Source organism: Methylobacterium sp. C1, from assembly GCF_001854385.1.
Lineage (GTDB): Bacteria > Pseudomonadota > Alphaproteobacteria > Rhizobiales > Beijerinckiaceae > Methylobacterium > Methylobacterium radiotolerans.
In genome coordinates this window covers 2,870,001-3,091,204 of record NZ_CP017640.1, presented here as the reverse complement: position 1 = coordinate 3,091,204, position 221,204 = coordinate 2,870,001, and the positions used below count along the sequence as shown (strand labels likewise).

Sequence of the window (221,204 nt, the reverse complement as noted above, 5' to 3'; positions counted from 1 at the left end):
GGCCGGCGTTTACCCGCTGTTGAGATCTGGTGGTGGCGATGGGGACTTTCATCTTCGGAACGCTGGGCGGCCTTATGATTGCCGGCGTCGCCGCGATCTACGCCAAGCAGGTCGTGCTGGAAGAAGCGGATACCCACACGGACGGGCATTTCTGAGCCCGGCCGCAGCGCCATCGACGCCCCGCCCGCCGGCGGGGCTTTTTTTTGCCCGCCGCCAACCGCCGCCGCGTTTGGATCGCGGCGCGAGCCGCGTTAAGGCAGCCTGCCGCGGTTCGCTCGTCGCGACCGCGGTCCGGGCCCGCTCCGCGGGTCCGGCGTGCTCGGTCAGGATGTGAGTCGGCATGACGGGTTTGATGGCAGGCAAGCGCGGCCTGATCATGGGCGTCGCGAACGATCACTCGATCGCCTGGGGGATCGCCAAGGCGCTGCACGCCCAGGGCGCGCGACTGGCTTTCACCTATCAGGGCGAGGCGCTGGGCCGACGGGTGACGCCGCTCGCCGCCAAGCTCGATTCGGACATCGTGGTGCCCTGCGACGTCGAGGATCTCGCCTCCGTCGACGCGACCTTCGAGGCCCTCGACGCGCGGTTCGACGGCGGTCTCGACTTCGTGGTCCACGCCATCGGTTTCTCCGACAAGGCGCAGCTCAAGGGGCGCTACGTCGACGTGACGACGCGCGAGAACTTCGTGCGCACGATGACGATCTCGTGCTTCTCGTTCACCGAGATCGCGCAGCGCGCGGCCAAGCGGATGAACCAGGGCGGGTCGCTGCTGACCCTGACCTACGGCGGCGCCACCCGGGTCATGCCGAACTACAACGTCATGGGCGTCGCCAAGGCGGCGCTCGAGGCCTCGGTGCGCTACCTGGCGAGCGACCTGGGCCCGGACGGGATCCGGGTCAACGCGCTCTCCGCCGGCCCGATGCGGACCCTGGCGGGCGCCGGGATCGCCGACGCGCGGCTGATGTTCAATCACCAGCGGGCGCACGCGCCGCTGCGGCGCACGGTGAGCCTGGAGGACGTCGGCGGGTCGGCTCTCTACCTGCTGTCGCCGCTCTCGGGCGGCGTCACCGGCGAGGTCCACTTCGTGGATGCCGGCTACAACATCATCTCGATGCCGCGCCCGGACGTGCTGCAGGCGCAGGACGCGGCCGGCGTCGTCGGCGACGCCTGAGGCGCCTCACTCCTCCGGAATGCGCGCCGGGGGCAGGGGACCGGCCGGGACGCCGCGCTCGCCGCGGACTGCCCGCCGCTCCCGCGCGGCGCGCGCCTCCTCGGGCGTCGGCGGCGCGGACGGGTAGTTCGACGCGAAGGGGTTGGGCGGAGCCCCGCGCCCGGAGCCACCGAACAGCTTGTCGAGGAAGCCTTCCTCGGCGCTCGCGGGACGGGCGACGAGGAGAAGGGCGAGGGCGAGGATCGGGCGAAGCTGCATCGTCAACGTCTGCGTGCCGGGACCGCGCCGGGTTAGGTCCACTTTCCGGCAGATCGGAGGCCGAGACCCCGTCGCCTGGAACCGCGGCGCGTCCGGCGGGTTCGCGCACAACGATGACCGGCGCGTACAGGAGGCGTGATGTCCGAGGTTACCTATCGCATCGTCGAGCACGACGGCGGCTTCGCCTACAAGGTCGGCGACGTGTTCTCCGAGACCTTCCCGAGCCGCGAGGAGGCGCTGCAGGCGGCGCAGGCCGCGGCGGCGGAGCAGCAGGTCCCCGGCTCGACCGAGGGGATCCGCTACCAGGATCAGGCCGGCGGCTGGCACGACGAGACCGCGCAGGGCAGCGATCGGCCCACCGCGCGGGTCGTGGAGTAGTCGCGGCGGGCGGGACGGAGATGCGGGATCCGGGGCAACGACGGGGATCGGCGTGGCGCGCGCGCGGCGCGTGACCCCGGCCGAGGCGCAGGCCGGCCGCAGGGCGCCCGCTCTGCCGAAGGGCGCGCGCCGGACGACCCCGTCGCCGGAGACGCTGGCGGCCCTCGGGCCAGACCGGCTGATCGCGCTGATCCTCGGCGAGACCGGGCGTAACCCGGCCTTCAAGAAGCTGGTGAGCGCCGCGCTCGCCTCGCTCCAGGGCCCCGAGGCCGTCGCGGCGATCGTCGATCGGCGCCTGACGGCCCTCGAGGGCGCCCAGGGCTACATCGACTGGCAGAAGCGCCGGACCTTCGCGGCCGATCTCAACACGACCGTGACGGTGATCCTCAACGAGCTGCGTCCCCTCGATCCGGCGGCCGCGCTCGACCGGCTCCGGCGCTTCCTCGACGGCGCCGACGCGGTCCTGAACCGCGTGGACGACAGCACCGGGGCCGTGCAGGGGGTGTTCGACCGCGCCTCCGCGGCCTTCGTGGAGATCGCCGGTTCCCTGCCGCCGGAGGACGCCGCCGGGGTGGCCGCGCGCCTCGTCGAGCCGTTCGCGGCGGATCCGTTCGGGCCCCTCGGGACCGTCCTCGGCGACATGATCCCGCGGCTGCCCGAGCCGGCCCTCGCCGAGATCGACGACCGGCTCGCCGCCGCCGCGGCGGCGCTCCCGCCGGGCGGGGATCCAAGGCGCGAGGCGACGCACCACCGGCAGGCGGCCCGGATCCAGATCCTGCGCCTGCGGCAGACCATCGCCGACCGGCGCGGCGACCCGGACGCCTTCATCGCTCTGGAAGGCCTGATGCTGCCGGGGCGGGAGAACCGCGTCGCGATCGCCCGGCGGCTCCTCGACGCCGGGCGCCCCGCCGAGGCGCTGGACTGGATCCGGCGCATGCAGGACCCGGGCCTGCGCATCGCGACCCGGGCCGACCTGATCGCCGGCTTCGACCTGCGCGGACCGGAACGGGAGCGGCAGGCTCTGGAGATCGAGATCCTCGACGCGCTCGGCCGGGGCGACGAGGCGCAGGCCCTGCGCTGGGGGCGATTCGAGCGCGAGCTCGACGCGCCGATGCTGCGCACCTTCCTCGCCAAGCTTCCGGATTTCGAGGACGAGGAGGCGCTCCAACGCGCCCTCGACCACGCCGAGGCGTTCCCGCAGCCGCACCGGGCTCTCGCCTTCCTGGCGGGTTGGCCGGACCTGCGCCGTGCGGCCGCGCTGGTTGTCGCGCGGCCCGCAATCTGGCAGGGCGACCAGTACGCGGTGCTGGCGCCGGTCGCCGAGGCGCTGGCGCAGCAGCATCCCCGGGCCGCGACGATCCTGTACCGCCGGCTCCTCGATTCCATCCTCGAGACCGGCCGCAGCGCCGCCTACCCGCACGGGGCGCGCTACCTCGCGGAACTCGACGCCCTGGCGCAACGCCTCGCGGCCGGCGACGTCGAGCCGGATCCGCAGGCCTACCGCGCGGCACTGCGGCAGGCGCACGGCCGCAAGCACGGGTTCTGGAGCCTGGTCCGGGACTGATCCGGGACTGATCCGGGCGGGCGGCTCAGTCCTCCAGCACGATGGCGTCGATCCGGTCCGGATAGAACGCCACGTGGTCGCGGATCGCCGCGACGGCCGGGTACGGGTTCCCGTAGCTCCAGACCGCGTCGGAACGACGGGTCCCGTCGACGACGAGATCGTAATAGTGGGCATCGCCCTTGTACGGGCAGTGGCTCGTGCGCGTCGAGGCGACGAAGTGCTCGGCCCGGATGTCGCTCCGCGGGACGTAGAAGACCGGCGGATACCGCGCCTCCTGCAGCCGCAGGGCGTTCCGGGTCTCGGCGACCGCGACGCCCGCCACGACGACGCGGACGCGGCGGGGCTCGGGCTCGACGGTGATCGGGTGGTCCGGTCCGGGACGCTTCACGGCGTGGTCCCTCCTTCGGGCTTCAGCTCGACGGTCCCGAGCGCGTCGGCGAGGCGCGTCTTCGCGGTCCCGGGCCGCAGGGGCTTCTGCTGGGTCTCGTGCGGCACCCAGCCCGAGAGCCACAGCACCTCGAAGGTCGCCCGCACGCGGCCGTCCGGGTCCGCGAACCGTTCGGCGTAGATCTCGGCCGTGCGCAGGAGCGTGGCCCGCCGCAGGGGCGTCCGCCGCCGCTCGGTGAGCACGTTGGTCATGCCCATGGCCCGCAGGTCGCGCATCAGGCCGAACGGGTCGGCGTAGCGGACGGTCAGCGTGTCGGTATCGGCCACCGGGAGCGCGAAGCCCGCGCGCTGCAGCAGTCCGCCGGCCTCGCGCACCGCCGCGAAGGGGGCCACGCGCGGACTGACCCCGCCCTCGACCTCGCTCTCGGCCTGGGCGAAGCTCTGGCGCAGCTCTGTCAGCGTGGCGCCGCCGAGCAGGCATCCGACGAACAGCCCGTCCGGCCGCAGGGCGCGGCGCAGCTGGATCAGCGTGCCCGGCAGGTCGTTCACGGCGTGGAGGGCCAGCAGCGACACGGCGAGGTCCAGGCTCCCGGGCGCCAGCGGCAGCGCCTCGGGATCTCCGACGACCAGGTCGCCGCCCGGCTCGGGCAGGGCCGCGAGGCGGACATGCCGCGCCGCCGGATAGCGCGCGGCGAGCAGCCGGGTCGCCGCGGGACGCGGCGTGGCGAGGTCGAGAACCGAGCCGAAGCTGCGCAGGACTGCGCCGAGCCGGTCGTCGAGATCCTCGGCGAGGCGGTCGAGGAGGAAGCCCGGGTAGCCGAGGCGCCCGGCACGGGCGAGGCGGCGGCGGGCGAGGGGCGTGTCGAACAGGGCGGCGGGAGCATCCATCAGCGGGCAGATGGCATCTGCGGTCGCGTCGCGCCACCGTCCCCGCGCACGGTCTCGTGAGCTGCGCTAGGCTGCTGGAACGACTCGGGAGGGTCGCTGTTCCTGCTGCAACCGGCCCAACGGCCGAGATTCCTCAGGGAGCACACATCATGAAGCGCATGCTCGTCGGGGCCGCCGTGGCCCTCACCACCCTGGCGGCCGCGGGCGGCGCCGAGGCGAAGGGCTGCATCAAGGGCGCCATCGTCGGCGGCATCGCGGGTCACTACGCCGGCCATCACGGCCTCGTTGGCGCCGCGGCCGGCTGCGCCATCGGCCGCCACCGCGCCAACGCGCGCGACCGTCAGGTCGAGCAGCAGCAGATGGCGCCGCAGGCGCGGCCTGTCTCGGCCCAGTAGGCGGGAACTCCGGTCGCGCGTTGCGCGCATGACGGCCCTCCAGGCCGTCGCCACGGCCCTGCGCGGTCTGCCGCGCGGGGTCGTCTCTCTGGTCTACCCGCCCACCTGCGCGGGCTGCGGCAGCGCCACCGCCGATCCGGGCGCCTTCTGCCCGTCGTGCTGGTCGAGCCTGCGCCTGATCGAGGAACCGGTCTGCCAGCGCTACGGCACGCCCTTCGCGCTCGATCTCGGGGTCGGCCCGCTGGTGTCGCCCCGGGCGATCGCGGAACCGCCGGTCTTCGGCCGCGCCCGGGCGGTCGCCCTCTACGATGCCGTGGCGCGACGGATCGTCCATCGCCTGAAATACGAGGACCGGCTCGATCTCGCCGGCGTCATGGCGCGGATGATGGCCGCGAGCGGCCGGACCCTGATCGCCGAGGCCGAGTGCCTCGTTCCGGTGCCGCTCCATCGCGGTCGCCTGTGGCGGCGGCGCTTCAACCAGTCGGCCCTGCTCGCGCGGGCGATCGCCGCTTCGGCGGGACGGCCGTGCGTCGCCACCGCCCTGGTGCGCGTGCGCGCCACGCGATCCCAGGTCGGCCTGAGCCGCGCGGCGCGGGCCGAGAACCTGAGCGGTGCCTTCCGGGTGACGGCCGCCGAACAGCACCGCATCCGCGGACGCCGGGTTCTCCTCGTCGACGACGTCATGACCACCGGCGCCACCGGCAACGCGGCCGCACGGGCGCTCCTGCGCGGCGGGGCGACGTCCGTGGACCTCCTGACCTTCGCCCTCGTCGGCGACCCCGCCGGCTGAGGGGCCGGCCGCCGCGGGCCCGGCACCGGCGACCGGCCTCCTCGCCCGGCCGCGACGCCCGGCCTCAGCGCCCGGCCTGCATCCGCTCCGGAAAGCTCGCCGCCAGGGTGAAGTCGAACGCCTCCGCGATCCCCTCGTACCAGAGCGAGAACGGCGTCGGACGCGCGAGGTGCAGGGCGCCCTCGATCTCGCGACCCTCGTGCTGGAGGGCCGCCCCGTGCTTGGCCGCGAGTCGCAGCATCGGCCCGTTGCCCGACAGGCAGCGGACGTGGAGGTCCTGGACGCCGCGATGCCGCGCCGAGCGGGCGATCCGGGCGAAGAGGGCGGCGCCGATCCCCTGCCGGCGGAAGGTCTGCTCGACCGCGAAGGCCGCCTCCGCGTGCGGCCCCAGGGCGTAGCGGGACGCGCCCGGGCCCATGGGCCGGAGTTCACCGAGACCGCGCAGCACGCCGCCCACGAAGGCGCCGTACATCACGCCCTCCGCGGTCAATGCCTGCGCGGCATAGGCCCGGACTCCGGCCTCGCTGACATTACCCATGAAGCGGCTCGCCCGGGTCTCCGGATCAAGCCGCAGGAAGTAGTCGAGGACCGCCGCGCGATCCGCCGGCCAGAGACGCCGGATGGTGTGGGCCGGCCCATCGAGGGCTTGTACCGCCATGATGAAGCTCCGGTTCGTGCGCGCTGTCGCGCGAAGTGGTCCGGACGCTCCTCCCAGAAGACCGCCGGGGTGTCGCATCCCCGTATCCATTGTGCAATGCAGCAGAGTGCGGGGCCGGCCGTCCGCGTGCCTGCCATGCGCAGGCCGACGGGACACTTCGAAGGGACGTTCGATGGGACGCTTCCCTGCGGCTGTTCGGCCGCGGGCTTGATTCAGGCCGAGCTTGCGCGGCACTGGAACGGGCCCCGGGTCGTTGACCGCCGACGCGGGCGCAAGGGGGTGCCGAACCGGTGCCGCGATCAGCAGCGAGGAACCGGCGGCGTGAACGACAGATCCGGCAAGTCCATCGCACCGTCGCCGGCGGCGCTCGCCGGCGCCGTCTCGCCCGGCCCGGTCCACGAGCGCTACGAGGCGCTGGTCGGCACCGGCGCCATCGAGCGCGATCCGGCCCAGGCGCACTTGGTGCGCGCCCTCGACCGGCTGGTCCTCGACCTTCAGCGCCGCAAGCGGGCCAGCAAGACGAGCGCCCTGGGATGGCTGTTCCGGCGCAAGGACGAGGCCGAGGCGATCAGGGGCCTCTACATCTGGGGCTCGGTCGGGCGCGGGAAGACCATGCTGATGGACCTGTTCCACGAGGCGGCGCCGGAGCCGAAAAGACGGGTCCATTTCCACGGCTTCCTCGCCGACGCGCACGAGCGCATCCACGCCTACCGGCAGGCGCTGAAGGCCGGCACCGTCAAGGGCGACGATCCGATCGGCCCGGTGGCCGACCAGCTCGCCGACGAGGCGACCCTGCTGTGCTTCGACGAGTTCACCGTCACCGACATCGCCGACGCGATGATCCTGGGGCGCCTGTTCAACCACCTGTTCCGGCGCGGCGTCACCGTCGTCGCGACCTCGAACGTCGAGCCGGACCGGCTCTACGAGGGCGGCCTCAACCGGGCGCTGTTCCTGCCCTTCGTGGCGACCCTCAAGGAGCGCGTCGACGTCGTCCGGCTCGATTCCCGGACCGATTTCCGGCTCGAGAAGCTCGGCGGCGCGGCCGTCTACCATGTGCCGGCCGACGCGGCGGCGCGCGCGGCCCTCGATGCCGCCTTCAAGGCCCTGACCGGAAAGGCCCGCGGCCTCCCGACGACGGTCACGGTCCACGGCCGGGCCGTGGCGGTTCCGGAGCAGGCGACCGGGGTAGCCCGGTTCGGCTTCGACGATCTGTGCCGCCAGCCCCTCGGCGCCTCCGACTACATGGCGCTCGCCCGCGCCTACCACACGGTGATCCTGGACGGGATCCCGGTGATGGGGGAGGCGGAGCGGAACGAGGCCAAGCGCTTCATCACGCTGGTCGACACGCTCTACGACCGGCACGTGAAGCTCGTCGCCTCCGCGGCGGCGGAAGCGCAGGACCTCTACACCGCCCAGACCGGCCGCGAGGCCTTCGAGTTCGACCGGACCGTCTCGCGCCTGATCGAGATGCGCTCGCGGGAGTATCTCGGCCAGCCGCACGGCCGGCCGGACTCCGAGGCGTCGGGCGCCAGCACCGGGCTGGTGGAGACGTGAGCGCCCCGTCGCGTGCCGGATCGATCTTCGGGCTGCGTCGGCGCAACTGGCGCGGCGCCGGCCCGCTGGGCTGGCTCCTGGGCTCCCCGGCGGCCTTCCTCCTGCTGATCGTCGCCCTGGGCAGCGGCACGGCCAACTACGTGACCGGCGAGACCGATCGGGCCGCGACCGCCCGGGCGAACGCGACGATCGCCGGGATCGAGCGCCTGATCTCCGAGGTCAAGGACCTGGAGACGGGCGAGCGCGGCTTCGTGCTGGTCGGCAGCGAGGATTACCTCCGCCCGTACACGACTGCCCTCACCAAGATCGACACGGAGCTGACCGGCCTCGGCGCGGCCGCGCAGGACCCGGTGCGGGCCGGCGGTCCGTCGCTGGCCGGGCTGATCGCGCAGAAGCGCGATTTCGCCGCCCGGGTGGTCGAGGCGCGGCGGAACCAGGGCTTCGACGCCGCCATCGACCTCGTCCGGACCGGCGAGGGCAAGCGCCTGATGGACGCGATCCGCGCCGAGGCGGCGGCCCGCCAGGCCGCGACCCTCGAGCAGCTCGCCACCCTGCAGGCGCGCGAGGGCTGGCGCGGGCTCCTGCTCTTCCTGACCTCCGCCGCGGCGGCCCTCGGGGCGATCGTGCTGCTCGCGCGCCTCGCCCTGGTGCGACGGCAGGAATCCCTGCGCATGTCGCGCCTCCTCGACGGCGTGCTCGCCAACGCGCCGGTGGGGCTCGGTTTCCTCGACCGCGACCTGAAGATCCGGCACATGAACCGGGCCCTCGCCACGATGAGCGAGCGCGGCTTCGGGGCCGATCTCGGCGCGCCGATCTGGGCCATGCTCCCGACGCTGCGGGAGGAGCTGGCGCCGAAGCTGGCCGCGGCCCTGACGGAAGGCCTGGTCTCGCCGAACGTGCCGGTCGCGGTGCCGACCCCCTCGGCGCCGGGCGGCGTGCGGCACTTCTCGATGAGCTTCTACCCGCTTCGGGGCGAGGAGAGCGCGGCGGCCGATCAGAGTGTCGAGGGCGTCGGCCTCGTGGTGGTCGACGAGACCATCCGCCACCTCGCGGAGGCCCGGCTCCGGCGGAGCGAGGAGCGCTTCCGCTCGCTGATCGAGGCGAGCGCCGCCATCGTCTGGACCGCCAACCCGGAAGGGAGCCTCCACCGCCGTCAGACCGCCTGGACGCGCTTCACCGGCCAGGACGAGGCCGCCTACGCGGGGCTCGGCTTCCTCGACGCGATTCACCCGGACGACCGTGCGCACACCCGCGCCGCGTGGACCCGCGCGGTCACCAGCCTGGAACCCTACGCCACCGAGCACCGGATGCGCGCCGCCTCCGGCGCCTACCGGCACATGAGCGTGCGGGCCGTCCCGATCCTCGAACCCGACGGCACCCTGCGGGAGTGGGTCGGGACCCACACGGACATCACCGAGCGCAAGGAGGCCGAGGCCGCGATCGAGGCGGCGCGCGCGGCCGCCGAGGCCGCCAACGCGGCCAAGAGCCAGTTCCTGGCCAATATGAGCCACGAGTTGCGCACCCCGCTCTCGGCGGTGATCGGCTATTCCGAGATGGTGCAGGAGGAGCTCGAGGATATCGGCGAGGCCGATCTCGTCACCGACATGAAGAAGATCGAGACCAACGCCCGCCACCTGCTCGGCCTGATCAACGACGTGCTCGACATCTCGAAGATCGAGGCCGACCGGGTCGAGATCTACGCCGAGGACTTCGAGGTCGCCGCCGTGGTGCAGGAGGTGGCGGTGACGGTCGAGGGACTCGTCGCCAAGAAGGGCAACACGCTGGCGCTCGAGCTGGAGCCGGGTCTGGGCAGCGCCCACACCGACGTCACCAAGCTGCGCCAGTGCCTGATCAACCTCCTGAGCAACGCGGCGAAGTTCACCGAGGACGGTCGCATCACCCTGGCGGTCACCCGCGCCGACGGCGCGCTACGCTTCGCCGTGACCGACACCGGCATCGGCATGACGCAGGAGCAGCTCGGCAAGCTGTTCGAGCGGTTCACCCAGGCCGACGCCTCCACGACGCGGCGGTTCGGCGGCACCGGGCTCGGGCTCGCGATCACCCGGGCCTTCGCCGAGATGCTGGGCGGCGCGATCGCGGTCGAGAGCCGGGACGGGGCCGGCACGACCTTCACGCTGACGCTGCCGGCACGCTTCGAGACCGGCGCGGGCGAGGACGCGGGCCCGGCCGCCTCGGATCCCGGAGAGCGGGGGACGATCCTGGTGGTCGACGACGACGCCGCGACCCGCGATCTGCTGGCGCGCTTCCTGGAGCGCGAGGGCTTCGCGGTGACGGTCGCCGAGGACGGGCGGCGCGGGCTCGATCTCGCCCGCAGCCTGCATCCTCGGGCCGTGCTCCTCGACGTCACCATGCCGCAGATGGACGGATGGGCGGTGCTGCGGGCGATCCGGGCCGATCCCGAGATCGGCGCGACGCCGATCGTGATGGTGACGGTTCTGGACGAGCAGAATCTCGCCTTCTCCCTCGGCGCCACCGACTACCTGCAGAAGCCGCTCGACTGGGGCAGCCTGCGCCAGATCGTCGAGCGCTTCCGGCCCGCCTCCGGCGACGGCGCGATCCTCGTGGTCGAGGACGAGGCCGACGTGCGCGACCACGTCTGCGCCTATCTCGCGCGCGAGGGCTTCCCGGTCCGCGAGGCGGAGAACGGTCTGCGCGCCCTCGAATCCCTGGAGGCCGAACGGCCGTCCCTCATCCTCCTCGACCTGATGATGCCGGAGATGGACGGCTTCGCGTTTCTCCGGGCGCTCCGGGCCCGCCCGGACAGCCGCGACGTGCCGGTGGTGGTGCTCACCGCCAAGGACATCACGGCCGAGGATCGCCGCCGTCTGGCCGGTCAGGCCGACCGCGTGCTCGCCAAGGGCTCGACCGGCCTCAACGAGCTCGCCCGCGAGCTGCGCGCCCTGATCCCGGCGACCGAGGACACGGCCGGACCGCGAACCTTGCCCGTCTGAGCGCCCGCGGAGGACGGGCGGTATCGGCCCCGGGTCAGGGACGGGTGCCGCGTCAGAGGCCCCGGAACGCCAGCATCAGCGCGCCGACGGCGATCCCCCACAGGGCCAGCGTCGACCAGATCGCGCGGTAGCGTTCGTTGCGGGCGAAGCGCTCCAGCCGGCGGGCGTCGCCCGTGCCGGCCTCGTCGAGGCGGACCAGCACGCGCTTCAACCGCATGGCGAGGTCCGGAATGTCACCGACGACGTCGGAGATGACCTTGAGCGCTTCCAGGCCGCTCTGCGCCCGGCCGACCGGCCCCATGTTCCGGGCGATCCAGGCGCGCACGACCGGCTCGGCCGTGGTCCACATGTCGAGACGCGGGTCGAGGGAGCGGGCGACGCCCTCCACCACCACCATGGTCTTCTGGAGCATCACCAGCTCGGTGCGGGTGCTCATGTCGAACAGGGCCGTGACGTCGAACAGCAGGGTCAGGACCTTGGCCATCGAGATCTCGTCGGCCCGGCGCTGGTGGATCGGCTCGCCGATCGCGCGGATCGCCTGCGCGAAATCCTCCACGGAGTGGTGGGCCGGCACGTAGCCCGCCTCGAAGTGGACCTTCGCCACCCGGCGATAGTCGCGCAGGATGAAGCCCAGGAGGATCTCGGCGAGGAAGCGGCGCTCGTTCGGGCCGAGGCGGCCCATGATGCCGAAATCGACCGCCACGAGACGGCCCTCGGCGTCGACCAGCAGGTTCCCCTGGTGCATGTCGGCGTGGAAGAAGCCGTCGCGGATCGCGTGCCGCAGGAAGCTCTGGATGACGGTCCGCCCGATGGTCTGCGGATCGTGCCCTTGGGCGGCGAGCTCCGCGGCGCTGTGCAGGCGGGTGCCCTCGATCCACTCGGCCGACAGCACCTCGCGGGCGGTCAGCTCCCATTCCGGCTTCGGCACGCGGAAGTCGGGATCGTCCTTGGTGTTCTCGGCGAGTTCGGAGGCGGCCGCCGCCTCCAGGCGGAAATCCATCTCCATCAGCACCGAGCGCGCGAGGATCTCCACCACCTCGCGCGGCCGCAGCCGCTCCGCCTGCGGGGACAGGGCGTGCACCACCCGGGCCATGAAGCGCATGACCTCGAGGTCGCGCATGAAGCGCTCGCGGACGCCGGGCCGCATCACCTTCACGGCGAGGGCGCGCTGCGTGCCGTCGGGATCCTGCACGATCGCCTTGTGGACCTGCGCGATCGAGGCGGCCGCGATCGGCTCGCTGAACGAGACGAACAGCGCGCTCACGGGCTTGCCGAGGGCGGCCTCGACCGTGCGGAGCGCGACCGCCTGCGGGAAGGGCGGCACCCGGTCCTGCAGCTTCTCCAGGTCGAAGGCGGCGCGCATCCCGACGATGTCGGGCCGCGTCGCCAGGAACTGGCCGAACTTGACGTAGGACGGGCCGAGGCGCGTCATGGCCGCCGACAGCCGGGCGGCCCCGTCGTCGAGGCCAGGCCGCTCGAGGGAGCGGCCGATCCGCAGGGCGAGCCGCAGGTGCGGCGGCAGCTCGGAGGGATCGGCGAAGGCGAGGGCGCCCTCGCGGGCCAGCACGAAGCCGACCCGGGCGCCGCGGAACAGGTTGACGGCGGCGCTGATCACCGGTGCTGGCTCCCGTCGCGCGCGGGGGCGCTCAAGAGACCTTCCAGCCCGAATGGATCGCCACGATCCCGCCCGTGAGCGCCCGGTCGGTGACGTGCCGGAAGCCCGCGCGCTCGATCATGCCCGCGAAGGCGCCGCGGGTCGGGAACTTCCGGATCGACTCCACGAGGTAGCGGTAGGACTCGGCGTCCCCGGCCACCCGGGCGCCGATGCGCGGGATCACGTTGAACGAGTAGGCGTCGTAGATGCGGTCGAGCAGCGGGATGTCGACGGCGGAGAATTCCAGGCAGAGGAAGCGCCCGCCGGGCTTCAGCACGCGCCGCGCCTCGGCGAGGGCCGTCTCGATCCGCGGCACGTTCCGGATGCCGAAGGCGATCGTGTAGGCGTCGAAGGACGCGTCGGGCAGCGGCAGGGCCTCGGCGTTGCCGGTCACGAAGGCGATCCGGTCGCCGGCCTCGTCGACCCTGCGCTCCCGCGCCCGCTCGGCGCCGACCCGCAGCATCGACTCGTTGATGTCGAGGACGGTGACGCGGGTGCGCGGACCGCCGGCGGCCAGCACGCGGAACGCCACGTCGCCGGTCCCGCCGGCGACGTCGAGATGCGCGAAGGCGCGGTTCTGCGGCGGTCGCAGCATCGAGACGAGCTGCGCCTTCCAGGCCCGGTGCAGGCCCGCCGACATCAGGTCGTTCATGATGTCGTAGCGGCGGGCGACCGAGTGGAAGACGCTGTCGACGCGCCCCTGCTTCTCGTCGAGCGCCACGCGCTCGAAGCCGAAATCCGCGCTCGCGCGCTCAGACGCCCCGTCTCCGGCCTTCATGACGCTCCCAATCCTCGATGGGCGCGTCATAGCGAAGGTCGCGCCCGACCGCCATGCGTCGAAACAGGCGGCTGGGGATCGGACCCGGTGCTGCGACGCGCCGAAGGGGTGTCTCAGCCGACCCGGGCGCGGAGCGCGTCCGCCACGGCGCCGGCCATGGCGCGCGTGCCCATCGGGTTGACACCGGCGCCGGCGATGTCGGCGGTGCGCGCGCCGCCCGCGAGGGCGTCGGTGATGGCGCCGTCGAGGGCGTCGGCGGCGTCGCCGAGGCCGAAGGAGTAGCGCAGGCACATGGCGAGCGAGCCGATCATGGCGATCGGGTTGGCCTTGTCCTGGCCGGCGATGTCGGGGGCCGAGCCGTGGACCGGCTCGTAGAGCGCCCGCCGCAGGCCGCTCGCGTCGACCGCCCCGAGGGAGGCCGAGGGCAGCATGCCGAGGGAGCCGGTGAGCATGGCGGCGATGTCGGAGAGCACGTCGCCGAACAGGTTGTCGGTCACCAGCACGTCGAACTGCTTCGGCCGGCGCACCAGCTGCATGGCGCAGTTATCGGCCAGGATGTGCTCCAGCTGCAGGTCGGCGTAGTGCTCGGCGTGCACCCTGGTGACGACCTCCTTCCAGAGGACGCCCGACTTCATCACGTTGTGCTTCTCGGCCGAGGCGACCCGGCCCGAGCGCTTGCCCGCGAGGTCGAAGGCCACGTGGGCGATCCGCTCGATCTCGGCCGTCGTGTAGACCTGGGTGTCGACCGCCCGCTTGGAGCCGTCCTCCAGCGTGGTGATCTCCTTCGGCTCGCCGAAATAGACGCCGCCGGTCAGCTCCCGGACGATCATGATGTCGAGCCCCTCGACCAGCTCGCGCTTCAGCGCCGAGGCCTCGGCCAGGGCCGGGTAGCAGATCGCCGGGCGCAGGTTGGCGAAGAGGTCCAGCTCCTTGCGCAGGCGCAGCAGGCCGGCCTCGGGGCGGTTCTCGTAGGCGACGCCGGCCCATTTCGGTCCGCCGACCGCGCCGAGCAGGATCGCGTCCGCGTCCTTGGCGCGCTGCAGGGTCGCGTCCGCCAGCGGGACGCCGTGCGCGTCGATGGCGCAGCCGCCGACGAGGTCGGTCTCGGTCTCGAAGGTCGCGAGACCGGTCTCCTTGAGGGTGTCGAGCACCACCTGCATGCCGCCGGCGACCTCCGGGCCGATCCCGTCGCCGGGGAGGAGGAGGAGCTTGTAGCTGGCCATGACGGTCTCGCGGGTTCGGTCTCGACGTGCCGGCGGGCTTTATCGAGGCTGCACCGTCATTGGCAAGCATCGGCGTCCAGCATCGGCGTCCCGCATCGGCCGGGCGCCCGCCCGCGCACCGGGGGGATCGCGCCCCCGCGATCAGAGCATCGCGACCCGGCCGGTGCCGATGTCGTAGAAGCCGCCCACGACCTTCACGCGCCCGGCGGCGACGGCCTCCGCGAGGATGGGCCCGGCCTGTTGCAGGCGCCGGACACTGTGCCGAACGTTCTGGGCGATGGCCTCGGCCAGGGGATCCTGCGCCCGCGCCTTCTCGGCCAGGTCCACCGCCGGGCGAATCGCGTCGATCAGTACGGGGAGATGACCGGGAAGGGTCGCGTCGGTCTTCATGACGTCGATCGTCGCCTTCACGGCCCCGCAATCGGAGTGGCCGAGCACGAGGATCAGCGGCGCCCCGAGTACCGACACGCCGTATTCCAGGCTGGCGAGGCCGTCGGTGGTGACGAAGTTGCCGGCGACGCGGACGACGAACAGATCGCCCGGTCCCTGGTCGAAGATGAAGTCCGGGGCGACCCGGGCGTCGGCGCAGCCGACGATGCAGGCGATCGGGTACTGCGCCGCGGCGCGCGCGGCGCGACCGGCCGCGAAGTCCCGATTCGCCGGCGTGTTGGCCACGTAGCGGCCGTTGCCGTCGCGCAGTCGCGTCAGGGCCGCCTCGGGCGTGATGGCGTTCGATCGCGCCCCGTCGAGGGCCGCCTCGGCGCGCCGGATCCCGGCGGAAGCCCCCATCGCGGTACCGGCCGCCGCGGCCGCCAGCAGGCCGCGCCGGGAGAGAGAGGGTCGATGCAGATCGCACACGGTGGACGGTCCCCTTCGCATCTGAGGCCGGCCAGGCCCGGCGGACCGCTCGCTTCGGCAGCGCTGAGACAAGCACTGCGAGTCGTATCCCGGCGCGTTCTTCACCACAGAGTCCAAACTTTGCAGGAAATCCTGGACCTGAGGCCGGGCGCGGGGCATCCCTCCGGTCCGGATCCGGCTGAACCGGGGCACGGATGTTGGACGATCATTTCCGGGATCGGATCGCTCTGCTTCGATCCGAGCGCGGTTTCCGCCCGGCGGTCGCCGGTTACTGCCGGGGCATGATCGAGCCGGCGCAGATAGTTTGGCCCAGCCACAAGCTGCTCAACCAGATCGGGCGCTACGTGGTCTCGTTCATGCTGATCCACAACGACTACGCGTGGCGTCACCACGGCGGCCCCCGCCCCACCCTGACGGCCCTGCAGGCCATGGTGGGATCGAGCCCGCGGCAGACGGCCGGCTTCGTGTCGGCGCTGAAGGCCGGACGCTTCGTCACCGCGGTGGCGGACCGCGGCGACGGGCGGGTGAAATGCCTGCAGGCCGCGCCGGCCCTCGTCACCGAGATCGCGCGCAGCGGGCGCCTGTTCGTCGCCGCCATGGACGCCGTCGAGCGCCGCGACCCCGGCCGCGCCGGGACGCTCGACGGCCCGGACCGGCTCGGGGAACTGGTCCGCCGGTCGGCCGCCCACGTGCTGCGGCACGGCACGCTCATCGCCCCGTTCCCGCGGGTGCTCAAGTTCGCCGGTCGGGACTGCGGCTACCCGCTGCTCACCGCCCTCGTCGGGGCCCACTACGCCGTCACGGTGCCCGGAGCGCCGGCGGCGGTCTCGCTCAGCCTGCGCGGCCTCGCCGAGCGTCTGGACGTGTCGCGGGCCCATATCGGCAATCTGCTCGGCGAGGCTGAGGCGGCGGGATGGATCCGGATCACCGACGGCCGCCTGACAGCCCTCGATCCGACGCTGCTGGCGGAATTCGAGGCCTGGGCCGCCGGGCAGATGCTGTTCTACGACGATCTCGCGGCGGCGATCCTCGCAGCGCCGCCGGCCGCGACCGTCCCGGCCCGCGCGTCCTGACGCCGGTCTCGCTTGTGTTCCGGCCGCTGCGGGGATACCTACGGGCGGCACCGCGCCGTGAGACCGTCCCGCGCGGGCCGCCGACAGGAGAGACGAGCCTTGGCCAGAGCCGGCTCAGCGACCGAGACCGCCCGCGCCGCCTCTACGGCGCTTCGGTCCCGTGCGCGCCGCTCCAGGCTCCTTCTTCCGCTCCTGCTTACCCGCCCCTGAGGGCCGTCCGGGCGCGCGCCTGGGCCTTCAGGGGAGTTCTTTCATTCGCGAATCCGCCCGCGAGGGCACCACGCCGCGCCGCGCCATCCCGTGCCGGGCGGCCCGCGACAGGGTAATGCCATGACCACGACCAGCACCGCCTCCGCCCGCGACCGGATCCTGATCTTCGACACCACGCTGCGCGACGGCGAGCAGTGCCCCGGCGCCACCATGACCTTCGACGAGAAGCTCGCGGTGGCCGAGTTGCTCGACACGATGGGCGTCGACATCATCGAGGCCGGGTTCCCCATCGCGTCGAACGGCGATTTCGAGGCGGTCTCCGAGATCGCCCGCCGGACCAAGCGCGCGACCATCGCGGGCCTCGCCCGCGCCATCCCCGCCGACATCGCCCGGGCCGGCGAGGCCGTGCGCCACGCCAAGCGCGCGCGGATCCACACCTTCGTGTCGACCTCGCCGATCCATCTCGCGCACCAGATGCGCAAGAGCCAGGACGAGGTCGTCGAGATCATCCTGAAGACCGTGGCCCAGGCCCGCGACCTCGTCGAGGACGTGGAGTGGTCGGCGATGGACGCGACCCGCACGCCGCTCGACTACCTGTGCCGCTGCGTCGAGGCGGCGATCAAGGCCGGCGCCACGACGATCAACCTCCCCGATACGGTCGGCTACGCCACGCCGTCGGAGTACCGCGACATGTTCGCGAACGTCCGCGCGCGCGTGCCGAACGCCGACAAGGCCGTGTTCTCGGTCCATTGCCACAACGACCTGGGCCTCGCGATCGCCAATTCCCTGGCGGGCATCGAGGGCGGCGCCCGGCAGGTCGAGTGCACGATCAACGGCATCGGCGAGCGGGCCGGCAACGCCGCGCTCGAGGAGATCGTGATGGCGCTGCGCACCCGCGCGGACGTGCTGCCCTACGAGACCGGCGTCGAATCGACCATGCTGACCCGCGCCTCGAAGCTCGTGAGCCACGCCACGAACTTCCCGGTGCAGTTCAACAAGGCGATCGTCGGCCGCAACGCCTTCGCGCACGAGAGCGGCATCCACCAGGACGGCATGCTCAAGAACGCCGAGACCTACGAGATCATGACGCCCGCTTCGGTCGGGCTGACCAAGACCTCCCTGGTGATGGGCAAGCATTCCGGCCGGGCGGCCTTCCGCTCCAAGCTGGAGGATCTCGGCCTGCACCTGTCCGACAACCAGTTCCAGGACGCCTTCGACCGCTTCAAGGCCTTGGCCGACCGGAAGAAGCACGTCTACGACGAGGACATCGAGGCGCTGGTCGACGAGAACCTCGCCACGGCCCACGACCGGATCCGGCTGGTCTCCCTGTCGGTGATCGCCGGCACCCGCGGCCCGCAGCGCGCGACTTTGCGGATCGCCGACGAGACCGGCACGCGGATCGAGGAGGCGGACGGCAACGGGCCGGTGGACGCGGTGTTCAACGCGATCTCGGCGCTGGTCCCGCACCAGGCGCAGCTGGAGCTCTACCAGGTCCATGCCGTGACCGGCGGCACGGACGCGCAGGCGGAGGTCTCGGTGCGCCTGCGCGACGGCGAGCGCAGCGTCACCGCGCGCGGCGCCGATCCGGACACGCTGGTGGCGTCCGCGAAGGCGTATCTCTCGGCGCTGAACAAGCTGTCGGCCCATTCCGTGCGCGTGCATGCACAGCATGCGGCGGCGGAATGAGAAAAAGCTGCGGCCGGGGCTGGACAGGCCCCGGCCGCGTTGGTATCAGCCCGCCACCCCGGACGGACTTGGTGGCCACCGGGCGGTCGCAGACGCGATCGGGCGCATAGCTCAGTTGGTAGAGCAGCTGACTCTTAATCAGCGGGTCCTAGGTTCGAACCCTAGTGCGCCCACCAAACACTCCCTAGCAAATACAGGCACTTAGCCGCTCAGCGGGTCCTCCCCATTCGGGCGGATTTCGCACTCGGGCGGGACTCGGGCGGGCGCATGCGGAAAGGCCCCGCTCGGAGGGGCTCTCCGGCAGGGTGGTCGGCGGCGCGGGAAACCGGCTCGCGGCCGGCCCTTCAGGCGTCACGGATTCAGGCTGCCACCGCCCGCGTGTCCCGTTCCAGGCCACGCCCCGGGCAGGGGGCATCAAGTAACTTGATGGTGTCTGGCTCGAAAGTGTGCCTGCCCCCACGGGCTAGGGCTTGCCGCGTTCCTGGTAGGTCTCGACGAGGAAGGTCGCGATTGCCCCCGCCGCGTTCACCGCGAGGCTGGCGTGCCGGGGCGACGGCCGAACCCGCGGCCGCTCCTCCGTCGGCGGGTCGTCGGCGTGCGCATCCGAGAACCGGTTCCGCAGCGTGCCGAGCCCGTTCACCAGGGTCATCGCCCCGCCGAGGATCGCATGGATCGGCTCCTCGCGGTGCTGGTCCGGGGCGAGCCGCAGCCCGCGGGCGACGGCGCCGTACAGCTTGGGAAGGTCGTCCCGCGGCGCGTAGGCGATCCCAAGGCCGTCGAGGATATGCTTGCACACCGCCTCCAGCAGGGTGCGCGCGACCGTGATGGCGCCCTCGGGGTCGGCAGTCCGGCGCGCCAGAGCCTTGGTCCAGACCGCATGCACGCCGTCGGCATCGAACGAGGCGAGCGCATCGTTGACCACGGCGTCGCCGGGGGACCGGTTGCGGCCCTCCAGGTGGTCCATCAGGGGCGTGAAGGATTCGCGAATGAATGCCCGGCGCTCCGCGTACCGGCCGTAGCGGTCCTTGATGTACGGCCAGAATGCATCGAGCGTGCGCGAGGTCCGGACGAACGCCGGCAGGAGCGCCTTGGCCTCGTCGTCGTGGAGCAGTTCGCGCCTGAGGATCTCGTAGGCGTGCCCGTCGGGGGAGCCCCCGGTCGCGGCCGCGACGAGGATGCCCTCCATCATCGCGACCCGCTCGATGAGCGTCTCCGGCATGTCGTCCATGGGGCCTCCTGACTACAGGCCCAGGCTACCGTCATGCCGCCGGGTGCGCACGTGCGCACCTCAGGTGCGCACAGATGCCGACGGAGCAAGTGTCAATCGTAGTCAGACGGCGGATTGCCGCCGTAATGCTCCAAACGCTCTAGTTCCCAATACCACCCCGCCGCTTCCGCCTCCCAGCCCTCCTTATCGGCCTGATCTTGGGCGCGCTTGATAGCCTCCTTCGCGACCAGCCTCCGAAGGTACGGGGTGGGCGTGCCAGGGTGGAACCCGGTCGCCCGGGGCACGGTGCCGGGCTTGATGCCCTGGTCGATCAGGAGGAGGGCATCGCGGACGCGTGCATCGATGCGCCGGCTCATCCCACGATAGAGGACGTCGTAGAGATACCGGTGCAGTCGGTTCTCGTTGGGACCACCCGCCTCGCTAATCTTGCGCGTCAGTTCATCAGCCGCCTCGCGGCTCTCCCCGAAGCGCGCATCGAGGACCTGCAGCATCATGCGCTCAGGCATGTCCGGCGTGACCTTCACCTGGCGAAGGATCTCGTCCTGAGCCGCGAGCAGTTGACCCTGAACGAGACGGATCGTCTCGTTGGTCTCCGGAGACAGCTCCGGGTCGGTCTCAAAGACCTCGTATTCGAGCAAATGCATGTGCGCCTCCGACCTCAATCGGGGCGCACCCTGGCCGTGCCGGGTTACCGGGATCCGAATCGGGCAAACCTACATACGGCTACGGTTGCCGCCGGGTGATGCGGTCCTGGCGAATGCGGCGGGTCGGCTTAACGGTTGCGCTCGGCCTCCCGCCGGGCGGCGAACCGCGGGTTGACGGGGACGCCCCCGCGCCGGTCCCAGGCAGCCTTCGCCGCGGCGGCGGCGTCCCGAAGCTCCTGCCGGGCGCGCTCGACTTCTGCGGGGGCGCCCGGCCTGTTGAGATGCGCCTGAAGCCGGTCGATCCCGGCACTGACCTGGCGCCCCAAGCCCAGGATGGCCAGCGCAACGGCCTCGCCGGCTGCGGCTCCTTGATGTGCCGCCCGGGCAGCTTGCAGGTCGCCGCCGAGCGCCTCGCCGCGGCGCCGGATCTCCGCCCCGGTGACGACCTCGACCGCGTTAGCGAAGGCCTCGATGCGGGCTGCGGCCGCCACACGCCGAGCAGTTCGCCGCTGGAGGTGGACCTGCGCGCCGGCGCGCCCGAGTTCCCGGCGAATGGTGCGTTCCAGGTCGGTCATGCCATCACCCTCAACTCGACCTCGACGACCTCGGGCTCCAGGCGCTCCGGGTAGAGCGTCGGATGGTGCGGCCGGAAACGCTCCCAGTGCTCGCGCGCCTGGCGGGCGGTCGCCTCGGCCGCCTCGCGCTTGAGGTAGACCTGCGCCGTCGCGAGGCCGTCCCACGACCTGCTCTGCGGGTGCATGGAGTGGTTGCAGAACAGGAGGCCGGAGACGGCGTCTCGAACGGCGAAGCGGCGGACCGGCGCGGCCGCAGCCTCGGCCGACGGTGGGTATGCCTCGGCGGCCCGGAGTGCGGCGACTGCGCAGGACCGGCAGCGCTTGAACCGCTTCTCGCCTATGGCCCGCTCGCGGCAGTCGGCGCAGCGGCCCATGTAGAGGCCCGGCGACCAGCCGAACCGCGCGAGATCGGCGTCGGTGTAGCCGTCATGCTCAGCCATGGGCGGACCACACCGCCGGCAGGTCGGCGTCCCGGGTGCGCCGCGGCGCCGAGGGATCGCCCTGCATTCGGGCTAGCACGCGAGCGGCGAAGTCCGGATGCATGCACTCCGGCATCGGCGCGGCCGGCCGGGACGGGAAACAGAGGGGCGACGACTGCCCGAGGATCTGCCCGGGCTGCAGCGGGCGACTACGCTGCGCGGCTTCGACGGCCCGGTCGCAGGCGGCGCGGATACGGTCGGCGTCCGTCATGTCAGGCTGCCTCCGCCATCACGCGGGTCATCGCGTAGGACGGCACGTAGCCATCCAGCACGTTTCCGGTCGGGCGGATGGTCCGGAGCATGGCCAGGGTCAGCTTGGCCTTCGCCTCCGGGGTGTCGGCCTTTCGGTGCTGGAACAGGAACGGTCGGACATCCGCCGGCATCGACGACAGCCGCAGACCGAGCTCCTTGTCCGAGAGGTTCCGGACATCCTCGACCGCCGAGAGCAGGCGCTTGAGCAGGCTCAGGTACCGGTTGCCGATGATCGAGCAGATCTCGTCGAAGTCGTCCCAGAACTCCTCTGGGAGATCCTTCCGCATCTCGGCGGGGTCGCCGCCGGTGGCGAGGACATCCCACACCGCCAGGGGCGTGCACCGGCTGATCAGGCCGTGGAGGCGCTTGTACTCGGCGCCCTTGATCTTCAGCCGAGAGCCGTCGGCGAAGCGGATGACGAAGCCCTCCTTGTCCCCGGGGAGCGCCGCGGCCCGGGTGACCATCGCCGCGATTGAGACGAACGCCTGCCGCTGGACAACCTTGAACGCGAACAGGCTGTCCTCGGCGAGGGTCATGAGGTCATCGTACGGGACCTCCCGGCCGTCGGCATCGTAGGCGGCGAGCAGCGACAGCCCGGCGTCCGCGTAGCGGATGACGATGATGGTCTCGGGGTAGATGGCCTCGAAGAGGTAGGTTGTCCCGGGCGTCAGGCGCGAGGTGTCCATCGCGTCGAGGCGCGCCTGGGCCCACAGGGCCTGCGAGCTGTCGAAGGCCCCCTTGGTCGCGGCGCGCCATCGGCCGGGGTGGCGGAAGGCGACGATCAGGCTGCCGTCGAGCTTGTCGAACGCCTCGAAGGGCAGGTCCGTGGAACCCGGCGCGCCGCGCTCGCCGAGGTTGAAGAACTTCGGGAACGGCGTCGCCACGACGCTGCGCGCGGACGGATCGACGATCAGGCCGCGGGCCATCAGCGAGAACGCGTCCCAGCCGTGGTCGTACACGCAGCGCTGGGTGTAGCAGTAAAGGTGCAGGCCGGTTTCGGGACAGACCTTCCGGCTGACGTAGCCAACCGTGCGCGCCTTCTCCAACCCGGCGACCAACGCCTCGAAGCTGAGGGAGCGGGCGGGGTGAACCGCCGCCGCCTGATGGCTCACCTTCGCCTGTTCGGTCATCCGAATCGCCTCCCGTCCCGCACGAGGGGGAGGCTCCCGCGAGGTGACGCTATCCACAAGCGAGAGGGTGGGTCGGCTTGACCGGCGACGCGTGCTCCTTATGTTCGAACCACTCCTCGCTCCGGCGGGGGCAGGCCTAACTTTGAGAAGAGCCAGGTCGAAGATCGGTCCACCTCCCGGCGACGGGAGGGCAACCCTTGGCTCGCTAACAGCCACGTTGGCGATGTGGGTTCCTCCCGGTGGGAGGGCGGACCACCCTTCACCGCATGTACCGCGGTGAGTGAAGTCCCCTCCCGGTGGGAGGGCAAGCCCGGCCAGATCCCGACAGGGCCTGCCGTCTGAACTTTCTCCCGCTTGCGGGAGGGCAAACCCGGCTGACCCCCTCGTGTACGGGGCGACCTGTGATCCTTCCTTTGGGAGGGCAGACCTGCCGGTTCATCCCCTCGGTTTTGGGGAACGTGAACCTCCCCAGGGGAGGGCGAACGAGACGGGCTCGCCGCGAGGCGGGCCTTTTTCGTTTCAGTCCTCATGGTATGCCGGGGCATGCCTCTCCTGCTCCGACCCGTCCCGGATGTCCCCGATGCCGTCGGCGTCGTTGACGGCGCTCCCCTGACTTACGAGGGCCGTACGCCCCACGTGGCTGGTCGCCCCGTGGCTCACGAGGAGATCGCCGAGGATCTCGCGGCCGCGGTTGACGCGGCCGCAACCGCGCTCTGGGGCGGCGACTACGTGAACAGTCTCGCGCGGACCACCTCCCTCAACAGGCGCACGGTCACGCCCGACCGCGTTGTCAAGAACGGTTTGCCGCCGTGGGTGCTCCGGCTGCTCGGGACCGCGGCCGCGGCGGGGACACCGAGGGCGATGGGCTACTTGCTGCTGGCGGCGGTCGAGCTCGTGGACCGAGGGCCCTACACCCAGGGAGAGAGCATGATGCGGACGCCTCCCGGGGACCGCCACGACCTCGGCGTCGTCTCCCGGGCCGGCATGGACGCCGCCCTGGCCCTTGTGCTCGGCGCTCGGGACGCCCGGGAGCGGCCGACCACTACAATTGTCGAGGATCGCGAAGCCGGCCGTTAAGGATTCGTTGACCTGTCCTTAACACCCGGCGAGTAGGGTCCCGGACTGACGCGCCCAAGGCTTTCGCCTGTGGCGTGGGTAACGAGGACACCCCGATGACGAACCCACGCGCCCGCAGCGCGCACCCGACGACGCGCGCCCTTTTGTGCGGCGCCCGCCCCACCGGCGACTGCGCCTACCGCGACCTCTACGAACACCTCGTCACTGGATGGCCGGCCCTCGTGCTGCTCGACCGCCCCGCGCTGGTCGAGGCGGTAGGCGGCTCCGACGCGATGGCCGAACTCCTCCGCAGCACGTACCTCACATGCGCGGAGCTCGTCGTGGCGGAACACTGCCTCGACCGGGTGACGCGCCGGGTGTTCCAGACCCGGCTGCTAACCTCCAAGGTCGAGCTCGGACGCCTGCTGGCGCTCCGCCCCGCAGAGGACGTCGACCTCGACCTCGGGTACGGCCTCCATGACCCGCTCGACGACCTCGACGACCGGCTGCTCTACCACCTGGCCTCCTCAGGCGACCGGTTGGCGGCCGACCGTCTCCGGGGCGTCGTGGCACGCCATGCCCGCAGGGACGGCGCCATCGAGGGCCGCGCCGCACTCATCTCCACGCTCCTCGGGGCGGAGATGCTGGACGGCCACTATGAGCCGCGGTGCATCCCGGGGACGCATCGCTACGACGTCGTGGGCCAGTGGCGCGAGGCCGGCGAGGAGTACGTCGCCCAGGTGGCGCTTGCCACCCGGGAGCGCGTTCGCGACGCCATCGTCGAGGCCAGGGCCAGCGCGCGGGAGGCCGAGGAGCCGACGCCGAAGCGGCCGTCGCCGCTCGCCGGTTTCCGGAAGGCGGCGGCCGAGCCGACCCCGCTGCCCGGCAGCGCGGTCCTGCTCCCGTCGAGTATCCTGGAGGGCGTCGGCCGAAGCGACAACCAGAAGGAGCTCAAGCGCATCCTCGGGGATGTCCTCGACGTGCCGCTGCCCGGCGTGCGCGTGCCCGGGGACTGGGACGCTTGGGAACGGGCGCTGCTCGCCCGGCATCCGAACGGCGGCCGGTTCTTCCGGGCCATCCGCCGGAGCCAGGGCGGGCGCGAGTTCTGGGGGCACGCGGTCGTATGCGCCGACGGCCCCGCAGGCGCCGGTAAGAGCGCTATGTGCCGGAGTGTCGCCGAGGTCTCCGGGCTGCCGATGCGACGCTTCCAGTGCGACAACGCCTCGGACAACTCGTACGGGGGCACGCCCATCCGCTGGACGAGCGCCCAGCAGGACTTCGTCACCGCCGCCTTCGTTGAACTCAAGCGACGGACGTTCGTCGCCATGCTCGACGAGGTCGAGAAGGCCGGCGGGTCCAGGGACACGAACAGCGGCCGGTTCCACGACGTCCTGCTGGGGCAACTCGACCCCGAGACGGCGGCGGCCTGGCCGAGCACGTTCCTGTGCCATCCGGTCGACCTCACGGGCGTCGTCTTCCTCTGCACGGCCAACGACGCCTCCACGCTCCCGGCGCCCCTGCGCGACCGCATGGTCATCGCCCGGGTCGACGAGCCGACGGCAGACCACCTCGCCGTCCTGGCGCCCCAGGTCGCCCGGGAGGTCTGCCGCCGGCAGGGCCTCGACGAGCGCTGGGGGGCGCTCGATCACGTCGAGATGGCGTCCCTGGCCGAGGCGTGGCCGGGCGGCTCCATCCGCCGGCTCGTCCGCCTTGTCGAAGTCGTGCTGCAGGCCCGGGACGAAGGCCCGGCCGCGGCCCCCCGCCATTGATCCAGGAGAGCGACATGCAGCAGCACATCGAGACCGCCGCCGACCGTCGCGAGGCCCTGGCCTCCCTGGCGCTCCACGTCCTGAAGCTCGCGTGCGCCGGCCAGGTAAACCCGGTCGATGCGGCCGCCGTCTCGGACGCCATCAGGCTGATCCGGTCGGCGCTACCTGAGCCGGAGGAGGCCTCCGATGCCGCCTGACGAGGACCTCCACGCGGTCCGCGACCGTCTGCGGCTCGCTTGGGCGACCCGGAGGGTCTGCGGGCTCGTCGCCGTCGCGATGGCGCTCCGCGTCGACCGGCTCATCGCCCTGGACGACGCCGGCCGCATCCCGCGCGCGGATGCCATCCGGATGGCCCTTGAGGCGGAGGCCGTCGCGCTATGCGTCCGCCCGCTGCCGCTACCGTAGACGCCTACCGGAACCTGTCCCGCGGGTGCTTTTCCGTAAGGTGCGCCGGTCGCGTCGTCGGGCACGTGGATACCCTGACCCTGGCGGGCGTCCGGTTCGTGGTCTCGGCCGCCGGCGTCCGTCGCATTCAGGCGCGCCGCGCCCGGGAGGTGGTCGCCTTCGTCAGGGGCGTCCCCATCGAATCCGGCCCACTCCCGCGCGACGCCGTCCGGGTGCGCTTCTGCCCCTACCGAGGGGCCGCTTTCACGCTTGAGGATGGCACGCCGGTGAGCGCGGCCGCCCTCGTGATCCTCGCCGCCGACGGCTCCTGCTGGGCCGTCGACCCCACCTGATGGAGCCCCGAGAATGCGAACCCTCATCCTCGCCGCGGCGCTCGCCGCTCCCTCCGCCGCTGGCGCTGTCGAGTTCTGGCCGGACTACACCTCGGGCTGGCAGTATGCCCTGTCGGAGCCCGCGGGCCCGGGGCAGGAGCGCTACGGCGTCGTGGACGCGGAGCCGACCGGCCGGGCCGAGTGGCGCGTCCGCGTGGAATGCGGCGTACGGTCCACGCGAACTGGGAAGACGCTCAGCCGGGCAGTCGGTACGGGATCGAGCGGCCGGGGAGCCTCGCCAGGATTCGGGGGGCAGTGGACCTGGGAGGGCGGGCGGCCGGGCGGGAGCTTCGTCGTCACGCAGTACCGCCGGAGCCCAGAGCGCCTCGACTTGCCGGGCGAGATGACGGCCCCGGAGTGCCCTCGCCGCGGGACGGGGGCGCTTTCGTCGGGCGACTAGCGCGCCTTGGCCTTGGCCTTGGCGAGGTTGGCCGCGTGGACGGCCCGGGCCCGCTCAGTATTCCGAAGCCGCATCGCCTGCTCCCGGGCGCGCACCTCGCCGGCGAGGTCTGCCTCGCCAGCCGCGGCGAGGAGCTCGGCTGCGGTCTCGATGGCCCATAGCCGCGCCCTGGCCATCGCCTCGGGCGTGGTGGCGAGCTCCCCGGCGCGGAAGCGCCTGATGGAGCGCTCCTCGATGCCGGCCTGAGCGCCGAGCTTGCCCTCCCAGTGCGTGCCGAAAACTGACATGCCGATGCGCTCCAGCGCGTCGAACGACGGCGGCGCATCGAGGCTGGGGCCGCCGTTCCCGCCCTCGGTCGGCAGCGCCGGATTTTCGGACATCCGCTTCAGGGCGGCCCGCTCCTCGACCTCGGCCCGCCTCGCGCGCAGGGCGGCGGCAGCGGCCTCTCGGCGCTCCTTCGACGCCACCTTCTCGCCGGCGCGGCGCTCCCGCGCGACGGACATCTCGATCATCTCTTCGATGTCGTAGTGCTCTGCCTCGGCCACCTCGGCCTCCCTTCGTGCGTAGCCGCCGGGGCCGGCCGCGGGGGTGCGGCCGGCCCGTGTTGTAGCGAAGGGTCCTTCGCTACGGATTACTTGGATGGCTCAGATGCCGGGGAGCTCGGCCTGCCGGGCGGCGACGGCGGCCTGCAGGGCCAGCACCTTCCCGGGGCCGGCGAGCCACCGGTGCCGCAGCCAGACCAAGCCCGAGCGGGTGACGACCGCCTGGTTCCGGAGCTTGCCGTTGGCGTCCGGCTTGGCCCGCAGCTTCATGTAGCCGTCCCGGCGCATGGCCGCCGCCGGATGGAGCTCGCCGCCGTTCTCGCGGATGACGTACTTCCGCTCCTCCATCCACTTGAGGAACAGCATGCACGGGGCGTCGACGGCCCGGGCCGCGGGCCGCAGGTTGCAGAGGCCGTCGTCGTCCAGGAATGCGAGGTTGGCGTCCACCATGGGGCGCTGCTCCTCGACGACGGCCTGGACGACGGTGAGCTCCTGCTTGACCTCAGCGGTCTCGGCGCGGGCGAGCAGCAGTTGCTCCGAGTAGCCGATCAGCAAGGTCCGGAGGGCGGCCGGGTCGTTCGGGTCGAAGGGCTGCGCCTGGGGCTGGCGGAGCGTCGCCTCCATCCGGTTGAAGGCCTCGATGTAGTCGAGCTTCCACTGGAAGGCCCGCTCGCCGGTGAAGCCCATGACGATGAGGCTGAAGGCGTCGCGGTCGAGGCGGTAGGCCATGGCCTCACCGGTGGCACCGTTGCCGATCCCGACGGTGTCGAACATCGGCACAATTTTGCGCCCGAGCAGGTCGGGCCGGCGCGCGAGCGCGGTGCGCACGGCGACGAGGACCGACTTGTGGCTCTTGTTGAAGAAGGCCGCGATATCGCGGGTTTCGGCCATCGCGGCGCCGTCGATGACGTCGACGACGGGACTGAGGGCCAGGGACGTGGTACGGTGCAGGACAGCTTCGGACACGGCTTCCATCCGGGTCTGGAGTGAGGCCTCGGTTCGGTGTTAGCGCACCGGCCGGGGCCGACCCTGGGTCAGGGCTGCAACGATTAAAGCGATTCGGTCTGCATCCCACCAGGGGCGTGTCCGGAAATCCGGCGGTCCTGCCCGAGCGCCGCCGCGGCCAGGGTGACGTAGACCGCGAGATACGCCTCGCCCTCCGGCCCCGCCGGATTTCCGGACATCACCGCGCGGGCGGCCCGGAGCGCATCCCGGGCGAACAGGGCGGCCTCCTCGACATCGGTCAGCGCCCGGCGGGAGGGGTCAGCCTCGGCCACGGTCGGCCTCCGCGGCATCGAGGGCGCGCACCGCTCGGTCCAGGGCGGCCTGCAGGGTGTCGGGGAGCTCCCTGTCCTTGGGCAGTTCGAAATACCAGCGCCTGTTTCGGACGAGCTCGCGGGCGGCCTCGATGACGGCGCGGGCGGCCGGGGTCATGCCGCCCTCGCAGCGCGCAGCGTGGCAGCGTCCTGTTCGGAAGAGACGCCCCGTAGCATCACGCCGTCCTCGGGCACGCCCGGCCTGTCGAAGCGGGCGACGACGTAGGCACCGCGGTCATCGAGGGCGAACAGGTAGGCTGGTGCACCGACGCCCGGATGGTCCATCGAGGCGAACCACGCGGACACGCGGTTGATGGCCTCGGTCGGGACGGTGCGGGCGAGGGCCCCCGGCATGTACTCCGCTAGGTCAGGGCGAGATCTTCGATGCGGGCGAACGCCGTCGCCGCGGCGGCAGCCCCGGACGACAGTTTGCAGATTACCCAGGGGACGGGGATATTCATGCGGACCTCCACGGCGGCCGGCGAGGCGGCTCGGCGAGGCAGAGCCCGATCAGCATCCCGACGACGAATGCGGTCGTGACGGTCATGGGTGCCTCCGGCGGTGGCGGGCGCCTCGGACGGCATCGGCGACGGCCTGGGGAGCGGGGGCCGCGGCGACGGCCTCGCCCCGGAGCGCGCGGTAGACGTCGGAGCCGACGGTCGGCGCCGGGGCGGCCGCGAGGCAGTACAGCGTGACGAGCGCGGCCGGGGTCACTGGCCCGGCCTCGCGATGGCCCGGACCGCGCCGAGCTTGCCGTAGCAGTCTTCGTGAGCGCCGCGCAGGTCGGTGACGTGCACGGCGACGTTGCGCTGGGAGCCGCCGCGGCGCCAGGCGGGCGCGCCCTGGCAGGTAAGGAGCTCGTCCGGGATCTCGGCGAGGGGTCCGGAGGAGTGCTGGCAGCCACCCAGGGCGAGTGCTAATAGCGCGACGGCGAGGAGGGGCTTCACTGTCCGGCCTCCAGGGCGTCACGGAGAACGGGGGCGACCGGCCCGTCGTCCGATGCCGGGGCACGACGGATGCGGTCCTGGACGGCCGCCGTGGCCCGGGTCCGCTTCGCGCTGGCCTGGTGTTCGCGCTGAAGGGCGGAAACCGCCCGGCCGCGGACCTCGGCGAGCTCGCGGGCCTCGTCGCGCTTCCGTCGTGTCGAGGCGACCTCGTCCCGGAGTCGGGTGACGTAGGCTACGCCGACCAGGATCACCGCGACCAGCGCGACCGGGACGGCCAGCCGCGGGGCGTAGACCACGGCGAGCCCGGCGGCGGCCATGGCGACGAGCGCCGCAATTCCGGCGGGCGTGACGAAGAGGGCGAGCGCCAGGTCGAGCATCAGACGTGCACCCCGGCGCGCAGCAGGCGGATGCGGAGGCGGTAGGAGTGCAGGGCCAGGGCGGTGTCCACGGCCTGTGCGACGTCGGCCCGGAGGCGGTCCGCATAGCTCGGGTCGCCGAGCAAGCGGAGGTACTCCTCGGCCTCCCTGGCGACCGCGAACAGGTCTTCGTCGCCGTCGCGGCGGAGGCTGGCGGTGCGCAGGGCCGTCGCGAGATCCTAGTTCCGGTCAAGGGTGGCCTTGGTCCGGGCGGCGGCTTCGAGGGCTTGGGCGTCCATGTCAGTGCACCTTCCCGGCAGCGACGACGATGCGGCGGTGTTCGGTCGCGACCTCGGAGCCGCCGTCGGCCGAGAACTCGGTCACGGTGGGCGCGCCGACGGAGATGGAATGCAGGTCCCGGCACGGGCATGCCGGCGGCTGTGTCCGGGCGACGAGGATCTCCTTCACGGCCTGGACGAGGGCGCACCACCCGATGAGGGCGCAGGCCGCGACGGCGACGATGGCTGCGGTCGACATCAGGCGACCTTCCGCTGGCGCCCGAGGGCCCAGGCCACGAGGCGGGTAGCCACGACGCGCCGGAACGCCCGCCAGGCAGCGATGAGGAACACGACCACGCACGGCAGCTTGAACACGGCGAGCAGGAGGAGCGGACCGGAGATCGCCAGGACCGCCAGGAGCCAGACGGAGGCCGCCAGGTTGACCGCCGTGAACCAGTCGTCCCCGACCCCGGCGGCAAGTGCGGCGCGGTGGGCGAGGACCTCCCAGACGCACGAGAGACCGAGGACCAGCACGAAAAGGTCGAAAAACATCATCGTCAGATTCCCTTTAGGCAGAGGGCGCGCTCCTGCGTCCGGCGCCGGGTCAGCACCGGCATCGTGACGCCGGCGGCGCGGTTGAAGCGGAGCATCGCGTCATAGGAGGCGCGGCTCTCCCCGGCATTCCAGAGGCGGGCGACCGAGCTCTTGCAGAAGCCGCCCGAGTCGACGTTGTAGGAGAGGCTCAGGAAGGCGGCGTAGGTCTCGTCCGCCATCGGGCGGGTGACGCAGGCCTCCATCCGCAAGGCGTACTTCTCCAGGCTCCGGGCCAGCATCGCCTTGCACTCGGCGACCGTGAGCGTGTCGCCGCGGCGGATGCCCTCGGTCTCGCCGAAGCACGCGGTCCAGGGTTCCCGGCCCGTCGCCGGGTCCGGGTAGGCCGTGGTGCGCAGGCCCTCGAACCCGCCGACGAGGCCGGTGCAGAGCGCGGCCGCCGCGGCGGAGCGCTTCAGCCGGGACCCGACGCCGGACTTCGAGGAGATCCTGGCGGCGGCGATGGCGGGCGCCGGATTTCCGGCAACGGCGCGGGGTGCGGCGCTGGCTGTGCCGACGGCAACCGCGACGCCGAGCTTGCGGAAGAAGGCCAGCATCACGAGGCGTCCCCGGAGACCTCGGGCTGCGCGATCAAGCGCGCGCCGGTCGCGACGAGGTTCACCAGGCCGTAGCCGACGGCGAACCAGACCAGGTTGATGGGCGGCGCGCCGGCGAGGACCGACATGCCGAGGACGACGGACGAGGCGACGGTCGCGACGGCGTTCAACTGGAACGACCAGCTATGCCGGACGACCTGCCAGAGGTTCGGGACGGGCTTCGGCTTCCTCACGGGAGCATCCTCCGAGTGCGGCGGGTGGGCGTCGGCGGGACCGGCGGTGGCACCGGGGTGGTCGCGGCCGGGAAGGCGCGAGCCAGGATGTCGGCGTGGTCGCTCAGGGCCCGGGAAAAGTCCGTCCCGGTGCGGACGATGGTGAAGCCGAGCTCCCGGTCGGTCTCGGTCAGGGCGACGCGAGGCACCACGGCGTCGGCGGCGGGCCTCTGGGTGCGAAGGCGGCCCTACAGGTAGAAGCCCACGGTCGCGGCGGCCCCGAGCACGGCATCGGCCGCCTTCAGGACGCCGTCGGGCACGGCGACGATGGCCGCGTATGCATCGGAGAGCATCAGGCGGCTTCCTTCCGTGCCAGCGCGTACCGCCGGTCGTTCTTGCCCTGGTCGGCCAGGCTGCGGCCGGCGGCGTAGAGGTCGAACAGGCCGACCGCGAGGTAGACGAGGGCACCCGTGTTGAGGCCCGGGTAGCCGTCGTCGGAGAACAGGCGGGCGACCCACAGCCAGACGAGCGCGCCGACGGCCGAGATGAGGAACCGCAGGGTCGGGCTGCGGCGCCAGTTGCCGTTCACCCACAGCCCGATCATGCGCACCGTGGCGATGCCCAGGAGGCCCATGCCCCAGGTGCCCTCGGGAGCCACCGCTGCAAGGTTGACGAAGACCGGCCGGCTGAACGTCGCGCCCGGCGCCAGCAGGGCTAGGGCGAAGGCCATGAGGATGGCCGCGGACAGCCACTCGGCCTCCCGTGAGACGTGCGGCGCAGGGGGGACGCGGAACGTCACGACCGGCCTCCCTTGCGCTCGGGGGCGGCGGCAGGGGCGTCCTCGCCCGGTTCAATGTGCGAATCGGGAATTGCCTTATCCACAGGCTCCACGGCCGCGGGAGCGGGCTCCGGGACGGGCTCGGCGGCCGGCATGAGGTCGGCGTGGCGGACGATGCCCTGTCGGCCGCAGCGGCCGCAGTGGACCTCGCTCCAGTCCATCCCGGGTCCGAGCAGCGGGCGGATGCCGGCCCGGCAGGCCGCGGCGTCCGCGCGGGCGTCGAAGGTGAAGGGGACGGGGTCGGTCGTGCCGGCGCTCCCAGTTCGAGGATGGTCCGAGGGCGGGACGGGACCGGGGAGGAGGGACCGGCGGGGGCGGCGTCAGCCCTCCACTTCTTCGCCAGCACGGTCACGACGGCCCGGTCGGCGAGGGCCAGCTTCAGGCCGTCGACGATGACCGCGCAGGCCCCGTTGGCGACGCCTAGGCCACCGGCGACGGAGAGGTGCCGGCGGATAGCCCCGACCGGCACGCGGCGCCGGCGGAGTTCCAAGATGGCCTCGTCGTCCTCGACCGTCGGCTCGACGGCCTCGCCCAGCTTCTTCTCGGCGTAGCGACGGACGGCGTGGTCCGTGACACGGGCTCGGACGCCCTCGGGGTTGCCGCGCTGCATGGCGTCACGCCGCCCAGGGACGGGGCAGGAGGCGGTGCGAGACGTAGGGGCTAGGGTGCATGGCGGGTCCCGACTGATGACGTCAGGAGCGTCCGCCGGGAGGTGCTTCAGGGATAGGTGCGGGCGCCGAGACGCTTTGGCCTGCTGGTCCCGGGGGACGGGAACCGAACGGCATCACCGGTTCTGCCGAGCCCGCCTGTGCCAACTGGACCCGTTGCCGGGTCCTACGTCGACCGGTGTCGGCCCGTCGGTCCCCGAGGCCCGCACCCTCTACAGGTAGCCCTTACGGGCTACATCCTTATTGACCCGGTCAAACCGTGACACGTGGCGCTTGAAGTTTGCCACGCCGGGGGGCAGTCTGAGTGCCGGAAACGATTTGCCGGGTCGCGGGTAGAGGTGCCTCGCGGGCCGGCAGTAGCCGGAGAACAGCGAACCGTGTCCTTCGAGTTGTCGCCCCTTGACGGGGCAACCGTGGCCGCGACAGGCCCAACCGGCGATGCGTCAGTCATCTACCGTCCCACAACATACGCCCTGCGCTACTCGCACTACGCCACGCTGCTGCATCCCGTGGACACGCGCGGCATCGCGGTCCTGACGCACTCCGTCCGGCTGCCGGAGCTCGACGAGGAAGGCCAGACGCAGTGGCGTACGAAGGCCACCGGCGCCGACGGGTCCGAGCTCGCGGAAGCCGTCGACCGGCTCCGGGCCCGCGGGATCACGATGAACCTGTTCCGGAAGCGCAAGGGCGAGGACCACCGCGAGAAGCCCCGGAAGCCCACCTGGAACCTCGCGGCGCTGACCTGCACGTGGGTCGACCTGGACTTCTACAAGATGCCGGAGTTCGCCCACGCGACCGCTCGGACGATGGTCCCGCTGATCATCGACCGCTGCTACGACCGCAACATCCCGTTCCCGTCGTATATCATGTCGTCCGGCCGGGGAGCCTTGGTGGTGTGGCTCCACGAGCGGCAGAAGCCGGCCGTGCTCCAGGTCTGGCGGGCGATGCAGCGCAGCCTGCACCGGACCTTCGAGGACATGGGCAGCGACCACCGTGCCTTGCCCGCGACAATGACGTTCTCCGTCGCCGGCCACACGAAGACGGAACGGAAGACCGGCATCAAGCGCCTCGTCGAGGTCGTCTACCCGGAGTACGTCGACGAGATCGTCCGCCACGGTTTCACGCACCTGCGCGAGGCGCTGCTCGACTACACGCCCAAGCAGGTCGCAGCGCACCTCAAGGCCCAGGCCGCCAAGCGCGCCGTCAAGGCCAAGGCGAAGGTCGAGCGCCGGGCGACGGCCGCGGCGGCGGGTGAGCCGATCAAGCGACCGCCCTACACCCTGGTGACGCTGCACCGGGCCGTGCACCGCGACCTGACGCGCCTGTTCGAGGCACGGTTCCCGTTCGGGCTGCCGCCGAAGGGGTACCGCGACGCGTGGTGCTTCGACATCTGCACCGCCGCGGCGTGGTTCATGACCCCCGAGGAGCTCGCGGCCGAGGTCGACCGGATGGCGGACCTCTGCGGCCTGAAGCAGCGTGAGGCCCGGGGCATGATGGGCTCGCTCCTGCAGAGGGCGCGCCGGGCCGCACAGGGGCGTACCGACGCCTATGGCAGCGCCCGGTCGGACCCCCGCTACAAGTCGAATCCCGCGAAGCTCGTCTCGGCCCACGGCATCGAACGATCCGAGATGGTGCGGCTCGACCTGCGCATCCTCGTGAACGCCGGCGTCCGTCGCGACCGCGAGGCCCAGCGCTCCCAGAACCGCCGCGCGGTCGCCGGCGCCAAGCCCCGGGGCGACGCGCAGGCTGCGCGGCTGGCGCTCGGGCAGCGCGGTATCGCCAAGCGCGGGCAGGGCATGACGCTGGCCGCCATCGCGGCCGAGGAGGCGGTGAGCGTCTCGCAGCTCAGGAAGGCCATCCGCGAAGCATCGGTCGTCGGCGCCATCGGCAAGACCGTGCCGAAGCCGAAGCAGGGACGTCCGCGCAAGGCCGACCCAGCCCCGGCTGGAATGTGTCACGATTCGACCGGGTCTATTGACGCGTGCGCGCAGCCCGTCGAGCCGCCGGCCGCTGTTGTCCCTGTCGAGCAGGGGGCCTATACTGCGCCCGTTCGCTGTTCTGCACCTCAGACTGCAACCGACGCCCGCTGCGCGCCTACCGGCCCGGCGGGCGTTGTCGTGTCGGATGATGAGCCCGCCCCGGCGCCCGCGTAGCCTGGAACGGGTCACGCCCGGCGGCGCACCCTGCCGGGCATGAGCACGACCAATCGCGTAGGCATCGCCGCCGACGTCGCCGGCCAGATAATGGACTGGCGGCTCAAATTCGTCTCGACCGTCGGCGAGGCCAAGTACCGGCGAGCTGCCGGCTGGGCGGTCGACGAGGTCGCCAAGCACGCCGTGCTCGGCATCAGGAAGCAGTTCCACAAGCACCTGAAGAGCAACACGCCCTGGACTGAGTCCGCGATCAAGTACAAGCGGAGCTCGGCCGCGGGCCTGAACGCCATCGAGGCGGGCACGAACGACGCCGGGCTGTTCTCGGCCGTCTACGTGATGCCGAAGCAGTCGACCTACCTCAAGTATCTGTTTGGCGTGCAGGACAGCACCCGCCTGCCGGGCGACGTCGGCCTGGCGCAGGACAAGATCCTGATCCCGTTCTGGCAGAACATCAGCCTCGCGCAGGGCGTCCAGCCGACCCAGTACGGGGGCGTGCCGAGGGGCTTCCTGGCGCGCCTGTCGCGCGAGGTGGCGGGCATCAAGGCCAGGGCGTCCACGGCCAGCCGCTGGGGCGTCTACAAAGGGACGATCACCCTGCACGGCCAGCCAAGGCTCGCGTATATCGCCCGGCCGCCGCGCGTGCCTACCGGCGAGACCCAGCAGATCTTCTCGCTGCGCCGGGGCGGCCGCGTCGTCACCGTCGGCAGGCGGATGCGGGATATCGACCACCCGCGCATCCTGTTCCTGGCCGTCGACCTGGCGACCTACAAGCCGATCCTGGAGAAGCCCTGGGAGGAGGCCTGCCAGGCCGCCGCGGCGCGCATTCCCGAGATCATGGCCGCGCAGTTGGCGGACAACTTCGCCCACGCCGCGGCGAAGCGGGGCGGCACCCGCATGGCCGCCTGAGCGCCGGAAATCCGGACATGGCCTGAGGGGATGCCACCGCGTGCCACCGTGCGCACGCCGCAGCACGTGGTGGTGCGCACAGGTGCCGACGGGGCAACCCACAACCCCCATTCGCGCCCGCCCGTGACGATTGTCGCGCGCCCCGGGGCGGGCCGGCACGCCCTGCGGCGTGGGCGTGGCCAGGATCGGGACACGCGCCCGCGGGCAGCGTGATGCGCCTCGGTCCGCCGAGCGGGAGTGCCGTCGCGGGGGCGGGGCGGCACTCCCACCCTGGGGGGCATCGCGAGCCCCCGGGGGGCACCCCCCCCGATGGGGACCCCTCACGGGGGGAATGCCGTGCGGGGAGCATTTGCGCCGCGATAGCTCGGTACTTGCGAAGGAATTTCCGTGGCCACCCAGCAGCAGCACCCTCGGCAAGGCCCTGAAACCGCACGGAAATCCCCGAAGGACGTTGCGGGGTCCCCCGTCGCGGCACGGGCACCGGGAGAACGTGGCGTGAACAACCGCCTCGGGACGACCGAGACCCGCGGTTCGCGGGGGGGAGACCCGGTGAGCGCTTCCGACCGGCTCATGTCGGTGAACGCCCTGTCGCGGCTGACGGGCTGGACCGGGGCACCAACGACGCCTGGATGGGTAGAGGCTGCCCGGTCGCGCACCGGTCGACCGGCCCCGGCGACGAGCACCTGCTCGACATCGGCGAGGTCTGGCGCTGGCACGTCCAGCACATCAAGGCAGAGGCCATCCGCGAGCCATGACCGCCGGCGCCGACGGCGAGGGCGGCTTCTCCGGGTGGATGGGCATCCGGGAGCCCGGGAAGGCGTTCGACGCCCAGCTCAAGCTGATGAAAGTCGCCGAGAAGGCCGGCGAGCTCGCGCTGTTCAAGCGGCTGGAGAACGCCCTGGCGCTGGCCATGAACGCCATCCGGGTGAACGTGATGACCGTGCCCGAGGTGATCTTCCGCGAGATGTCCGGATTTCCGGACGAGAAGACCCTGACCTGGCGGCGCACCTCGCTCGACCAGTGCCGGGCCGCCCTGACCGCGGCCGAGCGCGACATCGCCAAGGCCATGGAGGCGGATGCCGGCGCACCTCGTGACCGGGAACCACGAGGGCATCTCGGACCAGACCGAGCGGTTCGCCGGGCTCGACTTCAAGCGGACCATCGAGTGCGAGCGCCAGGACCTGGAGGACCAAGGCGTCAACGCCTGCTGGCGCCAGTTCGTCGACCACGCCCTCATCACGGGCCGGTTCGAGCTCCCGCCCAACACCCCAGCCTGGGAGGTCTACCAGGTCGACTGGGACTGGCCGATCATCCAGCTCAACAACCTGTCGACCGACATCAACGCGTTCGCCCAGGGCATCGCGGCCGGCATCATCGACCCGTCGTATGCGACCCAGAACCTGTTCGGCGTGCGCCACGAGGTCATCACTCGCCGCCTCGCCGCGTCGGAGGCCCGGCGCCAGGCCAACGGGTTCCAGCCGCTCGCCGGCGCCCCCTCGGGCGCGCCCGACCCGTCGGCCCGGGGCGCGCGTGCCGTCGAGCCGCAGGCCGCGGTCGGCGCCGGGACCACGGCCCCCGTGCCGGGTGGGCCCGCGGGCTCGCAGCAGGCCCCGCGCTGGGACCCGAACTCGACGCCCATCGCGCAGAGCATCTGGAAGCAGGTCCTCGCCGAGGAGCAGTCCGAGCGCGACCTGGTGGACAACGCCTTCGTCGCCGACGCGGCCCTCGACGCGTTCGAGCCGGCCGTCGAGGCCTGACCGGGACGGCCCGACGGCGTGCTCTCGCGTGCCGTCGGCGTGCGCACAAGTGTGCACGGAGCAACCCACAACGGGTTTCCGCCGGAAATCCGGCGCTCGCCGACGCTTTTCTCGGGCTGGCCTAGCCCTCGTCGCCGGGCGCGGCCTTGGTAGTGAGCTCCTCCACGGCCGCGGCCGCGCGGTCTCGGACGCTCTCGACGTGCCGCACGACCGGATCGTTCGGGTCCATGCCCGCGTCGAGCATGCCCTGCAGGGTCGCGTCGGTCTCGTCGCGCGCCCGCTCCATCCGCTGCCGCCAGACCTCGCGGATCCTCGCCATCTGCTCGCCCGGCTTGCCCATGTCGTAACCTCCGTGTCCGCACGCGCGCCGGGCGGACCCTGGCCCGACGCGAGGGCGCGTCGTTTAGAGCACCCCGGCCGCCGTGTCTCGCCCCGCCGGGCGGCGCCCCGGGGCGTGGACTAGACCTGACCAAGGCCGGGTTCGACCTCACCGAGAATCCGGCATGGGCCGGTCTCGGCCTGTGGCAGGTCGATGGTGAGGCGTATGCGGGCTACCCCCTGCCCGAGGGCGCCACGCTTGTTGAGCGTCCCGGGGACACGCCGAGCACCTCGGATCTCCTCGCCTACGCCCATGACACCCACCTCTCGGCCGAGGCCGGCGGGACCACGTGGAAGGGCTGGCCGGTCAAGGTCGACGAGCGGGCCATGACGCGCGCCCTCGGGGAGGTGACGGCCGTGCTGATAGGTGCCCGCGCCGACGGGGACCCGTGGACCTTCGGCGACGGCGTCGCCCGGCCGTTGTCGAACGAGGACCTGAAGGCCTTGTCCCTGCGCATGCGCCGGCATGTCGGGGTATGCCTGGCGGTCTACAACCAACTGGCCGCGGGCATCGCAGCCGGGCAGGTCACCGCGACCGCGCAGGTCGACACCGCCTTGGACGGGGTGCCCGCCCTGGTGCTCGCCGGGGCCGCGGCGTGACGTCCCCGGCCATGCGGCTCCTGGCGCGGAGCCTCGCCCGCGCCCCCGCCCTCGGGCAGGCCGCGGTGCTGGAGACGGAAGCCCACGGGACGCTGCGCCTGATGGTGACGTTCGACCGGCAGGAGGTCACTTAGGACCGCGACGGTGGAAGGGTCAGCATGCTCGATGCGCACCCGGCGCTGATCATCGAGGAAGCCGCGGGCCCGGACACAGACGGGGGCGACCTCGTCCTCGTGGACGGGCGCCTCTACGCCATCCGCCGGGCGCTCTCGACCGGCCGCGGGCGCATCCGCTGCGACCTGAAAGACGGCCAGTCCTGGCGCGCGACGTGGGGCGATTCGGGTGGAGCTACCCTGTCGGGGCGGTTCTACCTCGCCGGCGGCACGGGCTCTGACGACCATCTCACGACCCCCGCCGGCAAGGTGCTCGCGGCGGTCACCCAGGACTTCACGCTGTCCGGAATTCCGGCGGGGACAGCCATCGAGGCCGACGGCGCGGACTTCACGGTGATGGGCTCCGGGTTGGACCCGGCTCGCGCTGCGCGTGGACTAGTGGGGTAACTCAATCCGGGACCCGTAGCCCTCGGGCATCTCGTAAGCCGCGAGGGCGTCCTCGTCAGCGCGGGTGCGCGCCTGATCCCGCGACCGGGCCTCGTCCGCAGCGATGCTCGTCGACAGCCTGAGGATGCTCAGGATTCCGGTGACGAATGCCATCGCGCGCAGGGTGAGGAACACGAACAGGGCCGTCAGCACCGCTGGGAACAGGAAGCTGAGGTCGAGCGGCGGCAGGCCTGCCCAGCCGAGCGGGATGGACGGGACCGCCCACTTCATAAGCTTGCCGGCGATGGCGAGGATGCAGGCCGCCAGGCTGTAGAGGAACAGGCCGGCGAACACGCGGATCTGCCGGTCGAGGGCGAAACCGAGCGTCTGGATGCGCAGGACCGAGAAACCGCCTGCCCGGAGGACCGTAGCGCCGAGGGCCATGGCCGGCACCAGGGCCGCGATGAGGAAGCCCAGCACCGTCACGATCTCGGCTGCGCCGTCGCCATAGAAGCTGTTTGGCATGGCGTAGCCAGCGCCCACACCCGCGAGGGCGGCGACGACGGTCTCCCAGCCTGTGAACTTCAGCCTCATTCGATCAACCCGGCATCCCTGTAGGACGCCGCCGCTTTCGCCAGAGCATTCCAGGCCTCCTTGCGGACCAGAATGTTCCCTATCCGTTCTATATCGACCTGTTCGCTCAGGCGTTCAAGCACCCCGCGGTTCTTCCGGATGCCGTCGCCTATGACGATGAGGTCGTCCTCAGGAACATTTCGCAGCAGGGCCACCGCCTCCTCACCCTGCATCTTCAGCGTGCTGCGGCCGGCCTTGAGCGTGATGCTCAAGTTGAGCTCCACCGCTGCTCCGTGCGAGCGCATCATATCCTCGATGACAGCAGTGTCGAAGTTGGCCGCGCGCAGGATCGAGAGGACGCTCGTCGTCGGTTCGACGTCCTGGCTGTGAACCTCGGTCCGGGCTCCGTCGAACAGGGTGTCGACCTGAAGCGGCGCCGGGCGAAGCCTGATCAGCTTCACGTCCCGGAGGCCCTCGACCTCCTCATCCAGGAACAGCTTCGGGATGAGGGGCACCCTGGCGTTGCGCTGCGCGACTGGGGTCCGCTCGCACAGCAGCCAGCGGAGGTACCGCTCGAAGATCGGATTGGTGAGACCTTGGTCGACGACGAGGACATGGTCCTTGCGGATCATGAAGAACGTCATGCCCTGCAGGACCTCGGCATCATTAGGCTTCACCGCCTCGCGAATTTCGAGCTCCGCGGTCGATGCCGAGTTCTGCACCAGAAGGGGTATGTTGGTATTCGGATCAAACCGGACGAGCTCCCCATACACGTCGCCGTTCGCGGGCAGGAAACGCCCGTTCAGGACGACGCTGCCATGGTCGACGTCCTCGTAGGTCCGGAGGCGGACGTCGCCATACAGGTCCTGACCATCGACCTTGTGGGCCAACGCCTTCGCGACCGCTTCGGAAAGGGGCTCGGACACAACTGGCTCACCGCCCCGGAAGAACCGCCGGTAGTGAATACGGACACGCTTGGACGGCATCGGGTCAGTGGCTTTCCCTTGATCACGCTAGAGTTGCATCCCTTCCCGGGAAAATCGAGTGCCAGCTAAGCCGGTAGCGCCCAGTGGACTGCCCCAAGTTCGGTGTGGCGGCGCCTCATGTGCCGGCTGGGCCGAACAGCTGGCTGAGGTAACGATAGTACTCAGGTTGCTTCTGCCGGAGCTCGTTCCGGGTTCACGAGCACCTAATCCCCCTCGTTGTGGCTGCGTGTGTTGCGGGTCAGCGTTAAGCCCTATGAGGACCAGTTCTCCTTGGGGTGCGCTAACGTCATCTCCCAGTTTAGCGCGCCAATACAGCGACAGGCTCAACTCGCTGATCTAGAATAATATAACACCGTGCGTAGACCGCACGCGTCGAGGCAAGCACATTCTTTTGTAGGAAACAGTCGCTTAGTCGAGGTCGAGTACGCCGAGTGTGTTGAGGCGGAGGCGTGGTTCTGAGACCGATGCTCACTAGCGGGAGGCGCGATGCTGCCATGGGCTTCTACTCTAACCAACTGACAAGACCCATGCGGTGAACGGCGGACTTCGGGGCACACCAACGATCACTGGTATGACCATTCGGGGTGGTTTTCTGCCGTTCCGTTTCCGAGCAGCAGAGGCATCGGAACGGACGTACTCGTCCTGCACGCGTTCCACCCATCTGCGGCATCGGAGATGGACGCCGTCGATATCTGCTTGTCTTGGTCGAGCCGACGTTCAGGCCGCACCGAGCCGTGCTGCCGCTCGCAACTCAATCCGAGCTGCGCTCCGGAAAACCAGAACCGGTTGAGTTATCAAGGCTTGCGGATGCTCGTCTGTCGATTGGCTGAACTTCTGCCCGATGTTTACCAAGCCATTCGATGTCCCGTGCAGCCTCGGAGTTAGGTTGCGTAGACGAGTTGATATGCAACCACAGGATGCATAACATCTGGGCATGCGCATTCTATCCGCCGTTGCCTTAGGCTCTGTGATGGCCTCAGCTGGGTCAGCCGTAGCCCTTGCCTCTGTCCTGTTTCCAGTGGAGCCAGCTCCCTTGGCCCCGCCGTGTACCGAACGTGCAGGGACCGTATATTGCGCGAACGGTTATGCGGGCTTTCGAGGCCCCTCAGGGAACCTCTGGATGGGCAGAGGTCGCCGAGGGACCGTGATCGTCAACATGGATGACAATCGGCAGGATCAAGAAGCACCCTGGCGCAAGCAAGATCGCGATAGTTCCACTAATCATCAGGAGTGGTGAGGCTCCCCAACTCCACGCCGAAGTTGCCGAACGGCGGACGAACGGCTGCTTTGGGGAAGCGCGGAGCGCGATCCGGGTAGCCGGGTTGGGTCGGTAGGAGGCCGTCCGCTTTTGCGGCTGGGCTGCTCCGAAGCAGCCATTCCGCTTACGGCCATTTCCAGGCCGCTAGAATGTGCCTCTGGATGACCGGGGTGGGTGGGTTTCTGCCGGTCTGCTTCCGGATGGCGGATGCATCCAAGCGGACGTAGCCGCGGGAGCCGATCACGACCTTTAGCGGGCTTTGAAGACGTTCGGAGCCAGGTCGGACGCTGCCGAAGCCTTACTCCTTGTCGCTAGCGTCCAGCAGGTTGCGCAGACGCTCTGCCTCCGCGATCACGACAGCGACGGAGCGTTGACGCTCCTGCGGATTACGGACCGCAGCGTATGCGCTCAAGAGCGCTGCAACCGCCTTTGGCATTGCCTCGCTGTCGCGGGATGAAGGCTCCCCCTGATCATAAAGGGAGGCGACTGGCACCTCGAGTTCGGCGGCGATCCGCTGAGGGATGCGAGCGGTGAACGTCTTGTGTTCCATCGAGCACTTCTGCCATCGCGACGCCGCGATGGCCTTAATCCATGATGGCGCCCGCAGCCTTTGCGCTAGTTCTGTTTGGCTATTTTAGATATCAGCAGCGGTTCAGTTTAGGCAGCAAAAGACCGACGGCCCGGTCAATAGCCTGCGCGCCGGGAGCATATGAAATCAGGGCGGCATCGGAAACATGGGTGAGTGTAGCCAGGCTCTCGGATGGCTACGGTGTGCCGATGACCAATTGGGCCACCCTCAAACCCGCCGAGCAGCGCCGCTTGCTCGAAGAGCAGATGCGGACCTGGCGGGCTCTAGACAAGTTGACAGCGCAGCAGACTGCCGAGGCAATTGCTAGATCCCGTGAGCTTCTGCGTGTTAAGGTCTATTGGTCGCCGAAGCTGAACAAGGACTGCTGAGGCTTACCTTAATCGAACCGCACGAACGGTCTCCTATAGGGGGCTTTCTACCTGTCTGCTAGTGGGGGCAGATGCATCGAAGCGGACATCGCTGTTTCGCCCGCTCCCGACCTGTTACGGATGCTGAGAGCGTCCGCTTGCAGGCCGCCCAAGGAAGCTGAGACCCATTACCGGAATGGACGGAATGGAAGCCCGACAGTGGCGTCTCAGACTACGACGCTCCTTCCTTGCCGCGATGGCTCGACAATGCTGGAGCTTCCAGGGTGATGAAATCGAAGCGGAACAGCACGAGCTTCCGCTCGTCTGTCACCTCAATGTGCCAATCCTCACCTTGCGCGATGCGCTTGGCTTCGTCCTTGATGATCGCGCCTGCGAATTCAATAGCTTGAATGCGGGCCTCCTGCCAGTCAGCAAATTCGGTGCCCGCATCGTCAAGCATGCTGACGCCGTCGTAGATGTTGAAAAAGAAACGCGGCACGCAGTTCTCCACCATACAGTGGGGCGGGAGTTGCGAACTCTCAGGTGCAGGCATGCCGGGATAGAGGCCTGCAATACGATTGGCATTCGCATACCGTGGCGAGCGATGCGCACACGTAGATCAACTTTTCCACGCCATGGCTGGTATGCCGCGCCTCGCTCGTCTTGGTGCGGTGTCTTAGGTAGCCACGCTGGTAGGGCAGAAGTTGTCCAGCGGTGCGATAGCAGGACGATTGCAGCGGCGAGCGACAGCTTGAGAGTTGGAGGCGGGATGTCCGCCTCCGGATCGGCGACCAAGGTCCGCTCGCCACTTCGAGCCGACCTTGCCAGACACCCGATCACTGTCGGCTTTCGGGAAATGCCGACGTCATTCCGCACGGCCGACCTGGGTCGCCTGCGGAACGTCCGCATATGCTCGCCCTCATCTCAGGACCATCGGTTCGGATGTCTCCTCACCTCGTCGGCATGTGCCGGCAAGGAGACAGACGATGGGACATTCTGCACACGATCCGGCCAGCAAAGGGCGACCGGCCTGGAATGCTGGACGTAAGCTTGGCGCCAAGCGCGCCCTCAAACCTCAGCAGGTCTGGGCTATCCGGTTCTGGCTCGACCGCGAACGGCGCGTGCGCGACCGCGCAATGTTCGATCTCGCCATCGACAGCAAGCTGCGCGGCTGCGACATCGTCAAACTCAAGATTGGCGACCTCGTCAGTGGCGGTCGCGTTCGTAACCGGGCCATCGTCATCCAGCGCAAGACCGGCCGACCAGTGCAGTTCGAATTGCTCGAACCCGCACGAACCAGCATCCTGGCATGGCTGGAGGCCAGGGGCGGTACGCTCGACGACTACGCCTTCCCCAGCCGGCTCGACAGCGTCACGCACATCAGCACCAGGCAGTATGCGCGCTTGGTCGATGAGTGGGTCACGGGCATCGGGCTGCGCCGCGAGGATTATGGCACCCATTCCCTCCGCCGCACGAAGGCATCGTTGATCTACAAGCGAACCGGCAATCTGCGTGCCGTCCAGATCCTACTCGGCCATACCAAGATCGAGAGCACGGTCAGATACCTTGGCGTCGACGTTGAGGATGCCCTGACCTTGGCAGAGGGAACTGAAATTTGAGTGTTCGGCCCCTCGGCTTTCGTGTCGAGGGGCTTCGGAACCAGTCCGGCTGCAAAGCGCCCATTGCTGCCACTCAGCCGAACCGGGCAGCAACCTGAAAGCAGACGTTCTATCGGCAGCTGAGCGATGGCCTGGTTGTCGATGTATCCGACGGTGCATCGCCGTAGGGAGGCTTCGCAGGTGCCTTCACGAATTAAGCTCCGAGGCGCACAATCCCCCGGTGGACCTTTGACGACACCATCGTTGAGGTCAGCCTCGCCCTCGTGCCGTCACCAACGGCCTACGCCCTTTCGTGTCCCAAGCTAAGCTGATTTTGCTCAACTGCCGCGAAAGACCGCTATCGGGATGCGCCAACTCCGCCCGAGATGGCAGACATGGGTCACTGAGACTATGTTAGCTTTTTAAGCTAGAAAGATGCGTTTTATATTAATTATAGTGCTGAATCAGATAATCTGATGGCGCCGATCAAATCAGAATATTTGTCCGCTTCCTCTTCAAAATCTAATTTTCCCCGCAATGGCCGTTGCTTCTCGTTCCTGCGAGGAAAGCTGCGGCCCCGAATGATTTCGGAGGAAACATGCTGGGGTCCCTTGGCGCTCAGGCGCTACGGCATCGCCGTTAGGCCGCACCCATGCAGCCAAACTGGATCGTTCTTTCCCTGACCCTGGCCTACATGGCGGCGATGGGGCTGATCAGTTTCTCTGTGCGACGCCATGCGAGGAGCGCGGGAAGCTTTACCTCCGGCGGCACGCGCTATCCGGCGTTCCTGATCGGCTTTCTGCTGATGTCGGAATTCATCGGGACTGCGACGAGCGTCGGTACCACACAGACGGCCTACAGAGTCGGCGTGTCGGCAGCCTGGAACGTCCTCGCCCTCGCCGTCGGATTCGTTCTTTACGCCATCCTGCTCGCGCCCCGCTTCAAGGAACTCGGCGAGAATACGATCTCCGGGGCGTTGAATAAGGCCTACGGTCGTCCGACCAAGCTCGCGACCTCAATCATCATGATCTTCGCTCTTCAGATCGTCGCAGTCTCGACCTATGCGGGCGGCGGTACGATCCTGGCAGGCCTCCTTAACGTCGATCGGACCAGTGCCATCGTCATCACGGGTATCGTCGCGACGCTCTATGTCAGTGTCGGGGGGATGCGCTCGGTCATCTACACGAATGTCCTCCATGCCGTCGTGAAGTATCTTGGCATCCTCGCGGCCGTCGCCTTCGGATTGTCTCAGGTCGGCGGCCTCGCGAACCTGCGGGTCCGCGTGCCCGAAGCGATGTTCGCGGTCGATACGGTCGGCTGGTCGCAGATCTTCGCGTGGATGGTCGCCGGCATCGGCGCGGTCTTCTCGACGCAATACGTAATCCAGGCCATCAATACCGTGCAGGACGGGCGCACGGCGAGGCAGGCCAGCTTTTATTGTGCCTTCCTGCTCGTGCCGTTCGGCATCGGCGCCGCCCTGGTCGGTGTCTGCGCGGCGGCGCTGCTGCCGGGAATCCCCGCGATCCAGGCTTTGCCGGGCCTGATCGCCCGGATGGACGATCTACTGGCCGCCATCGTGGTGGCGGGATTGGCGGGGTCCCTGTTCGGCACGATCTCGGCGCTCAGCATCGGCGCCGCCACCCTGCTGTTCAAGGATTTCTATCATCCCCGCCGTCTGAGCGAGGATGGGACATCGTCCCTGCGGTTCGTCCGCAGCATGACGGTGCTCGTGGGTCTGATCCCGATTCCCCTGGCGATCTTCGCGCCGGATATCCTGAAGGTGACCTTCCTCGCGAAATCCCTGCGGGCGACGCTGGCGGTCCTGGTCGTCTTTGCCTTCTACGCTCCGCGCTTCGGCACCCCGCGGGCCGCCGTCGTCAGCATCCTGGTTTCCCTCGTCCTGACGATCGGCTGGTTCCTCGCCGGCGATCCCGGGGGAATCGACAACGCCTATGTGGCCCTCGTCATTCCCCTGGCGGTGATGGGTACCGCCGAACTCCGCAAGAGGACCACGCTCCGGAACGAATCGGTTGCGGCGCCCTGACGGGACGGTGGGCCCGGCGGCGATCTAGCTGCCACCCGCGGACCATGCTAAATAGTGCAGATGTCCGAGGCTCTTGAGATCGCCCATGGCGCCTTCGGCCGCGTCGCGCTCCTCGACATGGACCGCAGCCTCGTCCGTCACGCGCACCCGCATTGCCATGTGCTCCTGAAGGTCGAGGGAGACGACACGCAGTTCCTCGTCGGCGATCAGGTTGTCGCGCTCACCGACGATCAGGCTGTCCTGATCAACGCCTGGGAGACCCACGCCTACCTGCACGATCCCCAGCGGGCCAAGGCGATGATCCTGGCTCTGTACATCGAGCCCGACTGGCTCGGCGCGTTCCGGCGGAATTGGGCTGCGAGCGGGGCGCCCGGTTTCTTCGGACAACCGTCGGGCGCCGTCACACCAACGATTCGCCGGCTCGCCCACGACCTCGCCGCCGAGATGGTCTACGCGCCGCTTTCCTCCCACATCCAGGACGAGTTGCTGTCGAACCTGATGGTCGCCGTGATCGAGCGGTTCACGGCCTGGCGCGAGGAGCCCCTCTCCCTCCGCGCCGCCGCCCGGCGCAACGCTGGCGACTGGCGCATCCGACGCACCATCGCGCGGGTGCGGGCGGAGCCCGGCGCCATGCTGGGCACCGAGGCGCTGGCACGCGAGGCGGGCCTCTCCCGCGCCCAGTTCTACCGCCTGTTCGAGCAATCCACCGGGGCCCCGCCGCATGTCTTCCTGAACGCGATCCGGATCGAGCAGGCCGTCGAGGCCATCGTGAGTAGCGAGGAGCCCATCACCGCGATCGGCATGCGCCTCGGCTTCGCCGCGCCCGCACATTTCTCGCGCTTCTTCCGGGACCACGTCAGCGTACCCCCGAGCATCTTCCGCGGTATCGTCCGGCGGGGCGGGCAGCCCGCTGCCTGACGGCGCCGTCATCAAAGAATGAGACGTTTCGGTAAGTCGCGAGACGCCTCGGCATCGCCGCACCCACACGGAGCCGCCATTCTCCCCGAGATACGGACCCCATCGAGAGGTCCGGCGGAGGAAACGGCTTGGGCATCGTGTCATCGAGCTATGTCGGACGGTCCGTGGAGCGCGTCGAGGACGCCGCCCTGCTCTCCGGGCTCGGCCACTACATCGACGACCTCGGCACGCGGCCCGGCACGCTGCACGCGGCAATCCTGCGCTCGCCCCACGCCCATGCGGACATCCTTGGCATCGACGTCCAGGTGGCCAAGGCGCTGCCCGGCGTCACCGCCGTGGTCACGGGCCGGGACCTCGACGCCGTCACGACCGGCCTCGTCCCGGCCTTGCGGGCGGCCGTCGATGCCCGCGCCATCGCGGTGGACCGGGTGCGTTATGTCGGCGAGCCCGTCGCCATCGTCGTCGCCCGCGACCGCTACCTCGCGGAGGATGGCTGCGACCTGATCGAGGTGCAGTACCGGGTCCGCCCGGCGGTGGTCGACCCGCTGTCGGCCCTCGCCCCCGACAGCGAGATCCTGCACGAGGGCGTCGGCGCCAATTGCGTCAGCGACCGCCGCTTCCGCTACGGCGACCCCGAGGCGGCCTTCGCGGACAGCCCGCACAGCCTGTCCGTGACCGTGCGCTACCCGCGCAACACCGGCTCGCCGATGGAGACCTACGGCGTCGTCGCCTCCTACGATCCCACCGACGATTCCTACGACGTGCTGGCGAACTTCCAGGGGCCGTTCAGCATCCACGCGGTGGTGGCCCGGGCGCTGAAGGTGCCGGGCAACCGCCTGCGCCTGCGCACGCCCCCCGATTCCGGCGGCAGCTTCGGAGTGAAGCAGGGCGTCGCGCCCTACGCCGTGCTGATCGCCGCCACGGCGCGCCTCGTGGGCCAGCCGGTGAAGTGGATCGAGGACCGGCTGGAGCACCTCTCGGCCTCCGTCTCCGCCACGAACCGGGTCACGACCCTCCGGGCCGCCTTCGACGCGGATGGGCGCGTCACCGCGCTCGACTGGGATCAGGTCGAGGATTGCGGCGCCTACCTGCGGGCGCCCGAACCCGCCACGCTCTACCGGATGCACGGCAACCTCACCGGCGCCTACGCCATCCGCAACGTCGCCGTGCGCAACCGGGTGGTGCTGACCAACAAGACGCCGACCGGCCTCGTGCGCGGCTTCGGCGGGCCGCAGGTGTACTATCCGCTCGAACGGCTGATGCAGCGCATCGCGCTGACGCTGGGCCTCGATCCCTTCGCGGTGATCCGCCGGAATCTGATTCCGGCCGACGCCTTTCCCTATCGCACCGCGACCGGCGCCCTCTACGATTCCGGCGATTACCAGCGCGCCCTCGATGAAGCCGCCCGTGACGGCGAGCTCGATGAGCTGAAGCGGCGGCGGGACGCCGCCCGCGCCGAGGGCCGCCTCTATGGGATCGGCCTCACGGCGGCGGTCGAGCCCAGCGTCTCCAACATGGGCTACATCACCACCGTGCTGACGGCGGAGGAACGCGCCAAGGCCGGGCCCAAGAACGGCGCGCAATCGACCGCCACCATCACCCTCGATCCCGTCGGCTCGGTGACGGTGCAGGTCGCCTCGGTGCCGCAGGGCCAGGGGCACCGGACGGTGCTCGCCCAGGTGGTGGCCGACGTGCTCGGCCTCCCGATGGAGCAGGTCCGGGTCACGGCCGACCTCGACACCGCCAAGGATGCGTGGTCCATCGCCTCGGGGAACTACGCGAGCCGCTTCGCCGCCGCCGTGGCGGGGGTCGCGCACCTCGCCGCCACCCGCCTGCGCGACAGGCTCGCGCGGATCGCGGCGGCGCAGCTGAACCTGCGTCCCGAGGATTTGCTCTTCGCGGGCGGTCGCATCGCCTCGCGATTGAACCCGGATGCGGGCCTGCCCTTCGCGCGGGTGGCCGCCACGAGCCACTGGTCGCCGGGCCTCGTGCCCGAGGATCTCGGCGCGGTGATCCGCGAGACGGTGTTCTGGACACCCCCGGAACTGACGGCGCCGGACGCCGAGGACCACATCAACTCCTCCCTCTGCCACGGCTTCATCTTCGACATCTGCGGCCTGGAGATCGACCGGGTCACCGGCAAGATCATCATCGATCGCTACGTCTCGATGCACGATTGCGGGCGCATCCTGCACCCGGGCATGGTCGAGGGGCAGGTGCGCGGCGGCTTCGCGCAGGCGCTCGGCGCGGCGGTCTTCGAGGAACTCTCCTACGGCGACGATGGCGCCTTCCTGTCCGGAACCTTCGCCGATTACCTGCTGCCCACCGCGACCGAGGTGCCGGATCTACGCATCCTGCACGTCGAGAGTCCGTCGCCCTTCACGCCGCTCGGCGCCAAGGGAGTCGGCGAGGGCAACTGCATGTCGACTCCGGTCTGCCTCGCCAACGCGGTGGCCGACGCCCTCGGGCTTGAGGCCATCGACCTGCCCCTGACCCCCGCCAAGCTCGCTGCCCTCGCGGCGGGCGGGGAGGAACGAGCGCCCCCCGCCGGCCACTCTGCCCCGAAGCCCGCCACGAAGGCGGGCGACCGCACCTTGCGTGGGGAGGGCTCGGCCACCGTCACGGCTCCGCCGGAGACGGTCTGGGCGATGCTCCTCGACCCGGACGTGCTCGCCTCCGTCATCCCCGGTTCGCACGGGGTGCGGAAGCTCTCCGGCACACGGTTCCAGGCCGACGTCACCCTCGGCGTCGGCCCGGTGAAGGGCCGCTACAAGGCCGAGGTCACCCTCAGCGATCTCGATGAGCCCCGGGCGGTGACGCTCACCGGCACGGTGACGGGTGGCCTCGGCAGCGGCGGTGGAACCGGCCGCCTGACCCTGGAGCCCGACGGCGCCGGGGGGACGCGGATCGCCTACGTCTACGAGGCGGCGGTGGGCGGCAAGGTCGCGGCGGTGGGCGGGCGCCTCCTCGACGGGGCCGCGCGGGTGATCATCGGCGGATTCTTCACCGCCCTGGCTCGGCGAGCCGGCGGGTCCGGCGAGCGCAGGCTCCGCCTCCCGGCCGCCCTGCGACGGCTCCTCGCACGCCTGGGAGTGTCCGCATGAAGCCCGCGCCCTTCGCCTATCTGCGCGCGACGTCCCTGGACGACGCCTTGGAAGCCCTGCGCCAGCACGGCCCCGAGGCTCGGATCATCGCGGGCGGCCAGTCCCTGATGCCGATGCTCAACATGCGGCTGACGAAGCCCGCCGTGCTCGTCGACGTGATGCGCATTCCCGCTCTCAAAGAGCCCCGTCTCGACAAGGGGGCTCTCGTCATCCCGGCGGGCGTGCGGCAGGCGATCCTGCTCGACCGGCCGGGGCTCGCCCGGGACCTGCCGCTGCTGGCCGCCGCCCTGCCGTGGGTCGGGCACATCCAGACCCGGGCACGGGGGACGCTGTGCGGCTCCGTCGCCCATGCCGACCCGAGCGCGGAAATCCCCCTCTGCCTCGTGGCGCTGCAGGGCGAGATTCACCTGCGCAGCCGCCGGAAAGTCCGGCGCGTGGCGGCCGAGGACTTCTTCACCGGCATGATGGTCACCGACCGGGCCGACGATGAGATGATCGAGGCCATCGCCTATCCCCTCCGCCGGGAGGGCGCCGGCACCGCCTTCGCCGAGGTGGGGCGTCGGCACGGCGACTACGCCATCGTCGCCTGCGCGGCGGTCGTGGACGGCACCCGGATGCGGCTCGCCGTCGGCGGCGTCGCCGACCGGCCCACCGCCCGTGACTTCCCCCATCTCGCCGGCTCGGCGCTGGACGATGCCCTCAACGCCTTCGCCTGGGACCTCGGCGCGGGGGACGATCTCCACGGCACCGCCCGCTACCGCCGCGACCTCGTGCGGAGTCTCGGCCGCCGGGTGCTGGAGGAAGCTGCCAGGGCCGCAAGAGGCGACACCCATCAGGAGGCCGTGCCATGCCACAGCTAGACGCGAAGGGCCGTCACACGGTGGCCTTCACCCTCAACGGGCGCGAGACCACGGTCGAGGTCGAGACCCGCACCCTGCTGACCGACGCCCTGCGCCACGGGCTCGGGGCCACGGGCACGCATGTCGGATGCGAGCACGGCGTCTGCGGCGCCTGCACGGTGTCCATCGACGGGGTGCCCGCCCGGGCCTGCCTGACGCTGGCCGTGGGGGTCGAGGGTTGCGCCGTGCGGACCGTCGAGGGTCTGGCTCCCGAGCCCGGCCGGCTCGGAGTGCTGCAGGCGGCCTTCCGGCGGCGGCACGCCCTGCAATGCGGCTTCTGCACCGCCGGCATCCTGATGTCGCTCGATGCCTATCTCGTGCTGCGGCCGAACCCGTCGCGCCGGGAGATCACGGAAGTGATCGGCGGCCATCTCTGCCGCTGCACCGGCTACGCGCCGATCATCGAGGCCGCCCTGGAGGCGGCTGCGGAACTCAGGGGCGACATCCCGGCCCCGTCATCCCCGGAGGCCGCCCATGCTTGATCTCGGCACCAGCTTCCTTGCGAGCGTCTCCCGCGATCCCCGCGCCCTGGCCCTCGTCGACGGGGAGACCCGGCTGACCTACACGGAGTGGTTCGCGGTGATCTCCGCGACCGTCGCGGGGCTCGACCGGCTCGGGCTGAAGCCCGGCGACCACCTCGTCACGGTCCTTCAGAACCGGCACGAGGCGGCGACCCTGCACTGGGCCTGCCAGTTCGCGGGTATCGTGATCACGCCGATCAACTGGCGGGCCAAGGCCGAGGAGATCGATTTCGCGATCGAGAACGCGCAAGCCCGCGCCATCGCCTACGAACCGGTCTCGACCGGGAGCCTGCGGGATAGCGCGGCGTCGCAGCGGATCCCGCGCATCGCCGTCGGCACGCCACCCGGCCCCGGCGAGACCGCCTTCGCCGACCTCACCGCCACCGAAGGCCCCCCGGCGACGCCCCGGGTCGACGCGGAAGCGATCTCGCTGATGCTCTACACCTCCGGCACCACCGCCAAGCCCAAGGGGGTGCCACGGCGACACCGGGCGGAGCGGGCGGCGGCGCTCGCCCACGTGGCGCAGAACCTCTACGGGCGTGGCGAGCGGACGCTCGGCGTCATGCCGCTCTACCACACGATGGGCGTGCGCTCGCTCCTTGCCATGTCGCTGATCGGCGGGACCTTCGTCTGCCTGCCGCGCTTCGACGTGGCCGGGGCGCTGCGGCTGATCGCGGCCGAGCGGATCACCAACCTCTACCTCGTGCCGACCCTCTATCACGACCTCGTGCACCACCGGGATTTCCCGGCGACCGACACGACCTCCGTGCGCAAGCTCGGCTTCGCCGGGGCGCCGATGACGGACGGCCTGCTCGCCCGCCTGACCGAGGCGTTCCGGCCGGACCTGTTCGTCAACCATTACGGCTCGTCGGAGGTCTACACCTTCACGATCAACCACGAGGCGGCGGTGAAACCCGGCTCGGCCGGGCGGGCGGGCCTCAACACCATGGTGCGCGTCGTGCCCATGGGGGGCGACCCGGACCGGACCGCCGCGCCGGGCGAGGAGGGCGAGATCGCCGTCATCGCCAAGGGCGACGAAGCCTTCGAGGGCTACTGGCATCGCCCCGAGGCCGACGCCAAGGCCTTTCGCGACGGCTGGTACTTCACCGGCGACACCGGCTTCGCCGACGCCGATGGCGACCTCTACGTCACCGGCCGGGTCGACGACATGATCATCACCGGGGGCGAGAACGTCTCGCCCGTCGAGATCGAGAGTCGCCTGTCCCTGCATCCGGCCGTGTCCGAGGTCGCCGTCGTGGGCCTGCCCGACGAGCGCTGGGGCCGGATCGTGGCGGCCTTCATCAAGCGGAGCGGCAGCACCGACGAAGCGGCGCTCGACGCCCATTGCCGTGCGGGCGGCCTGCCGAGTCACAAGCTGCCGCGCCGCTACGTCTTCGTGGACGAGATCCCGAAATCGCCGGTCGGCAAGCTGCTGCGCCGTCAGCTCGTGGCCGGCGAGTACGTGCCCGAGGGCGAGGCCGAGCCCCGCGCCGAAGGCCACGAGGCCGCCTGACACCCCCCAACGAATTTCAGCGAGAGCCCTGCCCCATGACGAGTGACACCCCCACCATCGACCCGCGCCTGACGAACCTCGACGGCTTCCGCGTCGAGATCGACGCCGAGCGCGAGCGTGCCGACGTGATCCTGGCGCGGCCGCCGATGAATGTCATCGCGATGCCCCAGCGCGACGAGATCCGGAAGGTGTTCGAGGCGCTGGACGAGGATCCCCGCGTGCGGGTCATCGTCCTGCGGGCGGAGGGCGAGCACTTCTCGTCGGGGGGCTACATCAAGGGCTTCCTCGACGCCTCGCCCGAACACGTCTCGAAGCTCGCCTGGAACATGGCGGCGCCGGCCCGCTGCTCGAAGCCCGTCATCGCCGCCAACCGTGGCTACACGTTCGGGGTCGGCTTCGAGATCTCGCTGGCCTGCGACTTCCGCATCGTCTCCGAGACCTGCCGCTACGCGCTTCCCGAACAGAAGCTCGGCCAGATCCCCGGTTCCGGCGGCTCGGCCCGGCTCCAGAAGATCGTCGGTATCACGCGGACGAAGGACATCGTGATGCGCTCGAAGCGCATCCCCGGCCGGCAGGCCCTCGACTGGGGCATCGCCACCGAATGCGTGCCCGACGCGGACCTGGAAAAGGCCACCGACGCCCTCGTGGAGGAGCTGCGCGCCTTCTCGCCCATCGCCCAGCGCACCGCCAAGAAGCTCCTCAACGACACCGAGGACGCGAGCCTGTCCATCGCCATCGAGCTCGAGGGACACTGCTACAGCCGCCTGCGGCAGGCCGACGACTTCCGTGAGGGCGTCGAGGCGTTTCACGCCAAGCGCGCCCCGCGTTTCACCGGCTCCTAAACCCACCACGCCGGGGGGGCTGCAGGGCAGCTCCCCCCACCCCCGTGACCCCCACGGCACCGCTTCGATCCCGCCCCGGCGGGACACGATGGCGCGCGCCCTGATGGCCCCCGTCCCGACCCAGAGCCCGAACCGGCCCACCGCGGCAACGACCGCATCCCCCGGAGGAACCCCATGCAGACCGCCGCAACCTTCGCATCCGATCCCCCCGCTCACGCCAAGCCCACGGGCCGGCAAACGGCGACGGCCGCCATGGCCTCGCTGTTCGGCTGGGGGCTCGATCTCTTCGACCTGTTCATCCTGCTCTACGTGGCGCCCGTCGTCGGCGCCCTGTTCTTTCCGGCCGACAAGCCGATGCTGTCGCTGGCGGGAGCCTATGCCTCCTTCGCGGTCACGCTGCTGATCCGGCCCCTCGGCTCGGCCCTGTTCGGCTCCTATGCGGACCGGTTCGGCCGGCGCCGCGCGCTCATGGTGGCGGTGACCGGGGTCGGCCTGTCGACGGCGGTCTTCGGCCTCCTGCCGACGGTCGGCCAGATCGGATGGCTCGCCACCGCGATCTTCCTGATCTTCCGCCTCGTCCAGGGCATCTTCGTCGGCGGCGTGGTCGCGGCGTCTCACACGATCGGGACGGAATCCGTCCCGGAGCGGTGGCGGGGGCTGATGTCCGGGGCGGTCGGCGGTGGCGGCTCGGCCATCGGCGGCCTGCTTGCCTCCCTGGTCTTCTACGTCGTCTCGCTCATGGCGCCGGGAGAAGCCTTCACCGACTGGGGCTGGCGACTGATGTTCTTCTCGGGTCTCCTGACCTCGGTGATCGGCCTGATCCTCTTCCGCAATCTCGAGGAATCCCCGATCTTCAAGAATCTCCAGGCCCGGAAGGCGGCGCTCCGGGCAGGCGCTCCGGCGGAGGCCTCGCCGATCCGCTCCCTGTTCTCACCGTCCAACCGGGGAAGCTTCGCGGTCGCGACTCTCATCTCTTTCGGCGGCGGCGCGGCCTACTACCTCACGTCCGGCTACCTGCCGACCCTCCTCAAGCTCGTGAACGGCGTGCCGAACGCCACCGCCTCGATGATCCTGATCGGCGCCAACGTCGCGGCGGCGATCGGCGCCTGCGGCATGGGCGAACTAAGCCAGCATATCGGGCGCAGACGGTCGTTCCTCGTCATGGGCGTCGTCCGCCTGCTCGCCTTTCCCGCCCTGTTCCTGACCATGGCGAACACGACGAGCCTCGTTGGGGTCGCGGCCTGCGCCTTCCTGCTGGCGCTCATCGCCAACGCCAGCTACGGGCCGCTGTTGATCTTCCTCAACGAAAAGTTCCCGACGGCGGTGCGGGCCACGGGGACGGGCCTGACCTGGAACATCGGCTTCGCGCTGGGTGGAATGCTGCCGACGCTCGTCTCCCTCGTCGCCGACGGGCCGACGCAGATCCCGACGGTGCTGGCCGTCGTCATGACCGGCGTCACCCTGGTCTATCTCGTCGGTGCCTTCCTGACCGACGAGACGCAGGGCAATCTCGACCGGGCCTGACGATACGGTTCTGCGCGGGCGGAGGCCTCCCATGACGAGTGATCCCCTCTGGACCTTCGCCTGCGCGTTCTACGGCCGGCCCGGCGTCGCCGCGGCCTGCCTCGCGCTCCAGGACGAGGGCGGCGCCGATGTGCCCCTGCTCCTGTACCTGATCTGGTGCGGGAGGACCGGACGAAGGCTGGACGCCTCGGCGCTCGCCGGAGCGGAAGCCCGGATCGGCCCCTGGCGTGGGCAGGTGATCAGTCCCTTACGGGCGATCCGCCGGGCGATGCGGTCGGACATCCTTTCGGGCCAGACGACGGAGGCGCTCCGGGAGCGGATCAAGCTCGCGGAGATTGAGGCGGAGCGCCTCGCCCTCGCGGCTCTCTTCGAGGCCGCGCCAGTCCCGGATATGCCGGCGAGTTCGGGCGGCGAGGCCCTGGCCCTCTATGCCGCGCATCTCGGCCGGACCTGGCCGGAGGCACCGCTGCGGGTTCTCGCGACGGCGCTGGAGGGCTGAGCGCCGGTCAGCCTTCTCCGCTCCGCCAACGCCGGACGCCGGGTGCGTCGATGTCGAACAGGTCGAGAACCCGCCCGATCGTATGGTCCACCATGTCGGCGAGGCTCTCCGGACGCGCGTAGAAGGCCGGAACCGGCGGGGCGATGATCGCCCCCATTTCCGAGAGCGCCGTCATGGTGCGGAGGTGGCCGGTGTGGAGGGGAGTCTCCCGCACCATCAGGACGAGGCGGCGGCGCTCCTTCAGGGTCACGTCGGCGGCCCGCGTCAGCAGGCCGGATGTGACGCCGGTCGCGATCTCGGCCTGACTCCGCATGGAGCAGGGCGCCACGACCATGCCGCGGGTCCGGAAGGATCCGGAGGCGATCGAGGCGCCGATATCCCCCTGGGCGTAGGTCTTGGCGGCCAGGGCGCGGACGTCGGCGACCTTGAGGTCGGTCTCATGGGCCAGCGTCACCTCGGCCGAGCGCGACATCACGAGATGGGCCGGGATCGCGAGGTCGCGCAGGATTTCCAGGAGACGGATCCCATAGATCACCCCCGAAGCACCCGAGATGCCGACCACGAGGGGCAGCGGTGTCATCGTTCCTCCCGGCCGCAACGGGCGCGGCGACGTTGCCGGTGACAGTATCGGGGTGTGCTCGCCCGTGTCGAATAACGTCGGCTGATCGCTGCCATCAGTCCGGGGGGCTCAACCGGTGATGATATGGGCCTGGAGTGCGGCCGCCGCCGCGTTCAACTCCTCCTCAAGGATGCCGATGAGGAGCTGCGCCGCGTGGCTGAGCGGTTTCTGCGGATGGTGGATGATCACCAATTCGCGGGCGATGCGCGGCGCGACGATGCGGTAGGCCTTGAGGTACCCGTCGGCGAGCTGTCGGCTGACGGCGATGCTCGGCAGCACAGTGAAACGCGTCGAGCGCGCCACGAAGTCCGCGATCGCGGGGGGCAGGTCGAGTTCGAGCTTCGGGCACAGGGTCACGTCCGCGGCGGCGACACGGCGGTCGAGTTCGACGCGCAGGCCGTGGCGGGTCGACGGCAGGATCAGGTCGAGGGCGGCGAGGTCCGCCATCCGGAGGGGCAGGGGCACCGGCAACGGTGTGTCGCGCCCGCCGACCACGACCATTTCCTCGTCGAGGAGGGGTGCCATGACGAGGCCGAGGCGGCGGGCCGGCCGGTTGATCACCGCGAGGTCGAGGGCGCCGCTGCCGACGCCCTCGATGAAGGTGCTGCTGTAGCCATCGGCCAGCGACAGCTCGACCTCTGGGTAGGCCGCCGCGAAGCGAGCGAGGACGCTGGGGATCACGCTCATCGACAGGGACGACAGGATGCCCGCCGTGACGCGGCCCGACACGGTTTGGGACAGGCGCGCCATGGCCGCCCGGGCCTCGGCGACATCCCGCTGGATCGGGTGGACCAGTTGGTGCAGCGTCCGGCCGGCGGCTGTCGGCACCATGGCCTTCGGCTGGCGGTCGAACAGGCGCTGGCCGAGTTCCCGTTCCAGCTTGGCGATCTGCATGCTGAGCGCGGGCTGGACGACGTTCATCCGCTGCGCGGCGCGGGTGACGCTGCCCTCCTCGAACAGGGCGACGAAGTAGGAGATCTGACGGAGATCCATACACGGGACCCGGGCGACACGAGCAACGCGCCAGAGGACCATGTGCGGGCCGGTCGGCGCAATTCAAACCGGCTGATGGGCGGCATCACCAATCGTTATTTTTCCCGCCTGCGGGAAGAGCTTAACGCTTCCTCCCCTGGCAAGCTTGGTTCAGACGACCCCGCCGTGAGGACAGCATGAACGCGCCCACTCCCGTTCGTTCCCTCCGCGACTGGCTCGATCGGCTGTCCGGGGATGGGCGCCTCGCCATCGCGCGGCCGGGAATCGGCTTGCGCCACGAGGCGGCGGCGGTGGCGAACCGCCTCGACGGCCGGCAGGCCAGCCTGTTTCCGCAGCCCGGGGGGCATCCGGGCACCATCGTCTCGGGCCTCGTGTCGAGCCGGGCCTGGATGGCGGAAGCCCTCGGCACCACGCAGGATCGCCTCGTCGCCCATTTCCAGCAGGCCGCCGCCCAGCCGCTCCCCTGGCACGAACGCCACTCCGCCCCCGCGCAGGAGGTCGTCCACCGGGAGGGACTCGACATCCTGAAGCTCCTGCCGGTGCCGACTCTGAACGAGCACGACAGCGGCCCCTACATCTCGGCGGGCCTGATGATCTCCCGGGACCCGGAGACCGGCCTGCAGAACGTCGCCATCCTGCGCTGCCAGATCAGCGGTCCGGACAGGATCGGCGTGCTGGTCCTGCCCCGGCATACCGACAATTTCTACCGCAAGGCCGAGGCCCAGGGCCGGGGCCTCGAAGTCGCCCTCGTGGTCGGCGTCGATCCCGCCTGCCTCCTCGCATCCCAGGCCATCGTGCCCCTCGGCCACGACGAGTTGGAGATCGCCGGGGCGCTCACCGGCCAACCCCTCGACGTGGTCAAGTGCCTGACGAACGGCGTGCGCGTTCCGGCGAACGCAGAGATCGTGATCGAGGGCCACCTCCTGCCTGAAATCCGCGAGCCCGAAGGGCCGTTCGGGGAGTTTCCGCAATATTACGGGGAGCGGGCCAAGCGGCACGTCATGCGGGTCGATGCGGTAACGCACCGGCGCGACCCGATCTTCCACATGATCGTCGGGGGCGGTCTGGAGCATCTGTTGCTGGGGGCGATCCCCCGCGAGGCCACGATCCTCGCGACGCTCCAGCGCAGCTTCCCCGGTGTCGAGGACGTGCATCTGTCCCTGGGGGGAGTCGGCCGTTACCACCTCTACGTCCGCCTGCGGAAGACGCAGGAGGGCGAGGCCAAGAACGTGCTGCTCGGGGCCTTCGCCGCCCACTACGACATCAAGCACGCCGTCGTGGTCGATACGGATGTCGACATCCACGCCCCGCAGGAAGTCGAATGGGCGATCTCGACGCGGTTCCAGGCGGACCGAGACCTCGTCGTCATCCCTCACGCCCAGGGCTCGAAGCTCGATCCCTCGGGCCGCGAGGGGGTCGGCGCGAAGATGGGTCTCGACGCGACCGTTCCCCTCGACGCGTCCCCCATGAAATTCAAGCGCATCCGTGTTCCCGGCGAGGCCGAGGTCGATCTCGACGCGGTGCTCGCGTCCGGCGCCGACTGGCGCGCGGCGATCGGCTGATCCCGTGAACGCCTTGCCCGAAACGGTCGACGTGTTGATCGTCGGCGGGGGCTCTGCCGGCTGCGTGATGGCCCACCGGCTCTCCGCCGACCCGCGGCGCCGGGTGCTCCTCGTCGAAGCCGGCATCGATACACCGCCGGGCCGGGTGCCGGCGGAGATCCTCGACAGCTATCCGATGCCGCTGTTCCATGGCGACACCTACATCTGGCCGGGGCTCGACGCGGCGGTCACCCGCGACTCCCGCGGTCGCATGCGGCGGCGGGCCTACGAGCAGGGCCGGGTGATGGGCGGCTCGTCCAGCATCAACGTCCAGGCGGCCAACCGCGGGCTGCCCCGCGATTACGAGGCCTGGGCCGCGCTCGGCGCCGAGGGCTGGGCCTGGGACGACGTGCTGCCGTATTTCCGCAGGCTCGAGACCGACCTCGATTGCGGCGGTCCGCTGCACGGCCATGATGGGCCGCTCCCGATCCGGCGCATCCTGGAGCCCGCATGGCCCCCCTTCGCCCATGCGGTCGCCCGCGCCTTCGATGCGACGGGGCTGCCCCGGCGCGTCGATCAGAACGGCGAGTTCGAGGACGGGATCTTCCCGCCGGCCTTCTCCAACCGGGACGACGCGCGGGTCTCGGCCGCCGCCGCGTATCTGGACGTGGGGACGCGGGCCCGGCCGAACCTCACCATCGCCGCCGGCCTCGAGGTCCGTTCGCTGGTGATGGACGGGCGCCGCGCGACCGGGGCCGTGCTGCGGCGGGGCGACGGATCCGAGCAGCAAGTGAGCGCCGCCTCCGTGGTCCTGTGCGCCGGCGCTCTTCAATCGCCGGTGCTGCTCCTGCGTGCCGGGATCGGCCCGGGCGATGCGCTCTCCGCCTGCGGGATACCCGTCCGGCTGGCCCGTTCGGGCGTCGGCGAGAACCTGCGGGACCATCCCGCTTTGACGATGGCCCAGGTCCTTCCCCGCTCGCTCCGGCTACCCGAGACCTTCCGGCGCGCGAGCTTGCTGGCCCTGCGCTATACGTCCGGCCATCCCGGAGGCGGCGCCTCCGATATGTATCTCACCGCCTCCGCCCGTGCCGGCTGGCACGCCCTCGGCGGACGCCTCGCGCTCTACTTCCTCTGGGTGAACCAGCCGCACTCGGTCGGGCGCCTGCGTCTCGATCCGGCGAACCCATCCGGCCCGCCCGACATCGACCTCGGCCTGCTCTCGGATCGCCGCGATCTCGAACGCCTCGCCTCGGGGATTCGGCTGCTCAGCGACCTCGTGGTCTCGCCCACCCTGAACCCCCGCTCAGACGACCTCTTCCCCGCGAACTATTCGCCGCTGATCCGCCGGTTGAGCGCCGTCTCCCCTCGCAACCGGCGGCTCACCGGCCTCCTCGCCCCCGTGTTCGATGCACCGGCCATGCTGCGCGCCCCGCTGCTGCGCGCCGTCCTAGGCGGCCACGCTTGGGCGACAGTGCTCCAGGACGATGGCGCTCTCGACGACTTTGTCCGGGACAACGTCTTCGGGGTCTGGCATGCGAGCGGTACGTGCCGCATGGGCCGGGCCGACGATCCCGGCGCGGTGGTCGATCCGGGGGGGCGCGTCATCGGAACCGAGAACCTGTCCGTCGCCGACGCATCGGTGATGCCCCGCCTTCCTAGCGCAAACACGAACGTCCCGACCTTGATGATTGCGGAAAAGATCGCGGAGAGGATGATGGTGGAGATGGGATGATCCCTCTCGACACATTCGGCACCTTTGCGGTGGCCGACCTACGGCTGGAATACCGTTTCGTCGGTCCGCAGCCGGACTTGGCGCCGACGCTGGTGTTGCTTCATGAGGGTCTCGGTTCTGCCACGCAGTGGGGCCCGCTGCCGGAAATTCTGGTCGAGACGACCGGATGCGGTGTCCTGGCCTTCTCGCGGCAGGGTTACGGGGCCTCAAGCCCGGTGCCTCTGCCCCGCCGGGCCGACTTTCTCGAACAGGAAGCTTGCACCATACTTCCCCAGGTCTTCGACCTCGCGGGACTGCGAAGCGGCCTGCTGATCGGCCATTCCGATGGCGCCTCGATCGCGGCCCTCGCGTTGGCGGAGGGCGACACCCGCGTGCGGGGCGGCGTCCTCATCGCGCCCCATTTCTTCGTCGAGGAGGCGACGCTGGCCGGGGCCCGACGGGCTCGGGACGCCTACGACAAGGGCGATCTGAAGGTCCGTCTCGGTCGTCGGCATACCGATGTCGAGGGCGCCTTTCGCGGCTGGAACGACGCTTGGTTGGATCCGGCTCGGCGCGGATGGACAATCGAGACAGCCCTCATGCGATGGACCGTCCCGGCACTCATCATCCAAGGAACGAAGGATGCTTACGGAACCAAGGCCCAGATTGCTGCCGCTCGCAGACTTTGCCCCGCCGGTCTGCTGACTGTTTATGAGATGCCGAATGTTGGGCATCACCCACATCGCGAAGCGTTGGCAGAAACTGCCGACGTCATCGCCCGCTTCGTCACCCATGTCTTGAGCAGAGATTAAGTATTCCCAAGACAAGGTCTGATTGGCCTTGACACACACACTGTCGCGAGGCCGGGTGCCGGCCCCTGTCCCGTGGGGAGGGGCAGGAGGCGGTGTTAGGTTCGTTGACAGGGTTATTTGGACTCACCTGCCTCCCAGGCCTCACCCAGATCGAGCTTTCCGGATCCGGGCGAGGACCAAGCCCAGCCGTGGTACTGGGCCCGTTCGCCCACGTTGCCGCCCGACAGCTTTCGGCGAATTCACGTCCTCGACGGAATGACCGGATTGGATCGGGTAAGACGCTGTCCGTTTTTCCAGCAAGCCCCCTCCAGAGCGGACCGGCCGCTTTCGGCCACTTCCCGCCTCGCCATGTAGCGTCACTGAATAGCTGGGTTGGGTGGATATGCGACGGTCTGCTCCCGCGCAAAACTTAACAAGAGCAGACGTTCAATGCCTGTCTATTCGCCCCTTCCAGGAAATAGAAACGATCCGCTCCAATGCGTATATCAGTTATCGCTCAATAAGCGAGAAGCAATAGACAAAGCCTCATTACGACTTGTAGCCGCAATGATTGGAAAACCCCAAAAAGCTTGAAAACCCGGGGCAAACGACTTAATTGCAACACGCTTTAGCGTATTTTCTTCGACCACAATCATTGCTAAGACTAAACTGCGTAAGCGAATTTTATGCTTCTTCATCCAAAGTGCCGTACGCTTCTTTTCCTCTTTGCTGTGTTCATGGTCATTGGAAGGTGGATCTTGCGTCAAAATAACGAAATGTCTTCCGCGAGAGAGCAGTTCTTCGAAGTCAGCTAATTCGTCATCGTGGTCATGTCCCGGCTCGTCCGCGAAGCTCATCCATACGATCGGGAAATTTTCACAGTTCATTGTCATTTCAGAAGTCCTTTCTTCGTGTATCAGATAGACAGAGATCGAACATTGCGCCACGACAACAGCATCGCTATCAATCCAGGCAAAGTAATCGCAATGATCGCAACGATAAGCAGGTTGTACCCGTCGCGGATACCGTCGACGACTCCGCCTAACGTGTTCAGAAACACAAGAAGGCCGCCAAATATGAGTGTGCCCCAACGCGCCCGTTTACCCGTAGACAACGCAAGCAGCGGCGGTATTACCCAGCATCCGTAATAAGCTGAAATCATTATTATTTGATCGGAACTGAACGTGATGGCAGGCGTAACGTTGCCCGAAGCTTGTTGAGAATTCAAGTATGTAAAAATCTGGATCGCCATGAATATCGAAACACCTGCTGCTGTGACGAGCCACGCAACTGCCGTTCTTAGATCTGAATCTTTCATCCTTACTTTCTCCTCAAATGAATTCGACTGGCGGCCAATCACTGTTGGTATTTCTGCTGCCTAATCGGTCGCCTCCAAGACAATCACCAACGATATCCGACGCTTGCGGTGAAGCGGCGCACTTCTCCATAGTTGCAAGAAGTAATGGCGCTGCAAGCACCGACATAGCGTCGGTCGGCGATATTCGAGACGTTCAAGGCGAAGCGCCATCCATCTCTGACATAGTGCACGGCGGCGTCGAATAAGATATATTCCGGAACTTTGAATGTATTGAGCGCGTCGGCATATGAGTGCCCTACGTATCGCAGCCCCGCCCCGAAGCCGAGCCCTGCCAAATCGCCGGTTGCTATCGTATAGTCTGCAAAAATCGAAGCGAGCGTGCTCGGTGTCGCGACGGGTGTCTTTCCGATTTGCCCGATTGAGCCCCGAGTGATGGCGATATCAAAGGTGGTAAATGATCCTACTAAGCTCAGCTCTCTGTTGATGTTGGCGACGATCTGGGTCTCGAAACCCTTCGATCGCGTCTCGCCGATTTGAAGCTGATTGAAGGGATTTGTCGGGTCTGCCGTCAACGTGTTGGATTGCGTCAGATCGAACAGTGCGAAAGTGGCCGACAGGTTGGACGCCGGAGGCTGATACTTGAGTCCGGCTTCGTATTGATCGCCCGTCACCGGTTTATAAGGCGTGCCTGCGATGTTTGTCCCAACTTGCGGGTTGAAAAACGTTGAGTAGCTGAGGTACGGTGCGAAGCCGCTGTCGAAATTGTAAATCAGAGCATAGCGCTGCGTACCAATATTAGCTTCTTGGTGAGTCTTGGTGTTTCTTAATTTGTCGTCGACGTCATTCGTCGTGAAATCACCCCGTCCGCTGACGACAAGTTTCAGCCCATCGGTCAATTTGATTTGATCTTGCGCGTAGATGCCGATTTGCTGAAAGGCGTCCCTGTTTAACAGGTAGGGGAAGACCGGCGCGGCCGGGACGCCGTAATTCGGTGCCAGGATGTCGAAACTAGCCACAGGGCCGCTGCCCGCTTGAGTGTCGTGCAGTTGGTACCGTTTGTAATCCAATCCGACCAAGAAGGTGTGTCCGAATAGGCCGTCGTCAAACCGAGCGGTCAACTGATTGTCCACATTGAATACGCGCGCTTGTGACGTCAAACGGTATCGCGCGCGAGGTATTATTGTTTGAAGTGCGTCGAAATAACCTTGGCCCGAAAATAACAGAGTATCCAGGCTCTCTACCTGCGAGTATCGAAGGTTTTGGCGGAATGTGAACGTGTCGTTGAACGCGTGTTCAAACTCATACCCAACGTGGAATTGTGTTCGCCTGAAAGTATCGAGTTTCGGGTCCGCTATGTTGAATGATCGGGGGATCCGGAGCCCCAATGCCTGCGGCCGTACCGTTCCGTAGTAGGGAAGAAACGGGCTCAGCCGACCCGTATCGTCATACTGAAAACTAGCAAGCAGGGTGAAAGACGTTGCCCCGTCGGGCTTGTAAGTGATTGCAGGCGCGATGTATCCGCGATTATCTTCCACTCCATCCACCTGGGTTCCGCCTTGCCGACCTATTCCTGTGATGCGGTAGAGCCAATGACTATCGGTCGTGGACGGGCCTCCGAAGTCGAACGCAAGGTACTTCTGTCCGAACGATCCTCCGCCCGTCTCCACATGACCGAACGGCACTTCGGTTGGTCGCTTCGTGATCAGATTGATGATTCCCCCAGGACCTCCCTGGCCAAAGAGAACCGCGGCAGGACCGCGTAATACATCGATGCGTTCCAAGCCAAAATTTTCAGCCTGGAATCCGGAAAAACTATACCCGACGAGTTGAAGCCCGTCTTTGTACACACCAGTTCCAGTCGCATCGAACCCGCGAATGCTGAAAAAATCCCCGATCGTTGCTGGGCCGGGCGTACTGTAGACGCCTGCGGCGTAAGCGATCGCATCCGACACAGTGTGCGGCTGCAAGTCGTCGAGCTGTTTGCGACCGATTACGGTGATTGACTGCGGAGTTTCATTCAGGGGCGTATCTGTCTTCGTCGCCGTAGCTGATCGTCGCGCGACGTAGCCATCAATCGGTCCGCGCGGATCGTCGGTTGAGCTATGGCCGGTGACCGACAGTGGCTCCAACGATACAGCGGTGTCTGCCGACCCAGGAGCGGTCGCCGTTCGCCGTTGTGGATCCATATTCTGGGCATATACCTCAGTGGCCATGAGTGTAAGACACAGGCCCGCTAGCAGATACATCGTGCCGCAGCGGCTGTGCGCCTCCAGTGATTGAAGACGTTTGTGTGATTCGCGCAGCGAGATACGTACAGCCAGAGGATGGAACGTTTCTCGCCTCACTACCGTGTGCATCTCAGACCTCGGTCACCTTAGCTCAGTGGAGCAGATGCAAATTGCATCTTTCGCGGGGAGCCTCGACGAGGTATCACAGTTCCTTTTTCATGGGTCGCCAATATCTTCATATGAAACGCCAATCGACATCCCTTGAATTTAGAACAATTCAAGGTAAGTTTGCCGCCGGTTACGTGTACGATCGTCACGTTCACGAGCAGGCGCAACTCATCTTCACTGTGTCGGGCACCATCCAGGTGACGACAGATATGGGACGTTGGCTCGTTCCACCGCAGTTGGCTGTCTGGGCCCCGACGAACGCTGCGCATAGTGTGGAAGTCGTTTCGAATGCCGAAAGCTGGTCAGTCTTCTATGATGCTCAAGCATATCGCTCTTGGGCGCCGCGATCTTTGCCGGATAGACCTTTCGCGGTTCGTATGACTCCTATCCTGCGGGAGCTTCTACGGGGCCTCTTCGGGACTTCTCCAGAGTCCGAAAAGGCAAATCTTATGGTTCGGCTCATTCTCCACGAGCTTACCGAATATACGGACTCGCCAATTTTTCTTCCTTTGCCCGCCAGTGATCTTGGCAGGCGCCTAGTAAATTTGGCAATGGCTGATCCAATGTGCAGCCTCAACCTTTCTCAGTTGGCCGAAGCCGCCGCAACTTCACCACGCACCGTCAGCCGAATTTTTCCAGATGAGACCGGACTGACCTTCAAACTTTGGCGTCAACGCGCTCGTATATTCACGGCGATCGAACGTCTGGCGGCGGGAGCCGACATTACTGAGGCCGCGGCGTACGCGGGGTTTGCCTCAATCAACACGTTCGCGTACTCGTTCCGAGAAGTGACTGGCACTTCGGTATATAAATTCGGGAAATGAGCATTGCCACATAGGTGTCAGCTCCACCGAGGCCGGTGTTCAGATGAGAATGGTTGGTGAGCTGGATTCCCGAAACGGTTTGATGTGCGGTCGGCGTCACCGACGCCAGTTTGAAGCGGGTCAGGCGATAGCCTGAGTGGTGTCTCGGAGAGAGCCAATGACGTTGATGGTCGCTTGGAGCACGACTTCGACGTCCGCGGTCTGGAACGCGAGCCATCAGGGGGGCGCGTACCACCGTCCCTCGGTGTCGAACGGGAAGAGCGCGATCTCCGGGCGGCGGGTGGGGACCATCCGACCGTCTAACTTGACCGGCATTCTGGACCGAGCAGTGGGAGGCTATTGCACGGCCGCTTTTGAGACACGCCGGTGGCTGTCCGCGCGGCTGGGTTGGGTCGGAAGCCGTAGGACCGCTTGGGGTGGTTTTCCACCAGTCGGCTTTCGAGCGTCAAAATCATAAACCAGACATCCGAGCTACATCCGCTCTTTGACGCCGGAGCTCACGAGCCACCAGTTGACCGGGTAGCTGGTGAGGAAGCCCGCCACCATGGCGACCTGCATCGCGAACCAGAACTCGACCGAGTTCACCGACGCCCGGTCCCCCGCGAGGTGCGGGAACAGGTAGAACTGGGCGAAGGCCATGAACCCGTACATGCCGACCTGCCACGAGATCAGCGACAGGGTGTCGGCCTTCACGGCTGCGACCAGTCCCTCGCCGGGCGACAGCCCCCGCATCGGCACGATGGCATAATACTGGAACACGATGCCGAGCGCGTAGGCGAACACGAAGTCCAGGATCCAGACCGCGTACATCTTCTCCTCGAACAGCGAGTGCCAGCCGAACCAGACCGCCACCGCCGGCACTAGGAAGGCCAGCCACTCGGCGGCGACGTCGCCCAGCATGCAGCCGCTGCCGCAGTGGAGCGCGCCCTTGCCGACCATCACCGGGAACGGCGTCCGCGTCATGTTCGGGGGCTTCTCGTCCCGCTCCATCGCGTGGTGGTGCGCCTCCATCGTGGCGAGCCGCCCGTAGCGGTAGTAGGCCCACACCACGGCGAGCGTGCCGAACAGGGCGCAGACCGGCCAGACGACGTTCATCACCGCCATGTGCTGCGGGTGACGGATCACTTGCACCGACAGGAGGAGCGAGCAGGCGGCACCGAGCAGCAGGGACGCGACGGCCAGCGCGTGGAGCCAGCCTGGGGCGGCGAAGGCGGCGCTCAATGGTGCACCGCCAGCATCCAGACGGCCATGGCGACCATCATCACGTTCTCGGTCAGCGAGACGAAGCCGAGAGGCACCTTGCTCGACCCGCCGACGCAGGCGCACTTGATGTCGCGCTTGTCGACGTAGACGGCCTTGAACACCGAGACCGCCCCGACCGTGCCGATGAACAGCGCCACCGGGATCGAGATCCAGTTCAGGGCGCCCGCGACCATCAGCACGCCGGCGATGCCCTCCAGGAACGGGTAGGCATAGGCATAGCGCACCCAGCGCCGTCCGAGCAGGTCGTAGCCCAGGAACATCGACGAGAAGCTCTCGACGTCCTGCAGCTTGAGGAGCGCCAGCACGCACATGCTGAAGGCGATGAACCACTCGGCCGCGCGCATCGTCAGCGGCGTGCCGTACACGGCGTAGCTCGCCGCCAGCGCCATCAGCGCAGTCATCGAGAACACGGCGATGACGGGCGTGTAGGTCGTGGCGTTCGGGTCGTTGGCCGCCTTGCCGAATTGCCGCTGCAGGTCGTCGAAGCCGCCGACGCGCTCGCCGTTGATGAAGGTCTGAGGCGTGGACTTGACCTGGTGCTCGGCCTTGAAGCGGTCCGTCTGCGCCCGGTCGGTCAGGAGGTGGTCCTCGACCTCGAAGCCCTGGCGTTCGAGAAGATCCTTGGCCTTCAGGCCGTACGGGCAGGTGTGTTCGGGGGTGACCATCCGATAGAGGACGGCTTTGCGGCTGGCGGTGGCTTGCATCGGAAGCTCCGAATGGGACGATGGACCGGTCCCGTCCTGCGCGCTCCCGGTGCGGGGCGGCGGGCGGGGTCGCTCGTCATGGGTTGCGGAAGGTTGTGAACCTTCCCATCATAGTAAGGTCAACACGGGGTTGGTTCCGTCATGAACATCGGCCAGGCTGCCCGGGCCTCCGGGGTTTCGGCCAAGATGATCCGGCACTACGAGAGCATCGGCCTCGTGCCCCCGGCCGACCGGCGGGACAGCGGCTACCGGGACTACGGCGCCGCCGACCTGCACCGGCTCGGCTTCATTCGGCACGCCCGGGACCTCGGCTTCTCCCTGGAGCGCATCAGGGTACTGCTCGGCCTCTGGAGCGACCCCGGCCGGAGCAACGCCGACGTGAAGGCCATCGCCAGGGCGCACGTCCGGGAGCTTGAGGATCGCGCCCGCCAACTCAACGAGATGGCCGATGCCCTGCGCACCCTGGCGGACGCCTGCGACGGCGACGGGCGACCGGACTGCCCGATCATCGCCAGTCTGGAGACCGGGGCGGACGTCCCGGCCTGCCACGCGTCCCCCGCCCCGACGGCGTCGGCACCCCCGGCGCCTCGCGGGAAGGCCCGGGCAAAGCGTTGAGGACGGGACGGCCCCGCTCGCAATGCCCGGACGGCCGCCTCACATCCTCATCGACTTGCCCATTCCCTCGCAGCAGCAGCCCTTCTTGCCGCCCTTCATGGACATCGACGCCGGCGGCTTGGCACACATCCCCTTTCCGGACTTGCCGCAGCACCCGGCCGCCATGGCCGGGGTCAGCGAGAGGGCGATGAGGGCGGCGGCGGTCATGAGACGCTTCATGTTCGTTCTCCTTCGATGGTCCGTTTGCACCCCGGCGTTCCGGGAAGTTGGCTCGGAGCCTACTTGCCGTGCGCCTTCAGCCACGCCTCCATGTCGGAGATCTCCGTGGTCTGGTCGTCGATGATCTTTTGGGCCATCGCCTTGGTGGCCGGGTCCTTGGCGTGCTTCAGCGCCACCTTGGCCATGGCGACCGCGCCCTTGTGGTGCGGGATCATGTGCGTGCGGAAGTCCACGTCCGGGTCGCCGGTGTAGGCGACGTCCATGTCCTTCATCATCGCCATGTCAGCGGCCTTGAAGTCCTTGGTCGAGGCGTTGTCCTTCGGGTCCGGCTTCATCGAACCCATCGAGCCCATGTCCTTGCCGGACATGGAGCCGTGATCATGCATGCCCTGCGCGAGGGCGGCGCCGGCCAGCCCGGTCGACAGCAGCGCGGCGGCGACGACGGTGTGGATGCGGGTCATGTGCATGGTCCTCACGATGCTGGGGGTCAGTTGAATTTGCCGCTGGCGGTTTCGCCGTCGGGGCCGGTGAGCTGCACGGCGCCCTTCGGGCTGTCGCCGAGCGCCGTCGCGGCCTTTCCGGTCATGCGGTTGCCGTCGGCGGGCTCCAGGGGCACGCGGGCCGGCTTGCCGCCGACGACGAGGATGGCGGTGCCCTTGAAGCCGGCCGCGGGGACGGGCTTCTGACCCTCGTCGGACAGGAAGACATCGACGGTCTCGCCCTTGGCGACGAGCTCGACGTGGAACTTGCCGGCGTCCGTCACCCGGCCGCCGTGCTGGCCGGCGGTCTCGTGGGCGCAGACGGCCGACGCCGTGAGAAGGGCGGTGATCAAGGCCAGCCTGGGTAGGATCATCGTGGGTCTCCTGGGATGAGAGGGTCAGTAGGCCTCGGCCGGGCGCGGGCGCGCGCCGTCCGGGGATAGGTGGGCCGACGCCTCGGCGTGAAGGGCGCGCAGCCGCTCCAGGGGCCTGCGTCCGAAGCGTAGGAACAGGACCGGGGTCAGGAAGGTGTCGAGCAGCGTCGCGCTGACGAGGCCGCCGAAGATCGTCACCGCCACCGGGTGCAGGATCTCCTTGCCCGGGCTCGTCGCGTCGTAGAGCAGCGGCACCAGGGCGACGCCGGCCGAGAGCGCCGTCATCAGCACCGGTGTCAGACGCTCCAGGCTGCCGCGCACCACGAGGTCGGGCCCGAACGGCACGCCCTCGTGCAGCGACAGGTTCAGGTAGTGGCTGATCTTCAGGATGCCGTTGCGCGCGGCGATGCCGGTCAGCGTGATGAAGCCGATCATCGACGCCACCGAAAGCGGCTGCCCGACGAGCCACAGGGCGGCGACCGAGCCGATCAGGGCCAGGGGCACGTTGCCCATGATGATGAGGGCGAGCGCCGCCGAGCGGTAGCGGCTGAACAGGATGGCGAAGACCAGGGCCAGGGACAGCGCCGAGAGCGCCGCGATGGTCCGGCTCGCCTCCTCCTGCGCCTGGAATGTCCCCTCCAGGCTGGTGAAGAAGCCCGGCGGCAACGGCTCCTTCGCCACCGCCTCGCGGATGGCGGCGACGATGGTCGCCATGTCGCTGCCGCCGTCGGTGTTGGCCTGGACGACGATGCGGCGGCGGGCGTTCTCGCGCAGGATCTGGTTCGGTCCGTCCGTCTCGCGGATGTCGGCGACCTGGCGGGCCGGCACCCAGCCCGAGGGCGTCTCCAGGAGAAGGTCGCCCAGTCCCGCCGTGGTCCGGCGGTCCTCGGACAGGCGCAGCACCACGTCGAAGCGGCGCACGCCGTCGACCACCGTCGAGACCACGCGACCGTTCGACAGGCGGCTGATCTGCTCGACGACCGCGGCGGGCTGCACCCCGTAGAGGGCCGCCCGGGTGTAGTCGACCCGCACCTCAAGCTGCGGGATGCGCACCTGCCGCTCGACCTGCAAGTCGGCGAGGCTCGGAATCGCGGCCAAGCGGTCCCGGAGGGAATTGGCCACCCGCCGCAGGGCGTCGAGGTCCTCGCCGTAGACCTTCAGGGCGATCTCGGCGCGCACACCCGAGAGCATGTGGTCGAGCCGGTGCGAGATCGGCTGGCCGACGTTCACCGCCACCGGCAGGGCGGCGAGGCGCCCGCGGATGTCGGCGACCAGCGCCTCCTTCGGCCGCTTCCGTCCCTCGTCGAGGGCCACCTCGATCTCGGAGGCGTGGACGCCCTCGGCATGCTCGTCGAGCTCGGCCCGGCCGGTCCGGCGGCCGACCGCCTTCACCCCCGAGATGTCCAGCAGCAGTTTTTCCGCGATCAGCCCGACCCGGTTGCTCTCGGCGAGCGAGATGCCCGGGTTGAAGGTCATGTTGACCGTGAAGGAGCCCTCGTTGAACGGCGGCAGGAAGGCCCGGGGCAGGTTCCAGGCCGCGACCCCCGCGGCGACGACCGCCACGGCGACGGTGCCGACCAGCAGGCCCTGGTGCCGGAAGGCGACCCGCAGCAGGGCTGCGTTGCCCCGCTTGAGCAGCTTGAGGAAGCGGCTGTCGTGCTCCTCCAGGTTCTTCAGACCAGGCAGCAGAAGCGAGGCCAGCACCGGGGTCAAGGTTATGGAGGTGAGCAGGCTCGCCAGGATCGAGATGATGTACGCCTGCCCCAGGGGCGCGAAGAGCCGGCCCTCAATGCCCGAGAGCGCGAACAGCGGCACGAACACCAGGATGATGATGAGCGTCGCGTAGACGATGCCAGAGCGGACCTCGTTCGAGGCCTCGACCACCACCTGGAACACGCTCCTCGGGTTGCCCTCCCGCCGGTTCTCGCCGAGCCGCCGGTAGATGTTCTCGACGTCGACCACCGCGTCGTCGACGAGCTCGCCGATGGCGATGGCCAGCCCACCCAGCGTCATCGTGTTGATGGACAGCCCGAACAGGTGGAACACCACCGCGGTCGTCAGCACGGAGACCGGGATGGCGAGCAGCGAGATGGCCGTGGTGCGCACATTCAACAGGAAGGCGAACAGCACCACCGCCACCACTAGCACGGCCTCGACGAGGACGCGCTCGACGTTGCGGATCGAGGTCTCGATGAAGTCGGCCTGCCGGAACAGGACCTGGTCGGCCTTGATCCCGCCGGGCAGTGTCGGGTTGAGCTCCTTCAGGGCGGTCTCGATGTTGCGGGTCAGCCGTACCGTGTCGACGTCCGGCTGCTTCTCGACCGAGACAATGACCGCGGGCTTGGCCATGTAGCCGGCGTCGCCGCGCTTCACCTTCGCGGCGAAGGACACTTCCCCGAGCTGGCGCAGGTACACGGGCGCGTCGTTGACCGTCGTGACCACGAGGTTGCGCAGGTCGTCGAGGCGCATGGTCCGGCCGATGTTCCGGATCAGGTACTCGCGCGCGTTCTGGTCGGTGAAGCCGCCGCCGGCGTTGTTACCGAACTGGGCGAGCGCCGTCTCAAGCTGGGCGTTCGTCACCCCGAGCGCGCGCATCGCCGCCGGGTTCGGGCTGACCCGGAACTGGCGCACCTCGCCGCCGATGGGGATGACCTGGGCGACGCCCGGGATGGTCAGCAGCCGGGGCCGGATGGTGAAGTCGGCGACCTCGCGCACCTGCATGGGGCTCGCGGTCTCGCCGGTCACCGCCACCAGCAGGATCTGGCCCATGATGGAGGAGATCGGCCCCATCACCGGCGTGACGCCCCGCGGGAGTTGGTCCTGCACCAGTGAGAGCCGCTCGGCGACCTGCTGCCGATTCCGGTAGATGTCGGTGCCCCAGTCGAACTCGACGTAGGTGATCGATAGCCCCACGCCCGAGACCGAGCGCACCCGGCTCACCCCCGGCAGCCCGTTCATCCGGGTCTCGATGGGATAGGTGACGAGTTGCTCGACCTCCTGGGGCGCGTATCCTTCCGCCTCCGTCATGATGGTGACGGTCGGACGGTTGAGGTCGGGGAAGACGTCGACCGGCAGCTTGGTCGCGGAGAAGGCTCCGTAGAGCACCAGCACCGCGGCTAGCGCGAGGACGAGAAGGCGGTTGCGGACCGACTGGCCGACGAGGAAGGTGAACATCGGGCGGCCCTCCTCAGCGGACCTGGTCGAGGAGTTCGGCACCCTGGGTCACGACCCGCTTACCGGGCCCGACCCCCTCCGCCACCAGCACGCGGCCGCCGTCGAGCGGCTCGACCCGGACCGGCCGCGCCTCGAAGCGCTCGGCGGTTGTGTGCTCGTAGACGACGTCCTGCCCGTTGCCGGTGCGCACGACCGCCGCGCGCGGCAGCGCCAGGCCGGTCTGCTCGCGGTCGGTGCCGGCGAGGACGGTGACGAACTGCCCGACCCGCAGGCCCGAGGCGTCACCCTGGACGGCGAACTGGACCGGGATGGCTTGGTTGCGGTCGGCGAGGCCCGAGCCCTGGTAGGCGAGCTTCAGGGTCCGTCCGTCCGCGAGCCGGGCGGTGGCGTTCTGCGCCGGTGTCAGGGCGTCGAAGCTCAGCGCCTCGACCCAGAGGCGGTTCGGATCGACGATCTGGAAGACCATTTGCCCGGGGCTGGCCATCTGGCCGGCCACGGCCGCGGCCTGCGCGACCACGCCGTCGACGGGCGACACGAGCGGCTCGGGCTGCTGCCGGATCTTGTCGAGGGCCGCGCGCCGGTCCTGGAGGCCCTGGAGCTCGGCCAGGGCGTCGTCGAGCTGGGTCTGGGCCACCGCACCGGTGAGCGCGAGTCGCTTGTAGCGGTCGACCCGGCGCTCGACGATGGAGATCTGCTGATCGAGGTTTCCCTGGGTCTGGCGCATGTCCGAGACGTCGACCGCCTGGATCGGCGGGGTGACGGTGGCGAGCACGTCGCCCTTGCGCACCTTCGTGCCGAGGCGCGGAAAGATGCCGGAAGGGGGCGGCGACAGGCGGCCCCCGACCGAGGACTGCACGACGCCGCTGGCGTTGGGGTCCGGGATGATGCGGCCCGGGAGCTCGACCGAGCGGTGGAACCTACCCTGCTCGGTCATGGCCGTGCGCAGGACCAGGAGCCGCTGAGTGGGCTTCGGCACGAAGACCGAGCCATCGGGCAGGCGCTGGGCGAGATCGGATGAGCCGGGAGCGACCTGCCGCGGCTCGGTCAGCGCGGCCCCTTGCACGGGGGCGCCGTGGTCCTCGTCGCCGTGCGCGAAGGCGGCGGTGCCCAGCACCAGGGTTATGCCGACGGCGAGCAGCGCCAGCGCCGGGGCGCTGCGGCGCCCCCGCGCGAGCCCGGTCACGAGCATGCCGAGGAGGAACGCGACGGCGACCGCCGCGAGGAGGGTCGGGTCCTTCTCCGCGATGCGCGTGCGGACGGCTCGGGCGGCCTCCGAGACGCGCGCCGTCGCGGACCGCAGCGGGGCCGCCGAGGGTGCGGCCGCGGCCGGCCCCGCCATGGCCTTCCCGTCCGGGACGGTGACCGTGACGGGCAGGACGTCGACGTCCGTGCCCGCCGTGACGGTGACGGCGAACTCGTGCCGCCCGGACTTCGACAGCCAAGCGGCGGGCAGAGCGTAGCCGCCCTCGGCCGTGGCGGTCGCGACCTTGGGACCGTCCGGGGTCTCGACCTCGACGGTCGCGCTGTTCACCGGCTCGTTGGTCCGAAAGCGGTCGAGGAAGAGCGTCAGGGTGCCGTCGCGCGGGATGGCGACGAGTTCGAAGGTGTCCGAGAGCGCCTCGCCGCGCGGGGCGATGGTCTTCGAGACGGGCGGCTGGGCGGCGCCGTGGTCGTGGCCCTCGTGGGCGAGCGCGGGCCCCGCCAGAACGGCGGCGAGCAGCGCCACCACGCGCAGGGCGGCGGCAAGACGGGTCGACATGGAAACGGTGTCCTCGGCGGATGGGATGCCGGGTGCGGCCACGGAGGGCGCACCTCGGGTGTCGCGCGCCTCAGGCGCGCCTCATCTCACGCGAGGGTTCGTGGGGGCTTGGGCAGGGCCTCGGGGCCGATGCCGGCGGGGCCGGCGACGTCGCGCGGGACCAGCGTCACGGCGCGGAACAGGGACGGCGCCAGCCCGAGGGGGCCACCGAGGACGCCGGTGGCGCAGCACGCCATCGTCCCACAGCAGCGGGTCTTGCAGTTCGGCCGGCAGCAACCGTCCTCGGTCGGCTCGATGCGCGCCATCTCGACGGCGACGAGCGGAACCTCGGACCACGCCGGGGCCTCGGCACGCATCGCGGGCTTCGCCGGTACGGCCACGGTCTTCGCGACCGGGGCGGCCGGCTTGGGCTGGGCCGCGGCCATGTGGTGGCCGTGGTGGGCGTGGCCCTCGTGGGCCTGGACGGCGGACGGCGCGACGTAGGCGATGATCGCGAGGATCATCGCCGCCATCAGCCGCACGATCTGCCGGTCAAGGCTCATGGTTCGACGTTAAACCGGTTCGCGCGGCAGGACCATGGCCGCGGCTCGGACATGAATGCGGGGCTGCAGGTTTGGTTTCCGGCCGGGGACTTCAAGCCGCCGCCGACATCGGCTCGGCCGGGAAGCCGACGGCCGCGATGGCCTGGGCGATCCGGTCTGCCGGGACGGAGGCGCCCGACACCGTGACGAGCTTGGCCCCGAGGTCGACCTCGACCCGGGCGTTCGGCTCTATGCCCTGGACCGCGCGGGTCACCGACTTGGCGCAGCCGCCGCAGCCCATCTTCTCGACCTTGAAGCGATGCATGACGCACTCCCTTGGATGACGTCACACCCAGATGGGGCTTCCCATAGTGGGAAGGTCAAGAGCCGGCACGGGACTGTCAGGCCGGGATGGATGTGACCCACGTGGCGGCGTGGTCCTGATGGCTGTGTCGAATGCCCTCCCAGCCGAGCCAGCCCGTGTAGAGGCCAACCAGCACGATCAAGGCGGCCGACGCGTAGGGGGCCCGCCGGGCGAACGCACTGAAGCCGGACCAGCGGGTCGCCACGTGCCGAACGCTGAGCGCCGCGATGACGCCGGCTGAGACCATCGTGAGCGCCAAGCCGACGCTGAAACAGACGACCAGTGCGAAGCCAAGGCCGAACTGCTTGAGCTGGATGCACAGAAGCAGGACGGTGATGGCGGCCGGGCATGGGATCAGCCCGCCCGTCAGGCCGAACATGACGATCTGGCCGGTCGTCACCTGCCTGCCCGAGAAGCGGCGACGGATGTCCTCCGCGTGGGCGCGAGCATGGGCGTCGTCCTCGTCGCCCAGGTTCATGTGATCGTGGTTGTGCTCCTCGAACGCGACCTCGTGCACTTCGACCCCGGACGGTCCATCCATGTGCAGCCGCGCCGTGAAGGCGTGCGGCTTTGGAATCTCCTCAAGGCTCTCCAGGAACTCGCCCCCGTTGGCGAAGGCGAAGGTCTGACGTCCGCCATCGGGCCGGACCGTCTCGACGGTCAGGTCCCCGGTGGCTGGCAGCGCTCCACGCTCGGCCCTGACGCGCCAGCGCGGCGGCACACCGTCCTCGAATACCTCCAGCGTCAGCAAGCCATTCCGGGTCGGGACGTGCTTCGCCTCGTCGTGATGGTGGTGATGGTCGTGGTGCTGCTCGCGCCATGTGCGCCACGCCATCCAGGCCGCGATGCCGACGATGAGTACCGCGGAGGCGAGCTGAAAGTACGGCTCGCTCGCTTCGCCGCCCCATTCCTGACCGAGGTACTGGCCGGCGAGCGCGATGGCCCACACCACGGCCGTGTGCGAGAGCGTCGCCGCAAGCCCGAGCAGGACCGCCTGGGTGACCGTGCCCCGGACCGCGACGATGAAGGCGGCCATCATCGTCTTCGAGTGGCCCGGCTCCAGGCCGTGCAGGGCGCCGAGCAGGATCGCGCTCGGCACGAACAGCCAGGCATGCGCGGTCCCCTGCTGAAGCAGGTCAGGCAAGGAGGTCATGGGGTCTCGTCACTTGAGATAGGTCCGCACCACCTCGATCAGCTCGGCCGCGCCCCGGGCGCGCTCGGCGTCCGGCTCGGCGTCCGGGTTCACGACGTGGTGGCGGATGTGGTCTTCCATCAGCTCGGCGGTCAGGCCGTTGATGGCCCCGCGCATCGAGGCGACCAGCATCAGGACGTCCGTGCAGCCGAGCTCGGCCTCCAGGGCCCGTTCGACGGCCTCCGCCTGTCCCTTGATCCGACGCACTCGCGCCAGGAGCTTGGTCTTGTCCTTGATCGTGTGGGCCATGGGGTCGGCTTTCGCGTCCTCGATGATATATAGGGGGGTACCCTATCTGATGTCGAGCGGAATTCGCCGCTCGGCGGGAGAACGCCCTACCATGAAGAAGGACGACCCCTGCATCTCGGTCTGCCGGTTCGATGGCAAGACGGGGTGGTGCCTGGGCTGCGGCCGCACGGTTCCGGAGATCCGGGCTTGGCGGAAGATGCCCCCCTTCCGGCGGACCGCACTCGCGCGCGAGTTGCCGCGCCGGATCGGTCAGGTCGCCGGGACGAACGCCGAGGCTGACCGACCGCGTGCGGACCGGCGTCGCGGTTGATCGGCTTGGAACGAAGGGGACGCGTCTTCGCGGGTGCCGGCCAGGGGCAACCTCAGCGCGTGAAGCCGAAGGACCCTGCCTCTTCGGCCGGCTCCGCCTCATCGTCCTGCGCGGGAAGTGCGGGAGGATGCCCGAAGGGCCTGTTCACGATGGTGAGCACCTCCGCCGCGGCGAAGATGCGGTTGCGGGCGTAGCCCGTGCGCTCGGAGAGGATGCCCGCTTCGACGAGTTGCTCGACCGCTTGGTTCGCCTGCGCGACGGTGACGTCGAGCAGGCCGGCCAGGCGCTTCACCGTGAGGACCGGGTGGTCGGTGATCAGGTCGAGCGCGCGCGTCGAGGCCGCGCCCTTCCGGAACCTGCGGCGGCCGGTCCAATCCTCGCGCAACGTGGCGAGGGCCGCGCGCGTGACCAGCAACTCGTCCACCGTGGCGACCACCGCATCGGAGACGAAGCCGACGATGGCCTCCCATTCGAGCCGCTGCTGCGCGCCCTTCAGGGCCGCGTAATAGTCGTCCTTGTGCGCGTCGATGTAGGGCGAGAGGTAGAGGGGCACTTGCCCCTCCGCGGCCATCATCAGCGGCAGCAGCAGGCGCCCGACGCGACCGTTGCCGTCCCTGAACGGGTGCACCGCCTCGAAGTGCGCGTGCGCCACCGCCATGCGGACCACGAGGTTCTGCGTCATGGACTGCATGCCCTCGTTCCGCAGGTAGTCGATGGTTTCGAGAAGGCAGGGAAGGACCTGGGCGGGGGGCGGGGGATTCCAGGTGGAGTAGGCGATGTGGCCCTTGCCGCCGATCCAGACCACGCTGTCGCGAAGCTCGCCGGGCACGTCCTTGTAGTCCGTGTCCGACCTCATCACCTCCGCGTGCAGGCGCCGGACCAGGTCGAGGTCGAAGACCCCGTAGCCACGCTCCATCGCATCCGGCAGCACCCGGTCCAAGAGTTGCGCGTAGTCGCGGACCTGCCGCACCTCGGACCGCCCGTCCTCGTCGGCGTCCTCGACGGCGAGGAGCTCGTCGAGCGTGCTGTTGGTCCCCTCGATGGAGGACGAGCTCACCGCCTCCTGACGCTTGAGGATGCGGCTGATCAGGTAGGGGTCGGCCATCTCCCGGGCGATGGCCTGCACCTTCCCGAGGGCGGCGCTGGCCGCGACCAGGCGGTCCAGCGTCCCGTCGAGCGACACGTGGTTCTCGGGCGGGGGAAGCGGCACCACGCCGTAGTGGCTGTCGTGCGGGGCCGGGAGGCGAACCAGGCGCTGCCGTACGGCGTGGGTCAGGCGATCCCGGTTCACAAAAGCCATCCTATGGTGACGTCATGGCATCCATATTATGGGTTTTTGACAATAACCACAACAACGCCCGCTTATCAGCGCCATGATGTGGGCTTTGCCGGTCGGAGCCGCTGGAGGAGCGTCCGCGCTTCCGGACGACCCGGCGACCGGCTCGGACGGCAAGGTCACGCTTGGCGGGACGCCGGCTCCAAGGACGGCTTCCGACGTGCCCCTCGCGCGTACTCCCCCTGGCTGCGGTTCACGACCCACACCACCGAGAGCATCACCGGCACCTCGATCAGCACGCCGACCACAGTGGCGGGCGCCGCGCCCGAGTTGAAGCCGAACAGGCTGATTGCGGCCGCCACCGCGAGTTCGAAGAAGTTCGGCGCGCCGATTGGCGCCGAAAACCGGCGTGATGAAGGCCCAGGTCGACTGGCTGCCGCTCAACGAAGGGTCGGTCCGCCCAACGCAGGGCCGGACGCTCGCGGTGAACCGTGTACCAACTCGCCTGTTACCGACGGGGGCGTGCCTGATGTCGGTTTCCCTGTGCGCTGCTAAGCTTCCTACTGAGCGCTCGCACGATTCGATCAGCAAGAAGCCCTGCCGGCACATGCCCATTCCCGCGGACAAGCAAGGCGATTGGCACGACGCCCTCGAACTGAAGCTCTACCGGACCCACGGCGAGGAATTCGAGAACTTCTTCGCGACGATGATGGAGATGCGGCACGGCGACGGGTTCGAGCGCGTCGCTGCCTCCGGACGGGCCGGCGACCGCAAGTGCGACGGCTTCCTGCATGCCACGGCCGAGGTCTTCCAGTGCTACGGGGCGGCCAAGGGCGGCGAGAACCGCAAGGCGGTCAACGAGACCCTCACGAAGAAGATGGAGACCGACTACGAGGGTGCGGCGCGCCATTGGGCCCGCATGACCCGCTGGCACATGGTCCACAACTTCGTGGACGGGCCCACGGCGGAGCCCCGGCGAAGATCGAGGAGTTGCGGCTGGCGAACCCGCACCACCAACTGCACTTCTTCGGGAAGATGAGCTTCAAGAAGGTGATCTTCTCCCTTGAGGAGCCGGACGTCGTCCGGTTGATCGGGCGGGCCGCGTCGCTGGCGGATTTCGAGAACCTGCAGCCGCCCGAGGTCGTGGCGGTCCTGCAAGCCGTCGTGAAGGCCACCTCCGACGACCTCCCGGATGACGACGAGCCGGCGCCGGTGCCCCGGGACAAGCTCCGCTACAACGCCATCACCGGGGCCGTGGCCCGAAAGGTCGCGATGGGCCAGACCAACTCGGACATCGTCCGGGCGCATATCGACAACGACCCGAACCCGCTCCTCGGCATCACCATCGCGAACGAGTTCCGCCGGCGGTACAAGGAACTCGACCTGCAGGACCTCACCCCGAACGAGGTAATGCTCGGGCTGTACGACGGCATCGTGGGGACCGGGAACCCGACGCAGGAGCGTGACGTCGCCGCCTGGAGCCTGTTGGCCTACCTCTTCACCGCCTGCACCGTCTTCAAGGACCGCCCCATCGAGGTGGCCACGTGATCCTGCCGGCCAAGCATCTGCGCCACGACAGGGCGCTGATCGGCGTCGGCGCCGACGTCCTCGCCGTGCTCGACGGCCCGAGCAGCGTCTCGGCCATCTGGGACGCGGTCCGCGCCGCCCGGGCCCGGCGCCGGGACGCCTCGCCGCTGTCGTTCGACTGGTTCGTCCTCGCCCTCTGCTTCCTGAACGCGGTCTCCGCCGTCGAGCTCGTCGAGGGCGGGCTCGTCGCCCCGTGCGGAGGGCGACGATGATCCTCGGCATCTCGAGCGACCTGCCGGGCTTCAAGACGCTCACCTTCCAGACCGGCCTCAACATCCTCGTGGCTGATACCACTGAGGCCTCGACTGAGGGGCAGACCCGAAACAGCGCGGGTAAGACCGGCGCCATCGAGGTCGTCCACTTCCTATTGGGAGCCGACGCCGGGAAAGGAACGATGTTCCAGGTGCCGGAACTGGCGCCCCACGCTTTCCATGCGACCCTCCGGCTCGGCGACCGGGAGGTCACCGTCTCCCGCCGGGGCGACAACGCGAACCAAGTCCTGCTCGACCCGGACGCCGCCGCCGCCCTCGGCGTGGAGCTGTCCCACGACAAGAAAGCCGACCGCCCGTACCTGTCCGTGAAGCGGTGGCGCGACCTTCTCGGCCACCACTGGTTCGGCCTTCCCCGGGACCCGAAGGGCACCCAGTTTGCGGATGCGCACAGCCCGAGCTTCCGCTCGATGGTCAGCTACTTCGCCCGGCGCAACAAGTACGGCGGCTTCCACTCACCGGAGCGCCAAAACGACAAGCAGCAACCCAGCGACTGGCAGGTCAACCTCTCGTACCTCATCGGCCTGGACTGGCGCGTCCCCCGGGGACATCGAGGAGCTCCGGCTCCGCGAGGCGAGCCTGCGCGAGTTGAAGAAGGCCATCCGCGAGGGCACGTTCGGCAGGATGTTCGGGTCCGTCGCCGAGATCCGCCCGGAGCTCAACCGGGTCGAGGACAGGATGACCCGCCTGCGCGAGCAGACGGCGAACTTCGAGGTCCTGGAGGAGTACCGCGCCTTCGCCCGCGAGGCCGCCGACGCGCGCCGCCGCATCAAGGCCATCGGGCACGAGCTCGTGCAGGCGCGCCAGACCATCGAGCACCTGCGGCGCGTCTCCGAGGTCGAACGCCCCCCGGAATACGCGGCGCTGGACAGGATCTACAAGGCGGCGGGCGTCGAGTTGCCCGGGGTCGTCCTACGGCGCTTCGACGACGTGAAGACGTTCCAACTCTCCGTGGTCGAGAACCGCAAGGCGCACCTCACCGAGCAGGTCGCCGAGACCCAGGCCAGGATCGCAGCGCTCGAAGCGGAGATGGAATCCCTCGACCTGATGCAATCGAAGATCATGCAGGTTCTTGCCGGGAAAGGCGCGCTCGACGACTTCACCCGGATGGGCGAGGAACTCGCCGCCCTGGAGATGCAGGCGACGCTGCTCAAGGAGAAGCTGCGCAACGCCGAGATCCTGGAAGGCAAGAAGAACCAGGCGCAGATCGAGCGGCTGACCCTCCACGAACGCCTCCAGGCCGACCACCGGCAGCGCGAGGACGTGCTCCGCGCCGCCATGCGGCGCATTGATGCCGCCATCGCGGACCTCTACGACGACCGCCGGGGCAACCTGATCGTCGACGCGACGAACAAGGGGCCGGAGTTCCGCATCAACATCCAGGGCGACGGCAACCGCGGCGGCATCGACCACATGGAGATCTTCTGCTTCGACCTGATGCTGTACCAGGCGGCGCAGGAACGCTTCGACGGCGGTCCCGGCTTCCTCATCCACGACAGCCACCTCTTCGACGGAGTCGACCCGCGGCAGGTCCGCTCGGCGCTCCTCCTAGGCAAGTCCGTCATCGACGGCCTGGGAGGGCAGTACATCGTCACCCTGAATTCCGAGACCCTTCCGCTGCTCAGCCTCGACGCCGAGACCGCGGACGACATCCTGACGCCGCGCCTGTCGGACAACGAGGCCGGGGGCCTGTTCGGCATTCGCTTCGAGCTCAAATAGCCTTTTAGCGCCCAGGACTTCACTCTGTTCGACATCAGCCTGCGGCACGCCGAGCGATGCCGCGGCGGTACGTGGTCCTGAACGCCTTGGAAAAGTCCGCAACCCAGCGTCGGATATGTGAATTGATTTAGTTTGCCGTTTGCTCGCCTCTACCCGAGCGAATACCTCTAACTGAAAGATCATTCGTGATGAGACGCATGGCTTAACATCTCACTGGCCGTGATGTGCCGCCGCGTGTCGAGCCTCCGCATCCCGCATGGCACTAGAGCCCCTAGGGTCTACTGGTCGAACGCCCACCAGCAAGATGCCGTGTAGGGCGATCTCGGCGGCCAAGCCGTGTTAATTAGCCCGGCCCGAGGGCATGAAAGAGCTCTGACCCGCGGCGAGCTCCGGGCCGGCCACCTGGCACGCTGGGGCTGGGACCGCCTGTTCGCCGTGGCCAACTCGCTCGGCTACGAGGTCGTCATCACCCTCCGCCCCCGTACACCGTCCGCCGCCGCCTGAAATCCGGACACCGTCCATCGTTCGGACACCGTCCGCGTTGTCGATTGCGACGCCCAGGCGGACCATGCCTCCACACCCAGGAGGCCTGCATGTACGACGACGAACCCGGCGAGTTCCCTACCCCCGTCGACGACTTCTTCCCCAAGCCCGGTGCGCTGCCCGTCCCCCCGCCCCAGGAGACCGAGGCCGAGCGCAAGAGGCGCGAGCGGCAGGAGCGCAAGGACGCCGGCCTGCCCGATCCCCGCATCGTCGACGCCGCCATCGCGCAGGCCTTCGCGGACGTCTGCGTCCTCGGGGAGGCACCCCGGCGCATCATCCGCGACCGCTCGACGGACAAAGTGCTCGTGTACCTACGGGCCGTCGTCGAGGGCGCGCTCCGCATCCTGGTCGACAAGGGCTACCGCAAGGAAGTGGCGGTGACCGTCATCCTCCGCCGGCTCAAGCTGGGTTGAGCGGACGGCGTCCGCCTCGGGCGTTCCCAGATTTTTCGTTACAGACTGCCCAAGTAACGGGGCGCTAACTAACAACCGAGATCCCCGCCTGCGCCGGTGTCCAACTCCCCCGCGCAGGCCAGGGACAACCCTCGAAACCGGGTCGACGGTGAGTCCCCGAGCTGGGATCGTGCCTCCACACCAGAGGAGGCCCCCATGACTGCTCACGCGATTGCCTCGACGTTCGACCGCGGTGGCCTCGCTCTCGCCGGCGTGGCGGCCTCCATCATCCAGGACCGCCGCGACCTGCAAGCCGACCTCGATGCCGAGCAGGCCGTTCGGAACCTTAGCGCCGCCCAGCGCGCCGTGTTCGCCGTGGAGCGCCAGCGCCAGGCCCTCGTAGCCGCGCAGAAGGAGGTCATCCGCGTCCGCGCCGAGGCCGCCTCCATCCGTGCCGAGAACGCCAGGCTCCGTGACGAGCTCGCCCGGATGCGCAGCCGCGCCCTGGAGGCCGAGGGCCGGCTGGTTCGCCTTGGGAAGGCCGCCGCCGCCCGCCGCGCGGCCTAGCGTCAGCACACGTGCGCACACTGTCAGCACGTGTGCGCACGACAAAGTGTGCACGGGGCAAGCCACAATACTGAAATCGCATCCCATGCGCGGCAGGCTGACGCAGGCGTGCGCAGGCAAAGAAAAGGCCCGCCTCCTCCCGGGGGGCGGGCCTTGTCCGTTCCAGGAGGTGGGCTCAGGCGGCGACGCGGTAGCCGGGGACGCTCGCGGGATCGCGGGCGAGGTCGGCCCGGACGGCGTCGTAGCGCTCGTCGCCCGGGGGCGTCGGCGAGGAGAACCGCAGGCGCCCAGGCGGGGTACTGCTGGCACCGGGACAGGCCCGGGATGGGATGGGCACCGAGCAGGTGGTCCGAGACGCGCTGAACGCCGAAATCGAGCAGGCGGCGGCACTCCTCGTCGGAGAGCGACCGCAGCCAGGATTCGGCGGCCTCATCGAGGGCGCGGAGATCCGGCTCCGGCTCGGCCGAAAGGCGGGACGTCGCGTACGCTCTGGCGAGGCGACCCCACTCCCGGACGGCGTCCGCCGCCTCAGCGAGAGACGCCTTCCGGACGGCGTCCGCAGCCTGGACGGCGTCCCGAGCGGGCTCCGAGGGGGCAGGTGTCGGGGCCGCGGCGGCCCGGACGGCGTCCATAGCCTCTTCCACTTCGAGGCCCGCCGGGGCCGGCGGGGCGAACATGGCCCGGAGAACCCAGCGGCCTCCCTCGTAGACCATCTTGGGGACGGCGAGCATCGCGGCGATGGTGGCGGCGAGCATGGCGGCGAACTTGCGCATTGGGGGTGGGTGTCCTTGAGAGGGTTACGAGGGATATTGTCGGCGGGGCGGCGCAAGGGACCAGCGCCGGGCTAGGCCTCCGCCGTCCCGAAGATCTGCTCGCGGAGTTCGGTGCGGACCTGCTTCCGATGGCGCCAGACCGCGGCCAGGGCCTGGCTGGCCTCGATCACGGAGAGCTCCGGCAGCGACCCTAGGACGTGCCCCGCGTGCGAGTGCGACCGCCCCCAGCCGATGTTGTTGTCGAGGCTCGCCCGGTCCTCGTCGTAGCTGCATAGAACCTGCACCGCGGTCAGGACGGCCCGGCGGACATCGGGGTCCTGGGCCCGGGCCAGCCAGTCGTTGGACGGGTCCCGGGCAAGGCGCTCACGGACCCGGGCGATGGCCTCGTCGACCTGAACGGTCAGCTTCTGCGCGAGGTCGGCGACGGCAATCTTCGGTACGTCGTCGACTTCCATGGGCTCGCGCAGAAGCTCCTCCGCGATGGTCCTCTTCTTCACGGGCCACGCCCAATGAAGCTTGTCGAGGCTCTCCCGGAGCGCGGCCAGGGCGGCCCGGCTGTCGTCGGCGACGATGCGGGCTGAGTTCTCCCGAGCCTCCCTCTTCATTTCCTCCGCGCGCGCGAGGCGGAGGTCGTCCCGGGCGAGTGCCTCGTCGGCGGCAGCCAGCGCGGCGTCGAGCGCATCGGGGGCCGCGGCCGGGTCCTCCCAGCACAGGGGGATGACCCTGCCGCCGTCGCGCTCGGCCGTCCCCCAGGAGAACCCGACGGCTCGGAGCGCGTCCCGGGCGACGTTGTAGGCGCGCGAGTACCGCTCCTCGTCGCCCTCTCCGGCCCAGAGGACCTTCGTTCCGTTCCTGGTCTGCACCTGGCGGAGCCGGCGCCACGAGAGCCCGAGGGCGGCCGCCGGAAGAGAGGCCTCGACGGGGAGGGGCTCGTCGAAAGGGCGCGAGACCGTCGCGGCGGCCGATGCGGCGATGGCCGCGACGGTGATGGCTAGGAGGATGAGGGTGAACACGGCGGCGGGCTCCTGGATGGCTGAACGCTGACAGCATTCCAGCACTCTCGACCTGTCGTTTCAAGAACAATCTGCGGCGCTCAAAACTTCAAACTTCAAGAACTTTGAAGTTTCGGAGTGTTCGGCGCTCCATGCAAAAGTGACGCAGGTTATTCCAATACCGCTGGACGCGAGTAGGCTTACAGCATGCCGGTCGGATTCGCCGCCCTGCGCGCTGACTACTTCCTTCGAAAGTCGAAAGATCGCCCATGTTCATGGAAGCCATGATGCGGGAGCTCGCCTCCCGATCCGACGAGGACGCCCCCAAGCCCCCGACGTTCATCGCACAGGCCCTGCGCGACGAGGCCGCCTACTACGACCGTTACGTCCCGTTCCAAGTCGGAGACCTCGTCACCGCGCGGAAGGGTACGCCGTTCAAGGGTGAGGGTGAGGCGCACATCGTCATCGCCATCATCGATGAGGCGGAGCACGACCTGAGCCTCGGCGACATCGGGTCAACCGGCCACGGCAGGCGTCATGACATGCGCGTGCTGCGCTGGGTGAACGGCTGCTTCTTCCCCTTCTGGGTGGAGAGTGCCTGCTTCAAGCGCTGGGTCGATCCCCACGCCGACGTCGCTGCGTCGGCCGCCGGCACCGACACGGCAGCGGCGTGACCGCCCCGGCTGACACGACGGCCGTCCTCGCGCTCCTCCGGGAGCGCGTCGACGCGGCCGGGTCGCAACGGGCCTGGGCCTCGGCCCACGGCCTCAGCCACTCTTACGTCGGGGAGGTCCTGCGCGGCAGCCGGGCCCCCGGCGCCCGCGTCCTGCAGGCGCTCGGCCTGCGGAAGAGCGTCACCTTCCAGCCCGTCGAGGGAGGCCGTTGATGCGGCGTCCCCAGACTGTCGATGCCCACGTCTATGCCGACCCGAATCCGGTGACGGTCGCGATCATCATGGCGACGAAGGGTGCCGAGATGGCAGCCGAGCGCTGGCACTGGTGCGAGCCGAGGACCCTGGCCACGCTGGCCCGCATCGGGCGGGCTCGTACCGGGATGGCGCCGCAGGGTACCCGCATCCGGACGTCGGCCCTCGCCGGTCGGCAGGCCATCGCGGTTGAGGCGGCATTCGTCCTCGATAGCCTGCAGGCCGTCGACACCGCGCTGGGCGTCCCCATCAACTCGACCCGATCAGCCCTTCAGGCCCGTGGGCTGCCCGTGCCCCGGAACGCCGCCTCGCGCAGCATCGAGGGCCAACTCGGCCGCCGCATCAAGCTCGGCGACGAGACCGCCCTGGCCGAGCGGGAGGCGCGCCGGGCCCACGCCCGTGCGGTCTGCGACGTCCTTGCCGCGGCCCTCGCCCTAGTGCCGGAGCAGCCCCGCGCCGGTCGGTTCCGCCTCCCTCCCGTCAACGACGACCTGCTGGCCGCGCTCGCCGGCATGTCCGCGGCCGCCGTGGCCGCCGTGTTTCCAGCCCTTTCAGAGTGACCCGCCCATGACCGACCTGCACCCCATCGACCACGAGCTCCTGACCGCCCTGGGGGACCTGCCCGCCCGGGAGCCCTCCGAGGACGACCTCAACAGGGAGATCGTCGACTTTATCTTCGCCATGGCGGCCGAGCCCAAGGCCGGCAGCCTGGAGGCGCAGGTCCTCGCGGCGTACCTCGCCGGCGGCGAGACGGCCGCCATCGAGGAGATCGCCAACCTCCCCGACGTCAACGACGACCGGCTGCGCGACCTCCTCCTCGGGCAGGCCGCCGCGACCGTCCACGCACGCCGCTTCATCGAGAAGGTGAGTGCCTGATGCGCGTCCCGCTGCCCGCCAACAGCAACCTCTCGCCCACGTCACAGGCCGCCGTACGGGAGGCATGGATCTCGGCGCGCCAACCCCGGCTCGTTGCGGACGTCGACGCCTCCCCGGAGCAAGCGGCGTTCCTCGCCGCCCGCGCCGAGGTGGCCGCACGGCGCCGGGATGCCCTGGCCCGGCTCACCCGGGAGCCCGCCCCGTGACGCGGGTGGACTGGATTGAGGAGGCGGCCCGCGTCGACGCCCTGGCAGACGCCCTCCTCGCCGGGGACGAGACCGCCGCGGCCCGTGCCGTGGCGGGCCTCGAAGACAGGCAGCGAGACCGCGTCCGGAGCCGGGCCAACTTGATCGTGCTCTGGCATCGATTCGCGGGGGAGGACTGACATGGCGCGTCGCCACAAATGGCTGCCCGACTATTCGCACCTCTGGGACGTCATGCCCGAGGACGCGCTAACCCGCGCCATTCGAGCCCGCACTTATGGGCACGGCCGCCGCGATTTCCCGGCAGTCGCGAACGCGGCGCTCCTGCGGATCTTCGCCGGCCGGGAATGCTTGACTGTAGCGGACCTCCTCGCCGCCGCGGCCGCGATGCAGGGTCCGCGGGGGTGGAGCCCGAGTTTCGCCGCGGACTACGTCGGCAACCTGATCGGCTGGGGGAGGGAACTCGGCATAGTGGAGGAGTCCTCCGACGGCGAGCGGTCCTGGCGCCTCATCGAGCGGTCGCCGGTCTACGAGGTCATCGGCGGCCGGTGCGTGCGCGTCCGGGGCCTGCCCGACGCGGAGCAGGTGGTGATGAACAGGAAGCTGGCGAGCCTCCACCGCCGGCGCGCGACCATCGCCCGGGCCGCGGCCGACAAAGTCCGGCGAAGGGTCGGCGGCCTCCTTGACCGGCTGTCCGTCGTCCATTGGGACGCCGGAATTCCGGCGGAGTGGCTCGTGTTCCTCGGGGACCAGCCAGCGGGCATGCAGGTGAAAGAAGCGCGCGGTTTCATCCTGGCGGCTCACGACGACTGGGAGCCGGCGGTGACGAAGCGCTGGCTCGCCGAAGTCGAGGCGACGGTCACCGCGGCCGAGCGGGACGCCGTCGTGCGCCGGGAAGCCGCCGAGGCTGCCGCGGCCGCCGCTCGCCTGGCTGAGGACGCCGACGCGTTCGAGGGGCTCTAAAAAAGGTCGGCATTGGTCGTTGTGGGATGCGACGCAGGGGTCCACGCTCCCGTCATGGGCAGGCGATGCCGCCCGAAAGCCGGAGTACCGACATGCGCTACGACCCCCGCGTCTCGCACCTGACCCGCCCGCTCTCCCGCCGCGACGAAGAGAACATCGCCGACGCCGTCTACCGGCGCCACGGCCTCTTCACCTTCTTCTGCCGGACCGCCGCAAACGACCGGTTCTGGACCCCCGTCGACATGGGGCTAGACCTCGTCGTGACCGCTAGCGACCCCGCCGAGGCTCGGCACGTTTGGGAGCGCTGGGCCCTCGACGTGAAGGGCGCCGAGGGCAAAGTCAGGCTCCATATCACGTTCACGCCGCCGACGAAGGGGCCGAAGCGCCCGCGCGAACAGGAGATCGGCTACGACATCGACCTCGACCGGCTGGCGTTCGAGGACGAGTACGACGCCGCGGCGGACCTCGAAACTAGCCCGTTCCGTATCTGAGGAACCCCATGACACCAGACCTGCTCGCCCGCGCCGGGGAGGCGCTCCGCTCCGGCGAGGACTGGCGCCGGCCCCTAGCGAGGCTGCTCGGGCCGTATCACCCGGCGGGCCCGAGGGACGAGGTGGACCCCCGGATGGTGTCGAGATGGGCCTCGGGCGCGATGGACATCCCGGATTGGGTCCCGGAGGCCCTGGCCCGGCTGACCAGGGAGACCGGTGAGCGTCTCCTCGATGTGGCCGACGAACTGGACGCCGAGGCCACTCCGCAGCCCCGAATCTAGAAGGGTCCCGGTCACCCCGGGGCCCTTCTTCATTCCATGACGACGGCGTTGATGGTGGCGCCCGTCGGGCAGTCCCCTTGCCGGGCGGGCCGGTACGGTCCCCAGCCGCCGCATCCGCGGCATGCGTACTCGCGGATCGACATCGGACGAGGCCAGTGCCGCGCCGCCTCGGGGTCGATGGCGCGCCGGGCATTGTGCCGGGCGACATGCTCCTCGGCGTGCTCCCGGGTCACTGAGTACGACACCCACCCGCAGGTCTCGCAGGTGACGGTATCGTCGGGGATCTCGGTCTCACGCGCCATCGCCATCCTCCTCGCCCTGCTCGCGCGCCCGGCGCATCTCCTCTGGCTCCTCCTCGACGGTGGCGAGGCGCTCCTGGATCTCCGCCAGCGTCACCGGCCGGAAGGCCCAGGCATCCACGCCGACGTCGCAGGACTGCCGGGTCGGGGGCAGGGTGGCATGGGTGTGCCCGAACAGATGGAGGCTGCCCCGCCAGACCTGGTTCCACGACCGCAGCGCGTAGTGGCAGAGCACCAGGCGGACGCCGTCGACGGTGATCTGCGTCAGGTCGTGCTGGGAGGCCCAGGGCAGGTCGAGGACCCGCTGCCGGTCGTGGTTGCCCCGCACCAGGTGCTTGGTGCCGTTCAGGCGGGCGAAGAGCTCTCGGCACCGCTCGGGCGAGCTCCCCATGGCGAAGTCGCCGAGGAACCAGACCGTGTCGACGGGGCGGACGCGGCTGTTCCAGGCGTGCACCAGGTGCTCGTCCATCTCGGCGGCGTCGGCGAAGGGCCGGCGACACATCCTGATGACCCCGGCGTGTCCGAGGTGGAGGTCGGCAGTGAAGTATGTGTTCGTCTTGGTCATGAAGGGCAGCCTCCTGGCGAGGGGGGCTGCGCGCGCGGCGTCACGCCCCCGGGGGTGTCTCGGTCTGTCGGGGGGCTATGCGCGGTTTCATGGGGGCCTCTCAGGCGGTGACGAGGCGAGGATCGCAGCTCGCGATTCGTGCGGTCAAGCCGCCGTCCAGGGTCGCCGGGCGACGTAGTGAAGGTTGGGTTAAGCGGACCGTTAGGCCGCGGCCGCGGCGGAGGCCTTCGGCTTGCGGTTCTTCCTGTGGAGCTTCGCCGCGGTGATGTGGATGCGGATCTCCTCGACCGGCGGCAGGGTAGGCGCGGAGGCTTCGGCGTGCCTCTCGACCATCTCCCACCACCGTTCCAAGATCGGTCGCTTAACGTCGAGAAGCTCGTCGTCGCTGTAGTGCTTCTCGGTCACCGACCCCGCCTTGCCCTCGGCGTGATCCAGGATCAGCGAGATCTCCTTAGGGGTGACCTTCAGCAATTTGCGGCCCTGGGACCGGAGCGCTCGGCGCAGGTCGTGCGGGCGTGCGATTATGTCGGGCATGGCCGCGAAATGATGCGAGAGGGTGTTCTCGTGCATGTGCCCGACGAGCATCTTGCCCCTCCAGGTGCGGAAGGCCGGAAACAGGAAGTGGCCGTCCAGGCTGTCGATGCGGTCCTTGACCACTGCCCACACCGCCGGCGGGATCGGGACAGCGTGCGTGCGCTCCTCAACCTCGTCCTCCTCGGAGGCGCCCTTGCGGTGGAGCGGCGGTACGCGCCACACACCCCAGCCGGGCTCCTCGTCGCAGTCCGCGAAGTCCTCGCGCGCGGCCGAGCAGACTGCGTGGTTGCGTTGGGCCGCCGCGACCAGGAGCAGGATAGCAACGTCGAAGGCCGGTTCGAGCGCGCCGCTGCGGGCCAGGGCGACGAGGCGTCCGAGCTCCGGCATCAAAGGGAAATGCTTTTTCCGCTTCTTCGGCACCGGCGGCGCGCCCGGGACGACAGGCACTTTCACGCGCTCGGGCTTGTGCAGCCGCGCCATGACGGCGGTGGTAATCATCGACCCCTCGCACACGCCCGGCCGGCCTAGCCATTTCCAGAACGTGCGCTGCTTCACGGTCATGCCGACAGCGCTGGCATGATGGCCGGCTTTTGCGACAGCATTGATGGCCTTCTGCATCTCGTCGACCGTGATGCGGGTGACGGGTAGCTTCATGAAGTGCGTGAACGCCGGGTTGGTGAGGGTCTTCCGGTAGTCCGCCGCGGTCGCCCGCTTCTTCGTGGCGGTCACGTGGGCGATGTAGCGGTCGACTGCGTCCCGGTATGTCCACGCCATGAAGTCGGGGGTGCCCTTCCAGGGCTTGGGCTCGGGCGACGGCACGAACGGCTGACCCAACCCGACGGTCCAGTCCGGCGGCGGGGCCTTCCCGAACCGGGCGCGCTGCGCGGCGAGCCACGCGGCGTCCGGCAGGCCCTTCCGCTCGCGGATCAGCTTCGTCGCCTCGCCGGCGATGGTGCGGGCGTCCTCGATGCTCCATTCGTCGACGTCGCCGAGGTCCATGCGGCGCGTGCGATGGTTGAACTCGTGCTTCCAGGCCCAGCGGCATCCCCGGGGCCCGACGCGGAGCAGCAGCCCGCGAGCCCGCGTGTCGATGATGTCGTACGCCTTGGCGCCCGGCACGGCGGCCTTCTTGGCGTCGCGGACGTGGCCGATGTTGAGGTCGAGACGGGGCATGGGGGGGCTGAAAACTCGGGCGGGTTCGGGCGGGAGCATCAGAACCGCTAACCCGTTGCCCGATCAAGGCTACGCGGAGAGAACCGCACAGGCATCGGAAGTGAAAGGACTTTTACTACGCGTTCGGTAAACGTTCCCCCGCTGGGGAAACCGGGAGCCTGGATGACTCTTAATCAGCGGGTCCTAGGTTCGAACCCTAGTGCGCCCACCAAGACTTAGCCTACTTCCTGCTTACCGGATCACGATCCCGGTGAGCGCATGGTAAGCAGGGCGAACCGGTAAGCCCCCCTCTCTGCCTCCCGAACCGCTCTGCGGTCAGCCAGCCTCGACGCGCTTCCTCGGCTCGCGGTAGCGTCGCTTCATGAGCGATGGCCACGATCCGATCAGCGAAGCTGTTGCGGCGCTTCGAGCCCGCGGCACACCGTGGGGCCATGGACAGGCGGGCTGCCCTGTTGGCCGGTCGACGGCGAGACGCTGACGGACGGCGACCTGCTCGCCCTCGCTGTGCGGGTCGGCCTCATGGACTCGACGACGACCACGCTGCAATTGGCCGGCCCATGGCCAGAGAACCCCCGCCCGTCACCGAACTGCGCAAGGCCGCCGAGGTGACCGATCAGGATATCGACGCCGCGGTCGACGCCGTGCTCGCGGATCTGGCAACCGAGGCCTAGCCGCTCGCGAAGGGCTGGACGCTCGACCTCGTCGAGACGCTCCGCACCGACGCGCGCGCCGCCGAGGCGCTGACCACCGAAAAGCCGGCCTGGAAGCGCAACATGGTCCGGACCACGATCCTGTTGGCCCATCCGGTGAAAGAATGAGCGAGACCGATCCGAGCGCCGACCGCGCGGCGACCATCGAACGTCTCTCCGAGCGGCTGAGTGGCTTCGTGCAGGGAATCGGGATGAGCGGCGCGGACGCGCGCGAGATTATTGACCGCGTGATCGCGTCCGACCCTCAAGCCGGGGACGGCGACCTGATGGCGAAGGCGCGCACCTGGATGTTGATCGCGCTGGGATAGCGGCATGGACGCCGCCGCCGACCCGATCATGAAGGCGGTGACCGCGCTTCGGGCCGCCGGCGTCGCAGTGGCGCCGATCGGCGACGAAATCGACCGCTAGCACTGCCGTCCGCTGGTGCCCCAGTCCGGAAGTTCCGCGACGTCCGCTACGGGTGGTTTGCTGCTGGTCCGCTGTTGGACGGCAACCGCATCGAAGCAGACGTCGCTCTTCGGTCTCTGTCTCAGACATCCCGATTGTTGAAGGCCGTTCGTGACCCTCCCGCGGCCGTCTCGCGTCCAGGCAACGAACAAGATGGATGCTCGATTGGATTTTGAATGAGTCGGCCCTGGACTCTCCGACGATAGATCGGCGGATGTCGGCTCGGATAGCGGCAAGGCAATTCGCCGAGTGCGCATGAACGTGGTGTGGCAGATGCGCGTGGCTGACAGGTGCTGCTGAAGACACGCCGGATTGTATCGGTCGCGTCCCAGCCGCCTCAAGTTGCAGCAAATCAACTTCCGGGCGATCGAATGTCCCGCGCCATCAACTTTAAGCAAAGTCCTAGACGCTGACGTCAATTATTGGGCCGTTTACTGTGATATCTTAATTTCTAGATTGTTTCCGAATCCAAGTTGATCTGACATCCGTATTATTGCTCATGAGATTGCCGCAGAAGCGGCATGTTGAGCCAGAAAGATAGAGCCCCATGTCCTCGATCACCCTGTCGGCCGCCACGCGCCAGAACCTGCTGTCGCTGCAGGACACCGCCCAGCTGATGGCGACCACGCAGAACCGCCTCGCCACCGGCAAGACGGTCAACTCCGCCCTCGACAACCCGACCAACTTCTTCACCTCTCAGGCCCTCGACGGCCGCTCCTCGAGCCTGAACTCGCTCCTCGACGGCGTCTCCAACGGCATCCAGTCGATCCAGGCCGCCAACCAGGGCATCACCTCGATCCAGAAGCTCGTGGACCAGGCCAAGTCGATCGCCAACCAGGCGCTCTCGACCCAGCTCTCCACCACCGGCACCGCCGCCAACGCCTACAGCGCCAGCACCGCCTCCCAGACGGTCCTGCTGACGATCAACGGCACCTCGGTCTCCGCCACGGTCGCCGCCTCCTCGAGCATCAGCGCCACCGTCGCGGCCCTGAACTCTGCGGTCAGCTCGGCCTCGACCGCGTCGAGCGGCTCGTTCGGCGCCGGCGCGATCTTCTCGGTCGACAGCACCGGCACCAAGATCGTCCTGAACGCCCAGGCGGACGTCGAATTCCAGAACTCCGGCAGCCAGACGGCGCTCGGCTTCACCGCCTCGGCCACCACCGCCTCGACCTACGGCACCGCCGCCAGCACCGTCGTCTCCAGCGACCTGTCGATCTCGGGCGTGACGCAGCGCGCCTCGCTGGCGAACCAGTACAACAACCTGCTCAACCAGATCACGCAGCTCGCCGGCGACGCCAGCTACAACGGCGTCAACCTCATTGCCGGCAAGGGCAATGACTTGAACATCAAGTTCAACAACACCGGCAGCTCGACCCTCAACGTCGCCTCGGTCGACGCCACGGCGAGCGGTCTCGGTCTGTCGTCGATCACCAGCTCGAACAACTCGTCGAGCCAGAACGGTCTCGGCAACTTCCTGCTGAACTCGGACGTCAACAAGACCCTGGCGACCCTGACCAGCGCCGGCAACACGCTGAACTCCGCGGCGAGCTCCCTGGGCTCGAACCTGTCGGTCGTTCAGAACCGTCAGGACTTCTCCAAGCAGCTGATCAACGTGCTGAGCACGGGTTCGGCCAACCTGACGAACGCCGACCTGAACCAGGAAGCGGCGAACTCGCAGGCGCTGTCGACCCGTCAGTCGATGGGCATCTCGGCCCTGTCGCTGGCCAACTCCGCCCAGCAGGGCGTCCTCCAGCTCCTGCGGTAAGCAACCGTCTTTTCAACTAATGAGGTGGCCGGAGCTCTGCTCCGGCCGCTTTCGATCGAGCGCACATCATGCAAGCGCGCGCGGGTAAAAGCGAAACTGTCATGACCGACTGCCGAACGATCACTCAGCTTCGTCGGGAGCTGGCATCGACAAATTCGACTCGCTCGACAATTGCCAAGTGAGGGCTTGCAGAGCTTCGTGCCAAAATACAATCAGATCAGGACCGCAGAAATTCCCCGATTGAAAAATTTCGAGATAACGCGGATCTTCTCGGCGTGACTTTAGGGCCCGACACGTGAGCACCACTCTGCCAGCAAGGTCGGCTTCTGGGCTTCCGACAGGCTAGGGGTCGCGGCTGGACCGGGTTGAAACCGGACTGCGACCTTCGCCGACCGCGAGCGGAGGCTTGTGGCACCTCGCCGCGTGCCGCGGACTCGTCGTGGACGGCGACTCACGCTAGCCCGGCGTCATGCCGAAGGTCCCATCGTCTCGACGCGCCCGGCCGCGTTTGGACCCTCGCCCTGGCGTGCTGGCGGCGCAGACGTCCGAACCGTCGACCGCCACTGAGCCGGTAGAGCGTGTGGGCATTCCCGGCCGAAAGCCCGGGAGACACCCCGCCGTCGCGCTGGCGCGGCTACAGGCTGACGGCCGCGCGGCCAGCGAGCTGAACCGGAATGTCGCCCGGTGACGTGCTGCGCATCGAGGAGTGCCCTCGATGTCTGCCAACGGACCACCCCGCTCCCGAACTCTTGCGAGCCCATGCCTCAGGCGCTCGCCGCCGGAGCTTCATCGTTCAATATCGTCGCAAGGACGGGATCAATGGAGTCTGGGTAATTTGCAGCCCGTGTGACTACGTCTTCGAGGACGCATTTTTCGACGTAGGCTTCCACTTGCTTGCTGAGGGATACCCCATTGACCCTGGCCAGATGCTCGATGGCCCTGCGCAAATCGTCGCGCACATGAAACGAGATGCTGTTGCGTCGCCGCTCGTGCACAGCGAGTCGTGGGCGGCCAGGCCGACGCGTCGGCTGTTCAGTAGGCGTCGTTGACATGTAGGGCTCGCTGCGCGCGCTGTCCGGATCAGGATCGCTGCTGGGATGACGGAACGCGCGGCATCGGCGAGACCCGATGCAGGAGGGACAGCCCGCTCGGCGCAGGCTGTCAGCGCGCAGGGTTGGAGCCGACCTTGAACGGTCGACGCTCAGCTGGGCCGGGCGCGCGGATCGAATGACAGGCAGCTGGGTCGCTCTGCCCCGGCCGTCATGTCCATCAAGGAGACTGCTCTTACCGCAGGAGCTGGAGGACGCCCTGCTGGGCGGAGTTGGCCAGCGACAGGGCCGAGATGCCCATCGACTGACGGGTCGACAGCGCCTGCGAGTTCGCCGCCTCCTGGTTCAGGTCGGCGTTCGTCAGGTTGGCCGAACCCGTGCTCAGCACGTTGACCAGCTGCTTGGAGAAGTCCTGGCGGTTCTGAACGACCGACAGGTTCGAGCCCAGCGTGCTCGCCGCGGAGTTCAGGCTTGCGTCGGCTTTGGTCAGGGTGGCCAGCGTCTTGTTGACGTCCGAGTTCAGCAGGAAGTTGCCGAGACCGTTCTGGCTGGTCGAGCTGTTCGAGTTGGTGATCGAGGTCAGGCCGAGGCCGTTCGAGGTCGCGTCGACCGAGGCGACGTTGAGGTTGGAGCTGCCGGTGTCGTTGAACTTGATGTTCATGTCATTGCCCTTGCCGGCAATGAGGTTGACGCCGTTGTAGCTGGCGTCGCCGGCGAGCTGCGTGATCTGGTTGAGCAGGTTGTTGTACTGGTTCGCCAGCGAGGCGCGCTGGGCCGTGCCCGAGATCGACAGGTCGCTGGAGACGACAGTGCTGGCGGCGGTGCCGTAGGTCGAGGCGGTGGTCGCCGAGGCGGTGAAGCCGAGCGCCGTCTGGCTGCCGGAGTTCTGAAATTCGACGTCCGCCTGGGCGTTCAGGACGATCTTGGTGCCGGTGCTGTCGGCCGAGAAGATCGCGCCGGCGCCGAAGGCGCCGCTCGACGCGGTCGAGGCCGAGCTGACCGCGGCGTTGAGCGCGGCCACCGTCGCGCTGATGCTCGAGGAGGCGTTGATGATGGCGGAGACCGAGCTGCCGTTGATCGTCAGCAGGACTGTCTGGGAGGCGGTGCTGGCGCTGTAGGCGCTGGCGGCGGTGCCGGTGGTGGAGAGCTGGGTCGAGAGCGCCTGGTTGGCGATCGACTTGGCCTGGCTGACCAGCTTCTGGATCGAGGTGATGCCCTGGTTGGCGGCCTGGATCGACTGGATGCCGTTGGAGATGCCGTCGAGGAGCGAGTTCAGGCTCGAGGAGCGGCCGTCGAGGGCCTGAGAGGTGAAGAAGTTGGTCGGGTTGTCGAGGGCGGAGTTGACCGTCTTGCCGGTGGCGAGGCGGTTCTGCGTGGTCGCCATCAACTGGGCGGTATCCTGCAGCGAGAGCAGGTTCTGGCGCGTGGCGGCCGACAGGGTGATGGAGGACATGAACTGTTTACTTCCTGGCTGGTTCCACCGATTCGCGGTGAAAGCATTAACCAGAGCCGCGGGTTTACCCTGGGTTAATCACAGACACATTTCAGCAAAGTTTTGTCGGCTGAAACAGGACTGACAGGCGCGAGCCAACATCTTAGCCACTTACGATAAATCAGAAGCCGATGGATTTTACCACTGGTTGCAATTTTGATCATAAATGATCGACCCTGATTCAGCGTCGATCCGCGCCACTGCTACTGTCGCCGCTCCCAACGACCACTCTTCAGATCTTGAATCTGACCAAGGTCAAACAGAGCCGAGTGGAGCCCCTCGCCAATCACCGACAGACGGGGTCACGTCGACCGCATCTTGCAGTGCAGGCAGACTGATGGCTCAGTGGTCAGCGAGCTGCCCCGGAACGTCACCCGGTGGCGCTCCGCGGCGGCGGCGCGCCACGCTTCGACGCTGCTCTAGTCAGGCGAGATAACCCTCGACGAGGTTTGGCGTTTCTGGATCTACGCTTTTCCTGCGGTTCGAGCGGCCGAGCGGTTGACGTGACGGCTCTGCAAGCTTGTAGCGATGGCAGATCGTCTCTCCGAATAGCCGGGAGCCACCATCGGGTAGTCGTAAGGAGGCCCCACTTCGCCCGGTACGTCTCCGGGGTCAGGCCAATCAGTCCTTCAAAGGATCAGGTTTCTGACCGTCTGGAAGCATCTGCTTGAGCCTGTCGCGCACCACTTCCGCGCTGAAGGGCTTGCCGACGAAATGCGCCCCCTCCGGCATCTCGCCGGGACCAGGCTTATGACGCCCCGAGGCTACCAGAATGCTCACGTGAGGCCAGTGTTGGGCAGTCTCGCGTGCCAGCCCGAAGCCATCCATCGCTCCCGGCATATTCACGTCGGTGAAGAGGACGACGATCGAGACATGGTGCCCGTGTAGCACCGCTAGGGCTTCCTCGGCGTTCTCGGCCTCGAAGGTCCGAAATCCCGCATCCTCCAAGATGTCGAGCGCGGTCATGCGGACCAGCACGTCATCGTCGACAACGAGGGCGTAGGGCCGACGATCTGTTGGACTCGGATCCATGCCCTGCCTGCGGCCTGAGGTGGTCGTGGCCACTGGCCCGACAATCTGCATTTGAAGACGCGCAATTGACTACGAAGGGCCCGCACTTCCGATCTAGGTAATCATGCCTGATCCTACGTCAGAGCGGGTTGGCGGCTGATCTGTGGGACGGCGGGAAGCGCGTCTTCCGCGGGCGCTGCACCGGATCCCTCAACGGTGTTGATCAGATCGGCTTCAGAGACTTGGCGTCCGTCTGGATCGCGCACAGTGATGTCACTGTACCCCTTGGCCAAAAAATCTCGCAGCTTCTTAAGCGCCCAGTCTGCAGTCGGGATTGACAGATCACGCTGCCATCAGCTCGCATGCCACGGACTTCATAGACGAGGCGTGCGTTCATCATACATCAATCCCAGCCGCGCCTAGTATCGCGCGCTGCTTCATGATGCTGATGCGATATGTGCGGATGGCTTGATCTAAGTCGCTCGCGCCAGGATCGCTCCCATTGCGGAGGGTCGCCGCCGTTATAGCAAGGGCTTCAATCACCTGTTCGTCCAGCGCAATTGTCAGCGCAATTCGGCGATGAAGGCGATCGGCCCGGATATCGGTAGTTCTTTTTGGCTCCGACATAGCTGCCCAACGGCTATTTGGGGCAATTGTTCGCGGTGAAAATGCGATGGAGCGCTATCAGACATTTCTGAGTGAAGGGCACGAAGAAGCCCGCGCCGGGGCCGGGCGGGCCTTTCTAGATTCAAGCCTCGGGGGATGTGGGGCCGAATCTGGGTCAATGATAACGCGTTCGTCAGCGATGGAAGCCCCGCGCGGCGGTGCCGGCGGGGCTGGAGGAAGCGCGCGCAGATGATGGCGCTCAGCGGCTACTTGCTGCTGCCGCCACCGCCGCCGCCCTGAGGAACAGCGCGCTCAGGCTGGTTGGCATTCCCGGCGGACGACGAGCTGTTAGAAATCGTGTCGGCCGGCTGCCCGGTTGGTGAAGCCGTCACGGCGCCATTGCTACCGGTCGTGCTGTTCTGCGGCGCGACTACGCCCGGCGCGCCAGGAGCGGAGGGTGTAGCGGGAGTCGCCGCGGGAGCCTGTGCAGAGGCCCCGCCTGCGAGGAGGCTGAAGACGGCGGCGGCTGCGAGAACGCGATGGCGCATGAGACCCTTCCTTCGAGTTGAAGGCTGACAAACGCGCTCGCTTGAGAGTTGGTTCGATAGCACGAAGCCAAAGCAGGCTCGAAAGAGCCCCGCGCGGCCGGGCCGGCGGGGCTTCGATGGCGCTATCTTAATTCGCAGCAGCCCTTTGCGCCTCCTCGACCACCCGCACGACTTCCGCGGCGGCCGGGACCTTCTCGGGCTGGAGGATCGACGGGGTCATCTTCAGCATAGACACCACCTCGACGAGAGCTCCGATCTGATCCGGGCCGAACTCCTTCAATCCCCTGGATAAGCACCGCAGGAGCTTCTCGCCGGCGTCGACCTTGGACACGAATGCATCTGGCTGCCTGATATTATGAAGCGCCATGTTGGCGAAGGTCGAGCAACTTCGAGCTGATCGGCGTTCAGGTCCAGCTTCTTGATATCCTCTGGGGCTGGGCGCTTGTAGTAAACCGACCCTCATGGCGCATCGCCTCGCTCCACTTGGCCGAACAGCCTGAAACGATGAAGGGCGCATCGGCGGAGGCCAATGCGCCCGAGGGGACCGGCGAGGACGTTGCGGGCTTCGCTGCCCGCTCGGCGCGCCTTGTCGGCGGCTTGGCGATCTCAGGCGGCCTCGGCGACCTGCGCCAGCACCGGCGGGATCGCCAGATCGAAGCGGGCGAAGATCTCGTCCCAATCCGAGTCGTTCCCGGCCCAGGTGTTGGCCGTCCTGTCCAGCGGGATGAGATGCACGCGCGGATCGGCCGCTGCGTCCGCTTCGAGCTGCGTGAACTGCGGCAGGTAGACGAAGGCCATCTCGAACGGCAGCGCCGGAAAGCGGCTCGCCAGATAGGTGCAGAGGTCGTTGATCTCGGAGATCTTCATGACCTCAGGGTCATTCATGTAGGGCCATGCTCGCGCCTCCCCGTGGTGACCGAGAAAGCGGACAAAAAGCATTGGCGTCGGCTCGCTCAACATGGATACCATCTTGTTGAACTTGTGTGCGAGCTTGCTCTTTCCTGTCTCTAATGCTTCTTGAGTGATATAGGGGATGACGTTCGCGTCACGCGGGAACTCGTGGTGATAAGAAACGCCGTAATTTTGGCAAATAATCTCAAATTTATTCACGGCGACATCGCTGCACAGGTGCTTGCCCTGCGTTTCGAAGATAGAGCGAACGGCGGAGAAAGGCGTAACCAGCCAGTCGAATAGACTTTTAGGCTGACCCGGGAAGCATCGGTTGATCTGGTGCGTGACTTGGCAGAGCGCACCCAGGCTTACAATCCGCTCGAAGCGCATAGAACATCGTTCCGATTGTGCATTTCGATACGCACAGGTTTTCCACTAACCGAGGGAATGCTCGGCCATTGCCCACGGAACAGCGCCGAAAACGCCGCGGCCACGAGCGAATGTTCAGTTTTGTACCTAGCGGTTGACGCGGATTCAGCGTTGCAACTTAAAGATTCAATCGCAAGGCCGTGAACGGGAAAACCCCGCGTGGCAGCGGCCAGCGGGGCTCATCGGTTGTGAGGTGTTGTGCCGAAGACACGTTGTAGTTGGGTTGTGCACAACCTGACGGGTTCATTGGGCACGAAAAACCGCCGCGGCCGGAGCCGGGCGGTTCAGGTGGTCTCGCAGATGTCCAGATTTCCGAGGGCCACCAAGGCGCGGTCCTTCGCGGGTTGCTTCTCGGCGTGCGGGTCCTCGCCCAGCTTCGCCCGCGCCAATCGTTCGCTCGCCGCCCGCCGGGCATCGGTAGCCGCGAGCAGTCCGACGCGACCGAGGGTCTCCCGCTTGGTCAGACCGATGGCATTGCGGTATTGGACGATCCACTGTCGCGAGCCGCCTGCGCTCACTCGCAGACCGAAGCCGGGAGATCGTCGTCGAACACGACGAGGCGATCCTCTCCGGCCGGGAACTGCGCGGCGGCGGCGGTCTGATTGGTGAGGCGCATTCCGGTAAGCACCCGGTAAGCACCCGGTAAGTAGGCGGAGCGATTTCAGCGGTGCTCGACGTTCGACGATCAGAGGGTACATCGAATTTCGAGAGCGCGATCAAGCTGTCGACGGCGCCGGTAAGCACGACATGCGTGTCCTGGTGCCCGGAGCCTAGTCCTCTTGATCAGCGGGTCCTAGGTTCGAACCCTAGTGCGCCCACCAAGCCTTCCAGGCACGTTGCCGAGCCTCGCGGCATCAAACCCCTCGGGTCTTCTACGCAGCCGGCACGTCGGACAGCGGCGTCGCGCGAAACGCGATCTCGACTTGTCGGCGCCGTCCCGGTTAGCTGCCGGGGCGTGGATCGTCGGGGCAGGAGGGCGCCATGACGGGACTTCGGCTGCGCGTGCCCGTCGCTGGGTGTGGTCCCCGCGTCGATCGCGCGGGCGCGGCACCCCGGCCCTCTCGCGGGCACAGCGGTGGGGAAGCGGAATGACGTCCACGGCTCTCGCCGTCATGATGGCCGGCGTGCTGGGTGCCTTCTGCACGATCGTCTTCGCGGTCGACTGGGTGCCCGGCTCCGTCGTCGGATTGCCGAACCTGCCGAGCCGGCGCGTGATCGGCCTGTGGCTCTACAACGGCGCTCTGTGCCTCGCCCTGGCCGCCTGGCTGGTCTGCACGTACTTCTGCACCGTCGACGGCTACGACGACATCCCCGCGGTGCGCGACAGCTACTGCAAGCCGCGCGCGACGATCGGCGCGTGATCGCTCCTGCTCCGGATGCGGCGGGGTGCCGGGCGCCGTAGCGGCGCGGCTCTCGGCGAGTCCCGCCGGGGTCATGGCCCCTTCCGGTGTCCCAAGTCGGAAGGAGGCGCCCGCGGCCGAGACAGCCGCGCCTCGAGCCCGCCCCCGGACCGAAGTCGGGGCTCGGGCTCGGGCTCGGGCTCGACTCGGACTCGGACTCGGCGAGCGTCCCCGTCTCAGCCCGATCGGGAACAGCTCTAGCTCAGCTTGTCGTCGGGCTCGGTGGGCTCCACGCTCGGGCCCAGCGCGCCGCCCGCGGCCGCCTCGGTCCGGCCGTGCTGGTCCCGGCTCGGGACCCCACCAGGCTGCGGGCTGCGCCTGTCATGCGGGTGCATCGCGCGACGGTCGGCGCGGGCCATCTCCTTGTGGGTCGGGATGTACCGCCAGGGCGCCGGCGCAGTCCCTAGGCGAAGCACTGAAGGGGACCGTGTCAGAAACACCGCGAGCAGCACCCACGGAATGACGAACACGGCGAAGGCGGTGAGGCCCATGACGATTCCTCGGAGATTTCAACAGTAACAGTTGAAACTCCGACCGCTCAGTACTGATCCCATTAGCGCCGCACCAATCGATACTGCACCGCAACGCGGCCTTCGAGCTTCGCCACGCAGAACACCGCCGTATCGGCTCGGGAGAACGACGGATCTGCGCGGTGCGGCGCGGGACGCGTGCCAGCCGCGGCGGCGCGCATCCGCCGGTTCGGCGTGCCCCGTGCGGGCTGCGGACCAGATTCGTCGGGCCACCGGCCGAGCCGCATCGCCGACGATCGCGAGTTCCTCACGCAGATGCGGCGCCGTGCGGCTGGCCGCAGCCGCGGCGGCGATCTCGGGCCGGCCCGCGACCACGACGGCGCCGCCCGGGTCGCCGCCGGCTCGCCGAGGACGTTGAGTGTTTGACCGCGCTGCCCGCGCGGCGAAGCGTCGGCGCATCGCCGCCGGACTCGGTCGAGTCACGGATCTCGTCCGCGCGCGGCGGCGGACGGCGATCCCCACCTGGTCGAGGCGTTGGGCTCACGGAGTCAGGTCAAGTACGGCCAGGGTCACCCGCGCGGCGCGACCGGACGCCTGCCCGCCCGCTACGCGGCGACCGGCAGCCGCAAGACGTCGTCCATCGTGATCGGCCGGCCGGCCTCGCAGCAGAGATGCAGCAGGGTCGACTGGCGGAACCGCAGGTCGCCGGTCACCTCCTCGCCGAGCCAGGCGGGCTTGGCGAAGGACTGATCGGCCCGCGCAAGCTCGACTTCGGCCAGGACCATCCCGGCCAGCGAGCCCTGGAAGACGTCGACCTCCCAGGTCAGCCCGTCGTGCGGCACGCAGTACCGGATCTTCTCGATCACGTTGCCGGTGCACACCTGATCGACCATGGCGGCGCCGTCGGCATGCGGGATCTCGTACTCGAACTCGGCGCGGGCGATGCCGTCGCGGGCGCCCTTGACCGTGAGCCAGGCCCGCTCACCGTCGAGGCGCACGCGGACCTTCCCCCGCGCGAAATGACCGACCAAGCCGTCCTTCAGCGGCCGAATGGATGTGGCCGCCGCGCGCCAGCCATCGCCTGCCACGAGGAACTTTCGCTCGATCTCTAACCGCATCCAAGCGCCCATTGCTTCGGCCGGACGCCTCGTAGCCCATCGCGGCCGCCGAGTCAGGCGCCCGGCGATCTCCGGTGCGGACGCGCGGGAGCGGGTCCGATACCGGCACCGCGCGCGGGCGGACACCCGACCGATGCGGCGGCGTCACCCACGAGGGCGCCCGGTCGGCGACGGCCCGCTCGGATCGCCGGGACGGTGGGCGTCAGACCTCGACGACCGGTGCGCGCCGGATACGGCGTGCCAGCGTCGCAGCGCGCATCGGCGGCGTCTCTGATCGCCGCGGGTCCGACGACGCCGCGACCGGGCGCGGACCGCGCCGCCTTCGCGACCGAGTCGATGCCCGCCGGACCGCGCACGTGAAGAGACCGCGCCGCGGGCGGTGGGCCTGCGAAGGAACGCGGCTGTTCCTGCACAATAAGTTCTCAGGTCTGTCTAAATCGGTGCCAATGCTGCAGTGCATTGTGAATTCATGACGGTAAAATTCCGGACGTGTCGTCTTCGAGCCAGAAAGCGTCGCAGGAAGGCAAGCCCGTGAGAGGCCCGCCGGTAGCTTTTCATTGTCATTGATAAAAGGCTCGTCCAGCCCAGGGCAACAAGCGCCGACAGAGAAAATGCAATAGATCGTAGAGGTCGTAACCACATGGGTCGTATTACCTTAGCGGGAGTGAGCAAGATCTTCGGCGCCAATCATGCCGAGGCCATCGCGCTGATCTCCGAAGGGAAACGGAAGGCCGACATTGCCCGGACATGTGGCGCGGTCGTCGGACTCTGCGACATCTCTTTCGACGTGGTCGAGGGCGAGATCCTGGTCCTCATGGGACTGTCCGGGTCGGGGAAATCGACCCTGCTGCGCTGCATGAACCGGCTCGTGGAACCGACCTGCGGACGCATCCTGGTCGACGACGTCGACGTCACGCGCCTCGGCCGGAAGGATCTGCTGGCGTTCCGGCAGAAGACCTTCGGTATGGTCTTCCAGCACTTCGCCCTGCTGCCGAACCGCACCATCCTGTCGAACGTCGCGTTCGGTCTGGAGATCAAGAGACGCCCCCTCCAGCAGCGCAACGACCGCGCGATGGAGGCCATCGCCCTCGTCGGCCTGAAGGGCTGGGAGCACAAGTATCCGCACGAGCTCTCCGGCGGGATGCAGCAGCGGGCAGGCCTCGCCCGCGCCCTCGCGGCCGATGCCGACATCCTGCTGATGGACGAGGCCTTCAGCGCCCTCGACCCGCTGATCCGCCGCGACATGCAGGCCGAGCTGAAGGACCTCCAGCGCACGCTCAGGAAGACGATCGTCTTCGTCTCCCACGACCTCGACGAGGCCGTCGCGCTCGGCGGGCGCATCGTCCTGATGAAGGACGGCGAGGTGGTGCAGATCGGCCAGCCCGAGGAGATCGTGGCGCGGCCCGCGACGGACTACGTCGAGCGCTTCGTGGAGCATATCGACCTGTCCGCGGTCATGCGGACCGAGCACGTGGCGAACCGGGCCGCCGTCGTCCTGGCGCCGACGCTCACCGTGGCCGAGGCGCGCGCGACGGTCGCGGCGGATGACGCCGAGTCGTGGTGCGTGGCCGATCCGGAGGGCCGCTTCGTCGGCCGCGTCCGGCGCGACAGGCTCGCCGCCGCCCGTGCCGGCGAGACCGTGTCGGGCCTCCTCGATCGCGATCCGGTCACCGTGCCGGCGGGAACCTGTCTCGACGCGGTGATGAGCCGGGTCGCCGACGAAGGCGCCGTGGCGGTCGTCGCCGAGGACGGGCGCCTGATCGGCACGCTCACGAGCCGGGACATCGTCCGCGCCCTGGCGGCGCGCCCGGGCACGCACGGTCGGCCGACCCTCAGCGCCGCCCCCCTTCAAAAGCCCACAGGAGCGGAAGGATGGACTGGAACGTCCCGAAATTTCCCCTCGACACGCTCAGCGACGACGGGCTCGATTGGCTCACCGACCATGGCGCTTGGCTGACCCGCGCCGTCAGCCGCTCGGTCTCGAACGGGATCGACACGCTGACGGCGGCCCTCATCTCGGTGCCGCCCTGGGCGGTCATCGCGGTGGCGGCCCTGGCGACCTACAAGGTCGGGGGGCGCAAGGTCGGGCTCCTGACGCTCGCCGGCCTGCTGTTCCTGTGGGATCTCCGGCTCTGGCAGTCCACGGTCGAGACCCTGGTCCTCGTGAGCCTCGCGACCGTGATGGCGCTCCTGATCGGGATCCCGCTGGGCATCTGGTTCGCCCTCAGCCGGTGGGCCTGGAAGGTGTTCTCGCCGGTGCTGGACATGATGCAGACGCTGCCGAGCTTCGTCTATCTCATCCCGGCGCTGCCCTTCTTCGGCCTCGGCGCGGTCTCGGCCTGCTTCGCGACCATCATCTTCTCCGTGCCGCCCGTGATCCGTCTCACGACGCTCGGCATCCGCAACGTGCCGACGGAACTGATCGAGGCGTCCGACGCCTTCGGCGGTTCGGCGACGCAGAAGCTGCTCAAGGTGCAGTTGCCGCTCGCGCTGCCGACCATCATGGCCGGCGTCAACCAGACGATGATGCTCGCCCTGTCCATGGTCGTCATCGCCGCGATGATCGGGGCCGGAGGCCTCGGGCGCGAGGTGTGGCAGTCGATCCAGCGCCTCGAGGCGGGCGCCGGCTTCGAGGCCGGGCTCGGCATCGTGATCCTCGCCGTCATCCTCGACCGCTTCACCCAGGCCCTCGCCGCGCGCGCCCGCCCGCACGGCTCGGCCTGACGGACGCCGCGCCGCCGCCGAAGCCGCCGCCGCCCCGGCTGCTCGCGGCGCCCGGTACCGCCGGGCGCCACCCTGTCGCGCGCCGATTCTCGAAGCCCCGTCCCGCCCTGAAAGGTCCAGTGATGCGCGTTCGAACCCTCAGCGTTCTCCTCTGCTTCGCGCTCACCCTGAGCCCCGCCGAAGCTGCCGGCAAGCAGGTCCGGCTCGCCTACGTGGAATGGGCCGACGCCGTCGCCGCGACGACGATCCTCAAGCAGGTGCTGGAGGAGAAGGGCTACACGGTGAAGACTGTCCCGCTCGCGGCCGCCGCGATGTGGCAGGCGGTGGCCACGGGCGACGCCGATGCCAGCGTCGCCGCGTGGCTCCCGGTGACCCAGGCCGCCTACTACGACAAGCTCAAGGACCGCCTGGAACTGCTCGGACCGAACGTGACCGGGGCGAAGATCGGCTGGGTGGTCCCCGCCTTCTCGCCGCTCACTTCCATCGAGGATCTCAAGACCCGGGCCGCCGAGGTGGACGGCAAGGTGATCGGCATCGACCCGGGAGCCGGGGTGATGAAGAGCTCGGAGGCCGCGATCAAGGCCTACGGCCTGCCGGTTCGGCTCGTGGACGGCAGTGACGCCACGATGACCAGCGCCCTCAAGAACGCGATCCGGCAGAAGAAGGACGTCGTCGTCACCGGCTGGACGCCGCACTGGATGTTCGCCCGCTACGAGCTGAAATACCTCACCGACCCCAAGAAGGTCTTCGGCGAGGACGAGAGCGTCAACACCATCGTCCGCAAGGGCCTCAAGGACGACCTCCCCGAGGTCTACGCCATCCTCAGGAAGTTCAAGCTCGGCATCAAGGACGAGGAAGCCATGATGGCGCAGAACGAGGAGCGCGGCGCCAAGCCGGACGAGACCGCCGCGAAGTGGATCGCCGGGCATCGGGCCACCGTCGACAGCTGGCTGAAGTAAAATCCAGCCTGAAACCGATAAAAAATAACAAAAAGCGCCCGTCACGGGATCTACGACGACCTAAAATCCGGGGGCACGACGATGATGAAAGGATTCAGCGCGATCCTGGCTGCCTGTACGGCTGCCACGATGCTGTGCGGTACGGCGCCCCGCGCTCGGGGGCAGAACGGGCAGGCACAGAGCGGGCAGCCGCAGGGCGCACAGGAGATCGACGCTGAGCCGACGCGGCTCAACCGGGAGCAGCCGGTGGCGGTGCCAGATCCGACACCGGTCCTGGCCGCGAGCCCGTCCGAGAAGTTCACCTTCGGTGGGGCGATCCGCGCCCGCTACGACTGGCGGTTCGACGACGTCGACCGGGCCGGGGCGCCGAAGGCCTCGGAACATCTCGACTTCGACACCCTGGCTCTGAAGGCGGCCTACGATTCCGAGACGATCTTCGGCGCCGCCCAGTACCGTTTCTACGGCGGCAGCTCGATCTACGGACCGCGCAACGGCTACCGCGGCTTTCCGGGCGAAGTCAGCTTCCCGCTCTACGCCTATCTCGGCTACAGATTCACCAGGGAAGACAGCGTCACGGCGGGCATGAACCAAGTGCCGTTCGGCCTCGTGCCGTATTTCGGCGCCAGCTTCATCGAGACCCTCGGTTTCACGATGGGACTCGAGGAGGTCTACAACCTCGGCGTGAAATACGCGCACGTCGAGCCGGAATTCAACTATCAGCTCGCCTATTATCCGGGCGCCAATCCCAACGCGGTCGGCGCCAGCGTCGACAGCGCCCGCTACTCGACCAACATCGTCAAGGCCGACAGCTACGTGCTGGGCGGCAGCCGCAACGCCGAAGAGAACATGATCATCGGTCGCGCCGAGTACTTTCTCGTCAAGAACGACGTCACCTCGTTCGCGATCGGCGGCTCGCTCTGGCACTCCGACGTCTACAATTTCGACACGCGGTCGACCGGATCGAAGCAGCTCGAAGGCGTGCACGTGCTCGGCACCTACGGGCCCTGGGGCTTCAAGGCGATCTACGTCCGCCAGGACATCAACCCGAAGAACCCGACCCGCAGCGACCAGATCACCGTCGGCGGCTTCGACTTCTCGTACAATATGGCGACGCACGGCAACTTCGTCTCGGCCGAGGTGACCTACAAGATCGCGGACCCGATCGGCCCGTTCACGGCGGTCCCGTACTTCGGCTACAGCGCCTATTACAAGGACAAGGCGAGCTTCAGGACGAGCGAGCGCTTCATCCTCGGCAGCGCCTGGACCCTGACCGCCGACCCCAACCTCGTGATCTACACGGAGGGGGTGTTCGGTCGGAACGACCCCTACGTCGGCGCCGGCCAGTTCAACAGCGGCCTCGCCATGGGCGGCGACAACCGCTGGAAGTCCCGCTTCATCATGAGCATCGGCTACTATTTCTGACCGAACTGGGCGCGCCCGTTCCGGGCGCGTCTGCCGCTGCCGGCGACAGCAGGAACGAGCCTTCGATCGCCTGGCTCCTCGGGAACCAGGACAAGGTCACACACAGGCTGCGGCACGGTCCTCGACGGAACGACCTGACGCCGCACAGTCTCCGCGGACAGGATACCCCGCATCGCCGCCCCGAGACGCGTACGAGGCGCGTACGAGGCGCGTCCGGGGCGCAGTGACTGCCGGACGCGCCTGCCTGGCTCAGGCCCCCGCCTTCGCGAGCACGTCCTGCGCCGCGCCCGGCCCGCGCCCGACCGCGCCGCCGACGAGCTTGCGCTCCGCGCTCGGCGGGCGCCCGAAATGGTCGACATAGGCCTTCGAGAAGTGCGATGCCGAGGCGAAGCCGCACTCGATGGCGATGCTGAGCAGCGGCATCGCCGTCTGGCGGATCAGGTGACGGGCGTGCTCGAGGCGGATGCGCAGGTAGTGCTTCGCGGGCGAGCGACCGAGATACTTCAGGAACAGCCGCTCGAGCTGGCGCTTCGACAGGCGCACCGAATCCGCCAGCTCCTGACTGCCGAGGGGCTCGGCGAAGGTCTCCTCCATCAGCCCGACCACGTGCAGGAGCTTGGGATGCGCCACGCCGAGGCGCATGCGCAGGTCCATCCGCTGCCGCTCGCCGGCCTCGCGGATGCGGTGATGGATCAGCTGCTCGGCGACGTTCGAGGCCAGGTCCGGCCCGTGCTCGCGCATGATCAGCGAGAGCATCATGTCGGCCGCCGCCGTGCCGCCCGCGCAGGTGAAGCGGTTGCGGTCGATCTCGAACAGGTCCGAGCCGATCTCGAGGGCATCGTGCTCCGAGGCGAGGCTCGCGAGATTCTCCCAGTGGATCGTCGCCCGGTACCCGTCGAGGAGCCCGGCCTTCGCCAGCACGTAGGTCCCGGTGCAGACGGCCCCGATCGCCGCGCCGCGGGTGCCGCTGCGGCGCAGGCTCGCGTTCAGCGCCCGGTGGTCGTGCCGGTGAATGTCGATGCCGCCGCAGACGATGAGCATGTCGAGGCTCTGCGCCTCACCGAACGCGCCGGACACCTTGACCTCGACGCCGTTCGAGGCGGTGCAACCGTCCCCGCGCTCCGACCAGAGAGAGTAGCGGTAGAGCTCCCGGCCCGCGGCCCGGTTGGCGAGGCGCAGGGGCTCGATGGCCGACGAGAAGGCGATCATCGAGAACTGGGCGACGAGCATGAAGCCGACCGATGTCGTCTCCGACGCCCGACATGCCGCGCTGATCTGGTTCATCGACGTCCCCCGGGGACAGATTAGCCGAGAACCATTCAAAGGTAAGTCCGCGCCGTTCACAACCGGCTGAGGCGCGAAACACCCTCTGAATCCGGGTGCGGACGAGCGGCCGGGCTCGGCGTCGCAAATCTCAAACTCGCGGTCGCCGTCGAGAAAGCCGGCCCCGGTCGTCGCGTCGATGATCGATCATCCAAGGGGGCTCACCGATGCGCCGCTTCTCCCTCACATCGCTGCTCTCGGAATCGCTCCGGGGCCACCAGGGCTGGGGCCGTCAGTGGCGGGATCCGCAGCCGAAAGCGGCCTACGACGTCGTCATCGTCGGAGGCGGCGGCCACGGCCTGGCGACGGCCTACTACCTCGCGGCCGTCCACGGCATCACAGACGTCGCCGTGCTGGAGAAGGGCTGGATCGGAGGCGGCAATACCGGCCGCAACACCACGATCATCCGCTCCAACTACCTCTACGACGAGAGCGCGGCCCTCTACGAGCACGCCCTCAAGCTCTGGGAGGGCTTGGCGCAGGAACTGAACTACAACGTGATGTTCTCGCAGCGCGGCGTGCTGATGCTCGCGCACAACATCCACGACGTTCAGAGCTTCAAGCGGCACGTCTACGCCAACCGGCTCAACGGCATCGACAACGCGTGGCTGTCCAAGGAAGCGTGCAAGGACTTCTGCCCGCCCCTCGAGATCGGCGGCCACCTCCGCTACCCGGTGCTCGGCGGCGCCCTGCAGCGCCGGGCCGGCACCGCCCGGCACGACGCGGTCGCCTGGGGCTACGCCCGCGGCGCCGACGCCCGCGGCGTCGACATCATCCAGAACTGCGAGGTGAAGGGCATCCGCCGGGACGCTTCGGGGGCGGCGATCGGTGTCGAGACGACCCGCGGCTTCATCGGCGCCGGCCGGATCGGCGTCGTCGCCGCCGGCCACACCTCGACGGTCATGGCGATGGCCGACGTGCGGATGCCCCTGGAGAGCTACCCGCTCCAGGCCCTGGTCTCGGAGCCGGTCAAGCCGGTCTTCCCCTGCGTGGTGATGTCGAACGCGGTCCACGCGTACATCTCGCAGTCCGACAAGGGCGAGCTCGTCATCGGGGCCGGGACGGACCAGTACACCTCCTACAGTCAGCAGGGCGGGCTCCACATCACCACCCACACCCTCGACGCCATCTGCGAGCTCTTCCCGCAATTCACCCGGATGCGGATGCTGCGCTCCTGGGGCGGCATCGTCGACGTCACGCCCGACCGCTCGCCGATCATCGGGAAGACGCCGGTGCGGAACCTGTTCGTCAATTGCGGGTGGGGCACGGGCGGCTTCAAGGCCACGCCGGGCTCGGGCCACGTCTTCGCCCACACCCTCGCGACCGGCGCGCCCCACGCGATCAACGCGCCCTTCACCCTCGACCGCTTCCGCACCGGGCGGCTCATCGACGAGGCCGCCGCCGCGGCCGTCGCGCACTGACCGGCGACCACCCGTCCCAGCGAGGAGACGCCCGATGCTGCTGATCGCCTGTCCGTATTGCGGGAACCGACCCGAGACCGAGTTCCGCTGCGGCGGCCAGGCGCATGTCGCCCGGCCGGCCGATCCCGCCGCCCTCGACGACGCGGCCTGGGCCGAGCACCTGTTCGTGCGGGCGAACCCGCGCGGCATCCACGCCGAGCGGTGGAACCACGCCCACGGCTGCGGGCGCTGGTTCAACGCCCTGCGCGACACCGTGAGCGACCGCTTCCTCGAGACCTACCCCGCGGGCGCAGCGCCCTCCCGTTCCACCGACACTGAGGCGAGGGCGTGATGGCACAGCCGTACAGACTGGCCCGGGGCGGCCGCATCGACCGCGCGCGGCCGGTCCGATTCAGCTTCAACGGGCGCACGGTCGAGGGCTACCAGGGCGACACCGTCGCCTCGGCCCTGCTCGCCAGCGGCATCCACCTCGTCGGACGCTCGTTCAAGTACCACCGGCCCCGCGGCATCCTGAGCCACGGCCCCGACGAGCCCAGCGCCCTGCTGTCGGTGGATCGCGGCCCCGGCCGGGTCGACCCGAACAACCGCGCCTCGGTGGTCGAGCTGCGCGAGGGCCTCGGGACCCGGTCGCAGAACCACTGGCCGTCCCTGCGCTACGATGTCGGCGCGGTGAACGACCTGCTCTCGCCGGTCTTCGTCGCCGGGTTCTACTACAAGACCTTCATGTGGCCCCGGAAGTTCTGGGACCGGGTCTACGAGCCGTTCATCCGTGCCGCCGCCGGTCTCGGCAGGGCCCCGGCCGAGGCCGACCCGGACCGCTACGCCAACCGCCACGCCCATTGCGACGTCCTGATCGTCGGTGCCGGGCCGGCCGGCCTCGCGGCCGCCACGGCGGCGGCGAGGACCGGCAAGCGGGTGATCCTCGCCGACGAGGGCGCGGAGCCCGGCGGCAGCCTCCTGCACGACGTGACCTCCGAGATCGACGGCCGCCCGGCCGCGGAGTGGCTGAAGACCGCCCTCGCCGACCTCGACGGGCGGGAGAACGTCATCCTGCTGCCGCGCACGACGGCGTTCGGCTACTACAACCACAACCACGTCGCGCTGGCCGAGCGGGTCACCGACCACCTGCCCGCCGGGTCCGCGACGGCGCCGCGCGAGCGGCTCTGGCAGGTCCGCGCCGGCGAGGTCGTGCTCGCCGGCGGCTCGCACGAGCGGCCGCTGGTCTTCGCCGACAACGACCGGCCGGGCATCCTGCTCGCCGAGAGCGTGCGGGTCTTCATCAACCGCTACGGCGTCCTGCCGGGACGGCGCATCGTCTTCGCGACCAGCGGCGCCTCGGCCTACGTCGCGGCCCTCGACGCCAAGCGGGCGGGGGCCGACGTGACCGTGGTCGACCTGCGCCTCGAGGCCGATTGCGGGCCCGACCCGGCACGCCTGCGGGCGGCCGGGATCACCGTCCTGACCGACCACACGGTGGTCGGGTCCAGGGGCCGGGCGCGCGTCACGGGACTGCTCGTGGCGCCGATCGGGAGCGACGGGCGGGTCAGCGCCCGCCGCCGCCTCGCCTGCGACTGCGTGGGCATGTCGGGCGGCTGGACGCCCGCCGTCCACCTGTTCTCGCAATCCCGCGGCAAGCTCGCCTACGATCCCGCCCGCGACGCCTTCCTGCCCGCGACCTCGGTCCAGGCCGAGCGCTCGGCCGGGGCGGCCAGGGGCACCTACGACCTCGCGGCCTGCCTCGCCGAGGGCGACGCGGCGGGCGCGGCGGCGGCCGGCGCGACGGAGCGGCGCGTCTTCACGGCGACGCCGACGCCGACCGGTTTCCAGCCGGTGCGGATCATGCCGACCGACGCCGACCCCACGAAGCTCCGCGCCTTCGTGGACTTCCAGAACGACGTCACCGCGAAGGACATCAAGCTCGCGGTGCGCGAAGGCTTCCATTCGATCGAGCACGTGAAGCGGTACACCACGACCGGCATGGCGACCGATCAGGGCAAGACGTCGAACATGAACGCCCTGGGCATCGTCGCCGGGCAGCTCGACAAGGCGCTCCCAGGGGTCGGGACCACGACCTTCCGGCCGCCCTACACCCCGGTCACCTTCGGCACCCTCGTCGGCCCGGCGCGCCACGCCCTGTTCGACCCGATCCGCACCACGCCGATCCACGGCTGGGCGGAGGCCCACGGCGCCCTGTTCGAGAACGTCGCCCTGTGGCGGCGCGCCTGGTACTTCCCGCAGCCGGGCGAGGACCTGCACGCGGCGGTCGCCCGTGAGTGCAGGGCCGTGCGCGAGGGCGTCGGCCTCTTCGACGCCTCGACGCTCGGCAAGATCGAGATCGTCGGCCCGGACGCGGCCGAGTTCATGAACCGCCTCTACATCACCCCCTGGGCGAAGCTCGAGCCGGGCCGCTGCCGCTACGGCCTGATGCTCAAGGAGGACGGGTACATCCTCGACGACGGCGTCGTGGCGCGCGTGTCGCCGGAGTGCTTCCACGTCACGACCACCACGGGCGGCGCCGCCCGGGTGCTGGCCCACATGGAGGATTACCTCCAGACCGAGTGGCCGGACCTCCAGGTGTTCCTGACCTCGACCACGGAGCAGTGGGCGGTGATCGCCCTCCAGGGCCCGAAGGCGCGGGAGGTGATCGCGCCGCTCGTCGAGGGCATCGACCTGTCGCCGGAGGCGTTCCCGCACATGGCGATGCGCTCCGGCACGATCTGCGGCGTGCCGACCCGCCTGTTCCGGGTCTCGTTCACCGGCGAGCTCGGGTTCGAGATCAACGTCCCGTCGGACCACGCGCTGGCGGTCTGGGAGGCGCTCATGGACGCGGGGCGGCCCCACGGGATCACTCCCTACGGGACCGAGACGATGCACGTGCTCCGGGCCGAGAAGGGCTACATCATCGTCGGCCAGGAGACGGACGGAACGGTCACCCCGGACGATGTCGGCCTGTCCGGCATGATCGCCAAGGCGAAGAGGGACTTCGTCGGCAAGCGCTCACTCGCCCGGCCCGACGTGGTCGCCTCCGGCCGCAAGCAGCTCGTCGGGCTCGTCACCGACGACCCGAGATGTGTCCTCGACGAGGGCGCCCAGATCGTCGCCGACCCGAACCAGCCGATCCCGATGCGGATGCTCGGCCACGTCACGTCGAGCTACTGGAGCGCGAATTGCGAGCGCTCCATCGCGCTGGCCCTCGTGGCGGGCGGGCGCGACCTACTCGGCCGGACCCTCCACGTCACGACCCCGGACGGCTTCACCACCGCCACCGTGGCCGAGCCGGTGTTCTTCGATCCCAAGGGGGAGCGCATCCATGCTTGAGGCCCGCTACCGCACCGCCCGGGCGCACCCGCTCGGCCGCGCCGACGCTCCGGCGCCGGTCGGCGCCGGTCTCCTGATCCGGCCGGCCGCGGCCGAGGCGCGCTTCGCCCTGCGCCTGCGCGGTCCCCTCGGATCGGCGGCCGGCCTCCCCCTCGACCGCCCGATCAACACCCTGTCGGTCGACGCGACCCGCTGGATCGCCCGCCTCGGTCCCGACGAGTGGCTGATCGGCGCGCCCGAACCCGATGCCGACATCCTGGCCGCCGCCGTGACCGCCGAACTCGCCGGCCGGGCGCACGCCCTCGTGGACGTGTCGCACCGCAATGTCGGGATCGACGTCTGCGGGGTCGCGGCCGCGATCGCCCTCAATGCCGGCTGCCCCCTCGACCTCGGAGACGCCGCCTTCCCGGCGGGCAGCGCCACCCGCACGCTCCTCGGCAAGGCCGAGATCGTGCTGATCCGTCGCCCCGGCCCGGTCCCGACATACCGGGTTGAGTGCTGGCGGTCCTTCGCGACCTACGTGTATGGCTTGCTGCAGGAGGCCGCCTTCGGGGCCGGCCCGCTGGAGAGAGCCGCCGCGCGATGATCAGCGCCTTCGATCTGTTCAAGATCGGCATCGGCCCGTCGAGTTCCCACACGATCGGACCCATGGTGGCCGCGCGCCGCTTCCGCGACCGCGTCGCCGGCCGGCCCGGGCTCGCGCGGGTGAGCGCGGAGATCTTCGGCTCCCTCGCCTGGACCGGGCGCGGCCACGGCACCGACGTGGCGATCTTCCTCGGCCTGCTCGGCCACGAGCCCGCGACCGTCGACCCGGACGCCGTGGCGGGCTACACGCGGTCCCTCGCCGAGACCGGCGCCATCGGCCTGCCGGGCGTCGCCTTCGACACGACGAAGGACCTGCTGTTCAACTTCACCGAGGTCCTGCCCGGCCACACCAACGGCATGCGCTTCCGCGCCCACGACGCCGGCGGCGCCGTGCTGGACGAGGTGGTCTGCTACTCGGTCGGCGGCGGCTTCGTCGAGGAGGAGGACGCGGCGGAGACCGCCGGGCTCGACGCCGTCGCGGTGCCCCACCCGTTCGAGAGCGGCGCCGACCTGCTGCGGATCTGCGCCGAGACCGGCCTGACCATCCCGCAGGTCCAGATGGCCAACGAGCGCGCCCTGCGCACCGAGGCCGAGATCGAGGCCGGGCTCGACGCCGTCCGCGACGCCATGCTGGCCTGCATCGCCCGAGGCCTGCGCATGGACGGCGAGCTGCCCGGCGGCCTCAAGGTCCGGCGGCGCGCGAAGCGCCTGCACGAGACACTCGACGCGAACCGCCTGACGAACAGCCGGCCGGCCCACGAGATCATGGACTGGATCAGCCTGTTCGCCCTGGCGGTGAACGAGGAGAACGCGTCCGGCGGCCGGATCGTCACAGCGCCGACCAACGGCGCGGCCGGGATCGTGCCGGCGGTGCTGCGCTACATCGTCGACTTCTGCCCCGGCTGGACCGAGACCCGCGGCCGGGACTACCTCCTGGCCGCCGCCGCGATCGGCGGTCTGATCAAGCGCCGGGCCTCGATCTCGGGCGCCGAGGTCGGCTGCCAGGGCGAGGTCGGCTCCGCGGCCGCCATGGCGGCCGCCGGGCTCGCGTCCGTCCTCGGGGGCGACGCGCGGCAGGTCGCCAACGCCGCCGAGATCGCCATGGAGCACCATCTGGGCATGACCTGCGACCCAATCGGCGGGCTCGTCCAGATCCCCTGCATCGAGCGCAACGCCTTCGGCGCCAACAAGGCGGTGGCGGCCGCCTCCCTCGCCCTCCACGGCGACGGGGTGCACTTCGTGAGCCTCGACCAGGTCATCGAGACGATGCGCCAGACCGGGCACGACATGCAGGCCAAGTACAAGGAAACCTCCCTGGGCGGCCTCGCGGTCAACGTCGCCGCCTGCTGAGCGCGACCTCCCGCGCCGGCCGCGCGCCCTGGAGCGCGGGGCCGCCGATCCCGCCAGGGCGGCGTCAGGCCGCCTGCGCCGCCTCGGGCAGCGCGAACGGTTCCGGCATGTGCCCCTCCGCGCGGAGCGCGGCCAGCAGGTCGTCCGGCGTGAGATTGAGGGTGCGCGTGCTCACGAGGGGATGGACGTTGATCCGCGCCGCCGTGAGCAGGCTGTCCTGGATGAAGATCCTCACGCGGCCCGGCGCGGCGTTGAGGGCGGCGAGCGGCGAGACCGCGCCGCTCGCGACGCCGAGCTGCTCGCCGAGCGCCTCGGCGCTCGCGAAGGACAGGCCGCCCCGCGCGCCGAGGACGGTCCGGAACGCCTTCAGGTCCACCTGGGCGTCGTGATGGAGCGTGACGAGGAAATACGTCCTCTTCCCGTCGCGCAGGAACAGGTTCTTGGTGTGCGCCCCGACGATGTCGCCGCAGGCCGCCATCATCGCCTCGACGGTCAGGACCGCCGCGTGCTCGTAGAGCTTGTAGGCAACCCCGCGCTCGCGCAGACGGGCCAGGAGATCGTCGGAGGTCAAAGGCATCGGGTTCCTCATCGGGGTTCGCGGGTTGGTGGCGCGAGGACGCCGATCCGGCGCAGGTGCGCCAGGATTTCCCGGGCGGCCTCGTCGGGCTCGGGCCGGACGAGGAGGCGCCCGCCGCCGGACGCGGCCTCACCGGTCGCCGCCCTGAGCCGCTCCGCCGCCGAGCCGCCGGACGGCGCACCTTTCACGAGTTTCGGCCGGCGGCGATAGGGGCGTTCCTCGAGGGCCGGGACGGGGGCGGCCGACGGGTCCGGGTCGCCCGCGACGGTCTCGATGGCGCCGCGCCGCGCCTGCCCGTAGGCGAACGGGAGCGGCGCGGGCGCGTCGGGATGGAGCGTGGCCAGGACCGGCCCGCGCAGGGTCACGCGGCGGCGGGCGCCGCGGCCGAGGGTCTGGTCGAGGGACAGGTCACCCGCGTCGCCGACCGCGAGGGCGACGACGTCGGGGATCAGGAGGCAGTCGAGGGCCTGCGCGAGCGCGTAGGGAACCATCCCGGTCTCGTCGCCCCCCTGGCCGCGACGGCCCGCGAGGATCAGGGCGGGCGCCATCGCCGCCAGGCGGGCGGAGAGCGCCGGCACCGGATCGACTTCAGCCGGCAGGGGGACGTGCACGATCCGGGACAGGCCGTGGCCCAGGGCGTCCGCGACGGCGGCCGCGTCCGGCCCGGCGTGGAGGCCGACGGCCTCGCCGAGGCCCGTGGCGAGGCGGATCGCCTGGGCCTCCAGCCGCGGCAGGACCGTCGCGCCCGAGACCGGATGCCGCCCGGCGGAGAGGAGCACGACGCTGATCATGGGCTGCCCTCCGGGCGCGCGGCCTCCTCGGCCAGCAGCCGCAGCAGGGCGGGCATGACCGTCTGCGCGTCCTGCACGATGGCGAGGCCCGCCCGCTCGATCATCGCCGCGTGCAGGTCGGTGTTGACCGCCACGACGTGCTCGCAGCCCGCGACACCCTGCAGGTGCTGCGGCGCGCCCGAGATGCCGAGGGCGAAGTAGCAGGTCGCCGCCAGGACGGTGCCGGAGGCGCCGACCTGGGTCCGGCGCGGCATTAGCCCGGAATCGCACAGGACCCGGCTCGCGCCCGGGGTCGCGCGGAGCGCCGCGACGAGCTGCCGGAACGTGTCGAGGTCGGTGACGCCGTTGCCCGCGGCGGTGACGAACTCGGCGAGCGCGAGCGGCACCGTGGCCGGGTCGGCCGGGAGGCGCTGCGCCGAGCGGATCGCCGTCCCGACCGGCGCGGGCTCCGCCATCGCGACCGCCAGCGGCCGCGCCTCCCGGGGCGGGCCGGCGTACTCGGCCACCGCGTCGGAGGCGACGGTGGCGAGCAGCCCCGGCGCCGCCCGCTGCTCGACGCTGCGGCCCCGCGCCGGGCGGATCAGCCCGGAGGCGGAGACGCCCTCGGCCTGGGTGAACAGCGGCGCGCCGAGCCGGACCGCGACCCGGCGGGCGACGTCGCCGCCGTCGAGGGATTCCGGGAACAGGACGTGCCGCGGACCGAGTGCGGTCAGGGCGGCGGCGATCCGGGCGGCCCGGCCGGCGGGATCGTAGGCGCGGTCACCGTCGCCGTGCGCGAGGAGACGGTCCGCGCCCGCCGCGCCGCATCCGGCGCAGTCGCCGGCGGCGAGCAGCACGACCGCGCCGTCGCGGCCCGCGAGGACCCGCGCGGCGCCGAGGAGCTGCCGGTCGTGGGTCGAGAGCCGGCCGCCGGCACAGTCGGGCACCGCGACGACGAGGAAGGCCGGGTCGTCCACCGTCACGACGACTGGCGCCGCCTGGGCCGGGCGGGCCGCCTGGACCGATACCGGCACCGCGGGCGGTCCTGCTGGCTTACGTCGAAGCGCGGGCGGGCGGGGCCGGCGACGCGCCGGCCCTCGCGCTCGCGCGCGGGTCGCGGGCGGGCGGCCGCCGGCGGCCCGCGCCGCGCGGTCGAAGCGCGGCCGGTCTCCCGTGTCGCCGGGTGCGACGCGCTGGGCGGCCCGCTCGGCGCGGGGGTCGCGGCGCAAGCGGGTCATCGGCCCGCCTCCACGGCCTCGAGGAGCAGCTCCGCGATGTCGCGGATCTCGGCCTCGCGGTCGGTCACGCCCTCCAGCATCGCCGTGCAGGACGGGCAGGCGACCGCGACAGTTCCGGCACCGGTCTCGGCCGCCTGGGCCATCCGCAGGTCGGGGATGCGCCGCTCGCCGGGGATGTCGCTCACCGGGGCACCGCCCCCGCCGCCGCAGCACATGGCGCGGCGTCCGGAGCGGGCCATCTCGACGCGGGTCAGCCCGATCGCGTCGAGCAGAGCGCGGGGTGCCTCCGTCTCCCCGTTGTAGCGGGCGAGGTAGCAGGGGTCGTGATAGGTCACGGCCCGGTCCGGCAGGCGCCCCGGATTCAGGCGCCCGTCCCGGACCAGTTCCAGGAGGAACGCGGAGTGGTGCACCACCGGGTAGCGGGCGCCGAAGTCCGGGTACTCGTTGCGCAGGGCGTGCAGGGCGTGCGGATCCGCGGTGACGATGCGCCGGAAGCGGTGGCGGGCGAGCGTCGCGGCGTTCGTCCGGGCGAGGTCCTGGAAGGTCGCCTCGTCCCCGAGCCGCCGGGCGAGGTCGCCGGTGTCGCGCTCCTCCGGGCCGAGGACGGCGAAGTCCACGCCCGCCTCCCGCAGGAGCCGCACGAGGGCCCGGAGCGTGCGGCCGTAGCGGAGGTCGTAGGCGCCCTCGCCGAGCCAGAGCAGCACGTCGGTGCTCTCCCGGCCGGAGATCAGCGGGAGGTCGAGGCCGGCGGCGAAGTCGGTGCGGGCCCGGAGCGGCCGGCCACCGGGATCGCCGGCCTGGCGCAGCTCCGTCACCGGGGCGACCGCCTTCTCGGGCAGGGCGCCGCGCTCCAGGGTCTCGTGGCGGCGCAGGGCCACCACCGCGTCGACGTGCTCGATCATCATCGGGCATTCCTCGACGCAGGCGCGGCAGGTCGTGCAGGACCAGAGCGTGTCGGGATGGATCCGGGCGTCGGGCCCGATCAGGCGGGCGAGGGGACCCCGCCCGCCCGCGGCCTCGCGGCCGCCCGGATAGGGCGCGCCGGCGTAGGCGGGCTCCGCCGGCGACAGGCCGGCGACGAGGTCCTGGATGAGCCGCTTCGGGTTGAGCGGCTGGCCGGCCGCGAAGGCCGGGCAGGCCGTCTCGCAGCGCCCGCAGCTGACGCAGGCGTCGTAGGAGAGCAGCCGGTTCCAGGTGAAGTCCGCCGGCGTCGCGACGCCGAGCCGCGGCGCTTCGAGGTCGAGGGGCTGGAGCGCGGTGTCCGGCCGCCCCGCGAAGCGGCCGGGCCGCGGATGGGCGACGAGGTGGAGGGCGCCCGCCGCGGCGTGACGCATCGGGCCGTGGCGCACCTCGAAGGCGAGGCCGAGGCCGCCGGCCGCCGCGAGCGCCAGGGCGACGGGGGCGAGGAGGCAGCCGCCGGTGGCCAGCGCCAGGGCCGTTACCGCGCCGCCGAGGGCGTAGGCGACGAGCAGGACGGGCAGGATCTGGAAACGCCCGGCCGAGAGGCGCGGCGTCCGGCGCGGGTAGCGGCGGGCGCCGACGAGCAGCGCGCCGGCGGCCGTGACGGCGAAGGCGAGGGCGACGAGGATCCAGTAGGGCGCGAACCCGCCCAGCGGCGGCAGGATCGCCAGGGCCGTCAGGACCGAGGCCACGAGCAGGCCGCCCGCCACCACCGCGTGCATCCGCGACGCGTAGGCGTCCCGCGCCACGACGTTGTGCACGTCCACGAGGTAGCGCCGGGGCAGCTTGGCGAGGCCCTCGAGCCACGCCACCGGGGCGGTCGCGCCGGCCCGCCAGAGGATCGCCCGGCGCGCGACCTGAACGAGGGCCAGCGCCGCCATCGCCCAGACGAGGCCGGGGAAGACGGTGGCCAGGGAGACGGGACCGGCCATGGCTCAGCTCAGATGTCCTTGCACAGCCGCAGGGCGTCGTAGAGCGCCGCGTGGATGTTGCGGCCGGCCACGGCGTCGCCGATCCGGTGGAGGGTGTAGCCGCCGGACAGGTCGAAGGGCTGCGGCTCGCCGCGGAGCAGGGCGCCCTGGTCGGTCCGGCCGCGATTCACCGAGCCGGCCTTCAGGCCGTGATAGAGCCCGTCCACCGGGAGGGTGCCGTGATCCACCACGATGCGGTCGACGAGGCGCTCCTCCTCGGCGTCGGTCATGGTGTTGCGCAGGGCCGCCACGAAGCGGTTGCCCTCGGGGTAGATCTCGATCAGCTCCATGTTCGGCGTCATCACCACGCCGAGCCTGTAGAGTTCGCGCAGGTGGATCGGCTGGTTGGTGGTGCCGACCTCCTCGGCCACCATCCGGTCGTGGGTGGCGATCTCCACGAGGCAGCCGCGCTTGGCCAGGAGTTCGGCGACCGAGGCGGCGTTGTGCTGGCCCATCTCGTCGTAGAGCAGGACCGAGCCGGTCGGCTCGACCGCGCCGGAGAGCACCTCGGCCGTGGTCACGGCGTGCGCCTCGGCCCCCTTGGCGTGGCCGCGGGACGGGCTGCCGCCGGTGGCGACGATCACCACGTCGGGCTTCTCGGCGCGGACCGCCTCTTCGGTGGCGGCCGTGTTCAGGCGCAGGTCGACGCCGAGCTTGGTGACCTGGGCGACGAGCCACCGGGTGATGCCCGACATCGCCTCGCGCCAGCCGGCCTTCGCCGCCAGGGTGATCTGTCCGCCGGGCTGGGCGCCCTTCTCGAACAGCACGACCGCGTGGCCGCGCTCGGCGCAGACGCGGGCCGCCTCGAGCCCGGCCGGCCCGGCGCCGACGACCACGACGCGGCGGCGGACCTCCGCCTTTCGGATCTCGTGGGGCATCGTGGCCTCGCGGCCGGTGGCGGCGTTCTGGATGCACAGGGCGTCGCCGCCGACGTAGATGCGGTCGATGCAGTAGCCCGCGCCGACGCACTGGCGGATGTCGTCGGCCCGGCCCTCGGACAGCTTGCGCACCAAGTGCGGGTCGGCGATGTGCGCCCGGGTCATCGCCACCATGTCGACGTGGCCCTCAGCCACTGCCCGGGCCGCGGTCGCGAGGTCGGTGACGCGCTGGGCGTGGAAGACCGGCACGTCGACCTCGCGCTTGATCGCGCTCGGCAGGAACAGGAACGGCGCCACCGGGAAGGACATGTTGGGCAGGGAGATCGCGTGGGCGATGTGGTCCCGCGCCTGCCCGCCCAGGATGTTGAGGAAGTCCACGAGGCCGCGCCTGGCATATTCCGAGGCGATCGCGAGGCAATCCTCCTGCGAGAGACCGTCGGCGATCATCTCGTCGCCGGACATGCGGATGCCGATGACGTAGGCGTCGCCGACCTCGGCGCGCATCGCCTCCAGGACCTCGATGCCGAAGCGCATCCGGTTCTCCAGGCTGCCGCCGTACCGGTCGGTGCGCCGGTTGACCGCGGGCGACCAGAACTGGTCGATCAGGTGGCCGTGGGCCGCCGAGACCTCGCAGCCGTCGAGTCCGCCCTCGCGGCAGCGGCGCGCGGCCGCGGCGAAGCTCCGCACCACGCGGGCGATGTCCTCCGCCTCCATCTCCTTCGGGATCGTGCGGGAGGCGGGTTCCCGGCGCGGCGAGGGCGCGAGCGTCGGCAGCCAGTGCTCGGTGTCCCACTTGGTGCGGCGGCCCATATGGGTGAGCTGGATCATCAGCTTGCCGCCGTGGGCGTGGACCCGGTCGGCGAACTGCCGGAAGAACGGGATCACCGCGTCGTCGGCGACCGAGATCTGGTTCCAGGGGGCGGCCGGGCTGTCGGGGGCGACCGACGAGGAGCCGCCGAACATGGTCAGCCCGATCCCGCCCCTGGCCTTCTCGGCGTGGTAGAGCTGGTAGCGCTCCTGGGGCTTGCCGTCGCGGCCGTAGCCCGGCGCGTGACTGGTGGACATCACCCGGTTGCGGATCGTCAGCCCCTTGATGGTCAGGGGTTTCAGCAGCGCGTCGGCGTTGGCGATCACGGGAGCACTCCCGAAGGCGAGGGGGTGTGCGATGCGGGGAGGGGCCGGGCGCGGCCCGGGCCTCACCGCTCGATGACGAGGTCGCTCGTCGGCCTGGAGCAGCACAGCAGGGCCATGCCGGCATCGATCTCGCGCTGGCGGATGCCGCCCGCGTGGGTCATCGCCACGGTGCCGGAGGTCACCTTCGACTTGCAGGTGCCGCACAGGCCCTTGGCGCAGGAGGAGGGCAGGCGGATCCCGGCCTTGCGGGCCGCGTCCAGCACCGTCGTGTCCTCCGGGCAGTCGAGCACCCGGCGGGTCTTGGCGAACTCCACCCGGAAGCTGCGCACGCCCGCGGCCGGCGCGTCGTCGAGGGCGTGCTCCGCCTCGCGGGCGGCGTCCTGCTCGGCCTCCGGCAGGGCGCCGAAGTCGAAGCTCTCCTCGTGGTACCGGGCCATGTCGAAGCCGGCCTCGGCCAGCATCGCCCGCACCGCGTCCATGTAGGGTTTCGGGCCGCAGACGAAGACCGTGCGCTCGAGGAAGTCGGGCACCGTCTCGCGCAGGAGCGCCGGGGTCAGCCGGCCCCGCGGGCCCGTCCAGGCCTCGCCCGGGGCGTCGGCCTCGCAGATCGCGTGGACGCTGAGCGCCGGGTCGCGGCGGGCCATCAGGGCGAGCTCGTCCCGGAAGACGATGTCGGCCGGGCTGCGCGCCGAGTGCACGAAGGCCAGGTCGCGGCCCGCCCCGAGGTCGTGGAAGGTGCGCGCCATCGCCATCATGGGCGTGACGCCGCTGCCGCCCGACAGGAGCAGGTACTTCGCCCCGGGATGGGTGAAGCACGAGAAGTCGCCCATCGGACCGAGCGCCCGAACGCTGTCGCCGGGCGCCAGATGGTCGTGCAGCCAGTTCGAGACCGGCCCGCCGGCCACGCGCTTGACGGTGATCGCCAGGGTGTGGGGCCGGGTCGGGGCCGAGGAGATCGTGTAGCAGCGGTGGAGCGTCTCCCCGCCGATCTCGAAGGCGAAGGTGAGGAACTGGCCCGGCCGGTAGCGGAACGTCCGCGGCTCGCGGGCGGCGAGCACGAAGGTCTTCACGTCGTGCGTCTCGGCCCGCACCGCGACGCAGGTGAGGACGTCGTCCGTCTCGGCATCCCAGGGCGCGCTGGCCGCGAGCGACGCGGCGGCCGGCTCTGCCGATCCGGGACTTCTGGCGGAGGCCGCGGCCACGATCAGCGCCCCAGATGCGCGGCCATGCGGCCGACGTACCAGGTGCAGAACTTCTCCACGAGCATCTCGGTGTGGGGCGAGTACGGGCCGGGCTCGTAGGCCGGGCTGCGCACGCCCTGCTGGCAGATGCCGACGAGCTCGCTGTCCTGGTCGTTGGTGGCCTCCCAGACGCCGGTCAGGTTGGCGAGATCGTAGTCGACGCCCTCGACCGCGTCCTTGTGGACGAGCCACTTGGTGCGCAGGAGCGAGCGCTCGGTGTCGAGTGGGAGCACCGAGAAGGTGACAATGTGGTCGCCGAGGAAGTGGTGCCAGGAATTGGGCTGGGTCCAGACCGAGAGGCCGCCGAGCTTGGCGTTGGTCAGGCTGCCGAGGAGCTTCCGGCAGGCGGCCTTGGTGTCGATCGTGTGGGATTCACCCTCGCCGTCGAGCGGCAGCCGCTCCGTGCGGAAGCCCGTGATCATGGTGTCGAGCTCGTCGATCTCCTTCGACGGCAGCCCCTCCGCCTCCCACTCGCCGTGGCGCGTCCGGAGCAGGCTGCCGTAGCGCTCGGCCTGGGCGCGGTCGTGCTCGTCCATCTCCTCGGGAGCGAAGCCGAAGCCGTAGGCGAAGAGCGGCACGGTCAGCTCGGGATGGTTCGCGCCGCAATGGTAGCACTCGCGGTTGTTCTCCATCGTGAGCTTCCAGTTGCCCGGCTCGACGATGTCCTTCTGGAAGGCGACCTTGGTGTCGCGGATGTTGTGGGGCGCGATGTAGGGGCCGAGCCGGGCCGCCATGGCATCGAAATCGGCGGGCGGGTCGTCGGAGAGGCAGACGAAGAGCAGGCCTTCCAGCGAGCGGATGTGGACGGGCTTCAGCCCGTGGCAGCCGCGCCTGAAATCCGGCCCCATGTGGTCGGCGTGGATGAGGGCGCCGGTGAGGTCGTAGGTCCAGGAATGGTAGCGGCAGACGAGGTTGCCGACGGTCGACTTCTCCTCGTGGACGAGCCGGGCGCCGCGGTGGCGGCAGACGTTGTGGAAGGCCCGGACCGCGCCGTCGTCGTCGCGGACGATCGCCACGGAGGTCGTGCCGATGTCGACGACCATGACGTCGCCGGCCTCCGGCACGTCGGGCTCGACGCCGACGTAGATCCAGTGGCGGCCGAAGATCACCGCCATGTCGGCGTCGAAGATTTCGGGGCTCAGGTAGAACTCGGCCGGCAGGCTGTAGCCGCGACGGCGCTCCCGCAGGAGACGCTGCAGAGGGGTCGGCGTCACGTCGAGCATGGGACCTCCGGAGCCATTCAGGCCCCGAAACTATCGCCGCCGGACCGACCGCCCGCTGCCACGCCAGCGACACTCGCTTGGTCAACCGCGACGTGGCGCGGACCGGCCTGCGCCGGGAGCTGGAGCGGCGCTACTCGGCGGCCGACCGGGCCGCGCTCTCCGGCCTTTCGTCCGCGCCGAAGCGCGCGATGCTGTCCTCCAGACGCAGCGCGGCGTTGATCAGGGCCATGTGGGAGAAGCCCTGCGGCGTGTTCCCGCGCTGCGCGCCGCTGGCCGGGTCGATCTCCTCCGCGAGCAGCCCGACATCGTTGCACCGGGCGATCAGCCGCTCGAAGGCCGCCTTGGCCTCGCCGGTCCGCCCGTCGAGGGCGAGGCAGCCGACCCGCCAGAAGGCGCAGGCCGTGAACGTGCCCTCGTCGCCCTCCAGCCCGTCCTCCATGCGGTAGCGGTAGATCAGGTCGCCGACGCCCAGCTCGTGCTCGATCGCCGCCAGGGTCGCGCGCATCCGCGGCTCCCGCGGGTCGAGGGCCCCGAACAGGGCCACGCGCAGGACCGCGGCGTCGAGGTGATGCGAGTCGTAGGCGCCGACATAGGCCTGCTTCTCGGCGCTCCAGCCCCTCTCCAGATATTCCGACCGGATCTCGGCGGCGATCCGCTCCCACTCGGCGATCTTCGCCTCCGGCACGCCCGCGATGTTGCGGGCGATCCGGGCCGCGTCCCGCAGGGCGACCCAGATCATCGCCTTGGTGTGGACCTGCTGGCGCGGCCCGGTGCGCAGTTCCCAGATGCCGTGATCCGCGTCGTGGCGGTGGCGGATGGCCCGGGCGGTGAGGTTGTCCAGCACCTCCGGCAGCCGGTCGTTGACCTTCTCGGGCGGGTCGTAATCCACCGCCTCGAGGAAGACACACAGCGCCCGCAGCAGCTCGCCGTAGATGTCGTGCTGGTCCTGGTGCTCGGCGAGGTTGCCGATCACCACCGGCCCCACGCCGTTCCAGCCGGCGAGGTGGCTCAGCTCCTCCTCCGGCGGCATGTCGCCGGCGATGCCGTACATCAGCCGCGTCTCCCGTCCGAACGTGCCGTCGCGCTCGCGCAGGAAGCGCAGGAACTCGGACGCTTCCCTGACGTAGCCCAGCATCACGAAGGCGGTGACCGTGAAGGAGGCGTCCCGCATCCACGTGAAGCGGTAATCGTAGTTGCGGTTGCCCGGGACCGCCTCGGGCAGGCCGGCGGTGGCCGCCGCCACGATGCCGCCCGAGGGCGAGTAGGTCAGCAGCTTCAGGCACAGGGCGGACCGCATCACCGCGTCCCGGTAGGCGCCGCGATAGGTGCTGCGGGCGCTCCAGCGGCGCCAGTAATCGGCGGTCGTCTCCAGGCGCCGCCGGGCGCCGGCGAAGTCCTCGATGCAGGCCTCGTCCTGATCCTCGCCGTGCGTCAGGACCAGGTAGGCGGTCTCGCCCTCCGCGAGGTCGAACCGGATCTCGGCCGCGTCGCCCGCGAGGGTCGGGCACGCCTGCGCGTTGACGCGCACGCGCCACTCCCCGGCCTCGAACAGGACCGAACCGCCCTCGACCAGCGGCGTGCAGGGGCGGCGGGCGTAGTCGAAGGTCGGCCGCACCCGGAACGCGCCCGAGACCCGGCCCTGCTCGCAGGTCAGCAGCCGGATCAGGCGGCTCTCGCTCTCGCCGTCCGGTCCCTCGTCGGGTTCCGGACTCGGCGGGTTGACCGGCATCAGGTCGACGAGGCGCGCCCGGCCGGTCTCGGTGGTGAAGGTCGTCTCCAGGATGTTGGTGTCGGGCAGGTAGCGGCGCGCGCTCCCGGCCGGTCCGTCGAAGGCGACGGTGCAGGCACCGCCCCTCACGTCGTCGAGGAGCTTCACGAACAGCGCCGGCGAGTCGTGACGCGGCCAGCACAGCCAGTCGATCGAGCCGTCGCGGGCGATCAGCGCGCAGGAATGTGTGTCGCCGATGAGGGCGTAATCGCTGATGGGCTTCGACACGGAGCTTCCGGATGGCGGCACCCGGTCCGCCGGGCAGGACAGGTTCGTGAGGTAGCCGGGCGACGCCGGGCGGGGAGTCCCGCTCGACGATTCGCCGCACGGGCGCGCGCGGGCGATCAGGCCCCGGGCCGCGGCAGCATCCGGTCGCTGATGATCCGCCGCTGGATCTCGCTCGTGCCCTCGAAGATCGTCGTCAGCCGCGCGTCGCGCCAGTAGCGCTCGACCCGCCGCTCGGTGGTGTAGCCGTTGCCGCCGTGGAGCTGCATCGCCTGGTTGGTGACCCGCACCGCCATCTCGGTGGCCAGAAGCTTCACCATCGCCGACTCGCTCTCGGCGGGCTCCCCCTGGTCGAGAAGGTGGGCGACCTGGTGCCAGAAGGCCCGCGCCTGCGCGACGTCGGCGGCCATGTCGGCCAGCGCGAAGCGCAGCGCCTGGAAGTCGCCGATCGGGTGGCCGAACTGGACCCGCTCCTGGAGGTAGCTCTGGCAATCCTCGACCGCCGCGCGGGCGACGCCGACGGCCCGGGCCGCCGTGTGGACCCGGGCGATGTTGAGGCCGCGCTGGACGGCGGCGAACCCGCCGGAATCCGCGTCCGCCCCCTGGTCGCCGTAGAGCCCGGTGAGCCGGTCGCTCTCGGGCACGCACACGTCCTCCAGCCTCAGCTCGAAGGTCTGGAAGCCGTGATAGCCGATCTTGTCGATCACCCGGCCGGTCACCCCGGGCGGGAAGCTGTCGCGCTCCTTGAGCACCAGGAACGGCTCCAGGCCGGCGGAGCGCGGTTCCCCCGGCTCCGGGTCGCGGGTCCGGGCCAGGACCTCGATGAAGTCGGCCCCCTTGGCGAAGCCCGCCCAGCGCTTGGTGCCGGTCAATCGCCACCGGTCGCCGTCGCGCACCGCCCGGGTCTGCACGCCGGCGAGGTCGGAGCCGGCATCGGGTTCCGACAGGGAGATCGAGCCGATCCACTGCCCTCGAGCCGAGCGCCGGAGCAGCTCCGCCCGGCGGTCCGGGTCGAGGGTCTGGGTGCCGAGGCCCTGGCCGCGGGCCAGGATGCTGCCCACGGACAGCCAGGCGCGGGCCAGTTCCTCCGAGACCAGGCAGTACTCGAACACGCCGAGGCCGAGGCCGCCGTGCTCCGCCGGGATCGTGATGCCGAACCAGCCTTTCTCGGCCATGGCGTCGATGAGCGCGCGCGGCATCTCGGCCTTGTGGCGGTCGAGCTCGTCGGCGAGCGGCAGCACCGTGTCGCGGGCGAAGGCGCGGGCCTCGGCCTGCAGCGCCGCCCGAGCCTCGGTCCGCCAGGGCGAGGCGAGTTCCGGCGGCCGCGGCGCGATCAGGTCCTTCCGATCCTCGGTTCCGGTCATCGTTCCCCCCTGCGATGTGACGCCGTTCGGCAACTCAGTTCAGGTCCGTGCGGGAAACACGCGCTTACAAAATGGTTCCGTGGCCCACCTTCGAATAATCGGCGGATGGCGTCATAATAGCCTGATGATGCAGGCCGACCCGCAGACCGACTCCTTTGCGATGAGCGCACCCGCAACACCCCACATCCTCGTCGTCGAGGACGATCGGGAGATCTCGGCGCTGATCGCGCGCTACCTGCGCGGCAACGATTGCCGCGTCACGCTGGCCGGGGACGGCACCGACATGGACCGGGTCCTGGCGGAGGCGCGCATCGACCTCATCGTGCTCGACCTGATGCTTCCCGGCGAGGACGGTCTGAGCCTGTGCAAGCGCCTGCGCGGCACCTCGCAGATCCCGATCCTGATCCTGACCGCGAAGTCCGAGGACGTGGACCGGATCCTCGGCCTCGAACTCGGCGCCGACGACTACCTCGCCAAGCCGTTCAACCCGCGGGAACTGCTCGCCCGGATCCGCGCGATCCTGCGCCGGGTCGCCGCCGAGGCGCCGGACGCGGACGAGCGGCGGCGGCTGCACTTCTCCGGCTGGACCCTCGACGTCTCCCTGCGACAGGTGCTCTCCCCCGAGGGCGCCCGCATCTCGATCACCGGGGCGGAGTTCGACCTGCTCCACGCCCTGTGTCTCCGGCCGGGGCGGGTGCTGTCGCGGGACCAGCTCCTCGACCTCACCCAGGGCCGGGCCGCGGGCCCGTTCGAGCGGAGCATCGACGTGCTGATCTCGCGGATCCGCCAGAAGATCGAGCGCGACACCCGCAACCCCGAGTTCATCCGCACGATCCGGTCCGGCGGCTACCTGTTCACGCCCGAGGTCACGCGGTCATGAGCGGCCTGGGGCGGCTCCGCGCGCGGCTGCGCCCGAAGACCATCGCGGGCCAGATCGCGCTGCTCGTGGTCGCCGGCATCGCGGTCGCCCACGTGGTCGCCACCGCGGCCTTCCTGATCCTGCACGAGTCGCAGAATCCCGACACGCTGCCGGGCGTGGCCGCGAGCCGCCTCGGGGTCCTGGTGAGGCTCATGGACGCCGCAGACCCGGCGGCGCGACCGGCCCTCCTGGCGAGCGGTCGCAGCCTGCCGCTGATCCACGTGGAGCCCTGGGACGGGACGGTGCCGTCGGGGGCGACGTCGCCGCCCGACCTGCCGGTGATCCGGAAGCTGCGCAACGGCGCCGGTCGGCCCGTGACGATCACCGACCTCTCGGCGGCCGATCCCGAGCGCGGCCGGTCGGACGCGCGTCTCCATATCGGCGTCGTCACGCCGACGGGGGCGCGGCTCCAGGCGACGCTGCCGAACGATCCCCTCCGGGGCCCCCGCCAGGGGGCGCTGATCTTCACCGTGGTCTTCCTGGCGCTGACGCTGGCGCTGCTCTGCGTCTGGGCCACCCGCGCCCTCACGGCGCCGCTGAAGCGGCTCGCGGGCGCCGCCGAGGCGTTCGGCGCCCGCGACGACCACGTGGCGCTGCCGGAGGCGGGCCCGCGCGAGGTCCTCGCCGTGTCCCGGGCGCTGGACCGGATGCGGTCGCGCGTCCGCCGCCTGATCGACGATCGGACTCAGATGCTGGCAGCGATCAGCCACGACCTGCGCACGCCGATCACCCGGCTCCGCCTGCGCGCCGAGTTCATCGAGGACGAGAATGCCCGGGCCTCGACCCTGCGCGACCTCGACCAGATGAACGGCCTCGTCGAGGCGGCGCTCTCCTTCGTGCGCGACGGCCAGATCCGGGACGCGAACAGGCACAGCCTCGTGGATCTCGCCTCGGTGGTGCAGACGGTCTGCGACGACTTCTCGGATTTCGGCGCCCCGGTCAGCGTCAGCCGCAGCCGGCACGTCCTGGTCCAGGGCCGGCCCGAGGAGCTCCAGCGGGCGGTGACCAACCTCGTGGACAACGCCGTGAAGTACGGCGGGCGGGCCGACGTGCAGATGGAGGCCTCCGAGCGCGGTGTCCGGGTCTGTATCTTGGATAACGGCCCGGGGATCCCCGAGGCGGAGCGCGAGGCGATGCTCCAGCCCTTCGTGCGCGGCGACCGGGCGCGCAATCTCAACGAGGCGAGCGGCTTCGGCCTCGGCCTCTCGATCGTGCAGGCCATCGTCGAGGCCCATAACGGGCGCCTGCGGCTGGAGAACCGCCCCGAGGGCGGGCTCTGCGCGGCGATCGAGCTGCCCCTGGCCGCCCAGGCCTTCGCGGGTCGCGCGGCGCAGAAGCCCGCGCCGCTCCCGGCCGAGGCGGCCTGAGGCCGCCCCGGGGGTCGCGTCCGGCCTACGCCGCCCGCACGTTGCGGAGGAACTGCGCCACCTCGGCGCGGAGCTGCTCCGAGCGCGTGGCCAGGGCGTCGGACGCCAGCGCGACCGAGTCCGCGGCCTCGCCGGCATCGCCGGCGACCCGGGCAACCTCGGCGATCTCCAGGGTCATCGTGCCGGTGCCGGCCGAGGCCTGCCCCATGCTGCGGACGATGTCCTGGGTGGTGACGCCCTGCTGGTCCACCGCGGCGGCGATGCTGGTCGACACCTGGTTCATCGCCTCGATCTGGGCCGTGATGCCCTGGATCGCCCCGGCCGCGTCGCCCGTGACATTCTGGATCGAGGCGACCTGACGGCTGATCTCCTCGGTGGCGCGGGTGGTCTGGGCGGCGAGTTCCTTGACCTCGGCGGCGACCACCGCGAAGCCGCGTCCGGCCTCGCCGGCGCGGGCGGCCTCGATCGTGGCGTTGAGTGCCAGCAGGTTCGTCTGCCCGGCGATCGTCGAGACCATGCCGACCACGTCGCCGATGCGCGTCGCCGCCGCGGCGAGGTCGGTCATGGTCTGCTCGGCCCGGCGGGCCTCGCCGACCGCGGTGGCGGACATCCCGGCCGCCTGCTCGACCTGACGGCCGATCTCCTGGACGGTGGCACCGAGCTCCTCGGCCGCGGCCGCCACGGTGTTGACGTTGTCGGAGGTCTGCTGCGCCGCCCCGGCGACGCTGGTCGAGCGCTCGGAGGTGCTGGAGACCGCGGCCCGCATGGTGTCCGAGGCCCCCTGAAGCTCCGTGACGGCGCCGGTCAGGCCCTCGACGATGCCGCCGACCGAGTGCTCGAAGCCGTCGGCCAGCTGCTTGAGCATGGCGCGCCGGCTCTGCTCCTCGCGCAGGCGCGCGGCCTCCGTGGTCTGGAGCTGCTGGGCGGCCTCCTCCAGCGACATGTCGCGGATCGTGACCACGGCCCGGGCGATGTCACCGATCTCGTCCCGCCGCTTGCTGCCCGGCACGTCGGTGAGGGCCTGGCGATCGGCGAGGGCCTTGAGCGCGCGGGTGAGGGCGCCGAGCGGCGCCACGATCGAGCGGGCGAGCAGGAGGCCGAGCAGGGCGGTTCCGGCCAGGACGAACAGGCCGGTCAGGATCAGCGTGCGCGACAGGGCCTGGACCGCGTCGATCGCCTCGGCCTGGGTCTGCTCCGCCACCACCGTCCAGGGCGCGCCCAGGACGGTCACCGCGGAGGCGGCCGCCATGTGGGCGCCGTTCTCCGCCGCGAAGTCGACGGGACCGCCGGCCTTGATCCGGTCGGCGGCCAGGCCGATCCCGGCGAGGCCCGCGCCGGCGTGCACGGCGGGGTTCAACGGCGGGTTGCTGCGCAGGAGGCCGTCCGCGCCGACCGCCAGGATCTGACCCGTGTCGCCGAGGCCCGTCCGCTTCGACAGCGTCTGGTCGAACAGGGTCGGCGTGACCCGCATGACGATGAAGCCGATCCGCTCGGCGGCCTGCGCCGTGCCCATGGCGACGTTGGCCCGCTTGGTCATGGCGCGGCCGATGAACGCGGCCGGGACCCCGTCCACCGGGTAGGCGGCGAAATCCTCGTAGAGGACCGCGCCCGGGTCGGCGGACTTCAGGCGCTCGACGAGGCGCGCGAGCGCCGTCCCCGCCAAGCCGTCGTCCGTGACCGACTTGCCGAAATCGGCGCCCTTCGTCGTGGTGTAGTCGATCCGGCCGTTGTCGTCGAGGAACAGCAGGTCGGCGTAGCCCGGCTGCGCGACGAGCTTGCGCGCCACTTCCTGGACCTTGACGTGCCGGCGGGCATACATCGACGACATGCCGCTGCCGTCGAGGGCGACTCGCGCCTCGGCGGTCTGCGGCGCGCGGAAGGCCTCGATGACGCTCGCGGTGTCGGGCTTCGCCGGATCGAGGTTCTCGAGCAGGTCGGGGAAGTTCGAGACGATCTGCGGGTGCGCCGCCACCGCCAGGAAGTCGGCCTGCGCCCGGTCCGCCACCAGCTCGATCGCGTCCCGGCGCGCCGCCGCGGCGAGCTCGAGGCGCTCGTGGGCCGCGGTCATCAGGCCCGCCCGCGCCGAGTACCAGCTGAAACCGCCCATGGCGGTGGCGCTCAGGAGCGCGAGGCCGACGGTTGTCGCGGGAAGGCGCGTGCTCAGCCGCGATAGCGTGATCATGATGCCCCTGAATTTTTGAGAAATTGCTTGAGGCTTACCAATCGCCCAATCCTTATAAAAATCTCGTAAACACCAATACGCCGCTCGAAACTTCAGCAGACTCGAAACATACAACTTACGAGACAATCCTAGCGCCACAAACCCAAGTTATGAGTGGTCAATCGTCCGTCCCGGCAAGGTTCTGCCGGTCGGATCGTCGCCGGAACCTTGCGCGTGGCGCGGAGGCCCGGCATCCGGCGCGCCCCTGGAGCGCGCATCGTCTCGCGACCCAGATCCCGGCCCGGGCGCTCCGTCACGGATCTTGCTGGCCGATCCGGTCTCGCGGTCACCGTCATCGGACGGTTATGAGTCCGGATGGTAGAGCGGCCGCGGAGCACCGGTGCTCCGGGACGGCGATGGAGGTGTGATGAGCGGCGAAGCCCAGCCGGACGCGGCGCGCAGCATCGCGCTGATCGGAGCGCCGATCGAGGTCGGCACCAGCGAGCCCGGCGCCCTCATGGGACCGGCGGCCCTGCGCACGGCCGGTCTCGTCCGGGCGCTCGCCGAACTCGGCCACGCGATCGCGGATCGCGGCGACGTGGTCCCGGACGGGCCCGCCGGGACGCGCGGGCTCGAGGGTGTCGCCGCCTGGACGCGGGCCGTGTCCAGGGCCGTGGGGGACGCCCTCGACGCGGGGGCGCTCCCGCTGACCGCCGGCGGCGATCACAGCCTGTCCCTGGGCTCCGTCGACGGGGTGATGCGGCACTGCGCGCGGCGCGGCCAGCCCGTCTTCGTGCTCTGGCTCGACGCCCACGCCGACTTCAACACGCCGGCGACCTCCCCCTCCGGCAACGTCCACGGCATGCCGCTCGCCGCCCTGTGCGGGGAGCCGGGATTCCCGTCCCTGTTCGCCGAGCCGGCACCGGCGCCCCTGCCGCCCGCCCATGTCCACCTGTTCGGCCTCCGGTCGATCGACGCCGGCGAGCGCGCCCTCGTGACGGCGCGCCGGGTCGGCGTCACCGACATGCGCACGATCGACGAGTTCGGAGTCGTGGCGCCCCTGCGGCGGGTGCTCGACCGCGTCGCCGCGCAGGGGGCGCATCTCCATGTCAGCCTCGACATCGACTTCCTCGATCCGTCGATCGCCCCGGCCGTGGGCACCACCGTTCCGGGCGGCGCGACCTTCCGGGAGGCGCACCTGATCATGGAGATGCTCCACGATTCCGGGCTGGTCCGCTCCCTCGACGTGGTGGAACTCAACCCCTTCCTGGACGAGCGCGGCCGCAGCGCCCGGGTCTTGGTCGAGCTGGTGGCGAGCCTGTTCGGCCGGCGCATCCTCGACCGGCCGACCGGGCCGATCGAGGCCGTGGCCCCAGAGCCGGCCGGACGCGCCTGATGCACGGCCCCCTCGCTCCCGCCCCCTCGCCCGAGAGGCTCGGGGCCGCGCCCGCGCGCCAGCGCTCCGACGGGCGCGTCCGGCTGCGCGTCGGGCCGGCCCGTCCGGGCGGCGGGACGCGCATCCTGGATCTCGCGGAAGCCGGGCCGTCGCGTCTGCGCTTCCCGCGGGGGACCGGCGCGCTGGAGGCGGTCCTCGTCAACACGGCGGGCGGCGTGGCCTGCGGCGACAGCTTCGCCATCGACCTCGCCCTGGAACCGGGGGCCGACCTGGTGCTGACCACCACGGCGGCCGAGAAGATCTACCGCTCGGACGGCCCCGTGAGCCGCATCGCCAACACCCTGACCCTCGGGGAGGGGGCCGGCCTCGCCTGGCTGCCGCAGGAGACGATCCTGTTCGATCGGGCCCGGGTGCGGCGGCGCTTCGAGGCCGACCTCGCCGACGGCGCCGCGCTGATCGCCGCGGAGGTCGTCGCGTTCGGCCGCGCCGCCCGGGGCGAGCGGATCGTCGACGGTCTGTTCGCGGATTCCTGGCGGATCCGCCGAGGTGGGCGGCTCGCCTACGCCGACAGCGTCCTGCTGGAGGGGCCGATCAGCGACCACCTCGCCCGCCCGGCCATCGGCGGCGGCGCCCGCGCCTGCGCGACGATCCTCGACGTCTCGCCCGGCGCGGAGGCGCGCCTCGAGGAGGCGCGGGCCCGTCTGGCCGAGGCCGCCTCGCCCGGAACGACGGCGGCGGCGAGCGCCTGGAACGGCCATCTGGCGGTCCGCGCGCTGGGGGACGCGGTCGGACCCCTGCGCGGGCTCGTCGCCCGCTTCCTCGCGGGCTACCGGGCCCTGCCGATGCCCCGGGTCTGGCAGAGCTGACGCGGTCCGCACAATCGGGGCCCCGGGGCCGTTGCCTGCGACCGCCGACCTCTGCTAGAGACGCGCACCCGGAGCTGTCCGCCAAGCTCCGGACGGGACGGCAGCGCCGTTCGGGAAGGCCTCGTGGCGGAGTGGTTACGCAGAGGACTGCAAATCCTTGCACCCCGGTTCGATTCCGGGCGAGGCCTCCATCCTTCCCCGACAGACTGAACCGGCCGCGCCGCGCCGATGCGGCGCCCCTCAGGCGCCGTGGACCTCCACCATGAAGGTCTCGATCGCCCGCTGCAGGCTGTGCGTCCCGGCATTGACCCGGGCGGCACTGCCGCGCACCTGGCCGGCCTGCGCCTCGTTGGACGCGGCCGCGGCCTGAACGCCGGCCACGCTCTCCGAGACATGCCGGGCCTCCGCGGCCGCGCCGGAGATCGCCCGGGCGATCTCCTGGCTGGCGCGGCCCTGCTGGTCGGTGGCGTCGGCCACCTCGGACGCGATCAGGCTCATCCGGGCGATCGTCTCGCCGATCGTGCCGATGGCGCCGACCGTGCGCCCGGCGGCCCCCTGGATCGACCCGACCTGCCCGGTGATGCGGTCCGTGGCGAGCGCCGTCTGGCCGGCCAGCGCCTTCACCTCCGCGGCGACCACCGCGAAGCCCCGCCCGGCAGCCCCCGCGCGGGCCGCCTCGATCGTCGCGTTGAGCGCGAGAAGGTTCGTCTGCTCGGCGACCTCGCGGATCAGCGTGACCACGGCGCCGATCTCCTCGGCCGCCTGCGAGAGGCTCATCACCGTCTCCTTGAGCCCCTGCGTGTCGGAGAGGGCGGAGGTGGCGATCGCGCTCGTGTGCCGGACCCGCGCCTCGATCTCCCGCGCCGAGGCCGAGAGTTCCTCGGCGGCGCTGGCGATGCTGTCGACGAGGCCCGCGCTCTGTTCCGACGCTCCGGCCACGACGGCCGCCTCGGCGGTCATCGCGCCCGCATTGCCCGAGAGGGTGTCGGCCGCCGCCTGCATCGCCTCGGCCGAGTCGGCGAGATCGGTGACGGCGCGATGCGTCTCGGCCTCGAAGGCGCGCGTCGCCGCGGCCAGGGCCTCGGCCCGGCTGCGGTCGCGGTCGCGGCGCGCCTGCGCCTCCGCGTCGAGGTCGCGCTTCTCGATCAGCGCCGTGCGGAACGCCGCGATGGCGGCGGCCATCTCGCCGATCTCGTCGCGGCGATGCGTGAACGGGATCGCGCGGTCGAGATCGTTGGCGGCGAGCGCCGTCATGCCGTCCTTGAGCCGATGCAGCGGCCGCCGCACCTGAGTCAGGATGATCCAGATCGCCGCGAGCAGGCCGAGCGCCAGCGCGACGGCCGGCACGACCACCAGGGTGATCCGCGACCGGCGGCGGTCGGCCGCGTCCGCGGCGCGACGGGCGTTCAGGCGGCTCAGCACCTCCCGCCCGAGAATGCCGATCTCGGCCACCATGCGCTCGCGGTTCTTCACGGTCGCCTCGTCGGTCGCCTGGATCAGGGCGGCCTTCGGCGAGACCGTGAGGCCGAGTTCGGCGGTATCGGTCTGGTAGGCGATGAATTCCTTGACGAAGAGGTCGAACCGGCGCCGACGGTCGGCGGGAAGTTGATCCTCCATGGCCTCCAGGAAAGGCCCCCGCACCTGCTCCACCGTGGCGAGGGCGTCGTGGAGCGCCGACAGGCGGGTGCGCGCCTCGGTCGTGTCGTCCGCGGTGTAGAGGGCCGTGGCCTGCACCACCGCGTGCTCGATCGCCTGGCCCAGAGCGCCGGCCTGCAGGCCGGCGTTCCAGATCCGGTCCGTGGCGGCCGCGCGCTCCTGCTCCCAGTTCGATTGGCGAATCGCGAAGGCCGCGATGCCGCTCGCCACAAGGGCGAGCAGCCCGATCACCGCAGAGAGCTTCAGGCCGAGTGAGATACGCATGGCAGGAGGACCGCTGTGACCGGAGGATCGCGCTGCCGCAGCTATATCCAAGCCAATCTTTTCGGAAAAATGAATATAGCCGGCAAATTCGACCCTATTACACTGCGCAAAAGCGCATAGATGGCCGACAAAATACCGCAATATTCGGACGATATACGGGATCAATACGCAGCACCGATCCAGATCTCGTGCCGCGCGAGACTGTCAGTGCGGTCTCGCGCGCGCCAACAGTCGGCTCTGGGACGGGCGCGAGGTTGAATTCGCCCGGACCGCACCGGAGCGCCGCGCCCCGAGCGTCGGCGACGCATCCGCTCGGCGATCAGGGCAACCGGATCTCGGCCCGGCCGGGGATGCGCGGCTCCGGCAGCAGAAAGGCGGCGGCGATCTCGCGACGGAGATCGTCGCGCTGCGCCTCGACGAGGTCGGGCAGGATATCGGCCTCGTGCTCGTCCAGGGCCGCGATCAGGCAGGGATGATCGGCGGCCCACTCGAAGGCGACGCGCACCTCGCGCTCGGCGTAGGGGTCCTGCGGGTCGAGGCAGCGATGGGTCAGCATGGGTGTCAGGGTCTTCACACCGGCGCGCCGGCGAGGTGGCTCGCGTAGGGGCGTGTCACGACAGACGGATGACTTCCGTCGCCCGCGAACGAGGCGATCGCAGCCGGACTCGGGCGGGAGCGGCGCATGGGGTCGACCCGAATGTTGCCGATCAGTCACAGTCCGGGCCTCGCGAACGCCCCGGGGAGGGCGCCTGCCCCGTGGCGCAGGGCGCCGCGCGTCGGTTTGAACGCGGATCCTGCAACGAGGCCCTTGCGCCCCGCGATCCCGGTGTGTAGAGACCCCCTCGTGATCCCCGATAGCTCAGTTGGTAGAGCAGGCGACTGTTAATCGCCTTGTCGCAGGTTCGAGTCCTGCTCGGGGAGCCATCCACTTACCAACATCATGATCTGACTCAGTTTTCGGCATCCCGGCTCGCGGCGGGCTCTGAGGCCGGGAACAGCGTTGCCGTTCCGGCATTCGGCAATACGCGCGGCGCGCTGTGCTCGACTGGCGCGAGGCAGAGAGGCCGGCGGCCGGGCCGATTGCGGCGGCCGCAGGACGGCGCCCGTCCAGGCGGCGTCGCGGATCGTTCCTCGCCCGTCGCCGCCGGCTCCGACGCGCGATGGTATCGATGGAGTTCGGGATGCTTCGGGCCCGCTCGAACGTCTCTGTCGGGCAGCCTCGCCGCTCGGAGGCGGCGGCGCGCTGAGCGACGACGACAGCCACGACGGTGATCCCGATGTCGGGCGACATGCTCGGACCCATGGTCCTCGCGGCCGTCTTCACGCTGGGCTGCCTCAGCATCCACGGCGCGCGCAGGCATCCGGACGCCGTGACCATCGGCCTGCTTCTGCTGCTCGGATTGCTGGCGACCCTGTATGTCGGCCAGCACGTCGGATTGGACGCGCGCCACCCCACTTGGCAGCACGAGGTCTTGCACCGTGAGCCAAGCCCGGCGTCGCGTCCGACGATGTGACGGGTGCGGCATCTCCTTGCCAGCACGTTCGGCCGCACAGACATCGGCGCCGCCGCCGCCCCGCAGCCCCACCCTCAGACGCGTGTGGCCGGGCGCCGGGCGCGACCTAGATCCCGGATCCACCCTGCGAGAGACCGGTCATGGCCTTCACCGATCCGAACGAACCCAGCGCGACGTCGATCAGCGACCAGGAGCTGGTCAACACCCTGATCGAGCGCAAGGAAGCCGGCGAGCCGGTCGACGCCGACATCCTGGCGCTCCTGACCGACATGGAACGGCTGGGGCTCACCGGCACGGATGCCTACGCGACCCTCGACGCGTATCGGCCGGGGCCCACGGTCGGGGCGACCGGCGGCGATGACGAGGCCGAGACGATGTCGTAGCGCCGGCGCTACGTCGTGCCGCGTGTCTGATCCGGCCGATCGCGCCGAGGCCACCTCCAGTCCCGCCGACGCCGCAGCGTGACGGGACTGTTCCATGGCCGATCCAGTCGCCTCAGGACGACCGAGCCTTACCGGCAGCGATGGCGGCGCCCGTCCCGGCCGAGATAGGTCCCGCTCTGCGGGTCGTAGGACCGGAACCGGCGCGCGCAGGCGCGGTCATCGTCGACGGCGCGGTCGGTCTCGGTGTCGGCGTAGCCGTAAGTGACGGGCGCGTAGCCGCCGTAGTACCCGGCGTCGTAGCCGTATCCCGGATAGCCGTAGCCGCCGTACAGACCGCCCACAGCGAGCCCCAGGCCCAAACCGCCGAGGCCATACCCGCGCCGGCCGTAGCCGTAGCCGTAGGGCCTCCCGTAGAAGCCGCGGTTGTAGCCGTCATGGCGATGATGACCGTAGCCGCGATGGGCCCCGAGCCCGTGCCCGAAGCCCAGGTTGGACAGCCCGCCGCCGACAGAGGGCCGACCGAAATTGTGGTTGCCGAAACCGTGATTGGCGAAGCCGGCGGCAGCCGCTCCCGACCCGAGCGCGTGATTGCCGAAACCCCGGTTGGCGAAACCGCCGCCTGCGGGACCGGCTCCGAAGCCGCGATTGCCGAAGCCGTGATTGCTGAAACCACCGCCGCCCGCGACGGCCGCAGCTCCGAAGTTGTGGTTGCCGAATCCGTGATTGGCGAAGCTGCCCGCCTGCGCGCTGGCTCCGGTCGGCATGCCGAAAAGGGCGCCGGCAAGGATTGCCGATGCCACCGCTGTGACTGTTGTGGTCATGGTCGCTACTCAGGCTGTGTCATATCTATCCGAATGAACGTCGCGCAGGAGACGGCCAATCCCGCTTCCTTTTGTCCTGCGACAGTTCAGAGAGGCCGCCACTTCGGCGACCGTCACCTCGTCGCGCGGCGTCGCTGTACCGCGAGCACGCTCAGGTCGGCCGACGGCAAGGCCCCGTGAACCGCATTCGGCTCCGGTGCGGTGTCCGCGGGTGAGCTGGAGGCGGCGCGCACGGTCCCACAATCCCGCGAGGCGGCGCTCCGTCACTCAGCGCCGGCGGGCGCGCAGCGCGTACAGAACCGCGAAGGCGATGATGACGCCGATCAGCAGCAGGGCCGGCATCCCGAGCAGCCCGTTGGATTGCGCCGCCTCGGTTCCCGGCGTCGGATTCACGGCCTGCGCCTGAGCGCGACCGGCGGCCAAACCGAGCAGCGCTGTGGCCAGACCTCTCACTCGCGACATCGCGCCTTTCCGGGATGGGGTGGCCGGCGCCGCAGGTCGAATGCTGCCCGCGCGAACGTCGGACGCGGCGCGCCGGTATGGGCGCGGGGGTTCCGCGCGGTGCGGCCTCGGGAGACGCGGATCTCGCGCCGCGCCTCCCCGACTCGTGGACTGGGCGCCTACGAGTGCTGCTGACGCTTCAGGCTGCTCTGCGCCCCGGACTCGTCCGTCTTCGGGTTCGCCAGGCCGCTCGTGTTGCCGTCGGCGTCGGCGTCCAGCTCGGCGACCACCTGCCGATTGCCGGCGTGATCCTGGTACTGCTCGGTCTGGACGTTCTTGCTGTCCAGGCCTCGCTCGTCGCTGTGCCGGGACTTGTCGCGGTTGCTGAGCACCATGTTCTCCGGCAGCACGCCTTCGGGCAGCTCCGACATGGCCCCGGTTCCGCTTCCCTTGCCCTGGGCGCCTGGGCCGACCTTGTGCCGACTGGCATTCGCCATGATCATCCTCCGGTGCAGATCAACACTCTCGTCGGGCACGGCGGCTCGCGGCGCCCGCGCGGCTCGGACCGTCAGCGGTCCTGCTGGTAGCCCTGGTTGGTGGTGTTCACCTTGGAATTTCCGGCTTGGCCGACCTTGTCCGGATCCTTGGTCTGGGATCCGGCACGGCCCTGGGTGAGCGGCGCTTCGGTGGCGCTGCCGGGCCCCTTGTCGGACCGGTTGGCCGGCGGAACAGGCGGTGGCTTGGTCGTCATGGTAACCCCGTGTTGGCCGAATACGGGGCCAACCCGACAAGGTCCGCATCGTTCCGGACCAGGCTTTTCCGGTCACGCTTGGTAGCTGATCCGCGAACGCGGCACCGTTCGAGCGAAACTATACATTCATCCGCCCCGATCACGGAGGCGAGCGAGCGCCATGATCGGCGCCATTACTGTGCCCGTGCGCGCAACGACCTCGACACTGCGCGGCGGCTCGCGAATCCCGCGAAACAATGCCGGCCGGGTCGGGTTGTCGACACGGGGGACGATTCCTGCCGAGACCCCGGTCCCGGCCACGCTCGACCTCCGCGGCATCCGGCGGCCGGGCGCAGACATGTCCGCGGTCGATCCGGGCGCCGAGGCGCAGCTCCCGTTCGACGCCCCGCCTGGGGATCCCCGCAGCGCGACCACCTCAGCCGCCGCCCAAGGAGCGCCACATGACCGACTTCCCGAAGCCGCCCTTCGACCGGCAGCGCCAGCTCACCCCGCCGGCCCGCGACGCCGACATGGATCCGCGACCGGATTACGGCGAGTCGCACTATCGCGGCTCGGGGCGGCTGTCCGGCCGCAAGGCGATCATCACCGGCGCGGACAGCGGCATCGGCCGGGCGGTGGCGCTCGCCTTCGCCCGCGAGGGGGCGGACGTGCTGGTCAGCTACTACGACGAGCACGACGACGCCCGGGAGACCTGCCGCCTCGTGGAATCGGCGGGCCGCACGGCCGTGGCGGTGCCGGGGGACATCAAGGACCCGAAGCATTGCCGCGCCATCGTCGACAAGGCGGTGGCCGCGTTCGGGCAGGTCGACGTGCTCGTCAACAACGCCGCGCACCAGAAGACCTTCGCGAACCCGGAGGAGATCTCCGACGAGGAGTGGGAGGTCACCTTCGCGACCAACATCCACGCCATGTTCTACCTGGTGAAGGCCGCTCTCCCGCACATGAGGAGCGGCAGCTCGATCATCAACACCACCTCGGTGAACGCCGACGCGCCCAGCCCGCAACTGCTCGCCTACGCCACCACCAAGGGCGCGATCCAGAACTTCACCGGCGGCCTCGCCCAGATGCTGGCGGAGCGCGACATCCGGGTGAACTGCGTGGCCCCGGGGCCGGTCTGGACGCCGCTCATCCCCTCCACCATGCCGGAGGAGAAGGTCCGCTCCTTCGGGTCGCAGGTGCCGATGAAGCGCCCCGGCCAGCCCTGCGAGCTCGCCCCCGTCTACGTCATGCTGGCCGGACCGGAGTCGAGCTACGTCTCCGGCGCCACCGTGGCGGTGACCGGCGGCAAGCCGATCCTCTGACCCATCCCGTCACAGCTCAGGAGAACCGCCATGGCCCGCAACCCGACCGATGCGAACCCGTCCGACCGCGCGAGCCTGCGCAGCTTCAGCGCGACGGCCGACCGGAACGGCCAGGATCTGGGTCAGGACGAGGCCCGGGATCTGGCGCGCCCGGCGGAACTCATGCACGAGCGCCAGTCCGATCCGGGCTGGCAGGCCGAGGTCGTCCGCACCGCGTCGGGTCAGCACCGCGTCGACGCGGTGAGCGGCGGCAGCGTCGACTCCGTGGAGGCGACGGAGGCCGAGACGCCGCCCGAGAACCTGCGCCATCTCGGCGACGCGAGCACCGGGCCGAGATCCGCCTGACCCGCTGCCGAGGCCGTGCCGGACATGATCCCGATCCACGTGCACGCCGTCACCGACTACGCCGTCCCCGCCCTGATCGCCGCGCTGTCGCGGCGGCCGGGGCGGGAGCCCGCGGCTCGGAGGATCATGCGGACCGGGCCGGTCTGGCACGCGGCCTACACGGTGCGGACGCGCTACGAGGGCGGCCCCGTGCCCGCCCCGTCGATGCGGACCCCTCTCGCCTGCGACGCGGTGGGCGCCCGGCCCCTGTCGGGACGCGATCGGTGATGCCGTCCGGTCTCGGCTTTCCGCTCGCGATGGCGTCCCTGTTCACCCTCGGCTGGATCGTCATCCAGAAGGCCGGGACCCGCACCGAGGCCGTGGCGGAGGGGCTGGGAGCCCTGTTCCTCCTGAGCGCGTTGCTGGCCGTGGTCGCGCTCCTCGCGGCCTTCGGCAACGGGCACGCGACCGGGCTCGTGCTGATGCGGTCCGTGTCGGCCGGCTAGGAGCGGCAGATTCTGCCGCCCGGCCGATCCTGCCGGCCAGGGGCCCGGACGCGCCGCTGAAAACATTGGGGAAATCCTGGAACGGCCCGTGCCTGCCCGCAGCGAGGGCGGTCGCGGAGACGTACCATGTCGGTGAATACGGTTTCGGGCAGTTCACTCCAGCGGGATCTCGTCGGCGCCCTGAGGCAGGCGCGCGCGGCGAACGCGGCCCGCCTCGACGCCGGGACCGCCGCGACGGCGGGCCAGGGGACCGGCGCGCAGGCGGCGACCGCGGACAGCGCCGCCCCGTCGACCGGGACGGCATCGACGCCGACCCTGTCGAACGACCTGATGGCGTCGCTCCTCCAGCTGCAATCCGACTTCAGCCAGATGGGGCTGCAGAACGGCGTCACCGCGCCCGCGGAAGCCGCGGCCAACGCCGACGACGCGTCGACCACCGGCACCGAGGCCGGCCAGGCCGCGGCCGGCGCGCGCCCCGTCCAGCACCATCGCGGCCACCACGGCCATCGCTCGGTGTCGGATGCCGAGCAGGGCGGGGCGGCCGCCCAGAGCGGCGGCGCCGCGGACGCGTCCGCGGCCTCGTCCGCAAGCACCTTCGCGAGCACCTCCGCGAGCACCTCCGCGAGCACGTCCACGACCGCGTCCGCCGATCCCGCGACGGCCACGGCGACGGACAGCGGCAGCGACCTGCAATCCTTCGTGCAGCAGCTGACGAAGGCGGTCACCGCCTACGCGGCCGGCGGACCGCTCGGCATCGCGGCCGCGCTCACCAGCAGCACCAAGGCCTGACGCCCCCGGGTTCGACCCGCGTCTGGAGCGGCGCGGCCGGCTCTGGCATGATCGGGACAACCGGAGAGCGCCATGGCCCTGACCATCCCCGTGATCCTCGGCAGCGTCCGGGCCGACCGCATCGGCATCCGCGCCGCGCGCTTCCTGATCGCGCAGCTCGCGGCGCGCGGCCACGCCGCCCCGCTGGTCGATCCGGCCGAACTGGCGCTCCCGCTCCTCGACCGGATGTTCAAGGAATACCCGGCCGGGACGGCCCCGGAACCCCTGCAGCGCTGCGCCGACCTCTTCCGCCGCGCCGACGCCTTCCTGGTCGTCACGGCCGAGTACAACCACGGTGTGCCGCCGGCGCTGTCCAACACCCTCGATCACTTCCTTGAGGAGTATTTCTGGCGGCCCTCGGCCATCTGCTGCTACTCGGCCGGCCAGTTCGGCGGCGTCCGGGCCGCGATGCCGCTGCGGGCCATGCTCGCCGAGATGGGCATGTCGAGTATCCCCTCGCTCCTGCCGATTCCCCGGCTCCAGAAGGTCGTCGACGCGCAGGGCGTCCCCGCCGAGCCCTGGCTCGCGGCGGCGGCCGGCCGCTTCCTCGACGAGCTGGAATGGCACGCCGAGGCCCTGCGGGACCGGCGCCGGCGCGGCACGCCGTACTGACCCGCGGAGCGCCTCCCGGCTGGCGCCGACTCGTGCCGGGCGGTGACCGCGAGGCCGTGCGGCCGCCAGCATCGTCCCCGGCGAATCGGAGGTATTCGGGCGGCGATGCTGGCCTCCACGCGGGGGTTTTCTGTGCCCTGAATCTGTCGAGATAGCGCATTCGATTCTCGAAACGCCCAAATACTCGGCACGTGATTGTAGAACAACTGAGCCGGATCGCGGCGGCGAGACGGTGAACGGGCAGAGCGCCCCGGTCGCGAGACAGTATTGCGCTGTTGCAAAAAGGTGGCTGCACACGGCCGCGAAGTATGAGAGCTTGGCCGTGTTCCCGAACCCGGACCGATTCCGATGAAGATCGACGATAGGGCGCTCCTGCAGGAGCGCGTGCGGACACTTGTCCTGCGCCACGCCCTGGAAGCCGTGCTGGACCGCCTCGCGTCCGTCGCGCGGGAGGCGGGCAAGGATGCGGAGACGGAATTCCTGAATCTGGAGCAGTCGCTCGTCTCGGCCGCGCGCGGCCTCGCCGATCGGGCCACCGCCCAGAAGCTGGCGGTGCTGGTCGCCGTCGAGGACGCGGGCACGACGATCCGGGCCGCGTTCGACAACGCCCATGACCGTCTCGAGGTGCTTCGGCCGGCCCACCTCACCCTCGTCGCGCCGACCGCGGCCGTCGCCGCCTAGGCGCGCACGGATCGGCCTCTGCCGGGAACGCGCGGCGCGGACCGGGCCTCAGCGCGGGTGCGCCTCGGGCAGGGACGCGCCGGCGCTCGCGGGCGCAGGCCCGCGGAACGTCGCGAGACCGGCCGAGAGCCGCACCATCGTCGCGAGGCCGAAGGCGAGGAAGACGGCCCCGCCGGTCAGGACCACCCGCTCGATCCGGTCGGTGTTGATGATGTGGTCCGGCACCTCGACGCATTGCACGAGGATCTCGGCGACCAGCCCCAGGACCAGCAGGGCGAGGCCGCCGTGGTGGCAGAGGGCGTCGATCGCCGCCTCGTGCTCCGGATCCTCGCTCGGCAGGCCGCCGAGGAGATGGCTCACGCCGTGGCGCTCCTCCAGCACCACGCCCCAGCCGATCAGGATGACCCCCATCCCCTCGATCAGGTGGCCGGCTTCGTGGATCGTCGCGTGGGTCCGGAAGCCCGTGCCCCAGAGCAGCGACGCGACCTCGACGAGCGCCAGCGTCAGCGGCAGCGCGATCAGCGCGTTGAACACGACGATCGACCAGCGATCGAGGAGTAGTTTTGCCAGCATGGACCGGAGCGCAGTCTGAACGCGCATGGACGCAGAACTCGGGCGCGACGCGGGCTCACCGATCCCGGTCAAGCTCAGCAAGACCGCGCCGCTCCGGCTTCGTCGAGGACGGACGGCATTCGGGACGCGAGGTCCGGTTTCCAGGACTGAACGCGCTACCACGCGCCCGATACAGGCGGCGCCCGCCGCCGCGCAGCTCACGTCTCCGAGTCGCGTCACCCGGCCGGACAGGTCCACGACGCTCCTCGCCGGCGCGGCCCGGTAGGGCGGAACGTCGGATCGGGCAGGCGCGTGCGCGACGCGCCCGCCCGGCGCCTCACTGCTTGGCGCGGTTGATGATCGCCCAGAGCGCGCGGGCGACAGGCTCGGTGACGGTTCGACGGTACTTGCGGTGAACCAGTTGCCCGTTGTGGTAGACGTCCTGCTCCACGTAGAGCCGCTCGCCGTCCCAGCGGACGATGTTGTCGGACTCGGTGGTCTCCTCGACGCCGAGATCGCCTCGGAGAATCGAGTTGCCTGTCTGGGTCAGCATACGCGCGTCCTCGTTCACGCAGTCGGTCCTACCCGGGAAGCGCCATCGCGGCCCGTGCAGCGCGACCCCAGGCAGCCCCCGACAAGGGCAGCATAGGAGGGCATCGGCGGACTTGCCAGCGAGGCGGTGGACGCAAGCGCCCGACCGTCACGTCGTCCCCGGCCGGGCCCGCGAGCCGGCCGGCCGGGAGGGCCCTTAACGTTACCCGTGTGCGCTTCGGCACGTTCAGCTCGGCCGTAAGGTGCGATGCTTCACATGCGCACCCTGTCTCTCTGCACGACGCAGGCGGGATCGGCGGCGCGACGGAGGCGTCCATGCTCGCTCGCCCGTTCCGCCTGATCGCCCCGGCGCTCGCGGCCCTCGGCCTCGTCGCCCTGCGCCTCGCGAGCCCGTTCATCGGGCCGGTCTCGCCCCCGCAACCGGGCGCCTCCGACGACGGCGGCGTCGTCTTCCGGCACTATCTCTGAGACTCAACCCCGGCGGCTCAGCACGGGAGCCGCGGCCGGCAGCGGGCACGACGCTCCGGCCGCGGGCCCGAGGATGATGTCGCCCTGGCGCGGGTTGTTCACCGTGAAGGGCGCCGTCTCCTGGAGGCCGATGAAGCCGCGCCCGAGCTGCGGCACGAACAGGTCGCCCCCGAACCGGACGAAGCAGCGGTCGAGCACCGCCTCGTAATCGAAGGTCCGCTGGGTGACCGGGGTCCCGCCCGCGGCCGGCACACCGCAATAGGCCGCGATGTCGATCTGTCCCGGCCGCGCGAGCCGCACCGGGAGCGACTGGCCGGGCAGCAGGGTAGCGGGCGGCCCGCCGTCCTGACGGGCGACGAGGACGAGGTTCGACCGGTTATAGACCCGGCGCAGGCAATCCGCCGACGCGCCGGAGACGGCCGAGACCGACCCGGCGATGCCGAGCAAGAGGCCGGCCCATGCGCACGCTACACGCTTCGTCACCGCAATTCCTCCGCCGGCCGGGCGCTCGATCGGTCGAGGCCGTCGATGTGCCGTGCATGACTTGAACAGCGGCCAGCTTGGCCGCGCAAGACGAACGCGGCAAGACCCGCCGCGTTCACGCGCGTCGCGGAAATTCCCGCGCGCGCCTCGCGGTCAGCGGCGCTCGTACAGGAGGCGGGCGCGGATCGTGCCCGGGATGGCGCGGATCTCGGTGAGCAGCGCCTCGGCATCCGCGTCGGTGGCGTCGGTCTCGAGCACCACGTAACCGACCTCGCCGTCGGTCTGGTAGAACTGCGCGGCGATGTTGACGTGGCCGCGGGAGAACACGTCGTTGAGCCGCCCGAGCATGCCGGGCAGGTTGCGCTGGACGTGGATGAACCGCGTCCCGGTCGGGCGGGCCGGGAGCTGCACCTGCGGGAAGTTCACGGCGCCGACGGTCGAGCCGATATCGGAGTAGTCCACGAGCTTACGCGCCACCTCGGAGCCGATCCGCTCCTGCGCCTCCTCGGTGGACCCGCCGATATGCGGGGTGAGGATCACGTTCTCGAGCCCCTGGAGCGGGCTCACGAAGGTTTCGGCGTTCGAGCCGGGCTCCACCGGGAAGACGTCGACGGCCGCGCCCTTGAGATGGCCGTCGCGCAGGGCCGCGGCCAGCGCCTCGAGATCGACCACGGTGCCCCGGGCGTTGTTGATCAGGAAGGCGCCGGCCTTCATCGCCCGGATCTCGGCCGCGCCGATCATGTTGGCGGTGGCGTCAGTCTCCGGCACGTGCAGCGAGACGACGTCGCTCTGGGCCAGCAGATCGTGCAGCGTCTCGACCGGCTCGGTGTTGCCGTGGCGCAGCTTGTCGGTGTGGTCGTAGAACAGCACCCGCATGCCCATGGCCTCGGCCAGGGTCGAGAGCTGCGTGCCGATATTGCCGTAGCCGACGATGCCCAGCGTCTTGCCGCGCACCTCCAGCGAGCCCGCCGCCGACTTGTCCCAGCGGCCCGCGTGGGCCCCCACCGAGCGCGGAACGATCCGGCGCAGCAGCATCACGATCTCGCCGATCGTCAGCTCCGCCACCGACCGGGTGTTCGAGAAGGGGGCGTTGAAGACCGGGATGCCCCGGTGACGCGCCGCTTCCAGATCGACCTGGTTGGTGCCGACCGAGAAGCAGCCCACGGCCAGGAGCCGGTCCGCCGCCTCGAAGGCGGCCGCGTCGAGCTGCGTGCGCGAGCGGATGCCCACCATGTGAACGCCCTGGAGCGCCTCGTGCAGGGCCTCCCGGTCCAGCGCCTTCGGCAGCCGCGTCAGGTTGGTGTAGCCGGCCGCCCGCATCAGCGCGACGGCGCTGTCGTTGATGCCCTCGAGCAGCAGGACTCGGATCTTGTCCTTCGGCAGGGAAAGCTTGTCGGGCGTCATGGGCGTCGATCGTCTGGCAGCAGGCCGTGCCCGGCGGAGCCGGCCGACCCTGGAATCGAGCGGCCTGGGATAAGAGGGCGCCGTGTGCGTTGCAACATGGCGCAGTGACGGACGGCCCCGCTTGACCGCAGCCCCGCCCTCGGCCTGCCGCATGGCTGCCCCCGAGGCCCCGAGGCGACCGCCGCGCGGCCCTTGCCAAATATTCAGGCAGCTCAAACTGTCTTGAACTGACCTCGCTGACGGAACCTGACCTCGGCTCGCGGTTTGTAGGGCCCTGTACTGTAACGATCCGTCTGCCGGCCCGGCCGGACAGCGACCATTTTCACGGTCTCCGACGATGCACATCCGCACCGGCTTCTCGATCGCCTTCGACACGTTCGGCCCCACGCCGATGAACCTGCTCCTGAACGTGCGCCCGGAGCGCCGGGGTGACCTCCTGACGCCGGAGGTGATCACCTTCGATCCGCCGGTCGCGGCGGCGCAGCACATCGACGCCTTCGGCAACGTCTGCACGCGCATCGTCGCGCCGGGCGGCCGGATCACCGTGGCGGCCGATTTCACGATCGCCGACAGCGGCCTGCCGGACGATCAGGCCCCGGGCGCCCGCCAGATGGCGGTGCAGGATCTGCCCGACGACGTCATGCCGTACCTGCTCGGCTCGCGCTACTGCGACACCGACAAGCTCTCGCAGACCGCGTGGTCCCTGTTCGGCGGCACCCCGGAGGGCTGGAGCCGGGTCCAGGCGATCGTCGATTTCGCCCATACCCGCCTGCGCTTCGACTACCAGCAGGCCGACGCGACCCGCACCGCCTTCGACGGCTACACGCAGCGCGTCGGCGTGTGCCGGGACTTCGCGCATCTGGCGATCACCCTGTGCCGGTGCATGAACATCCCGGCGCGCTACGCCACCGGCTACCTCGGCGATATCGGCGTCCCGAAGGATCCGGCGCCGATGGACTTCTCGGCGTGGTTCGAGGTCTTCCTCGAGGGGCCCGAGGGACCGCGCTGGTACACGTTCGACGCCCGCCACAACCGGCCCCGCATCGGCCGCATCGTCATGGCCCGCGGGCGCGACGCCACCGACTGCGCCCTGACGACGAGCTTCGGCGCCGCCCACTTGGTCCGGTTCGACGTCCACACCGACGAGGTGACCGAGGCCCCCGATACGCTGGCCCGGGCCGCCTGAGGCGCGCGCCCGCCGGACAGTCCGCCGGACAGTCCGCCGGCCCGCCCCCTAGACCGCCTCGGCGGCCTCGCGGGCCGGGATCGAATTGTTCGCGAGGTGCAGGAAGGTCTGGTCGAACTCCGCGACCTCCGCCAGCGCGTCCCAGTCCTCGATCGTCAGGAGGCCGCCGCTGAGCGTGACGAGCCCGCGTCCGCGAAGGGTGCGCAGGACCCGGTTCAGGTGCACGCTGGTCAGACCGAGCGCGTCGGCGAGTTCGGACTGCTTGGGCACCAGCGGGCAGCTCAGGCCGCGCGCGAGCCCGACCGCCTTCTGCCGCAGGTACAGTTCGCAGAACAGGTGGGCCACGCGGCCGAGCGCCTGCCGCCGCCCGAGGCTGGTGATGCGCTCCCGGTAATGGGCGGCGTCGATGAGGCTGTCGCGCCAGAGGGTGCCGGCGAGCCCCGGATTGCTCAGGAGGACCGCGCGCAGGTCGTCATGCGCGATCAGCGCCACGACGCAGGGCGTGAGGGTGCCGAGGTTGTGATCCATCCGGTGCAGGTGAAGGCTCTGCAGGTCCGGCAGGTCGCCCGCGATGTAGAACGACAGGATCTGCCGCCCGCCCTCGGCGAGGGCGGCGTAGCGGTAGACCCAGCCCTGCAGGACGAGGCAGCTGTGGGTCGGCCGGTCGCCGAACCGGACGATGTCGTGGCGGGCCGGCAGGTTCCGGACCGTGTGCGGCAGGTCGAGGAGCGCCGCGCGGTCGGAATCGGCCAGGCGCGAGATGCTGTCGAGCTTGCGCGCCAGCATCTCCATCGGGGTGCTGTACCCGTTCGGCATCGGAGGCTCAGCCCCCGGATCGCGCGGTCCCGCCGCGCCGACGGTGGTCAACCCGTAAGTCGTGATCAGGACGCCGCACGCTTCACCCCCTAACACGCCCCGCATCGCCGGACCGGCCCGGATCCCGGCCGGTCCGGCGATGCCCCCCTCGATTCGCGGAAGCGCGACCGCGAGTGTTCGATGGCGGACACGTTCGCCAAAACCGCCGCCGGCGGCAAGACCGCCCGGTCTCCGCGGACCGTCCGCCTCCCGCCGAGCCTAAAACCCTAATCGGTTGAAGTCGCAAGGGCGATGTTGTAAGGGACGCGCGTCCTCCCGGATCCGCCCTCGCGCGCTCGTCTTCTGGCGCGCCCGCCGGGCCGCCGGACGGACCGCCCTCGTCATCCGTATCGACGCGTCGGCAAACCGGGTCCCACGGGACCGGTCGCCTCTCCCGAAAGACTCCGGGAAGGCCGCGGCGAACGGGGGCGCCTGCAACGCGAGCCGCCGACGCAACGGGCCTCCGCCGGGGGCCGTTCAGGAGACAGAATGACCGCAGGTACCGCTCTGGGGCGTGGCCCGAGCCGCGAGGATTTCGCAGCCCTCCTCGAGGAGAGCTTCCTCGAACACGAGATCACCGAAGGCTCCGTCGTCAAGGGTCGCGTCGTCGCGATCGAGAAGGACGTGGCCGTCATCGACATCGGCGCCAAGACGGAAGGCCGTGTCGCGCTCAAGGAATTCACCGGTCCCGGCCGCGAGGGCGAGCTGAAGGTCGGCGACGAGGTCGAGGTCTACGTCGACCGGATCGAGAACGCGCTCGGCGAGGCCGTCATCTCGCGCGACAAGGCGCGCCGCGAGGAGAGCTGGGTCAAGCTCGAGAAGTCGTTCGAGAACAACGACCGCGTCACCGGCACGATCTTCAACCAGGTCAAGGGCGGCTACACCGTCGACCTCGACGGCGCCGTGGCGTTCCTGCCGCGCTCGCAGGTCGATATCCGTCCGGTCCGCGACGTCACCCCGCTGCTGGGCACCCCGCAGCCGTTCCAGATCCTCAAGATGGATCGGCGCCGCGGCAACATCGTCGTGTCGCGCCGCACGGTCCTCGAGGAGAGCCGCGCCGAGCAGCGCTCGGAGCTGGTGGCCAACCTTGAGGAAGGTCAGGTCATCGACGGCGTCGTCAAGAACATCACCGAGTACGGCGCATTCGTCGACCTCGGCGGCATCGACGGCCTGCTGCACGTCACCGACATGGCGTGGCGCCGCGTGAACCACCCGTCCGAAGTGGTCACGATCGGCCAGACCGTGAAGGTCAAGATCATCAAGATCAACCACGAGACGCACCGCATCTCGCTCGGCATCAAGCAGCTGCTGGCCGATCCGTGGGAGGGCATCGCCGCCCGCTACCCCGAGGGCGCCAAGCTCAAGGGCCGCGTGACCAACATCACCGACTACGGCGCCTTCGTGGAGCTGGAGCCGGGGATCGAGGGCCTGATCCACGTCTCCGAGATGAGCTGGACCAAGAAGAACGTCCATCCGGGCAAGATCGTCTCCACCTCCCAGGAGGTCGAGGTTCAGATCCTGGAGGTCGATCCGGTCAAGCGCCGCATCTCGCTGGGCCTCAAGCAGACCCTGCAGAACCCCTGGGAGGCCTTCGCCGAGAAGCACCCGGTCGGCTCCGAGGTCGAGGGCGAGGTCAAGAACAAGACCGAGTTCGGCCTGTTCATCGGCCTCGAGGGCGACGTCGACGGCATGGTCCACCTGTCGGATCTCGACTGGAACCGTCCCGGCGAGCAGGTCATCGAGGAGTTCAAGAAGGGCGACATGGTCCGCGCCCAGGTTCTCGACGTCGACGTCGAGAAGGAGCGGATCTCGCTGGGCGTGAAGCAGCTCGGCGGTGACCCCTTCGCCGAGGCCGGCGAGATCAAGAAGGGCCAGATCGTCACCTGCGAGGTGATCGAGGTGAAGGATGCCGGCGTCGAGGTGAAGATCGTCGACACCGACATGCAGACCTTCATCCGTCGCGCCGAGCTCGCCCGCGACCGCGGCGACCAGCGTCCCGAGCGTTTCGCCGCCGGCGAGAAATTCGACGCCCGCGTCGTCCAGTTCGACCGGAAGGCCCGCCGCGTGCAGGTCTCGATCAAGGCCCTCGAGGTCGCCGAGGAGAAGGAGGCCATGGCCCAGTTCGGCTCCGCCGATTCGGGCGCCTCGCTCGGCGACATCCTCGGCGCCGCCTTCAACAAGAAGCGCTCCGACGACGAGTGAGCGACGGCCTCCGCCGCCCGGCCTGTCCGGGCGGCGGATCCGCCGCGTCGTGACCCGCGCGGGACCCCGGTCCCGGGCGGGTTTTTCTTTTGGCACCGACAATTCAAGGTTGCCGAACGCGGGCCGCGAGCCCGGTCGCGCCGTCCGACGCGACAGCGGCCCGCCGCCCCGTCATTTTCTTCGCGCGCCCCGTATCCACGCCCGCGGAAAATGCTCTAGAACACCGGCCTCGCACGGCTCGGACCGAGCGAGCCGAAGGAAACCAAGGACTTGCCCGGCGCGGGGGTACGCCTCCCGCACCCCGTCGAGGGGCCGGTCGGGGTGCTTTAGGGGAAGCGACAGCATGGCAGCCGATGCCGAACTGCTGATTGACCGGCGGCGCCTGCGCCGCAGGTTGTCCCTCTGGCGCGTGCTCGGCGTCGGCGGCCTCATCGTGGCGGTCGGGGCTCTCGGGTACCGGGTGCGGACGGGCGCGGACGGCGCCTTCGCGGTCCAGCCGCAGATCGCGCGCATCTCCGTCTCGGGCTTCATCGCCGGGAGCGAGGCCACCGCGAAGCTGATGAAGCGGGTCGGCGATTCGGACGCCGTGAAGGGCGTGATCGTCTCGATCAACTCGCCGGGCGGCACCACGACGGGCTCGGAGGAGATCTTCCGCAACCTCCGGGCGCTCGCCGCCAAGAAGCCGATCGTGGCCTTCGTGGACGGCACCGCCGCCTCGGGCGCCTACATCACCGCCATCGCGGCCGATCACATCGTCGCGCGCGAGACCAGTCTGGTCGGCTCGATCGGCGTGCTGTTCCAGTACCCGGACTTCTCGGGTCTCCTGGACAAGGTCGGCGTCAAGGTCGAGTCGGTGAAGTCGTCGCCGCTCAAGGCCGAGCCCTCGGGCTTCACCCCGACCTCGCCGGAGGCGCGCGCCGCGCTCGCCTCCGTGGTCGGCGACACCTACGCGTGGTTCAAGGGCCTCGTCGCGGAGCGCCGCGGCATGGATCCGGCGCAGCTCAGCACCGTCTCGGACGGCCGGGTGTTCAGCGGGCGCCAGAGCGTGCCGCTGAAGCTGGTCGACGAACTCGGGGGCGAGCGGCAGGCGGTGGCGTGGCTGGAGAGCGCCCGCGGCGTCCAGGCGAACCTGCCGATCAAGGACTGGAAGCCCGCCTCGGAGAGCCGGTTCTCCCTCTGGTCCGCCGCCGGGATCGGCGCCGACCTCCTCGGCCTGGAAGGCCTCGCGGCGCGGCTGCGGGCCGTCGGCGCCGAGGCCGAGGCCGCCCGGGGCGGGATGCTCGCCCTCTGGCGCCCGGAACCCTGAACGACCGCCGCCGCGCAGCCCGCCCCGATCCCGCGAGAAGATCCCACGCCATGATCAAGTCGGAGCTCGTCCTCAAGATCGCCGAGCAGAACCCGCATCTCTACCAGCGCGACGTGGAGATCCTGGTCAACGCGATCCTCGACACCATTTCCGACGCGCTGGCCCGCGGCGACCGGGTCGAGCTGCGCGGCTTCGGCGCCTTCTCGGTCAAGCGCCGCGAGGCGCGCCGGGGACGCAACCCGCGCACGGGTGCCGCCGTTGCCGTGTCCGAGAAGGCGATCCCCGTGTTCAAGACCGGCAAGGAGATGCGCCAGCGCCTCAACGCCGCCGGGATCGGCGAGAATGCCTCGGCCGCCGAGTAGGAAGGACCTGTGAGCGCGATGATCCGTTTCCTGAAGAGCCTCGTGCTGCTGCCGATCGCCGCCCTGGTGATCCTCCTGGCGGTGGCCAACCGCGCGCCGGTGCGGCTCTCCTTCGATCCGTTCAACGTGGACGCGCCGGTCTTCAGCGTCGATCTCCCGCTCTACGCGATCCTGTTCGGCGCGGTGGCCCTCGGCATCGTCGTGGGCGGCATCTTCACGTGGCTGGGTCAGGGCAAGACCCGGGCGCGGGCGCGCTACCACCGCCGCGAGGCCGTCCGGCACGAGCGCGAGGCGACCCGACTGCGGGCCTACGCGCCGGAGACCGAGACCTCGGGCGCCTACACGGTGCCCAATACGGGCCGGACGGCCCTTCCGGCCCCGCGCTGAGCCGGGGGCCTCAGCGGCCGCCGCGCGCGGCGGCCACGAAGGCCGCGATCCGCGCCGGATCCTTCACACCGGGCGCCGTCTCGACGCCGGACGACACGTCGACCGCGCCGATCCCCGTGCGGGCGAGGGCGTCGGCGACGTTACCGGCATCGAGACCGCCCGACAGCATGGTGCCGGCCGGGAGCGCGGCACCGCGCAGGATCTCCCAGTCGAAGCGCCGGCCGTTGCCACCCGGCAGGGCAGCATTCGGCGGGGCCTTGGCGTCCAGCAGGATCCGGTCGGCCACCGCCGCGTAGGCGGGCATCGCCGCGAGATCCGTCGACGTCGCGACGCCTATCGCCTTCATCACCGGCCGCCCGGTCCGGGCGCGGATCGCCGCCACGCGCTCCGGGCTCTCGCTCCCGTGGAGCTGGATGAGGTCCGGATCCGCCGCCTCGACCGCCGCGGCGAGCAGCGCGTCGTCAGGATCGACGAGCAGGATGACCCGCTCGGCCCGCCCGCGGGCGCGGGCCGCCAGGGCGGCGGCCTGCGCGAGCGAGACGTGCCGGGGACTGCGCGGGAAGTGCACGAGGCCGATCCAGTCCGCCCCGGCCTCCAGCGCGGCGGTCAGGGTCGCTTCGGTGCTGAGCCCGCAGATCTTGACGCGAGTCGGGGACGCGGATGAGGCCATGGGCCCTCTATAGCCGATCTCGCGACGCCGAGCAGGTCCGCGACCCGGGTCAGCGGGTCGCCTAGTACAGCGCCGGCACGTAGACGTTGGGGATCGGGAAGCCGCTGAAGACGACCTTCCCGTCGACGAGCCGCAGCGGCGGGAGCGCCTTGAGCGGCGTCGCGTCGGCCGGCGCGCCCGGGTTGGGGCGCTGGGCCAGGCCCAGGAGTCCGCCGACCAGCTGGCCCACGAGGGCACCCTTGTCCGAGCCGAAGCGCTGGCCGACGATGCTGCCGACCAGCGCGTCGACGCCGGCCGCCCGCAGATCGACCTGACCCGCGGGGCGGTGGGCGGCGTCGAGGGCGAGCGTGCCCTTCGCCTGGACGCGCTGCGGGCCCTTGGCCAGCGACAGGGCCGTCAGGTCCAGGGCGCCCCCGGCCTGACGCCAGCGCTCCAGCTCGCGCGCCACCGTCCCGGTGCGCAGCACGGTGGCCTGGGTCAAGGTCGCGTCCACGGCCAGATCGGCCGGATCCTGCGTCCCGGTGAGGGCGTCGAGCTGCGGCACCGCCGCTTGGTTCAGGCGCAGGCTGATATCCACGGCGCCGTCGGACTCGAACCGGCCGGGGCTCGGCCGGGCATGCAGCTCCAGGTGCCGGCCCGAGACCGCGATCGGGTCGGGCTCGGCGCCCGTCACGGAGATGTCGGGATTGTCGACGACCAGCGAGGCGCGGGTGAACCCTCCCGCCGCGCCGTGGAAGCTGCCCTGGAGCGCGGTCCAGGACGCGTCGCCCGTCAGCGGGCCCTGCTCGACATGGAACGGCCCGACGCTCTCGAACACGACGAGGCGGGGCTGATAGATCTGCGCCACGGCGGTGCTCGGCCCGAGCCGGAAGCGGCCGTCGGCGCGCTCGAGGGTCACGGCGCTGCAGCGCAGCTCGAGGCGGAACGGGTAGCCCCCGAGGGACCGGTCCGCACAGGTCCAGGTGCGCCCGGCCGCCGCCTCGCGGGCGATCCAGCCGTCGATCTCGCTGGCCGCGCGCTCACGCATCCACAGCCAGCCGGCCGACCAGCCCGCCACCACGAGGGCGAGCAGGATGTAGGGCAGGAACAGCCCGAGCCGGGATCGCCGCGCGCCCCGAACCGGGGCTGTCCCAGCGGCGCTCTCCGGCCGCGTCCGATCCTGCACCATGCGCTCCGCTCCCCGACCCCGTCCCCTCGGGGACATCGTGGCCCCGCCTTGAGGCCATGCACGGGGCGAAACTGGGGCAGCGCCGCCCGGGGTCGACCGCCACGGACGCGATCCGTTCCTGCGCGGCGCGTTTCCGCTCAGACCTGCGCCGGCTCGACGGTGTCGACCTGCAGATCCTCGACGATCGCCGTCCGCTCGGCCTCGTTCTCGGCGAGGCGGTGCACGTGCATCTCGGTGGCACCCCGGCGACGAACACGGTCGAGCCAGGTCCGGCGCAGATGGTCGCGCGGGCTCTCGCTGGAGCTCGCCACCGAGACCATCTCGGCGATGCCGGCATTGTCCCGGCGGACGGCGATCACCACGGCCTGCGCCATCTCGTCGAGGTCGAAGCCCCCGGCCGGATGGACACCGACCACGTAGCGCCGGCCGGAACGGCCACGCCAGGCCGAGAGCGGGAGCGCGGGGGAGCCGCGCAGACCCGCGGTCGTCTTGAGGCGTTCTTCACGCACGTCCTGCCTCCGGGTGCGATCGTCCTTCAGGTCGCGGAGCGCGGCCGACCAGGACAGGGCTCTTCTGTTCGCCATTTGTTCCAACCTAACGCGCGATATCCACAGGCGTCAAGGGCGACGTTCCTAGAGGGAGATGTGGCGACGATGCCCGTTATCCACAAGCCGCCGGGCACCGGCCCGACGCGGAAAACCGCGCCCGCGAGCGGCTCAGCGACGGGCGTCGGCGGCGGCCGGCGCCTCGTCGGCCGGCACGGCGTGCCCCTCGGCCGCGAGGCCCTGGAGTCCGCCCTCGACGAGGGCGTTCGAGGCCGTCTCGAGACGCTCCTGGGCCAGCGCCTGGAACGCCTGGCGGGGCAGGCCCGGGGGGATGGGCGGCAGGAACTCGATCACGGCCCGGCCCGGCCGGCGCACGAGGCTGTTGCGCGACCAGAACAGCCCGGTGTTCAGCGCGACGGGCAGGCAGGGGACGTTCAGGGCGGTGTAGAGGTGCGAGAGCCCCTGCTTGTAGGCGGGCGGCGCCCCGACCGGACGGCGGGTCCCCTCGGGGAAGATGATGAGCTGGCGCCCGTCCCGGATCGCCGCGCCGGCGGCGGCGTTCATCAGGCTCATGGCCCGGGTGCCCTTCGACCGGTCGATCGCCACCATGCCGCTGCGCGACAGGTACCAGCCGATCAGCGGGATGAGCAGCAGCTCCTTCTTCAAGATGTAAGCGAAGTTCGGCAGCACCGTGCAGAGGGCCAGGGTCTCCAGGGCCGACTGGTGCTTGGCCGCCACCAGCAGGGGGCCGGGCGGGATGTTCTCCAGCCCGCGGAACTCGACCCGCGTCCCCGCGACGACCCGCAGGAGCCACAGGGTGATCCGCCCCCAGGCGCGGGCGAGCCGCAGCACCGACCGGCCGGAGACCAGCATGGGCAGGCCGGCGAAGGCCAGGACCGTCGTGACGGCGTAGAAGCAGACGTTGAAGGCGAGAGAGCGCAGGGCGAGCATCGGAAACCGTGTCGTGGCGGCTCCCCTGTAGCGCGCCCGCGCGTCCGGGGCCAAGGGCGGCGTCGCGGGAAGCGTCAGGTCCCCTCCGGGCGATGCCGGTCCCGGAGAAGGCCGGCGCCGCGCCCGGCCACCAGCCAGTAGACCAGCCCGGCGCTGGCGCCGACAGCGAACAGGATCAGCGTCAGGCGCGCCTCGCCGGCGAGGAGGGCGGCGTCGCGGGCGCCTCCGCCGGACCGGAGCGCGCCGCGCGTCAGCCAGGGGAGGGCGGCGGTGAGCAGCCCGCAGCCGGCGCCGTACCACAGGACGCCGCGGCGCCCGAGGATCTCACCGCCGAGACCGATCAGGGCCGGGGGCACGAACAGCAGCGCGAACAGCGCCTTGGCGAGGCCGGCGAGGAACAGGGCGAGCCCCTCCGGCGGCAGCCCGGCCGAGAGGTCCGACAGGGCCATGTCGAGGCCGGCGAGCGCCCCGCCGGTCAGCCAGGCCTGCGCGTCCGGGTCGACGAGGAGCGCCAGGACGAGGACCGCGAGGCCCGCGGGGACGGCGAGCAGGAGGGCGAAGGCCCCGAGAATCAGGCGACCGAGGGCGTGCATGCCGCGAGCCTCTACACCGGGCGCCCCCCGCCCGTCGCGCGGAAGCCGCGCCCGACCCTCGCGGATCCGGCGCGGCCTCCGGGTTCTGGCGGCCCGGGCTTGGCGGCCGCGCTGGCCGTCAGCCGTGGGCCGGGGCGGCGCCGCCGGGATCGCCGTGCGTGTGCTTCTTCCGGAATCGGCCCAGCCAGATCGAGAAGTGGCGGATGACCACGTAGAAGACCGGCGTCAGGAACAGGCCGAAGAAGGTCGCGCCGATCATCCCGAAGAACACCGCGGTGCCGAGCGCCTGGCGCATCTCGGCGCCGGGGCCGGTGGCCACGACCAGCGGCAGGGTGCCGAGGATGAACGCGAAGGCGGTCATCAGGATCGGGCGCAGGCGGAGACGGCAGGCCTCCACCGCCGCCTCGACCGGGCCGCGGTGCTCCCGCTGCTCGATGTCGTGCGCGAACTCGACGATCAGGATCGCGTTCTTCGCCGCGAGGCCGATGAGCACGATCAGGCCGATCTGGGTCAGGATGTTGTTGTCCTGCCCCCGGAACTGCACGCCCGCCAGGGCGGCGAGCACGCCGGTCGGCACCACCAGCAGGATCGCGAGGGGCAGCGCCCAGGATTCGTACTGCGCGGCGAGCACGAGGAAGACCAGCAGCACGCCGAGGGCGAAGACCGCGCCGGCCGTGCCGCTCGCCGCCTTCTGCTGGTAGGCGATCTCGGTCCAGTCGTAGGAGTAGCCGTCGGGCAGCGCCTTCTTGGCGATCTCCTCCATGGCGTTGAGCGCCTGGCCGGTCGAGACGCCGGGCTTGGCCACGCCCTGCACCGGGACCGAGTAGTACAGGTTGAACCGCTGCACGATCTGCGGCCCGGTGACGTCCCGCACCGAGGCGAGCGTGCCCATCGGCACCAGCGCGCCGGTGGAGGAGCGCACCTTGATCTGCGAGATGTCCTGCACCGACGTGCGGAAGGCCGCGTCGCCCTGCAGGCGCACCTGGTAGATGCGGCCGAGGGTGTTGAAGTCGTTGACGTAGGTGCCGCCGAGATCCGCCTGGACCGACGAGAACACGTTGGCCAGCGGCACGTTCAGCATCCGCGCGATGGTGCGGTCGATGTCGAGGAAGAGCTGCGGCGTCGAGTTGTCGAAGGTCGTGAAGACGCGCTGGACGTCCGCGCTCTGGTTCGCCTGGGCGATGACCTCGCCGGCGGCGGCCATGAGCGGACCGATGTCCGACGATTGGCGGCTCTCGATCTGCATCTTGAAACCGCCGCCGTTGCCGAGACCGCGGACCGGCGGCGGCGGGATGACGATGACCCGCGCCTCCTGGATGTCGGACGTGGCCTTGAGCACCTCACCGGTGATCACGGCGGCGCTCCGCCCCTGCTCGGCGCGCTCCTTCGCCCCCTTGAGGGTCAGGAACATCACGCCGGCATTGGTCGTGTTCGTGAAGGTGGCGCCGTCGAAGCCCGCGATGATCACCGCGTTGGCCACGCCGTCGACCGTCCGGGCCTGCTTGGCGGCGCGCAGGCACACCTCCGTGGTGCGGTCGAGGGAGGAGCCGGAGGGGAGCTGGACGACGCCGATCAGGTAGCCCTGATCCTGGTCGGGGATGAAGCCCGTGGGCGTCGTCTGCGCCAGATGCAGCGTCCCGGCGATCACCGCCGCGTAGACCAGCAGCATCACGCCGAGGCCGACGATGCCGCCGGTCAGGACCCGGATCAACCGTCCATAGGCGTTCGACGTGGCGTCGAAGGCGCGGTTGAAGCCGTTCGCCAGCCAGTTCACGAACCGGGTCAGGAAGAACTTCGGCTCCTTGCGGGCGTGGTGGGGCACCAGCAGCAGCTTGCAGAGCGCCGGCGACAGGGTCAGCGAGTTGAAGGCCGAGATCAGGGTCGAGGCCGCGATGGTCAGCGCGAACTGCTTGTAGAACTGGCCCGAGATGCCCGGGATGAACGCCGTCGGCACGAACACCGCGGCGAGCACCAGCGCGATGGCGATGACCGCGCCGCCGACCTCGTCCATGGTCTTGTGCGCGGCATCGCCCGGCGACAGGCCCTCGGCCATGTTGCGCTCGACGTTCTCCACCACCACGATCGCGTCGTCGACCACGATGCCGATGGCGAGCACCAGCCCGAACAGGGTCAGGTTGTTCAGCGAGAAGCCGAAGGCCGCCATCGCCGCGAAGGTGCCGATCAGCGAGACCGGGATCGCGATGACCGGGATCAGGGCCGTCCGCCAGCTCTGGAGGAAGACCAGCACCACGATGACGACGAGGCCGACCGCCTCGAACAGCGTCTTGTAGACCTCGTGGATCGATTCCTCGATGAACTCCGTCGGGTTGTAGGCGATGCGGTACTCGACGTCCGGCGGGAAGTTCTTCTTGACCTCCTCCATCACCTTCTTGACCGACGCCGCCGCGTCGAGGGCGTTGGTGCCCGGCCGCTGGAAGGCGCCGATGCCCACCGCGGGCGTGTCGTTGAGGAACGAGTTGGTCGTGTAGTCCTTCTGGCCCATCTCGACGCGGGCGATGTCCTTGACCCGGACGAGGCGCCCGTCCTGCGCCTTGATGATCACCTCGGCGAACTGCTCCGGCGTCTTGAACCGCGCCTGCGACTGCACGACGAGCTGGAACGCCTCGCCCTTGGCGGCCGGCGGACCGTTCAGCTGGCCGGCGGCCACCTGGACGTTCTGCTCCTGCAGGGCGGTCGTGACGTCGGTGACCGAGAGGCCGTAGGCGGCGAGCTTGTTGGGGTCGACCCAGACGCGCTCGGCGTACTCGTTACCGCCGAAGATCGTGATGTCGCCGACGCCGTCGAGGCGCAGCAGCTCGTCGCGGATGTTCAGGTAGATGTAGTTGGCGAGGTAGTTCTGGTCGTAGGTCTTGTTCGGGGAGAGCAGGTGCACGACCAGCATCAGGTCGGGCGAGGCCTTGCGGACCGTGACGCCGAGGTTGCGCACGTCCGGCGGCAGGCGCGGCTGCGCCACCGACAGCCGGTTCTGCACCAGCACGTTCGCGATATCGAGGTTGGTGCCGACCTTGAAGGTCACGGTCAGCAGCATGTTGCCGTCGTTGGTCGACAACGACGTCATGTAGAGCATGTTGTCGACGCCGTTGACCTCCTGCTCGATCGGCGTCGCGATCGTGGCGGCCACGGTCTCGGCGTTGGCGCCCGGATAGGAGGCGCGCACCGTCACGGTCGGCGGCACGATCTCGGGGTACTGCGAGACCGGCAGGCTCTCGTAGGCCACGAAGCCGAGGATCAGGAAGACGATCGACGTGACGGACGCGAAGATCGGTCTGTCGACGAAGAAGTGGGCGAAACGCATCGGTCAAACCTCTGAGGCCCGCCGGTCTCCCGGACGGGGCCCTGCGTCGTCGGTGCGGGGCGCGCCGCGCGGCGCGCACGAAGGCGTTCGTGTCGAGCCGCGCGGGCTCAGGTCTTGCTCGGCGGCAGCTCGATCGTCTCGGGGGTGACCTTCGCGCCCGGACGGACGCGGGACAGGCCGTTGACCACCACGGTCTCGTCGCCCTTCAGCCCCGACTGGATCACCCGGTAGCCGTCGACCTTCGGCCCGAGCACGACGTCCTTCTGCTGGATCACGTTCTCGGGTCCGACGATGTAGACGATGCGCTTGTCCTGGTTGGCGGACACCGCCTCGTCGGGCAGCAGGATGCCCTGGAACGGCTTGGTCGCCGGCATCGAGACGATGCCGAACAGGCCGGGCTTGATGAACATGTCGGGGTTCGGGACGGTCGCGCGCAGCAGGATCGTGCCGGTGGCGTTGTCGACGCGGTTGTCGACGAAGTCGAGGGTGCCCTTGCGGGTCGGCTTCGCCTCCCCGGACAGCGCGATCAGGATCGGCACGCCCTTGCCCTGCTGGGTCTGGCCCATGCCGATGCCGAGGCTGTTCTGGTACTTGAGGAACGACTTCTCATCGACCGTGTAGCTGAAATAGATCGGGTCGAGGGACACGATCGTCGTCAGCATGGTCTGGTCGGCACTGACGATGTTGCCCTCGGTCACCAGGCGGCGGCTGATGCGGCCGTTGATCGGCGCCTTCACCTCGCTGAAGTCGTAGTTCAGCTGGGCGTTGTTGAGGGCGGCCTGGGCGCTGTCGACGTCGGCCTGGGCGGTCTGCGAGGCCTGCCGCCGCTGGTCGGTGACCTGCTCGGAGATGTTACCGCTCCGGGACAGGGTCTGCGCGCGCTCCAGGTCCGTCTGCGAGAAGGACTGGCGCGCCTTGGCGGAGGCCAGGGCCGCCTGGGCCTGCTCCAGCGCCGCCTTGTAGGGGCGCCGGTCGATCACGAACAGGACGTCGCCCTTCTTCACCGTCTGGCCGTCGACGAAGTTGATCTTCTCGAGGTAGCCGGTAACCCGGGCGCGGACCTCCACGTACTCGATCGCGTCGAAGCGACCGGTATACTGATCCTGCTCGACGATCTGGCGCACCACGGGCTTGGCCACGGTGACCTTGGGCGGCGGGCCGCCCGGCGCCTGCGCGCGGGCGGGGGTCGCGAGGGGCCCTGCCGCGAGACCCGCGATCAGGCCTGACAAGACGGTGAGAAGGCTGGGAAGCCGGCTGCGCATCGGGTCCTGCTGTCCGTTGGCCGACCGTCCGGTCGCGCCGAGCTTGACGATTGTTCCGCCGCGGGTGCGCCGTAACCCGCGGTCGACGGTGTTGCTTGTGCGCGACCGCACATCACGGCCTCGCGAGCCGGATTGAAACGGTTGATCAGTCGACGGTTTCGCCAGCGCTGTACCAGTCCTTGAAGCCGCCCTTGTAATGTTCGGCGAGGTCGAGCCCGGCGTTCTGCGCGGCCATCAGCGCGTGGACGGAGCGGACGCCCGCGGCGCACGAGAAGACCGCCCGCCGGCCGTCCTCCGCCACGAGGGCCGCGACCGCCCGCGGATCGAAGCTCGAGAGCGGGTGCGAGACGGCGCCCGGGATGTGCCCGGCCGCGTATTCATGCGGTTCACGGACATCGATGATCAGCATCGAGCCGTCATCGAGCCCGCGCTTGACCGTCTCGCGATCGAGGTCGACCACCCGCATCGGCAGGATCTCCGTTCCGCCCGCTCTCGGCCAGGCTGGTTGACTGACGCTTTTCCTTATTCGTCAGACCTCGGCGGCGCAACGTGCGTCGTCGGCGCGCGACCGGCCGGCAGGCGGGCCGACCGTTGCCGGCCCGGCGCGGGCCGGCCCCCTCTCAGAGCGCCGCGAGGGTCGGCGCCACGGCGGCGAAATGCGCGGGCCAGTCCGGCGGCCGATACCCGTCGAGACGACCGGCCAGCTCGGACCGGAGGGGCGCGCCGGGCCGCGCGAGCGCCTCGATCGCCTCGATCCAGCCCGGACCGTCCAGGGGATCGCGGAACAGCGCGAAGCTGTCGGCGATCTCGCGATGGACCGCGATGTCGGAGGCGACGACCGGCAGCCCGGAGGCCGCGGCCTCGACGACGGGAATGCCGTACCCTTCGGTGAAAGACGGCATCAGCAGGGCGGTGCAGCTGCGCATGAGCGCCGCCAGACCGTGCGTGGACAATCCCGAGGCCTCGATGACGTGGGCGCGCACGCCGGGGCAGCGCTCCAGCATGTCGATGGCGCTCTCCGCCTCCCAGCCCCGGCGACCGACCACGACGAGCCGGGGCGCGGCATTCCCGTGGCGCTCGGCGAGGAGCCGCCAGATCTGGAACAGCAGCAGATGGTTCTTGCGCGACTCGATGGTGCCGCAGACCAGGAAGGTCGGCCGGTCGGGCGTGAACCGGGGTCCGTCGCGCCCGAAGGCAGGCTCGACGCCGAGATGGCCCACGGCCACCGGCGGCCTTCCGAACCCCTCGGCGGCGAGGTGCGCGAGGGTGCGCCGGCCGGTATCCTCCGAATTCACCAGGATGGCGGAGGCGTGCCGCCCGATCGTGCGCAGGCGCGCCCGGTGGCGGTCGGCCTCGCCGGACCGGCCGTATTCCGGATGGGTGATCGGGATGAGGTCGTGGACGAAGAACGCCGCCCGGACGTCCCGGCGGGTATAGAGCCAGTCGAACCGCCGCGGGTCGTCGAGGCGCAGGTGCGAGGTGTGCAGGTAGAGCGCGTCCTGGGGCAGGACGGCGACCGACCGGCCACGCAGCGCGATGTCGACGGTCTTGCGCGCCTGGATCCGGCGCCTCTCGGCGGACCCGGTCCGCGGCGCGGCGAGCGGCGACGGCGGGGCGGCGGGATCGCCGCACCGGGACGCGAGCCGCCGGTAGACCGGGTCCGACCCGGCGTCCCGGTCCTCGACCCAGCCGGCCGCCACCGCCTCGACGATCTCCAGCGCCTGCGCGCGATCGAGGATGCGCGGTCCGAAGGCCGTGGCGACGACGCCGACGCCCGTCTCCGCCCGGCCGAGATAGGCGCGCGCGTAGGCGAGGTCGACGCGGTCGATGCCCGACGGGCTCGCGTGGCGCAGCCGCGTGACGAGGCGCGTGAGATCGAAGGCGATCGGTCGGTCCGTCATGATCCTCGGGCAAGTGTCGGGGTGAGGCCTCCCCGTAGCGGGCCTGACCCGCGAGAGCCAGCATCTCCGCGCGGCCCGCGCGCGCCGGAGGGCTTGCGCGGGCGAGGCGCGGAGGCTAAGAGCCGCGAGCCCTAGCGGCGTCGGAGTGTAGCGCAGCCCGGTTAGCGCACTAGTCTGGGGGACTAGGGGTCGTGGGTTCGAATCCCGCCACTCCGACCATTAGAGCCTTCGGGCAACAAGGCTTCTCCATCAACGGCCGCCAGTCCGCCCGCAGGCCGAGGCGGAACGGACGGCGCACGGGGAACCACGGGGCGCCAGAACCGCCCATGGGGCGACTCACGCTCTCCTCGCGGTCTGTGCACTGCTGGGCGCGGCGGGTAGCCGAAGCCCGTGGCCACGCATCCGACCGTCTCCGAGCCTCGCGCGGCCCCGAGGCCTCCGACCAGGAGACCGGCGCCGCTCAGGGAGCGAGCCGCGCGCTGGCACGGCCGGAGGCCAACGGCTTGGCGAGTGGCGAGACCCACTGAGACTGGACGCTGGCGCGCACCCCGCTGAGAACGCTCCCCGCGGCTGCCAACGACCCACCCGGGTATTCGGAGCGGCATCGCCCCGCCCCGAAGGCGGACGGTCGGTGGAGGCGAAGCCTCACGCAGCGCGCCTGTCCAGATGCAGGTACCGGGGGTCGAACTCAGCAACCTCCATCAATTCCTCCCACGCCTCGATCACCAGCGTGCGGCTGCGGAGCGTGATCAGGGCTCGGCTGCGCAAACCCATGAGCACGCGGTTGATGTGGACGGGCGTGAGACCCAGCGCATCCGCCAGGTCCATCTGCGTGATCGGCATCGGGCAGCGGTAATCGCCGGCGAGCCCCACAGCCTGGAGCTTCAGGTACATCTCGCAGAACAGGTGTGCGATCCGCTCGTCGGCCGAACGGCGGCCCAAGCCGGTCATCCAGGCGCGGAAGATCGCCGCGTCGATCAAGGTATCGCGCCACAGGAGCGCGGCGAGATCGGGCAAGCGTGCGGTCAGAGCGCGCAGGCTCTCATGCGAGATGAAAGCGACGGTCGTGTGCTTCATCGTGGCGAGGCTGTGATCCATGGTCGGCAGGTGCAAGCTCTGCAGATCCGGGATATCGCCCGGAACGTGGAACGACAGGATCTGCCGCTTGCCCTGGTTGAGCAGCTTGTAGCGGCAGGCCCAGCCGTCGAGGATCAGGCAGCATTGCGAGGACGTGTCGCCGTCGCGCACGATGTCCTGGTGCGCGCCGAAGACCTGCGTCCTCACGGGCAAGCTCTGGATGGCCTCACGCTCGACCTCGGAGAGGGCGGTGATGCTTTCCAACTTGCGAATGAGAGCTGATGTCACTTGCCTATCGGGGGCTGACGGCATGTCGCTCCACCTTCGCCTTGCAGGTGGAAGCGCACGGCTCTCCCAGTCGCCGACACCTGTCGCGAGTCAGCCGACGATGCCCATCATCTTAAACATGCTATAACAGGATTTCATGACGTACATCAATTTGTGTGAGAATATATATTCCCATTGTCCTCGGAACCACGCCGGATTTCGTCCGTTTTCACCGTCGCCCAATATCGCGTGGTTCGCGCGAAATCGCTCTCTGGCTCAACGTTTCCGGCGAGATTTCGGCGGCCCGCGCGGCGAATGCACGCGTTCCTCGTTCGCCGGTGCGCGGAAGAGACTTCATTCTCCCGCGCCCGATGAGTGTCGCAGGCGGATCGGATCGCGACGGCCGCTCCGATGCATGCTCCACTCGCAGCGGGCAGACCGCTCCCCACAACGAGCGGTCATTCCGCAGGCGACCCAGCCCGGTCGCCCGAACCGCTCGGGCCCTCCCGAGCGCGGTCCATCGCCGATGAAGCTGCAGGGTCGTCGTCTCGACACGCGTGCCCTGGAGACCGCCGTCGGCAACGGCGCGAAATTTCACGTGGAAGCACCGATGCCCCTCAACGCTGTCGACCTCGCGAAGCAGCTCATCCGGTTCCGGTCGATCAATCCTCCGGGTGAGGAGAAGGAATGTTCCGAGTTCATCGCTCGCCTGCTGACCGGATACGGGTTCGATGTCGTCAGCTACGAATTCGCCAGGGATCGGCCAACGCTGGTCGCGCGCATGCCTGGGACGGCCAACGGCAAGCCGCTCTGCTTCACTGGGCACATAGACGTCGTGCCACTCGGGTCGAACGAGTGGCAATTCCCTCCCTTCGACGGGATCGTGCAGGATGGCCGGCTGTACGGCCGCGGCGCCAGCGACATGAAGGCGGGCGTGGCCGCGTTCGTGGCGGCTGCGTGCAACTTGATCGAGGACGGGCGCAGCTTTCACCGCGGTATCACGCTCGTGATCACCGCCGGAGAGGAGACCGGATGCGAGGGCGCATTCCATGTCGCCCGCGAGAAGGGTCTCGGGCCAGCCGAACTCCTGATCGTGGCAGAGCCGACGTCGAATGCCGCCCTCTTCGCCCATAAGGGCTCTCTCCGCGTCGTCGTGACCGCGCGCGGGCGGACGGCGCATTCCTCGATGCCGCACGAGGGCGAGAACGCGATCAGCAAGGTCGCGGAGTGGATCCGGAGGCTCGAAGGCTACGATCTCGGCGCCCGTCATCCACTGCTGGGCAGCGCCACGGCCTGCGTCACCACCGTCCGCGGTGGAGAGAATATCAACTCCGTCCCTGACTGCGCCGAGTTCACCGTGGATATCCGGACCCTCCCGGATCAGAGACACGCGGCGCTCGTCGTCGAACTCGGCCGCCTCTTCGGACCCGAGGCCGAGATCCGGATCGTCACGAGCTTCCCGGGCTTCGCGACCGAGCCGGACGATCCGTCCGCTGCCCCGCTCCTGGCGCTGCTGCGAGAGCGGACGGGGGCAGCGGCGGAACCGGCCGGGGCACCCTACTTCACCGATGCGTCGGCTCTCGTGCCGGCTTTTGACGGTGTCGCCACGCTGATCGTCGGCCCCGGCGAAGCGGCGCAGTGCCACAAGACGGATGAGTACTGCCTCGTGGAACGGATCGAGGAGGCGCAGGCCATCTACAGAGACTTGATGCTCCGCATGTGCTGCGGCCGCGCCGAGTGAGGCCCAGCGACAGGCGCCGTTCCCCCCTTCGAAATCGTGACCCTGGGAGTCCGGAGTTCGGATGCCGCCGCGCCGACCATTCCTCGTCCGCGACAAGCGATCGGCCGCACGGGCCCGGCCGAGCGCCATCCGGATCTTCGCGCCATCCGGATCTTCGCGTCGTCCGGGCCGGCCGGACCGTGCCGACCCGAGATCGAACCGGCCGCGAACCGACAGATCTCGGACGTCCGTCGTCGGGCCGGTGGCCGCCGATCTACGCGCGCCCGAAGTGACGGAGCACGAGGGGCTCGGTCCGGGCCAGCCTGACGCCGCGCGGCCGCGAGCGGGCGCCCCGTCCAGTGAAGAGGGCCAGGCCGACGAGGCCGACCGATCCGGTCAGCGCCACGGCCACGCACCACCAGAACGCGACATCAAGCATGACTGTTCAGGGGCTCCGGTTGAGGCTGGAACTCTCGGACAGCACGGTAAACGGAGCGTTAAACGCCTGTTCGACCGAAGTGCGCCACCGTTTTCGGCGACCGCGCCGTGTACAATCCATCCGGGCGCGCCGCATTCGGGCACCCGAACCGGCCAGTGACCGATCCGAAAGCGGATCCGACGCCCAGTCGATGAGGGTCGGGAACGGAACCCTGCCGCTGCGTGGTGACCGAGGCCGCCCTGGAGGCCGGCGAGCACGTCTACTCCGAGGAGCCGCTCGCCATGGAGTACGCCCGGACCGGTGCGCCGGCAGAACGCGCCGAGGCGAGGGGCCTCTCGCCGAGCGGCGCAGCCGCGAGCATGCTCGGCGAGGCGCGCGACCGTGGAGGCCGTCGCGTCCGGCGAGATCGGGTCGGTCCGGCCCGTCTCGGATTCGTGGGCCAGCCGGGGCCCGGTCCTTCTCCGGTCGCCGAGCGCCTCCACACCGACGCGGCGGGCCGCTAGCGCGCCGCCGGGCTGAGGGTCAGGGTTCCGCGGAATGGCTGGGACCTGTCGTTCACGCTCGTGCAGCCGTAGGGATACTGGCCGGCCGCGATCGTCCGCACGCGGATCTCGCCCTGGCCGTTCTGCTTGACCGTATAGCCGTCGTTGCTGGCCACGTGCACGACGTCGCCGTCGTGGTGGAGCACGTTCTTGTTCTCGAAGATCTGGGGCGCGGTCAGGACGATCTGACTCGTGGACTTGTTCTGCACCCGGATGCTGACATCCGACTCGGCGGGCAGACGCAGCTCGGCGGGCGCGCATGTCGCGGCTCCGTTCTCCGCGGTCATCGTCAGGTCGACGGAGGGCATCGCCTCGGCCGCACGGGCGCCATCGGCGAGAGAGCCGGTCAGCGAGCCGACGCCCAACCCGGCCGCGACGGCCGCCGCCATGCGCCAAGCCGGACGTGCGGCCCCGAGCCGGAAACCGGATTCAGACATCATACGTGGTCTTCCCGCCGTGTCGTTGTCAGGAGTGACACTGGCTCAACCACACGGAGCAAGTCGCAGTTCAAACGGGCCGGGGACCGAATGACGGCCCGGAGGCCATCAGCGCGCCGCGCCTGCCGCCTTGGCGGAAGGGAGCTTGCGCAGGATCCGCGCGATATGCGCCCGCAGGGCTGACCTCTCAGTCACCGGCTCGGCCTGCCCGGCAGAGGCGGTCGGCTCCTGGAAGGTCGCGAGAAGATCGGTCATCGACGCCGGCGCTGTGATGGGAAGCCGACCGTACCGCAGGGCTTGGCCGTTGAATACATCATTTCATAGATTTTCACGATCGGAACACAAAGTGTTTGGACCTACGATAACCGCAGTATCCTGGCGACAATAGCGACCGCGCCTTGCCGGCGTCGACATTCCCGCTCACGGCGCGCGGCGCCGCTGTCTTGCGAAGAAGCGGCGGGCGGAATTCCTCGACGCGGTGCGCGGCTTCACACATCCGTGGCTGCGCGCGACGATCATCCACGATGTCGGTACTTTACATCGCGACGCCCGATCTCCGCCGAGTCGTCCTGTAGAGCGGCTGACTGGCCTCGCGCCTGGGCGAAAACCGGTGGAACGGTCGCGATGAATTGTGCGCCGCGTGACAGACACCGCCCGCCATTGCGGTTTCGATGACCGTGGGCGTACAACCAACAGCCAAGCCATGCGCCCGGTGCAACTAGGACTTGCGCAACTTATTGGTGCACTAAGCAGTTTTTGGTTGTGTTTTTTACCGCGACACCCGGTAAGTCGCCCCCGTCCCGCATGCCGAAGGTTTCCGTCCGATGTCGTCCTCCCCGAAGCCCAAGTCCGCCACCGAGACCGATCGCACGATCGGCGGCCGTATCGCGGCGCTGCGCGTGGCACAGGGCCTGAGCCAGACCGACCTCGGTCAGGCCATCGGCGTCAGCTTCCAGCAGGTTCAGAAGTACGAGAAGGGGCGCAACCGCATCGGCGCCGGGCGGCTTCAGGCCATCGCCGACCTGCTGAAGGTGCCGGTGGACACCTTCTTCGCCGATCCGCGGGACACCGGCGGCGGACGCGTCGGGCCCGCAGCCCTGTTCGAGGATCCGAAGGTCATGGAACTCGTTCTGGCCTTCACCAGCATCACCGACGAGACGACCCGCGGCGGGATCCTGTCGATCGTCAAGGCGGCCGCAGCCCTCCAGGAGAGCCGCGCAGGCGCGCAACGTCCGAACGCCGTCGGCGAGGCGTGACGGCGCCGGTCCGGTGCCGGACCGCCGAGGGTGTGACCAGGGCTTGTGCGGCAAATTCCCGCGCGGTGGGACACCTGCGCGTGATCGAGCCGCGCGCGCCGGAGAGTGGTGCAGGCTTTAATTCAAATTAAACCAAGACAAAGTCACGTAACGATGTAGATAGGCGCCCGCGTCCGGAGGCTGTTTTACAGCGCATGAGCGGACAGCATGTTTCGCGCTGACGCTGGAAACCGGGTCCTGACCATGCCGATCGAGACGTCGAAAGCTTGGGGCCGCGGCGAGCTGTACGAGACCCTGTGCCTGCTCGTGATCGGCGTCGGGATCTGGTTCGTCGGCGTCACGCTGGGGACCTTCGCGTATCTCAACACCCTGGTCGCCACCTACAACCTCACGGATCTCCTCCTGCTCGCCGCCTGCATGGGCGTGGCGCAGTGGGGCGCCAGCATCCGCAAGTCGATCATCCTCCGGCGGCTCATGCTCGAGCGCGCCGCCGCGGCGGCGCAGGCCGAGGCGATCGCCCGGCACGACGGGCTGACCGGTCTGGCGAACCGCCGCCGCTTCATCGACGCCGTGGAGCGGGCGCACGCGTCGGGCGCCGGGGACGCGGCGGTGCTGCTCATCGACCTCGACCGGTTCAAGCCGGTCAACGACCTCTACGGCCACGCGGCCGGGAACGCGGTCCTGTGCGCCGTGGCCGAGCGCCTCCAGCAGCTCGTGCCGTCGGGCGGCCTGGCGGCCCGGCTGGGCGGCGACGAGTTCGCCATGCTGGTCCCGCTCCGCTACGAGAGCGAGGCGCTGAGGCGTCTCGCCCAGGCGGTCATCGGGCGCATCGCCGAGCCGGTGACGTGGAGCCAGAACGACCTCAAGGTCGGCGCGACGGTCGGCGTCGCCGCGGTGTCGGCCGAGCACGGGGACGCCGACGCGATCCTGCACGCGGCCGACCTCGCCATGTACCAGGGCAAGAAGGACGGGCGCGGCAATTTCCGGTTCTTCCGCAGCGCCATGGACGCGGAGCTGCGCGCCCGCGCCCGCATGGAGACGGAACTCCGCGGCGCCATCGAGACGGGCGCGATCGAGCCCTTCTACCAGCCGGTGGTGTCGCTCCCCGAGCGGGAGATCGTCGGCGTCGAAGTGCTGGCGCGCTGGCGCCACCCGTCGCGCGGGCTGGTCGGACCGAGCGAGTTCATCCCGGTGGCCGAGGAGACCGGGATGATCGCGGATCTCAGCTACACGCTGATCCGCCGCGCGTGCCTGGATGCCCGCGCCTGGCCGCCCCACCTGATCCTGGCGGTGAACATCGCCCCGCAGCAGTTCCAGGACGCGTGGCTCGCCCAGCGCATCCTGGGGATCCTGACCGAGACCGGCTTCCCGCCGCAGCGCCTGGAGGTCGAGATCACCGAGAGTGCCCTGATCCAGGACCTGGAGGCGACCCGGACGACCCTGCTGTCCCTGCGCGAACTCGGCGTGCGCATCGCGCTGGACGATTTCGGAACCGGCTATTCCAGCCTGTACCACCTGCGCGAACTCAAGTTCGACAAGCTGAAGATCGACCGCAGCTACGTGGACGCCATCACGATGAGCGACGAGCGGGCGAAGCTGGTCGACGCCATCATCAAGCTCGGGGCGAGCCTCGGCCTCTCCACCACCGCCGAGGGGATCGAGACCGACGCCAGCCTCGACTGGCTGTCCGACCAGGGCTGCCATTTCGGCCAGGGCTACCTGTTCGGCCACGCCATGCCGAAGGCCGAGATGGACGACGTGCTCGCCGCCGCGCGATCCCCGGCCCCGTTCCCGGATCTGGCGCGGGCCTCGTGAGGCGTGGGACGCCGCCCGCGCGGCGTCGCGCGGGTCAGCGCGGCGCCCGGTAGGCGGAGCCGTCGGCGGCCCCGAGCGGGTGCTCCACGAACCGGCCCGTCTCCGGGACCGCGACCCGGTCAAAATCCTCCGCCAGGGCGTCGAGGGCGCGGCGCATCTCGGGCCCCTGCAGCGGCCGGCCGTGCCCGGTGATGACCCGCTCCGGGGCGAGCGCTGCGAGCGCCCGCACCGACGCGCGCGCCGCCGGCCAGTCGATCGTCAGGTACATCGGCGGCCCGTGCAGTTCCGGCGCCTGCGTGGCGACCGCGTAGGCGGATTCCTGCGCCGTGGTGATGAAGGCGTCGCCCGCGATCAGCGTCCGGTCGGACTCGCGCCAGAGCGAGACGTGGCCGGGCGCGTGGCCCGGCGTGTGGATCCAGCGCCAGCCGGGCAGGGGCGGCACCGAACCGTCCTCCGGCAGGTGGTGCAGCCGCCCGGACACGTCGACGGGGTGGGTGGGGAACAGCGGCGACAGGCGACCCAGGAGGCCGCCGCCGACGCTCGGATCCGGCGTCGGGTAGGCGGCGCTGCCGTCGAGATAGGGCCGCTCCAGGACGTGCGCGTAGACCGGGACATCCCATTCCTCCGCGAGGTCTTCCAGGACGCCGACATGGTCGAAATGGCCGTGGGTCAGGACGATCGCGGCCGGCCGGGCCCCCGCGCCGAAGCGGGCCCGGGCGGCGGCCTGGATCCCGCGCTTGGCGCCCATCACGCCGGCATCGATCAGGACCCAGCCCCGGTCGCCCGCGCCGGGGGCCCCCACGAACACGACGTTGACCAGGACGTGGCGCTGGTAGGCGACGTCGTCGGCGATGGCGTGGGTCGCGTCGTCCCGCTCGGCGTCGCGGCGGGGATCGTCGGCCCGGGCCTGCGGGTCGACGGGGATCTGCTGGGCCATCTGGGGCGGCTCCCGTACACGGTCGCGGAAGGGACGGTCGGGCGCGCGGCCCGGCCGGGGCCCGACGGGATCGACCGATCCCGGCGCGGCCACGGGCGTCCCGGCACCGGATGGCGCGACCGCCCGTATCCTGGCCAACCGGCCTCGCCCGGGCGTGTTCCTGGCGCTGTTCCCGGCGCCGTTCCCGGCTCGGTGCCCGGTCCCGCACGGCGCGCCGGGCCTCACGCCGGTCGACACGGACCCCATATTGGCCGCATCGATACCGTCCGCTTCGACGCGCCGTCGCAGGTCACAGCATGGCACCGAGCCCTCTCGCCCTCATCGCCTCCGCCGCCCTCATCGCCGTGGTCGCCACCGGCACCGGGGCGATCGTCCTCCAGCAGGGCTCGCGGTTCAGCCATCCCCGGAAGGTCGGCGGGCCGTTCACGATGGCGGATGTCGACGGCCGCCCGGTGACCGAGGCCGATCTCCGCGGCAAGCCGTCCGTCCTGTTCTTCGGCTTCACCCACTGCCCGGATGTCTGCCCGACGACGCTCGCGACCCTGTCGGCCGCCCTCGGCCGGATGGGTCGCGACGCGGACCGCCTCAACGTCGTCTTCGTCACCCTCGACCCGGAGCGCGACACGCCCGACGCCCTGCGGGAGTACCTGGCCTCGTTCGATCCGCGGATCCGCGGCCTCGTCGGCACGCCGCAGCAGGTCGCCCGCATGGCCGACGCCTACCACGTCGCCTACAAGCGCGTGCCGACCAAGGACGGCGACTACACGATGGAGCATTCCGCCACTGTGGCGCTGTTCGACAGGACCGGGCGCATGGTCGGGGAGATCGGCTACGGCGAGGACGAGGCCAGCACCTTCGCGAAGCTGATCACCCTGGCGCTGCCGGGGCAGTGCCCGCCGGGAGGCGGTGCCAACCTCTGGACGACCGACGGCAGCACCGGCAGCTGCGGTCCGCGGAGCTGAGCCGCGGGCCGGGAAATTGCGCCGCCGCGCCGGCGTGGCTAGAGGGCGGCGCGGGTCGCGAGGCCCGGCCGCATCGGGGGGTTCCAGCTTGATCACGCGCCGCGTCCTGACCGCCATCGGGCTCCTCGCCCTCGCGCCGTATCCCGGCCTCGCCCGGGCCGCCGGCAGGCCGCGCCTGGCGCCGCCGGAGCCCATGGATCTCGACCGGCTGAAGGACCTCGCCCGGACGCTGCGGGACCGCCCCTACGCGCCGCCGCCGGAGGCCCCCGCCTCGGCGGCCCTCGACGCCCTGACCTACGGGCCGCTCCAGGAGATCCGCTACCCGCCGGGCCACGCCCTGTTCGCCGACAGCCCCTACCCGGTGACCTTCTTCCACCTCGGCAACTTCTTCCGTCACCCCGTGAAGGTCTACGCCCTGGAGGGCGGGCAGGCCCGCGAGGTGCTGTACGCCCACGACCTCTTCACCTACCCGCCCGGCAATCCGGCCAAGGACGTCCCGGACGGGGCGGGCTTCGCGGGATTCCGGTTCCAGAAGGCGCCCGCGGGCCAGCCGGGCGACGACGGCGACTGGCTGGCCTTCCTGGGCGCGTCCTACTTCCGCGCCGCCGGGGACGGTGCCCAGTACGGCGCCTCGGCCCGGGGCATCGCGATCGACACGGCGCCCGGGCCCGGGAAGACCGAGGAGTTCCCGGTCTTCACCCGCTTCTACGTCAGCCCGGCCTCGGACGGCGCCGTGACCGTGCTGGCGCTCCTCGAGGGCCAGAGCCTGACCGGCGCCTACCGGTTCGTCGCCCGGAAGGAGCCGCACGTCGTCATCGACGTCGCCTGCACGGTCTACATGCGTGAGGCGGTGGAGCGGTTCGGCATGGCGCCCCTGACCTCGATGCTCTGGTACTCGGAGGGCATGAGCCGCTTCCTCGCGAGCGACTGGCGTCCCGAGGTGCACGATTCCGACGGCCTGCTGATGCAGACCGGGTCCGGCGAGCTGATCTGGCGGCCGCTCAACAACCCGCCCCGCCTCAGCGTCAGCGCCTTCGCGGACCGGTCGCCGAGGGGGTTCGGCCTGCTCCAGCGCGACCGCGCGTACGAGACCTACATCGACGACGGCTTCGAGGAGAACCGGCCCGACATCTGGGTCGAGCCGCAGGGCGACTGGGGCCGCGGCAGCGTCCAGCTCGTCGAGATCCCGACCCACCAGGAGACCGACGACAACATCGTCGCCCTCTGGGTGCCGGACGACGCGCCGAAGGCCGGGTCCGACCGCAGCTTCGCCTACCGGCTGCGCTGGACCGTCGCGGAGCCGGTCGCCACCGATCTCGCCCGGTGCGTCGCGACCCGGGCCACCAAGGCCGCGTGGCTCGCGGATGCGGACCGGCGGCCGGGTCGCGCCAACCTCGTGCGGCAATTCGTCCTGGAATTCGAGGGCGCGGCCCTGTCGGGCCTCGATCCCGAGAAGGCGACGGTCGCGCTCACCCTGTCGCGCGGCAGCGTCGAGGAGGTCGGCGCCACCTGGGCGCCCTACGGCAAGCCGAGCCCCTGGCGGGTCTTCCTCAAGGTCTACGCCGAGGGACCGGATCCGGTGGAGATGCGTCTGCAGCTGAGATCGGGCGACCGGCTGCTCTCCGAGACCTGGGCCTACCAGTACTACCCGCAGGCACCCGGCACGGTGCTGTGAGCGGCGGGCGGCGGCGCCCGGCCGCCGGTCGCCCGAACAGGTCCGGCTCCCGCCCGCCTCGGAACGGCCCATCGTCGCATCGGAGACCGCCATGACCGGCGAGACACCGCCCGGCCCGCACCTCCCGGAGGCGCTGACGCGGCTCCTCAAGGCTCCCCGGGCGGCGATCTGGCCGACCCCGGAGGACCGGAACCGCCTGCGGCTCGGTCGGTCGCGGCCACGGCAGCCGAGCCGCGCCGTCCTGGGTGTGTGGATCTGGGCGATCCTCTACAACGTCGTCGGCTTCGCGATCCTCGCGGCCCTGTGGTGGACGATGCGCTGAACCGATGAGCCGACACGCCTTGATCTCCTGCCGAGCCCCCCTCGCGGCGACCCTCCTGCTCGGCCTCTCCGTGCAGCCCGGCGCGGCGCAGAGCCCGGGCGACGCGCTGAACGCCGATGACGGCACCGGTGCGATCAAGGTCTGCTCGCCGGTCGCGATGCCGCGCTGGCGGTCCATGACCCCGGTACCCAAGACCTGGACCTTCCTGGACTGCATGGGCTTCGCGGGCGAGATGGGCGCGACCCACTTCCAGCTCGGCTGCCTCTTCGCCAACGTCACGCCCCACGCCCAGAAATACGCCTGGGGCGCGATGGTGCAGATCGAGAAGTCGGCGATGGCCAAGGCGCAGCCGCCGATCCCGAACTGCGGCTGGTAGGGCCCGCGCTCAGCCGTCGGCGGCCTGCCAGTCCAGGTCGAGGGTGAGGCGGGCGCGGAAGACCGTGCTGCCGGTCGCGTCCCGGACCCGCGTCTCCAGCACCAAGCCGGCATCGCCGGGAGCCGGCCGGTCCGCCCGGACGCGGAGCCGGTCCTGCGCGGCCTCGACCAGGGCCTCGGTCGCCGACAGGCACGCCGCGTGGCAATCGGCGAAGGGCAGCCCCTCCTCGTCGCGGGACAGCCCGCGGTCGTCGGTGAAATCGGTGAAGTAGCGCACGGCGCAGAACCTCACGGCCAGATGACGAGCGTGCGCCGCGACCTGAGCGATGTCGTTAACCTGTGTGTGGGCACCGGCATGGCCTCGCGCGACCGGACGCCCGACCCTCGCGTCGCGGCGACCGGGCAGGAAACGCGGCTCTCCGGGCCGCGATCCGGCCGCCCTCGAAAAAAATGTATGAGTGTGGACATAGGCCCCGGTGCGGCGGACGCCGTTCGGAGCGCCGGATCCTCTGCGCGAACGTCCGATCGGGCCGGCATGGTCCGACCCGCAGGCGTCGGCGCGCACGATGCCGCGGCCGCCCGCGCGCACGCTGCTCCTCCCGGCGGGTGCGCGGCGGCCGGCCCCCCGCCCGGCGTGGTCCGCGCCGGTCCGACACCCTGCTCAGGCCCCGACTCCGCTCCGACAGGGGAATGGCGCTCCGATCCCGACGGCGGGGCACGCCGATCGCCGATCGGGAGGGCGACGAGCTGCCCGACCGGGCCGCGGCCGAGCGCCTCGCCCACGACGTCCTGAGCGCGATGCGCCGGCCGCACGTCGACGGCACGCCGCGCGGCCGGCGCCGTGGTGGCCGAAGCGCCCTAGGCCAGCGTGCTCTGAGGGCGCCGCAGCGGGCCGATCAGGCGCTCGTACTCGGCCTCGGCCGGGCCGTAGGTCTGGCCGGCAGCCTCCTCCAGGCGCATGCGGCTCAGGACCCGGATCCGGCCGCGCCGGGCCCGGATCAGGCCGGCGCCCTCGAGGGTGTGGATCGCGACCGTGACCGTCGGCCGGCGTACGCCGAGCATGATCGACAGGAACTCGTGCGTCACCGACAGATCGTCGCCGTCCTGCCGGTCGTGGTACATGAGGAGCCACCGCGCGAGCCGTTCCTCGGCGGGCGCGCCCGCGTTGGCGATCGCGGTCTGGGCAACCTGGATCAGGAAGGTCTGGACGTAGCGCAGCAGCAGGTTGCGCAGCGACGGACTGGATCGCAGGGCTTCGCGCAGGGCCGACACGGAGATCCGGCGCCCGCGACCGGCAACCTGCATGAAGATCTGGTACGGGATCGTGTCGGTTCCGAGCAGCAGCGCCGGCGCAGCCATGCCGTCGCGTCCGAACAGTCCGATCTCGATGCGGCCGCCCTCGGCCATGGTCGACACCACGGAGCACAGGCCGGTGTCGATGAAGACCGCGTGCGGTATCGTGGCGGCCGGCTCGACGAGCACCTTGCCGAGAGGAAGGTCGATCGCCTCGAGATGAGGCCGGAGCAGCGCGCCATCCGCCTCGGATAGGGCAGCCAGAAGGCGGTTCTGATGCGGCATTCGGCAGACGCGTACGCAGAGATCGACATCCGCGCTCCGGCTCGGGTGCGGGAACCGGGGCGCACCCCCGAGCCATGCTCGGATCAACACGCAATAGCGAGCGGATATTGCATCTAGCGGACGAAGCGTCTGCAACCAGACAAACCAATGCCGGCGATTTTCGGATGTCTTGGCAAACGCGCGCGGACGAATGCGCAAACCTTCCTTTAAGATCTGCCTTCAGACTGCGGGGTGGAAGACCGGGATGTGGCCGACGCGCCACGGGCGCGGCAGCGCTGTGCACTTGCCAACATCCGCGTGCGCGGTCGCGCTTTGACGCGCGGGCCGGATCGGGCTAGAGAAAGCGCAACGGAACAAGCAAGAACCATGCCGTGAGCAGCGTGGCTCCGGCTGGCGAACCGCGCCGGAAGGGCATCGGGGCCTCGCATGAGTTTGGTGCAACGGCTGGAAGTGCGTCAGGGCCAGGCCCTGGTGATGACGCCGCAGCTCCTGCAGGCGATCAAGCTTCTGCAATTGTCGCACCTCGATCTCTCGGCCTACGTCGAGGCCGAGCTGGAGCGCAACCCGCTGCTGGAGCGCGCCGAGCCGGACCTGCCGGCCGCGGGCGATGCCGCCGAATCGGGCGGCCACGCCGACGAGGCGGGGTCGGACGGGTTCGAGGCGGCTGAGCCCGAATCGTGGCTCTCGGTCGACCTCAACCCGAGCCGCGGCGAGATCGAGAGCGACTTCGACACGCGCCTCGACAACGTCTTCCCCGACGAGAGCCCCGTCCAGGCGCGCGAGGCGGGCGGGGGCGACATGCTCTCGCTGACGCCGCCGCCCTACGGCAGCACCGGCGGCAGCTTCGACGCCGAGGCCCCCGACTTCGAGGCGACCCTGACGGCCGAGACCTCGCTGCGCGAGCACCTCGCGGGCCAGCTCGACCTCGCGACCCGGGATCCGGCCGAGCGGCTGATCGGCGGGTTCCTGATCGACGCCGTCGACGAGGCCGGCTACCTGCGCGAGACGGTGGAGGGCGTGGCCGAGCGCCTCGGCGCCGACCCGGCCCTCGTCGGCCGGATGCTGGCGCTGGTCCAGACCTTCGACCCGCCCGGGATCGCGGCCCGCGACCTCGCCGAGTGCCTCGCGATCCAGCTGCGCGAGCGCGACCGGTTCGACCCGGCGATGCAGGCGCTGGTCTCGCGGCTGGACCTCGTGGCCAAGCGGGACTTCGCCGCGCTGCGCCGCCTCTGCGGCGTCGACGACGAGGACCTCGTCGACATGCTGGGCGAGATCCGGCGCCTGGACCCGAAGCCGGGCCGGGCCTTCGGGTCGAGCGCCGTCGAGGTCCTGGTTCCGGACGTGTTCGTGCGCGCCGCGCCGGACGGCTCCTGGCTGGTCGAGCTGAACAGCGAGGCGCTGCCCCGGGTCCTGGTGAACCAGAGCTACTACGCCCGCGTCTCGCGCAACGCCGCCGCGGAGGGCGACAAGGCGTTTCTGTCGGAGGCGCTGCAGAACGCCAACTGGCTGACCCGCTCGCTGGAGCAGCGTGCCCGCACCATCCTGAAGGTCGCCACCGAGATCGTCCGCCAGCAGGACGGTTTCTTCGTCCACGGCGTCACCCACCTGCGGCCGCTGAACCTCAAGACCGTGGCCGAGGCGATCGGCATGCACGAATCGACCGTCTCGCGGGTCACCTCCAACAAGGCCATCGGCACGAGCCGCGGGACCCTGGAGATGAAGTACTTCTTCACCGCGGCGATCCCCGGGGCGGCCGGCGCCGCCGCCCACTCCTCGGAGGCGGTGCGCCACCGCATCAAGCAGCTCGTCGACGGCGAGACGCCGGACGACGTGCTGTCCGACGACGCGCTGGTGCAGAAGCTGCGCGGGGAGGGCGTCGACATCGCCCGGCGCACGGTGGCGAAGTACCGCGAGTCCCTGCGGATCCCGAGCTCGATCGAGCGCCGCCGGGAGCGTTTCGCCCACGGCTCCAGCCAGCACGTCGCCCTGGCGCTGCGCTGATCGCTCCGGACGGGGTTGCGCCGGGCGCCCGTCCGGCCCATCCGTCGTGGCCTTCGATCGACGCCTGGACCTGCGATGACCCCGACCGGAACGCCCTCGCGCAGCCTCACCGCCATCGTGCTCGCGGCCGGGAAGGGCACGCGGATGCGCTCCGACCTGCCGAAGGTGCTGCACCGGATCGCCGGCCGCAGCATGCTCGGCCACGTCCTGGCCGCCGTGCAGGCGGCGGGCGCGGGCCGGATCGCCGTGGTGGCCGAGCCCGGCCGCGACGACGTCGCCGCCGAGATCGCCCGGGCGGCCCCCGGCGCCCGGGTCTTCCCGCAGGCCGAGCGCCTCGGCACCGCCCACGCGGTCCTGGCCGCCCGGGAGATCCTGGCCGACCCGGACGACGACGTGGTGATCGCCTTCGGCGACACGCCGCTCGTCTCGGCCGACACCTTCCTGCGCCTCCGCGCGCCCCTGGCCGACGGCGCCGCGGTGGCCGTGCTGGCCTTCGAGACGGCGACGCCCGCCGGCTACGGACGGGTGCTGACCGAGGGCGACCGCGTGCTCGCCATCCGCGAGGAGAAGGACGCGAGCGCGGCCGAGCGGGCCGTGACCCTGTGCAATGCCGGGCTGATGGCGCTCGCCGGACGGCACGCCCTGGCGCTGCTCGCCCGCATCGGCAACGACAACGCCGCCGGCGAGTACTACCTGCCCGACGCGGTGGCGCTGGCGGTCGCCGACGGGCTTCCCGTCACGGTCGTGCCGGTGGACGAGGCCGAGGCGCAAGGCGTCAACGACCGGGTGCAGCTCAGCGTGGCGGAGGCCGCGATCCAGGCGCAGCTGCGCCGCAGCGCCATGCTGGGCGGCGCGACGCTGATCGCGCCCGAGACGGTGTTCCTCAGCCACGACACGGTGCTGGGGCGCGACGTGATCGTGGAGCCCCACGTGGTGTTCGGCCCCGGCGTGCGGGTCGCGGAGGGCTGCACCGTGCGCGCCTTCGCGCATCTCACCGAGAGCAGCCTGGAGGCGGGCGTGAAGGTCGGGCCGTTCGTGCGGCTGCGCGGCCACGCCGTGCTGGAGGCCGGCGCGGAGCTCGGCAATTTCGTCGAGCTGAAGAACGCCCGGATTGGGGCCGGCGCCAAGGCCGCGCACCTCACCTATCTCGGCGACGCGGAGATCGGCGCCAAGGCCAATATTGGCGCCGGCACGATCACCTGCAATTACGACGGCGTGCTCAAGCACCGGACGACGATCGGCGCGGGCGCGTTCATCGGCTCGAACTCGGCCCTGGTCGCCCCCGTCTCGGTGGGGGAGGGCGCCTACGTCGCCTCGGGCTCTGTGATCACCGACGACGTGCCGGCGGACGCGATGGCGGTGGCCCGGGGCCGGCAGGCGGTGAAGCCGGGCTGGGCCAGGGAGAAGCGGGCGGCGCTGCAGGCCGAGAAGGCGCGGCGCGGGAAGGCGTGAGCGCGAAGGGCCGCGTGACCGGGGCTGGCCCTGCGCCGTCCCGATCCGGTAGAAGTCCCGCTCGGCCCCGCACGGCGCGGGGCGGCCCGGACCTTGCGCAGCGCTGCGCGTAGCCATCCGGGCGCGACAGCGAGAGACACTCCTATGTGCGGCATCGTCGGCATCGTCGGGCGCGACGCGGTGGCGGGGCAGGTGATCGAGGCCCTGCGGCGGCTCGAGTACCGCGGCTACGATTCCGCCGGCATCGCCACCCTGGAGCACGGCCGGCTGGCGCGGCGCCGGGCCTCGGGCAAGCTGGTCAACCTGGAGGCCAAGCTCGCCCAGGAGCCGCTCACCGGCACGATCGGCATCGGCCATACCCGCTGGGCGACCCACGGCCGGCCCAACGAGACCAACGCCCACCCGCACGCCACAGCGCGCCTGGCGGTCGTGCACAACGGCATCATCGAGAATTTCCGCGAGCTCAAGCAGGAGCTGGAGGCCGACGGCGTCGTCTTCGAGACCGAGACCGACACCGAGGTCGTCGCCCAGCTCGTCAGCCGCAACATGGACCGGCAGATGGGGCCGGTCGAGGCGGTCGCCGCCGCCCTGCCGCGGCTGCGCGGCGCCTTCGCGCTGGGCTTCCTCTTCTCCGGCGAGGAGAACCTGCTGATCGGGGCCCGCCACGGGGCGCCGCTGGCGATCGGCTTCGGCGAGGGCGAGACCTACCTGGGCTCCGACGCCCTGGCGCTCGCCCCGTTCACCGACGCGATCACGTATCTCGACGAGGGCGACTGGGCGATCCTGTCCCGGGGCGGCGCGGAGATCCGCGACGCGTCGGGCGCCACGGTCGAGCGCGCCCGGCAGAAGATCGCCACGCAGGCCTACCGGATCGACAAGGGCGAGTACCGCCACTTCATGGCCAAGGAGATCCACGAGCAGCCCGAGGTGGTGGGCCGCACGCTCGCCCACTACGTCGACATGGCGAACGGGCGGGTCATGCTGCCCGAGGCGCTGCCCTTCGACTTCGCCAAGCTCAGCCGCGTCTACATCACCGCCTGCGGCACGGCCTACTATGCGGGCCTCGTGGCCCGCTACTGGTTCGAGCAGGTGGCGCGCCTGCCGGTGGAGATCGACGTCGCCTCCGAGGCCCGCTACCGCGAGGCGCCGCTGGAGAAGGACGGGCTGACGCTGGTGATCTCGCAATCGGGCGAGACCGCCGACACGCTGGCCTCCCTGCGCTACGCGAAGACCCAGGGCCAGCACACGCTGAGCGTCGTCAACGTGCCGACCTCGACCATCGCGCGGGAATCCTCCGTGGTGATGCCGACGCTGGCCGGGCCGGAGATCGGCGTCGCCTCCACCAAGGCGTTCTCGTGCCAGCTCACCGTGCTGCTCTGCCTCGCCATCGCGGCGGGGCGCGCCCGCGGCACGCTCGACGCGGCGGGCGAGCGGCGCCTGGTCGACGGCCTGATCAAGGCGCCGGGCCTGATGGCGGAGGCGCTGACCCACGAGGCGGCGATCGAGGGTCTGGCGCGGGAGGTCGCGAAGGCGCGGGACGTGCTCTATCTCGGCCGCGGCACCAGCTACCCGATGGCGCTGGAAGGCGCGCTGAAGCTCAAGGAGATCAGCTACATCCACGCCGAGGGCTACGCGGCGGGCGAGCTGAAGCACGGGCCGATCGCCCTGATCGACGAGAGCGTGCCGGTGATCGTCATCGCGCCGCACGACGCGGTGTTCGAGAAGACCGTCTCGAACATGCAGGAGGTGGCCGCCCGCGGCGGGCGCATCGTGCTGATCGGCGACGCCAAGGGCGCGGCCGAGCACGGGCTGGACACGCTCGCGACCTTCACCATGCCGGCGCTCGATCCGACGGTGGCGCCGATCGTGTACGCGGTGCCGATCCAGCTGCTCGCCTACCACACGGCGGTGTTCATGGGGAAAGACGTCGACCAGCCGCGCAACCTCGCCAAATCGGTCACGGTCGAGTAGGCGCGGCCGACCAGATCGGCGGATCGTGCGGGCGCGGCGCCGTCCTTGCGAGCGGAGCAACCCAGGGCGGCGCAGCTCTCGCAGTCTGGCGCCGACCGGATCGCTTCACTCCGCTCGCACGGACGTCCGGACCGCACGGTCCCGGCAGCCCGGTATGAGGACCCCGATGACCACACCTGACACCGACGTTCTCCGCTGGCTCGACGGGCAGGAGGGCGCGATGCTGGCGCTCCTCGAGGCGCTGGTGAACATCGATTCCGGCTCCTACGACAAGCCGGGCGTCGACGCGGTCGGCATCCGCATCGCCGAGTTCCTCGCCGGCCACGGCATCCCGGTCACGACGATCCCGGTCGACGGCTACGGCGACGCGCTGAAGGCGAGCGTGGCCGGGTCCGGCGGCGGCAACCGGCCGGTCGTGCTCATGGGCCACCGCGACACCGTCTTCCCGAAGGGGGAGCCGACGCGGCGGCCGTTCCGGGTCGCCGACGGCCGCGCCTACGGGCCGGGCGTCGCCGACATGAAGGCGGGCCTCGTGATGAACGCCTTCGTGCTGGCGGCCTACCACCGGGCCGGCGGCGCGCCGGTGCCCCTCGTCGGCCTGTTCACCAGCGACGAGGAGATCGGCTCGCCGGCCTGCCGCCCGATCATCGAGGAGACCGCCCGGGGCGCCCGCGCGGTGCTGAATTCCGAGCCGGGGCGGCCGACCGGCAACGTCGTCACCGGCCGCAAGGGCGGGGTGTTCATGCACCTCGAGGTGCTCGGCAGGGCTGCCCATTCCGGCGGCAACTACGCCGACGGGCGCAGCGCCATCCTGGAGCTCGCCCACAAGACCGTCGCGCTCCACGCGCTCACCGACCTCGACCGCGGCACCACGGTGAATGTCGGCCTGATCTCCGGCGGCCAGTCGGTGAACACCGTGGCGCCGCGGGTCACCTGCGAGATCGACCTGCGCTACGTGACCCCGCCCGACCGCGAGGCCGCCATGAGCCGGATCGCGGAGATCGTGGCGGGATCGACGGTGCCCGACACCACCGCGCATCTCACCATCAAGGGCGAGTTCCTGCCGCTCGTGCAGGACGAGGCCTCGCGGGCGCTGTTCGAGACCTACGCCCGGGTGAGCGCGGACGGCGGCCATCCCGTCACCGGCGAGTTCGCCGGCGGCTGCGCCGATTCGGGCTTCACCGCCAGCGTCGGCTGCCCCACGCTCTGCGCCGTGGGCCCGGTCGGCGGCAAGGCCCACTCGCCCGAGGAGTACCTGGAGGTGGGAAGCCTCGTGCCGCGGGCGCGCGCGATGGCCGAGACCATCGCGGCGCTCTGACGGCGCAGAGACCGACCATCGCCGGCCCGGCCGCGCCGTAGCGGTCGCCGTCTCCGGGCGGACGCCGCGGCGCCGGACGCGCCTGTCCGTTCGAGGCGCAGGCGGCGGCCGGGATATCGCGGCCGGCCGCCAGATGCGGCCGGTGCTCAGGAGCTTCGTCGATCACGTCCGGGGCCGCTAGCGCCGCCGGCCCGCCTACGGGCGCAGGGCCGCGACGAGGCGCAGCAGGAAGCCGTCGACGGCCGTCTTGTCGATCCAGCGCAGGACCGCGACGAGGTCGTGCTCGGGATCGCACCAGATCACGTTGTTGCCCGCCCCGAGGGCGCTGAAGGCCGAGGCCGGCAGGTGCGGCTTGGCGGCCGCGCCGCGGTTCAGCCACCAGAGGTAGCCGTAGCTGTCGAGGGTCGGGGACGGCGTCAGCATGGAGCGGATCCAGCGCTCCGAGAGGAGCTGCCGCCCGTTCCAGGCGCCTCCGCGGGCGATGAGGAGGCCGAAGCGGGCGTGGTCGTCGGCCCCGATGAACAGGCCGCCGCCCCAGTGGCCGCCGCCGGGGACCGACTGGACCCGCGCGCCGGCGACCGCGACCCAGGCCGTCCCGTAGCCGTGCCACGCCCAGTCGCGGGAGGCGCCGATCGGGTCCATGATCCGCTCGCGGAGCACCTCCGGGAGGGCCCGGCCGAAGCGGCGCATCAGGCAGTACGACAGCAGGTTCACCCGGACGTCGTTGTACTCGTAGTAGGTGCCCGGGCGCCGCAGCGCGCGGGCCTCGCCCTTGCGGCTGTTGTCGGCGCCGGGGCCGATCTGCCGGAAATGGTCGACCTGATCGGACTTGCCGAACAGCGTGCCCTGCCACTCGCTCGATTGCTGCAGGAGGTGGCGCCACGTGATCGCGCCGTTGTGCGGGCCGTCGAGCAGCGGGTCGGGGACGCTGTCCCGCACCGGCGCGTCGACGTCGGGGATCAGGCCGTCGTCGTGGGCGAGGCCGGCCAGGACCGCGAGATAGCTCTTGGCGATCGAGAAGGTCATGTCCGGGCGGGCCGTGTCGCCCCAGGTGGCGACGCGCCGGCCGCGCTTCAGGATCACGCCCGCCGGGCCGCCCCGCGGACGCACCGGCCCGTCGATGGCGCTCCAGGGCCCGGTCTCGTTCCACTCGACGATCCCGACGTAGCGCCCGTCGGGATAGTACAGGCCGCGCGGCCACGCGCTCTCGTGGGCCTCCGCGAAGCCGACCGCCTCCGCGAGCCGCCCGGCATCGAGCCCCGCCGCTTCCGGGTCCTGTCCCGCCCAGTCATCCGTCGGCCAGTACGGCCCGGTCACTTCGGTCACGCGCGTCTCCTGACGGTCCTCTCCGGTGCGGACGCATGCAGGGCCCGCGCCGCGGATCGGACCCTCCGTAGAGCCATCGCCGCCGCGGGGGCAGGGCGCGCGGCGCGGTTCCCCCCGCCCCGCGCGCCCGAGACGGCTGGGTCAGCCCTTCCCGGTGAAGCGCACGGCGCAGCCCGGACGGGCCGCGACGAGATCCGCGCCGCGCGCGGGGCCGAGGACCATGCAGGCGGTCGAGAGCCCGTCGGCGACGAGCCCCGTCGGCGCGGTCACCGTCACCGACGACAGGGCGCGCGGCGACCGGCCGGTCGCCGGATCGAAGATGTGATGGTCCGCGCGGTCGTCCGAGAAGCTCATGTTGTAGTCGCCCGAGGTCGCGGCGAAGCCCGTGAACGGCGCGAGGACGGCGGCGACCTCGCCGGGGTGGCGGGGATCGGCCAGACCGAGGCGCCAGGGCGTGCCGTCCGGATGCGCGCCGGCGGCACCGAACTCGCCGGTATCCACGAAGGCGTCGGCGATGCCGCGCGCCCGGAGCGCCGCCATGACCTGGTCGGCGGCGTAGCCCTGGATCAGGGCGTTCAGCGTCAGGGCCGTCCCGGGCTCCAGGACGATCCGGTCCGTCGCGACCCGCACGCGCCGCCAGCCGACCCGCGCCAAGGCCGCCCGCAGGGCCTCCGCCCCGGGGCGCTCGCCGCGGGCGGCCGCGCCGGCCCAGACCGGCCAGAGCGGCTGGACGGTCGGGTCGAAGGCGCCGCCGGTCTCGGCCGCGAGGGCGAGCGCGAAGCGCAGCAGGGCGACGAGGTGCGGGTCGGGCGCTTCCAGGGACCCGTCCCGGTTGAGACGGGCCAGGGCGCTGTCGGCCCGGAACAGGCTGGCGGCCGCCTCCACGGCGCGCATCGCCGCGAACCCGTCGCCGGGGCGCGCCTCGATCGCCGACGGGTCGGGTCCCGCGGCGGTGAGCGCCCGGTGGTGCCGAAGGCGAGGCCGGCGCGGTGGCGCAGCGCCAGCCGCCGACGCCGCGCGGCGGCGCGGAGCGCCGCGACGCCGCGAGCGCGGCAGCCCCGCGGCACCGACGAGGAGCCCGCGCCGGGCGGCGCGAAGCGGGCCGGCGCGAAGCGGACCGGCGCGCTCATCCGACGGTCACCGGCCGGGGCGCGGCGCGGCGGCCCCGCTTGCGCGCCACCACCTGCGGCACGCACTGCCCGGGATCGTGGATGATCGTCACGCACTCCATGCACTGGAAGCACTCGGCGTAGTCGACCCGGCCGGAGGGCGCGATGGCGCCGTAGCGGCAGCGGACCTTGCAGAGCTGGCAGGGCGAGCCGCACTCCGCCCGGCGCGGGATCCAGTCGAGGACGCGGACCCGCCCGAGGAGGGCGAGGGCGGCGCCGAGCGGGCACAGGTAGCGGCAGAAGCCCTTGTAGACGAAGAGGTTGAGCACCAGCAGCCCCGCCGCGTAGGCGACGAACGGCCACGCCCGGACGAAGTACAGGGTGACGGCGGTCTTGAACGGCTCGACCTCTGAGAACGTGTCGGCGAGGGGCGACCCCGCCGCGGCCGCGCCGAGGATGCCGGCCAGCACGACGTATTTCAGCGACCGCAGCGCCCGGTCGAGGCCGGGCGGCACCGCGACCGGGCGGATGCGCAGCGGCCGGGCGAGCAGCGCCACGAGTTCCTGCAGCGCGCCGAAGGGGCAGAGCCAGCCGCAGAACGTGCCGCGCCCCCAGGCGACCAGGGCGGCCAGCGCGAAGGCCCAGAGCACCAGCGAGGGCGGGTCGTAGAGCAGGAAGGCGAGGTCGTGGGTCGCGGTGGCGGCCCGCACGAGCCCGACGAGGGTCACGATCGACAGCTGCGCCTGCGCGTACCAGCCGACGAAGCCGAGGGTCAGCGCCAGGAAGCCGAGGCGGAAGAGGGTGAAGCGGCGCTGGTCCGCCACCAGCCCGCGCTGGCGGCTCAGGACCGGCACCAGCACGGCGAGCATCAGGCCGATCAGCGCGAGTTCGGGCGCCCGGGCCCGCCAGGGGTCGGTCCAGCTCGGCCCTTCATCGGGCCGGACCCGCGTGAACAGGTCGGCGGGCAGGGCGGTCTCGACCGTGAAGGTCCGGGCGATCTTCTCGGACAGGATCTGGCCGCGCTCGCGGACGATCGTCTCGGTCAGCGCCCAGGGCGCGGACGGGTCGAAGCCGGCGGCCTGGTCGATCCGCAGGACCGTCCAGGGGCCGGACGGCAGCCCCTCGGCGAGGCCGGCCTCGCGGCGCTCCACCGCCATGTCGCGCGCGTTCACGATCAGGCCGCCCTGGCCGATCGCCAGCCGGTCGGGGACGGCGCCCAGCACGAACCGGTCGCCGACCGGGTTCTCGGGCGCGTCCTCCGGCCCGGCGCTGACCACCATCACGGCGTGGTTGCCGGGGCCGAGCTCGCGCATCAGCGCGTCGTAGCGCGACGGACCCAGAAGGTTGCGGCCGATCGAGGGCGGGTCCAGGACGGCGACGTACAGGTCGGTCAAGGCGGCATCGGGCGGCCCCTCGGACGGGTCCGCCACGCCGGTGCCCCGGAAGGCCGCGGCGGCGTCCGCGTTCGTCACCGTCAGCCGCCGGACCCAGCCGCGCGCGAGAAGGTCGGCCAGGGACAGGGGCTCGTAGCGGTCCGGCCGGGCCTCGACCTTGAGGCCGACATTGGCCGCCCCGAAGCCGAGCTTCGCGCGGGCGACCGCCAGCGCCGAGGCCAGGATCGACTGGTTGATCACCCGGGTCGAGGCGGTGGCCATGGAGATGCCGTCGACGGTGGTCTGGGGCGCTGCGCCGGCGGCCCGCGCGTTCGGGCGCCCGACCCGGATCGCCTGCCGGGCCGAGAGGCCGGCATACTGCTCGACGAAGGCGAAGAGCGGCTCCGGGCCGAGGCCCTCCAGGAAGACCGGCTCGTGGTGCGAGAGCACCGTCACGTCCCGGAAGGTGCCGTCCGGGGCGAGCGCGATCAGCAGGTCGGGCGGCGTGCCGCCGAAGCCGGGGATCGGCGCGAGGTCGACGGATTCGAACGCGTAGGCGAAGACCTCGTAGGAGCCCGCCTGCTGCTTCAGGATCGGCCAGACCGGGAGCCTGTCGTCCTTCTCGCCGACCACCAGCGGGGGCGGGAAGTGGCGTTCGACGCCCGCGCGATCGAGCTGGCCGGCCCGGGCCGGAAGGGTCGGCAGGAGCAGGGCGAGAAGGAGGAGCGCGGCTCGAAGGAGCATATCCGCGCCTCGAGCCACTGCGGTTCGGGACGCGAGCGGGCGCGGAGACGCCACGCTCCGCAACGACTGGGCCTTCTCCCTGTCTCCGCCCCTGGCCGCGTCGGTCACCCATAGGGGTCGCGCACCGACGCCGGCGGCAGTGCGCGACGGGCCCCCTCTCCCGTGCCGGAGAGGGTCGGGGTGAGGGACGAGGAGTTTCAGGATGGAGCACGGTCTCGACCCGCGGTCGCCTCGCGCCTCGTCCGGACGGCCCTGATCCCTCACCCTGTCCCTCTCCCGCACGGGAGAGGGGACCCGAGTGTCCTTCGGCGCCGCTGTGGCCCAGCCCCCAGTGTGAATCCGGAAGCCTCCAGCGAGGGAGGCGGATGCCTGGGTCCGCGTCGGCCAGACTGTCACGGCACCGCACCGGCGGCGCGTCCGTCCGTCGCCTGCGCCGAAGGCATCGGCCGCGCCGCCGCACCCCAGGGGAAGCGGCCGACCTTCACGGTCTTGATCGGCCGGAACGTCGCGGCGTCGATCACCGTTACGTCGCCGGAGACGCCGTTGGTGGTGAAGAGCCGCGTGCCCGCCGCGTTGAGCGCGAGCTGCCACACCCGGCGGCCGACCAGGATGTAGCTCTCGACCCGGTAGGTCGCGGTATCCACCACGGCGACCCGGTCGGACGGCCCCAGCGCCACGAAGGCGTGGCGCCCGTCCTTCGACATCTGGATGCCCACCGGCTGGATCCGGTCGGCCGCGATCCCCTTCACGGCGAACGCGATCGTCTCGATCACCTTGCGGGTGGCGACGTCGATCACCGACACGGTGCCGCCGATCTCCGAGGACGCCCAGAGCCGGGACCCGTCGGCCGTGAAGGCGGCGAAGCGCGGCCGCTGCCCGACCGGCGTCGCGTCCACGGCCGCGAGCGTCCGCGTGTCGATCCAGTGGACCATGTTGGTGGTCTCGGAGGTCGTGACGGCCGTGCGCCCGTCCGGGCTCACCGCGACACCCTCCGGCTCGATGCCGACGTCGATCTGCGCCAGCACCTTGCGGGTCTGCGCGTCGACCACCGTGGTGGTGGCGTTCTCCTCGTTGGCGATGAACAGGGTGCGCCCGTCGGGCGCCAGGGCGAACTGCTCCGGGTCCTCGCCCGAGGGCAGGTTGTGCCGGACCTGCCCGGTCTCCGGGTCGATCACCTGCACGGCGTCGGAATCGCTGGCGCAGACGTAGAGGGACCGCCCGTCCTGCGAGAAGGTCAGGCCGCGGGGCCGACGGCCAACCGGGAAGGTGCGCAGCACCTCCAGGCTGTCGCCGTCGATCACCGAGACGGTGTTGTCGCGCTCGTTCGAGACGTAGATCTCCTCGGCCCGCGCGGGGCCCGCGAGGCAGAGGAGCAGCGCGAGGGCGGCGAGCCGGCTCATCCGGATGTCCCTGAGAAGGCGCGGCAGGCACTCTCGGGCTCGTCGAGGCCGAGCGTGTCGAGTTCCGTGCGGTGGTGGAGGAAGCCCTCGATCGGCGCCGTCGCGGTGACGGCCCCCGGCCAGAGCAGGAAGACCGGCTGGCGCAGCTGCCCGTCCCAGGCGCGGAAGCTCAGGGGGCGCCCCTTGAAGCCGCCGATCTCGAAGCCGGGCGCCGTCAGCGCGGCGCGGACCGTCGCGGGGTCGGTGCTGCGCGCCTTCACGGCCGCCTCGCCGACGGCGTGCACCGCCATCCAGCCGGCCCAGTCGACGGGCCGCATGGCGCGGCCGGCGAGCTTGCGGAACCGGCCCTGGAGCTGGACGGCGGCCCAGGCCTCCACGGCCCGCCCCCAGGCGGCCGGCGCGAGGCCCTGCGTGCCGACCAGGGGCCGGGGCGAGGCGGTGTTGTAGTTGAGGCTCGCGCCGAACGCGCCGGCCTCGTCGGCCACCGCGACCACGTCGTGCTCGGGCCCGCGGGTCGGCAGGGCGAACTCGCGCAGGGCCGTGTCGCGGACGTCGCCGCCCTGCGGGTCGTAGCGCGACTCGGCGACGATCCGCGCGCCGAACTTCCTGGCGCTGCGCCGCAGCGCCTCGGCGAAGAGCGCGTCCTCCGGCGCGGGACCGGTCACCAGCAGGATCCGGGACCAGCGCTTGAACGCCAGGAACTGCACCAGCGCGTCGGCCAGCATGGCCCGGGACGGCAGGACGTGGAGCAGGTTCCGGCGGCAATCGGCGTCGCGCAGGCGCGTGTCCGGGGCGCCGATGTTGAGGATCACGCTGCCCTTCGCCTCCGGCAGGTCGGCGAGGGCGAGGACGTCGGCGGCGGGCGCGTTGAGCACCACGAAGCGGCGGTCGGCGAGGTCCCGGAAGGCCTGGCGGATGTCGTCGCCCGGTTCGACGACCGCGGTGCCGAGGGCGAAGCCGAGGCCGAGGAAGCGGCCGGTGGCGTTGGAATCCCTCAGGCCGAGTTCCGCGCCCTTCGCGCCCTCGTCGTCGGGGACCGGGTCCTCGTTGTTCAGCGGCGCCGGCCGCTCGACCCGCCGCTCCAGGTAGTGAATCGTCAGGGGCGGCCCCGCCGGCGCGGGCGCGGCCCGCGCCTGGGCGACCGGCGCCAGGGCCGCCAGCACGACGGCGAGCCGCAGGCCGGCCCATGGCCCGCCGCGCATCCCGGGCCGCCGCGCACCGGAGGACACCATCCCGCCCGTCTCCTCCAGACCCGCGGTTCTCGTCGTTGGCCGGGAGTCTAGGAGCCGAGTTGCGCCCTCGGATATTGGACCAAGGTGCACACACGGATTTTGATGCGGCGCAACACAAGTCGTGGGCGGCGCTATTCTCGCGGATCCGTACCAAAGCATAATGGGTCCGCCGCCCGGTACTTGCTAACCGTCGTGCAACGACGACGGGAGGGGCGGATGCGCACGATGAAGACGGCGGCGGGCGGCGTGCTCGCGGCGCTGGGACTGGCCCTGGCCGCCGGCGGCGCCCTCGGGCACGGCGACGTCCAGCCCCAGCCGGTCAACACCGACGGCCTGAAGCCGCTGGGCACCGAGTGGGTCGCCGAGAACCCCTACAAGGGCGACAAGCACGCCATCGCGATCGGCGCCTCGGGCTTCAACCAGAACTGCGCCCGCTGCCACGGCCTGGAGATGATCTCCGGCGGCCTCGCCCCGGACCTGCGCTACCTGCCGCAGGGCAAGGAGGGCGACGAGTACTTCGTCGAGCGCATGAAGCACGGCGCCGTCATCAACGGCGTGACCAAGATGCCGGCCTTCGAGGGTGTGATCTCGCAGGAGGGCCTGTGGGCGATCCGGAGCTACATCGAGTCGAAGCATGAGGAATAGGCCCCCCGCGATGGGCCGGCGCCCCCTCCTGCTCGGGCTCTGCGGCCTGCTCCTGGCGGCGCCGCTCCCGCCGGCGGCCGCGGCGCGCCCCCTCGACCAGGTCACGGCCGACGGGACGCTGCGGGTGGCGGTCTACGGCGACAACGCGCCGTTCTCCGAGGAGACGGCGGGCGAGCCCCGCGGGATCGACGTCGATCTCGCCCGCGCGATCGCCGAGACGCTCAAGGTGAAGCTCGACCTGCGCGTGGTCGATGCCGGCGAGAACGTCGACGGCGACCTGCGGCTGAACCTGTGGCGCGGCGACCTCGCCGGCACGCCGCTCGCCGACCTGATGCTGCACGTGCCCACCGACCGCCAGCTCGCCCTGCGCAACGAGCAGGTGTTCTTCACGGCGCCGTACTTCGAGCAGGAGATCGCCTTCGCCTACCGGAAGGGCGCGCTGGAAGGCTTCGACAGCCTCGACGACATCGGCGACAGGAGCGTCGCGCTGGAGGGGACGGGCGCCGCCGACCTGATGCTGCTGACCGCCCAGGGCGGCCGCTTCCGCCCGAACCTGAAGCACTACAAGAGCTTCGAGGAGGCCGCGAAGGCCTACCTCGCCGGCGAGGCGCCGATCCTGGCCGGAACCCGCGCGGCGATCGAGGCGGCCCTGTCCGCCGCGAAGGCCCCCAAGGACGACAACCCCGTCGCCACGGTCCCCTCGACGGGGCTGGTGAAGACTCGCTGGGAGATCGGCGGCGCGGTGCGGACCGATTCCCGCGACCTTGCCTACGCGGTCGGGGACGCGATCACGGCGCTGAACGCGGACGGTCGCCTCAAGGCGATCTGCGAGACCTACGGCGTCACCTACACGCCGCCGAAAGGGTACTGAACGCCTCCGTCTCGGCGAGCGGAGCGAAGCGATCCAGACAGCGCGCCGTCTCGGGACGGTGCGCCGCCCTGGGTCGCCTCGCTGCGCGCGCGATGACGGCAAGGGCGAACATCAGATTTCCCGAACGGGATGTCCGGCAGATCCGCGCGAATTCGGGCGTCGATCTCGCCGAATACATTGCATCCGCCAGTCCGCAGAACGGCCTCATTGGACCAATGGCCAATAAGACTTTCCTGAGAACAGCGATAGCCTCGATCTCCAAGGGGGCGCCCCGCGACTCGTGCGGCCCGCGTCGAAACCCGGATGCCCCGGCCACACGGACCGGGGCCGACCACGGAGGACACGTCATGAGAATGCGGACCCGGTTCCTCGCCGCGGTGGGCGTCGCCGCCCTCGTGGCGGGCGGCGCCCTGCCGGCCATGGCCCAGGGGGTGACCGAGCAGGACATCATCAACGACGCCAAGACCCCCGGCGACGTCGTCACCTACGGGCTCGGGCCGCAGGCCCAGCGCTTCAGCCCGCTGAAGACCCTCAACCGCGACAACATCAAGGGCCTCGTCCCGGCGTGGTCGTTCTCGTTCGGCGGCGAGAAGCAGCGCGGCCAGGAGAGCCAGGCGCTGGTCAAGGACGGCATCATCTACGTCACGGGCTCGTACTCGCGCATGTACGCGATCGATTCCCGCACCGGCGAGAAGAAGTGGGAGTACGACGCCCGCCTGCCGGAGGGGATCCTGCCCTGCTGCGACGTGGTGAACCGCGGCGCCGCGCTCTACAAGGACAACGTCTACTTCGGCACGCTCGACGCCAAGCTGGTCGCGCTGAACACCAAGACCGGCAAGGTGGTCTGGCGGAAGGAGATCGACGACTTCAAGGCCGGCTACAGCTACACGGCCGCCCCGATCATCGTGAAGGGCAAGATCATCACCGGCGTGTCGGGCGGCGAGTTCGGCGTGATCGGGCGCATCGAGGCCCGCGACGCCGAGACCGGCGAGGTGGTGTGGAAGCGGCCCGTGATCGAGGGCCACATGGGCGAGCTCAACGGCAAGCCCTCGACCATGACCGGCAAGGTCAACGAGACCTGGCCGGGCGACATGTGGAAGTTCGGCGGCGGCGCCACCTGGCTCGGCGGCACCTACGACCCCGAGACCAACCTCGTCTATTTCGGCACCGGCAACCCGGGCCCGTGGAACTCCTGGCTGCGGCCGGGCGACAACAAGTGGACGTCCTCGCGCCTCGCCCTCAACCCCGACAACGGCGAGATCGTCTGGGGCTTCCAGACCACCCCGCACGACGGCTGGGACTTCGACGGCGTCAACGAGTTCGTGCCGTTCGACCTGAACAAGGGCGGCAAGACCATCAAGGCCGGCGCCACCGCCGACCGCAACGGCTTCTTCTACGTCCTAGACCGGACCAACGGGAAGTTCATCTCGGCGACGCCGTTCGTCGAGAAGATCAACTGGGCCAAGGGCATCGACGAGAACGGCCGCCCGATCTACAACGAGGAGAACCGGCCCGGCGACCCGAGCAAGGCGACCGGCGACGACAAGAAGGGCAAGTCGGTCTTCGCGGTGCCGAGCTTCCTCGGCGGCAAGAACTGGATGCCGATCGGCTACAGCCCCGACACCAAGCTGTTCTACGTGCCCTCCAACGAGTGGGGCATGGATATCTGGAACGAGCCGGTGAACTACAAGAAGGGCGCCGCCTATCTCGGCGCCGGCTTCACCATCAAGCCGGTCTTCGACGACCATATCGGCTCGCTCAAGGCGATCGACCCGACCTCCGGCAAGGTCGTGTGGGAGTACAAGAACAAGGCCCCGCTCTGGGCCGGCGTGCTGACCACCGCGGGCAACCTCGTCTTCACCGGCACCCCGGAGGGCTTCCTGAAGGCCTTCGACGCCAAGACCGGCGAGGAGGTCTGGAAGTTCCAGGTCGGCACCGGCGTGGTCTCCTCGCCGATCACCTGGGAGCAGGACGGCGAGCAGTGGGTCGGCGTCGCGGCGGGCTGGGGCGGCGCGGTGCCGCTCTGGGGCGGCGAGGTCGCCAAGTCCACCGCCGGCATCAACCAGGGCGGCAGCTTCTGGGCGTTCAAGCTGCCGAAGACGGTGGCGTCGCGCTGAAGGCCCTCAACCGAAAGCGTGCCGGCCCCCGCGGGCCGGCACGCCCAGGCTCCGGGGCAGGGCGGTCGTCTCAACACCCGCTTGCGCCCCGGGGCCGCATCGATCACCTTCGGCCCTCCCGCCCGCGATTTCGGCGGATCCTGTGAGGATCTCGAGCGAAGGACCGAGGTCTCCGTGCATCTCCTGATCGTCGACGACCACCCGCTGTTCCGCGACGCCCTGGCGGCCACGATCCGCCTCGCGCACCCGGACGCGGTCCTGCACGAGGCCGACGGGATCGAGGCGGCCTGCGCGGTTCTGGCCGCCAACCGCGGCATCGACCTGACGCTCCTCGACCTCTCGATGCGGGGCGTGACCGGCTTCGACGGGCTGATCACCATCCGGGCGAGCTTCCCGCGCATCCCGATCCTGATCGTCTCCGGCCACGAGGACCCGCGCATCGTCCGCGAGGCCCTGCAGCACGGGGCGGCGGGCTTCGTCCCCAAGGCCATGGACAAGGCGACGCTGACCCGGGCAATCACCGAGGTGATGAGCGGCGCCCTGTTCCTGCCGCCGGGGCTCGCCGAGGCCGGCGCGCCCGCGCCCCGGAGCAAGAAGGCGCCGCTGCCGGAGCGCCTCGCCCGGCTGACGCCGCAGCAGTTGCGGGTCCTGATGATGATCCGGCAGGGCAAGCTCAACAAGCAGATCGCCCACGAGCTCCAGGTCGGCGATTCGACCGTGAAGGCGCACGTCTCCGAGATCCTGCGCAAGCTCGAGGTCATCAGCCGCACGCAGATCGTGATCGACACGGCGTCCCTCGATTTCGATCAGATCCACAACAGCCACTCGGCCTGACGGCGCGGCTGCGGGACCGGGAAGCTCCTGACCGGCGGCCCCACGCTCCACCCCATCTTGAGGTGCCGGAGCGCAGCGGAGGCCCCGCAGGAGAGCTCCAGCCGCCGCGCTCCCCGAAGCCCTCCGTCGAGGCCCGCCGACGCGGACACCTCCGGACGCGGGGAGGCGTCGGAACGTCCGGTCCGCCTCGGTATCGCCACGCATTCCGCCGACGCCGGATTGGCACGGAAAAGGTGCACACCTATTCGTCCGACGCAACTCTGATGGCGCGAAACGTCACCCGATCCGAATCAGTATGATGCTATCTATCAGCATGCGAGCTGATTGATCCGGTCTTTCCACCGGATCCTCGCGTGGATGGATCAGGTAGTGACCGGCATCGACGATCCGAGGACGCGCGAGCGGCTGCAGCAGGCCTTCACCCACGCCCTCCTGACCACCGGCCGCCACTGGCGCCGTGCCGCCAACACGGTCGCGGAGGCGCACGGCCTGTCCGACGCCACCGCGCACCCGCTGATCATTATCGGCCGGATGGAGGAGGAGCCGCGCCAGAACGTCCTGGCGGAGGCCGTCGGCATCGAGGGCCCCTCGCTCGTCCGCCTCATCGACCAGCTCGCCGCGGCCGGGCTGGTGGTCCGCCGCGAGGACCCGTCCGACCGCCGCGCCAAGGTGCTGGGCCTGACCGCGCGCGGCCGACAGGTCTTCGAGCGGATCGAGGCAGAGCTCTCGACCCTGCGCGCCCGGGTCTTCGCCGAGGTCGACGGCGCGGATCTCGAGGCGAGCCTCCGGGTCTTCGCGGCGCTCCAGCGCCACGGGCGGGAGGCCGCCGCGGCCGCGCGCGAACCGGAGGCGGTGCCGTGATCCTCCCCGGATGGCGCGACTGGGCCTTCGCGCTGAAGACCTACGCGGCGGCGATGCTCGCCCTGTTCCTCGCGCTCTGGATCGACCTGCCGCGGCCCTACTGGGCCCTCGGCACCGTCTACATCACCAGCCAGGTTCTCTCCGGCGCGACGCGCGCGAAGGCGGTCTACCGGGTCTGCGGCACCGCGCTCGGTGCGGCGGTGAGCGTCGTGCTGGTGCCGAACCTCGTGAACGAGCCGATCCTGCTGAGCCTCGCGGTGGCGCTCTGGGTCGCGCTCTGCCTCTACGTCTCGCTCCTCGACCGCACGCCCGCGAGCTACCTGCCGATGCTCGCCGGCTACACGGCGGCGCTGATCGGCTTCCCCGCCGTCGACGATCCCGGGGCGATCTTCGACACGGCGGTGGCGCGGGCCGAGGAGATCTCCCTGGGGATCGTCTGCGCCAGCCTCGCCGCCACGCTGATCCTGCCGCAATCGGCGGCCCCGCTGATCGTCGCGCGGCTGGACCACTGGTCGGCGGAGGCCCGGGCCTGGATCCGGAGCGCCCTCGCGGCCGCCCGCGCCCCGGAGGTCGCCGGGCCGAGCCAGGGCCGGCGCCTGCGCCTCGCCTCGGACGCGCTCGGCCTCGACGCCCTCGGCCTCGCCCTGCGCAACGAGGCGTCGGGCGCGGAACGCGCCGCGGAGGCCTTCGCGCCGCTCCGGCAGCACATGCTGATGGTCCTGCCGATCGTGGCGGCCGTCGCGGACCGCGTCGCCGCCCTCGAGCAGGCGGGCGCGCTGCCGGCGCGGGTCCGGGCCTTCCTGTCGGACCTCGCCGTCTGGCTCAACGACGAGACCGGGGATGGGGCCGGCGATGGGGCCGGGGATCCGGACCGCGCCGCGCGGCTGCGCGGCCGGATCGACGGGTTCGAGCCGGCCCTCGGCCGGACTCCGGACTGGAACACGCTCCTGCTCGCGAGCCTCGCGGTGCGCCTGCGCGACGTCGTCGACCTGCGCCAGGACCTGCGGGCGCTCCGCGGCCACCTCGCCGCCGGCACCGCCCCCCGGGCGCCGCTCGCCTTCGCCTACACGGCCCGGGTCCGCTCCATCCGCCACCGGGACCACGGGCTGGCGGCGTTCTCGGCCTTCGGGGTGTTCGTGGGCCTGCTGGTCTGCTGCGCGATCTGGATCACCACCGGCTGGCCGGACGGCTCCGCGGCACCGATGATGGGCGCGGTCGCCTGCTGCCTGTTCGCCGCGCAGGACGATCCCGCGCCGCAGATCCTGAGCTTCACCAACTCGGCGATCGTCGGCGCCCTCGGCGCGGCCCTCTACCTGTTCGCCGTGCTGCCGCTCGCCACCTCCTTCGAGATGCTGGCCCTGGCGCTGGCGCCCGCCCTGATCCTGTGCGGCCTGATGATGACGCAGCCGCGCACCACCCCGATGGGCATGGGCGCGGCGCTGAACGGCGCGACGCTGCTGGCGCTCCAGAACGGCTACAGCGGCGACTTCGCGCCCTTCGCCAACGGGGTGATCGCCTCGGTGGTCGGCATGTGGGTCGGCGCGGTGGTCACCCGGCTGATCCGCTCGGTCGGCGCCGGCCGGAGCGCCCGGCGGCTGGTGCGGATCAACCGGCAGAGCCTCGCGGCCGCCGCGGCCGGGCGCGGCGCCGGCCACGGGCTCGAGCTCGCGGCCCTGATGCTCGACCGCGTCGGGCTGATCGCGCCGCGGCTGGCGAGCCTGCCCGCCGACATGTCGGCCTCCGTGGGCGACCTGCTGGCCGATGTCCGGGTCGGCATCAACCTCGTGGAGGTCCGCCGGGTGCGCCGGCGGCTGACGGGACCGGCCCGGAGCGCCGTCGACCGGGTGCTGGCGCTGGCGGCGCGCCAGCTGCGCGGCCGGATTGGCCGGCCGGATTCGGCGCTCCTGGCGGCCCTGGACGACGGACTGGACGCCGTCGCGGGCGCGGCCCCGTCGCCGGAGCGGCGCGCCGCCCTGATCGGCCTCACCGGCCTGCGCCGCGGGCTCTTCCCCGACGCGCCGGCCTACCGGGCGGCGCCCGCGCTGCCCGACCGGGAGATGGCGGCATGATGGGCGAGATCGACCTCTACGGCGTGTTCGTGCCGGGCCTCGCGCTCTGGATGGCCGTCGCCTTCGCGCTCAGCCTGCCGCTGCGCCGCCTGCTGGCGGCGACCGGCTTCTACCGCCTCGTCTGGCACAGGCCGCTCTTCGACCTCGCCCTCTACGTCGTCCTGCTCGGCGGCGTCGTGACCCTCGCCCACCGGATCCTGCAATGACCGCCCTGTTCTCCACCCTCGGCCGCCTCCTGGTCACCCTCGGCATGGTCGCCGCGGCGCTGATCGTCGGCCTCGGCCTGTGGGACTACTACATGGACGCTCCCTGGACCCGGGACGGGCGCGTGCGCGCCGACGTGGTGGCGGTGGCCCCCGACGTCTCCGGCCTCGTCACCGAGGTGCTGGTCGAGGACAATCAGGTCGTCCGGAAGGGCGACGTCCTGTTCCGGATCGATCCGGACCGGTTCCGCCTCGGGCTGCGGCAGGCGGAGGCGATGGTGCAGAACCGCAAGGCCACCGCCGAGCAGAACGCGGCCGACTACGCCCGCTACAGCAGGCTCTCCGACGCGGCGGTGTCGCAGCAGAAGGTCGAGGCCGCCAAGGCCGCCGACCTCTCCGCGGAGGCCGCCTACGAGCAGGCCCTGGCGGATCGCGACCTCGCCAAGCTCAACCTGGAGCGCTCGGCGGTGCGCGCCTCGGTCAACGGCCGGATCACCAACATGGAGCTGCGGCCGGGCGCCTACGTCACCACGGGCCGCGGGGTCATGGCGCTGATCGACAGCGATACCCTGCGGATCGAGGGCTACTTCGAAGAGACCAAGCTGCCGCGGATCCGCGTCGGCGCGCCGGTGACGGTCCAGCTCATGGGCGAGGACGGGGTGCTCAGCGGCCGCGTCGCCAGCATCGCCGGCGGCATCGGCGAGTCGGGCCGCAGCGACGCCGCCAACCTGCTCGCGAACGTGAACCCGACCTTCTCGTGGGTGCGCCTCGCCCAGCGCATCCCGGTGCGGATCGCCCTCGACGGCGGCACGGCGGATCCGCGGCTGGTGAGCGGCCGGACCGCGACGGTCTCGATCGCGCCGGCGGCCGGCGGGGCGGCGCTGCGCTGGCCCTGGACGGCGTGGCGCGAGGCGCTCGCCCGCTGACGGCGCGCCCGAACCATCCTGGCGCCCCCGAGTTGGCCTGACACGACAGCGCGACGTCAGCAGCGCACCGTCATGTCAGGAGGTCCCATGTCGAAGACGATCCTCGCCCTCGCCACGTCCGTCGTTCTCGCCACGTCCGGGGCGGCGCTCGCCCAGGCGCCGCAGACCGGCGGCGCCAACCAGGGCAACGTCAACAAGTCCGGCGCGGTGGGCGGCACCGGGACGGGGGCCGGGTCCATGGAGAGCACCGGCTCCACCGGCGCCGGCACGGCGCCCGGCACCAGCGGCGGGCCGCGCGTCAGCACGCCGGGCGCGCCCGCCGGCAGCAGCTCGGGCAACGCCGCCACGGGCAGCGGAGCGGCGCCCAGCGGGCGGTAGCTCCGCCGACGCGTCCTGTCCGGGCGCGTCGGTGCGTCGGGCTTGCCCGGCTCCCGGCGCGCCCCTCCGGGTCCGGGCTCGCCTGCGGCGCACCGGGAGGACGCTGCGCGAACGGGTCGAGAGCGCCGGGGCGGGCGTCAGCCGCCCAGCCCGCCCACGCACAGGTACTTGGTGTTGAGGTAATCCTCGATGCCCTGGTACGAGCCCTCGCGGCCGAGGCCGGATTCCTTCACGCCGCCGAAGGGCGCCACCTCGGTGGTGATGATCCCCTCGTTGATCCCCACCATGCCGTATTCCAGCGCCTCCGCGACCCGGAAGGTCCGGCCGAGGTCGCGGGTGTAGAAGTAGCAGGCGAGCCCGTACTCGGTGTCGTTGGCCATGCGGATCGCCTCCGCCTCGTCGCGGAAGCGGAACAGCGGCGCCAGCGGCCCGAAGGTCTCCTCCCGGGCCACCGCCATGGCGGGCGTGGCGCCGGTGATCACCGTCGGCTCGAAGAACTGGCCGCCGAGCGCGTGGCGGTGGCCGCCCGCCACCACGCGGGCGCCCTTCTCGACGGCGTCGCGGATATGGGCCTCGGTCTTCTCCACCGCGGCCATGTCGATCAGCGGCCCCTGGGCGACGCCGTCCTCGACGCCGTTGCCGACCTTCAGGCGGTTGGCCGCCTCGGCCATCTTCTCCGCGAAGGCGTCGTAGATCCCGTCCTGCACCAGGAACCGGTTGGTGCAGATGCAGGTCTGGCCGGAATTGCGGTACTTGGCGAGCATCGCGCCGGCGACCGCCCGGTCGAGATCGGCGTCGTCGAACACGATGAACGGCGCGTTGCCGCCCAGCTCCATCGAGACCTTCTTCACCGTGCCTGCTGCCTGCTCCAGCAGCACCTTGCCGACCTCGGTGGAGCCGGTGAACGTGATCTTCTTGACGAGCGGGTTGCCGGTCATCTCGCCGCCGATGGCGCGGGCCGAGCCCGTCAGGATGCTCACAACCCCGGCCGGGAAGCCGGCGCGCTCGCACAGCACGCCCCAGGCGAGGCCCGAGAGCGGGGTCTGCGAGGCGGGCTTGATCACGATCGGGCAGCCGGCGGCGAGCGCCGGGGCGATCTTGCGGGCGATCATCGAGGACGGGAAGTTCCACGGCGTGATCGCCGCCACCACGCCGACCGGCTCCTTGGTGACGAGGATCTTGCGGTCGCCCCAGGGGGAGGGGACCACGTCGCCGTAGACGCGGCGCGCCTCTTCGGCGAACCACAGCACGTAGGCGGCCGACATGGCGACCTCGCCGCGGGACTCGGTCAGCGACTTGCCCTGCTCGGCGGTGAGGATCTGCGCCAGATCCTCCTGATGCTCGGTGACGAGCGCCGCGAGCTTGCGCAGCAGCACGGCGCGCTCGTTGGCGGTCTTGGCGCGCCACGCCGGGTAGGCCTCGTGCGCCGCCTTGATCGCCTGGCGGGTCTCGTCGGCGCCGGCATTCGGCACCTTGGCGATCAGCGCGCCGGTCGCCGGGTTGGTGACGTCGATGCTGCCGGAGCCGGCCTTCGACCATGCGCCGCCGATCAGGCAGGCATCGACCAGCAGGGCGCGGTCCTTCAGGGAGGGGGTCTCGAACTCAGGCATCCAACGGTTCCTTCGGCGGCCGCGGCATGTCGGTCTGGGACATGCCGGGCCGGGGCTTGAGAGGCACGCTCTGGGCCGTATTCCTCGCCTGCGCCTCGGCTCTTGTCTCGAAGACATGGGGAGCCAGGTCGCGGCTCGCCAACGAGGCGCCGAGTTTCAGTCGCAAGAACGCGCTCGTGGTATACCGGGACGCGGTCTCGTAATAGCGGTTTTCGAGATAGGCGATCGCCGAGAAGTACGCGTCGCTCACCGTCGGGTCGATCTCGAAGCCGTCGTAATTCGCGATGAGGTGGACCTTCCGGCCGATCTCCTGGCAGGCGCGCTCGTATTCGCGGCGCACCAGCTCGACGTCGTCGATGGTCCGGACCTGGAAACCCTCGAGGTTCGAGAACAGGATGTTGCGCTCCGGGTCGTAGCTGATCCGCTCCGACAGCGAGAGTCCGAGCAGCCACGGCTCCAGCGCCATCACGGACTCGCGGAACAGGCGCGGATCCATCGGCCGCGGATCCTGCACGATCGGGGTGAAGCCCATCTGCCCGAGGATGTCCCGCGCGATGTCGATCCCCGGCGCCACCTCGACCAGCTCCATGCCGGCCCGCGTCCGCCGGAACACGCAGCGCTCGGTCACGTAGAGCACCGGCTGGCCGCGCTCGGCCGCGTAGGCCCCCGAGAAGGTCACCTGCTCCACCGCGGCGATGAATTTCCGCGAGCGCCCCTCGCTGAGGATCCGGATGCCGCCGTCCTCGACCGCCACCTTGAGGCCGTCGGCCGTGAAGGTGCCGGCGAAGACGAGGCTCTTGGCGTTCTGCGAGATGTTGATGAACCCGCCCGCGCCCGCGAGCCGCGTGCCGAACCGGCTGACGTTGACGTTGCCCTCGGCGTCGCACTGGGCGAGGCCCAGGCAGGCGAGATCGAGGCCGCCGCCGTCGTAGAAGTCGAACTGCTGGTTCTGGTGCAGCACGGCGGCCGGGTTCAGGGCGGCGCCGAAATCCAGCCCGCCCTGCGGCAGGCCGCCGATCACGCCGGGCTCGGCGGTCAGCGTCAGGTATTTCAGCACCCGCTCCTCGGCGGCGACCGCCGCGACGCCCTCAGGCATGCCGATGCCGAGATTGACCACGCCGCCCGGCGGCAGCTCGAAGGCGCAGCGCCGGGCGATGACCTTGCGGGTATCGAGCGCCATCGGGGCGATCCGGTCGAGCGGCACGCGCTGTCGGCCCGTGAAGGCGTGGTTGTACGGCGTGCCGTAGGTCTGGCGGTGGTTCTCGGGCGTGCTGAGCACCACGCAGTCGACCAGCACGCCGGGCACCTGCACCTCCCGCGGGTTGAGCGAGCCGGCCTCCGCGAGCCGCTCCACCTGGGCGATGACGAAGCCGCCGGAATTCTTCGCCGCCATGGCGGCGGCGAGGTTGTCGAGGGTGAGCGCCTCGCGCTCCATGGTGATGTTGCCGGCGGGGTCGGCCGTGGTCCCGCGGATCAGCGCGACGTTGACCGGGAAGGCCTTGTAGTGGAGCCAGGTCTCGCCGCCGAGCTCGACGACGCTGACGAGGTCCTCCCGGGTCACGGCGTTGAGCTTGCCGCCCTCCAGCCGCGGGTCGACGAAGGTGCGCAAGCCCACCTTGGTGATGTGGCCGGGGGTGTGGGCGGCGATCTCCCGGTAGAGGTGCGAGACCACGCCGAGCGGCAGGTTGTAGGCCTCGATCTCGCCCGCCACCGCCATGGCGCCGAGCTTCGGCACGAGCGCCCAGTGGCCGCCGACGACGCGGCGGACGAGGCCCGGTATCGCCAGGCGGTTGAGGCCGCGCTCCTTGCCGTCGCCGGGGGCGGCGGCGAACATCAGGCCGAGCCCGTGCGGGCCGGCGCCGGATTCGAAGCGGCGGGCGAGCGCCAGGATCAGCTCGTCGGGCGTGCCGATCCCGACGAAGCCCGACACCGCGACCATGTCGCCGTCCTGCAGGATGGCGGCGGCCTCGTCGGCGCTGACGATCTTGTTCTTCAGGCTGCCCATGCGGTGCTCCCCCGAGACTGCACGCTACCCCCGCTCGCCGAGCCAGTCGGCGATGCCGGAGCCCAGCAGCTTCTGTGCCTTCCCGCCCACGAACACGCCGACATGGCCGCCGGGCAGACCCATCTCGGTGTAGTCGGTGGTGCCGATCTTATCCCTCAGCGCCTGCGAGGTGGCGGGCGGGATGATGTGGTCGTCCTGGGCGAAGACGTTCAGCACCGGGCAGGTGATGGCCTTCAGCTCCACCCGCCGGCCGCCGAGCTCGAAGGCGCTCTCGACCAGCTTGTTGTCCTGGTAGAGGTCCTTCAGCCACTGCTTGGCGGCCTCGCCGGGATGGTCCGGACGGTCGGCGATCCACTTCTCCATGCGGAGGAAGTTCAGGAACTTCTTCCTGTCGTCGAGGGCGTCGAGCAGGTCGAGGTTGTACTTCGTCATGGTCCGCATCGGCGTCATCATCGAGAACACCGAGCCCATGAAGGCGCCGGGCAGGGAGCCCTGCGCCTCGATCAGCCGGTCGACATCCTCGGGCGTGAGCGAGCGGGTCCAGACGTTGATGAAGCCGTGGCCGGCCCGGTTCTCCCGCGTGTCGGCGTGGAAGTCGATCGGCGTGATGGTCAGCACCATCGCGTTGACGGTCTCGGGGTAGAGCGCCGCGTAGCAGGTGGTGAAGACGCCGCCCTCGCAGATGCCGAGCAGGCTGATTCTCTCCCGCCCGGCCGCCTCCTGGATGAAGGCGACGCATTCGGCGAGGTAGCCGTCCACGTAGTCGTCGATGGTGACGTAGCGGTCGGCCCGGCCCGGATTGCCCCAGTCGACCACGTAGAGGTCGAGGCCGAGATTCAGCAGGTTGCGGACCAGCGAGCGGTCCTCCTGCAGGTCGGCCATCGTGTAGCGGCCGATCAGGCCGTAGACGATCAGGACCGGCGGCAGGCCCTTGCTCTCGGCGAGCGGCCGGTAGCGGTAGAGGCTGACCTTGTCCTGGCTCCAGACCAGATCCTTCGGCGTGGTGGCGATCTCGACATCCGCGTCGCTGACATCGGCGAACAGCTTGGCGCCCTCGCTGATCCGCCGGCCGAGGGTACCGACCTCGGCCAGCAGCGCGGCGGGGGTGAGATTCAGCGGCGCGGCCGGTCCCTTCGGGCTTTCCTGATCAGCCATGGGCGTCCTCCCCGACCTGTGAACCGCCCGCCTTCGCGGCCTTGCCGGCCTGCCGGCGCTCGCGGCGGAGCGCCCGGACCTCGCGGCGCAGCTCGGTCAGGCTCTTGTGCACGTCGTCGAGCTCGGCGCGGGTCGGCTGGCCGTAGAACTCGGACAGGAACGCCGCGACGTCCTGCTGGGCGAGGCGCAGGTCGGTCGAGGCCCGGAGCACCGCCCGCTGAGACGCCAGGAACTTGTCCGAACGCTGGACCTCGAGCAGGACCGCGTTGGCGGTCTCGATCCACCGGCCCATCATCTCGCGGGCGGAGGCGAAGCTCTCGCCGCGCTCGGCGCGGGCATTGGCTTCCTGGGCGAAGGTCCCGGCCGCGCGCGTCCAGGCCTCCAGCATCACGGCCTGGTGCTCGCTCTGCGCCCGCCGGAGCGTCGCCCAGGCGGTGAACAGGGCCGCGTAGCGCCGCTCGGTCTGCCACAGGTCGGCGAGCTGCGGGCCCTCGGCCATGCGGGTCAGGGCGGCGTCGAACTCGGCCGAGCCGCCGAGCCAGGCCTGCGGATCGAAGATCCGGGCGAGAACAGCCCCGGCGGTCGGGTCCGGCGCGCCGGGACCGCCCTGAAGGGATCTGGCGAGGGTCTGCGAGAGGGCGGTCGCGGCGGTCCAGGCCTCGGTCAGCTTGGCCTGCGCGGTGGCGAGGCCGGCGACGTCAGGCGTCGGAAAGGTCGGCCAGCCGAAGCCGGGGGCGGGTTGCCCCGCGCCCTGCGTGAAGAAGCCCGCGCCGGCCCGGGTCCAGAACTCGCTCATCGCCCGGAACGCGTCGAACTGGTCCATGCTGGCGTCTCTCCTCACAGCCTCAGGGCTGAAGACATCGGACCCGCCGTCTCCGCGAGCCAAGCGAAGCGATCCAGCAGCGCCACGCTCGGCGCGGGCGCGCCGCCCTGGGTCGCCTCGCCGCGCTCGCGATGACGGTGGAGGCTGGACCGATCGGGCGACAGCCCCAGCACCGCCGCCGCCGTCGCGCTCACGCCGCCGGCCGCGCCTCTCCCAGCGCCTCGGCGTAGATCGCGAAGGCGTCGTCGTAGGTGACCTCGCGCGGGTTGTTCACGAGGAGCCGCGTCTGCTTCATCGCGTCGGTGGCCATGCGCTCCAGGTCCTGCCGGGCGACGCCGACCTCGGCGAGGGACGCCGGCACCTTGCAGTCGCGGCAGATCGCGTCGAGGCTCTCCACGAAGCGCCGGGCGGCCTCGGGCTGCGGCAGGTCCGCGGCCGCCGGGTCGAGGATCGGCGCGAGCTCGGCGTAGAGCGCCTCCGCGTGGGAGAGATTGAAGCGCATCACCCCCATCAGCACCAGGGCGTTCGAGAGCCCGTGCGGCACGTGGAAGATCGCGCCGACCGGGTAGGCGAGGGCGTGCACCGCCGCGACCGGCGCGTTGGCGAAGGCCATGCCGGCCAGCATCGAGCCGAGCAGCATGCCGGAGCGCGCCTCGAGGTTCTTCCCGTCCGTGCAGGCGGTGCGGATGTTGGCCGAGAGCAGCGCCAGCGCCTGCTTGGCGAGCTGGTCGGAGATCGGGTTCTTCTTGTTCTTGCTGGTGAAGGCCTCGATGGCGTGGACCATGGCGTCGATGCCGGTCGCCGCCGTGACGTGCGGCGGCAGGCCGAGCGTCAGCTCCGGGTCGAGCACCGCCCAGTCCGGCAGGAGCTTCGGGGCGACGACGCCCTTCTTCTCGGTGGTCGGCGTCGTGACGATCGAGATCGGCGTCACCTCCGAGCCGGTGCCGGCCGTGGTCGGCACGAGGATCAGCGGCAGCCGGTCGCCCTTGGCGAGGCCGACGCCGTAGATCGAATCCAGCGGCTCGTCCGACTTGGCGAGGTAGGCCACGAGCTTGGCGGTATCGAGGGCCGAGCCGCCGCCGATCGACAGGACGAGGTCGGTCCCGAGGTCCCGGGCGCGCTTGGCCGCCGCCTCGATCACCGTGGAGGGCGGGTCGGCGACCACGTCCTCGTAGACGTCGAGGGCGACGCCGGCCTCCGCCAGCGCCGCCTCGGCGGCCTTCGTGAGGCCGGCGCCGCGCACGCCCTTGTCGGTGACGAGCAGGACGCGCTTCGCCCCGAAGCTGCCGACGATCTCGGGCAGCTTCCGGGAGGCGCCGGCCTCGAACAGCACGTTCGGCGTGGTCTGGAATGTGAACGGGTTCATCGCGCTGCCCTGTTGTCGTGCCGAGCCGTCTGCGGGGCCGAGGTCACTCGGCCGGCTCGAAATCCTTCACCTTGGCGCGCAGCTCGTCGACCAGCACGCGGGTGTTCTCCGAGTAGTCGATCGGCACCGCCACGAGGTGCACCCCGCCCGCCGCGAAGGCGCGGTCGAGGGTCGGCACGAGGTCGTTCACCGATTCGACCCGGTGGCCGGTGGCCCCGTACGACTTGGCGTAGAGGACGAAGTCCGGGTTGTTGAAGGTCATGCCGTAATCGGCGAACTTGTCGACCGCCTGCTTCCAGCGGATCATCCCGTAGGCCGAGTCGTCGAGCACGAGCACCACGAGGTTGAGCTTCAGCCGGACGGCGGTCTCCATCTCCTGGCTGTTCATCATGAAGCCGCCGTCGCCGCACACCGCCATCACGCGCCGCTTCGGGTAGAGCATCGCCGCCATCATGGCCGAGGGCAGGCCGGCGCCCATCGTGGCCAGCGCGTTGTCGAGGAGCAGCGTGTTGGCGACGTAGGTGCGGTAGTTCCGGGCGAACCAGATCTTGTACATCCCGTTGTCGAGGCAGACGATCCCGTCCTCGGGGATCACCCGGCGCACGTCGCGCACGAGGCGCTGCGGCGTCACCGGGAAGCGGTCCTCGCCGGCCCGGTCGCCGATATGGCTGAGAATGTGCTCGCGCAGGTGCAGCAGCGCGCCCGCGTTCGGGAGCTTGCCGTCGAGCTTGTCGGCCAGGAGCTTCAGCGTCGGGCCGAGGTCGCCGACCACCTCGGCGTCGGGGTAGTAGACCTGCTCGACGTTGGCCGGCATGTAGCTGATGTGGACGACCTTCTGGTCGGCCTGACCCATGAAGAACGGCGGCTTCTCGATCGTGTCGTGCCCGATCGCGATGATCAGGTCGGCCCTGTCGATCGCCTCGTGGACGTAGTCGCGCTCGGAGAGGGCGGCGGTGCCCATGTAGAGGTCGGTCCCGCCCGCGACGGTGCCCTTGCCCATCTGGGTGGTGAAGAACGGGATGCCGGTGCGCTGCACGAAGCCGCCGAGCTCGCCGGTGGCGCGGGGGCGGCTCGCGGCGGCGCCCAGCATGATCAGCGGGCGCTCGGCCTTCAGGATCATCTCCGCGGCGCGCGCGATCGCGGTCGGGTGCGCGACCGGGATGTCGATCGGGTGCGAGGGCACGAGGTCGGCCTCGGCCTCCTCGGAGGCGATGTCCTCGGGAAGCTCCAGCAGCACCGGGCCGGGCCGCTCCTCGGTGGCGACCCGGAAGGCGTCGCGCACGATGGTGGGGATCGAGGAGGCCGAGACGATCTGCCGGGCCATCTTGGTGATCGGCTTCATCGACGAGATCACGTCGACGATCTGGAACTTGGCCTGGCGCGAGGACAGGATGCCCTTCTGGCCGGTGATGATGATCATCGGCATGGCGCCGAGATGCGCGTAGGCCGCGCCGGTGGAGAAGTTCAGGGCGCCCGGGCCGAGCGTCGAGAGGCAGACGCCCGGCCGGCCGGTGAGGCGGCCGTGGGTGGCGGCCATGAAGCTCGCCGCCTGCTCGTGGCGGGTCAGGACCAGCTCGATCTTGGAGTTCCGCAGGGATTCGACGACGTCGAGGTTCTCCTCTCCGGGAATCCCGAAGATGCGGTCGACGCCCTCGTTCTCGAGGGCCGCGACGAGGAGATCTGAACCCTTGGGCATGCGAAGTCTCGCTGATGCAACGGTATTCCCGGGACGTCCACGTCGATCCCGGCACTTCGATCGCGAGGCCGTGAACGACACGAGACGGAGGAACACCCCCCGAATACTCGGTTCGTTAGAGGGCCGGCCTGTAGGGTGGTCAAGGGCCGTCCGGGCCCGTGACGTCACAGAGCCGGCCGGATGCTACCGTGCGGTCGTCCGCCCCGGCTCCGGGGTGGGCGACGGCACGGACGGGGCCGCCCCGCATTCCGCGATGGGACAGCGATGGATCGCATCGAGAGCGACAAGACGGCGCCGCCCGAGGACCGGGAGGCGGACGCCCCGGGCCTGGACGCGGTGCTGGCGCCGGTCGCCGAGTTCCCGCGGATCGACCTCCGCGCGGGCGTCGAGGCCTGGGACAAGCGCCGCAAGGCCGGCAAGCGGCGGCGCGCCGAGGTGCCCCACGCGCGCCAGGCCGCGCTGGATCCCGATCCGGACCGGCCCGACCCGGTCGCCCTGATCGAGGCCGCCCACGCGGGCCGCCAGCCGCACCTGATCCCGCTGCGGGTCGCCCGGATGGCGAGTTCGCCCTTCGCGTTCCTGCGCGGGGCCGCGCACGTCATGGCCTGGGACCTGTCGCGCGGGCCGCGCAGCGGCATCGACGTCGTGATGAACGGCGACGCGCACACCGACAATTTCGGCCTGTTCGGCACGCCGCAGCGCGACATCGTCCTCGACCTCAACGACTTCGACGAGGTCACGATCGGCCCGTGGGAATGGGACCTCAAGCGCCTCGCGGCCGGGCTGGCGGTCGCCACCGCCGACGCCGGCGCGCCGGCGAGCGAGCGGCGCGCGGCCGTCACGGAGGCGGTCTCCGGCTACCAGCACACGATGCGGCGCCTCGCGCCGCAGGGCTCCCTCGACGTCTGGTACCAGACCACCCGCGCCGACGCCCCGCACATCGCCGGGCTGCAGATGGACGCGGAGGCCCGGGCCGTGGTGCGGCGGGCGGTCGACAAGGCGCGGCGGCGGAACAACCGCAGCCTGCTGGACCAGGTGGCCGAGCGGCGCACCGACGGCAGCTGGCGCCTGCAGACCGATCCGCCGATCCTGACGCCCGTGGACGCGGAGACCCGCGAGGGCGTCGTCACCGGCCTGGAGCGCTACGCCGAGACCCTGCCGCGGGAGCGACGCTTCATGCTCGACCGCTACCACGTGGTCGATGTCGCCCACCGCGTCGTCGGCGTCGGCAGTGTCGGGACCCGGGCCTACCTCGCGCTGCTGTTCGGCAATTCCGACGCCGACGCGCTCTTCCTCCAGGTCAAGGAGGCGGTCCGGCCGGCACACGCGCCCTACCTGCCGGGCGTGCCGGCGCCGTTCTCCGGGCACGGGGGCGAGCGGGTGATCTACGGCCAGCGCCTGCTCCAGGCGGTGGGCGACCCGCTGCTCGGCTGGACCAGCATCGCGGGCCGGCCGTTCTACGTGCGCCAGATGAAGAACCTGAAGGGCGCGATCCCGCTGGCGCGGATGTCCGGCGCGCCGCTCCTGACCTTCTCGTACGCCTACGGGACGCTGCTGGCGCGCGCCCACGCGCGGACCGGCGACGCGGCGGCGATCGCCGGATACTGCGGCAGCGGCAAGCACCACGACCTGAGCGGGGCGATCGCCGACTGGGCGGCTTCCTACGCGGAGCGCAATGCGGCCGACTTCGCCCTGTTCCGCGCGGCGATCGCGAGCGGCCGCCTGGAGGCCGCGGACGATCCCTGCCTCTGAGCCCCGGGCTCAGATGATGCCGGGGGCCGGCGGCTCGTGGGCCAGCCGGACCAGGAGTTCCCGGAGCCAGCGATGGGCCGGGTCGTGGTCGTACGAGGCGTGCCAGAGCATCGACACGGACACGTCGTCGAGGGGGACCGGCACGGGGCTGACGCTCAGCGCCAGGGCGCTGGCGAAGGAGGTGGCGAGCCGCGCGTGCATCGTGGCGATCACCGGCGCCGCCCGCACCATGAACGGGACGACGAGGAAGCGCGGGGTCGTGACCGCCAGGGTGCGCGAGCGCCCGATCAGCGCGAGGGCGTCGTCGACGACCCCGTGGGCGGTCTCGCGCAGGGACGTCAGCACGTGGGGGAAGCGCAGGTAATCGTCGAGCCCGATCGGCGGCTCCAGGCCGATCAGCGCGGCGTTGAACAGCACCACGTAGCTGTCCCGGTAGAGGAGGCGCTGCTTGTGGTGGAGCTGCCCCTCCGAGAACAGGCCGATGGCGAGGTCGACCCGGTCGGCGTCGAGCTCGTCCAGGATCCGGGTCCGGTCGACCGAGCGCAGCAGCAGCCGGATGCCGGGCGCGTCCCGGCGGAGCTGCGCGATCAAGCGCGGCCCGAGCAGCGCCTCGACGCTGTCCGGAAGGCTCACCGTGAAGGTGCGCGCGACCGTGGCCGGATCGAACTGCTCCTCCCGGTGCACCAGCGCCTGCACCTGCCGGAGGGTGCTGCGCAGCGGCTCGGCGATCCGGAGGGCGCGGGGCGTCGGCCGCATCCCGTCCGGCGCCCGGGTCAGGAGCTCGTCGTCGAACAGGCGGCGCAGGCGGGCGAGGCTCGAACTCATCGCCGACTGGCCGATCCCGACGCGCGCGGCGGCCCGCGTGACGCTCCGCTCGTCGAGCAGCGCGTCGAGGGCGACCAGCAGGTTCAGGTCGATCCGGCTGAGATCGATATGGTCGATGGCCACGGGCGTCGCGTTCGATGGGGATTCGGACGCCCGACATAGCAGACGCGACGGCGTGCCCGTCATCCCGGGGATCCCCGCGCCGATGGGCCAGGATCCCGCTCCGACGTCGCCGGTCGGGACACCCGCGCCGTGCCCCCTCTCCCGTGCGGGAGAGGGCTGGGGTGAGGGACAAGACGTTTCCGGATCGGGCGGACCATCACCGCGCGTCCGCGTCGAGCCACGTCCGGACAGACCTGATCCCTCACCCTGTCCCTCTCCCGCACGGGAGAGGGGACCCGCGCTCGCCCCCGCGCGTCGAGACGTCCAACTGCGCTCCGACCTTGACAATGTTCCTATTTTGTGCTTCCTGACCGCACCTGTCCGCGGCGTTTCGGGAGCGATCCCGGGGCGTCCTTCGGGGGCCTGCCCGGTGGCTGACCGGTCGGGTCCGGGGACGGGGCGGCGCCCGCGTCGGTGGCTCTCAGCCGCCATCGCCCCGGGCGGCGGACCGGTGCGGGGCGTGCCTCGGACGCGGGCGTGAGACCGGGCGGCACTCTGCCCGGCGGGGGAGGAAATGCCCCCGCGCCGACCCGCCTCTGGGCTGACCCTGAGCGACCTGCGGACCCGCCCACGACGAGGCGGGGGACGGCTGGAAGGCCACGGCGCCGATGCGGGTTCCGGGGGTTGCGGGCACGGCGTGCGCGCACCTCGCCCGAGACCGCTAACGGGGAGTCGCAGGACCGGGACGTCGGAGACGCCGCGACGAGAAAGACGGCAGCGGCCGGGGACCATGCCCGGCCGGTGCCGCGGGGCGCCGCGGGGATCGGATCCCGCGCGTGCTTGGCCGACACCTGGGTTCCCGCGGCGTCCCGCGTCCCTCGTGCGGTCTCCCGGGCCATGCCCCCGGCGCCCAGGCGCGCGGGGACGATCACGCGTGTCCGGTGCCGGCACCACGGGACGACCCGGGGAGAGCGGCGCTCCGCGCCCCGCCGATCCTCAGGCCGGCAGCGGCTCCCGCGGCTCGGTGTGGTCGAAGAGCCGGGGCGGCGCGATCGCGTCCCGGGCCCCCATCCGGGCGACGAGATGATCGGCGACCCGCAGGGCGTTGGCGATGATCGTCAGCGTCGGGTTCACGGCGCCGATCGACGGGAAGAAGCTGGCGTCGGTCACGTAGAGGTTGTCCAGCTCGTGCGCCTTGCAGTTCGTGTCGAGCACCGACGTCCTCGGATCCGCGCCGAACCGCAGGGTCCCCGCCTGGTGGGCCGTCCCGCCGATCGGGACGTTCTTGCCGAGGTAGAGCGAGCGGTCGAACAGGTGCGGGTGGATGTCGGTGAAGCTGCAGATCTCGCGCAGCTTGTGCCGGAGCCGCTTGTGCGCCTCGACGTTCGTCTCGGTGAGGTCGAGATGGACCTTGCCGTCCTTGTAGAAGATCCGGTTCTGCGGCAGCGGCACGTCCTCGGAGGTCAGCCAGAAGTCGACGGAGTGCTTCGCGATCCAGTCGAAGGGTTTGTCGGGGAACCACTGCAGGAAGCCCGGCAGGCCCTCGCCGTGGATCTGGGCCCCGTCCGACTTGCCGACCATCTGGATGTGGCCGAGGGGAAAGTCCCAGCCGTCCTTCGAGTCCGGATCGCCGAAGTAGAAGTCGTTGAGGCCGAGCGTCTTCTGGAAGCGGGTCGGGTTCGGGACCTTCGAGATCGCCAGCACCGTCGAGTTGTTGTGGCGCATGTAGTTGCGCCCGACCTGGTCCGACCCGTTGGCGAGGCCGTTCGGGTGCCGGTCGCTGGCCGAGCGCAGCAGCAGCAGCGCCGAGGAGAGGGCACCGCAGGCCACCACCACGATGTCGGCCGAGGCCTCGAACGGCGCGCCGTCGCGCGTGCCGACGACGCCCGTGACGGTTCGCCCCGAGGCGTCGGTGACGAGGCGCTCGACGTAGGTGCGGGTGAGCAGCGTCAGGTTCGGGCAGTCGCGCAGGGCCGGGTCCACCACCATGGTCTGCGCGTCGGACTTGCCGTTGGTGGGGCAGGGGAAGCCGTCGAAGGATTCGCACTTGATGCAGGGCGAGGTCGGCACCGCGCGCCCGTCCTTCTCCACCAGCCGCACGCCCACCGGCAGGTGGAACGGGTGGTGGCCGGCCCGCTTCAGGTTGTCGAACAGCTCCTGGATCCGCGGCTCGTGCGCCACCGGCGGATGGGCGTAGGGCTTCGTCGACCAGGGCTCGGTCGGGTCCTCGCCGCGCAGGCCGTGGACGTGGAACAGCTCCTCGGCCGCCTGGTAGTACGGCTCGAACACGTCGTAGCCGACCGGCCAGGCCGGCGCGACGCCGTCCTGGTGGCGGATCTCGGCGAAGTCCTTCTCGCGGAGGCGGAAGAGGATCGATCCGTAGAACTTCGAGTTCCCGCCGACGTAGTAGTGCAGGCCCGGATGGAAGCTCTTGCCGTCCGAGGAGTACCACGTCTCCTTGGCCTGGTAGTAGCCATCGACGATCACCGCCTGACTGTCCCAGTTCCGCGGCTCCCGCAGCAGGTAGTCGCCGCGCTCGATCAGCAGGATGCGCTTGCCCGTCTGGGCGAGGCGCCACGCCATCGTGCCGCCACCGGGTCCGGACCCGACAATGATGACGTCGTAGTGCTCACCGGGCATGTGCCGTCTCCGTCCGGACCCGCGTCCTGGCAGGCAACTCGCGAGCCGCTTTTCGGATCACCTCACGGTTCCGTTAAGCGCGCGCCGCGTCGCGGACTCCGCCGCGGACTCCGCCGCAGACTCCGCCGCAGACTCCACAAAGTCCGCAACCGGCGGTTAAGGGCCTTTCCCAACGCCGCCTTCAGCTTCGGCTGCGATCCTGCCGCGAACCGGCCCGACGCCGGGGAGGCCGGAATGATCGACACGATGGCGCCTGTCCTGGCGCTCCTGACAGCGGCCGCTCTGGCCTTCGGCCTCTGGCGCCTGCTCGGCACGCGGCGCGCCGAGCGCGAGGCCGAGCGGCTGCAGGACCGCATCTGGCGGATCAGCGAGAGCGAGGACCGCTACCGGGCCCTGGTGGCCGCCACCACCGAGATCATCGTCCAGCGCGATGCCCGCGGACGCATCACCTACGCCAACGAGGATTTCGCCCGCCTGCTCGGCCGCGAGCCGATCGCGCTGATCGGCTCCCGGGACGATCTCGAGATCCTCGACCGGAACGCCGTGGAGATCGGGCCGGACGGGGTCCGCCGCCTGGAGGCGCAGGTCCGGACGGCGGACGGGCGGGCGCGCTGGTTCGCCTTCGTGGAGATGCCGGTGGCGCACGGCGACGCGACGCACTGGCTGCGCGCGGGCCGGGACGTGACCGCGCGGGTCGAGGCGATCCGCAGCCGCGACGCGGCCCTGGAGCGCGCCGAGGCGGCGAGCGTCGCGAAATCCCGCTTCCTCGCGACGGTGAGCCACGAGATGCGGACGCCGCTCAACGGCATCCTGGGCATGGCCGACCTCGTGCTCGGGACCGAGCTGAATCCGGAGCAGCGCACCTACGTTGAGGCGGTCCGCACCAGCGGCCAGGCGCTGCTCGGCCTGATCGACGGGGTCCTCGACTTCTCGCGGATCGAGGCCGGGCGCCTCGACCTCGCGGCCGAGCCCTTCGACCTGCCGGCGCTCTCCGAGGGGGTCGTCGAGCTGCTGGCGCCCCGCGCCCAGGACAAGGGCATCGAGATCGCCCTCGACGTGGCCGAGGACTTCCCGGCCGCCGTGCTGGGCGATGCCGACCGGGTGCGGCAGATCCTGATCAACCTCGCCGGCAACGCGATCAAGTTCACCGAGCGCGGCGGCGTCGGCGTCAGCCTGGGCTTCGCGCGGGCCGGGACCGGCGGCGAGGTCGTGCTCGCCGTGGCGGATACCGGCCCGGGCATCCCGGAGGAGAGGCTGCCGATCCTGTTCGAGGAGTTCGAGCAGGGCGACGGCAGCGCGAGCCGCAGCCACGAGGGCACCGGCCTGGGGCTCGCCATCACGCGGCGGCTCGTGACCCGCATGGGCGGGCGGATCGAGGCGGACTCGCGCCTCGGGCGGGGCTCGACCTTCCGGGTCCTGCTGCCCCTCGCCGAGGTCGCGGGGGCCGAGGGCGTCGGGCGCGCGCCGCTGCCGACGCTCGCCCCGCGGCGCTGCCTGATCGTCGCCGACTCCCCGTTCCAGGCGCCCTACCTCGCCCGCAGCCTGTCCCGGGCCGGGGCCGCCACCGTCATCGTCGACAGCCTGGATTCGGGCCTCGACGCCCTGTCGGGCGCGGCCTTCGACGCGGTGCTGGCCGACCGGGCTCTGGGCGACACGGCGGTGCGGCAGATCGCCGACGCGGCGCGCGCCTGCGGGGTCCGCACCAGCCTCGTGCTCCTCTCGCCGTTCGACCGGCGCGGCTTCGGGGCCCCCGGCGCGGCGGGTTTCGACGGCTACCTGATCAAGCCGGTCCGGCCGCGCTCCCTGTTCGAGCGCCTGCTCGCGTCGGCGGGCCCGGTCGAGGCCGCGGCGGCCCCGCCGGCGGTGCCGCCGCGCGTCGGCAGCAGCCTTCGGGTCCTGCTGGCCGAGGACAACCCGATCAACGCCCTGCTGGCGACCCGGGCCCTGGAGCGGCTCGGCGTCACGGTGGTCCACGCCGCCGACGGCCTCGAGGCCCTCGCGCGTCTGGAGACGGACGGCCCGTTCGACCTCGCGCTGATCGACGTGCGGATGCCCCGCCTCGACGGGCACGAGACCGCCCGGCGGATCCGCGCCGCCGAATCGGACGGGGCGCAGCGGCTCCACCTCGTCGCGCTGACCGCGAATGCCGGACGAGAGGACGAGGCCGCCGCCCGGGCGGCCGGCTTCGACGGGTTCCTGGCCAAGCCGCTGAACCTGAAGCTGCTGCCGCCGCTGCTGGAGCGGCAGTCCGCGCGCGCCGCCTGAGGGCGCGCGTTGACAGGCGGGCGGGTACCGCGCCAACAGGACGCCCATGTCGACAGCCAGCCCACCGCCGCCCGCACCGCGCTCGTCGAGCGGCGCGCTCGCCGCCTGGGGCGCCGCACTCCTCGTGATCGCCACCGTGCTCATCGGCGCCCTGGCGCCCGCGCGGCACGCGGCGCCGGCGGTCTCGGCGGCCGAGGACCCGGCCTGCCTCGAGTGGAGCGACGGCTGCACGGTCTGCCGGCGCCTGGCGGAGGGGCCGGCCTGCTCGCTGCCCGGGATCGCCTGCCAGCCCGGCGCGCTGCAGTGCCTGCACCGCCGCGACGGCTGATCCGGCGGTCCGGCCCGTGAGCGCCGAGGCGCCGGTGCTGCGCTTCGCGCCGAGCCCGAACGGGCGGCTGCACCTCGGCCACGCCTACTCGGCCCTGCTCAACGCGGACCTCGCCGCCCGGATGGGCGGCGTCTGCCGCCTCCGGATCGAGGACATCGATCCCGCGCGCTCGAAGCCGGACTTCGTCCACGGGATCGTCACCGACCTCGCCTGGCTCGGGCTGACCTATCCCGAGCCGGTGCGGCATCAGTCCCGGCACATGGCGGACTATCGGGCCGCCCTCGACGGGCTGATCGGCCGCGGGCTCGCCTATCCGTGCTTCTGCTCACGCGGCCAGATCCGGGCGCGCATCGCCTCGGGCGTCGACAGCCCCCGCGATCCGGACGGCGTGCCCCTCTATCCCGGCACCTGCCGCCACCTGGGCCCGGCGGCGGCGGACCGGATCGCCCGCGGCGACCCGCATACCTGGCGGCTCGACATGGCGGCCGCGACGCGCCGCGCCGGCCCGACGCACGGCTACGTCGCCTTCGACGGGACCGGCGCGCACCGGGTCGCGGCGGATCCGACACGCTGGGGCGACGCGGTGATCGCCCGGCGCGACGTGCCGACGAGCTACCATCTCGCCGTGGTCCACGACGACGCGGTCGAGGGGATCACCCACGTGGTGCGCGGCCGCGACCTGGAGGCGGCCACCGACCTGCACGTGCTCCTCCAGGCCCTGCTCGGGCTGCCAGTGCCGCGCTACCGCCACCACCCGCTGCTGCTCGATGCCGGGGGCGAGAAGCTGTCCAAGTCGCGCGGCTCGCGATCCCTCGCCGACCTCCGGGAGGCCGGCGCGACGCCCCAGGCTGTCCGCGCCCGGCTCGGCTTCGCCTGAGCGGCGACGCGCACCCTCAGCGAACCGCCGCGTCGCGCTGGGCGAGGGCTGTGGCGCTCTTCGATTTCTGCATAGTGGCGTCGATCTGCTCGCGCTGGCGCTTGAAATCGGCGAGCAGGCGCCCGTCGAGTTCCCGGCCACGGGGGACGCGGATCTTCATCGGGTCGACGAAGTGGCCGTTGATGATCACCTCGTAGTGGAGGTGCGCGCCGGTGGACAGGCCGGTCGAGCCGACATAGCCGACGATCTGGCCCTGCCGGACCTTGACGCCCTCGCGGATGCCGCGGCCGAACCGCGACATGTGGTTGTAGGTCGTCACGTAGCCGTTGACGTGCTGGATCTCGACCCGGTTGCCGTAGCCCGAGGTCATCTCCGCGCGGATCACCACGCCGTTGCCGGCCGCCATGATCGGGGTGCCGATCGGGTTCGACCAGTCGACGCCCGTGTGCAGCTTGGCGTAGCCCAGGACCGGGTGCCGGCGGTAGCCGAAGCCGGAGCGCATGATTCCGTCGGCGATCGGCTTGCGCAGCAGGAACTTCTTCAGCGACCGGCCCTGCTCGTCCAGATAGTCGATCGTGCCGTCGTCCGGGGACTGGAAGCGGTAGACCCTGCGGGTCTCGCCGCCGAGCGTCAGCGCCGCGTAGAGCAGGTCCGGACGATCGGCGCTGGCATCGTCGTCGGTGC

Annotated in this window: 225 protein-coding genes, 4 tRNA genes and 4 pseudogenes (1 of these 233 only partly in view); 116 read left to right on the top strand and 117 right to left on the bottom strand. The window is 70.5% G+C overall.

Annotated elements, in window-relative coordinates; translation table 11 throughout:
- The first annotated feature begins 32 nt into the window (after nt 1–32).
- Both BKE41_RS32440 and fabI read left to right on the top strand, forming a co-directional pair.
- Nucleotides 33–155 carry a hypothetical protein gene (locus BKE41_RS32440; protein WP_268821226.1) on the top strand — a complete coding sequence of 41 codons (123 nt, stop codon included), beginning with the start codon at nt 33–35 and terminating at the stop codon, nt 153–155.
- Between the two features lie 185 nt (nt 156–340).
- Entirely contained in the window at nt 341–1,171 is an 831-nt protein-coding gene (gene fabI, locus BKE41_RS14365) for an enoyl-ACP reductase FabI (RefSeq protein ID WP_012319635.1), read from the top strand.
- A 6-nt stretch (nt 1,172–1,177) separates the two neighbouring features.
- On the opposite strand, the gene BKE41_RS14360 is transcribed toward fabI, so the two are convergent.
- Entirely contained in the window at nt 1,178–1,429 is a 252-nt protein-coding gene (locus tag BKE41_RS14360; RefSeq protein WP_053622117.1) for a hypothetical protein, read from the bottom strand.
- A 138-nt stretch (nt 1,430–1,567) separates the two neighbouring features.
- Between BKE41_RS14360 and BKE41_RS14355 the strand changes: the two genes are divergently transcribed.
- Nucleotides 1,568–1,807, top strand: coding sequence for a hypothetical protein (locus BKE41_RS14355; protein ID WP_012319633.1), 240 nt, complete (start codon nt 1,568–1,570; stop codon nt 1,805–1,807).
- A 52-nt stretch (nt 1,808–1,859) separates the two neighbouring features.
- Nucleotides 1,860–3,371: a DUF6880 family protein gene (locus tag BKE41_RS14350; protein WP_070999662.1), complete on the top strand. Its 1,512-nt coding sequence runs from the start codon at nt 1,860–1,862 to the stop codon at nt 3,369–3,371.
- Nucleotides 3,372–3,396: 25 nt separating this feature from the next.
- Here the strand turns inward: BKE41_RS14350 and BKE41_RS14345 are convergent, their stop codons facing one another.
- Together BKE41_RS14345 and BKE41_RS14340 are read right to left on the bottom strand one after the other, a co-directional pair.
- Complete coding sequence (locus BKE41_RS14345; protein WP_070999660.1) at nt 3,397–3,759, bottom strand: DUF427 domain-containing protein; 363 nt, start codon at nt 3,757–3,759, stop codon at nt 3,397–3,399.
- Nucleotides 3,756–4,646, bottom strand: coding sequence for a methyltransferase domain-containing protein (locus BKE41_RS14340; RefSeq protein ID WP_029360596.1), 891 nt, complete (start codon nt 4,644–4,646; stop codon nt 3,756–3,758). Before BKE41_RS14340 ends, BKE41_RS14345 begins: the two co-directional genes overlap by 4 nt.
- 149 nt (nt 4,647–4,795) lie before the next feature.
- Here BKE41_RS14340 and BKE41_RS14335 point away from each other — a divergent pair, with 149 nt between their 5' ends.
- Together BKE41_RS14335 and BKE41_RS14330 are read left to right on the top strand one after the other, a co-directional pair.
- Nucleotides 4,796–5,041 carry a hypothetical protein gene (locus BKE41_RS14335; protein WP_012319629.1) on the top strand — a complete coding sequence of 82 codons (246 nt, stop codon included), beginning with the start codon at nt 4,796–4,798 and terminating at the stop codon, nt 5,039–5,041.
- Nucleotides 5,042–5,069: 28 nt separating this feature from the next.
- A complete protein-coding gene (locus BKE41_RS14330) occupies nt 5,070–5,831 on the top strand; it encodes a ComF family protein (protein ID WP_012319628.1) in 762 nt (253 codons plus the stop codon).
- Nucleotides 5,832–5,895: 64 nt separating this feature from the next.
- Here BKE41_RS14330 and BKE41_RS14325 read toward each other — a convergent pair whose 3' ends face one another.
- On the bottom strand, nt 5,896–6,489 hold the full coding sequence (locus BKE41_RS14325) for a GNAT family N-acetyltransferase (RefSeq protein ID WP_012319627.1): 594 nt from the start codon (nt 6,487–6,489) through the stop codon (nt 5,896–5,898).
- Between the two features lie 321 nt (nt 6,490–6,810).
- Between BKE41_RS14325 and zapE the strand changes: the two genes are divergently transcribed.
- Together zapE and BKE41_RS14315 are read left to right on the top strand one after the other, a co-directional pair.
- Entirely contained in the window at nt 6,811–8,043 is a 1,233-nt protein-coding gene (gene zapE / locus BKE41_RS14320) for a cell division protein ZapE (RefSeq protein WP_024829764.1), read from the top strand.
- Complete coding sequence (locus BKE41_RS14315) at nt 8,040–11,015, top strand: response regulator (RefSeq protein WP_199825844.1); 2,976 nt, start codon at nt 8,040–8,042, stop codon at nt 11,013–11,015. Before zapE ends, BKE41_RS14315 begins: the two co-directional genes overlap by 4 nt.
- Before the next feature lie 52 nt (nt 11,016–11,067).
- On the opposite strand, the gene ubiB is transcribed toward BKE41_RS14315, so the two are convergent.
- The 4 genes from ubiB to BKE41_RS14295 form a co-directional block, all read right to left on the bottom strand.
- Complete coding sequence (gene ubiB / locus BKE41_RS14310; protein WP_043073869.1) at nt 11,068–12,630, bottom strand: 2-polyprenylphenol 6-hydroxylase; 1,563 nt, start codon at nt 12,628–12,630, stop codon at nt 11,068–11,070.
- Nucleotides 12,631–12,661: 31 nt separating this feature from the next.
- The gene (gene ubiE / locus BKE41_RS14305) at nt 12,662–13,447 is read right to left on the bottom strand and encodes a bifunctional demethylmenaquinone methyltransferase/2-methoxy-6-polyprenyl-1,4-benzoquinol methylase UbiE (protein ID WP_012319623.1); all 786 of its coding nucleotides are present in this window, start codon (nt 13,445–13,447) and stop codon (nt 12,662–12,664) included.
- Nucleotides 13,448–13,560: 113 nt separating this feature from the next.
- Nucleotides 13,561–14,670, bottom strand: coding sequence for a 3-isopropylmalate dehydrogenase (gene leuB / locus BKE41_RS14300; protein ID WP_070999658.1), 1,110 nt, complete (start codon nt 14,668–14,670; stop codon nt 13,561–13,563).
- Nucleotides 14,671–14,811: 141 nt separating this feature from the next.
- A complete protein-coding gene (locus BKE41_RS14295) occupies nt 14,812–15,528 on the bottom strand; it encodes a carbonic anhydrase (protein WP_041372334.1) in 717 nt (238 codons plus the stop codon).
- 281 nt (nt 15,529–15,809) lie between these two features.
- Between BKE41_RS14295 and BKE41_RS14290 the strand changes: the two genes are divergently transcribed.
- The 3 genes from BKE41_RS14290 to BKE41_RS14280 all read left to right on the top strand — a co-directional run bounded on the left by BKE41_RS14290 (nt 15,810) and on the right by BKE41_RS14280 (nt 18,673).
- A complete protein-coding gene (locus BKE41_RS14290; protein ID WP_029360599.1) occupies nt 15,810–16,601 on the top strand; it encodes a hypothetical protein in 792 nt (263 codons plus the stop codon).
- A 330-nt stretch (nt 16,602–16,931) separates the two neighbouring features.
- The gene (locus BKE41_RS14285; RefSeq protein ID WP_012319619.1) at nt 16,932–18,497 is read left to right on the top strand and encodes a 2-isopropylmalate synthase; all 1,566 of its coding nucleotides are present in this window, start codon (nt 16,932–16,934) and stop codon (nt 18,495–18,497) included.
- Nucleotides 18,498–18,597: 100 nt separating this feature from the next.
- Nucleotides 18,598–18,673, top strand: a tRNA-Lys gene (locus BKE41_RS14280).
- A gap of 287 nt (nt 18,674–18,960) precedes the next feature.
- Here BKE41_RS14280 and BKE41_RS14275 read toward each other — a convergent pair.
- The 6 genes from BKE41_RS14275 to BKE41_RS14250 form a co-directional block, all read right to left on the bottom strand.
- Nucleotides 18,961–19,725 carry an abortive infection family protein gene (locus BKE41_RS14275; protein WP_070999656.1) on the bottom strand — a complete coding sequence of 255 codons (765 nt, stop codon included), beginning with the start codon at nt 19,723–19,725 and terminating at the stop codon, nt 18,961–18,963.
- Nucleotides 19,726–19,817: 92 nt separating this feature from the next.
- Nucleotides 19,818–20,369 (bottom strand): hypothetical protein, encoded by a 552-nt coding sequence (locus tag BKE41_RS14270; protein ID WP_159392757.1) that lies wholly within the window; start codon nt 20,367–20,369, stop codon nt 19,818–19,820.
- A gap of 128 nt (nt 20,370–20,497) precedes the next feature.
- Nucleotides 20,498–20,944, bottom strand: coding sequence for a hypothetical protein (locus BKE41_RS14265; RefSeq protein WP_070999652.1), 447 nt, complete (start codon nt 20,942–20,944; stop codon nt 20,498–20,500).
- The gene (locus BKE41_RS14260) at nt 20,941–21,384 is read right to left on the bottom strand and encodes a hypothetical protein (RefSeq protein WP_070999651.1); all 444 of its coding nucleotides are present in this window, start codon (nt 21,382–21,384) and stop codon (nt 20,941–20,943) included. Before BKE41_RS14260 ends, BKE41_RS14265 begins: the two co-directional genes overlap by 4 nt.
- Nucleotides 21,377–21,634: a hypothetical protein gene (locus tag BKE41_RS14255; RefSeq protein ID WP_070999650.1), complete on the bottom strand. Its 258-nt coding sequence runs from the start codon at nt 21,632–21,634 to the stop codon at nt 21,377–21,379. The genes BKE41_RS14260 and BKE41_RS14255 overlap by 8 nt, the downstream gene beginning before the upstream one ends.
- A 1-nt stretch (nt 21,635) precedes the next feature.
- Nucleotides 21,636–22,805, bottom strand: coding sequence for an RNA ligase (locus BKE41_RS14250; RefSeq protein ID WP_070999648.1), 1,170 nt, complete (start codon nt 22,803–22,805; stop codon nt 21,636–21,638).
- A gap of 543 nt (nt 22,806–23,348) precedes the next feature.
- On the opposite strand from BKE41_RS14250, the gene BKE41_RS14245 reads away from it, so the two are divergent.
- The 6 genes from BKE41_RS14245 (at nt 23,349) to BKE41_RS14220 (ending at nt 26,806) form a co-directional block, all read left to right on the top strand.
- On the top strand, nt 23,349–23,882 hold the full coding sequence (locus BKE41_RS14245) for a hypothetical protein (RefSeq protein WP_159392756.1): 534 nt from the start codon (nt 23,349–23,351) through the stop codon (nt 23,880–23,882).
- 95 nt (nt 23,883–23,977) lie between these two features.
- Complete coding sequence (locus BKE41_RS14240) at nt 23,978–25,630, top strand: AAA family ATPase (RefSeq protein ID WP_083374360.1); 1,653 nt, start codon at nt 23,978–23,980, stop codon at nt 25,628–25,630.
- A gap of 14 nt (nt 25,631–25,644) precedes the next feature.
- The gene (locus BKE41_RS14235; protein ID WP_159392755.1) at nt 25,645–25,827 is read left to right on the top strand and encodes a hypothetical protein; all 183 of its coding nucleotides are present in this window, start codon (nt 25,645–25,647) and stop codon (nt 25,825–25,827) included.
- The gene (locus tag BKE41_RS14230; RefSeq protein WP_070999640.1) at nt 25,817–26,035 is read left to right on the top strand and encodes a hypothetical protein; all 219 of its coding nucleotides are present in this window, start codon (nt 25,817–25,819) and stop codon (nt 26,033–26,035) included. The genes BKE41_RS14235 and BKE41_RS14230 overlap by 11 nt, the downstream gene beginning before the upstream one ends.
- Nucleotides 26,036–26,100: 65 nt before the next feature.
- Entirely contained in the window at nt 26,101–26,367 is a 267-nt protein-coding gene (locus tag BKE41_RS14225) for a hypothetical protein (RefSeq protein ID WP_159392754.1), read from the top strand.
- A 13-nt stretch (nt 26,368–26,380) separates the two neighbouring features.
- Nucleotides 26,381–26,806, top strand: a complete 426-nt coding sequence (locus BKE41_RS14220; RefSeq protein ID WP_070999637.1) for a hypothetical protein — start codon at nt 26,381–26,383, stop codon at nt 26,804–26,806.
- Here the strand turns inward: BKE41_RS14220 and BKE41_RS14215 are convergent.
- From BKE41_RS14215 to BKE41_RS14160, 14 genes are all read right to left on the bottom strand, one after another.
- Nucleotides 26,803–27,351, bottom strand: a complete 549-nt coding sequence (locus BKE41_RS14215; RefSeq protein WP_070999635.1) for a hypothetical protein — start codon at nt 27,349–27,351, stop codon at nt 26,803–26,805. The genes BKE41_RS14220 and BKE41_RS14215 overlap by 4 nt on opposite strands.
- Nucleotides 27,352–27,450: 99 nt before the next feature.
- On the bottom strand, nt 27,451–28,323 hold the full coding sequence (locus BKE41_RS14210) for a phage regulatory protein/antirepressor Ant (RefSeq protein ID WP_043757794.1): 873 nt from the start codon (nt 28,321–28,323) through the stop codon (nt 27,451–27,453).
- Between the two features lie 74 nt (nt 28,324–28,397).
- Entirely contained in the window at nt 28,398–28,625 is a 228-nt protein-coding gene (locus BKE41_RS14205) for a hypothetical protein (protein WP_070999633.1), read from the bottom strand.
- Nucleotides 28,612–28,782, bottom strand: coding sequence for a hypothetical protein (locus BKE41_RS31660; RefSeq protein ID WP_012319603.1), 171 nt, complete (start codon nt 28,780–28,782; stop codon nt 28,612–28,614). Before BKE41_RS31660 ends, BKE41_RS14205 begins: the two co-directional genes overlap by 14 nt.
- Nucleotides 28,779–29,018 carry a hypothetical protein gene (locus BKE41_RS14200; protein ID WP_070999630.1) on the bottom strand — a complete coding sequence of 80 codons (240 nt, stop codon included), beginning with the start codon at nt 29,016–29,018 and terminating at the stop codon, nt 28,779–28,781. Before BKE41_RS14200 ends, BKE41_RS31660 begins: the two co-directional genes overlap by 4 nt.
- 356 nt (nt 29,019–29,374) lie before the next feature.
- The gene (locus BKE41_RS14195; RefSeq protein ID WP_012319600.1) at nt 29,375–29,611 is read right to left on the bottom strand and encodes a hypothetical protein; all 237 of its coding nucleotides are present in this window, start codon (nt 29,609–29,611) and stop codon (nt 29,375–29,377) included.
- A complete protein-coding gene (locus BKE41_RS14190) occupies nt 29,608–29,988 on the bottom strand; it encodes a hypothetical protein (protein WP_070999628.1) in 381 nt (126 codons plus the stop codon). Before BKE41_RS14190 ends, BKE41_RS14195 begins: the two co-directional genes overlap by 4 nt.
- Nucleotides 29,988–30,113: a hypothetical protein gene (locus tag BKE41_RS32435; protein WP_012319598.1), complete on the bottom strand. Its 126-nt coding sequence runs from the start codon at nt 30,111–30,113 to the stop codon at nt 29,988–29,990. Before BKE41_RS32435 ends, BKE41_RS14190 begins: the two co-directional genes overlap by 1 nt.
- Nucleotides 30,114–30,267: 154 nt before the next feature.
- Nucleotides 30,268–30,504, bottom strand: a complete 237-nt coding sequence (locus BKE41_RS14185) for a hypothetical protein (protein ID WP_012319597.1) — start codon at nt 30,502–30,504, stop codon at nt 30,268–30,270.
- The gene (locus BKE41_RS14180; RefSeq protein WP_012319596.1) at nt 30,504–30,800 is read right to left on the bottom strand and encodes a hypothetical protein; all 297 of its coding nucleotides are present in this window, start codon (nt 30,798–30,800) and stop codon (nt 30,504–30,506) included. Before BKE41_RS14180 ends, BKE41_RS14185 begins: the two co-directional genes overlap by 1 nt.
- 2 nt (nt 30,801–30,802) lie before the next feature.
- Nucleotides 30,803–31,393 carry a lysozyme gene (locus BKE41_RS14175; RefSeq protein ID WP_083374359.1) on the bottom strand — a complete coding sequence of 197 codons (591 nt, stop codon included), beginning with the start codon at nt 31,391–31,393 and terminating at the stop codon, nt 30,803–30,805.
- Complete coding sequence (locus tag BKE41_RS14170) at nt 31,393–31,626, bottom strand: hypothetical protein (RefSeq protein ID WP_012319594.1); 234 nt, start codon at nt 31,624–31,626, stop codon at nt 31,393–31,395. Before BKE41_RS14170 ends, BKE41_RS14175 begins: the two co-directional genes overlap by 1 nt.
- Nucleotides 31,623–31,814 carry a hypothetical protein gene (locus tag BKE41_RS14165; protein WP_041372329.1) on the bottom strand — a complete coding sequence of 64 codons (192 nt, stop codon included), beginning with the start codon at nt 31,812–31,814 and terminating at the stop codon, nt 31,623–31,625. The genes BKE41_RS14170 and BKE41_RS14165 overlap by 4 nt, the downstream gene beginning before the upstream one ends.
- Before the next feature lie 143 nt (nt 31,815–31,957).
- Entirely contained in the window at nt 31,958–32,404 is a 447-nt protein-coding gene (locus BKE41_RS14160) for a hypothetical protein (protein WP_012319592.1), read from the bottom strand.
- 1,084 nt (nt 32,405–33,488) lie between these two features.
- On the opposite strand from BKE41_RS14160, the gene BKE41_RS14145 reads away from it, so the two are divergent.
- From BKE41_RS14145 to BKE41_RS31215, 4 genes are all read left to right on the top strand, one after another.
- Nucleotides 33,489–35,264: a hypothetical protein gene (locus BKE41_RS14145; protein WP_012319590.1), complete on the top strand. Its 1,776-nt coding sequence runs from the start codon at nt 33,489–33,491 to the stop codon at nt 35,262–35,264.
- A 39-nt stretch (nt 35,265–35,303) separates the two neighbouring features.
- Nucleotides 35,304–36,170 carry a hypothetical protein gene (locus tag BKE41_RS14140; protein WP_012319589.1) on the top strand — a complete coding sequence of 289 codons (867 nt, stop codon included), beginning with the start codon at nt 35,304–35,306 and terminating at the stop codon, nt 36,168–36,170.
- Between the two features lie 629 nt (nt 36,171–36,799).
- Nucleotides 36,800–36,925, top strand: a complete 126-nt coding sequence (locus BKE41_RS32430) for a hypothetical protein (RefSeq protein WP_280944529.1) — start codon at nt 36,800–36,802, stop codon at nt 36,923–36,925.
- Between the two features lie 321 nt (nt 36,926–37,246).
- Nucleotides 37,247–37,927 (top strand): hypothetical protein, encoded by a 681-nt coding sequence (locus tag BKE41_RS31215; protein ID WP_070999621.1) that lies wholly within the window; start codon nt 37,247–37,249, stop codon nt 37,925–37,927.
- A 121-nt stretch (nt 37,928–38,048) separates the two neighbouring features.
- On the opposite strand, the gene BKE41_RS14125 is transcribed toward BKE41_RS31215, so the two are convergent.
- Nucleotides 38,049–38,267, bottom strand: a complete 219-nt coding sequence (locus BKE41_RS14125; RefSeq protein WP_070999618.1) for a hypothetical protein — start codon at nt 38,265–38,267, stop codon at nt 38,049–38,051.
- A gap of 365 nt (nt 38,268–38,632) precedes the next feature.
- On the opposite strand from BKE41_RS14125, the gene BKE41_RS14120 reads away from it, so the two are divergent.
- Genes BKE41_RS14120 through BKE41_RS14115 form a run of 3 tightly spaced genes read left to right on the top strand, consistent with a single transcriptional unit; the run spans nt 38,633 to nt 39,465 of the window.
- The gene (locus BKE41_RS14120) at nt 38,633–38,905 is read left to right on the top strand and encodes a hypothetical protein (RefSeq protein ID WP_070999612.1); all 273 of its coding nucleotides are present in this window, start codon (nt 38,633–38,635) and stop codon (nt 38,903–38,905) included.
- On the top strand, nt 38,902–39,039 hold the full coding sequence (locus tag BKE41_RS31210) for a hypothetical protein (protein WP_159392753.1): 138 nt from the start codon (nt 38,902–38,904) through the stop codon (nt 39,037–39,039). Before BKE41_RS14120 ends, BKE41_RS31210 begins: the two co-directional genes overlap by 4 nt.
- A gap of 24 nt (nt 39,040–39,063) precedes the next feature.
- The gene (locus BKE41_RS14115; RefSeq protein ID WP_070999610.1) at nt 39,064–39,465 is read left to right on the top strand and encodes a hypothetical protein; all 402 of its coding nucleotides are present in this window, start codon (nt 39,064–39,066) and stop codon (nt 39,463–39,465) included.
- On the opposite strand, the gene BKE41_RS14110 is transcribed toward BKE41_RS14115, so the two are convergent.
- The 3 genes from BKE41_RS14110 to BKE41_RS14100 all read right to left on the bottom strand — a co-directional run bounded on the left by BKE41_RS14110 (nt 39,454) and on the right by BKE41_RS14100 (nt 42,811).
- Nucleotides 39,454–40,038 (bottom strand): hypothetical protein, encoded by a 585-nt coding sequence (locus BKE41_RS14110; protein WP_070999608.1) that lies wholly within the window; start codon nt 40,036–40,038, stop codon nt 39,454–39,456. The genes BKE41_RS14115 and BKE41_RS14110 overlap by 12 nt on opposite strands.
- Nucleotides 40,035–41,003, bottom strand: coding sequence for a hypothetical protein (locus BKE41_RS14105; RefSeq protein WP_070999606.1), 969 nt, complete (start codon nt 41,001–41,003; stop codon nt 40,035–40,037). Before BKE41_RS14105 ends, BKE41_RS14110 begins: the two co-directional genes overlap by 4 nt.
- 1,556 nt (nt 41,004–42,559) lie before the next feature.
- A complete protein-coding gene (locus BKE41_RS14100) occupies nt 42,560–42,811 on the bottom strand; it encodes a hypothetical protein (protein ID WP_070999605.1) in 252 nt (83 codons plus the stop codon).
- Between the two features lie 41 nt (nt 42,812–42,852).
- Here BKE41_RS14100 and BKE41_RS31205 point away from each other — a divergent pair, with 41 nt between their 5' ends.
- A complete protein-coding gene (locus tag BKE41_RS31205) occupies nt 42,853–43,218 on the top strand; it encodes a hypothetical protein (RefSeq protein WP_159392752.1) in 366 nt (121 codons plus the stop codon).
- Between the two features lie 211 nt (nt 43,219–43,429).
- Here BKE41_RS31205 and BKE41_RS14095 read toward each other — a convergent pair whose 3' ends face one another.
- Nucleotides 43,430–43,696, bottom strand: a complete 267-nt coding sequence (locus BKE41_RS14095; RefSeq protein ID WP_071000687.1) for a hypothetical protein — start codon at nt 43,694–43,696, stop codon at nt 43,430–43,432.
- Nucleotides 43,697–44,183: 487 nt separating this feature from the next.
- Here BKE41_RS14095 and BKE41_RS14090 point away from each other — a divergent pair, with 487 nt between their 5' ends.
- The 10 genes from BKE41_RS14090 (at nt 44,184) to BKE41_RS14045 (ending at nt 56,659) form a co-directional block, all read left to right on the top strand.
- Nucleotides 44,184–44,816, top strand: a complete 633-nt coding sequence (locus BKE41_RS14090; RefSeq protein WP_070999604.1) for a tyrosine-type recombinase/integrase — start codon at nt 44,184–44,186, stop codon at nt 44,814–44,816.
- Nucleotides 44,817–45,447: 631 nt separating this feature from the next.
- Nucleotides 45,448–46,839 (top strand): sodium:solute symporter family protein, encoded by a 1,392-nt coding sequence (locus tag BKE41_RS14085; protein ID WP_029357545.1) that lies wholly within the window; start codon nt 45,448–45,450, stop codon nt 46,837–46,839.
- A gap of 60 nt (nt 46,840–46,899) precedes the next feature.
- Nucleotides 46,900–47,757: an AraC family transcriptional regulator gene (locus BKE41_RS14080; RefSeq protein ID WP_029357547.1), complete on the top strand. Its 858-nt coding sequence runs from the start codon at nt 46,900–46,902 to the stop codon at nt 47,755–47,757.
- A 128-nt stretch (nt 47,758–47,885) separates the two neighbouring features.
- A complete protein-coding gene (locus tag BKE41_RS14075) occupies nt 47,886–50,861 on the top strand; it encodes a molybdopterin cofactor-binding domain-containing protein (RefSeq protein WP_070999603.1) in 2,976 nt (991 codons plus the stop codon).
- Nucleotides 50,858–51,721, top strand: a complete 864-nt coding sequence (locus BKE41_RS14070) for an FAD binding domain-containing protein (protein WP_070999602.1) — start codon at nt 50,858–50,860, stop codon at nt 51,719–51,721. The genes BKE41_RS14075 and BKE41_RS14070 overlap by 4 nt, the downstream gene beginning before the upstream one ends.
- A complete protein-coding gene (locus tag BKE41_RS14065) occupies nt 51,709–52,242 on the top strand; it encodes a (2Fe-2S)-binding protein (RefSeq protein ID WP_029357551.1) in 534 nt (177 codons plus the stop codon). The genes BKE41_RS14070 and BKE41_RS14065 overlap by 13 nt, the downstream gene beginning before the upstream one ends.
- Nucleotides 52,235–53,794 (top strand): AMP-binding protein, encoded by a 1,560-nt coding sequence (locus BKE41_RS14060; RefSeq protein ID WP_029357552.1) that lies wholly within the window; start codon nt 52,235–52,237, stop codon nt 53,792–53,794. The genes BKE41_RS14065 and BKE41_RS14060 overlap by 8 nt, the downstream gene beginning before the upstream one ends.
- A 35-nt stretch (nt 53,795–53,829) precedes the next feature.
- Entirely contained in the window at nt 53,830–54,636 is an 807-nt protein-coding gene (locus BKE41_RS14055; protein WP_029357553.1) for an enoyl-CoA hydratase-related protein, read from the top strand.
- A gap of 174 nt (nt 54,637–54,810) precedes the next feature.
- A complete protein-coding gene (locus BKE41_RS14050; RefSeq protein WP_029357554.1) occupies nt 54,811–56,160 on the top strand; it encodes an MFS transporter in 1,350 nt (449 codons plus the stop codon).
- A 31-nt stretch (nt 56,161–56,191) separates the two neighbouring features.
- Entirely contained in the window at nt 56,192–56,659 is a 468-nt protein-coding gene (locus tag BKE41_RS14045; protein ID WP_029357555.1) for a TIGR02444 family protein, read from the top strand.
- A 7-nt stretch (nt 56,660–56,666) separates the two neighbouring features.
- Here the strand turns inward: BKE41_RS14045 and BKE41_RS14040 are convergent, their stop codons facing one another.
- Together BKE41_RS14040 and BKE41_RS14035 are read right to left on the bottom strand one after the other, a co-directional pair.
- Nucleotides 56,667–57,239 (bottom strand): UbiX family flavin prenyltransferase, encoded by a 573-nt coding sequence (locus BKE41_RS14040; protein WP_029357556.1) that lies wholly within the window; start codon nt 57,237–57,239, stop codon nt 56,667–56,669.
- A gap of 108 nt (nt 57,240–57,347) precedes the next feature.
- Nucleotides 57,348–58,271 carry a LysR family transcriptional regulator gene (locus BKE41_RS14035; RefSeq protein ID WP_029357557.1) on the bottom strand — a complete coding sequence of 308 codons (924 nt, stop codon included), beginning with the start codon at nt 58,269–58,271 and terminating at the stop codon, nt 57,348–57,350.
- 176 nt (nt 58,272–58,447) lie between these two features.
- Between BKE41_RS14035 and BKE41_RS14030 the strand changes: the two genes are divergently transcribed.
- The 3 genes from BKE41_RS14030 to BKE41_RS14020 are packed head-to-tail and all read left to right on the top strand — an operon-like array spanning nt 58,448 to nt 62,335.
- Nucleotides 58,448–59,833: a UbiD family decarboxylase gene (locus BKE41_RS14030; protein WP_070999601.1), complete on the top strand. Its 1,386-nt coding sequence runs from the start codon at nt 58,448–58,450 to the stop codon at nt 59,831–59,833.
- Nucleotides 59,834–59,837: 4 nt separating this feature from the next.
- Nucleotides 59,838–61,544, top strand: a complete 1,707-nt coding sequence (locus tag BKE41_RS14025) for a GMC oxidoreductase (protein ID WP_029357559.1) — start codon at nt 59,838–59,840, stop codon at nt 61,542–61,544.
- The gene (locus BKE41_RS14020; RefSeq protein ID WP_029357560.1) at nt 61,541–62,335 is read left to right on the top strand and encodes an alpha/beta hydrolase; all 795 of its coding nucleotides are present in this window, start codon (nt 61,541–61,543) and stop codon (nt 62,333–62,335) included. Before BKE41_RS14025 ends, BKE41_RS14020 begins: the two co-directional genes overlap by 4 nt.
- A gap of 485 nt (nt 62,336–62,820) precedes the next feature.
- Here the strand turns inward: BKE41_RS14020 and BKE41_RS30325 are convergent, their stop codons facing one another.
- The 3 genes from BKE41_RS30325 to BKE41_RS30315 form a co-directional block, all read right to left on the bottom strand.
- Nucleotides 62,821–63,171, bottom strand: coding sequence for a hypothetical protein (locus BKE41_RS30325; RefSeq protein WP_245295960.1), 351 nt, complete (start codon nt 63,169–63,171; stop codon nt 62,821–62,823).
- 59 nt (nt 63,172–63,230) lie between these two features.
- Complete coding sequence (locus tag BKE41_RS30320) at nt 63,231–63,632, bottom strand: hypothetical protein (RefSeq protein WP_083374357.1); 402 nt, start codon at nt 63,630–63,632, stop codon at nt 63,231–63,233.
- A gap of 83 nt (nt 63,633–63,715) precedes the next feature.
- Complete coding sequence (locus tag BKE41_RS30315; RefSeq protein WP_107645306.1) at nt 63,716–65,989, bottom strand: TonB-dependent siderophore receptor; 2,274 nt, start codon at nt 65,987–65,989, stop codon at nt 63,716–63,718.
- Nucleotides 65,990–66,078: 89 nt separating this feature from the next.
- Between BKE41_RS30315 and BKE41_RS30310 the strand changes: the two genes are divergently transcribed.
- Nucleotides 66,079–66,852 carry a helix-turn-helix transcriptional regulator gene (locus BKE41_RS30310; RefSeq protein ID WP_083374355.1) on the top strand — a complete coding sequence of 258 codons (774 nt, stop codon included), beginning with the start codon at nt 66,079–66,081 and terminating at the stop codon, nt 66,850–66,852.
- A 471-nt stretch (nt 66,853–67,323) separates the two neighbouring features.
- On the opposite strand, the gene BKE41_RS14015 is transcribed toward BKE41_RS30310, so the two are convergent.
- Both BKE41_RS14015 and BKE41_RS14010 read right to left on the bottom strand, forming a co-directional pair.
- Complete coding sequence (locus tag BKE41_RS14015) at nt 67,324–68,073, bottom strand: DUF4396 domain-containing protein (protein WP_012319503.1); 750 nt, start codon at nt 68,071–68,073, stop codon at nt 67,324–67,326.
- Nucleotides 68,070–68,819: a glutaredoxin gene (locus BKE41_RS14010; RefSeq protein ID WP_012319502.1), complete on the bottom strand. Its 750-nt coding sequence runs from the start codon at nt 68,817–68,819 to the stop codon at nt 68,070–68,072. Before BKE41_RS14010 ends, BKE41_RS14015 begins: the two co-directional genes overlap by 4 nt.
- A 141-nt stretch (nt 68,820–68,960) precedes the next feature.
- Here BKE41_RS14010 and cueR point away from each other — a divergent pair, with 141 nt between their 5' ends.
- Nucleotides 68,961–69,434, top strand: a complete 474-nt coding sequence (cueR, locus tag BKE41_RS14005) for a Cu(I)-responsive transcriptional regulator (RefSeq protein ID WP_012319501.1) — start codon at nt 68,961–68,963, stop codon at nt 69,432–69,434.
- 39 nt (nt 69,435–69,473) lie between these two features.
- On the opposite strand, the gene BKE41_RS14000 is transcribed toward cueR, so the two are convergent.
- The 9 genes from BKE41_RS14000 to BKE41_RS13960 all read right to left on the bottom strand — a co-directional run bounded on the left by BKE41_RS14000 (nt 69,474) and on the right by BKE41_RS13960 (nt 77,765).
- Complete coding sequence (locus BKE41_RS14000; RefSeq protein WP_012319500.1) at nt 69,474–69,653, bottom strand: hypothetical protein; 180 nt, start codon at nt 69,651–69,653, stop codon at nt 69,474–69,476.
- Between the two features lie 59 nt (nt 69,654–69,712).
- Nucleotides 69,713–70,114: a DUF305 domain-containing protein gene (locus tag BKE41_RS13995; protein ID WP_012319499.1), complete on the bottom strand. Its 402-nt coding sequence runs from the start codon at nt 70,112–70,114 to the stop codon at nt 69,713–69,715.
- A gap of 26 nt (nt 70,115–70,140) precedes the next feature.
- A complete protein-coding gene (locus BKE41_RS13990; protein WP_012319498.1) occupies nt 70,141–70,506 on the bottom strand; it encodes a hypothetical protein in 366 nt (121 codons plus the stop codon).
- A gap of 24 nt (nt 70,507–70,530) precedes the next feature.
- Nucleotides 70,531–73,680 (bottom strand): efflux RND transporter permease subunit, encoded by a 3,150-nt coding sequence (locus BKE41_RS13985; RefSeq protein ID WP_043757766.1) that lies wholly within the window; start codon nt 73,678–73,680, stop codon nt 70,531–70,533.
- Nucleotides 73,681–73,693: 13 nt separating this feature from the next.
- A complete protein-coding gene (locus BKE41_RS13980) occupies nt 73,694–75,439 on the bottom strand; it encodes an efflux RND transporter periplasmic adaptor subunit (RefSeq protein WP_012319496.1) in 1,746 nt (581 codons plus the stop codon).
- A gap of 86 nt (nt 75,440–75,525) precedes the next feature.
- Nucleotides 75,526–75,981: a hypothetical protein gene (locus BKE41_RS13975; RefSeq protein ID WP_012319495.1), complete on the bottom strand. Its 456-nt coding sequence runs from the start codon at nt 75,979–75,981 to the stop codon at nt 75,526–75,528.
- Between the two features lie 91 nt (nt 75,982–76,072).
- Nucleotides 76,073–76,285, bottom strand: a complete 213-nt coding sequence (locus tag BKE41_RS13970; RefSeq protein ID WP_012319494.1) for a heavy-metal-associated domain-containing protein — start codon at nt 76,283–76,285, stop codon at nt 76,073–76,075.
- Between the two features lie 76 nt (nt 76,286–76,361).
- The gene (locus BKE41_RS13965; RefSeq protein WP_012319493.1) at nt 76,362–77,477 is read right to left on the bottom strand and encodes a nickel/cobalt efflux transporter; all 1,116 of its coding nucleotides are present in this window, start codon (nt 77,475–77,477) and stop codon (nt 76,362–76,364) included.
- Between the two features lie 9 nt (nt 77,478–77,486).
- The gene (locus BKE41_RS13960) at nt 77,487–77,765 is read right to left on the bottom strand and encodes a metal/formaldehyde-sensitive transcriptional repressor (RefSeq protein WP_012319492.1); all 279 of its coding nucleotides are present in this window, start codon (nt 77,763–77,765) and stop codon (nt 77,487–77,489) included.
- On the opposite strand from BKE41_RS13960, the gene BKE41_RS13955 reads away from it, so the two are divergent.
- Entirely contained in the window at nt 77,764–78,075 is a 312-nt protein-coding gene (locus tag BKE41_RS13955; protein ID WP_335633136.1) for a DUF1289 domain-containing protein, read from the top strand. The genes BKE41_RS13960 and BKE41_RS13955 overlap by 2 nt on opposite strands.
- A gap of 52 nt (nt 78,076–78,127) precedes the next feature.
- On the opposite strand, the gene BKE41_RS13950 is transcribed toward BKE41_RS13955, so the two are convergent.
- On the bottom strand, nt 78,128–79,366 hold the full coding sequence (locus BKE41_RS13950) for a Fic/DOC family N-terminal domain-containing protein (protein ID WP_012319490.1): 1,239 nt from the start codon (nt 79,364–79,366) through the stop codon (nt 78,128–78,130).
- Between the two features lie 164 nt (nt 79,367–79,530).
- Nucleotides 79,531–79,752: pseudogene (locus tag BKE41_RS13945) on the bottom strand (arsenical-resistance protein); the annotation flags it as partial.
- Between the two features lie 2 nt (nt 79,753–79,754).
- Between BKE41_RS13945 and BKE41_RS30840 the strand changes: the two are divergent.
- The 4 genes and pseudogenes from BKE41_RS30840 to BKE41_RS13930 all read left to right on the top strand — a co-directional run.
- Nucleotides 79,755–79,847, top strand: a pseudogene (locus BKE41_RS30840) (arsenical resistance protein ArsH); the annotation flags it as partial.
- A gap of 111 nt (nt 79,848–79,958) precedes the next feature.
- Nucleotides 79,959–80,390 (top strand): hypothetical protein, encoded by a 432-nt coding sequence (locus BKE41_RS31655; protein WP_041372323.1) that lies wholly within the window; start codon nt 79,959–79,961, stop codon nt 80,388–80,390.
- On the top strand, nt 80,342–80,899 hold the full coding sequence (locus BKE41_RS13935; RefSeq protein WP_147021477.1) for an ABC-three component system protein: 558 nt from the start codon (nt 80,342–80,344) through the stop codon (nt 80,897–80,899). Before BKE41_RS31655 ends, BKE41_RS13935 begins: the two co-directional genes overlap by 49 nt.
- Nucleotides 80,896–81,150: an ABC-three component system middle component 6 gene (locus BKE41_RS13930; protein WP_012319489.1), complete on the top strand. Its 255-nt coding sequence runs from the start codon at nt 80,896–80,898 to the stop codon at nt 81,148–81,150. Before BKE41_RS13935 ends, BKE41_RS13930 begins: the two co-directional genes overlap by 4 nt.
- Nucleotides 81,151–81,302: 152 nt before the next feature.
- Here BKE41_RS13930 and BKE41_RS30305 read toward each other — a convergent pair whose 3' ends face one another.
- Nucleotides 81,303–81,545, bottom strand: coding sequence for a hypothetical protein (locus BKE41_RS30305; RefSeq protein ID WP_051516180.1), 243 nt, complete (start codon nt 81,543–81,545; stop codon nt 81,303–81,305).
- A gap of 250 nt (nt 81,546–81,795) precedes the next feature.
- On the opposite strand from BKE41_RS30305, the gene BKE41_RS30300 reads away from it, so the two are divergent.
- The 3 genes from BKE41_RS30300 (at nt 81,796) to BKE41_RS13915 (ending at nt 84,428) form a co-directional block, all read left to right on the top strand.
- Nucleotides 81,796–82,926 carry an ABC-three component system protein gene (locus BKE41_RS30300; protein WP_083374354.1) on the top strand — a complete coding sequence of 377 codons (1,131 nt, stop codon included), beginning with the start codon at nt 81,796–81,798 and terminating at the stop codon, nt 82,924–82,926.
- Nucleotides 82,927–83,519: 593 nt separating this feature from the next.
- A complete protein-coding gene (locus tag BKE41_RS13920; RefSeq protein WP_012319488.1) occupies nt 83,520–83,882 on the top strand; it encodes a hypothetical protein in 363 nt (120 codons plus the stop codon).
- A 195-nt stretch (nt 83,883–84,077) separates the two neighbouring features.
- The gene (locus BKE41_RS13915) at nt 84,078–84,428 is read left to right on the top strand and encodes a hypothetical protein (protein ID WP_012319487.1); all 351 of its coding nucleotides are present in this window, start codon (nt 84,078–84,080) and stop codon (nt 84,426–84,428) included.
- A gap of 175 nt (nt 84,429–84,603) precedes the next feature.
- Here BKE41_RS13915 and BKE41_RS32150 read toward each other — a convergent pair whose 3' ends face one another.
- Together BKE41_RS32150 and BKE41_RS13910 are read right to left on the bottom strand one after the other, a co-directional pair.
- Nucleotides 84,604–84,765, bottom strand: a complete 162-nt coding sequence (locus tag BKE41_RS32150) for a hypothetical protein (protein ID WP_245295959.1) — start codon at nt 84,763–84,765, stop codon at nt 84,604–84,606.
- Nucleotides 84,766–85,272: 507 nt separating this feature from the next.
- On the bottom strand, nt 85,273–86,214 hold the full coding sequence (locus tag BKE41_RS13910) for a hypothetical protein (protein ID WP_070999600.1): 942 nt from the start codon (nt 86,212–86,214) through the stop codon (nt 85,273–85,275).
- Between the two features lie 248 nt (nt 86,215–86,462).
- Between BKE41_RS13910 and BKE41_RS13905 the strand changes: the two genes are divergently transcribed.
- The 9 genes from BKE41_RS13905 to BKE41_RS13865 all read left to right on the top strand — a co-directional run bounded on the left by BKE41_RS13905 (nt 86,463) and on the right by BKE41_RS13865 (nt 89,932).
- Nucleotides 86,463–86,867, top strand: coding sequence for a hypothetical protein (locus BKE41_RS13905; RefSeq protein ID WP_070999599.1), 405 nt, complete (start codon nt 86,463–86,465; stop codon nt 86,865–86,867).
- Nucleotides 86,864–87,079 (top strand): hypothetical protein, encoded by a 216-nt coding sequence (locus tag BKE41_RS13900; RefSeq protein ID WP_070999598.1) that lies wholly within the window; start codon nt 86,864–86,866, stop codon nt 87,077–87,079. The genes BKE41_RS13905 and BKE41_RS13900 overlap by 4 nt, the downstream gene beginning before the upstream one ends.
- Nucleotides 87,079–87,678 (top strand): hypothetical protein, encoded by a 600-nt coding sequence (locus tag BKE41_RS13895; protein WP_070999597.1) that lies wholly within the window; start codon nt 87,079–87,081, stop codon nt 87,676–87,678. Before BKE41_RS13900 ends, BKE41_RS13895 begins: the two co-directional genes overlap by 1 nt.
- A 7-nt stretch (nt 87,679–87,685) precedes the next feature.
- A complete protein-coding gene (locus tag BKE41_RS13890) occupies nt 87,686–87,994 on the top strand; it encodes a hypothetical protein (RefSeq protein ID WP_070999596.1) in 309 nt (102 codons plus the stop codon).
- Complete coding sequence (locus tag BKE41_RS13885) at nt 87,994–88,200, top strand: hypothetical protein (RefSeq protein WP_070999595.1); 207 nt, start codon at nt 87,994–87,996, stop codon at nt 88,198–88,200. The genes BKE41_RS13890 and BKE41_RS13885 overlap by 1 nt, the downstream gene beginning before the upstream one ends.
- Entirely contained in the window at nt 88,197–88,379 is a 183-nt protein-coding gene (locus BKE41_RS13880; protein ID WP_070999592.1) for a hypothetical protein, read from the top strand. The genes BKE41_RS13885 and BKE41_RS13880 overlap by 4 nt, the downstream gene beginning before the upstream one ends.
- A gap of 1 nt (nt 88,380) precedes the next feature.
- Nucleotides 88,381–89,160, top strand: a complete 780-nt coding sequence (locus BKE41_RS13875) for a hypothetical protein (RefSeq protein WP_070999587.1) — start codon at nt 88,381–88,383, stop codon at nt 89,158–89,160.
- 92 nt (nt 89,161–89,252) lie between these two features.
- Nucleotides 89,253–89,651 (top strand): hypothetical protein, encoded by a 399-nt coding sequence (locus BKE41_RS13870; protein ID WP_070999584.1) that lies wholly within the window; start codon nt 89,253–89,255, stop codon nt 89,649–89,651.
- A gap of 8 nt (nt 89,652–89,659) precedes the next feature.
- The gene (locus BKE41_RS13865; protein ID WP_070999582.1) at nt 89,660–89,932 is read left to right on the top strand and encodes a hypothetical protein; all 273 of its coding nucleotides are present in this window, start codon (nt 89,660–89,662) and stop codon (nt 89,930–89,932) included.
- A gap of 29 nt (nt 89,933–89,961) precedes the next feature.
- Here BKE41_RS13865 and BKE41_RS13860 read toward each other — a convergent pair whose 3' ends face one another.
- The 3 genes from BKE41_RS13860 to BKE41_RS13850 form a co-directional block, all read right to left on the bottom strand.
- Nucleotides 89,962–90,234, bottom strand: a complete 273-nt coding sequence (locus BKE41_RS13860; RefSeq protein WP_159392751.1) for a hypothetical protein — start codon at nt 90,232–90,234, stop codon at nt 89,962–89,964.
- On the bottom strand, nt 90,224–90,796 hold the full coding sequence (locus BKE41_RS13855) for a metallophosphoesterase (protein WP_070999580.1): 573 nt from the start codon (nt 90,794–90,796) through the stop codon (nt 90,224–90,226). Before BKE41_RS13855 ends, BKE41_RS13860 begins: the two co-directional genes overlap by 11 nt.
- 201 nt (nt 90,797–90,997) lie before the next feature.
- Nucleotides 90,998–92,503: an integrase family protein gene (locus BKE41_RS13850; protein WP_070999579.1), complete on the bottom strand. Its 1,506-nt coding sequence runs from the start codon at nt 92,501–92,503 to the stop codon at nt 90,998–91,000.
- A gap of 814 nt (nt 92,504–93,317) precedes the next feature.
- Here BKE41_RS13850 and BKE41_RS13840 point away from each other — a divergent pair.
- Together BKE41_RS13840 and BKE41_RS13835 are read left to right on the top strand one after the other, a co-directional pair.
- Nucleotides 93,318–93,521: a hypothetical protein gene (locus tag BKE41_RS13840; RefSeq protein ID WP_012319471.1), complete on the top strand. Its 204-nt coding sequence runs from the start codon at nt 93,318–93,320 to the stop codon at nt 93,519–93,521.
- Nucleotides 93,522–94,207: 686 nt separating this feature from the next.
- Complete coding sequence (locus BKE41_RS13835) at nt 94,208–95,425, top strand: flagellin (protein WP_070999578.1); 1,218 nt, start codon at nt 94,208–94,210, stop codon at nt 95,423–95,425.
- Nucleotides 95,426–96,709: 1,284 nt separating this feature from the next.
- Here the strand turns inward: BKE41_RS13835 and BKE41_RS13830 are convergent.
- From BKE41_RS13830 to BKE41_RS32140, 6 genes and pseudogenes are all read right to left on the bottom strand, one after another.
- Nucleotides 96,710–97,927: a flagellin gene (locus tag BKE41_RS13830; protein WP_070999577.1), complete on the bottom strand. Its 1,218-nt coding sequence runs from the start codon at nt 97,925–97,927 to the stop codon at nt 96,710–96,712.
- Nucleotides 97,928–98,430: 503 nt separating this feature from the next.
- Nucleotides 98,431–98,585 (bottom strand): annotated as a pseudogene (locus tag BKE41_RS32145) (MucR family transcriptional regulator); the annotation flags it as partial.
- A 2-nt stretch (nt 98,586–98,587) separates the two neighbouring features.
- Entirely contained in the window at nt 98,588–98,932 is a 345-nt protein-coding gene (locus BKE41_RS13825; RefSeq protein ID WP_348628367.1) for a response regulator, read from the bottom strand.
- 1,326 nt (nt 98,933–100,258) lie between these two features.
- Nucleotides 100,259–100,462 (bottom strand): hypothetical protein, encoded by a 204-nt coding sequence (locus tag BKE41_RS13820; RefSeq protein ID WP_053621627.1) that lies wholly within the window; start codon nt 100,460–100,462, stop codon nt 100,259–100,261.
- 275 nt (nt 100,463–100,737) lie between these two features.
- Nucleotides 100,738–101,412 carry a hypothetical protein gene (locus BKE41_RS31200; protein WP_159392750.1) on the bottom strand — a complete coding sequence of 225 codons (675 nt, stop codon included), beginning with the start codon at nt 101,410–101,412 and terminating at the stop codon, nt 100,738–100,740.
- Nucleotides 101,413–101,735: 323 nt separating this feature from the next.
- Nucleotides 101,736–101,969 (bottom strand): integrase arm-type DNA-binding domain-containing protein, encoded by a 234-nt coding sequence (locus tag BKE41_RS32140; protein ID WP_070999576.1) that lies wholly within the window; start codon nt 101,967–101,969, stop codon nt 101,736–101,738.
- 570 nt (nt 101,970–102,539) lie between these two features.
- On the opposite strand from BKE41_RS32140, the gene BKE41_RS13805 reads away from it, so the two are divergent.
- Entirely contained in the window at nt 102,540–102,812 is a 273-nt protein-coding gene (locus BKE41_RS13805) for a hypothetical protein (protein ID WP_012319463.1), read from the top strand.
- Nucleotides 102,813–103,048: 236 nt separating this feature from the next.
- On the opposite strand, the gene BKE41_RS13800 is transcribed toward BKE41_RS13805, so the two are convergent.
- Nucleotides 103,049–103,342 (bottom strand): hypothetical protein, encoded by a 294-nt coding sequence (locus BKE41_RS13800; protein WP_012319462.1) that lies wholly within the window; start codon nt 103,340–103,342, stop codon nt 103,049–103,051.
- Nucleotides 103,343–103,926: 584 nt separating this feature from the next.
- On the bottom strand, nt 103,927–104,439 hold the full coding sequence (locus tag BKE41_RS13790) for a CYTH domain-containing protein (RefSeq protein WP_012319461.1): 513 nt from the start codon (nt 104,437–104,439) through the stop codon (nt 103,927–103,929).
- A 640-nt stretch (nt 104,440–105,079) separates the two neighbouring features.
- Here BKE41_RS13790 and BKE41_RS13785 point away from each other — a divergent pair.
- The 4 genes from BKE41_RS13785 to BKE41_RS13770 all read left to right on the top strand — a co-directional run bounded on the left by BKE41_RS13785 (nt 105,080) and on the right by BKE41_RS13770 (nt 109,544).
- Entirely contained in the window at nt 105,080–106,396 is a 1,317-nt protein-coding gene (locus BKE41_RS13785) for a betaine/proline/choline family ABC transporter ATP-binding protein (protein ID WP_070999574.1), read from the top strand.
- A complete protein-coding gene (locus tag BKE41_RS13780; RefSeq protein WP_059410067.1) occupies nt 106,312–107,163 on the top strand; it encodes a proline/glycine betaine ABC transporter permease in 852 nt (283 codons plus the stop codon). The genes BKE41_RS13785 and BKE41_RS13780 overlap by 85 nt, the downstream gene beginning before the upstream one ends.
- A gap of 122 nt (nt 107,164–107,285) precedes the next feature.
- Nucleotides 107,286–108,122 (top strand): glycine betaine ABC transporter substrate-binding protein, encoded by an 837-nt coding sequence (locus BKE41_RS13775; protein ID WP_058607008.1) that lies wholly within the window; start codon nt 107,286–107,288, stop codon nt 108,120–108,122.
- A gap of 81 nt (nt 108,123–108,203) precedes the next feature.
- Nucleotides 108,204–109,544: a hypothetical protein gene (locus tag BKE41_RS13770; RefSeq protein WP_199825843.1), complete on the top strand. Its 1,341-nt coding sequence runs from the start codon at nt 108,204–108,206 to the stop codon at nt 109,542–109,544.
- Between the two features lie 249 nt (nt 109,545–109,793).
- On the opposite strand, the gene BKE41_RS13765 is transcribed toward BKE41_RS13770, so the two are convergent.
- Nucleotides 109,794–110,828, bottom strand: coding sequence for a GlxA family transcriptional regulator (locus BKE41_RS13765; RefSeq protein WP_053621624.1), 1,035 nt, complete (start codon nt 110,826–110,828; stop codon nt 109,794–109,796).
- 206 nt (nt 110,829–111,034) lie between these two features.
- Between BKE41_RS13765 and BKE41_RS13760 the strand changes: the two genes are divergently transcribed.
- Genes BKE41_RS13760 through BKE41_RS13740 form a run of 5 tightly spaced genes read left to right on the top strand, consistent with a single transcriptional unit; the run spans nt 111,035 to nt 117,541 of the window.
- On the top strand, nt 111,035–112,288 hold the full coding sequence (locus BKE41_RS13760) for a sarcosine oxidase subunit beta family protein (RefSeq protein ID WP_053621623.1): 1,254 nt from the start codon (nt 111,035–111,037) through the stop codon (nt 112,286–112,288).
- Between the two features lie 34 nt (nt 112,289–112,322).
- Complete coding sequence (locus BKE41_RS13755; protein WP_012319454.1) at nt 112,323–112,619, top strand: sarcosine oxidase subunit delta; 297 nt, start codon at nt 112,323–112,325, stop codon at nt 112,617–112,619.
- Nucleotides 112,619–115,606 (top strand): sarcosine oxidase subunit alpha family protein, encoded by a 2,988-nt coding sequence (locus BKE41_RS13750; RefSeq protein ID WP_070999572.1) that lies wholly within the window; start codon nt 112,619–112,621, stop codon nt 115,604–115,606. The genes BKE41_RS13755 and BKE41_RS13750 overlap by 1 nt, the downstream gene beginning before the upstream one ends.
- Nucleotides 115,599–116,192 (top strand): sarcosine oxidase subunit gamma family protein, encoded by a 594-nt coding sequence (locus BKE41_RS13745; RefSeq protein WP_070999571.1) that lies wholly within the window; start codon nt 115,599–115,601, stop codon nt 116,190–116,192. The genes BKE41_RS13750 and BKE41_RS13745 overlap by 8 nt, the downstream gene beginning before the upstream one ends.
- Nucleotides 116,189–117,541 (top strand): L-serine ammonia-lyase, encoded by a 1,353-nt coding sequence (locus BKE41_RS13740; protein ID WP_070999570.1) that lies wholly within the window; start codon nt 116,189–116,191, stop codon nt 117,539–117,541. Before BKE41_RS13745 ends, BKE41_RS13740 begins: the two co-directional genes overlap by 4 nt.
- A 64-nt stretch (nt 117,542–117,605) precedes the next feature.
- Here BKE41_RS13740 and BKE41_RS13735 read toward each other — a convergent pair whose 3' ends face one another.
- The 9 genes from BKE41_RS13735 to BKE41_RS13695 form a co-directional block, all read right to left on the bottom strand.
- Nucleotides 117,606–118,118 (bottom strand): prolyl-tRNA synthetase associated domain-containing protein, encoded by a 513-nt coding sequence (locus tag BKE41_RS13735; RefSeq protein ID WP_024829781.1) that lies wholly within the window; start codon nt 118,116–118,118, stop codon nt 117,606–117,608.
- A gap of 8 nt (nt 118,119–118,126) precedes the next feature.
- Nucleotides 118,127–118,909, bottom strand: a complete 783-nt coding sequence (locus tag BKE41_RS13730; RefSeq protein WP_070999569.1) for an electron transfer flavoprotein subunit beta — start codon at nt 118,907–118,909, stop codon at nt 118,127–118,129.
- The gene (locus BKE41_RS13725; RefSeq protein WP_245295957.1) at nt 118,906–119,922 is read right to left on the bottom strand and encodes an electron transfer flavoprotein subunit alpha/FixB family protein; all 1,017 of its coding nucleotides are present in this window, start codon (nt 119,920–119,922) and stop codon (nt 118,906–118,908) included. Before BKE41_RS13725 ends, BKE41_RS13730 begins: the two co-directional genes overlap by 4 nt.
- A 200-nt stretch (nt 119,923–120,122) precedes the next feature.
- Entirely contained in the window at nt 120,123–122,018 is a 1,896-nt protein-coding gene (locus tag BKE41_RS13720) for a DUF3483 domain-containing protein (RefSeq protein ID WP_070999567.1), read from the bottom strand.
- A gap of 8 nt (nt 122,019–122,026) precedes the next feature.
- Nucleotides 122,027–124,069: an NADH:flavin oxidoreductase gene (locus BKE41_RS13715; protein ID WP_070999566.1), complete on the bottom strand. Its 2,043-nt coding sequence runs from the start codon at nt 124,067–124,069 to the stop codon at nt 122,027–122,029.
- A gap of 62 nt (nt 124,070–124,131) precedes the next feature.
- Entirely contained in the window at nt 124,132–125,271 is a 1,140-nt protein-coding gene (locus BKE41_RS13710; protein ID WP_029358872.1) for a hybrid-cluster NAD(P)-dependent oxidoreductase, read from the bottom strand.
- 2 nt (nt 125,272–125,273) lie between these two features.
- Nucleotides 125,274–126,533, bottom strand: coding sequence for an aromatic ring-hydroxylating dioxygenase subunit alpha (locus BKE41_RS13705; RefSeq protein WP_012319444.1), 1,260 nt, complete (start codon nt 126,531–126,533; stop codon nt 125,274–125,276).
- Nucleotides 126,534–126,663: 130 nt separating this feature from the next.
- Complete coding sequence (locus BKE41_RS13700; protein ID WP_070999565.1) at nt 126,664–128,529, bottom strand: glycoside hydrolase family 15 protein; 1,866 nt, start codon at nt 128,527–128,529, stop codon at nt 126,664–126,666.
- A gap of 116 nt (nt 128,530–128,645) precedes the next feature.
- Nucleotides 128,646–129,890: an acyl-CoA dehydrogenase family protein gene (locus tag BKE41_RS13695; protein WP_043073768.1), complete on the bottom strand. Its 1,245-nt coding sequence runs from the start codon at nt 129,888–129,890 to the stop codon at nt 128,646–128,648.
- Between the two features lie 124 nt (nt 129,891–130,014).
- Between BKE41_RS13695 and BKE41_RS13690 the strand changes: the two genes are divergently transcribed.
- Entirely contained in the window at nt 130,015–130,770 is a 756-nt protein-coding gene (locus BKE41_RS13690; protein WP_012319441.1) for a response regulator, read from the top strand.
- Nucleotides 130,767–132,176 (top strand): ATP-binding protein, encoded by a 1,410-nt coding sequence (locus BKE41_RS13685; RefSeq protein WP_070999564.1) that lies wholly within the window; start codon nt 130,767–130,769, stop codon nt 132,174–132,176. The genes BKE41_RS13690 and BKE41_RS13685 overlap by 4 nt, the downstream gene beginning before the upstream one ends.
- 25 nt (nt 132,177–132,201) lie before the next feature.
- Here the strand turns inward: BKE41_RS13685 and BKE41_RS13680 are convergent, their stop codons facing one another.
- On the bottom strand, nt 132,202–134,358 hold the full coding sequence (locus tag BKE41_RS13680) for a methyl-accepting chemotaxis protein (RefSeq protein ID WP_012319439.1): 2,157 nt from the start codon (nt 134,356–134,358) through the stop codon (nt 132,202–132,204).
- Between the two features lie 406 nt (nt 134,359–134,764).
- On the opposite strand from BKE41_RS13680, the gene rocF reads away from it, so the two are divergent.
- From rocF to BKE41_RS13665, 3 genes are all read left to right on the top strand, one after another.
- The gene (gene rocF / locus BKE41_RS13675) at nt 134,765–135,733 is read left to right on the top strand and encodes an arginase (protein ID WP_029358865.1); all 969 of its coding nucleotides are present in this window, start codon (nt 134,765–134,767) and stop codon (nt 135,731–135,733) included.
- Nucleotides 135,733–136,599 carry an urease accessory protein UreD gene (locus BKE41_RS13670; RefSeq protein WP_024829792.1) on the top strand — a complete coding sequence of 289 codons (867 nt, stop codon included), beginning with the start codon at nt 135,733–135,735 and terminating at the stop codon, nt 136,597–136,599. The genes rocF and BKE41_RS13670 overlap by 1 nt, the downstream gene beginning before the upstream one ends.
- Before the next feature lie 117 nt (nt 136,600–136,716).
- Nucleotides 136,717–136,790, top strand: a tRNA-Cys gene (locus tag BKE41_RS13665).
- A gap of 49 nt (nt 136,791–136,839) precedes the next feature.
- Here BKE41_RS13665 and BKE41_RS13660 read toward each other — a convergent pair.
- Together BKE41_RS13660 and BKE41_RS13655 are read right to left on the bottom strand one after the other, a co-directional pair.
- Complete coding sequence (locus tag BKE41_RS13660; RefSeq protein ID WP_024829793.1) at nt 136,840–138,519, bottom strand: HAMP domain-containing methyl-accepting chemotaxis protein; 1,680 nt, start codon at nt 138,517–138,519, stop codon at nt 136,840–136,842.
- A 319-nt stretch (nt 138,520–138,838) separates the two neighbouring features.
- Entirely contained in the window at nt 138,839–139,093 is a 255-nt protein-coding gene (locus BKE41_RS13655) for a hypothetical protein (RefSeq protein ID WP_244633280.1), read from the bottom strand.
- Between the two features lie 274 nt (nt 139,094–139,367).
- Here BKE41_RS13655 and BKE41_RS13650 point away from each other — a divergent pair.
- The 3 genes from BKE41_RS13650 (at nt 139,368) to BKE41_RS13640 (ending at nt 140,416) form a co-directional block, all read left to right on the top strand.
- Nucleotides 139,368–139,443 (top strand) — tRNA-Asn (locus tag BKE41_RS13650).
- 353 nt (nt 139,444–139,796) lie between these two features.
- Nucleotides 139,797–140,033, top strand: a complete 237-nt coding sequence (locus BKE41_RS13645; RefSeq protein WP_058607020.1) for a hypothetical protein — start codon at nt 139,797–139,799, stop codon at nt 140,031–140,033.
- 140 nt (nt 140,034–140,173) lie between these two features.
- Nucleotides 140,174–140,416, top strand: a complete 243-nt coding sequence (locus tag BKE41_RS13640; protein WP_012319433.1) for a hypothetical protein — start codon at nt 140,174–140,176, stop codon at nt 140,414–140,416.
- A gap of 128 nt (nt 140,417–140,544) precedes the next feature.
- On the opposite strand, the gene BKE41_RS13635 is transcribed toward BKE41_RS13640, so the two are convergent.
- The 4 genes from BKE41_RS13635 to BKE41_RS13625 form a co-directional block, all read right to left on the bottom strand.
- The gene (locus BKE41_RS13635; protein ID WP_063110459.1) at nt 140,545–141,237 is read right to left on the bottom strand and encodes a BA14K family protein; all 693 of its coding nucleotides are present in this window, start codon (nt 141,235–141,237) and stop codon (nt 140,545–140,547) included.
- 267 nt (nt 141,238–141,504) lie between these two features.
- The gene (locus BKE41_RS31195; protein ID WP_012319431.1) at nt 141,505–141,699 is read right to left on the bottom strand and encodes a hypothetical protein; all 195 of its coding nucleotides are present in this window, start codon (nt 141,697–141,699) and stop codon (nt 141,505–141,507) included.
- Between the two features lie 158 nt (nt 141,700–141,857).
- On the bottom strand, nt 141,858–142,175 hold the full coding sequence (locus BKE41_RS13630) for a hypothetical protein (RefSeq protein WP_012319430.1): 318 nt from the start codon (nt 142,173–142,175) through the stop codon (nt 141,858–141,860).
- 71 nt (nt 142,176–142,246) lie between these two features.
- Nucleotides 142,247–142,429: a hypothetical protein gene (locus BKE41_RS13625; RefSeq protein WP_012319429.1), complete on the bottom strand. Its 183-nt coding sequence runs from the start codon at nt 142,427–142,429 to the stop codon at nt 142,247–142,249.
- Between the two features lie 440 nt (nt 142,430–142,869).
- On the opposite strand from BKE41_RS13625, the gene BKE41_RS13620 reads away from it, so the two are divergent.
- The 7 genes from BKE41_RS13620 (at nt 142,870) to BKE41_RS13590 (ending at nt 146,681) form a co-directional block, all read left to right on the top strand.
- Entirely contained in the window at nt 142,870–143,730 is an 861-nt protein-coding gene (locus BKE41_RS13620) for a glucose 1-dehydrogenase (protein ID WP_012319428.1), read from the top strand.
- A 30-nt stretch (nt 143,731–143,760) separates the two neighbouring features.
- A complete protein-coding gene (locus tag BKE41_RS13615; RefSeq protein WP_012319427.1) occupies nt 143,761–144,075 on the top strand; it encodes a hypothetical protein in 315 nt (104 codons plus the stop codon).
- Nucleotides 144,076–144,099: 24 nt separating this feature from the next.
- Complete coding sequence (locus BKE41_RS13610; protein ID WP_199825842.1) at nt 144,100–144,342, top strand: hypothetical protein; 243 nt, start codon at nt 144,100–144,102, stop codon at nt 144,340–144,342.
- On the top strand, nt 144,342–144,560 hold the full coding sequence (locus tag BKE41_RS13605) for a hypothetical protein (RefSeq protein WP_012319425.1): 219 nt from the start codon (nt 144,342–144,344) through the stop codon (nt 144,558–144,560). Before BKE41_RS13610 ends, BKE41_RS13605 begins: the two co-directional genes overlap by 1 nt.
- A gap of 126 nt (nt 144,561–144,686) precedes the next feature.
- Nucleotides 144,687–145,349 (top strand): cell wall anchor protein, encoded by a 663-nt coding sequence (locus BKE41_RS13600; protein WP_070999563.1) that lies wholly within the window; start codon nt 144,687–144,689, stop codon nt 145,347–145,349.
- 72 nt (nt 145,350–145,421) lie between these two features.
- On the top strand, nt 145,422–146,000 hold the full coding sequence (locus tag BKE41_RS13595; RefSeq protein ID WP_012319423.1) for an NAD(P)H-dependent oxidoreductase: 579 nt from the start codon (nt 145,422–145,424) through the stop codon (nt 145,998–146,000).
- A 348-nt stretch (nt 146,001–146,348) separates the two neighbouring features.
- Nucleotides 146,349–146,681: a hypothetical protein gene (locus tag BKE41_RS13590; RefSeq protein WP_070999562.1), complete on the top strand. Its 333-nt coding sequence runs from the start codon at nt 146,349–146,351 to the stop codon at nt 146,679–146,681.
- 48 nt (nt 146,682–146,729) lie between these two features.
- Here the strand turns inward: BKE41_RS13590 and BKE41_RS13585 are convergent, their stop codons facing one another.
- The gene (locus BKE41_RS13585) at nt 146,730–147,281 is read right to left on the bottom strand and encodes a hypothetical protein (protein WP_070999561.1); all 552 of its coding nucleotides are present in this window, start codon (nt 147,279–147,281) and stop codon (nt 146,730–146,732) included.
- A gap of 289 nt (nt 147,282–147,570) precedes the next feature.
- Complete coding sequence (locus BKE41_RS13580; protein WP_012319420.1) at nt 147,571–147,786, bottom strand: hypothetical protein; 216 nt, start codon at nt 147,784–147,786, stop codon at nt 147,571–147,573.
- A gap of 314 nt (nt 147,787–148,100) precedes the next feature.
- On the opposite strand from BKE41_RS13580, the gene BKE41_RS31650 reads away from it, so the two are divergent.
- Nucleotides 148,101–148,253, top strand: coding sequence for a hypothetical protein (locus BKE41_RS31650; RefSeq protein ID WP_012319419.1), 153 nt, complete (start codon nt 148,101–148,103; stop codon nt 148,251–148,253).
- Between the two features lie 3 nt (nt 148,254–148,256).
- Here the strand turns inward: BKE41_RS31650 and BKE41_RS13575 are convergent, their stop codons facing one another.
- Together BKE41_RS13575 and serA are read right to left on the bottom strand one after the other, a co-directional pair.
- On the bottom strand, nt 148,257–148,736 hold the full coding sequence (locus BKE41_RS13575; protein ID WP_012319418.1) for a hypothetical protein: 480 nt from the start codon (nt 148,734–148,736) through the stop codon (nt 148,257–148,259).
- A 153-nt stretch (nt 148,737–148,889) separates the two neighbouring features.
- Nucleotides 148,890–150,140 (bottom strand): phosphoglycerate dehydrogenase, encoded by a 1,251-nt coding sequence (gene serA, locus BKE41_RS13570; RefSeq protein ID WP_070999560.1) that lies wholly within the window; start codon nt 150,138–150,140, stop codon nt 148,890–148,892.
- Nucleotides 150,141–150,477: 337 nt separating this feature from the next.
- Here serA and BKE41_RS13565 point away from each other — a divergent pair, with 337 nt between their 5' ends.
- Nucleotides 150,478–151,326: a transglutaminase family protein gene (locus BKE41_RS13565; protein WP_029359643.1), complete on the top strand. Its 849-nt coding sequence runs from the start codon at nt 150,478–150,480 to the stop codon at nt 151,324–151,326.
- A gap of 48 nt (nt 151,327–151,374) precedes the next feature.
- On the opposite strand, the gene BKE41_RS13560 is transcribed toward BKE41_RS13565, so the two are convergent.
- On the bottom strand, nt 151,375–152,142 hold the full coding sequence (locus BKE41_RS13560) for a Crp/Fnr family transcriptional regulator (RefSeq protein ID WP_063110463.1): 768 nt from the start codon (nt 152,140–152,142) through the stop codon (nt 151,375–151,377).
- 528 nt (nt 152,143–152,670) lie between these two features.
- On the opposite strand from BKE41_RS13560, the gene rpsA reads away from it, so the two are divergent.
- The 4 genes from rpsA to BKE41_RS13540 all read left to right on the top strand — a co-directional run bounded on the left by rpsA (nt 152,671) and on the right by BKE41_RS13540 (nt 156,438).
- Nucleotides 152,671–154,383 carry a 30S ribosomal protein S1 gene (gene rpsA, locus BKE41_RS13555; protein WP_012319414.1) on the top strand — a complete coding sequence of 571 codons (1,713 nt, stop codon included), beginning with the start codon at nt 152,671–152,673 and terminating at the stop codon, nt 154,381–154,383.
- A gap of 343 nt (nt 154,384–154,726) precedes the next feature.
- Nucleotides 154,727–155,689: a signal peptide peptidase SppA gene (gene sppA, locus BKE41_RS13550; RefSeq protein WP_012319413.1), complete on the top strand. Its 963-nt coding sequence runs from the start codon at nt 154,727–154,729 to the stop codon at nt 155,687–155,689.
- 50 nt (nt 155,690–155,739) lie between these two features.
- Complete coding sequence (locus BKE41_RS13545) at nt 155,740–156,051, top strand: integration host factor subunit beta (protein ID WP_012319412.1); 312 nt, start codon at nt 155,740–155,742, stop codon at nt 156,049–156,051.
- An 18-nt stretch (nt 156,052–156,069) separates the two neighbouring features.
- Nucleotides 156,070–156,438, top strand: a complete 369-nt coding sequence (locus tag BKE41_RS13540) for a LapA family protein (protein ID WP_012319411.1) — start codon at nt 156,070–156,072, stop codon at nt 156,436–156,438.
- Nucleotides 156,439–156,448: 10 nt separating this feature from the next.
- Here BKE41_RS13540 and BKE41_RS13535 read toward each other — a convergent pair whose 3' ends face one another.
- From BKE41_RS13535 to BKE41_RS13495, 9 genes are all read right to left on the bottom strand, one after another.
- On the bottom strand, nt 156,449–157,108 hold the full coding sequence (locus tag BKE41_RS13535; RefSeq protein ID WP_058607025.1) for a phosphoribosylanthranilate isomerase: 660 nt from the start codon (nt 157,106–157,108) through the stop codon (nt 156,449–156,451).
- A 61-nt stretch (nt 157,109–157,169) separates the two neighbouring features.
- Nucleotides 157,170–158,276 carry a DUF2125 domain-containing protein gene (locus BKE41_RS13530; RefSeq protein ID WP_070999559.1) on the bottom strand — a complete coding sequence of 369 codons (1,107 nt, stop codon included), beginning with the start codon at nt 158,274–158,276 and terminating at the stop codon, nt 157,170–157,172.
- Nucleotides 158,277–158,413: 137 nt separating this feature from the next.
- Nucleotides 158,414–158,860 carry a hypothetical protein gene (locus BKE41_RS13525; RefSeq protein ID WP_012319408.1) on the bottom strand — a complete coding sequence of 149 codons (447 nt, stop codon included), beginning with the start codon at nt 158,858–158,860 and terminating at the stop codon, nt 158,414–158,416.
- A gap of 132 nt (nt 158,861–158,992) precedes the next feature.
- Complete coding sequence (locus tag BKE41_RS13520; protein WP_063110464.1) at nt 158,993–159,772, bottom strand: lysophospholipid acyltransferase family protein; 780 nt, start codon at nt 159,770–159,772, stop codon at nt 158,993–158,995.
- Between the two features lie 74 nt (nt 159,773–159,846).
- Nucleotides 159,847–160,365 carry a hypothetical protein gene (locus BKE41_RS13515; RefSeq protein ID WP_070999558.1) on the bottom strand — a complete coding sequence of 173 codons (519 nt, stop codon included), beginning with the start codon at nt 160,363–160,365 and terminating at the stop codon, nt 159,847–159,849.
- A 118-nt stretch (nt 160,366–160,483) separates the two neighbouring features.
- On the bottom strand, nt 160,484–163,681 hold the full coding sequence (locus BKE41_RS13510; RefSeq protein WP_012319405.1) for a multidrug efflux RND transporter permease subunit: 3,198 nt from the start codon (nt 163,679–163,681) through the stop codon (nt 160,484–160,486).
- Between the two features lie 107 nt (nt 163,682–163,788).
- Nucleotides 163,789–164,943 (bottom strand): efflux RND transporter periplasmic adaptor subunit, encoded by a 1,155-nt coding sequence (locus tag BKE41_RS13505; protein ID WP_012319404.1) that lies wholly within the window; start codon nt 164,941–164,943, stop codon nt 163,789–163,791.
- 145 nt (nt 164,944–165,088) lie between these two features.
- Nucleotides 165,089–165,409 (bottom strand): rhodanese-like domain-containing protein, encoded by a 321-nt coding sequence (locus BKE41_RS13500; protein ID WP_012319403.1) that lies wholly within the window; start codon nt 165,407–165,409, stop codon nt 165,089–165,091.
- Nucleotides 165,410–165,563: 154 nt separating this feature from the next.
- On the bottom strand, nt 165,564–166,844 hold the full coding sequence (locus BKE41_RS13495) for a glycosyltransferase family 1 protein (RefSeq protein WP_012319402.1): 1,281 nt from the start codon (nt 166,842–166,844) through the stop codon (nt 165,564–165,566).
- Between the two features lie 141 nt (nt 166,845–166,985).
- On the opposite strand from BKE41_RS13495, the gene BKE41_RS13490 reads away from it, so the two are divergent.
- Nucleotides 166,986–167,063: transfer RNA gene (locus BKE41_RS13490), tRNA-Pro, on the top strand.
- 426 nt (nt 167,064–167,489) lie between these two features.
- On the opposite strand, the gene BKE41_RS13485 is transcribed toward BKE41_RS13490, so the two are convergent.
- Nucleotides 167,490–168,233 carry a Crp/Fnr family transcriptional regulator gene (locus tag BKE41_RS13485; protein WP_024829971.1) on the bottom strand — a complete coding sequence of 248 codons (744 nt, stop codon included), beginning with the start codon at nt 168,231–168,233 and terminating at the stop codon, nt 167,490–167,492.
- Between the two features lie 481 nt (nt 168,234–168,714).
- Here BKE41_RS13485 and BKE41_RS13480 point away from each other — a divergent pair, with 481 nt between their 5' ends.
- On the top strand, nt 168,715–169,929 hold the full coding sequence (locus BKE41_RS13480) for a M20 family metallopeptidase (RefSeq protein ID WP_159392749.1): 1,215 nt from the start codon (nt 168,715–168,717) through the stop codon (nt 169,927–169,929).
- A gap of 253 nt (nt 169,930–170,182) precedes the next feature.
- Here BKE41_RS13480 and BKE41_RS31645 read toward each other — a convergent pair whose 3' ends face one another.
- On the bottom strand, nt 170,183–170,347 hold the full coding sequence (locus tag BKE41_RS31645) for a hypothetical protein (RefSeq protein ID WP_012319399.1): 165 nt from the start codon (nt 170,345–170,347) through the stop codon (nt 170,183–170,185).
- Nucleotides 170,348–170,571: 224 nt separating this feature from the next.
- Here BKE41_RS31645 and BKE41_RS13475 point away from each other — a divergent pair, with 224 nt between their 5' ends.
- Nucleotides 170,572–170,850, top strand: coding sequence for a hypothetical protein (locus BKE41_RS13475; protein WP_159392748.1), 279 nt, complete (start codon nt 170,572–170,574; stop codon nt 170,848–170,850).
- On the opposite strand, the gene BKE41_RS13470 is transcribed toward BKE41_RS13475, so the two are convergent.
- The gene (locus BKE41_RS13470; protein ID WP_245295956.1) at nt 170,847–171,278 is read right to left on the bottom strand and encodes a cupredoxin domain-containing protein; all 432 of its coding nucleotides are present in this window, start codon (nt 171,276–171,278) and stop codon (nt 170,847–170,849) included. The genes BKE41_RS13475 and BKE41_RS13470 overlap by 4 nt on opposite strands.
- 156 nt (nt 171,279–171,434) lie before the next feature.
- Nucleotides 171,435–171,581 (bottom strand): hypothetical protein, encoded by a 147-nt coding sequence (locus BKE41_RS31190; RefSeq protein ID WP_158682005.1) that lies wholly within the window; start codon nt 171,579–171,581, stop codon nt 171,435–171,437.
- 569 nt (nt 171,582–172,150) lie between these two features.
- Between BKE41_RS31190 and BKE41_RS13465 the strand changes: the two genes are divergently transcribed.
- Both BKE41_RS13465 and BKE41_RS13460 read left to right on the top strand, forming a co-directional pair.
- Nucleotides 172,151–172,582: a helix-turn-helix transcriptional regulator gene (locus tag BKE41_RS13465; RefSeq protein WP_029359654.1), complete on the top strand. Its 432-nt coding sequence runs from the start codon at nt 172,151–172,153 to the stop codon at nt 172,580–172,582.
- 243 nt (nt 172,583–172,825) lie between these two features.
- A complete protein-coding gene (locus BKE41_RS13460; RefSeq protein WP_024829974.1) occupies nt 172,826–174,397 on the top strand; it encodes an EAL domain-containing protein in 1,572 nt (523 codons plus the stop codon).
- 34 nt (nt 174,398–174,431) lie between these two features.
- Here BKE41_RS13460 and BKE41_RS13455 read toward each other — a convergent pair whose 3' ends face one another.
- Nucleotides 174,432–175,334: an MBL fold metallo-hydrolase gene (locus tag BKE41_RS13455; protein WP_071000685.1), complete on the bottom strand. Its 903-nt coding sequence runs from the start codon at nt 175,332–175,334 to the stop codon at nt 174,432–174,434.
- A 296-nt stretch (nt 175,335–175,630) separates the two neighbouring features.
- Here BKE41_RS13455 and BKE41_RS13450 point away from each other — a divergent pair, with 296 nt between their 5' ends.
- The 4 genes from BKE41_RS13450 to BKE41_RS13435 all read left to right on the top strand — a co-directional run bounded on the left by BKE41_RS13450 (nt 175,631) and on the right by BKE41_RS13435 (nt 178,669).
- Nucleotides 175,631–176,296, top strand: a complete 666-nt coding sequence (locus BKE41_RS13450; protein ID WP_029359657.1) for an SCO family protein — start codon at nt 175,631–175,633, stop codon at nt 176,294–176,296.
- Nucleotides 176,297–176,384: 88 nt separating this feature from the next.
- A complete protein-coding gene (locus tag BKE41_RS13445) occupies nt 176,385–177,971 on the top strand; it encodes a glucan biosynthesis protein (protein ID WP_070999556.1) in 1,587 nt (528 codons plus the stop codon).
- A gap of 91 nt (nt 177,972–178,062) precedes the next feature.
- Complete coding sequence (locus tag BKE41_RS13440; RefSeq protein ID WP_012319392.1) at nt 178,063–178,293, top strand: hypothetical protein; 231 nt, start codon at nt 178,063–178,065, stop codon at nt 178,291–178,293.
- A 4-nt stretch (nt 178,294–178,297) separates the two neighbouring features.
- Nucleotides 178,298–178,669, top strand: a complete 372-nt coding sequence (locus tag BKE41_RS13435; protein ID WP_012319391.1) for a hypothetical protein — start codon at nt 178,298–178,300, stop codon at nt 178,667–178,669.
- Between the two features lie 9 nt (nt 178,670–178,678).
- Here the strand turns inward: BKE41_RS13435 and BKE41_RS13430 are convergent, their stop codons facing one another.
- Entirely contained in the window at nt 178,679–178,945 is a 267-nt protein-coding gene (locus tag BKE41_RS13430; protein ID WP_012319390.1) for a hypothetical protein, read from the bottom strand.
- Nucleotides 178,946–179,526: 581 nt separating this feature from the next.
- Entirely contained in the window at nt 179,527–180,246 is a 720-nt protein-coding gene (locus BKE41_RS13425; protein WP_012319389.1) for a Crp/Fnr family transcriptional regulator, read from the bottom strand.
- A gap of 426 nt (nt 180,247–180,672) precedes the next feature.
- On the opposite strand from BKE41_RS13425, the gene rpoN reads away from it, so the two are divergent.
- From rpoN to BKE41_RS13405, 4 genes are all read left to right on the top strand, one after another.
- Nucleotides 180,673–182,247 (top strand): RNA polymerase factor sigma-54, encoded by a 1,575-nt coding sequence (gene rpoN / locus BKE41_RS13420; protein WP_043073757.1) that lies wholly within the window; start codon nt 180,673–180,675, stop codon nt 182,245–182,247.
- A gap of 75 nt (nt 182,248–182,322) precedes the next feature.
- Complete coding sequence (gene glmU / locus BKE41_RS13415) at nt 182,323–183,699, top strand: bifunctional UDP-N-acetylglucosamine diphosphorylase/glucosamine-1-phosphate N-acetyltransferase GlmU (RefSeq protein WP_070999555.1); 1,377 nt, start codon at nt 182,323–182,325, stop codon at nt 183,697–183,699.
- Between the two features lie 144 nt (nt 183,700–183,843).
- Nucleotides 183,844–185,670 (top strand): glutamine--fructose-6-phosphate transaminase (isomerizing), encoded by a 1,827-nt coding sequence (gene glmS, locus BKE41_RS13410; RefSeq protein WP_012319386.1) that lies wholly within the window; start codon nt 183,844–183,846, stop codon nt 185,668–185,670.
- Nucleotides 185,671–185,836: 166 nt separating this feature from the next.
- Nucleotides 185,837–186,988 (top strand): M20 family metallopeptidase, encoded by a 1,152-nt coding sequence (locus tag BKE41_RS13405; protein ID WP_012319385.1) that lies wholly within the window; start codon nt 185,837–185,839, stop codon nt 186,986–186,988.
- A gap of 195 nt (nt 186,989–187,183) precedes the next feature.
- On the opposite strand, the gene BKE41_RS13400 is transcribed toward BKE41_RS13405, so the two are convergent.
- The 5 genes and pseudogenes from BKE41_RS13400 to BKE41_RS13380 form a co-directional block, all read right to left on the bottom strand.
- The gene (locus BKE41_RS13400; RefSeq protein WP_070999554.1) at nt 187,184–188,314 is read right to left on the bottom strand and encodes a serine hydrolase; all 1,131 of its coding nucleotides are present in this window, start codon (nt 188,312–188,314) and stop codon (nt 187,184–187,186) included.
- Between the two features lie 141 nt (nt 188,315–188,455).
- Nucleotides 188,456–189,444, bottom strand: a pseudogene (locus tag BKE41_RS13395) (FAD:protein FMN transferase).
- Entirely contained in the window at nt 189,441–191,540 is a 2,100-nt protein-coding gene (locus BKE41_RS13390; protein WP_070999553.1) for a 4Fe-4S binding protein, read from the bottom strand. The pseudogene BKE41_RS13395 and the gene BKE41_RS13390 overlap by 4 nt, the downstream one beginning before the upstream one ends.
- Before the next feature lie 392 nt (nt 191,541–191,932).
- Complete coding sequence (locus BKE41_RS13385) at nt 191,933–192,940, bottom strand: YVTN family beta-propeller repeat protein (protein WP_042670208.1); 1,008 nt, start codon at nt 192,938–192,940, stop codon at nt 191,933–191,935.
- Entirely contained in the window at nt 192,937–194,172 is a 1,236-nt protein-coding gene (locus tag BKE41_RS13380; RefSeq protein WP_012319380.1) for an ABC transporter substrate-binding protein, read from the bottom strand. Before BKE41_RS13380 ends, BKE41_RS13385 begins: the two co-directional genes overlap by 4 nt.
- Before the next feature lie 216 nt (nt 194,173–194,388).
- Here BKE41_RS13380 and pedF point away from each other — a divergent pair, with 216 nt between their 5' ends.
- The 9 genes from pedF to BKE41_RS13335 all read left to right on the top strand — a co-directional run bounded on the left by pedF (nt 194,389) and on the right by BKE41_RS13335 (nt 203,076).
- The gene (gene pedF, locus BKE41_RS13375; protein ID WP_012319379.1) at nt 194,389–194,817 is read left to right on the top strand and encodes a cytochrome c-550 PedF; all 429 of its coding nucleotides are present in this window, start codon (nt 194,389–194,391) and stop codon (nt 194,815–194,817) included.
- Between the two features lie 10 nt (nt 194,818–194,827).
- Nucleotides 194,828–195,688 (top strand): transporter substrate-binding domain-containing protein, encoded by an 861-nt coding sequence (locus BKE41_RS13370; protein WP_107645304.1) that lies wholly within the window; start codon nt 194,828–194,830, stop codon nt 195,686–195,688.
- 347 nt (nt 195,689–196,035) lie between these two features.
- Complete coding sequence (locus tag BKE41_RS13365; RefSeq protein WP_029360935.1) at nt 196,036–197,805, top strand: PQQ-dependent methanol/ethanol family dehydrogenase; 1,770 nt, start codon at nt 196,036–196,038, stop codon at nt 197,803–197,805.
- Nucleotides 197,806–197,979: 174 nt separating this feature from the next.
- The gene (locus tag BKE41_RS13360) at nt 197,980–198,639 is read left to right on the top strand and encodes a response regulator transcription factor (protein WP_012319376.1); all 660 of its coding nucleotides are present in this window, start codon (nt 197,980–197,982) and stop codon (nt 198,637–198,639) included.
- Between the two features lie 357 nt (nt 198,640–198,996).
- Nucleotides 198,997–199,500: a MarR family transcriptional regulator gene (locus BKE41_RS13355; protein ID WP_024829988.1), complete on the top strand. Its 504-nt coding sequence runs from the start codon at nt 198,997–198,999 to the stop codon at nt 199,498–199,500.
- Entirely contained in the window at nt 199,497–201,569 is a 2,073-nt protein-coding gene (locus BKE41_RS13350) for an FUSC family protein (protein WP_012319374.1), read from the top strand. The genes BKE41_RS13355 and BKE41_RS13350 overlap by 4 nt, the downstream gene beginning before the upstream one ends.
- Nucleotides 201,566–201,775: a DUF1656 domain-containing protein gene (locus BKE41_RS13345; protein WP_012319373.1), complete on the top strand. Its 210-nt coding sequence runs from the start codon at nt 201,566–201,568 to the stop codon at nt 201,773–201,775. The genes BKE41_RS13350 and BKE41_RS13345 overlap by 4 nt, the downstream gene beginning before the upstream one ends.
- Entirely contained in the window at nt 201,772–202,698 is a 927-nt protein-coding gene (locus BKE41_RS13340) for an HlyD family secretion protein (protein WP_029360938.1), read from the top strand. Before BKE41_RS13345 ends, BKE41_RS13340 begins: the two co-directional genes overlap by 4 nt.
- Before the next feature lie 87 nt (nt 202,699–202,785).
- Nucleotides 202,786–203,076, top strand: a complete 291-nt coding sequence (locus tag BKE41_RS13335; RefSeq protein ID WP_012319371.1) for a hypothetical protein — start codon at nt 202,786–202,788, stop codon at nt 203,074–203,076.
- 137 nt (nt 203,077–203,213) lie between these two features.
- Here the strand turns inward: BKE41_RS13335 and BKE41_RS13330 are convergent, their stop codons facing one another.
- The 6 genes from BKE41_RS13330 to BKE41_RS13300 form a co-directional block, all read right to left on the bottom strand.
- Entirely contained in the window at nt 203,214–204,686 is a 1,473-nt protein-coding gene (locus tag BKE41_RS13330) for an NAD-dependent succinate-semialdehyde dehydrogenase (protein ID WP_012319370.1), read from the bottom strand.
- On the bottom strand, nt 204,679–206,691 hold the full coding sequence (locus BKE41_RS13325; protein WP_070999552.1) for an acyl CoA:acetate/3-ketoacid CoA transferase: 2,013 nt from the start codon (nt 206,689–206,691) through the stop codon (nt 204,679–204,681). Before BKE41_RS13325 ends, BKE41_RS13330 begins: the two co-directional genes overlap by 8 nt.
- A 24-nt stretch (nt 206,692–206,715) precedes the next feature.
- Complete coding sequence (gene phaC, locus BKE41_RS13320) at nt 206,716–207,846, bottom strand: class III poly(R)-hydroxyalkanoic acid synthase subunit PhaC (protein WP_070999551.1); 1,131 nt, start codon at nt 207,844–207,846, stop codon at nt 206,716–206,718.
- Nucleotides 207,839–208,669 carry a poly(R)-hydroxyalkanoic acid synthase subunit PhaE gene (locus BKE41_RS13315; protein WP_070999550.1) on the bottom strand — a complete coding sequence of 277 codons (831 nt, stop codon included), beginning with the start codon at nt 208,667–208,669 and terminating at the stop codon, nt 207,839–207,841. The genes phaC and BKE41_RS13315 overlap by 8 nt, the downstream gene beginning before the upstream one ends.
- A 190-nt stretch (nt 208,670–208,859) precedes the next feature.
- Entirely contained in the window at nt 208,860–210,035 is a 1,176-nt protein-coding gene (locus BKE41_RS13305) for an iron-containing alcohol dehydrogenase (RefSeq protein WP_012319366.1), read from the bottom strand.
- 43 nt (nt 210,036–210,078) lie between these two features.
- A complete protein-coding gene (locus BKE41_RS13300; protein WP_012319365.1) occupies nt 210,079–211,731 on the bottom strand; it encodes an acetolactate synthase large subunit in 1,653 nt (550 codons plus the stop codon).
- Nucleotides 211,732–211,995: 264 nt separating this feature from the next.
- Between BKE41_RS13300 and BKE41_RS13295 the strand changes: the two genes are divergently transcribed.
- Nucleotides 211,996–213,483 carry a DUF2252 domain-containing protein gene (locus BKE41_RS13295; protein WP_083374351.1) on the top strand — a complete coding sequence of 496 codons (1,488 nt, stop codon included), beginning with the start codon at nt 211,996–211,998 and terminating at the stop codon, nt 213,481–213,483.
- Between the two features lie 9 nt (nt 213,484–213,492).
- On the opposite strand, the gene BKE41_RS13290 is transcribed toward BKE41_RS13295, so the two are convergent.
- Both BKE41_RS13290 and BKE41_RS13285 read right to left on the bottom strand, forming a co-directional pair.
- Nucleotides 213,493–214,431: a LysR family transcriptional regulator gene (locus BKE41_RS13290; protein WP_029360946.1), complete on the bottom strand. Its 939-nt coding sequence runs from the start codon at nt 214,429–214,431 to the stop codon at nt 213,493–213,495.
- Nucleotides 214,432–215,406: 975 nt separating this feature from the next.
- Nucleotides 215,407–217,050, bottom strand: coding sequence for a GMC family oxidoreductase (locus BKE41_RS13285; protein WP_070999549.1), 1,644 nt, complete (start codon nt 217,048–217,050; stop codon nt 215,407–215,409).
- Between the two features lie 234 nt (nt 217,051–217,284).
- On the opposite strand from BKE41_RS13285, the gene BKE41_RS13280 reads away from it, so the two are divergent.
- The 3 genes from BKE41_RS13280 to gluQRS are packed head-to-tail and all read left to right on the top strand — an operon-like array spanning nt 217,285 to nt 220,520.
- On the top strand, nt 217,285–219,315 hold the full coding sequence (locus tag BKE41_RS13280; RefSeq protein WP_070999548.1) for an ATP-binding protein: 2,031 nt from the start codon (nt 217,285–217,287) through the stop codon (nt 219,313–219,315).
- Nucleotides 219,316–219,361: 46 nt separating this feature from the next.
- Nucleotides 219,362–219,643 (top strand): hypothetical protein, encoded by a 282-nt coding sequence (locus tag BKE41_RS13275; RefSeq protein WP_012319360.1) that lies wholly within the window; start codon nt 219,362–219,364, stop codon nt 219,641–219,643.
- A 16-nt stretch (nt 219,644–219,659) separates the two neighbouring features.
- Entirely contained in the window at nt 219,660–220,520 is an 861-nt protein-coding gene (gluQRS, locus tag BKE41_RS13270) for a tRNA glutamyl-Q(34) synthetase GluQRS (RefSeq protein ID WP_070999547.1), read from the top strand.
- 16 nt (nt 220,521–220,536) lie between these two features.
- Here the strand turns inward: gluQRS and BKE41_RS13265 are convergent, their stop codons facing one another.
- On the bottom strand, nt 220,537–221,204 hold the 3' portion of the coding sequence (locus tag BKE41_RS13265; protein WP_244413243.1) for a M23 family metallopeptidase. Its footprint extends 1,327 nt past the window's final position; the window shows 668 of its 1,995 coding nt (coding positions 1,328–1,995); its start codon lies beyond the right edge, outside the window; its stop codon occupies nt 220,537–220,539.

Coding starts and splice junctions, on each gene's coding strand:
- fabI (WP_012319635.1), top strand. CDS start 341: ATGACGGGTTTGATGGCAGGCAAGCGCGGCCTGATCATGGGCGTCGCG.
- BKE41_RS14360 (WP_053622117.1), bottom strand. CDS start 1,429: ATGCAGCTTCGCCCGATCCTCGCCCTCGCCCTTCTCCTCGTCGCCCGT.
- BKE41_RS14355 (WP_012319633.1), top strand. CDS start 1,568: ATGTCCGAGGTTACCTATCGCATCGTCGAGCACGACGGCGGCTTCGCC.
- BKE41_RS14340 (WP_029360596.1), bottom strand. CDS start 4,646: ATGGATGCTCCCGCCGCCCTGTTCGACACGCCCCTCGCCCGCCGCCGC.
- BKE41_RS14335 (WP_012319629.1), top strand. CDS start 4,796: ATGAAGCGCATGCTCGTCGGGGCCGCCGTGGCCCTCACCACCCTGGCG.
- BKE41_RS14330 (WP_012319628.1), top strand. CDS start 5,070: ATGACGGCCCTCCAGGCCGTCGCCACGGCCCTGCGCGGTCTGCCGCGC.
- BKE41_RS14325 (WP_012319627.1), bottom strand. CDS start 6,489: ATGGCGGTACAAGCCCTCGATGGGCCGGCCCACACCATCCGGCGTCTC.
- ubiE (WP_012319623.1), bottom strand. CDS start 13,447: ATGAAGGCCGGAGACGGGGCGTCTGAGCGCGCGAGCGCGGATTTCGGC.
- leuB (WP_070999658.1), bottom strand. CDS start 14,670: ATGGCCAGCTACAAGCTCCTCCTCCTCCCCGGCGACGGGATCGGCCCG.
- BKE41_RS14290 (WP_029360599.1), top strand. CDS start 15,810: ATGATCGAGCCGGCGCAGATAGTTTGGCCCAGCCACAAGCTGCTCAAC.
- BKE41_RS14285 (WP_012319619.1), top strand. CDS start 16,932: ATGACCACGACCAGCACCGCCTCCGCCCGCGACCGGATCCTGATCTTC.
- BKE41_RS14275 (WP_070999656.1), bottom strand. CDS start 19,725: ATGGACGACATGCCGGAGACGCTCATCGAGCGGGTCGCGATGATGGAG.
- BKE41_RS14270 (WP_159392757.1), bottom strand. CDS start 20,369: ATGCATTTGCTCGAATACGAGGTCTTTGAGACCGACCCGGAGCTGTCT.
- BKE41_RS14265 (WP_070999652.1), bottom strand. CDS start 20,944: ATGACCGACCTGGAACGCACCATTCGCCGGGAACTCGGGCGCGCCGGC.
- BKE41_RS14260 (WP_070999651.1), bottom strand. CDS start 21,384: ATGGCTGAGCATGACGGCTACACCGACGCCGATCTCGCGCGGTTCGGC.
- BKE41_RS14255 (WP_070999650.1), bottom strand. CDS start 21,634: ATGACGGACGCCGACCGTATCCGCGCCGCCTGCGACCGGGCCGTCGAA.
- BKE41_RS14250 (WP_070999648.1), bottom strand. CDS start 22,805: ATGACCGAACAGGCGAAGGTGAGCCATCAGGCGGCGGCGGTTCACCCC.
- BKE41_RS14245 (WP_159392756.1), top strand. CDS start 23,349: ATGCCTCTCCTGCTCCGACCCGTCCCGGATGTCCCCGATGCCGTCGGC.
- BKE41_RS14240 (WP_083374360.1), top strand. CDS start 23,978: ATGACGAACCCACGCGCCCGCAGCGCGCACCCGACGACGCGCGCCCTT.
- BKE41_RS14235 (WP_159392755.1), top strand. CDS start 25,645: ATGCAGCAGCACATCGAGACCGCCGCCGACCGTCGCGAGGCCCTGGCC.
- BKE41_RS14230 (WP_070999640.1), top strand. CDS start 25,817: ATGCCGCCTGACGAGGACCTCCACGCGGTCCGCGACCGTCTGCGGCTC.
- BKE41_RS14220 (WP_070999637.1), top strand. CDS start 26,381: ATGCGAACCCTCATCCTCGCCGCGGCGCTCGCCGCTCCCTCCGCCGCT.
- BKE41_RS14210 (WP_043757794.1), bottom strand. CDS start 28,323: ATGGAAGCCGTGTCCGAAGCTGTCCTGCACCGTACCACGTCCCTGGCC.
- BKE41_RS31660 (WP_012319603.1), bottom strand. CDS start 28,782: ATGACCCCGGCCGCCCGCGCCGTCATCGAGGCCGCCCGCGAGCTCGTC.
- BKE41_RS14200 (WP_070999630.1), bottom strand. CDS start 29,018: ATGCCGGGGGCCCTCGCCCGCACCGTCCCGACCGAGGCCATCAACCGC.
- BKE41_RS14190 (WP_070999628.1), bottom strand. CDS start 29,988: ATGCTCGACCTGGCGCTCGCCCTCTTCGTCACGCCCGCCGGAATTGCG.
- BKE41_RS14185 (WP_012319597.1), bottom strand. CDS start 30,504: ATGTCGACCGCAGCCATCGTCGCCGTCGCGGCCTGCGCCCTCATCGGG.
- BKE41_RS14180 (WP_012319596.1), bottom strand. CDS start 30,800: ATGATGTTTTTCGACCTTTTCGTGCTGGTCCTCGGTCTCTCGTGCGTC.
- BKE41_RS14175 (WP_083374359.1), bottom strand. CDS start 31,393: ATGCTGGCCTTCTTCCGCAAGCTCGGCGTCGCGGTTGCCGTCGGCACA.
- BKE41_RS14140 (WP_012319589.1), top strand. CDS start 35,304: ATGAGCACGACCAATCGCGTAGGCATCGCCGCCGACGTCGCCGGCCAG.
- BKE41_RS32430 (WP_280944529.1), top strand. CDS start 36,800: ATGGGTAGAGGCTGCCCGGTCGCGCACCGGTCGACCGGCCCCGGCGAC.
- BKE41_RS31215 (WP_070999621.1), top strand. CDS start 37,247: ATGCCGGCGCACCTCGTGACCGGGAACCACGAGGGCATCTCGGACCAG.
- BKE41_RS14125 (WP_070999618.1), bottom strand. CDS start 38,267: ATGGGCAAGCCGGGCGAGCAGATGGCGAGGATCCGCGAGGTCTGGCGG.
- BKE41_RS14120 (WP_070999612.1), top strand. CDS start 38,633: ATGACGCGCGCCCTCGGGGAGGTGACGGCCGTGCTGATAGGTGCCCGC.
- BKE41_RS14115 (WP_070999610.1), top strand. CDS start 39,064: ATGCTCGATGCGCACCCGGCGCTGATCATCGAGGAAGCCGCGGGCCCG.
- BKE41_RS14110 (WP_070999608.1), bottom strand. CDS start 40,038: ATGAGGCTGAAGTTCACAGGCTGGGAGACCGTCGTCGCCGCCCTCGCG.
- BKE41_RS14105 (WP_070999606.1), bottom strand. CDS start 41,003: ATGCCGTCCAAGCGTGTCCGTATTCACTACCGGCGGTTCTTCCGGGGC.
- BKE41_RS14100 (WP_070999605.1), bottom strand. CDS start 42,811: ATGGAACACAAGACGTTCACCGCTCGCATCCCTCAGCGGATCGCCGCC.
- BKE41_RS31205 (WP_159392752.1), top strand. CDS start 42,853: ATGATGGCGCCCGCAGCCTTTGCGCTAGTTCTGTTTGGCTATTTTAGA.
- BKE41_RS14090 (WP_070999604.1), top strand. CDS start 44,184: ATGGGACATTCTGCACACGATCCGGCCAGCAAAGGGCGACCGGCCTGG.
- BKE41_RS14085 (WP_029357545.1), top strand. CDS start 45,448: ATGCAGCCAAACTGGATCGTTCTTTCCCTGACCCTGGCCTACATGGCG.
- BKE41_RS14080 (WP_029357547.1), top strand. CDS start 46,900: ATGTCCGAGGCTCTTGAGATCGCCCATGGCGCCTTCGGCCGCGTCGCG.
- BKE41_RS14070 (WP_070999602.1), top strand. CDS start 50,858: ATGAAGCCCGCGCCCTTCGCCTATCTGCGCGCGACGTCCCTGGACGAC.
- BKE41_RS14065 (WP_029357551.1), top strand. CDS start 51,709: ATGCCACAGCTAGACGCGAAGGGCCGTCACACGGTGGCCTTCACCCTC.
- BKE41_RS14060 (WP_029357552.1), top strand. CDS start 52,235: ATGCTTGATCTCGGCACCAGCTTCCTTGCGAGCGTCTCCCGCGATCCC.
- BKE41_RS14055 (WP_029357553.1), top strand. CDS start 53,830: ATGACGAGTGACACCCCCACCATCGACCCGCGCCTGACGAACCTCGAC.
- BKE41_RS14050 (WP_029357554.1), top strand. CDS start 54,811: ATGCAGACCGCCGCAACCTTCGCATCCGATCCCCCCGCTCACGCCAAG.
- BKE41_RS14045 (WP_029357555.1), top strand. CDS start 56,192: ATGACGAGTGATCCCCTCTGGACCTTCGCCTGCGCGTTCTACGGCCGG.
- BKE41_RS14040 (WP_029357556.1), bottom strand. CDS start 57,239: ATGACACCGCTGCCCCTCGTGGTCGGCATCTCGGGTGCTTCGGGGGTG.
- BKE41_RS14035 (WP_029357557.1), bottom strand. CDS start 58,271: ATGGATCTCCGTCAGATCTCCTACTTCGTCGCCCTGTTCGAGGAGGGC.
- BKE41_RS14030 (WP_070999601.1), top strand. CDS start 58,448: ATGAACGCGCCCACTCCCGTTCGTTCCCTCCGCGACTGGCTCGATCGG.
- BKE41_RS14020 (WP_029357560.1), top strand. CDS start 61,541: ATGATCCCTCTCGACACATTCGGCACCTTTGCGGTGGCCGACCTACGG.
- BKE41_RS30325 (WP_245295960.1), bottom strand. CDS start 63,171: ATGAGCTTCGCGGACGAGCCGGGACATGACCACGATGACGAATTAGCT.
- BKE41_RS30320 (WP_083374357.1), bottom strand. CDS start 63,632: ATGAAAGATTCAGATCTAAGAACGGCAGTTGCGTGGCTCGTCACAGCA.
- BKE41_RS30315 (WP_107645306.1), bottom strand. CDS start 65,989: ATGCACACGGTAGTGAGGCGAGAAACGTTCCATCCTCTGGCTGTACGT.
- BKE41_RS30310 (WP_083374355.1), top strand. CDS start 66,079: ATGGGTCGCCAATATCTTCATATGAAACGCCAATCGACATCCCTTGAA.
- BKE41_RS14010 (WP_012319502.1), bottom strand. CDS start 68,819: ATGCAAGCCACCGCCAGCCGCAAAGCCGTCCTCTATCGGATGGTCACC.
- cueR (WP_012319501.1), top strand. CDS start 68,961: ATGAACATCGGCCAGGCTGCCCGGGCCTCCGGGGTTTCGGCCAAGATG.
- BKE41_RS14000 (WP_012319500.1), bottom strand. CDS start 69,653: ATGAAGCGTCTCATGACCGCCGCCGCCCTCATCGCCCTCTCGCTGACC.
- BKE41_RS13995 (WP_012319499.1), bottom strand. CDS start 70,114: ATGACCCGCATCCACACCGTCGTCGCCGCCGCGCTGCTGTCGACCGGG.
- BKE41_RS13990 (WP_012319498.1), bottom strand. CDS start 70,506: ATGATCCTACCCAGGCTGGCCTTGATCACCGCCCTTCTCACGGCGTCG.
- BKE41_RS13985 (WP_043757766.1), bottom strand. CDS start 73,680: ATGTTCACCTTCCTCGTCGGCCAGTCGGTCCGCAACCGCCTTCTCGTC.
- BKE41_RS13980 (WP_012319496.1), bottom strand. CDS start 75,439: ATGTCGACCCGTCTTGCCGCCGCCCTGCGCGTGGTGGCGCTGCTCGCC.
- BKE41_RS13975 (WP_012319495.1), bottom strand. CDS start 75,981: ATGAGCCTTGACCGGCAGATCGTGCGGCTGATGGCGGCGATGATCCTC.
- BKE41_RS13970 (WP_012319494.1), bottom strand. CDS start 76,285: ATGCATCGCTTCAAGGTCGAGAAGATGGGCTGCGGCGGCTGCGCCAAG.
- BKE41_RS13965 (WP_012319493.1), bottom strand. CDS start 77,477: ATGACCTCCTTGCCTGACCTGCTTCAGCAGGGGACCGCGCATGCCTGG.
- BKE41_RS13955 (WP_335633136.1), top strand. CDS start 77,764: ATGGGGTCGGCTTTCGCGTCCTCGATGATATATAGGGGGGTACCCTAT.
- BKE41_RS13960 (WP_012319492.1), bottom strand. CDS start 77,765: ATGGCCCACACGATCAAGGACAAGACCAAGCTCCTGGCGCGAGTGCGT.
- BKE41_RS31655 (WP_041372323.1), top strand. CDS start 79,959: ATGCCCATTCCCGCGGACAAGCAAGGCGATTGGCACGACGCCCTCGAA.
- BKE41_RS13920 (WP_012319488.1), top strand. CDS start 83,520: ATGTACGACGACGAACCCGGCGAGTTCCCTACCCCCGTCGACGACTTC.
- BKE41_RS13915 (WP_012319487.1), top strand. CDS start 84,078: ATGACTGCTCACGCGATTGCCTCGACGTTCGACCGCGGTGGCCTCGCT.
- BKE41_RS13905 (WP_070999599.1), top strand. CDS start 86,463: ATGTTCATGGAAGCCATGATGCGGGAGCTCGCCTCCCGATCCGACGAG.
- BKE41_RS13895 (WP_070999597.1), top strand. CDS start 87,079: ATGCGGCGTCCCCAGACTGTCGATGCCCACGTCTATGCCGACCCGAAT.
- BKE41_RS13890 (WP_070999596.1), top strand. CDS start 87,686: ATGACCGACCTGCACCCCATCGACCACGAGCTCCTGACCGCCCTGGGG.
- BKE41_RS13885 (WP_070999595.1), top strand. CDS start 87,994: ATGCGCGTCCCGCTGCCCGCCAACAGCAACCTCTCGCCCACGTCACAG.
- BKE41_RS13875 (WP_070999587.1), top strand. CDS start 88,381: ATGGCGCGTCGCCACAAATGGCTGCCCGACTATTCGCACCTCTGGGAC.
- BKE41_RS13870 (WP_070999584.1), top strand. CDS start 89,253: ATGCGCTACGACCCCCGCGTCTCGCACCTGACCCGCCCGCTCTCCCGC.
- BKE41_RS13865 (WP_070999582.1), top strand. CDS start 89,660: ATGACACCAGACCTGCTCGCCCGCGCCGGGGAGGCGCTCCGCTCCGGC.
- BKE41_RS13860 (WP_159392751.1), bottom strand. CDS start 90,234: ATGGCGCGTGAGACCGAGATCCCCGACGATACCGTCACCTGCGAGACC.
- BKE41_RS13855 (WP_070999580.1), bottom strand. CDS start 90,796: ATGACCAAGACGAACACATACTTCACTGCCGACCTCCACCTCGGACAC.
- BKE41_RS13850 (WP_070999579.1), bottom strand. CDS start 92,503: ATGCCCCGTCTCGACCTCAACATCGGCCACGTCCGCGACGCCAAGAAG.
- BKE41_RS13840 (WP_012319471.1), top strand. CDS start 93,318: ATGAGCGAGACCGATCCGAGCGCCGACCGCGCGGCGACCATCGAACGT.
- BKE41_RS13835 (WP_070999578.1), top strand. CDS start 94,208: ATGTCCTCGATCACCCTGTCGGCCGCCACGCGCCAGAACCTGCTGTCG.
- BKE41_RS13830 (WP_070999577.1), bottom strand. CDS start 97,927: ATGTCCTCCATCACCCTGTCGGCCGCCACGCGCCAGAACCTGCTCTCG.
- BKE41_RS13825 (WP_348628367.1), bottom strand. CDS start 98,932: ATGACCGCGCTCGACATCTTGGAGGATGCGGGATTTCGGACCTTCGAG.
- BKE41_RS31200 (WP_159392750.1), bottom strand. CDS start 101,412: ATGCGCTTCGAGCGGATTGTAAGCCTGGGTGCGCTCTGCCAAGTCACG.
- BKE41_RS13805 (WP_012319463.1), top strand. CDS start 102,540: ATGACGTCCACGGCTCTCGCCGTCATGATGGCCGGCGTGCTGGGTGCC.
- BKE41_RS13800 (WP_012319462.1), bottom strand. CDS start 103,342: ATGGGCCTCACCGCCTTCGCCGTGTTCGTCATTCCGTGGGTGCTGCTC.
- BKE41_RS13790 (WP_012319461.1), bottom strand. CDS start 104,439: ATGCGGTTAGAGATCGAGCGAAAGTTCCTCGTGGCAGGCGATGGCTGG.
- BKE41_RS13785 (WP_070999574.1), top strand. CDS start 105,080: ATGGGTCGTATTACCTTAGCGGGAGTGAGCAAGATCTTCGGCGCCAAT.
- BKE41_RS13780 (WP_059410067.1), top strand. CDS start 106,312: ATGGACTGGAACGTCCCGAAATTTCCCCTCGACACGCTCAGCGACGAC.
- BKE41_RS13775 (WP_058607008.1), top strand. CDS start 107,286: ATGCGCGTTCGAACCCTCAGCGTTCTCCTCTGCTTCGCGCTCACCCTG.
- BKE41_RS13770 (WP_199825843.1), top strand. CDS start 108,204: ATGATGAAAGGATTCAGCGCGATCCTGGCTGCCTGTACGGCTGCCACG.
- BKE41_RS13765 (WP_053621624.1), bottom strand. CDS start 110,828: ATGAACCAGATCAGCGCGGCATGTCGGGCGTCGGAGACGACATCGGTC.
- BKE41_RS13760 (WP_053621623.1), top strand. CDS start 111,035: ATGCGCCGCTTCTCCCTCACATCGCTGCTCTCGGAATCGCTCCGGGGC.
- BKE41_RS13755 (WP_012319454.1), top strand. CDS start 112,323: ATGCTGCTGATCGCCTGTCCGTATTGCGGGAACCGACCCGAGACCGAG.
- BKE41_RS13750 (WP_070999572.1), top strand. CDS start 112,619: ATGGCACAGCCGTACAGACTGGCCCGGGGCGGCCGCATCGACCGCGCG.
- BKE41_RS13745 (WP_070999571.1), top strand. CDS start 115,599: ATGCTTGAGGCCCGCTACCGCACCGCCCGGGCGCACCCGCTCGGCCGC.
- BKE41_RS13740 (WP_070999570.1), top strand. CDS start 116,189: ATGATCAGCGCCTTCGATCTGTTCAAGATCGGCATCGGCCCGTCGAGT.
- BKE41_RS13735 (WP_024829781.1), bottom strand. CDS start 118,118: ATGCCTTTGACCTCCGACGATCTCCTGGCCCGTCTGCGCGAGCGCGGG.
- BKE41_RS13730 (WP_070999569.1), bottom strand. CDS start 118,909: ATGATCAGCGTCGTGCTCCTCTCCGCCGGGCGGCATCCGGTCTCGGGC.
- BKE41_RS13720 (WP_070999567.1), bottom strand. CDS start 122,018: ATGGCCGGTCCCGTCTCCCTGGCCACCGTCTTCCCCGGCCTCGTCTGG.
- BKE41_RS13705 (WP_012319444.1), bottom strand. CDS start 126,533: ATGCTCGACGTGACGCCGACCCCTCTGCAGCGTCTCCTGCGGGAGCGC.
- BKE41_RS13695 (WP_043073768.1), bottom strand. CDS start 129,890: ATGACCGGAACCGAGGATCGGAAGGACCTGATCGCGCCGCGGCCGCCG.
- BKE41_RS13690 (WP_012319441.1), top strand. CDS start 130,015: ATGATGCAGGCCGACCCGCAGACCGACTCCTTTGCGATGAGCGCACCC.
- BKE41_RS13685 (WP_070999564.1), top strand. CDS start 130,767: ATGAGCGGCCTGGGGCGGCTCCGCGCGCGGCTGCGCCCGAAGACCATC.
- BKE41_RS13680 (WP_012319439.1), bottom strand. CDS start 134,358: ATGATCACGCTATCGCGGCTGAGCACGCGCCTTCCCGCGACAACCGTC.
- rocF (WP_029358865.1), top strand. CDS start 134,765: ATGAGCGGCGAAGCCCAGCCGGACGCGGCGCGCAGCATCGCGCTGATC.
- BKE41_RS13670 (WP_024829792.1), top strand. CDS start 135,733: ATGCACGGCCCCCTCGCTCCCGCCCCCTCGCCCGAGAGGCTCGGGGCC.
- BKE41_RS13660 (WP_024829793.1), bottom strand. CDS start 138,519: ATGCGTATCTCACTCGGCCTGAAGCTCTCTGCGGTGATCGGGCTGCTC.
- BKE41_RS13645 (WP_058607020.1), top strand. CDS start 139,797: ATGTCGGGCGACATGCTCGGACCCATGGTCCTCGCGGCCGTCTTCACG.
- BKE41_RS13640 (WP_012319433.1), top strand. CDS start 140,174: ATGGCCTTCACCGATCCGAACGAACCCAGCGCGACGTCGATCAGCGAC.
- BKE41_RS13635 (WP_063110459.1), bottom strand. CDS start 141,237: ATGACCACAACAGTCACAGCGGTGGCATCGGCAATCCTTGCCGGCGCC.
- BKE41_RS31195 (WP_012319431.1), bottom strand. CDS start 141,699: ATGTCGCGAGTGAGAGGTCTGGCCACAGCGCTGCTCGGTTTGGCCGCC.
- BKE41_RS13630 (WP_012319430.1), bottom strand. CDS start 142,175: ATGGCGAATGCCAGTCGGCACAAGGTCGGCCCAGGCGCCCAGGGCAAG.
- BKE41_RS13625 (WP_012319429.1), bottom strand. CDS start 142,429: ATGACGACCAAGCCACCGCCTGTTCCGCCGGCCAACCGGTCCGACAAG.
- BKE41_RS13620 (WP_012319428.1), top strand. CDS start 142,870: ATGACCGACTTCCCGAAGCCGCCCTTCGACCGGCAGCGCCAGCTCACC.
- BKE41_RS13615 (WP_012319427.1), top strand. CDS start 143,761: ATGGCCCGCAACCCGACCGATGCGAACCCGTCCGACCGCGCGAGCCTG.
- BKE41_RS13610 (WP_199825842.1), top strand. CDS start 144,100: ATGATCCCGATCCACGTGCACGCCGTCACCGACTACGCCGTCCCCGCC.
- BKE41_RS13605 (WP_012319425.1), top strand. CDS start 144,342: ATGCCGTCCGGTCTCGGCTTTCCGCTCGCGATGGCGTCCCTGTTCACC.
- BKE41_RS13600 (WP_070999563.1), top strand. CDS start 144,687: ATGTCGGTGAATACGGTTTCGGGCAGTTCACTCCAGCGGGATCTCGTC.
- BKE41_RS13595 (WP_012319423.1), top strand. CDS start 145,422: ATGGCCCTGACCATCCCCGTGATCCTCGGCAGCGTCCGGGCCGACCGC.
- BKE41_RS13590 (WP_070999562.1), top strand. CDS start 146,349: ATGAAGATCGACGATAGGGCGCTCCTGCAGGAGCGCGTGCGGACACTT.
- BKE41_RS13585 (WP_070999561.1), bottom strand. CDS start 147,281: ATGCGCGTTCAGACTGCGCTCCGGTCCATGCTGGCAAAACTACTCCTC.
- BKE41_RS13580 (WP_012319420.1), bottom strand. CDS start 147,786: ATGCTGACCCAGACAGGCAACTCGATTCTCCGAGGCGATCTCGGCGTC.
- BKE41_RS31650 (WP_012319419.1), top strand. CDS start 148,101: ATGCTCGCTCGCCCGTTCCGCCTGATCGCCCCGGCGCTCGCGGCCCTC.
- serA (WP_070999560.1), bottom strand. CDS start 150,140: ATGACGCCCGACAAGCTTTCCCTGCCGAAGGACAAGATCCGAGTCCTG.
- BKE41_RS13565 (WP_029359643.1), top strand. CDS start 150,478: ATGCACATCCGCACCGGCTTCTCGATCGCCTTCGACACGTTCGGCCCC.
- BKE41_RS13560 (WP_063110463.1), bottom strand. CDS start 152,142: ATGCCGAACGGGTACAGCACCCCGATGGAGATGCTGGCGCGCAAGCTC.
- rpsA (WP_012319414.1), top strand. CDS start 152,671: ATGACCGCAGGTACCGCTCTGGGGCGTGGCCCGAGCCGCGAGGATTTC.
- sppA (WP_012319413.1), top strand. CDS start 154,727: ATGGCAGCCGATGCCGAACTGCTGATTGACCGGCGGCGCCTGCGCCGC.
- BKE41_RS13545 (WP_012319412.1), top strand. CDS start 155,740: ATGATCAAGTCGGAGCTCGTCCTCAAGATCGCCGAGCAGAACCCGCAT.
- BKE41_RS13540 (WP_012319411.1), top strand. CDS start 156,070: ATGATCCGTTTCCTGAAGAGCCTCGTGCTGCTGCCGATCGCCGCCCTG.
- BKE41_RS13535 (WP_058607025.1), bottom strand. CDS start 157,108: ATGGCCTCATCCGCGTCCCCGACTCGCGTCAAGATCTGCGGGCTCAGC.
- BKE41_RS13530 (WP_070999559.1), bottom strand. CDS start 158,276: ATGGTGCAGGATCGGACGCGGCCGGAGAGCGCCGCTGGGACAGCCCCG.
- BKE41_RS13525 (WP_012319408.1), bottom strand. CDS start 158,860: ATGGCGAACAGAAGAGCCCTGTCCTGGTCGGCCGCGCTCCGCGACCTG.
- BKE41_RS13520 (WP_063110464.1), bottom strand. CDS start 159,772: ATGCTCGCCCTGCGCTCTCTCGCCTTCAACGTCTGCTTCTACGCCGTC.
- BKE41_RS13515 (WP_070999558.1), bottom strand. CDS start 160,365: ATGCACGCCCTCGGTCGCCTGATTCTCGGGGCCTTCGCCCTCCTGCTC.
- BKE41_RS13510 (WP_012319405.1), bottom strand. CDS start 163,681: ATGCGTTTCGCCCACTTCTTCGTCGACAGACCGATCTTCGCGTCCGTC.
- BKE41_RS13505 (WP_012319404.1), bottom strand. CDS start 164,943: ATGCGCAGCCGGCTTCCCAGCCTTCTCACCGTCTTGTCAGGCCTGATC.
- BKE41_RS13500 (WP_012319403.1), bottom strand. CDS start 165,409: ATGCGGGTGGTCGACCTCGATCGCGAGACGGTCAAGCGCGGGCTCGAT.
- BKE41_RS13495 (WP_012319402.1), bottom strand. CDS start 166,844: ATGACGGACCGACCGATCGCCTTCGATCTCACGCGCCTCGTCACGCGG.
- BKE41_RS13485 (WP_024829971.1), bottom strand. CDS start 168,233: ATGCCGTCAGCCCCCGATAGGCAAGTGACATCAGCTCTCATTCGCAAG.
- BKE41_RS13480 (WP_159392749.1), top strand. CDS start 168,715: ATGAAGCTGCAGGGTCGTCGTCTCGACACGCGTGCCCTGGAGACCGCC.
- BKE41_RS31645 (WP_012319399.1), bottom strand. CDS start 170,347: ATGCTTGATGTCGCGTTCTGGTGGTGCGTGGCCGTGGCGCTGACCGGA.
- BKE41_RS13470 (WP_245295956.1), bottom strand. CDS start 171,278: ATGGCGGCGGCCGTCGCGGCCGGGTTGGGCGTCGGCTCGCTGACCGGC.
- BKE41_RS31190 (WP_158682005.1), bottom strand. CDS start 171,581: ATGACCGATCTTCTCGCGACCTTCCAGGAGCCGACCGCCTCTGCCGGG.
- BKE41_RS13465 (WP_029359654.1), top strand. CDS start 172,151: ATGTCGTCCTCCCCGAAGCCCAAGTCCGCCACCGAGACCGATCGCACG.
- BKE41_RS13460 (WP_024829974.1), top strand. CDS start 172,826: ATGCCGATCGAGACGTCGAAAGCTTGGGGCCGCGGCGAGCTGTACGAG.
- BKE41_RS13455 (WP_071000685.1), bottom strand. CDS start 175,334: ATGGCCCAGCAGATCCCCGTCGACCCGCAGGCCCGGGCCGACGATCCC.
- BKE41_RS13450 (WP_029359657.1), top strand. CDS start 175,631: ATGGCACCGAGCCCTCTCGCCCTCATCGCCTCCGCCGCCCTCATCGCC.
- BKE41_RS13440 (WP_012319392.1), top strand. CDS start 178,063: ATGACCGGCGAGACACCGCCCGGCCCGCACCTCCCGGAGGCGCTGACG.
- BKE41_RS13435 (WP_012319391.1), top strand. CDS start 178,298: ATGAGCCGACACGCCTTGATCTCCTGCCGAGCCCCCCTCGCGGCGACC.
- BKE41_RS13425 (WP_012319389.1), bottom strand. CDS start 180,246: ATGCCGCATCAGAACCGCCTTCTGGCTGCCCTATCCGAGGCGGATGGC.
- rpoN (WP_043073757.1), top strand. CDS start 180,673: ATGAGTTTGGTGCAACGGCTGGAAGTGCGTCAGGGCCAGGCCCTGGTG.
- glmU (WP_070999555.1), top strand. CDS start 182,323: ATGACCCCGACCGGAACGCCCTCGCGCAGCCTCACCGCCATCGTGCTC.
- glmS (WP_012319386.1), top strand. CDS start 183,844: ATGTGCGGCATCGTCGGCATCGTCGGGCGCGACGCGGTGGCGGGGCAG.
- BKE41_RS13405 (WP_012319385.1), top strand. CDS start 185,837: ATGACCACACCTGACACCGACGTTCTCCGCTGGCTCGACGGGCAGGAG.
- BKE41_RS13390 (WP_070999553.1), bottom strand. CDS start 191,540: ATGCTCCTTCGAGCCGCGCTCCTCCTTCTCGCCCTGCTCCTGCCGACC.
- BKE41_RS13385 (WP_042670208.1), bottom strand. CDS start 192,940: ATGAGCCGGCTCGCCGCCCTCGCGCTGCTCCTCTGCCTCGCGGGCCCC.
- BKE41_RS13380 (WP_012319380.1), bottom strand. CDS start 194,172: ATGGTGTCCTCCGGTGCGCGGCGGCCCGGGATGCGCGGCGGGCCATGG.
- pedF (WP_012319379.1), top strand. CDS start 194,389: ATGCGCACGATGAAGACGGCGGCGGGCGGCGTGCTCGCGGCGCTGGGA.
- BKE41_RS13370 (WP_107645304.1), top strand. CDS start 194,828: ATGGGCCGGCGCCCCCTCCTGCTCGGGCTCTGCGGCCTGCTCCTGGCG.
- BKE41_RS13365 (WP_029360935.1), top strand. CDS start 196,036: ATGAGAATGCGGACCCGGTTCCTCGCCGCGGTGGGCGTCGCCGCCCTC.
- BKE41_RS13355 (WP_024829988.1), top strand. CDS start 198,997: ATGGATCAGGTAGTGACCGGCATCGACGATCCGAGGACGCGCGAGCGG.
- BKE41_RS13345 (WP_012319373.1), top strand. CDS start 201,566: ATGATGGGCGAGATCGACCTCTACGGCGTGTTCGTGCCGGGCCTCGCG.
- BKE41_RS13340 (WP_029360938.1), top strand. CDS start 201,772: ATGACCGCCCTGTTCTCCACCCTCGGCCGCCTCCTGGTCACCCTCGGC.
- BKE41_RS13335 (WP_012319371.1), top strand. CDS start 202,786: ATGTCGAAGACGATCCTCGCCCTCGCCACGTCCGTCGTTCTCGCCACG.
- BKE41_RS13330 (WP_012319370.1), bottom strand. CDS start 204,686: ATGCCTGAGTTCGAGACCCCCTCCCTGAAGGACCGCGCCCTGCTGGTC.
- BKE41_RS13325 (WP_070999552.1), bottom strand. CDS start 206,691: ATGGGCAGCCTGAAGAACAAGATCGTCAGCGCCGACGAGGCCGCCGCC.
- phaC (WP_070999551.1), bottom strand. CDS start 207,846: ATGGCTGATCAGGAAAGCCCGAAGGGACCGGCCGCGCCGCTGAATCTC.
- BKE41_RS13315 (WP_070999550.1), bottom strand. CDS start 208,669: ATGGACCAGTTCGACGCGTTCCGGGCGATGAGCGAGTTCTGGACCCGG.
- BKE41_RS13305 (WP_012319366.1), bottom strand. CDS start 210,035: ATGAACCCGTTCACATTCCAGACCACGCCGAACGTGCTGTTCGAGGCC.
- BKE41_RS13300 (WP_012319365.1), bottom strand. CDS start 211,731: ATGCCCAAGGGTTCAGATCTCCTCGTCGCGGCCCTCGAGAACGAGGGC.
- BKE41_RS13295 (WP_083374351.1), top strand. CDS start 211,996: ATGGATCGCATCGAGAGCGACAAGACGGCGCCGCCCGAGGACCGGGAG.
- BKE41_RS13285 (WP_070999549.1), bottom strand. CDS start 217,050: ATGCCCGGTGAGCACTACGACGTCATCATTGTCGGGTCCGGACCCGGT.
- BKE41_RS13280 (WP_070999548.1), top strand. CDS start 217,285: ATGATCGACACGATGGCGCCTGTCCTGGCGCTCCTGACAGCGGCCGCT.
- BKE41_RS13275 (WP_012319360.1), top strand. CDS start 219,362: ATGTCGACAGCCAGCCCACCGCCGCCCGCACCGCGCTCGTCGAGCGGC.